Here is a 229,457-nt window from a genome sequence, read left to right as displayed (position 1 = left end):
GGCCAACGGCGGGCACCCCTACCCCGACGCGTTCCGCGCACGCTACGACCAGACCCCCAACCAGGGTGTCGGTGCCGAGATGATCGCCGAACAGTGGGGTTTCTCGCGCACCCAGCTCGACGAGTTCTCGCTGAGCTCGCATGAGAAGGCCGCCGCTGCACAGGATTCCGGTGCCTTCAAGGACCAGATCGTCGGTATCAAGACCAAGGACGCCGATGGCAATGACACCGTCGTCCTCGAAGATGGCGGCATCCGCCGCGGCGGCACCGTCGAGTCGATGGCCAAGATCAAGCCGGCCTTCCGCGAGGACGGTGTGATCCACGCCGGTAACTCCAGCCAGATCTCCGACGGCTCGGCCGCGCTGCTGATCATGTCGGCGGACAAGGCCAAGGACCTCGGTCTCAAGCCCATCGCCAAGGTGCACACCGCGGTGCTGGCCGGGGCCGACCCGGTCATCATGCTGACCGCGCCCATCCCGGCCACCCAGAAGGCGCTGGCCAAGTCGGGTCTGAGTGTCGATCAGATCGGTGCGTTCGAGGTCAACGAGGCGTTCGCGCCGGTGCCCATGGCGTGGTTGAAGGATATCGGCGCCGACGAGAGCAGGCTCAACCCCAACGGCGGCGCCATCGCGCTGGGCCATCCGCTCGGCGGTTCCGGTGCCCGCATCCTGACCACCCTGCTCTATCACATGCGGGACAACAACATCCAGTACGGCCTGCAGACCATGTGCGAGGGTGGCGGCCAGGCCAACGCGACCATCCTGGAGCTGTTGTGAGCGACGAGCAGCCGGGTAGCGCCCCGGGGGCGCTGACAGAACGTCGCGGTAACGTCCTGATCATCACGATCAACCGGCCCGACGCCCGCAACGCGGTCAACGCGTCGGTGTCGACCGCGGTTGGCGACGCCCTGCAGGCGGCCCAGGACGACCCGGATGTGCGGGCCATCGTGCTGACCGGCTCGGGGGACAAGTCCTTCTGCGCCGGAGCAGACCTCAAGGCGATCTCGCGCGGGGAGAACCTCTTTCACCCTGAGCACCCGGAGTGGGGCTTCGCAGGCTACGTGCGGCACTTCGTCGACAAGCCGACGATCGCGGCGGTCAACGGCACCGCCCTCGGCGGCGGCACCGAACTGGCTCTGGCCAGTGATCTGGTCGTTGCCGAGGAGCGCGCGAAATTCGGTCTGCCCGAAGTGAAGCGCGGTCTGATCGCCGGTGCGGGCGGGGTCTTCCGCATCGTGCAGCAGTTGCCGCAGAAGTTGGCACTTGAGCTGGTGTTCACCGGCGAGCCGCTGTCCTCGGCCGACGCGCTCAAATGGGGTCTGATCAACAAGGTCGTCCCCGACGGCACCGTCGTCGACGCGGCACTGGAACTGGCCGAACGCATCGCGGTCAACGCACCGTTGGCGGTTCGGGCAAGCAAGCGGGTGTCCTACGGGGCCGTCGACGGCATCGTCGCCGCCGACGAGCCGTTCTGGAAGCAGACGTTCGGTGAGTTCGCGACGTTGCTGAAGACCGAGGACGCCATGGAGGGACCGCTGGCCTTCGCGCAGAAGCGCGAGCCCGTCTGGAAGGCGAAGTAAGCAGTGAAGAGACTGGTTTTCGAAACCGAGCACGAGCAACTCCGGGAAACCGCCAAGCAGTTCCTGGAGAAGGAGTGTCTGCCCAACGTGGAGAAGTGGGAGGCCAATCGTCTGGTCGACCGCGAAGCCTATGTCGCCGCAGGCAATTACGGCCTCATCGGGTTCAACATGCCCGAGGAGTACGGCGGCGGGGGAGTCGACGATTTCCGCTTCAACGCGGTGATCGTCGAGGAATTCGCCAAGTTCGGACTGGCGTGCCCGGGCATCAGCCTGCAGAACGACATCGTCGGCCCGTACTTCAAGAACCTGGCCACCAAGGAGCAGCTGGACCGCTGGATGCCGGGCTTCGCCAGCGGTGAGTTGATCGGCGCCATCGCCATGAGCGAGCCCGGCGCCGGCAGCGATCTGGCCGGTATCCGCACCACCGCGGTGCGCGACGGTGACGACTGGATCATCAACGGCTCCAAGACCTTCATCTCGGCCGGTATCAACTCCGACCTGGTGGTCGTGGTGGCCCGAACCGATCCCGAAGCCGGCCACAAGGGCTTCTCGCTGCTGGTCGTCGAGCGCGACATGGAGGGCTTCACCCGCGGCCGCAAGCTGGACAAGATGGGACAGCACGCCGCCGATACCGCCGAGCTGAACTTCGAGGACGTTCGCGTCCCCGCAGCGAACCTGCTCGGTAAGGAGGGCAGGGGTTTCTACCACCTGATGGAGAACCTGCCGTCCGAGCGGCTGTCGATCGCCATCGCCGGCGTCGCCGGAGCGCGCGCCACCTTCGACGAGACGCTGCAGTACGTCAAGGACCGCAAGGCTTTCGGGCAGCCGATCGGCAGCTTCCAGAACAGCCGCTTCGTGATGGCCGAGCTGGAGACCGAACTCGACATCGCCGAGCAGTATGTGGATCGCTGCTTGCAGGCCGTCGTCGACGGTGAGCTGACGGCGGTGGAAGCCGCCAAGGCGAAGTGGTGGTGCACCGAGCTGGGCAAGAAGGTCGTCGACCAGTGCCTGCAGCTGCACGGTGGCTACGGCTACATGAACGAGTACCGGGTGGCCAAGGATTATGTCGATGTGCGCATCCAGACGATCTACGGTGGCACCACCGAGATCATGAAGGAGATCATCGGCCGAGACCTGGGTCTGTAGAGCCGACAACGAGAACGGCGCCCACTCCTCAGGGAGAGGGCGCCGTTTTTCGTGTCTGCGGCTACCTGGCTTCAGTCACTGGGCGGCGGCCGGTGCGGCCACTGAAGCCGGGTGGTTCCGACGGCGCTTTTCCCTACTTGGCGTCAGCCGCACGATCGGGAAGGGCCGAGCGACTGCGCGCACGCAGAAACGGCGCCCGACTGTTCAGTGGGCGCCGTTCCGACGGAGAAGGGAGGACCTATCCGGCTGCGGTCTGGGTCACCGTGACGGTCACCGGGGTCTCGGCGGCACCGGAGGTCGGCGTCGCCGAGGTGGTGGTCTCGGCGGCCGAGCTGCTCGTCGTGGTGGTCGCGCTGCCCGACGTGGTGGTCGGCGTGACGCTCGCCGGAGCAGTGTTCGGGTCCAGCACGGTGTCGATGATGTACACCCGCATGTGGTCGGCGCCGATCCCGCCGCAAGTGACCTTGGCCTGCTCGTTGACGGTCAGGTTGTTCTCGTCGCCCTTGACGGTCACCGGCTTGCCCTGCTGGGTGTAGATGATGCCCTCGATGTCGTTGGGGGTCAGGATGCCCAGCGCCATGTGGTAGTAGACGGTGGCGGTCGCGGCGACCGGGTCGGTCTTGAGCGTCTCGAGCTGCTCGGGGGTGAGCTTGGCGAAGGCCTCATTGCTGGGCGCGAACACGATGTAGGGGCCGTTGTCGAGCACGGCGGCCACATTCACGGCCGGGTTCAACTGCCCGGAGACCAGCTCGCTGAAGGTCGAGATCTCCGGGATGCTCGCCAGCGCGGTCGAGGACTGCGCCTTGGACAGCACGGCCAGCGATCCGGGGCCGGACGCCACGGATTTGACGGCCTCACAGCCCGATCCCTTGGGCTCCGGGATCACCATGTTCGGGGTCGTGGGTTCTTCGGCCTGCGCCGTGACCGCGGTTCCCGCGAAGACGATGGCCGCCGATGCGACGGCGACGCCGAAGAGCTTTCCGGTGCGAGCGTGCACGTATTTTCCTCCGCTCAAGACAGGGTGTCTGTGTCCCTGGGTTGGTCGGCGCGCAGCAGCGGAAACTCTGAGATCTCCAGCGTTGCCCACCGTCAGCTAACTGATGTTGACGAGCCATGGCGTCCCCGCAGCGCCGGTTGAATCGTATGCGGCGGCCCCGGTGAGGCCAAATGCAGAGCCGTCAGCCTGCCGGGCGGCGCACCGCTGCGCACAGCAGTGCCGCGATCAGACACAACCCGGCAGCAAGGTAAAACGCCAGGTCATACTGGCCCTGGAGATCACGGATCCAGCCGGCACCGGCCGCGGCGGCGGCCGCCCCGAGCTGATGCGCGGCGAACACCCAGCCGAACACGATCGGCGCGCGGGCGCCGAAGAATTCCCGGCACAGCACGATCGTCGGTGGCACGGTCGCCACCCAGTCCAGACCGTAGAAGATGACGAAAACCCAAGTGCTCGGTTCGGCGTGCGGTGACAGCAGCGACGGCAGCAACACCAGCGACAGACCCCGCCCCGCGTAGTAGACACACAACAGGATTCGCGGGTCGACGCGGTCGGTCAGCCAACCCGAGAAGATGGTCCCGACCACGTCGAGCACGCCGATGGTCGCCAGCAATCCCGCGGCCAGGGTTGTCGGCATTCCGTGGTCGTGGGCGGCCGGGATGAAGTGTGTGCCGATCAGTCCGTTGGTGGTCATGCCGCAGATGGCGAAGCTGCCCGCCAGCAGCCAGAACGGCCGGGAACGCAGCCCGATGCGCAAGCCCTCGAATGCTGCGCAGAACGAACCGTTCGGCACGGTGGCGGGCTCGTCGGAGGTCGCGCCGTAGGCGGTCAGTCCGACGTCCTGCGGACGGTTGCGCATGAACACCGCCACCAGCGGGACCACCGCCACCGCCGCTCCCGCGACGATCAGTGCCGCCCAGCGCCAGCCGTGCGTCGTGGTCACCTGGGCCACCACGGGGAGGAAGATGAGCTGCCCGGTGGCGCTCGCGGCGGTCAACACCCCGGTGACCAGACCCCGGCGCGCCTCGAACCACCGAGTGGCGACGGTGGCCACGAAGCCCATGGAGATGGCGCCGGTGCCGATTCCGACCAGTACGCCCCACAGCAGCACCAGTTGCCAGCCGGTGGTCATCACGGTGCTCAGCGCCGATCCGGCCGCGATCAGCGCCAGCGCGCCGGCCAGCACCGGGCGCACGCCGAGTCTGTCCATCAGTGCGGCCGCGAACGGCGCGGTGACGCCGAACAGCGTCATGTTGACCGACATCGCCAGCCCGATGGTCCCGTGGCTCCAGCCGAACTCCTCGTGCAGCGGCACCATGAACACGCCGGGGACCGACCGGAACGCGGCCGCGCCCAGCAGTGCGACGAAGCTGACGCCGGCGACCACCCAGGCCCAGTGCACCCGACCGGGGGCGCGCAGAACTGTCATGCCATGACTGTCACCGAAGGGAGTGCCGTCCACCAGTGGCATAAATGACAGCACTCGTCAAAAACGTGCCAAACTGGATCGCATGCACCGCGTCGCTGTACTGCTGTTGCCGCCGGTGGTGGGCTTCGACGCCACCATCGCCCCGACGCTGTTCGGCACCGCCGCCGATATCAGCGGCGATCCGCTGTATGAGGTGATCACCTGCGCCGTCGCGCCGGGTGCGGTGCCCTCGACCAACGGGTTCGCCATCCTGCCCGCTGCCGGACCGGAGGCGTTGGCCGATGCCGACACCGTCGTGGTCCCCGGCACCCGCTATGCCCCGGCACGTGTCGAGGGCACCCTGGAACCCGCGGTGCGCGCAGCACTGGCCGGAATCCGCCCGGGTGCCAGGCTGGTGTCGATCTGCACCGGCGCGTTCGTCCTCGCCGCCGCGGGCGTGCTGGACGGGCGGCCCGCCACCACGCACTGGCGGTATGCCGACGCGCTGCGCGCGCTGTACCCGGCCGTGCGATTGGACGAGAACGTGTTGTTCGTCGACGACGGCGACGTGCTCACCTCGGCCGGGCTGGCCGCCGGAATCGACCTGTGCCTACACATCATTCGGTCCGACCACGGTGTCCAGGTGGCCAACGATGTGGCGCGGCACTGCGTGGTGCCGCCGTGGCGGGAGGGTGGCCAGGCACAGTTCATCGATCGGCAGGTGCCGGTGTCCGATCACGCCTCGACGGCGGCGACCAGGCAGTGGGCGCTCGATCATCTGGACGAGCAGCTGACCGTCGAGCAATTGGCGGGGCACGCGCATATGAGCGCGCGCACCTTCAATCGCCGCTTCCGCGCGGAAACCGGTGAAGCACCGGCGAGTTGGATCCGCAACCGGCGCCTGGACCGCGCCAGGGAACTGCTCGAATCGCAGGACCTGTCCATCGACGAGGTTGCTCGCCGCGCGGGGTTGGGCACGGGCGGAAACCTGCGTCACCATCTGCGCCGTGGCGTGGGGATGTCGCCGTCGAGTTACCGCAAGGTGTACCAGGGGAGTCGATCGCGGCCCGATTACCATGACGGCCATGGCTGAACCGCTGATCATCCCCATCCAGGGCCGGGCCCCGCAGTTGCACGCCGAATCCTGGGTGGCCCCCAATGCCACCGTGATCGGGCAGGTCACCCTGGCCGCGAAGGCCAGTGTCTGGTACTCGGCGACCCTACGGGCCGAGTTCGAACCCATCGAGATCGGTTTCGGCTCCAACCTCCAGGACGGCGTCACCGCGCATGTCGACCCGGGCTTCCCGGTACGAGTCGGCTCCGGGGTGAGTGTCGGCCACAACGCGGTGTTGCACGGCTGCACCATCGAGGACGACTGCCTCATCGGTATGGGCGCGATCGTGCTGAACGGGGCCGTCATCGGCGCAGGCTCACTGGTCGGGGCCGGCGCGGTGGTGCCGCAGGGCACGGTGGTGCCCCCGGGGTCCCTGGTGGCCGGTGTGCCCGGCAAGGTCCGGCGCGAGCTCAGTGATGAGGAAAAGGCCGGTAACCAGCTGAATGCGCAGGTCTACCAAGGTCTGATCGGGCTCCATCGCTAGCGGCGCTTAAGTTCTGCGCGGCCTGGGTACGTTGGGGCGTATGCGGATCTTGATGACCGGTGCGACGGGCTACATCGGCTCCCGACTGGTCGGCGAACTGCTCGAGGCGGGCCACCAGGTCGTGGTCACCAGTCGGAAACCCGAGCGGCTACGCGATTACGGCTGGTTCGACGAGGTTTCGATCGTCCAGCTGGACGCGCGTGAGAAGGACTCGGCGACAAAGGCATTCAGCGACGCCGGACAGATCGACACGGTGTACTACCTGGTGCACGGCATCGGGGATCCCGGATTCCGGGAGGTCGACAATCGCGCCGCGGCCAACGTGGCGAAGGCCGCCAAGGCTGCCGGTGTGGGCCGCATCGTCTATCTCGGCGGATTCGTCCCGGGTGACGATGAGCTCTCCGACCACCTGGCCGGTCGCGCCGAGGTCGCCGAGGCGCTGACCGAACCCGGCGGTGCGGAGCTGGTGTGGCTCGGCGCGGCATTGATCTTCGGCGCCGGGTCCACGTCATTCGAGATCCTGCGCTACGTCGGCGATCGCTTTCCGGTCCTTCCGATCCCCAGCTGGATGCACAACCCGATAGATCCGATCTCCATCCGCGATGTTCTGCACTACCTGGTGGCCGCCGCCGATCCGGAGCGCGTTCCCGCCGGCTCGTATGACATCTACGGCCCGGAGCGAACCACCTATCGCGACCTGCTCGCCAGCTATGCCCGCCTGGCCGGCAACATCCGGGTCGAGATCCCGGTGGGCCCGGTGCCCACGGTTCTCGCCTCCAAGGTGTCAGCGCTGGCTCTACCCGTGCCGGGCAGCCTGACCGCGGACCTCACCGCATCCCTGGACTACCCGATGGTGGCCACCGATGCGGGACTGCGGGAGCGGGTCTCCGACCCCGACGGGGGTCTGCTCGGTGTCGACGAGTCGATCCGCCGTTCGCTGACCCGGCATCGGCGTCGCCCGGTCAACGATCTGGCCGACCCGCACCATCTGGCCGACACCGATCCGGATTGGGCCGGCGGCGATTCGGCCCGCATCCGAGAACTGACACCGTCGATCGTGCGCCCGGCACTCGGCGTCCTGGCGCCGCTGCCCGGTCCGGCGCGGGCGACGGTACGCACGGGTCTGGACGTCCTCGCCGAGATCGCGGCCAAGGTGGATCCGAGGTGATCCCGCGGTGACGAAACGGACGAAGTGGACCGGCGAGCTTCGCCGGATCGCCGGCCGCAAGGCACCGCCGTCGGACGAGTCGGCCGCCGTGGTCGGCCGGCGGAAGTTCGTCGTGGTCGCGGTGCTGCTGGTGGGTGCCGCGCTGCTCGGTTACTCGCTGAGCCGGCCGCCCGGCGATGACACCTTCGTCTGGCTCACGCTCGCGTTGGCCGGGGTGTGGGCCGTCGGTGCGTATCTGTCCGGACCACTGCACATGGGTCGGGTCGACTTTCGTGGGCGGATGCGTCGCCCCGTCATCACCGGAACGGCGATCGGACTCGGGCTCAGTGCGGTGTTCGTGGTCGGCGGGTTGGTGGCGCGCGAGATCCCCGGTGTCAACGACTACATCCGCGATGTGCTGGAGTACTCGAAGTCCGGGCCGCTGTATCTGATCGTCTTCATCACGGTGATCAACGGACTCGCCGAGGAGATGTTCTTCCGAGGGTCGCTGTACACGGCGCTGTTGCGGCACCGTCCGGTGCTCACCTCGACGGTGTTGTACGTGATCGCCACCGCGGCCACCACCGGCAATCCGATGCTCGGTTTCGCCGCGATCGTCCTCGGGACCGTCTGCGCGTTCCTGCGCCGCGCCACCGGCGGGGTGCTGGCCCCCATGCTGGTGCACTTCTTCTGGGGACTGGTGATGGTGCTGGCCTTGCCGCCCATCTTCGGGGTCTGAGCTCTCAGCTTACGAGCGGGTGCTCGATCTCGTCGCGCGACATCCGGGCCATCAGATACGCCGCACCACCGAGCAGCACCGGGCCCACCCCGGCCGCCAGGAAGATGGTCTCGACGGCGATCACCTTGGACAGCGGGCCGACCAGCGCCATCGATACCGGCATGAACACCAGCGATACGAAGAAGTCCAGGCTGGACACCCGGCCCAGCATCGCCGGTGGCACCCGGCGCTGCAGGAGCGTGCCCCAAATGACCATCGCCGCACCGCTTGTCGCCCCGACGACGAACGACGCCACCGCCATCCAGGCAAACGATGTGGTGTAACCGATGACGATGATCGGGATGTTGCCCACCGTCCAGGACGCCATCATCACCGTCAGGTAGCGGCGGGGCAGCGTCCGCGAGGACACCGCGAGCGCGCCGATCGCGCTGCCGAGTCCGAACGCGGCCAGCACGAATCCGAAGATGCGCTCGCCGTGCTCGAAACGCGCGTTGGTGATGAACGGCAGCAGAACCTCGATCGGTCCCATGATCAACAGGATGAACCCGCTGGCGAACAACAGGGTCGCCAGCAGCCACGGTGTGCGCACCATGAAGCGGAATCCCTCGCGCAGATCGGCCAGGACGTGTGTCTTCTCCCGGGGGACTTCACCGGGTCGCGCGACCGGCCCGGTGGCGATCAGCAGGCACAGGCCGAGACCGAAGAGCGCCGCGCAGACGGCGGCACCGACCGTGGGGAAGGTGGCGCCGATCAGCACACCGGCGACCGCCGGGCCGATCGCCTGTTGCAGTGTCGGGCGCATGACGCCCTCGATCCCGTTGGCGGCCAGCAATTGTTCGGCCGGCAACAGCCGCGGCAGGATGGCGCTGTAGGCCGGGAAGAAGAATGCCGCCCCGATGCCGAGCGCCGCCGCCGCGACGGCCATGTGCCACAGGGCAAGTTCGCCGAGCAGACCGAGCACGGCCACGGCCGTCACCGCCGTGGTGTTGACCGTCTCGACCGCGATGATGATGGCGCGCTGGGGAAATCGGTCGGCAGCGATACCGCCGACGAGGACGAATGCCACCAGTCCGATGGCCAGGCAGCTGGCCACCAGGGACAGCGCCGCGGGATCGTTGCTGATCGCGATGACCTGGAGCGCCATCACGACGGTCCACATGCCGGTGGCGAAGATCGAGCACGCCACGGCGGCGATCAGCAGCCGGTAATCGCGGATCTTGAAGGGTGCCAGTACGCGCCAACCACGGGCGTCCATATGCGTACTCACGTGGTCGATGGTGGCGCAGTGCCGACGCTCAGTCCACTGATTTAACCATCGCCGAAGACGGGTTTCCTGCCTTGCTGGAAGGCCTTGGCGCCCTCCGCGAAGTCCTTGGCGGCGAGCAGGGTCAACTGACCCTCCCGCTCGCGTTCGATTGCCGCCTCCAATTCGGTGAGCGTCGCCTCGTTGATGGCCTGCTTGGTCTTACGCAGCGCCACCGCGGGCCCGCCGGAAAGCGTGGCGATCACGCTGTTCACCGCCTCGTCGAGATCCTCGGGCGCGTGCACCGAGGTCACCAGGCCCCAGTCGTAGGCCTGTGTGGCGGTGATGCGTTCGGCGAGCAGCGCCATCCGCTGCGCGCGGATCCGGCCGACGGCCGCGGCCACCAGTGCCGAGGCGCCGCCGTCGGGCATCAGACCGATCTTGGTGAAGGCCAACATGAAGAACGCCTTCTCCGAGGCGAGGACGATGTCACAGGCGATGGCCAGCGACACCCCGACGCCCGCAACGGGTCCCTGCACCACCGAGACCACCGGTTTGGGCACTGCGACGATGGCCCGCGCCGCGCGGTTGGCGGCGTCGAGCACGCGCTCCGGGCCGTCGAACAGCTCTGCGGAGACGTCCTCGGCGCCGATACTGGCGCCCGAGCTGAAACCGCGGCCCGCGCCGGACAACTTCACGACGCGGACCGCAGGGTCGGTGGCGGCCTGTTCGAGCGTGTCGGCGATGCCGTTGAGCATGTCCTCCGTCAGCGAATTCAGCGTGTCGGGGCGATTCAAGGTCACCGACAGCACGCCGTCGGCGAGCTGTACGAGGAGCTGATCGATGCTGCGGTAGGTCATCTGTTGCCTTCACGTTCGGCGGGCGGGTGGCCCGAAGCCGGTCGACTTGGTTATACAAGTAAGCTATGTCGGCGGTCAACTAATCGGGATTTGAAACTGCGGAGGACGGTAGCCATGGCAGGACCATTACAGGGTTTGCGAGTCGTCGAGCTGGCCGGTATCGGCCCAGGTCCGCATGCGGCGATGATTCTCGGTGATCTGGGCGCCGAGGTGGTGCGGGTGGACCGCCCGTCGTCGAAGAACAGTCCGGGCAAGGACGCCATGCTGCGCAACCGCCGTTCGGTCACCGCAGACCTGAAATCCGATGAGGGACGGCAATTCGTCCTCGATCTGGTCGCCAAGGCCGACGTGCTGATCGAGGGCTTCCGGCCCGGTGTCACCGAGCGCCTCGGTCTGGGTCCGCAGGACTGTGCCAAGGTCAACGAGAAGCTGGTCTACGCCCGGATGACGGGATGGGGCCAGGAGGGCCCGCGGGCACTACAGGCCGGTCACGACATCAACTACATATCGCTCAACGGTGTGCTGCACGCGATCGGCCGCAAGGGTGAGCGTCCGGTTCCGCCGCTGAACCTCGCCGGCGATTTCGGCGGCGGCTCGCTGTTCCTGCTGCTCGGCATCCTCTCGGCACTGTTCGAGCGCCAGACCTCGGGCAAGGGCCAGACCGTCGACGCCGCCATGATCGACGGCTCCTCGGTGCTGATCCAGATGATGTGGGCGTTCCGCGCGCAGGGTATGTGGAGCGACGAACGCGGTACCAACATGCTCGACACCGGCGCCCCGTACTACGACACCTACGAGACCGCCGACGGTAAGTACTTCGCGATCGGCGCCATCGAACCGCAGTTCTATGCCGAACTGCTCACCGGTCTCGGACTGGATGCCGCCGAGCTGCCGGGTCAGAACGACATGAGCCGCTGGGAGGAGCTGCGCTCGGTGTTCACCGCAACGTTCAAGACCAAGACCCGCGACGAATGGGCCGCCATCTTCGCCGGCACCGACGCCTGTGCAACTCCGGTGCTGAGCTTCGGCGAGGTCCTCGATGAGGCACACGTGACGGCACGCTCCACCTTCTACGAGACCGCCGACGGGCTGCAGCCGATGCCGGCCCCGCGCTTCTCGCGCACGGCGCCCGATGTGCCGAGTGCGCCGCCGGTGATCGGTGCCGACAACGACACCATCCTCGAGGACTGGGCCTGACGGTCCTTCCCCGAGCGCAAGTCATCTCGAAAATCGCCATCCAGAAAGGACATTCAGCAACGTGGAAATCAAAGATTCGGTAGCGGTCGTCACCGGAGGGGCCTCGGGCCTGGGACTGGCCACCACCAAGCGGCTGCTCGACGCCGGTGCTTCGGTCGTCGTCATCGATCTCAAGGGTGAGGAGGCCGTCGCCGAACTCGGTGAGCGCGCGAAGTTCGTCGCCGCCAACGTCACCGATGAGGATGCCGTCAGCAAGGCGCTCGATGTCGCCGAGTCGATGGGGCCGGTGCGCATCAACGTCAACTGCGCCGGTATCGGTAACGCCATCAAGACCCTCGGCAAGGAGGGCCCGTTCCCGCTGGACGGTTTCCGTAAGGTCGTGGAGGTCAACCTGATCGGCACGTTCAACGTGCTGCGGTTGACCGCCGAGCGGATCGCGAAGACAGAGCCGCTCAAGAACGAGGAGCGCGGTGTCATCATCAACACCGCCTCGGTCGCCGCGTTCGACGGCCAGATCGGCCAGGCCGCCTACTCGGCTTCCAAGGGCGGCGTGGTGGGCATGACCCTGCCGATCGCACGTGACCTGTCGCGCAGCCTGATTCGCGTCAACACCATCGCGCCGGGACTGTTCAAGACCCCGCTGCTGGGCTCGTTGCCCGAAGAGGCGCAGAAGTCCCTCGGCCAGCAGGTGCCGCATCCGGCCCGGCTCGGCGATCCCGACGAATACGGTGCTCTCGCCGTGCACATCGTGGAGAATCCGATGCTCAACGGTGAGGTCATCCGCCTCGACGGCGCCATCCGTATGGCCCCCAGGTAAGTAAGGAACCGATATGTCTCTGGTTACCAAGTTCACCGAGGCCTTCGGTGTCGAACACCCGATCGCCCAGGGCGGTATGCAATGGGTGGGTCGAGCGGAACTGGTTGCGGCCGTGGCCAACGCGGGCGGGCTGGGTTTCATCACCGCGCTGACCCAGCCGACCCCGGCCGATCTGGCCAATGAGATCGCCCGCACCCGGGATCTGACCGACAAGCCGTTCGGGGTGAACCTGACGATCCTGCCCTCGATCAACCCGCCGCCGTATGACGAGTACCGACAGGTGATCGTCGACTCCGGCGTCAAGATCGTCGAGACCGCGGGGTCCAACCCCGGCCCGCACCTGCCGATGTTCCATGACAACGGCATCAAGGTGCTGCACAAGTGCACCTCGGTTCGGCACGCGGTCAAGGCACAGACCCTGGGTGTGGACGGCATCAGCATCGACGGTTTCGAATGTGCCGGCCATCCGGGTGAGGACGATGTACCGGGTCTCGTACTGATTCCGGCCGCGGCCAAGGAGATCGAGATCCCGATGATCGCCTCGGGCGGATTCGCGGATGCGCGCGGCCTGGTGGCCGCGCTGGCGCTGGGCGCGGACGGAATCAACATGGGCACCCGCTTCATGTGCACGGTCGAGTCGTGCATCCACCAGAACGTCAAGGATGCGATCGTGGCCGGCAACGAGCGCGGCACCGAGCTGATCTTCCGTAGCCTGCACAACACCGCGCGGGTGGCATCCAACGCGGTCTCCCGTGAGGTGGTGCAGATCCTGGCCGACGGCGGTCAGTTCGAGGACGTCAAGGATCTGGTGGCCGGGGTGCGTGGTCGCAAGGTGTTCGACGATGGCGATATCGATGCCGGCATCTGGACCGTCGGAACGGTGATGGGGTTGATCGACGACATCCCGACCTGTGCGGAGCTGATCAGCCGCATCGTCGACGAGGCCGAGGACATCATCACCGGCCGGCTCGGCGACATGGTCAAGCTGGACGACCCCGCGTAGGCGTCGGCCCGCTTTAAGACGAAGACCGCCCGGTCGGCACCGCAGCGTCGCGGTGATCGACCGGGCGGTCTTTCTTCGTCGACGGGTGGCTCACGTCGCGGCGTCGACTCCAGAGACAGAACACCGCCCGGTCGGACCCGCTATGGGCCGATCGGGCGGTGCAGCGCGCAGCACAACCGTGAGCGCGTATAGAACTGAGGAGAGCCTGACGTCTCCGGGTGGGCCGCGTCAGGGCCTCGCTGTCGAGCGGCTGTCGTCAGACAGCTTCAGCGAGATCTGGGAACTGCTCGGAGGTGTCACCCTCGACCAGGACGTCCCCGTGATACAGGGCGTCGAAATCAACCTTGATGACATCGGCACTGGTGTCGTCGATCCACATGACACTGAGCGTATGACCGCTCATTAAGGGTTCTTTGAGGCCGCGCTCGCAATTTCGTGGCAATTCTTACCGGCGGGTAGGTTGCCGCTGCTGACGTGTTCTAAACATGCATTTTCCGAAACGCAGAAATGCACTCTGAACTGGTCATATGAGGTGTTCAACCACGCTAAACCCCGATTTCGGAAGTTTGCCGGGACCACCAGTTTCGGAGGGTGTCTCAGCAAATTCTTACTCACGAGTAGGTCGAGCGACATGTGAGGGTGTCGCGGATGTGGTTGCTGAGGTTGATGAGACTGGAGTGACTCAGGTGTTCGGTCCGGTGGAACTCGGGCGGGGCGGGTGGAGGGGAACGCCGGAGGGTCGCCGCAGGGGGTGGATGCAGGGGATTGCCATGTGTGACTTATCACTGTTAACTTAACGCCGATATGTCAATGGAGGGGACAGCATGTTGAATCGAATCGCGCAGCTCTCGATGGCCGCACCGCGCCGCGTGCTGGCCCTCGCGGGGCTTCTGCTCGCCGCCGCCGCCGTCTTCGGCGTCCCCGTTGCCTCGACGCTGTCCGCGGGCGGCTTCGGTGACCCGACATCGGAATCGTCACAGGCGGCCGCCTTGCTGGCGGACAAATTCGATCAGAGCGATATGCAGCTGCTCGTCACCATCGCCTCACCGCAGGGCGCACTCGCCCCGAACGCCACCGCTGCCGCCGCCGAGATCGCCGACCGACTGAGTACGTCGCCGCATGTCGCGCAGGTGACCTCGGCGTGGACGGCTCCACCGGAAGCCGCCGCCGAACTCCTGAGCAAGGACGGGACCGCCGGACTCATCATCGCGGGCATCACCGGTGGCGAGAACGACGCGCAGAAGTACGCCGCGGCGCTGTCCGACGACATCGAACGCGACCGGCCAGGGGTCACCGTGCGTACCGGCGGCAGCGCGATGGTCTATGCGCAGATCAACGCGCAGACAGAACGCGACCTGCTGCGCATGGAGTCCATCGCCATCCCGCTCAGCTTCCTGGTGCTGGTGTGGGTGTTCGGCGGCCTGGTCGCCGCCGCGTTGCCCATGCTGGTCGGGTTGTTCGCGATCGTCGGCTCCATGTCGGTGCTGCGACTCATCACCTTCGCCACCGACGTGTCGGTCTTCGCGCTCAATCTGTCCATTGCCATGGGTCTGGCCTTGGCCATCGACTACACACTGCTGATCATCAGCCGATACCGCGACGAACGCGCAGAAGGCTTCTCGCGCGAGCGCGCACTGACCCGCACCATGACCACCGCCGGGCGGACCGTGCTGTTCTCGGCGACGACGGTCGCGTTGTCGATGGCCGCGATGCTGCTGTTCCCGATGTACTTCCTGACGTCCTTCGCCTATGCCGGGGTGGCCACCGTCGCCTTTGCCGCCTTCGCGGCCATCGTGGTGACGCCGGCTGCGATCTGGCTGCTCGGCGACCGGCTGGACGCCCTGAACGTGTTCCGACGCAGCGCCATTCCCAAACCGGTCCAGACCCAGTTCTGGTACCGGTGGACCCATGGCGTGATGCGTCGCGCGCTACCGCTCGGACTCGCGCTGGTGATCCTGCTGCTGATGCTGGGCGCGCCCTTCCTGGGGGTGAAATGGGGTTTCCCGGACGACCGGGTGTTACCGGCATCGGCATCGGCCCACCAGGTCGGCGACCAGCTGCGCACCGACTTCGCCGACAACTCCGCAACCGCCGTCACCGTCGTGATCCCCGACTCCGACGGTCTCGGTCCCGCCGATATCGAGCAGTACGCCGGCGCGTTGTCCGTCGTGCCCGACGTGGCCGCCGTCTCGAGCCCGACGGGCACCTTCGTCGACGGCCGCAAATCCGGTCCACCGGTGGCGGCCACCGGCCAGGCTGACGGCAGCGCCTTCCTGACCGTGGCCAGTACCGCGCCGCTGTTCTCCGACGCCTCGGAGCGGCAATTGGACGCGTTGCATGCCGTTCCCGGGCCGGGGGAGCGTCCCGTACAGTTCACCGGCACCGCGCAGGTCAATCGTGACAGTGTCGACGCCATCACCGACCGGTTGCCATGGGTGCTCGGTCTGATCGCGGTGATCACCTTCGGGTTGCTTTTCCTGATGACCGGCAGTGTGGTGCTCCCGGTCAAAGCGATTGTGCTGAACGTGCTTTCGTTGACGGCCGCCTTCGGCGCCCTGGTCTGGATCTTCCAGGACGGCCATCTCTCGGCGCTCGGGACCACCCCGACGGGCACGCTGGTGGCGAACATGCCGGTGTTGCTGTTCTGTATCGCCTTCGGATTGTCCATGGACTACGAGGTATTCCTCCTTGCCCGTATCCGGGAGAACTGGCTGGCCCTGGGTGCCGGCGGCAGCTCGGCACGGGTACACAACGACGAGGCGGTGGCGCTCGGTCTGGCCCGCACCGGCCGGGTGATCACCGCGGCGGCACTGGTCATGTCGATCTCGTTCGCCGCGTTGATCGCCGCCGAGGTCTCGTTCATGCGGATGTTCGGGCTGGGGCTCACGCTGGCGGTACTGGTGGACGCGACCCTGGTGCGCATGGTGCTGGTGCCCGCCTTCATGCATGTCCTCGGCGGCTGGAACTGGTGGGCGCCGCGACCGCTGGCACGGCTGCACCGGCGGATCGGGATCAGCGAATCCGGCGAGCCCGAGCCTGCCCGGAAGATCCCGGCGCCGGTGACGGACACTGGATAACGTGTCCGCTCCACGCCTGAGACGACGCCGCGCCGCACGCGGGTCCGGAGATCAGCTGCGCGACGAGGTCCTCGACGCCGCCACCGAGCTGCTGCTGGAAACCGGTCACGCCAAGGCGGTGTCCATCCGGGCCGTCGCCGCGCGGGTCGGGGTCACCCCGCCGTCGATCTACCTGCATTTCGCCGACAAGGACGCCCTGCTCGACGCCGTGTGCGCGCGCTACTACGAGAAACTCGACGAGGAGATGCAGCGCGTCGCCGCCGACCAGACCTCGACCATCGAGGTGCTGCGGGCTCAGGGGCTGGCCTATGTGCGGTTCGCCAGGCAGACCCCCGAGCTGTATCGCATCGCCACCATGGGCGAGGGCAATCCGGACAGCGATGTCGACGTCACGCTGGCCAGCTCTGCGTTTGTGCACATGCGCGCCTCCGTCGAGGCATTGATGGCCGAAGGGATCTACCCGCAGGGGGATTCGACCGCCGCGGCACTGGAGCTGTGGGCCGCCGTGCACGGTGTCGCCGCCCTGCTGATCGCCAAGCCGTACCTGCCGTGGGGCGACGCCGAAGAGTTCGCCGACCGGGTTCTCAGCGCGGTGTGTTGCGGCCGGATCGTCTATGGCATCGTCGGCGCCGATTCCACGCCGGAAGAGACCATCGCGAAGCTCGGTACGCTGAGAACATGACTGCCGCGGTCGACAATCCGTTCTTCGCCCGGGTGTGGCTCGTGACGAGCGGGCACGAACCCGAATCGGTGCGGCGGCTGCGCGTGGAGAATCTGGCCGGTCTCAGTGGTCGTGTGCTGGAGGTCGGCGCCGGAACCGGCAGCAACTTCGTGCACTACCCGGGGGCGGTCAGCGAGGTCGTCGCGCTCGAACCGGAGCGAAAGCTGGCCGAGGTTGCCCGGGAGGCCGCCGCCACCGCGCCGGTGCCGGTGACGGTCAGCACCGCCACCATCGAGGAGTTCGAGGCCGGCGAGCCGTTCGACGCCGTGGTGTGCTCGCTGGTGCTCTGCTCGGTGGACGATCCGGATATGGTTCTGCGGCAGCTGTTCTCGATGCTCAAGCCCGGCGGTGAGCTGCGCTATCTGGAACATGTCGCCGGCACCGGTTGGCGTGCCACGCTGCAGCGGGTCGCCGATGCCACGATCTGGCCGCGGCTGCTCGGCAACTGCCACACCCACCGCAACACCGAGACCGCGATCGCCGACGCCGGGTTCACGGTGGCCGGTTCGCGGCGCGAACAGAGTGTGCCGGCTTGGGTTCCGGTACCGGTGTCGGAGTTGGCGATCGGGCGGGCAGTGCGCGGATAGCCTCCGGTTCAGAGGAGCTGGGGCAGGCGCTGCAGCAGGGTGGGCAGCGCGGTGGCCGAGGTCTCCCGCAGCACCGCGGTGCAGGCGGCCGACAGCGGTGTCGGCTGCGGGTTGACCTCGATGACCGGGATTCCGTTGGCCACGGCGGCCTCCGGTAGGCCCGCGGCCGGGTAGACCACCGATGACGTGCCGACCACGATCACCACATCGGCCTTCGCGACCGCCTCCACCGAGCTGTCCCAGGCGTCGTCGGGAAGGCCTTCGCCGAACCACACCACGTTCGGTCGGATCAGGCCGCCGCACGCGCACCGCGGCGGGTCGACGACCTCGACCGGTTCGGGCATGGCGGGAAGTTCGCCGGTGAACGGTGTTCCACAACGGTCGCAGCGGAACTCGAAAAGGCTGCCGTGCACATGGTGGACCCGGGTGCTGCCCGCGCGCTCGTGCAGGTTGTCGACGTTCTGGGTGACCACGTGCACTTCGGCGTAGTCCTCCCAAGCAGCGACAGCCAGATGACCGGCGTTGGGCTCGACTGCACTCATCATGTAGTGCCGCCACAGGTACCAGGCCCAGACTCGTTCCGGATGGCGTTGCCAACCGTCGCTGCTGGAGATCTCGTAGGGATCCACGTTGGCCCACAAACCGGTCTCGACATCGCGAAACGTCGGCACACCGCTCTCGGCGGACATGCCGGCCCCGCTCAGCAACGTCACTCGCACCTCACCAAACTAGCGCGTGTGCGTGATACTGGAGTCGTGGGAGGTCTGGGGGACTGGATACACCTGGAAGCCGATGCGGGTGCGCCGCTGTTCGACCAGCTGCGCACCCAGATCATCGCCGGGGTACGCGACGGACGACTGGCGCCGGGTACCCGCTTGCCCACGGTACGCGACCTGGCGGGTCAGCTGGGCCTGGCGGTCAACACGGTGGCACGCGCCTATCGCGAGCTGGAATCCGCCGGCGTGCTCGAAACCCGTGGTCGCTTCGGCACATTCGTAGCACGGGTGGATCCGGCCGACAACGCGATGGCAGCCGCGGCACATGCCTTCGCCGAGGTGGCGCGGTCCCAAGGTCTCGGCAGGGAGCAGGCGCTCCGTTATCTGGACGGGCTGCTGGACTGACCGGTCCAGCGCACGACGTCCAGTGCGACAGCCACCTCCACACTGCACGTCGACAGCGGGGCAGGCAGCAACTCCTCGGCGCGGGCCAGTCGGCGCAACAGGGTATTGCGGTGGGTGTAGAGCTGGGTGGCCGCCCGAGCCGCGTTGCACTGCGCCCTGATGAACACACCCACCGCCGTGTGCACATCGGCAGGCGCATGGGCGAAGTCGCCGAGGACCCGTTCGACGAATCGCGCCGCGCGATCAGGATCGGCGGTGACCAGGGCGACCAATTCGACATCGGTGAACCGCGCGATCTGCTGGCGGGAATGCAGGCGCGCCACCATCTGCTGGGTGGTGATCGCCTCGAAATGGCTGGTGCGGAAGCCCTCGACACCGTCGGCGGCGGTGCCGAGGGCCACCCGCACCGAGCCGATCGAGCCGGTCAGATCATCGGCGTCCAGCTGGCCGGGCACCCAGACCCATCGTGTCGCGCTACTGGGCAGCACGCTCAGCGGCCGCGCCCCGGCCGCTCGGCCGATCGTTTCGGCCGCGTGATCGAGTTCGGCGAGGTTGTGATCGGTGCCAGCGACCCACAGCACAGCCGCGGTGTGCGTGCCGGTCAAGGCATAGCCGAGGCGTCCTTCGGCGCGGTCGCGGGGGATGGGGGCGCCCTCCAGCAGCAGGGCGACGGTTTCCCGCCGCTCGGCGTGGGTGCCATGGGTGAGTTCGTGACGCTCCAGCTCGATCTGGGCGGTGATACCGGCCAGGGTCGCCTCGACGAAGGCACTGATCGACCGCGAGCAGACCTGCAACAGCTCGCGTAGTTCGGCCGGATCGGAGGTCAGCTCGAAGGCGATGTCCATCAGGCGCCGCCACGCCACCCCCTCGCCGATCCGATAGGCGTCCATCGGCAGCGAGTTGACCCCGCGGCGCACCAGTTCACGGGCGATGCTGAGCGGTTCAGGACCGGTGTTCGGCGGGACCGGCCCGCCCGGATCCCGGATGTTGGCGGTCGCCCAGAAGGCCAGATTGGCGCGGTTGCTACGGCTCACCGCGGCGGCCAGTTCGGGATCGGCGGCGATGGCCGGGCTGCCGGCCAGGACGGTGGTGTCGAGCTCGTCGAGCCATTCGGGGCGCGCGTTGACCACGATCTGCGCGCATTGGCGGATCAGTTCCCGCACCGCGGGTGATGGTCCCGGCGGGTTCATGATCACACCGTAAGCCAGTGGGTGCACATGGCACCAGTCCCGGCGCATTGTTGAGGCATTTCGCCCTATCTTGGGTGGTGCTGCAGTCGGCACCATCGGCTGATGGACACAGTTGACGTGCTGATCGTCGGGGCCGGCATCTCCGGTATCGGAGCCGCCTACTATCTGCAGCGCGAGCACCCTGGCCGCGACTACACCATCCTGGAGGCTCGTCAGTCCACCGGCGGTACCTGGGATCTGTTCCGCTACCCGGGTATTCGGTCCGATTCCGATCTGCACACCTTCGGCTACGAGTTCAAACCGTGGCGTGACGAGTACGCGATCGCCACCGCGGACAAGATCCTGGCCTACCTACGCGAGACCGTCGACGAGAACGGGATGGCCCAGCGAATCCGGTTCGGGCACAAGGTGCTCGGTGCGGCCTGGAGCAGCGCCGACGGACGCTGGATCGTCGACGTCGAACGCGACGGCGAGCTGATCCAGCTCGGCGCACGCTGGCTGTTCTGCGCCGGCGGCTACTACCGCTACGACCAGGGTTACACCCCGGACTTCCCGGGCCGCGACCGGTTCGGCGGCCGGATCATCCATCCGCAACTGTGGCCGGAAGACCTGGACTATGCCGGCAAGCGTGTGGTGGTGATCGGCAGCGGTGCCACGGCCGTGACGCTCGTGCCGGCCATGGCGGCCGATGCGGCGCACGTCACCATGTTGCAGCGGTCGCCGACTTACGTCATGCCGGTCCCAGCCAAGGACACGTTCGCCAATGTGGCGCGCCGAGTGCTCGGTGACGACCGTGGTTATGCACTGGCCCGGCGCAAGAACATCCTCAAACAGCGCGCCGTCTATACCTTCTGCCAGAAGCATCCGGTGTTGGCGCGGCGACTGATCCGCCGGATCAACGCAGGCAAGCTGCCCGACGGGTATCCGGTGGACGAGCACTTCAACCCGGCCTACGACCCGTGGGATCAGCGGCTGTGTGCGGTGCCCGACGGCGACTTGTTCGCCGCCATCAGCGATGGCAGTGCCTCGGTGGTGACCGACCGGATCACGACATTCACCGAGACCGGGATCCGGCTGGAATCCGGAGCGGAGCTGGCGGCCGACATCATCGTCACCGCCACCGGACTGAACATTCAGTTGTTCGGTGGGCTGACCCTCACCGTGGACGGAGAGCCGGTCGATCTGGCCGAGACCGTCGCCTACAAGGGCATCATGCTCAGCGGCGTGCCCAACTTCGCCTTCGCCTTCGGCTACACCAATTCGTCATGGACGCTCAAGGTCGGCCTGCTGTGCGAGCATTTCTGCCGACTCCTGTCGCATATGGATACCCGCGGGTTCGACCAGGTGCGCCCGGTGCTCACCGATCCCGCCATGCCGACCCTGCCGCTGCTGGACTTCGCCGCGGGCTATGTGCAGCGGGCGATCGACCGCCTACCACGCCAGGGCACCCGCGGGCCGTGGCAGATGACCATGAACTACACCGTCGACGCGCAGGTGCTGCGCAACGGTCCGGTCACCGATGACTGCTTGCAGTTCAGCCGAACTCCAGCCGGGTCAGCACCGGCCGCACCGGATCCAGCAGTGGCAGCCGGTGGGCGGCCCACAGCAGCGCATTGAGCACGGTGCCGCGCCCGGTGGGCATCGGTACATCGTGGGCGGCGCGTACCCCGGGCACCGTGTTGACCAGATCGGCGGCCGCGGCGACCGATAGGCTGAACGGCATCGGCGGTACCTTGTAGCGCAGGGATGGGCGCAGCAGACCCTTGCGCGCCCACCAGGCGAACCAGTAGGGCGGTAGGTCGAACATCATCTGCCCGCCGGGAAAACGCTTGGCGCATTCGGTGATCAGGCCCATCGCCTCGGTCGGCTGCAGGTACATCAGCAGGCCCTCGGCGGTGATGAACACGCCATCGGAGGCATCGACGGCGTCCATCCAGCTGTAGTCCAGCGCCGACTGCGCGCTGACGGTGATGCGCTCCGACGGCGGGAGCAGCTTCTCGCGCAGCGCTGTGATCGGTGGTAAATCGACAGTGTGCCAACGGAATTCATGACCGACATCACCGTTGTCGAGCCGGTAGAAACTGGTCTGCAATCCCTCGGCCAGCGCCACGACGGTCGCCGCCGGATGGTCGCGCAGGTACCTGCGGGTCTGCTTGTCGAACGCCAGGGCGCGCAGCGCCATGTCCTGGCGGCCGACGAAACCGAACTTGGCGAAGTCGAAATCGATGGCGTCGACCAGATCGACGGCCACCGGGTCATCGATGATCCGATCGTCTCGGGCGGCCTCGGTGGCACGCACCTTCAGCGTCAACAGTGCGGTCTCGGACACGCCGGTCAGCGACCGCGCGTCGGCTCTCGGGGAGGTCACTACATCGAGGGTACTCAGGGCCCGGCGAATTCGAGCAGCGTGATGCTCGGCCGGTTTCGCCGGAACGCGCCGACGTGGTCCCAGAAAGCGGGCTTGGCCAGCCGCCAGAGCCCGCGTCCCGGCGGATAGGGCACATCGCGGGCCGACCGGACACCATCGATGGTGCCTGCCAGCGACACCGCTTCGTCGGGGGTGAGTCCGAACGGCATGGCCGGGGTGAGATAGCGATCGGACAGTCGCATACCGCCGAGTGTCCTGCGACTGAACCAATGCGGGATCGAGTCGAACATGAATTGCGCACCGGGAAAACGGGCAGCACAGTCGGCGATCAGTCCCAGCGCGTCCTCGGGCTCCAGGTACATCAGCAAACCCTCGGCGGTGATGAAGACGCCATGCTCGGCGTCGACCCGGTCCATCCAGCTGCGATCGAGCGCCGACTGGGCCAGCTCGGTGATCCGGTCGTCGCGGGGGAGCAGTTGGCGGCGCAGCTGCATCACCGGCTCCAGATCGATCGAATACCAGTGCAATTCGTCGGCGACGCCGGCACGGGCCAGCCGCCAGAAGCTGGTTTGCAGGCCCTCGGCCAGTGCCACCACCGACGCCCTCGGATGAGCTTTCAGGTACTCGGTGGCCGCCGCATCGAAGGCCAACGCGCGCAGCGGATGGGACTGGTTGGGCTTACCGAACTTCCGGTAGTCGTAATCGATCGAATCGAGCAGACTGACCGCCCACGGGTCGCGGATCACCCCGTCGGAGCGCCTGGCCTCGGTGCCGCGGTTGTGCAGGGTCCACAACGTCGTCGCGGACACTCCCTCCAGACTGGTTCCGTCGATCCGGCTCATGCTCCCGATCGTAGAGTCGTACGCTCGACTCATGGGGCGTCAGGTGTTCGACGACAAGCTGCTGGCATTGATCAAGGGCAACGCGCTGGGGGTGCTGGCCACCATCAAGCGCGACGGCAGGCCACAGCTGTCCAATGTGTCGTACTGGTTCGACGCGCCCAACACCGCGTTGCAGGTGTCCATCACCGAACCACGTGCCAAGACCCGCAACCTGCGTCGTGACCCGCGCGCCTCTATCCACGTCTCCGCCGACGACGGCTGGTCCTATGCGGTGGCCGAGGGTGACGCGGTGTTGACCCCGCCGGCGGCCAACCCGCACGATGACACGGTCGAGGGGCTTATTACGTTGTACCGCAACATCGCCGGTGAACATCCGGACTGGGCGGACTACCGGCGTGCGATGGTCGACGACCGTCGCGTGCTGCTGACACTGCCGATCGCGCACCTGTACGGAATGCCGCCCGGGCTGCGCTGACGGAATTGTCGAGGACGTGCGTCTAGGCTGATCGCATGGCCGACGAAACTCCGGAAGACGACACCAAGCGCAAGTTCCGGGAAGCGCTGGAGCGCAAGAAGGCGCAGGCCACCGGGGGCGCTTCGCACGCTGATGGTGGACGCAAGAAGGCTCGCGCGCACGGTGCGGTGGAGAACCGGCGCGAGTTCCGACGCAAGAGCGGCTAGGCGAGCGCCCGGGCGCCGACCAGTGCCACCAGCATGGCCGCCACGCAGTACAGGCCCAGATCCTTCAGGCCCCACACGCACGAGGCCAGCGTCGCCGCCCCCGCGGTGCACAGCAGCGTCCCGACCGCGATGCTCCGACCGTCGGTGACCACGCCGCCATCCCAATGGGGCAGCGGGTTGTTCTCCAGCGGTCGCAGCGCCACGAACAACACCGCTACCACCGCCGTCATGATCAGCACCTGCGCGATGCTCAGCGCCAGGAAGTGCGGCTGCCCCGGATACCGCGGAAACCCGGCGGTGTCGAACACCAGATGCACGGCCAGCAGCGCGGGAATGTGCCAGAGATACAGTGTCATCGCACCGCTGTTGCCGATCGCGGTCAACCACCACACACGCGGCCGGCGGGCCCACCGGTCGATGGCAGGTGCGGCGGCAATCGCGAACGCGCACATCATGATTGCGTGTCCGGCCAGCAACAGCGACGGCGGCATCATGTTCTTGAGTTGTTGGCCGTCGATGCCCACCAGGCTCAGTTCGTACGGACCGAAACGCAGCAACGCCGCGTTCAACGCCAACATGCCGAAACCCAACGACTTCGCCTGTGAGACGGTCAACAATCGGTTGCGGTAGGCGATCCCGAAGATGCCTGGGATCAGCCACACCGCCAGGTTCAGGTAGCCCAGCGCTTCCCAGCCCGGGGCGTTGACCCGGATGGCGTCGATCGTGGCGATCATCGTGTAGATCAACGCGACGGAAGCGGCCATCCGGCCGACTGTGGTGACCGAGCGCAGCAGCGGCACCGCGGCGAGAACCAGGACGTAGGCGCCGAGGAACCACAGCAGCTGAATGGAGATGCCGGCGATCGGCTCGTAGACGTGCCTCGGCAACACCCGGTGGCCGATGGCGAGGGCGACCGCCCAGAACGCGAGATAGGAGAACACCGGTCGGTAGAGCCTGGTGCAGCGCTTCAGCAACCAGCCGCCCCAATTGCCGGCATACGACCCGGCGGACGCGGCGACACCGGCGAAGAAGAACAGCGGCATGATCTGGAAGATCCAGGTCAGCGCCTGGAACACCACCGATGTGGTGAGCAGGTTCTCCCAGACGAAGACGTCATCGCGGATGATGCTGGTGGCCATCACCGTATGGCCGGCGATCACCCCGAGCAGTGCGGTGATCCGGATGACGTCGAGTGCGCGGTCGCGCCCGGGCGAAGTGGCCGCGGCGATGTCGTCGACGCTCGGGAAGGCGGAAACGGGCATGCCCCGAATGTAGGGTGCCCGGCACCGGTCAGGCCTGAGTAGAACCACTCAATTGACGGGCCCGGCGCTCCTGGACCAGGACCACGGCCAGGCAGATGAGGGCGAGCACCGCGATGGCGGCGGCGAAACTCTCCCCGGCGGTGCGCAGGCCCCAGGTCTGGGCGGCAAGGCCCACGCCGACCACCGGCAGCGCGATCGCCACATAGGCGACCACGAAGTAGGTCGAGCTGACCGCCCCGCGCTGCCGGTCGGGGACCTGCTCGACGACGGCCGCCAGCCCGCGGCTGAAGCTGATGCCCTGTCCGATCCCGGCGATGACGGCCGCGGCGATGATGCCCGGCAGCGATGAGTGCGACAGTGCGACAGCCAGAATGACCATCCCGACGACCAGGATCGCGCAGCCCACCGCCACGGCGAGGGTGGGCGGGATGCGACGCCCGAGCAGTTGTGCCACCGCCGAGGACAGGAAGATCGAACCGGCCACCGCCCCGCCGACGGCATGATTGGTCACCCCGATGACCTCGGCGAGGAAGGCCGGCGCGACCGCGGCGAACAGCCCGGTGACCGCAAACCCCGCGAAGGCTGCGGTGGCGGCGGTGAGGAACACGGCGCGGACCTCGGCCGGCACCGCAAGGCGTTGCAGCGCGATGCGGCCGGTGCCGCCCGAGGTCTCCGGGGCCAGCAGCACCGCGGGAATGGCGAGTACCAACAGCGCGATGTGCACCAGGAAGGACAGCAGCAGCGGGTGCGGCGCGTACTGGACCAGCGCCCCGGCCACCAGTGGGCCGCTGCCCAACCCACCGATGTTGACCATGGTGGCCACGGTGGCCGCCCGGTCACGCCGTTGGGCGGGCACCGATTCAACGACCGCCGCCGTCGCCGTTCCGGTGAACAACCCTGCCGACAGTCCGGACAGCAGGCGACCCACCAACAGCAGCGCGATGTTGTCGGCGAACAGGAACACCGCCGAGCTGGCCAGCGCGAAGGCCAGACCGGCCAGCAACACCGGCCGGCGGCCGAGGACATCGGACCAGCCGCCGGCGACCAGCAGTGCGGCGAGCACGCCGAGGGCGTACACCGCGAACACCACCGTCGTGGTGAACACCGCGAAGTGCATCCGTTCGCCGTAGAGCGAGTACATCGGGGTCGGCACGGTCGTCCCGAGCATGGTGACGGCGAAGGCGTAGGCCAGGGCGGCGAACGCGAACCGGCGGCGGGTGTCCATGAGTGTGAACAACGCCGCCGCCGGTCCCGGTAGTTCCGGATGTGAACTAGTGCGCCCGGTTAGTGAGTGACTGCCTTCTCGGCGCCCACACCGGTCAGCGAGCGGACCTCCATCTCTGCATTGACCGCCGGATCGCCGGTGTCCTTGGAGGTCAGGGTGCCGATGATGCCGAGCGCGAAGGCCAGCGGGATCGACACGATGCCGGGGTTGGCCAGCGGGAACCAGGCGAAATCGGCCCCCGGGATCATGGCGGTCTTGCTACCGGACACGGCGGGGGAGAAGACGATCAGCACGATGCAGGAGATCAGGCCGCCGTACATGCTCCACAGTGCGCCGCGGGTGTTGAACCGCTTCCAGTACAGCGAGTAGACGATCGTGGGCAGGTTCGCCGACGCGGCGACCGCGAAGGCCAGCGCCACCAGGAAGGCGACGTTCTGCCCGTTGGCGAGGATGCCGAGGCCGATGGCCAGCACGCCGAGGACCACCGCCGTGATGCGGGAGACCTTCACCTGCTCCTCCTCGGTCACCTTGTGGGACTTCAGGACCGAGGCGTAGATGTCATGGGCAAAGGAGGCCGAGGCCGTGATGGTCAGACCCGCGACCACCGCAAGGATGGTGGCGAAGGCGACCGCGGAGATGACGCCCAGCAGCACCACGCCGCCGAGTTCGAGCGCCAGCAGCGGGGCCGCGGAGTTCACCCCGCCCGCCGCGCCGAGAATGCGGTCGGGTCCGACCAGAGCGGCCGCGCCGTAGCCGAGCACCAGGGTGAACAGGTAGAACGCGCCGATCAGCGCGATGGCCCACACGACCGAGCGTCGCGCCTCCTTGGCCGTCGGCACCGTGTAGAAGCGCATCAGCACGTGCGGCAGACCCGCGGTGCCCAACACCAGCGCCAGCGCCAGCGAGATGAAGTTGATCTGGCTGGTCAGCGAACCGCCGTACTGCGCGCCGGGGGCCAGCACGTCACGGCTGGCCACGGCCTCGGTGGCGGACCCGGAGATGGCGGCCTGCGCGGAGGTCAGGATCTCGGAGAAGTTCAGGCCGAACTTCGTCAGCACCATGACGGTCATGAAACCGGCGCCGGCGATCAACAGCACGGCCTTGATGATCTGCACCCAGGTGGTCCCCTTCATGCCGCCGACCAGGACATAGACGATCATCAGCAGGCCGACGACGGCGATGACGACGGCCTGTCCGCTCTTGCTGTTGATGTTCATCAGCAGCGCGACAAGGCCGCCGGCACCGGCCATCTGGGCCAGCAGGTAGAACAGCGATACGGTCAGCGTGGAGGTGGCCGCGGCCACCCGCACCGGGCGCTGCTTGAGCCGGAAGCTCAGCACATCGGCCATGGTGAATTTGCCTGTGTTGCGCAGCAATTCGGCCACCAGCAGCAGGGCCACCAGCCATGCGACGAGGAAGCCGATCGAGTACAGGAATCCGTCGTAGCCGTACACGGCGATGGCCCCGGCGATACCGAGGAAGCTGGCCGCGGACAGATAGTCACCGGCGATGGCGACACCGTTCTGCGGGCCGGAGAAGCCGCGGCCGCCGGTGAAGAATTCCGCCGCGGTGGCGTTCTTCTTGCTGGCCCGGATCACCACCACCATCGTGACGACGACGAAGAGGCCGAAGATGGCCATGTTGGCGACCGGGTTGCCGACGGACTCGGTAGCGGCCAGATAGGTCATTGCGGTGTCGATGTTCACTGGGCCGGCCCTTCCAGCTCCTCGCGGATCGCGGCGGCGCGCGGATCCAGCTCACGGTTGGCGAACCGGACGTACAGACCGGTGATCACGAAGGTGGTGAGGAACTGGCCGAGGCCGATGATCAACCCGATGTTGACGTCACCGAAGACCTTGGTGGCCATGAAGTCGTGGGCGAAGGCGCCCAGCAGTACGTAAACCGCGTACCAGACCAGGAAGAAGGCCGTCATGGGAAAGACGAACCGGCGCAGCCGACTGCGCAACTCCTGGAATTCCGGGCTCGCCTGCATGGCGATGAACTCTTGACCGGTGGGGGCCGGTCGGCTTTCGGTGGTGGGCACCGTATTGCTCCTGACTGATCGAGTGTGTTCCGCAGCGTGGTCAGAGCGTATTGAGACTCACATCACATTCGAAGCGTCATCCGAGGTCAACCTGTCGGACGCCGGATGCGCTGCGGTGAACGGCGCGCTGACCACGATGAGCGGTTCGGTGCCCGGCGGGCCGGCGTCATGCGCCGGGCAGGCGCTCGATTCCCAAGCCCAGACGTTCGGGCACGTGCATCCTGGCGAAGATCTGCGCGACGCCCGGGGTGGCCTTGGTGAATCGGCTGACCAGGATCATCGTCGCGAAGGCCACCGGCACGCTGACCGCCGCCGGGTAGCCGATCATCACCGCGGGCCAGCCACCGAGCGCGTGCTCGTCGACGGCCCCGGTGATGGCCACCAACACCGCGCCGCCGCAGACCATGCCGCCGACGGCCAGTCCGCAGGCGGCCCCGGTCGCGGTCAGGCCGCGCCACCAGATGCCGAGCACCAGCAACGGGCACAGTGTGGAGGCGGCGACGGCGAATGCCAGGCCCACCGTCCGGGACAGTTCCAGGTCGGACACCAGCAGCGACAACGGAATCGGGATGAGCCCGCCGATGACCGCGGCCACCCGGAAATCGCGGACCCGGCCCCGCAGCACATCGGTGGCCAGCGCGCCGGCGATGCTGACCAGCAGTCCCGAGGATGTCGCCAGGAACGCGGCGATGGCACCCGCGGCCACCAGGGCGGCCAACAGCTCGCCGAAGATGCCACCGATGGCCGCGCCGGGGGCCAACAGCACTGCGGCGTCGGCGGTTCCGGTGATGAGCAGTTGCGGCACGTACAGGCGCGAGAAGACGCCGAGCAGGATGGGGAACAGGTAGAACAGCGACAGCAGGGCGATCACCGCCAGCGCGGTCCGGCGGGCGGCGCGTCCATCGGGGTTGGTATAGAAGCGCACCAACACATGCGGCAGACCCATGGTGCCCAGGAACGTCGCGATGATGATCGACAGCACCTGATACAGCGGGTGCTCGCCACCGAGTCCGGTACCCGAGGCGATCCATTCGCTGCCGGTGCCCGGGGTGCCCGCGACCACGGGCGTTGCCGCGCCGGCGGCCAGGGTGAGTCGGGTGTCGGCACCGAGCGTGTGCTGCCCTGGGGCGCCGAAACCGCTGTCGCGCACGGCGTTACCGTCCAACTTGCCGGTGATGGTGATACCGGCCGGGTCGATCACCTGGACCACCACGTCGGTCTCGACCAGCACGGTGGTCTGCTGCTCCACACTCGGTGGCAACGGCCCGCCGAGTTCGCCGCGGTCACTGAGGAACAGGCCGAGCAGCGCCAAGGCGGGGATGGCGACCGCGGTCAGTTTGAGCCAGTACTGGAAGGCCTGCACGAAGGTGATCGACCGCATGCCCCCGCCGACCACATTGGTGATGACGATGGCACCGACCAGTATCGGGCCGATCCACACCGGCATGCCGAGCAGCGTTTTCAATGCCAGCCCGGCACCTTGGTACTGCGGGGCGAGGTAGAACAGGCAGACCACGACCACCACGAGCATCGCAACCTTGCGCAGACGCGGTGAGCCCAGCCGGAACTCGGCGAAGTCGGGCACGGTGTAGGCGCCGGACCGACGCAGCGGCGCGGCGACGAACAACAGCAGGCCGAGGTAACCGGCGGTGAAGCCGACCGGATACCACAGTGCATCGGCACCGTACTTCGCGATCAGCCCCGCGACACCCAGAAAGGATGCGGCGGAAAGATATTCACCGGAGATCGCGGCCGCGTTCCAGCGCGGTCCGACGCTGCGCGAGGCCACCAGGAAATCGGAGGTGGTGCGCGACAGCCGCACCCCCCAGCTGCCGATCGCCACGGTGGCGATCGCCGCGGCCAGCAGCGCGGCCGCCGTCAGCGGTGAGCCGGTCACGGTTCGCTGTCGACGACGCGGACGAAATCGCGTTCGGCCTGCTCGGCCAGGCGCACGTAGAGGCGGCCGACCGCGTAGAGCATGGGGAACGCCAGGATGGCCAGCAGCAGCCAATTCAGCCGCATCCCGAGCACGGTCAGGTCGGGAAGTGCGGCGGTGAGCACCAGGATGCCGCCGACCGCGCACACCACGACCACGCTCAGGCGCAGGGCCAGCCCGAGTTGCGCACGGACCAACCCGCGCACCAGGGCGTCACCGACCTGGGTCTGCTCCTGCACCTCGACGCGGGTGCGGACCATGCGGGCGCCGCGCCGGTGGGCCAACACCACACGCTGGCGGGCCCCGGTCGGTCGGGTATGGGGCGTCGGGCGCTCATTCATCGGCGCCCGCCGGTTTCAGGTTGCGCATCGGGTCGCGGACCAGCCGGTCGCGCAACTCCCGTGCCTGGCGCCGGCTCACCGGCAGCTCCACCGCCGGTGAGGACCCGTTGGCGCGCAACCGGACCAGGACCGCACCGTCGGCGGTGCGCAATCCGGTGACCATGCGCAGTGACACCAGATAGGACCGGTGGATGCGCTGGAAACCGTGATCGCGCCAGCGGGTCTCCAAGGTGCTCAACGGTATTCGCACCAGGTGCGCGCCGGTGGCCGAGTGCAGCCGGGCATAGTCGCCCTCGGCCTCCACCCAGCCGATGCTCTCCCTGGGCACCAGATGGGTGATACCGCCGAGTTCGGCAGGGATGACATCGGAATCGTGGGCGTCCTCGTCCGGCGCGTCGGTGGTCCTGGCGGTGGCCACCCGTCGCACCGCCTCGTCGAGGCGGTTCTGCCGGATCGGCTTGAGCAAGTAATCCAGCGCGCCGACATCGAAGGCCGCGACCGCCTTGTCATCATGGGCGGTCACGAACACCACGGCGGGACGATGGGCGAAATTGGTCAGCACCCCGGCCAGCTCGATACCCGACAGGCCCGGCATGTTGATGTCCAGGAAGACCGCATCGATGGTGTGGGCGTTGAGCTCGCGCAGCGCGGAGGTGGCATCGGACGCGGTGTGGACGGTGGCGATATCGGCGTGTTCGCCCAGTAGATAGGCCAATTCGTCGAGCGCGGGAGCCTCGTCGTCGACGGCGAGTACCGTCAGCTCGGCGCTCACCCGAAACCACCTCCGTCGGCGCGTACGCCGGACCGGAATTTCGGTACCCGCATGATGACCTTCGTCCCCGCTCCGATCGCCGTTTCGACCACCAGACCGTAATCGTTGCCGAATGCCGCGCGCAGCCGATGGTCGACATTGGTCAGGCCGACGTGCGCGGATTGATCGTGTCCGGCGGCCGGGGTCCGCTCGGCCAGCGCGTCGCCCGGCCCGGACCGCAGGGTGTCGGGATCCATTCCGGCGCCGTCGTCCTCGACGGTGATGACGCAGTCCGAACCGGCGTCGTTGGCGATGATCTCCACCGATCCGCCGCCCTGCCCGGCCAGGCCGTGCCGGACCGCGTTCTCCACCAACGGCTGCAGCGCGAGGAACGGCACCACGACATTGAGCACCTCGGGGGCGACCTGCAGGCGCACCGTCAAGGCGGTACCGAACCGTGCGCGCTCCAGCGTCAGGTAGCGGTCGATATTGCGCAGCTCCTCGGCCAGGGTGGTGTACTGCCCGGCCGCGCGGAACGAGTAGCGGGTGAAATCGGCGAATTCCAGAATGAGTTCGCGGGCGCGGCCCGGGTCGGTGCGCACGAATGAGGCGATGGTGTTGAGCGCGTTGTAGATGAAATGCGGACTGATCTGTGCGCGCAGGGCCAGTACCTCGGCCTTGTCGAGGCGGGCGCGGGAGGCGTCCAGCTCGGCCAATTCGATCTGACTGGCGGCGTAGCGGGCCACCTCGCCGATGGCGCCGAGCATGCCGGGTCCCGGTGTGCCGGTGGTGACGACGACCAGCACCCCGAGGACATCGCCGGCCTCGGCCAGCAGCGGTTGGGCCACCACCGTCGTGGTGTCGATATCGTCGAGAACCCGGCGTTCACCGTCGATGGATGCCGCCGCGGCGGTCGCTGCCGTGTCGGCGACACTGCGGCGCCAGATGAACTTGTCCTGCGGATCGGCGGCGAGCAACTGTCCGCCGCCGTCGAAGAGGGCGATCCCGTCGGTGCCGGTGAGATCGCGAAGGAAGGGCGCTGCGGTGGCGGCGGATTCGGTGTCCAGGCCCCGGCGCAGGGCCCGCGCGGCGAGCGACGCGGTGTGCAGCGCGGCGTGCACGGCCCGCTCGGTGGGGGTGGCCACCACGCGCCGGGTGCGCACCACGAACACCGCCGCGACGGCCGCCAGCAGCAGCGTCGCGGCCAGCGCGACTGTGAGCTGACCCGACATGGTGGCGCCAACCCTATGCCGCGGCGGCTACTGAACGGGGCAGGCGTACTTCCTGGCCACGTCGAACACCCGCTCCTGGGCACCGGGCCCGACCGCGCCCTGGGCGGCGAGTTCCAGACCGATGTAGCCGGGTAGGCCGCCGACGCAGGCCTGGTGCATGGCGCGCCAGGCGGTGTCGGGGTTGAGGTTGTAGCCGTTGCGCTGCAGGCCGGCCATGTACTCGTCGAAGGCCGGGGTGCCCTGGTCGGGGATGGCATGGGCGGCGCCGGCGAACGTGATCGATGCGGCCGCGGCGATGGCGGCCGCGGTGACCGTCAGCAGCGGTGCGATCCCGCGTCTCATGGCCGTCTCCTCCGGTTGTGTGCTGGTCAGGGATCACCGTCGCACACCGAGCCGAGATCGTCTCGGGAATCGCGGGTTCTGGAGAATTGATGCCGGCGGGACCTAGGTGGCCAGCCAGGCCAGTGCGGCGACCACGAGGGCCTGGGTGCCGGTGTCCAAGGTGGGCTGGATGACGGGTGCGAATGTCGGTGAGTGATTGACCGGGATGTCCTGAGCGACACGGCCGGAGTCGACCGCCTCGCGGTACAGCCGTTCGTCGATGCCGCCGATACCCCAGAAGGTGTACGGCGCGCCGAGCGCACGGGGGAGGTCGCTGAAGTCCTCGCTGGCCGCGCCTGCCCCGATCGGTTCATGCCGTTCGCCGAAGAACCCGGTAAAGGCGTCGCCGACCCGTGCGGTGACGGTGTCGTCGTTGACGGTCGGGGGGAACCGGTCGTACAGCTCGAAATCGGGTTCCCTCGGGGAATTCGATGCCTGGCATTCGGCGGTGACGACGCGCCGGATCGCGGCCAGCACCGTCTCGCGGACCCCGTCGTCGTAGGTGCGCAGATTGACCTCCAGCACCGCGCGGTCGGAGATCACGTTGCTCTTGCTGCCGGCGTGGATTGCGCCGACGGTCAGGACCACGGTGTCGGTGGCGGCGACCTCCCGGGACACGATGGTTTGAAGGCGCAGCACGATCATCGCAGCGAGCACCACCGGGTCGACCCCGGACTGCGGCATCGAACCGTGTGCGCCACGGCCGTAGACGGTGATCCGGATGCTGTCGGCGGCCGCGAGGATCGGGCCGGGGTGCGTCACGACCTGGCCTGCGGGTACCGGGAAAACGTGTTGGGCCAGTGCGACATCCACCGGCGGGAGGAGGTCGGCCAGGCCGTCCTCGACCATGCCGCGGGCACCGTCGCCGGTCTCCTCGGCAGGTTGGAAGAGAGCGATCAGGGTCCCCGACCAATCCTCGGTGGCGCCGGCAAGCAAGGTCGCGGCGCCGAGCAGGCAGGTGACATGCACATCGTGGCCGCAGGCGTGCATCACGGGCAAGTCGCCGCTGCGCGCGGAGCTCGCATACGGCAGGTCGGTGGCCTCCTGGACGGGTAGTGCGTCCATATCGGCGCGTAGCAGCACCGACCCACCGCTGCCGTTGCGCAGGATGCCGACGACCCCGGTGCCCCCGATCCGCTCGTGCACGTCGTAGCCGGCGGCGCGCAACCGGTCGGCGACCAGCCGTGCGGTGCGGTGTTCGTGATGGGACAGCTCGGGGTGCTGGTGCAGATCGCGGTACAGGTCCTCCTGCCAGGACCTGATCTCGGCGAGTCGGTGCAGCACCGCAGACGCTGCGCTCATGTTCGCCAGTCTGGCAGGAGTCGCGCTGCCGTCGGCGGTTCTGGCGAAACTGGACGTCGTAGGCTTGCCGGCATGACCGGGAATCTGTGCCTGACCCAAGATCCAGCGTCGGACGCGTTACTCGAATCGAACCCGTTCGCGCTGCTGGTCGGGATGATGCTGGACCAGCAGATCCCGATGGAGGTGGCTTTCGCGGGGCCGAAGAAGATCGCCGACCGCATCGGTGACGTGGATGCGCGGGTGATCGCCGACTACAACCCCGACGAGTTCACCGCGCTGTGCTCGGAAACCCCGGCGATCCACCGCTTCCCGGGTTCGATGTCCACTCGGCTGCAGGCGCTGGCCCAGGCCATCGTCGACGAGTACGACGGTGACGTGAGCCGGCTGTGGACCGAGGGTGATCCCGACGGTGCGGAGGTGCTGCGCCGGCTCAAGCGGCTACCGGGTTTCGGTGACCAGAAGGCGCGGATCTTCCTTGCGCTGCTGGGCAAGCAGTATGGCGTGACTCCGAAGGGGTGGCGCGCCGCGGCAGGGGATTACGGCAAGGCGGGCACGCACATGTCGGTGGCCGACGTCGTCGACGCCGACTCGCTGCAGGAGGTGCGGGCGTACAAGAAGAAGATGAAGGCCGCCGCGAAGGCTGCGAAGCAGGCCTGAGCCGTCGACCCGGAAGGCTGCGAAGCAGGCCTGACGCCAGCTGACTCTGCACTCACGGCGCGAAAGTGCGAGTGGCACGCGCCGTCACCGCAGAGTCAACCGAACGCGGGGCCGTCGAAGCGCTCCCGGGTGACGAACTCCGAGACCGGTTTGCGGGTCAGTCTGCGGACCTGTGTGACGGGCTTGCCCAGCGGCAGCACCGCGGCCAGCGCGTGGTCATCGGGTATCGCGAGCAGTTGTTTCACCGCCGGCTCCTCGGCGATGGCCATCGTCGTCAGGACACCGCCGAAGCCTTCGTTCCGCGCGGCCAGCAGGATGTTCCACACCAGCGGATACACCGAGGCGCCCGCCACCACGCCGATGCGGTCGAGGTCCTGGTCGAAGGCCGCGACCACGCCGAGGTCGACGCAGATCACCAGCAGCACCTCGGCGTCGAGCAGATGGGTGGCCCGCGGCACCTGCACCGCTGCCAGGTCTTCATCGGACACGCCCATGGGATGCAAGGGATTCCACGGGCTTTCGCCATTGCGCTTCTGGGCGATATAGCGTCGCGCGCCGGTCACGCTCAGATCGGCCAGCGCCGACTTGGTGGCCTCGTCGCGGATCACGATGACGTGGGTGCCCTGCCTGTTACCGCCGCTGGGCGCGAACCGGGCGTTGTCCAGGATGCGGGTCAGGGTCTCATCGGGCAGCGGTTCACCGGTGAACTGGCGTACCGCGCCGGTCGTACGCATGACGTCGTAGGTGTCCATGCTCACCATCTTGGCGCGTATGCGATTGTGGACATATGGCCAAGACACATCTGAACTGCCCCTGCGGAGAAGCCATTCAGGGCGCCGATGAGGACGACCTGGTCGCCAAGGCGCAGGCGCATCTGTCCGAATCGCATCCCGGGCGCGAGTACGACCGCGAGATGATCCTGTTCATGGCCTACTGAGGCCGCCGATCTAGGGCACCACCGTCGAGCCGATGGTGGGCATGAACTGGCACTGCTTCTCGGTGGTGGTGACCTGACCGAAGATGGTCGACATGATGCTGCCCGAGCCGGTGTCGGCGATGGCGGTCAGCGTGGTCGGGCCTGCCGGGTTGATATCGGCCTGCGGTTTGAGCGTCGCGGTGCCTGACTTTCCGGTGCTCAGGTTCACCCAGGTGACATTGAGGGGCAGCTTCTGCTCGGCGGCCGGTCCCGGGGTGCCCATGGCGGTGAAGATGTAGGCGGTCTGGCCGGGGCCCGGGCCGGGCGCGGGAATCTTCGCCGGGCCGGCGACCGAGATGGCGGCGGCCAGTACGTTGCCGCCGTCCTTGAGGCATCCGTTGCTGATCGACGGGTACATGAAGTCTTGTGTGGTGGGCGCGTCCGGGCCGAAGTCGGGCATCGCGCCGGGTGCCGGTGCGGGCCCTGGCGCGGGAGCCGGTGCGGCCGCCGCGGCCAGCGGTTCGGCTGGAGCCGGAGCCGGGGCCGGGGGCACCGCTTCGGGTGCCGGGACCACGGGCGCGTCGACGGCGGCCTCCGGGGCAGCGGGTATGGCATCGGGGATCGGGCCCACCGAGTAGGCGGGGTTGATCCCGGCGGGCAGATGGGCCTCGGCGCCCGCGCCGGCCGCAGGCGTGTGCACCTGCGGCGCGGCGGCGAACTGGTTGACCGCGGTGGCCAGGTTCTGCGAATCAGCCGGAGCCGCCGCGTTTCCCGCGAATGCGGCGGCGGCCGCCATCAACATCGACGCCGCATCGCCTGGGTTGGCGGCGGCCTGCTGGATGGCGGGTCCGAGAGTCTCCATCGCCGGTAATCCCGGTGCCTGCAGATTGTTGATCGGCAGCGGCATGGGCGCGGCCGGATCGGCGTGGGCAGGTATCACCGAGCCCCCGCCCAGCACCACGAGCGCGGTGGCCGTGGCACTGGTGAGCGTGGTCCGGATCGATGGCATGTCTCCCCCTGGCTAGGTGGTGGTTACGTTGGCGGCGCTACTGATCAGGGCAGGCCCGACAGCGGAACGAACATCGGCACCAGCGACTGGGCCGCGTCCGAGGCGTTGGGCAGGCCCGCGGCCGGAGCGGCAGGGGCACCCGGCGCTGCCGGTGCGGCGGCGGGAGCGGCGCCGGTCGCCGGCAGCAGGCCCGCCAGCGGGGTGCCGGCCGGCATCAGGCCGGCAAGCCCGGGAACCAGGTTCTGCACACCGGCCATCGCGGCGGCGGGGGCGGCGGCTGCTGCGGGAGCTGCCGCGGCAGGCACGGCGCCGGGCACGGTGGCCGCGGCCTGGTTCAGCGGAGCGCCGGCCGGGGTGATCGGATCGACCGGCAGCGTGCTGGCAGCCTGGTTACCGCCGGTGAGCACCGAGGCGACGCCCTGGATGATCTGCGGGGCGACGGTCTGGATGCTGGCCAGCTGCGGCGCGAACGGCACGTTCGGCGCGCCGGGGATGGCCGGCGGGTTGGGCACCGGGGGAGCCGGCTCGGCCACCGCGGCCGGGCTCAGCGTCAACGCGGCCACAGCCGCGCCGGCACCGGCAATCATGCTGGTGGCAAAGAGTTTTCTGAAAGATGACACGGTTCTCCCCGTTTCGTTGGCGGCACGTCTGAAACCGAAGGTAGCGAGTTACTGGTGTTACTCAAGTGACAGGAGTGTGGTTTATTCAACCGTTACGGAGGCGTGCGCCGACGGTGATCGGAACGGCGTTCCGGCGCCGTCACCGGACCGGCGCCGAGCGTGAAACCTCGTCGGGATCTGACGTCCGCGGGCGTCGAGGTTGCACACTCGGCGGGAGCGCAGCGCCACCGGCTGCATCTCGGTCGATAGAGTCGGGCCGGTAAACACCGACCGCTATGCCTCCCTGACCGCGCAGCTCTACCGCTGGGCGCCCCTGCTGTTGGTGTTGAGCATGCTGGCCCGGCTGGCGTGGACCTACCTGGTGCCCAACGGGGCCAACTTCGTCGATCTGCACGTCTACGTGGGCGGTGCCGACACGCTGGAAACCCCGGGCGCGCTGTATGACTACGTCTACGCCGAGCAGACCCCGGACTTCCCGCTACCGTTCACCTATCCACCGTTCGCCGCCGTGGTCTTCTATCCGCTGAGCCTGTTGCCGTTTGCCGTGGTGGCGTTCATCTGGCAGCTCGGCATCTTCGCCGCCCTCTACGGTGTGGTGCGCATGAGCCTGAACCTCTTGGGCTGCAGCGACATTCGCCCGGCCATGGCCTGGACCGCTGTCGGGATCTGGACCGAACCCCTACGCAGCACCTTCGACTACGGCCAGATCAACGTGGTGCTGGTGCTGGCCGTGCTGTGGGCGGTGCAGAGCAGCCGGTGGTGGTTGTCGGGCCTGCTGGTCGGGCTGGCCGCCGGCGTCAAACTGACCCCCGCGGTGGCGGGCCTGTACTTCGTGGGCGTGCGGCGCTGGGGTGTCGCGGTGTTCTCGGCCGTGGTGTTCGCGGCCACCATCGGTGTGTCGGCCCTGGTGGTCGGCGAGCAGGCCCGCTACTACTTCACCGATCTCCTCGGCGACGCCAGCCGCGTCGGACCCATCGGCACCTCGTTCAACCAGTCATGGCGCGGCGCCATCTCGCGCATCGTCGGTCATGACGCCGGGTACGGGCCTGCCGTCCTGCTGGCGCTTGCCCTCACCGCGGTGCTGGCCGTTCTCGCCTGGCGTGCGGTCGGCACCGGCGATCGCCTCGGCGGCATCCTCATCGTGCAGCTGTTCGGGCTGTTGCTGTCGCCGATCTCGTGGACGCATCACTGGGTATGGCTGATCCCGCTGATGATCTGGCTGCTACACGGACCGCTGCGCGACAGTCTGGGTGCCCGGGTTCTCGGCTGGGGTTGGCTGGCGCTGACCGTGATCGGGGTGCCCTGGCTGCTCAGCTTCGCCCAGCCGACCATCTGGGAGATCGGCAGGCCGTGGCAGCTTGCCTGGGCAGGCCTGGTCTACCCGGTGGCCACCGTGCTCACCCTCGGCTGGTTGGCCGCCCGCGGTCGACCGCTCAGTCGGCGAGCAGTTGATCGATCGCCTTCGCCAGCTCCACATCCTTGTCCGTGATCCCGCCTTCGGAATGTGTGACAAGCGCGAACTGCACTGTGCGCCAACGAATATCGATATCGGGATGGTGGTCTTTCCGCTCTGCCAGTTCGGCGATGCGGCTGACCGCACCGATACCGTCCAGAAACGTCGGGAACTCCACCGACCTGCGCAACGCGCCGTCGGAGCGCTCCCAGCCGTTCAGCTCGCCCAGCACCGCGTCGACGCGGTCATCGCTCAATACAGCCATGAATCCGACGGTATACCGTCGAGCTCGATGACCGAGCAGATCGTCGTTGCGGGTGCGCTCATTTCCGACGGCGCGCTGCTGGTGGCCCAGCGGCAACGCCCGGCCGAACTGCGCGGGCTCTGGGAACTGCCCGGGGGCAAGGTGGCACCGGGGGAGAGCGAGGCCGACGCGCTGATCCGCGAGCTGCGCGAAGAACTCGGTATCGAGGTCAGCGTCGAGGCTCCACTGGCCGCGCAGGTGGTGCTGAGCCCGACGATGACGATGCGCGCCCACCTGGTGACGCTGCGCTCGGGTAGTCCCCATCCCCTCGACCACCAGGCGCTGCGCTGGGTGCGCGCTCCCGACCTCGACGCACTGGCCTGGGTGCCCGCCGACCGAGCCTGGATCCCCGAGCTGACGGCCGCGTTGAGCTAGCTGCTGCTACCAGCTGCCCAGCGGGGCGCCGCGCCGGAACTGGCCGTTGGCGCGCACGCCGAACGGGTTCGAGGTGGTGCCGGGAACGGCGATGATGCCGTCGCGGACCTCGCCCTGGGTTTGGATGCCGCCACCGTCGGCTCGGCGGGTGTCGGCCAGCGCACCGCGCGCGACACCCTGGCCCGAGCGACGCAGCGCGTTCTTGTCGAACTCCGAAGCCTGCCGACTGGTGACGTTGGGTCGCGGGGTGATCTCTTTGACATCCGCGGCGGCGGTGGCCGCGCCGACGGTGGCGAACGCGGCGGCGACGGCAGCGGTGCCCAGGCCCATGGCGGTCATCTTGGTGGCGAGGCGCCACAGGCTTCTGGTGGTCTCCGGCATCGGCTCGAACCCTTCGTCACATCGGACCAATATGGTCGCTCTACTCGTCGCTCAGGAACGGCGAACGTTACCATCCGGGGTCCCGCCAATCGGCGCCTTCGGGTCGCGTGCGCGGCTTTGCTGTCCGAGATGTATTGACGAGCAGGGTAATTGGGAATCTGAGAAGTTCTCAGTAGCAGGGCGTGTGCGGCTGACTGGCAAGCGCTAATCCGCCGGCCGCAATCCGGTTTGCTCGGCGGCGCGATCACCCCTGCCGATGTGCACTGTCGGGCGCGGTGCCGGATTGCCGTAACCACGGCCGCCGGCGTAGTCGCGGACTCTCGGTCGCGCGTCCGCCGGTAGTGACATGCGGCACACTCCGAGCGATGTGCGGGGCCGCCTGGCGGATCGTCGGGGCCGGTGTGCGGCCGCCGACGCGGTCGGCTCGGACGGGCGTGGCCAGGGCCACGTTGCGACGCTGTCCGCACCGTCGCACGGATACCGCGGACAGGGCCTTCGCGATGCGGTGTGGCCCCGGGTGGAACCGGCAACACCGCAGCTCATCAGGCTTTTCGGGCGAGCTTGTACACCTTCTCCAGTTCCTTGCCGCGTATCCCGTTGTGTGCCGCCTTCTGAACCTTGTGCAGGACCAGTGGACACTTCTTGCACCGGGGCTTGCTACGGCAGCATTTCTTCTTCGGCTTGGCCAAGAGCAGCTTCTTCACGCACGCCTTCCACTGAACCCCGTCGTTTTCGTGATCGGGTACTCACACTGCGACAATCACTGACGTGGATTCTCGCCCTAACTTTCGCAACGTAGCCATCGTCGCGCACGTTGACCACGGTAAGACAACGCTGGTCGACGCCATGCTGCGGCAGTCCGGTGCGTTGTCGCACCGCGGCGACGATTCGACCGAACGCATCATGGACTCCGGTGACCTTGAGAAAGAAAAAGGCATCACCATCCTGGCCAAGAACACCGCGGTGCACCGGCACAACGCCGACGGCACCGTCACGGTGATCAACGTCATCGATACACCAGGGCACGCCGACTTCGGTGGTGAGGTCGAGCGCGGCCTGTCCATGGTCGACGGTGTGGTGCTGCTGGTCGACGCCTCCGAGGGTCCGCTGCCGCAGACCCGGTTCGTGTTGCGTAAGGCCCTCTCGGCGCATCTGCCGGTGATCGTCGTGGTCAACAAGACCGACCGGCCCGACGCCCGCATCGCCGAGGTCGTCGAGGAGAGTCACGATCTGCTGCTCGATGTTGCCTCCGACCTCGACGAGGCTGCCCAGGAAGCGGCCGAGAAGGCGCTCGACCTGCCCACGCTGTACGCCTCGGGCCGCGCGGGCATCGCCAGCACCAGCCAGCCGGCCAACGGTCAGAACCCCGACGGCGAGAATCTCGACCCGTTGTTCGACGTGCTGATGGAGCACATCCCGCCGCCTCAGGGTGATCCCGACGCGCCGTTCCAGGCCCTGGTCACCAACCTCGACGCGTCGGCGTTCCTCGGCCGTCTTGCGTTGATCCGCATCTACAAGGGCAAGCTGAAGAAGGGGCAGCAGGTTGCCTGGATGCGCGAAGTCGACGGGCATCCGGTCATCACGAACGCCAAGATCACCGAACTGCTGGTGACGGTCGGTGTCGAGCGCACCCCGACCGATGAGGCCGTCGCCGGCGATATCGTCGCGGTCGCGGGCATCCCGGAGATCATGATCGGTGACACGTTGGCCGACCCCGAGCATGCCCACGCCCTGCCGCGTATCACCGTCGATGAGCCGGCGATCTCGGTCACCGTGGGCACCAACACTTCTCCGCTGGCGGGCAAGGTCTCCGGTCACAAGCTGACCGCACGCATGGTCAAGAACCGGCTGGACTCCGAGCTCATCGGCAATGTGTCGATCAAGGTCGTCGATATCGGCCGACCGGACGCCTGGGAGGTGCAGGGCCGCGGTGAGCTGGCGCTCGCCGTGCTCGTGGAGCAGATGCGCCGGGAGGGCTTCGAACTGACCGTCGGCAAGCCGCAGGTGGTCACCCAGACCATCGACGGCAAGCTGCACGAACCGTTCGAGGCGCTGACCATCGACTGTCCCGAGGAACACCTCGGCGCCATCACCCAGTTGATGGCCGCCCGCAAGGGCCGCATGGAGCAGATGACCAACCATGCCGCCGGGTGGGTGCGGATGGACTTCATCGTGCCCAGCCGCGGTCTGATCGGCTTCCGCACCGATTTCCTCACCATCACCCGTGGCACCGGTATCGCCAATGCGGTGTTCGACGGTTACCGCCCGTGGGCGGGGGAGATCCGGGCGCGGCACACCGGCTCGCTGGTCTCGGACCGCAGTGGCCAGATCACGCCGTTCGCGATGATCCAGCTGGCCGACCGCGGACAGTTCTTCGTCGAGCCCGGCCAGGAGACCTACGAGGGACAGGTCGTCGGGATCAACCCACGCGCCGAGGACCTCGACATCAACATCACTCGTGAGAAGAAGCTGACGAACATGCGCAGCTCTACCGCCGATGTGATGGAGACCCTGGCCAGGCCGCTGGAACTGGACCTGGAGAAGGCCATGGAGTTCTGCGCCGAGGACGAGTGCGTCGAGGTGACCCCCGAGATCGTGCGGGTGCGCAAGGTGGAGTTGACGGCGAGCCTGCGGGCGCGTGCCAAGGCGCGCGCCAAGCAGCAGAACTCCTAGTCCCGCAACGAGCCGACCGGAAGATCTTTGCGATCGGCAAATTCTCGATGGACGCCGATCATCGGGGGAATGCCGGGCCGATGTTCGTTGAGACTCTGTCGCGCGGACGGATTCGCCCGCCCTCGCGGCCGGGTGGTATCCGCCGCCGCGGTGTGACGCGGAGCTGAGCAAACTTCCGATGTCGCCGAAACGGCCGTTCGCGCGGTGCTGATCGCGTTACGCTTCGCACCGTCCGGGCAGGGCGGAGGGGGCATCCGATGGCACAGCGATCTGAAATCGGACGACATCGCAAGGGACCGGCGACACAGTTCCGCTGGCCCATCGGTCGGGTGGGTGCGCTCGCCGTGGCGCTCGGGGTGGGTGTGGCACTGTCCAGCGCCGTGAGCAGCGCGGTGGCACACGCCGAGGACGCCCCGAACACGGCACAGTCCGCAGAATCCGGTGGCGCCGATACGGTCCCGCCGGATCGCGGCCAGACGTCGGAAATCGCTGGTGGCGACGACGGCGAGCTGCCATCGGCCGACCCAGTCGCCGAGTCCGCCGACGAGGACGAGACCGCCGACGAATCCGCCGAGGAACTCGAGCCGCCCGGTGCTGCCGAGCCGAGCCGGCAGCGCGAGCGGTCGCAGGAGCGGGCGCCGATCACCGGCGACGCGCACGAGGGTGATCAAGGCCAGGACCCGATCGACGGGACGATCACCGAAGTGTCCGTCACCGAACCAGCACCCCCCGACATCGTTGCCGAGCTCGAATCGACGTCAGTGCAGCCGCCCCTTGAGGTGGCGCCGGCGCCGGCGCACGACCTGACAGAAGGGGCGGCGCACATCGTGGTCAGCCCCGAATCTGCTGCGGTGCAGGATAATTCCCTGACCGTCATCACCGCCTCCGGGGCGCCGTCCGCATCCAACGATCCATGGGGCCAGGTCGGGACGCCGCTGCTGTGGGCGGCACTGGCTTTTACCCGCCGTGAGGTCGCCACCGACAGCGAATCGGCAACCGGCGCGCTATCGCTGGTCGCGGCGCGCACGGTGTCACCGGTGGCCACCGCACCCGCCGGCGCCGTCACGCCGGTTGCGGCCGGCGCCGCACCGAACCTGTTCGAGGTCGTCGGTACGACGGTCAGCCGCATCATCAGCGGTATCGGGACATTCATCAGCACGGCCCTGTCCAATCTGGTGGCCGGGCTGGCGAACATCATCGCCCGGCTGTTCAACACACCGCCGGTGGCGCGCGGGGACGGGTACAGCACCATGCAAGACGCCGCACTCACCATGACGGCGGGCGACGGCGTGCTGGCCAATGACACTGACGCCAACGGCAATCCGATCACTGCCCGGTTGGTGACGGGCCCGGCCAACGGGACGCTGACGCTGACCTCGGACGGGTCGTTCACCTACACCCCGGACGCCGGCTTCAGTGGGACGGATTCGTTCAGCTACCGCGCCGACGATGGATTCTCGGCAAGCGGGCCCGCCACCGTCACACTGACGGTGACGCCGGTGGCACAGCCCAACCAACCCCCGGTCGCCGTCGACGACTCCTACACCACGGCCGAGGCGACCACCCTGGTGGTGCCGGTGGGTTCGGGGGTGCTGGCCAACGACACAGATGACGACACCACACCCCTTGCGGCGCAGTTGGTGACGGGTCCGAGCCACGGCCAGTTGACGCTGGCGGCGGACGGATCGTTCACCTACACCCCGGACGACAACTTCAGCGGAACCGACTTCTTCACCTACAGCGCAGCTGACGGTGCCGTCACCGGTAACAGCGCCACGGTCAGCATCGTGGTCACCGTGCCGGGCGGTGTGTCGCCGGTGACCACGGTGGGTGAACCAGACCAGACCAGCGGGCTGGTCACCGGCCGGGTCACCGTGGTCTCGCGCACCGGTAACCCGGTCACGTATTCGCTTGCCGCACCTATCGATCCGGCACTCGGGACCGTCACCGTCGATCCGGTCACCGGGCAATGGGCCTTCACGCCCAACCCGCAGGCCCGGCTCGACGCCAACCCGGCCCCGCCGATATCGCTCGTCGCGCGCGCGGCCGCGACCGGCCAGCAGACCGTCACCTTCGTCATCGAGGCCGCCGACGGGGTGAACGTGGTGGCGGTGCCGGTCGCTGCGCCCATCGACCCGACCGCCGCGGCGACGACCGCGACCATCGAGCTGGGCGCCGCCCCGACCGATGCGGCGGTGATCGGGGACCGGCTGTATATCGCTGCCGGTGGTCGTGTGCTGGTGTTCGACACCGCGACCAACGCGAAGGTGGGGGAGTTCCAGGCCGGCACCAACCCGACCACCCTGACCGCCGTCGGCACCAAGCTCTACATCAGCGAATCACCGCCGGCCGGTGGCAACGGAACGGTACGCGCCTATGACACCGTCACCGGCGCCGTGGTCGCCGTCATCCCGGTGGGGGAGAGCCCAGCGGATATGCAGCTCGTCGGGTCGCGGCTCTACGTCGCCAACGTCGACAACGCGGGGTCGCCCGCCACCGTCATCGATACGCTGACCGACACGGTCGTGGGCACGGCACCGGTCGGTATCGCCCCGTTCGGTCTGGCGACGACCGACACCCGGCTCTTCGCCGCGAACTACGTGTTCGGCACCGTCACCGTTGTCGACACCACCGACAACACCCAGATCGACGTCTATCCCGCGACGCCGGCGATCGATCCGATCGTGCTGACCGCGCCTTTCACCAACCCGCTGGTGGCGCTGGCGATCAGCGGTGATCAGCTCTACGTCGCCAACGTCGGGGGCAACACCGTCTTCGTCGTCGACACCACGACTTACCAGAAGATCGGGGAGATCGACGTCGGGGCGACGTCACTGGGCGTGACCGCGGCGGGCGACCGCGTGTATGTGGGTCGCAGTGACGGCACCGTTGCGGTCATCGACACGGTGTCCAACACGGTCGTGGACCCGGTCGAGGTGGGCGCCAGTCCCAATCGATTCGCGGTCGGTGACGGGCGGGTCTACGTCGTCAACGCCCAGGCCACGACGATTTCGGTGATCACCGACACGGCCCTGCGGACCGTCTGATCGAGAAGCGGCGGTACCGCCGGATACCCTGAACGGCGTGCCGACAGCCCGCCGACTCACCACCACTGTCGCCGTCCTGTCGGCGTTGCTGCTGGTGGGCTGCACTGTCAGCCCCCCGCCGGCCCCGCAGAGCACCGAGACGACGCAGACCCCACCACCACCGCCGGCCAAGGCCATGCAGATCATCATGGCCATCGACGCGATCGGCGCAGGGTTCAACCCGCACCTGCTTTCCGACCAGTCCTCGGTGAACGCTGCCGTCTCCGCGTTGGTGCTGCCCAGCTCGTTCCGGCCGATTCCGGACGCGAACACCCCCACCGGGTCCCGCTGGGAGATGGATCCCACCCTGCTGATCTCCGCGGAGGTCACCAATGAGGAGCCGTTCACCGTCACCTACAAGATCCGCCCCGAAGCGGCCTGGACAGATAACGCCCCCATCGGGGCCGACGACTTCTGGTACCTGTGGCGCCAGATGGTCAGCGTTCCCGGGGTTGTCGACCCGGCGGGCTATGACCTCATCACCGGGGTCCAGTCGGTCGAGGGCGGTAAGACCGCGGTGGTGACGTTCGCCCAGCCCTACCCGGCCTGGCGCGAGTTGTTCAACAACATCCTGCCCGCGCACATCGTCAAGGACATGCCCGGCAGCTTCGGCGCCGGCCTGGTGCGCGCCCTTCCGGTCACCGGTGGTCAGTTCCGGGTGGAGAGCATCGACCCGCAGCGCGACGAGATCATGCTCGCCCGCAACGACCGCTACTGGGGTCAGCCCGCCGCCCCCGACCAGATCCTGTTTCGGCGGGGTGGATCGCCTGCGGCCCTGGCCGATTCGATTCGCAACGGCGACACCCAGGTCGCCCAGGTGCACGGTGGGCAGGCGGCGTTCGCCCAGCTGTCGGCGATCCCGGATGTGCGCACCGCCCGGATCGTCACGCCGCGCGTGATGCAGCTGACGCTGCGTGCCCAGCAGCCGGAGCTGACCGATCTGCGGGTGCGCAAGGCACTGCTGGGCCTGCTCGACGTGGACCTGCTGGCCGCCGTCGGCGCCGGCTCGGACAACACCGTGACGCTGGCGCAGGCGCAGGTGCGTTCCCCGTCGGACCCGGGGTACGTGCCCACCGCCCCGCAGGCGATGAGTCAGCAGGATGCGCTGGCACTGCTCGCCGATTCCGGGTACCAGATCACCCCGGTGTCTCCCACTGCGACGGCGACGCCGGGAACACCGGCGCCCGATGAGGCGCGGGGCCAGCTCATGCGCGACAGCGAACCGCTGACGCTGGTGCTCGGCGTGGCCGCAAACGACCCCACCTCGATCGCCGTCGCCAACACCGCCGCCGACCAACTGCGCAGTGTCGGCATCACGGCCTCGGTGTCGGCACTGGACCCGGTGAAGCTCTATGGCGATGCGCTGGCCGACAACTCGGTCGACGCGATCGTCGGCTGGCATCATGCCGGCGGCGATCTCGCCACCGCGCTGGCCTCGCGCTACGGCTGCCCGGCGCTGGAGGCCACCGCCGTCTCGACCGTCACACCCACCCCCAGCGTCACCGTGACCACCACGATGCCCACATCCGGCACCCCGGCCGGCCCGACGCCGCCGAAACCGGCGCCGAAACCGTCGCCGACGCCACCCACGACGACCGGTACGTCCGCACCCCAACCTCCCGGCGGCCCAGGAGAATTGGTGCAGGCGCCCAGTAACCTGACCGGGATCTGCGACCGCAGTATCCAACCGAGGATCGATGCCGCGCTGCGCGGTACCGAGGAGATCGGGAAGGTGATCGACGCCGTCGAACCGCGGCTGTGGGAGATGGCCACGGTGCTGCCCATCCTGCAGGACACCACCATCGTGGCCGCCGGCCCGCATGTCGCCGGGGTGAGCCTGAGCGGCGCAGTGCCGGTCGGCATCGTCGGCGACGCGGGCAAGTGGGTCAAGCAGCCCTGACGCTCAGCCCTCGATCAATTCGGCGAGCCTGTCGCGCACCGCATCCCGGCGCCGGCCATCGATGCGCTCGACGATCGCGGTGAGCACCACGACGACGGCCAACGCTCCGGGATCGGTGGTGCCGATCGCCTTGTCGCCGACATAGCTGGACCGCCCGCGCTTACCGACCATCGAACTGGTCGCGACCGCACCGTCGAGGGCGGCGGTCAGCGCGTCATCGTCGAGCGCACCCCGTGGCGTCTCGCCGTCCCAGCCGGCCGGGTGCAGCGCGTCGACCATGGTGCGGTCACCGACGCGCGCGCCACCGGCACGGGTTATCGCCGCCACCCCGTCGCGCAACCCCTCGGCCGCCGCATCGGCCGGGCTCGCTGTGCCTTTCGTGTGGACACTGGCCGCGACCCTGCCGAGGACCAGGCCGAACAGCGGCCCGCTGGAGCCGCCGACGTCCTCGGCGAAAGCCGTTGCCAATGCGTGCAAGTCGGCAGTGAGGTCGGCATCGGCGCCGGCACCGCGACGGACCGCCGCCCGCAACGCGTTGTCGAGGTTGGTGCCGATATCCCCGTCGCCGGCCCGCCGGTCGAGATCGTTGAGCGGCTCGCGGATCCTGGCGACGTCGTCGGCGAGCCGGCCGAGCCATGGTGACGGTTCACCCGCCGGCTGCCTCGCCTGGTCCCCGGTGATGGTGATGTCGGCGGGCACCGGCGACGGCAGTGCGGCGGTGCGATGCGGTGCACACCAGTCCTGGAGCCATTGCTCGTCTTCCACCGCGGTCACGGTGATCGAGAACCCGGCCATGTCCAGTGCGGAGACGAACGTGCCCGATACCGCACTGCGCAGCGGCACCCCGCGATCGGCGAGTGCCCGCGTGACCTCGGCCAGCACATGCCACAGTTCCAGATCCCCGGTGCCGCCGAGCCCGTTGACCAGGACGACAACCCCGGCGTCGGTGATGTCCAGATCGTCGAGCAGCTCACCGACCATCCGCGTCACCAGCGCGTCCAACTCGGGGCGGGCGATCGACTCACGGGCCGCCTCACCGTGGATACCGACGCCGTACTCCAACGTCCCGGCGGCCACGTCGAAGGCGGGGCGGTCCGCGCCGGGTGGGGTGCAGGCGCGCTGAGCCACCGCCAGCGAGCGTGATGACGCGACGACCGCCTGACCCAGCTCGACAAGCTCGGCCAGGGACAGGCCGCGATCGGCGGCGGCGCCGAGGATCTTCTCCACCACCACCGTCGCGCCGGTGCCCCGCCGGCCCACTTCCTGGCCCTGCGAATCGAGATCGTCATCGACGAGCACGCGATCGACCTCGATACCGTCGGCGCGCAATCGTTCGGCGGCGATGGCGAAATTCAGCACATCGCCGGTGTAGTTCTTGACGATGTGCAGCACGCCACCGTTGCCGGCGACTTTCGCACTCGCCGCGTGGATCTGGCGATTGTGCGGTGAGGTGAACACCTCACCGGGGCAGACCGCATCGAGACCGCCGCGACCGAGGAAGCCGGCGTGCATGGGTTCGTGGCCCGCCCCGCCGCCGCTGACCAGCCCGACCCGGCGCGCCGGATCGGGGTCCCTGGCCCAGGCGTAGACCGGGTCGAGGTGCACCCCGACCCGGGTGCCACCGGTCGCGGCCAGCGCGGACAACGCGTGCCCGGATGCCGACGGCACCGCCGAGTAGAAGTTCGTTCCCATCAGGTGGTCCTTCCGGTGGGTGGCCGATGCCCTCGACCGTACCGATCACCCGCGATCCACGGTGCGGTGCCACACCTGGGTGGCCGCGAAGGCCGCCAGGGCGAACACCGCGAGCAACCAGGTCGGTGGGTGTGCCAACTCCCAGACGAACACCGCGGCGAAGACCGGCGAGCGTTGGGTGATCGCCAGCACCCCTGCCGCGCACGTCAACGCCAGCGCGGCGGTGTTGACGTGGACTCCCGTCACCGGTGTGAACTCGTTGATCAGCAGTGCCACAAGGCATCCCGCGGCCGCTCCGGTGGCCAGTGCCGGGGTCAGCAGGCCGCCGACGGCACCTGCGCGCAGGAACAACGCGGTGAGAACGGGTTTGAGCAGCAGGATCGCCAGCGCGGAGGGGATGGTCAGCTCGGTGTCGATACTGACGACCAGGATGCTGTGGCCGTTGCCGGGAAGCTGCGGCCACCACAGCGAACAGATGCCCGTCAGCAGGCCCGCGCCGGCGATCGCGAACACCAGCCATTTACCGACGGGCGGAGCGCCGCCGGTGGCGGTGATGCGCGCGAAAGCCGCTGCGACGCAGGCGGACAACGGCGCGATCAGGATGGCCAGCGCGACGAACAGATAGGACAGGTCGGCGTCGGGCCAGCGCAGCGAGTGGTCCAGGTGGGTGACCGGGGCGGCGACGGCCACCGCAAGACTCGAGGTGATCAGTGCGGTACCCACCACCCGCGGGTGCCAGCTGCGCGCGAGGATGCTGATGGTGAACAGGGTGCCGCCCAACGGCACGCTGTACACCGCGCCCAGCCCGGCCCCGGCGGCGCAGAACAGCAGGATCTGCGTGTCCCGGTCCGTCAGCGCCAGCCGTGTGGTGGCCGCGTCGGCCAGGACGGCCGCCAGTTGGCGCGGGGCACCTTCGCGGCCCAGCGAGGCCCCGGACCCGACCACCAACACCTGCAGCCCGGCGTCGATGGCCAACGGCCCGCGGGCCAGCGGTCGATGCGAGGCAATCGAGGCGGACAGGCCTGGCACCGCGCTGCGGCGGCGCAACCACCACCAACCAAGACCGGCGAGCGCACCGCCGACCGCCGGTCCGAGGACGCGCCGCAGCGGGTGGGCTGCGCTGACGCCGTCGAGCAGGCTGCCGAAACGGTAGTGGTAGGTGAGGTGCTCGATTCCATGCAGCGCCACGGTGGTCGCCGCCCCCGCCACGCCGGCCAGCAGACCGGTCGCCAGGATCGCGCAACCGAACTGCAGACCTCGGCGTCTCGCATCGGGTGGCGGCACACGGTAAACCTAGGGGAGTGGAAACGCCGCGGCTTCTCTTTGTTCATGCCCATCCCGATGACGAATCGCTGACCACCGGAGCGACGATCGCGAAGTATGCCGCCGCCGGTGCCGACGTGCGGGTGGTCACCTGCACGATGGGCGAGGAGGGCGAGGTCATCGGCGAGGAGTGGGCCGGATTGGCCGTCGACCACGCCGATCAACTCGGCGGCTACCGGGTCGGCGAGCTGACCGCGGCGCTGGCAGCTCTCGGCGTCCGGGCCCCGCACTATCTCGGCGGAGCGGGTCGCTGGCGGGACTCCGGTATGCCGGGCACGCCGGCGCGGCATCGGCAGAGCTTCGTGGCGGCCCCGTTGGCCGATCCGGTGGCCGAGTTGGTCGCCGTCATCACCGATTTCCGGCCGCATGTGGTGGTCGGCTACGACCCCAACGGCGGATACGGCCATCCCGACCACATCCGGGTGCACGAGGTCAGCACCGCCGCCGTCGCCGCGTCCGCCGCGGCCGGGTGGGCGGTGCCGAAGTTCTATTGGACGGTGATGGCGGTGTCCGGATTCGTCGAGGGTTTTCGCAATATCGGCACCCCGCCCGAGGATTGGGTCGTCATCAAGGCCGAGGACTTCACCTTCGGATTCCCCGACGATCAGGTCGACGCCGTGATCGACGCGACCGACTACCTACCGGCCAAGGCCGCGGCCCTGCGGGCGCACGCCACCCAGGTGATGGTGGCCCCGGACGGGCGCTCCCTGGCGTTGTCGAACAAGATCGCGCTGCCGCTGTGGGGTATCGAGCATTACGTCCTGGCAGCGGGCGAACGGGGCGCCGACGGTGTCGAATCCGACCTGTTGGCTGGGCTGAATCTGCAATAGCCGGGCGCGGACGCGGTATGGTCACCGTCATGGACCCGGACTTGGATCCCAACCTGCAGCATCAGCAGGATCGTGCCGACAACTTCCAGTGGGTCGTCGGCTCGCTGGTCGCGCTGCTCGACAGCATCCCGACCTGACGGCCGATCGTGCAGACGGGCCGGCCTGGTTGCCACCCGTCGTCCTCGGTGTGCTCGCCCTCGATGGTGTGCTGACGGCGCTGGTTTCGGCGTTCTTTCTCCCCCTGCGCATCGGCGCGGTGCCCTTCCCGATCACCGTGGTGGTCAGTGGCGCGGTCAATGCGGCGCTGGTGTGGGTGGCCCTGCAATGGACGTCCTCACCCCGCCTCGCGGCCGCGCCGATGTGGGCCTGGCTGGCGACCGTGCTGGGGCTGGCGCTCGGTGGACCGGGCGGCGACGTGGTGTTCGACGGCGCGGGCGTGATGGCCTACGCGGTGCTCCTGCTGATCGTCGGCGGATTACTGCCGCCTGCGGCGGTGTTGCGTCGCCACCTCTGAACCCGGTGGCCTGCGCCGGTCAGCCCTCTGAGCCGCCGGCGTCCGATGCCGTGTTCCCGGCGGCACGATCGGCCGGCGTGGTCGTGGTGTCTGCGGTCTTCGGGCCGTCATCGCCGGCGTGCTCGACGACGCCACCGGAGTCGGTGCCCGTACCGGTGGTGTCGCCGATATCGTCCGCGCCGAGGTCACTCGACTCCTGGGCAGCCTCCTTGCGCAGTTCGTCGCGGAGGTCCTCTTCCTGTTGCTCGCCGGCCTGCTCGGTGAAGCCCTCCTCGGTGAAGACCTCCTCGGTGAAGACCTCCTCGTGGACCCCTTCGGATGTTTCCGGGGTGATATCGGGCTGCGGGGTGGTCTCGACGGGGGCCTGCGGCGTGGGTGTCTGCTCCGGTGCCGTCGGGTCCGGGCTCGTCGGGTCAGGTGTCGGGGTCGATGCCGCGGACTCGGTCGGCTCGTTCTGTTGCTCGTCCGGATACTCCGGGGTGGATTCGGGGTCGGCCGGGATCTGCACCGCCGTGCGCGCCCCCTCGACGGCCATCACGGCCTGGGATGCCGCGGCCAGCGGAAAGAACGGCGGAAGCGGGGGCAGGAAGCTCAGGAACCAGTCGATTTCGGTGTTGATGAAGTTGACGCCGGCGGCCACCGACTCGTTGAAGAAGTTCGTCAGTCCCTGGCTGAAATCGATCGCGCCGCCGACCCAGTAGGCGAAGTTGAACACGCCGCTGGTGATGATCGGCCGGATCAGCGAGTAATAGAAGATGTCGATCTGCGGGGTCAACAGGTTGACCAGCGGGATCCATTCGGTCGCGTACACCGCCAGGTTCACGCCCCAGTCCACCCAGGGCATCACCGTGTAATAGGCATCGATGATGGCGTTGCCCAGTCCTGGCAGTGCGAGCGCGCTCGCCTGGGCAGACGGTGCCGTGTCCAGTGCCTCTGCCAAAAGCTTCGGGAGTTCGGTCGGCCCGGCATCGGGCGCGCCGGGCCGGACGGCTACCAGGGCGGCCGGCAGCGCGTCGAAGGTTCGTGCCTGCGCGGTGAGCGCCACGCTGTCGTGGCGGACGGCCGGTGTGCTCGACGGTGTCACCGAGGACGGAAGGGAGATGCTGCCTGCGGCCACCACCGCGACGCCTGCCATCAGATAAGGACGAACGCGCAACCGCATGACAGCTCCTGTGATCATTCCCGACGTCCGATAACTTACGCGCTAGTCAGCGAGCTGGGAGGTATTCGGCGGACGGGTCGCGCCGTGGTGTCTCGCCGGAGGCTATCGTGGCCCCTATGCCAGTGGCAGCTGTTTCAGATAGTGAGACGCGCGGATGATCCGCGCCGACAGCGGGGTTACACCGGAGTGGCTCTGAACCCCCAGCACGGCTCCGATCTGCCCAGCCCGGTGGTACCGCCGAAGTCGAATCCCACCGCGCTGCGGCGTGTACTGCGGCGCGCCCGCGACGGGGTGGCACTCAATGTGGACGAGGCGGCCATCGCGATGACCGCCCGCGGCGACGACCTGGCCGACCTGTGCGCCAGCGCTGCCCGGGTCCGTGACGCCGGCCTGGAATCGGCCGGGCGGCGTGGCGGCACCGGACGGTTGCCGGTCAGCTATTCGCGCAAGGTTTTCATCCCCGTCACCCACCTGTGCCGCGACAAGTGCCACTACTGCACGTTCGTGACGGTTCCCGGCAAGTTGCGTGCCGAGGGCAAGGGCATGTTCATGGAGCCCGACGAGATCCTCGATGTCGCCCGCAGGGGTGCCGAACTGGGTTGTAAGGAGGCGCTTTTCACCCTGGGTGACCGCCCGGAGGCGCGCTGGGAGGAGGCTGCGCAATGGCTCGACGAGCGCGGTTATGACTCCACCCTGGACTACGTGCGGGCCATGGCCATCCGGGTGCTCGAGGAGACGGGCCTGCTGCCGCACCTCAATCCGGGGGTCATGAGCTGGACCGAACTGTCCCGGCTCAAGCCCGTCGCGCCGTCGATGGGCATGATGCTGGAGACCACGTCGCGGCGGCTGTTCGAGACGAAGGGACTGGCCCACTATGGCAGCCCGGACAAGGACCCCGCGGTCCGGTTGCGGACCCTCGATGACGCGGGCAGGCTCTCCATCCCGTTCACCACCGGCCTGCTGGTGGGTATCGGTGAGACACTCACCGAACGCGCCGAGACCATGCACGCGATCCGTAAGTCGCACAAGGAATTCGGTCACGTTCAGGAAGTGATCGTGCAGAACTTCCGGGCCAAGGACCACACCGCCATGGCCGGAGCTCCCGATGCCGGTATCGACGATTTCATGGCGACCATCGCGGTGACGCGACTTGTGCTCGGGCCCAAGATGCGCATCCAGGCGCCGCCGAATCTGGTGTCGCCCGCGGAGTGCCTGGCGCTGATCGGTGCCGGCGTCGACGACTGGGGTGGGGTCTCACCGCTGACCCCGGACCATGTGAACCCGGAGCGGCCGTGGCCGAATCTCGACGATCTGGCGGCCGTCACCGCCGAGGCCGGCTACGACCTGGTGCAGCGGCTGACCGCGCAGCCGCAGTACGTGCAGGCGGGTGCGGCATGGATCGATCCGCGGGTGCGTGGGCATGTCGACGCGTTGGCCGATCCGGAAACCGGTCTGGCCCGCGATGTCAACCCGGTGGGGCGGCCATGGCAGGAGCCCGACGAAGCCTCGGAATCGTTGGGCCGCACGGATTTGCACACCGCCATCGACTCGGAGGGCCGGCGCACCGATACCCGCAGTGACCTCGACAGCGCCTTCGGGGACTGGGAGTCCATCCGGGAGAAGGTGTCCGAGCTCGCCGCGCGGGCGCCCGAACGCATCGATACCGATGTGTTGGCGGCGTTGCGCTCGGCCGAACGAGATCCGGGCGGCTGTAGTGACGACGAGTATCTCGCGCTTGCCACCGCCGACGGACCGGCGCTCGATGCCGTTGCCGCGCTGGCGGATTCACTGCGTCGCGAGGTGGTCGGTGATGACGTCACCTTTGTGATCAACCGGAATATCAACTTCACCAATATCTGCTACACAGGCTGCCGGTTCTGCGCGTTCGCTCAGCGCAAGGGTGACGCCGATGCCTTCTCGCTGTCCACCGACGAGGTCGCCGACCGGGCCTGGGAGGCGCACGTCGCCGGTGCCACCGAGGTGTGCATGCAGGGGGGAATCGATCCCGAGTTGCCGGTCACCGGGTATGCGGATCTGGTGCGCGCGGTGAAGGCCAGGGTGCCCTCGATGCACGTGCACGCGTTCTCGCCGATGGAGATCGCCAACGGCGTCACGCGCAGCGGGCTGTCGGTGCGCGAATGGCTCACCGAGCTGCGCGCGGCGGGTCTCGGCTCGATCCCGGGTACCGCCGCGGAGATTCTCGATGACGAGATCCGTTGGGTGCTGACCAAGGGCAAGCTGCCGGCCTCGGAGTGGATCGACGTCGTCACCACCGCGCATGAGGTGGGTCTACGGTCGAGTTCGACGATGATGTACGGGCACGTCGACACCCCCAAGCACTGGGTGGGACATTTGAACGTGCTGCGCGACATCCAGGATCGGACCGGCGGATTCACCGAGTTCGTCCCGTTGCCCTTCGTGCACCAATCCTCGCCGCTGTACCTTGCCGGTGGCGCCCGGCCTGGGCCCACCCACCGCGACAACCGTGCGGTGCATGCGTTGGCGCGAATCATGTTGCACGGCAGGATCCCGAGTATTCAGACCAGTTGGGTCAAGCTCGGTGTCGAGCGAACCCAGGTGATGCTCAACGGCGGGGCCAACGATCTGGGTGGCACGTTGATGGAAGAGACCATCTCGCGGATGGCCGGTTCGGAGAACGGCTCGGCCAAGACCGTCGCCGAACTCGTCGCGATCGCCGAGGGTATCGGCAGGCCGGCGCGGCAGCGCAGCACCGATTACACCCCGCTGGCGGCCTGATCACCGTCGTCGGCCGGGGTGAGCCTAGGCTTGCCTGTGTCGGATCGTGTTGCCGGAACCGGTGTTTGGTGCGCCGCTCGGCGGCCTGAGGGGTTATCTTCTGGATGCGCACATCCGAGGAGCGATGCCATGACCACTATTGCCGGAATCCCCGCCCACGCCCTGCTGGTGCACGGTGTGGTGGTGCTGGCGCCGTTGACGGCCGCATTGCTCATTCTCTGTGCGTTCTGGCGGGCCGCCCGCACTCGCTTGGTGTGGTTGGTGCTGGCCCTGGCTGCCGGCGTCATGGCGCTCACGCCGCTGGTGACATCGGCGGGTGAGTGGCTGTACAACCGCGAAAGTGCGCACAGCGCCATCCTTGAGCTGCATGAGGAGCGCGGCGAGTGGATGATCTACTTTGCGATCGGCTTGTTGATCGTGGCGATCTTGCAGGCGGTCCAGCACGTGCGGGAGTCGCGCACGGAGCGACCTGGTCGGGGGCTCGCGGTCGGGTTGGCGGTCCTCGCCGTGGTGGTCGGTGTGTCATCGACGGTCGGCGTGGTGCTGATCGGGCACTCCGGAGCCGAGGCGAAGTGGGGTGTCATCACCGAGTAGCCGACCCGACCGCAGGCTCAGCCCGTCAGTAGTCCCAGGTCGCCGGCACGAAGCGGAATGTCCCGCCGTGCGCGGACACATGGCACAGCGACGGGAACGGAAGGTGGGTGGCCACCAGCAGTTCACCACTGGCCGCCAGATCGGCCAACAGCGCAATCCGGACCCGGGTCGCCTCCTCGGGGTCGTGTTCGAAACCGTTCTGCCATTCGGGGTTGTCGAATCCCGGCTGGAACACCGCGTCACCGGCGAACGTCAGCGCCTCGCCGCCGGATTCGATACGCACGACGCTGTGCCCTGGGGTGTGTCCGCCCGTGCGCCGCAACACAACTCCCGGCGCCACCTCGTAGACGTCCTCGAAGGTGCGCAGTTGCCCGCGATAGAGGTCGAGGAACTGGGCGGCGGTCCGTCGGAGTACGGGCGGTATCGACGCGGGCATGACGGTGCGGGAGAAGTCCGGGGACTGCCAGAACTCCGCCTCGGCGGCGGCCACGTGCACGCGCAGGTCGGGACGGAGCTTGTTGCGCAGCCCGTCGACCAGCAGACCACCGATATGGTCCATGTGCAGGTGGGTCAGCACCACATCGGTGACCGAGGAGGGTTCGACCCCCGCCGCGGACAGTCGCATACCCAGTTGGCCCGCCCGTGGGAAGTCCGGGAACTCGGTGCCGAGACCGGAATCGATCAGGATGGTCCGGCTCCCGCTGCGCACCACGGCGACGTTGAGGGGCCAGTCCAGGATCTCCGGCGGGAGGAACATCTCCTTCAGCCACGCCGAGTACTCGGCCGGTTCGGCGTTGGTGGCCATGGTGGATGCCGTGATCGGCAGTACGCCGTCGCTGATGATCAACACGTCGATATCGCCGATCTTCAGGGCGTACCGCGACGGCACCAGCTCGTCGAGGCCGTTGTCGCTGCGGGTGAGGTTGTCCACGCTCATGATTTCTCCGATGCTCACGAAGGTGCGGGCTGCACACTTCTGGTCGGTCGAACGCGCGCACGGCCGTGGACTCATCCCCGATCCGACAATCGCGTGGAGTCGTTACCATCGACGGCTATGTCGGAGAGGCTGCGCGGCCGCGAGCGTGATGCCGCGATCCTCGACGCCCTCACCCACGACGCGCGGTCGGGCCGGAGTCGGGTGCTGGTGCTGCGCGGTGAGGCGGGCGTGGGAAAAACGGCGCTGCTGAACCAGCTGGCCTGCAACGCAACCGGATTCAGCCGGCTCCGATTGGCAGGTGTGGAGTCCGATATGGAACTCGCCTTCGCCGGGCTGCAACAGCTGTGTACGCCGCTACTCGCCGACATCGCGACGTTGCCGATACCGCAGCGCGCCGCCCTGGAGGTCGCATTCGGATACGGCACCGGGCCGCCACCCGACCGGTTCCTGGTGGGATTGGCAGTACTGAGCCTGCTGGCGGGCGCCTCGGCCACCCAGCCCGTCCTGTGCCTGATCGACGATGCGCAATGGCTCGACACGGTGTCGGTGCAGGTGTTGGCGTTCGTCGCACGACGACTGTTGGCAGAGCCGGTGGCCATGGTGTTCGCCGTCCGCGACGGTCACCCCGACGTGCTCGCCGGGTTGCCCGAGCACCCGGTCACCGGACTCGGTGATGCCGCCGCACGCGAACTGCTGGAGTCGATCATGATCGGCGGTATCGATCCGCTGGTGCGCGATCGTATCGTCGCGGAAACCCGCGGGGTGCCCTTGGCGCTCCTCGATGTGCCGCGCAGTGTCTCGGCCGCCGAATTGGCCGGTGGCTTCTGGATTTCCGGTCGACGTTCCTCGACAGCCGCCCTCGAGGACGGATACGTTGCACGCATCCAACGGCTGCCGATGCCAACTCGGCAGCTGCTGTTGCTCGCCGCTGCCGAGCCGGTCGGTGATGCGGCGTTGTTCCTGCGCGCCGCAGCTCTTTTGGACATACCCGTCGATGAGCTGGGGCCCGCCGAGGCGGCGGGCATGATCGAACTCGGGACGCGGGTCCGGTTCACCCACCCGCTGATGCGTTCGGCGGCCTACCGGGCCGCCGACCTCGGCGAACGCCGCGGTGTTCATCGCGCGCTGGCGCGGGCGACGGACCCGCAAGCCGATCCGGACCGGCGGGCCTGGCACGCCGCCAATGCCGCGGCGGGGCCCGATGATGCGGTGGCGGCCGAACTGGAGGCATCCGCCGGTCGCGCACAGCGACGCGGCGGCATGGCGGCCGCCGCCGCCTTCCTGGAACGCTCGGCGGTGCTCACCAGGGATCCGCACCTTCGCGGAGCGCGTGCCATCGCCGCCGCCCAGGCCAAACGCGAGGTGGCCGAGCCGGATTCGGCCTACGCCCTGTTGGCGATGACGGACTCCGCGCCGCTGGAGCCGGTGCAGAAGGCTCTGGTGGTGCGGATGCGGGCGCAGATGGACTTCGTCCGCAGCCGGACGGCGGCGGCGGGTGCACCCACCGTCGCCGAGGCCGCCGAGGGACTACTGACCGCCGCCCGTGGTTTGAACGGCCTCGACGACGAACTCGCCAGGGAAACCTATCTGGAGGCGCTCGCGGCGGCGATGTACGCCGGACGGTTGGGCCCGCCGAAGCTGCTGGCGGAGGTGGCCACCGAGGGTGCCGAGGCCGCACGGAAGGCCGTCGATCCGGCCCGGTCCATCGATCGTCTCCTCGCGGGCATGTGCGCGCGGATCATCGACGGTCCCGGTGCCGGATCGACGGAACTGATCGCCGCACTGGACATGTGGAACGCCGATGCGGAGCACAACCCGGCCCGGTGGCTGTACTGGCCGTCCCCGGTGATCCAGGAATCAGCCGCCCACGAGCTGTGGGACGACGCGGTGCTCGAACGCATCGCTACCGACACCGTGCGTCGCGCGCGTGACCTCGGAGCCGTGGCCGCGCTGCCGCCGGCGCTGGGCTACCGGGCCGGCGTGCACTTCTATCGCGGTGAGTTCGGCGTTGCCGCAGATGTTCTGGAGGAAGCCGCGGCCATGAGTACCGCCATGGGGCAGGTACCCGTGCGATATCACTCGCTCAATGTTGCTGCCTGGCGAGGTGTGCCCGAGGAGGCCATCGAACTCATCGAGAGTGCCGGCACCGCGGGGGCGGCTCGTGGTGAAGGTCGGCTGAGCGGTCTGGCGGCGTTCTGTGGCGCGGTACTGAACAACGGGCTCGGCCGGTATGCCGAAGCGTTGGCCGCCGCCCGGCACTGTTGCGAGTACGAGGATCTCGGGTTCCACAGCTGGGGTCTGTACGAACTGATCGAGGCGGCGGTGCACGTCGGCGACCGGACCACCGCCACTGCGGCCCTGCCGAGATTCGTCGAACGTGCCACCGCAGGCGGCACCCAGTGGGGCCACGGTGCGGCATCGGCCGCGCGGGCACTGGTGGCCGATGACACCGCTGCCGAGGCGAAGTTTCTCGACGCGATCGAACGATTGGATCGGGTCGGTATCCGGTTGCTCCTGTCCCGGGTGCGGCTGTCCTACGGTGAGTGGCTTCGCCGGGCAAACCGCCGGACCGACGCGCGCCATCAACTCGGTGCCGCACACGAACTGTTCACCGCGATGGGCGCGCAAGCGTTCGCGGAACGGACGCGTCGCGAGTTGGTGGCGGTCGGCGAGAAGGTGCGTGCCCGACAGTTCGGTGCCGGGGATGCGCTCACCGCGCAGGAGGCACAGATCGCCGCGCTGGCCGCCGATGGGTTGACCAATGCCGAGATCGGCGCGCAGCTGTTCATCAGCACCCACACCGTGGAGTGGCATCTGCGCAAGGTGTTCGTGAAGCTGGGTATCAGGTCGCGCCGGCAGTTGCGCACGGTCGCCCGCTGACCACGTAGTCGGAGAGACTACGGACTTTCAAGGGCTCGGTGCGGTGGTGCACCGGGACACGCTGGTTTCCGAAGAATGACTCGGAACTGGAGGAACTTGTGAAAATCGTGGTTATCGGTGGCACCGGGCTCATCGGCTCGAGGGTGGTCACCGAACTCGGCAGGCAGGGCCACGACGTGCTGCCGGCATCCCCGGCCTCGGGGGTCGACATCCTGACCGGCGATGGTCTGGCCGATGCGCTGACCGGCGCGGAAGTCATCGTCGACGTCGCGAACTCGCCGTCCTTCGAGGATGGGCCTGCGCTGGACTTCTTCACCCGTGCCGGAAACAACGTGCTGGCTGCCGCGAGGGCCGTTGGCGTATCGCACTACGTCGCCCTGTCGGTGGTGGGGACCGATCGGCTCCAGGACAGCGGCTACTTCCGGGCGAAACTTGCCCAGGAGAGGTTGATCCGGGACGGGAGCATCCCGTTCACCATCGTGCGGGCCACCCAGTTCTTCGAATTCGTCGGCCGCATCGCCGATTCGGCCACAGTCGGCGGGACGGTTCGGATCACCTCGGCGGCGAGCCAGCCGATGGCCGCCGACGATGTCGCGACCGCAGTGGCCGGTGTCGCGGTAGGTCAATCCGCCGATGCCATCGTCGAGGTGTGCGGACCCGAACGCATCGGACTCGACGAGCTTGTGAGCCTGCAGCTGCGGGCGAGCGGCGATGACCGCGAGGTCGTCACCGACCGTGCGGCCCCCTACTTCGGGGTGGTGCTCGATGACACCACGCTGATTGCCGGTGCCGAGGCGACGGTCTTCGGCACCCGGTTCGCCGACTGGCTGGCCGATTCCGCGCCGGTGCACCGGTAGGGGCGGTCCGATATGACACTGACATCAGTACCCGACCCACACCTGTCGGTACGTTTTGCGGCGGAGACCCGTCCGCTGCTGGAGATGCTGCATCGTGGTGCCCGCCGGCTGACCCGGTCCGAGGCCGACGCCGAGGATCTGTTGCAGGACACGTTGTTACACGCCTATGCGGGATATCCGCGGTTCCAGCACGGCACCAATCTCAAGGCGTGGCTGTTCAAGATCATGTACAACCGGTGGGTCAGCAACCACCGTGCCCAACAACGTCGACCGACCGAGACACCGGTCGACGGGATCAGCGATCGGATGCTGGCACGCACGGCCGCCCACGTGTCGGCCGAGGCCGAGGTGCTGAGCGCGCTGGCGCACCCCGAGCTCAGCGATGCCCTCGGCGAGCTGCCGGACGGGTTCACAAACGTGTTGTTCTATGCGTTCGTCGAGGGCTACACCTACGCCGAGATCGCCACCATCATGGACATCCCGGTGGGAACGGTGATGTCGCGCGCGTCGCGGGCACGGCAACGGCTGCGCCTGGCGTTGGCACCCGGCGACCAGGAGGTCGCCTGATGGAACTGGCAGGGCAGCGGGCACTGGTCACCGGGGGCACCGCGGGCATCGGGCTGGCGTCGGCGTGGTTGCTCGTCGAGGCCGGTGCCGCCGTCGTCATCGCCGGGCGCAATGCCGAGCGCGGCGTGGCCGCGGCGGATCAGCTCGGGGCGCGATTCGTACAAGCCGATATCGGCACGCCCAGTGGGGTGGAGCAGCTGGTCCGAAGCGCGGGGGAGGTCGACATCCTGGTCAACAACGCGGCCTACTTCCCGGCTGCGCTTACCGTCGACCAGGACCTGAGCTCTTTTGACGCGACATTCGGAATCAACGTCCGCGGACTGTATTTCCTGACCGCCGGGATCGCCGACGGCATGCTGGGCCGCGGCCGCGGCAGCATCGTCAACATCACCACGATGGTCGCCACCAAGGGGGTCGCTCGGGCGTCGGCATACAGCGCGTCGAAAGCGGCAGTGGAATCGCTGACCCGTACCTGGGCCGTGGAATTCGGCGCGGCGGGGATCCGGGTGAACAGCGTGGCACCGGGGCCTACGAGAACCGAAGGGGTACAGGCGGAGTGGGGTGATTCCAATGAGGAGTTGGGTCGCTCGATGCCGTTGGGTCGTACCGCGGACCCGATGGAGATTGCGCAGGCGGTGTTGTTCCTCGCCTCGCCGCGGTCGAGTTTCATCACCGGTTCGACACTGCACGTCGACGGCGGCGGTGCCGCCCTGTGACCCGGCGGCGGTGCCGCCCTGTGACTACCGAGGAGTGAAGATCGTGAAGTACGACCCAGGTTGGGAAGATGCCCTCACCGTGGTGGGCGAGGCGACACCGCCGGCCATACCGCAAGTCGCACATGTCATGACGCTGATCATCGAGTATCCGCCCGGCAGCGCCGGGGCGCCGCCGCACAAGCATCCCGGCGGACCCGCGTTCGGTTATGTGCTCGACGGGGAGGTGCTTTTCGAGCTTGAGGGATCGGCGCCCCGCGTCGTGCGCGCCGGTGAGACGTTCTGGGAGCCCGGCGGTGATGTCATCCATTACAGCGACGCAAACAATCGGGAAGACATCCCGTGCCGGTTCCTCGTGACGATGTTCTGCACGCCGGGAACGCCGATGCTCGTGCTCGTCGACACCGACGAGTTGGCCGCTCGGGCGCATTTGCGCGTCACGGAGTGAGGTCGATGGCCAGAATCCTGCTCCAGACCACGATCCCGTTCGACGCACAGGACTGGTCGGTCGAGCGCTTCGGCCTGCTGGGCGACGTGCTGCGGGCCGCCGGGCACCAGGTGGTCACCCGGAACCGAGCGTGCGGTGGCGACGATCCGGTGCTCGCCGGGCTGGATCGGTCGCACTTCGACCAACTCTGGCTGATGGCTGTCGACACCGGGGCCGGGTTGACCGAGCGTGAGTGCCGGGCAATCGCCGGATTCCGGCGCCGCGGCGGCGGCGTGCTGACCGCGCGCGATCATCAGGACCTCGGCAGGTGTCTGTCGGCACTCGGTTCGCTGGGCGCGGTGAACAGGTTCCATGATGCGAGCGTCGATCCGGCCGGCCTGCGCGATGATGTGGACAATCCCGAGATCTCCTGGCCGAACTACCATTCCGGTGCCAACGGTGACTATCAGGCGGTACTGGACCGTGGTCACGAACTGCTCCGGACCGACGCGGTGCCCGGGGGCCGGATCCGATGGTTCCCTGCGCATCCGCACGAGGGTCTGGTGACCGCCGAGGTACCTGGCGCCCGGGTGGTGGCGCAGGGCTGCAGTGCGACGACGGGACGGGTGTTCAACCTTGCGGTGGCGTTGGACGGTGAGCGTGGCGCCGACGGTTCGGTGCTCGGCCGGGCTCTGGCCTGTTCGACGTTCCACCATTTCGCCGATTACAACTGGGATGTCGACCGCGGCGCGCCGGACTTCGTCACCGAGCGGGCGGGCCGGGGGATCAGGGACGACCCGGCTCGGCTCGACGTGTTCTTCGACTATGTGCGCAATATCGCCCGGTGGCTGACACCAGCGGATGCACATCGCGTGGAATGAAATCGGACCGTGGTCCGTTTAACTTGGCTGAGAGGTGTCCGGAAAGCCGGCCCGACGACCACAGGAGTAGACATCATGACCACAGCCGCAGCCACCGACCTGACCGCCGGAACCTGGGCGATCGATCCCGTGCACTCCTCGGTGAACTTCTCGGTTCGCCATCTCATGGTCAGCAAGGTGCGCGGCACCTTCGACTCGGTCGCCGGCGCCATCACCGTCGCCGAGGACGGCACCCCGTCGGTCACCGCCACGATCGACATCGCCTCGATCAACACCCGCAACGAGCAGCGTGATGCGCACCTGAAGGCGCCCGATTTCTTCGACGCCGACCAGTTTCCGACCGCGACGTTCACCTCGACCGGCGTGCGCGCCGATGGTGACGACTACGTACTCGACGGCGAGTTCACGCTCAAGGGTGCCACCTTGCCCGTCGCGCTGAATCTTCGGTTCAACGGCGTCAACCCGGGTATGGGGCACGGTGCGGTTGCCGGGTTCGAGGCGTCGGTCGTGCTGAACCGCAAGGACTTCGGGATCGATTTCGACGCCCCGCTGGAGACCGGTGGCGCCGTCGTCGGTGACAAGGTGACCGTCACCCTGGAGATCGAAGCGCTCAAGCAGGCCTGACTCCCGCCGCGAGCGTGCGTGAACTCTGCCCCGGACACGGCGAGTCGGGGTGCGGACACGCACGCTCGCGGGGAACGGGAGTTACAGCCGGGCGGCCAGTTCGGTGCCCTGACGGATCGCGCGCTTGGCATCCAACTCCGAGGCCACGGCCGCCCCGCCGATGACGTGCGGCTCGACACCGTTGGCCCGTAGGCCGTCCTGGAGATCGCGCACCGATTCCTGGCCGGCGCAGATCACCACATTGTCGACGGCGAGCACCCGGGGTCGCGCATGGTCGGACCCGAAGCTGATGTGCAGGCCGTCGTCGTCGATGCGCTCGTAGTTCACACCCGAGAGCTGTTCGACGCCTTTGGCTTTCAGCGACGCACGGTGCACCCAGCCCGAAGTCTTGCCCAGCCCGCGGCCCTGGGGCCCCTTGCTGCGCTGCAGCAGGAACACCTGGCGCGCGGGCGGCAGCGGCACCGGCGTGGTCAGCGCGCCGCGCACCGCGGGGGCCTCGAACGGATCGAGTGCCCCCCACTCGGCCTTCCACTCCTTGACGTTGAGGGTGGGGGATTGGTCGGTGACCAGGAACTCGCTGACGTCGAATCCGATACCGCCGGCGCCGATCACGGCCACCGACGCCCCTACCGGGGCACCGGAGAGCACCTCGGCGTAGGTCAGCACCATCGGATGCTCGATCCCGGGAATGGCCGGCACCCTGGCTGTTACACCGGTGGCCAGCACCACATCGTCGAATCCGGTCAGCGTCTGCACCGTCGCCCGCACGCCCAGGCGCACGTCGACATCGTGCACCTCCAGCATCCGGGTGTAATAGCGCACTGTTTCGTTGAACTCCTCCTTACCGGGCACCCGCCGGGCGAGGTCGAACTGGCCTCCGATTGTCGACCCGGCCTCGAAGAGGGTTACGCGGTGTCCACGCTGCGCCGCACTCACCGCCGCCGAAAGCCCGGCGGGCCCGGCGCCGACGACCGCGACCGAGCGCGCCCGCCGGGTCGGTGCCAGGGTCAGTGTCGTCTCATGTCCCGCACGCGGATTCAGCAAGCAGGACACCGTCTTGTGCACGAACGCGTGATCCAGGCAGGCCTGATTGCAGGCGATACAGGTGTTGATCTGGTCGGCGGCGTCCTCGGCGGCCTTGCGTACCCAGTCCGGATCGGCGAGCAGGGGGCGCGCCATCGAGATCAACTGCACGTGCGAGTCGGCGAGGATCTGCTCGGCGGCCTCGGGCATGTTGATCCGGTTCGACGCCACCACCGGGACACCGACATGTTCGGCCAGCGCACTGCTGGTGCCGGCGAACGCGCCGGATGGCACCGAGGTGACGATCGTCGGGATGCGGGCCTCGTGCCACCCGATCCCGGTGTTGATGATCGTTGCGCCCGCCGCCTCGACCTCGGTCGCCAGCGCGACGATCTCCGCCCAGGTCTGACCGTCCTCGACATAGTCGGCCATCGACAGTCGGTAGACGATGATGAACTCCGCTCCCACTGCCTCGCGTACCCGGCGGACGATCTCGACGGCAAAACGTCGCCGCTTCTCCGGTGTGCCACCCCAGGCGTCGGTGCGCTTGTTGGTGCGCGGCGCGAGGAACTGGTTGATCAGATAGCCCTCGCTGCCCATGATCTCGACGCCGTCATATCCGGCGGAACGGGCCAGCAGGGCGGCGCGCACGAAATCGTCGATGGTGCCCTCGACATTGCGCAGCGCTCGCGGGCGGAACGGGTTGATGGGCGCCTTGATCGAGGAAGCGCTGACCGAAAGTGGATGGTAGGCATAGCGTCCGGCGTGCAGGATCTGCAGGGCGATCTTGCCGCCCTCGGCGTGGACGGCCGCGGTGATCCGCCGGTGGCGGCGCGCATCGGATTCCGAGCGCATCTCGGCGGCCAGCGGTAACAGCCAGCCGGTCCGATTCGGCGCGTACCCGCCGGTGATGATCAGGCCGACCCCACCGCGGGCGCGTTCGGCGAAATAGGCAGCCAGCCTGTCGGTATCGCGGGCACGATCCTCCAGGCCGGTGTGCATCGAGCCCATCACCACCCGATTGCGCAGGGTGGTGAAACCCAGATCCAGTGGTGAGAGCAGGTTCGGATAGGTCACGTTCGGATACGTCATCGCACACCTCCGAGTGCCGACAGGACTTCTGACAACCATTCGATGGCGCCCTCTTCGGCGCGGATACCGCCACGCAGCACCAGGTATTGGTGCAGCTCGGCGCCGGTCAGCCGGGCCGGATCGGGAAACTGGTGCTTCTCGAAGCCGCGGTAGGTATCCAGCAGCGCCATCCGCTCGGCGCGTAGCGCGACCGCCTGCTCGCGGACGGCGTCTATATCGCCGTAGCCGCACCCCCGGATCTTGACCGCCAGGTCGCGGGTGCGGTTGTCGGCGACGGTCGAGCCGCGTCCGGAAAGGGGTGCGGCGATCCAGCGAGCAAGCTCGGCCCGGCCGGTCGGCGTCACCGAGTACACCTTCTTGTCCGGGCGGCCCCGCTGGGCGACCTCGCGTACCCGCACCCAGTCGTCGGCCTCCATGGCGCGCAGCGACCGATAGATCTGTTGATGTGACGCCGACCAGAAGTACCCGATCGAGCGGTCGAAGCGATGGGCCAGCTCGTAACCCGAACCGACCTGTTCGCAGAGGGAGACGAGGATGGCGTGCGGCAAAGCCATGGCCGAACGTTAGACGGAACCGGCGGTCATATGCAACAAGTTGCACAGGACGAAAACCTGCGCGTGGTGACTAGGCCTTCTGTATGTGCGACGTCTAGTATCAGTAACTGCACGCCGCCGCGGGATGGGCGGCGTGTGAAGTTAGGGCACACTGAGACGCACGTCCAGTTACGGGCCGTTCATACTGGCCCGCAGGGCGCTCGCTCAGCGCGCCCACCCAGTACTGAAACCCGGACCAGCAGCCCACTGGACAGGAGAAACATCAGTGACGTACGTCATTGCCGAGCCCTGCGTCGATGTCAAAGACAAGGCGTGCATCGAGGAGTGCCCGGTCGATTGCATCTACGAGGGTGGCCGGATGCTCTACATCCACCCGGACGAGTGCGTCGACTGCGGCGCCTGCGAACCGGTGTGCCCCGTCGAGGCCATCTACTACGAAGATGACGTGCCCGACCAGTGGAGCAGCTACACGCAGAGCAACGCCGACTTCTTCAGTGAGCTCGGCTCGCCCGGTGGAGCGTCGAAGGTCGGCCAGACCGACAACGATCCGCAGGCCATCAAGGACCTCGAGCCCAAGGGCGAGTGACCGCGTCACGATCGGCCCGCTCGGCCCAACTGCCGGTGTTCCCCTGGGACACGCTGGCTGACGTCACCGCCACGGCGAAAGCGCATCCGGACGGCATCGTCGACCTGTCGGTCGGCACGCCGGTGGACGAGGTGGCCCCGGTGATCCGCGACGCGCTGGCTCAGGCCAGTGGCGTCCCCGGATACCCGACCACCGCGGGTACGTCGGCATTGCGCTCGGCGATTCATGCCGCGCTGACGCGCCGGTTCGGCATCACCGGTGTCGCGGCGGAGGCCGTGTTGCCGGTCGTCGGGACCAAGGAGCTCATCGCCTGGCTGCCCACACTCCTCGGCTTGGGCGCCGAGGACACCGTGGTGATCCCCGAGCTGGCCTATCCGACCTATGACGTCGGCGCTCGCCTGGCGGGTGCGCAGGTCATGGCGGCGGATTCACTGACCCAGATCGGTCCGCAGACCCCGGCGTTGATCTATCTGAACTCGCCGAGCAACCCGACCGGCAAGGTCCTGGGAGTCGACCACCTGCGCAAGGTCGTGGGTTGGGCGCGCGAACGCGGTGTGCTGGTCGCCTCCGATGAGTGCTACCTCGGCTTGGCCTGGGAAGCCGAACCCCTATCGGTGCTGCATCCGTCGGTCTGCGACGGCGACCACACGGGCCTGCTGGCCATCCACTCGTTGTCCAAGACATCATCGCTTGCTGGCTACCGTGCCGGATTCGTGGCGGGTGACCCGGCGGTGGTGACCGAGCTGCTCGCGGTGCGCAAGCACGCCGGGATGATGGTGCCCGGACCGGTGCAGGCGGCCATGGTCGCCGCGCTGACCGATGACGAACACATCGCCGTGCAGCGCGAACGCTACGCGCGCCGGCGGGCGCTGCTGTTGCCGGCGCTGCTGGAGGCCGGCTTCACCGTCGACCACTCAGAGGCGGGCCTGTATTTGTGGGCCACCCGCGAGGAGCCGTGCCGCCAGACCCTGGCATGGCTGGCGCAGCGCGGAATCCTGGTGGCACCCGGCGAGTTCTACGGCCCGGCAGGTGCCCGGCATGTGCGTGTCGCATTGACGGCCACCGACGAGCGGATCGCGGCGGCCGCGCAGCGACTGGCGCAGTAACCCTAGTCGGCCGAGCGGCCGGTTATCGCACGCGGTCGGCCGGATGACGTGTCACAAGTGGCCACTCGGCGCGCGACTCAGGGGCACTGCTGATACACATGGCCCGACGCGCCCGGCGGGGCAAGTTCGCGGTCGCGAAGGATGGTCAGCGGTGCCCGATCCGGTGCGGCGCACACCGCCGCGAACGGGGCGGGCAGGTTGTCGACGTACTCGATCTGCAGCACGTGCGGTCCATACGGTCCGGTGTAGGCGGCGCACTCGTCATAGGCCGCGCACTCCTCGGTGACGGCGAAATCGAAACCCAGCTGCCGGCGCCCGATCCCGGCGAGTTCGGCGGCATTCTTCTGGCCGATCGCCAGTCCGCGGCCGTGGGCCAGCGCGACATAGCTGCGGGCCAGCTCCAGCGCATCGGCCTCCTCGATGACCGGAAAACGGGTGAAGGTGTCCAGGTTGTCGATCTCGACGGCATCGAATCCGTTGTCGGCGCAGTGATTCAGCTCCGGGGCGAGCACCTCCAGGATGGTGGCGCGCTGTGCCGCGGTGGTCGGATCCAGGATGTACTCGTCGGGCCAGTCGGGGTCGATGACGGGTGCGCCCGATTTGTCACGCAACAGTGCCGAACCATGTCCGTCGGCCCAATCCGTTCCCGGCTGAGTCTGAAAACCGTTGAGATAACAGATGTTGTATGCGCCCGCCAGCGGCTGCGCGGTGGAATCCCGCACGACGACTGCCAGTCCCTGCGCATCCGACGTTCCGCCCAGTTGGTAGTCGAATCCGCCGGTGGTGGGCGGAAGTGCGCTCGGCGCCGCCGATGCGTGTGGACACACGGCCATGGTCGACACGGCCAAGGTCGATATGGCGGCAGCCAGGAAACGTCTCACCCGGGCAATCCTGCCCCATGCCGGGCAGCCGGTTCAGGCCGTGGCACGCAGGCTCAGCGTCATCAGCAGGCGCACGTCGGGATCTGCCAGTGACGCGCCGAGGATCCCTTCGATGCGGCGCACCCGGTAGCGCACGGTGTTGGGGTGCACGTGCAGCGCGGCGGCGGCGGACGCGATATCGCCGAAACTGTCCAGGTACACGGTCAGCGTGTGTGCCAGCACCGGCTCGTCGGCGCGCAACGCCCTGATCCTGGGATCGACGAGGCGCTCGTCTGCGGTGATCAGCGTGACGATCTCGTCGAGCAGCACGGTCGTGCGTGCCTCGGCCGGTGAGGTGATCGGCGCCAGGCTCCCGGGCCTGCGCGCAGCGCTGTCGAGCACCCGATCCACCTCGGCGCGCGCGGTGGCCGCACCGGCCAGACCGTCGAGTTGTGCGGCGGTCACCGCCCGCAGCTCGAGGCCCAGTTCGGTCCGTAGTGAGGACACCGCGCTGCGCACCCACGACGGCAGGCCCTTGCCCGCGTCCGGGAACAGGACGTACACCCGACCACCGGCCGCCGTAACCTGGGCGTCAGGTCGAAAAGCGTTGGCGCTCAAGGCGACGACATCGGACAGTCGGGTGCCCTCGGTATCGGAATCGATGCCGATGACGGCCGCCCGCCCGTTGGCCGGGACACCGAGCTCGCGACTGATCGCCTCGATATCGGCGGGGTCACCGGTCAGGCCGAGCAGGTCCTGGACCAACACCGACTGACCGGAGGGTTTGGTAGCCAGCCGGGTGATCAGCCGACCCGCCAACACCGCGGCACCACGCAGCACCTCCTCGGTGTCCTCGGCCAGCGGCCGATCACCCTGCTGCAGCCAGATGGTGCCGAGGAATGCCGGTGCGCGCCGGGCGTCGCCGGTGACGCCGAAGATCCCGATGGCCAGTCGCGGTCGCAGGCCGAGCTCGGGGCGTTCGGCGACGCGGACCGGGTCGGGTCTGGCGTGCAGCGCGTCGAAGATGCCGCGCCGGGCGATCCAGGCCAGGTGCTCGGGCGGACCGGCGCGGCCGAGGATCGACAACCGGCGCAACTCGTCGGCCTCCTCGTTGGACGCCGAATAGGCCAGCACATGCGATTCGGCGTCCTCGATGCTGACCATGCCGCGCGTGCGCTCGGCGATCGATTGGGCCAGGCCGAACAGGTCGGTGCCCGAGTCGTGTGCGGAACCCGCGCCGTGATGGTCGAAGACGTGGTCGACCAACCGGTACAGGCGTTCCCACCGGGCGCGGGGTTCGACCGCCACCACCGCGACACCCGCGCGGGTGGCCCGACGGATCAGCTCGGGGCTGGGGTGTTTGGCGAAGATGGCGACGGGCGAGCGGCCGTGCTGGTCGAGCCAGCGCATGGTGTCGGGGTGGTCGATCCCGAGAAGGAAGAAGATGTCGGCGGATCCGAAGGCCGGGGCCACGCCGAGCTGGATGTCGTCGCGGTCCAACAGAGCGGCCGACGCGACCGGCAGATCCAGGCCGCGCGGCGCCTCGACGAGCGACACCAGGGTGGCATCGAGCGCCAGCAGCAGTTGGCCGAGACGGACGCCACCCATGCTGTCCGATCGTACTAGCGAGAACCCCACGTGTTGGCCATTCGGACAAAAGTTTCCGAGCGTTGCCACGTCATCCTGACAACCATGAACGCCATCACCGGCATCGCGCAGGTGCCCGCGCCCAGTAACGAACCCGTGCGAGAGTACGCACCGGGTTCACCCGAACGCGCCCGGCTGACCGCAGCGCTGAACGAGCTGTCCGGCAACACAATCGACCTACCGTGCGTGATCGCCGGTGCCCATCGGATGGGCAGCGGCGAGTCCATCGACGTGGTGCAGCCACACCGGCACCGTGCTCGGTTGGGCACCATGACCAACGCCGGGCATGCCGAGGCGCAGGCCGCCATCGAGGCCGCCGAGGATGCCAAGACGCAATGGGCGAACCTGCCCTTCGAGGAACGGGCGGCGGTCTTCCTGCGGGCGGCCGACCTGCTCGCCGGACCGTGGCGGGAGAAGATCGCGGCGGCCACCATGCTGGGCCAGTCCAAGACCGCCTATCAGGCCGAGATCGACGCGCCCTGCGAGCTCGTCGATTTCTGGCGGTTCAACGTGGCGTTCGCGCGGCAGATCCTGGCCCAGCAACCGGTGAGCGGTGCCGGGGTATGGAACCGTACCGATCACCGGCCGCTGGAGGGGTTCGTCTATGCGATCACCCCGTTCAACTTCACCGCCATCGCGGGCAACCTGCCCACCGCGCCGGCGCTGATGGGCAACACGGTGATCTGGAAACCCGCACCCACCCAGACGTTCTCGGCATACCTCACGATGCAGCTACTGGAGGCGGCGGGACTGCCGCCCGGCGTGATCAACCTGCTCACCGGTGACGGGCAGGCCGTATCGGAGGTGGTGCTGGCCGATCCGCGGCTGGCGGGTATCCACTTCACCGGGTCCACGGCGACCTTTCGGCACCTGTGGCGAGAGGTCGGAACTCACATCGAGCGCTACCGCAGCTATCCGCGGCTGGTGGGCGAGACCGGCGGCAAGGATTTCGTGCTGGCCCATTCCAGCGCCCGGCCGGATGTGCTGCGCACCGCGCTGATCCGCGGCGCCTTCGATTATCAGGGCCAGAAATGCTCGGCGGCATCGAGGGCGTATGTGCCGCGGTCGATCTGGCAGCAGATGGGTGATGACCTGTTATCGGCCACCGAGGCGCTGAGCTACGGCGATGTCACCGATCTGAGCAACTATGGCGGCGCGCTGATCGATGCCCGCGCCTACGCCAAGAGCGCCCGCGCCCTGCAGCGGGCCAAGAGCACACCCGGATTGACCATCGCCGTCGGCGGTGAATATGACGACAGCGAGGGGTATTTCGTGCGGCCGACGGTACTGCTGGCCGACGACCCCAGCGACGAGTCGTTCGCCACGGAATATTTCGGGCCGATCCTGGCCGTGCACATCTATCCCGATGGGGATTTCGACCGCATCCTGACCGTCGTGGACGAGACCGCGCCGTACGCGTTGACCGGTGCGGTGATCGCCGATGACCGCACCGCCATCGTCACCGCCCAGGATCGCCTGCGGCACACGGCGGGCAACTTCTACGTCAACGACAAGCCGACCGGTGCGGTGGTCGGCCAGCAACCGTTCGGTGGCGCGCGTGCCTCGGGCACCAACGACAAGGCCGGATCCCCGCTCAATCTGCAGCGCTGGACGTCCCCGCGATCCATCAAGGAGACGTTCGTGCCACCCACTCGGCACGAGTATCCGCACATGGGAGGTCAGTGATGAGCGTGTTCACCCGGGTGGCCCGTCCCGCAATTCTGGCCGCCGCCCGACGCGACGGGTTGCGCCGCACCGCGCAACGACTGCCGATCACCCGGGAGGTGGTGCATCGATTCGTGCCCGGTGACACCGTGCAGGACGCCATGGAATCGGTGGCCGACCTTCGGGACTCCGGACGGATGGTGTCCATCGACCATCTCGGTGAGGATGTCACCGATATCGCGACCGCCCGGGCCACGGTGCAGGCCTATCTCGGTCTGCTGGGTGCGCTGCACGCCCGCGCCGAGACCGACTCGGCGGTAAGACCGCTGGAGGTATCTCTCAAACTGTCCGCCCTCGGCCAGGCCCTCGCTCACGACGGTGAGAAGGTGGCGCTGGAGAATGCCCGCATCATCTGCGAGCGGGCCGCCGAAGTCGGGGTGTGGGTGACCGTCGACGCCGAAGATCACACCACCACCGATTCGACCCTGTCGATCGTGCGGGACCTGCGGGTCGATTTCGGGTGGGTGGGCACGGTGCTGCAGGCCTATCTGAAACGCACCCCGGCCGATTGTGCCGAACTGGCCGATTCACGGATCCGGCTGTGCAAGGGCGCCTATGACGAACCGGCCTCGGTGGCCCACCGCGATGCCGAAGAGGTCACCGAGTCCTATCTGCGGTGCCTGCGGATCCTGATGGCGGGACCCGGCTACCCGATGGTCGCCTCGCACGATCCGGCGATCATCGAAAGGGTGCCTGGTCTGGTGGCCGAATATGACCGTGGCAGTGGTGATTTCGAGTATCAGATGCTCTATGGGATCCGCGATGACGAGCAGCGACGGCTCGCCGACGCCGGTGCTCGCGTCCGGGTGTACGTGCCCTTCGGTTCGCAGTGGTACGGCTACTTCGTGCGCCGTCTCGCCGAACGACCCGCGAACCTCATGTTCTTCCTGCGCGCATTGCGGGACTGATCGTCAGGGACGTCAGGGAGCGGGGAATGCCGCGGCCGGGATCAGCACGTTACCGCGGCACGGCCCGCTGAGGATGTCGGTGTACCAACTGCCCTGCAACGACCCGTCGGGCTGCGGCGTGTAGGTGACCCACGACTGTGCGGGGCTGTATACCCGCGGTAACCCCTCACCGCGGAAGCACTCCCACTGCCAGTTGTAGCTGAATGTCCATTTGCCTGCGCTCCAGGTGTAGCGCTGCGGTTGCGGGATGGTGGGATTCGACGGCGCCGGCCCGTCCACGACGGTCGCCACACACGCGGTGCCGCAGGCGGTGGCGAATGTGTAGAGCGCCGTCAGGTCACCCTCCGGCTGCCGCGCCGCGACGCTGGTGCCGTTCTTCTGCGAGGCGTAGCTCACGACCTGATAGCGACCGTTCCACCACTGGGCTGCAGCGCCGGCAGAGGGTGCGGGAAAGAGGCCGGCCACCACGAGGGCGGCAAGCGCGGCGCACAGTCGACGGACCAACATCCCTTTCCCATTTCAGTCGTGGAATCAGCTCTGTCCAACCGTAACTGCGGGTTCTGACAAAAATGCGGATCGTCATATCCGCTGCGTCAATTAGAGACCACATTGTGACGCAATTCCGGTGTCAATTCCGTTCGGACAGCAGGACCATGGCCCATGCCGCAATGGTCTGCGCGTCGGTGATCGCGCCGCCGCGGATCATCTCCTCGATCTGGGTGGCCGTGAACCACTCGCTGCGCATGTCCTGCTCTTCGTGCTCACGCTCATGAGCACCCTCGTGCAATCCGGTGGCCAGGAAGACCCAGCCGCGTTGGCTGCTCATCCCGGGGGCCACGTCCAGCATGCCCAGCCGCACCAGAGATCCGGCCCGCAGCCCGGTCTCCTCCCGCAACTCGCGGGCGGCCAGCTCCTCGGGTTCCAGGTCGGCCAGATCCGGTGCGGTGCCCTGCGGGAATTCCCAGCGCCGCAACCCGATCGGATACCGATACTGCTCGACCAGGTGGAACCTGTCCGCGTCACGGGCGATCACGAGTGCGTACGTGGGCTTGTCGATGACGCCGTAGATGCCCTCGCTGCCGTCGGGCCTGCGGATGGCATCCTCGCGCACCGTCATCCAATTGTTGCGGTATACCTCACGACTGGACAGCCGTTCGATCCGGGCCATGGCCCAAGAGTAACCTCGCAGGGGTGTTGCTGACCTCGCTGGACCCGGCTGCGGTCGCCGCCGGGCACGACCTTGCCGACGCCGTGCGCATCGATGGAGTGAGCCTGAGTCGCAGCGACCTGGTGGGGGCCGGAACCTCGGTCGCCGAACGGGTCGCGCGGGCGCAACGGGTGGCCATCCTGGCCACCCCGACGGCCACCACGGTGCTGGCGGTCATCGGGTGCCTGATCGCGGGTGTGCCGTTCGTCCCGGTGCCGCCCGATGTCGGTGCCACCGAGCGCGCCCATCTGCTGAACGACTCGGCTGCCCAGGCCTGGCTCGGTGAGCTGCCCGCCGAAACCGAAGGCCTGCCGCATATTCCGGTGCGCATGCACGCGCGGTCCTGGCATCGCTACGCCGAGCCGGCGCCGCAGTCGACGGCGATCATCATGTACACCTCGGGCACCACCGGACTGCCCAAGGGCGTCAAGATCAGCAGGCAGGCCATCGCCGCCGATATCGACGGACTCTCCGATGCCTGGCAGTGGACGGCCGAGGACACCCTGGTGCACGGGCTGCCGCTGTTTCACGTTCATGGTCTGGTGTTGGGTCTGCTCGGCTCGTTGCGGATCGGAAACCGGTTCGTGCACACCGGGAAACCGTCACCGGCCGGTTACGCCGAGGCGCGCGGTTCGCTGTACTTCGGGGTGCCCACGGTGTGGTCGCGGATCGCCGCCGACGAGCGGGCCGCGCGTGCACTGGCGGGGGCCCGGCTGCTGGTGTCCGGTAGCGCGGCCCTTCCGGTGCCGGTGTTCGACGAATTGGTCCGGCTGACCGGGCATGCGCCCGTCGAGCGGTATGGCAGCACCGAATCACTGATCACGCTGAGCACCAGGGCCGACGGTGAGCGGCGTCCCGGGTGGGTCGGGCTGCCGCTGGACGGGGTGCAGACCCGCCTTGTCGACGAGGACGGTGCGCTCGTGCCGCACGACGGTGAGACGATCGGTCACCTGCAGCTCAAGGGGCCCACCGTGTTCACGGGTTATCTCAACCGCGAGGATGCCACCGCCGAGGCCTTCGATCCCGACGGCTGGTTCCGTACCGGCGATGTCGCGGTGATCGATGCAGATGGCATGCATCGCATCGTTGGCCGCGAGTCGGTGGATCTGATCAAGTCCGGTGGGTACCGGATCGGCGCCGGTGAGATCGAGACCGTCCTGCTCGGGTATGCCGGCATCGAGGAGGTGGCGGTCGTCGGGCTGCCCGATGCGGATCTGGGACAGCGCATCGTCGCCTTCGTCGTCGGGGATGTCGAGCCGCAGCGGGTGATCGACTTTGTGGCCGAACAGCTTTCGGTGCACAAGCGGCCGCGTGAGGTGCGCATCGTCGAGAGTCTGCCGCGCAACGCGATGGGCAAGGTGCTCAAGAAGGAGCTGACCAAGTGATCCGGGAGACGGGCGAATGTGTGGGAGACGGGCGTGAGTGAGGATCGCAGCGAGGGGCGAGTGAGGACCGGAGCGAACGCGGGAGTCGACCATGTCTTTGACCTTTGACGAGATCTGCATCGACGCCCATGACCCGGAGGCGCTCGGCCAGTGGTGGTCGCGGGTGCTGGACTGGCCCGCGCACACCGACGCCGACGGTGATGTGGTGCTGACCCCGCCACCCGGCCATGGCCCGAAGTGGCTGTTCCTCGCCGTCGACGACGCGAAGGTGGTCAAGAACCGCATCCACCTGGACTTCCGGCCCGACGATCAGGCCGCCGAGGTGGCCCGGCTGCTCGAGCTGGGCGCCACCGAAGTCGACATCGGCCAGGGCGAGCAGAGTTGGGTCGTGCTGGCCGACCCGGAGGGCAACGAGTTCTGCATCCTCTGACTTGCCCGCCGAACGTCGGCTTGTGTGCCAAAAATCGCGCTGTGGACGCACACAAGCCAACGCTCGCGTCGACTCAGTTGGCGTGCAGCGCCTCGTTCAGCGTGATGCCGGTGCCGTCGCGCTTGACGACCTCCACCGCGCCGGACACCGAGTTGCGGCGGAACAGCAGGTTGTTCGACCCGGACAGCTCCTTGGCCTTGATGGTCTGGCCGTCCCCGGTGGTGACCTTGGTGCCGCCGGTGACATAGAGCCCCGCTTCGACGACGCAATCGTCGCCCAGCGAGATGCCCACACCGGCGTTGGCGCCCAGCAGGCAGCGCTTCCCGATCGAGATGACCTCTTTGCCGCCGCCGGACAGCGTGCCCATGATCGAGGCGCCGCCGCCGATATCGGAACCGTCATCGACCACGACACCGGCCGAGATGCGACCCTCGACCATCGAGTTGCCCAGGGTGCCGGCGTTGAAGTTGACGAAGCCCTCGTGCATCACGGTGGTCCCGCGGGCCAGGTGGGCACCCAGGCGGACGCGGTCGGCGTCGGCGATGCGCACCCCGGCGGGCAACACGTAGTCGACCATCCGTGGGAACTTGTCCACCCCGTAGACCGCGACCGCACCGCGGCTGCGCAGCTTGGCGCGCACCAGCTCGAAACCCTCGACTGCGGCCGGGCCGAAGTTGGTCCACACCACATTGGCCAGCAGCCCGAAAATGCCGTCGAGGTTGGCCTCGTGGGGCTTGGTCAGCCGGTGGCTGAGCAGGTGCAGCCGGAGATAGGCGTCATAGGTGTCGACGGGCTTGTCGTCGAGCGAGGCGATGCTGGTGCGCACGGCCACGACCTCGACGTCACGATCGGCGTCCGGGCCGGTCAGTGCGGTGAGCGCGTCGGTCAGCTCGGCCACCGACAGGCGCACCGTGCCGGTGCTGCCGTCGCCGGTCAGCTCAGGGTTGGGAAACCAGGTGTCCAGGACGGTTCCGTCGGCGGCGATGGTGGCCAGGCCGACGCCAGATGCGGCAGTCACGTCGGCCTACGTTACTGGACTACGGTTGACCGTCATGGGGCTAGACCTGCGCGCCGACCCGATCACCCTGACCGCCGCCCTGGTGGACATCCCCAGCGAGTCGCGCCACGAGCAGCGCATCGCCGACGAGATCGAGTCCGCGCTGCGGGCGCAGGCCCCGCACTTCGAGGTCGTCCGCAACGGGAACGCGGTGCTGGCGCGCACCAACCTGGGCCGCAGCTCCCGGGTACTGCTGGCCGGGCACACCGACACCGTGCCCGCCGCCGACAACGTGCCAAGCCGTCGCGAGGGCGACCTGATGTACGGCTGCGGCACCTCGGACATGAAATCCGGGGACGCGGTGTTTCTGCACCTGGCCGCGACGATCGCCGAGCCCGCCCATGATCTGACCCTGGTCATGTACGACTGCGAGGAGATCGAGTCCAGCGCCAACGGCCTGGGCCGCATCGAGCGCGAGCTGCCCGACTGGCTGGCCGCCGATGTGGCGATCCTGGGGGAGCCCTCCGGTGGTTTCATCGAGGCGGGCTGCCAGGGAACCATCCGCGTGGTGGCCACGGCCACCGGCACCCGTGCGCATTCGGCGCGATCATGGCTGGGCGACAACGCCATCCACAAACTCGGCGCCGTGCTCGACAGGCTGTCCCGGTATCAGGCCCGCAGCGTGGACATCGACGGCTGCGTGTACCGCGAGGGATTGTCGGCGGTGCGCATCGACGGTGGCATCGCCGGCAATGTCATTCCCGACACGGCGTCGGTGACCATCAATTTCCGCTTCGCCCCTGACCGCAGTGTCGAGCAGGCGGTGGCGCACGTGCACGAGGTGCTCGCGGGCCTCGACGTGACGTGCGAGACCACCGACGCGGCCGCCGGCGCGTTGCCGGGGCTGGCCAATCCCGCCGCGGCGGCACTGGTTGCCGCGGCCGGGGGACAGGTGCGCGCCAAGTACGGCTGGACCGACGTGTCCCGCTTCGCCGCGCTGGGCATCGCCGCGGTGAACTACGGTCCGGGTGACCCGAACTTGGCGCATAAGGTCGACGAACATGTCGACGTCAGCGCGATCACCGCGACGACCGAGACCCTGCGGGCGTATTTAACTGCTTGACCCGATGGGTAGCATGGTTTTCGTGCTGGGAATCGACGACATCTCCGGGTAAGTCCCCGAGATTTCTGCTGTCGTCCACCGTCCTCTTCATTTCCGGGGAGCTCCCTCATGTCTATTGTGCTGTCCCATCTTTCGTTCAACTGGCCCGATGGCACCGTCGTGTTCGACGAGCTGTCGTCTTCGTTCGGCCGTGGCCGCACCGGCCTCGTCGCGCCCAACGGCGCGGGCAAGACCACCCTGCTGCGGCTCATCGCCGGAGAACTGACACCGACCGCAGGCAGCCTCACGGTGGACGGGGTGCTCGGCTACCTGCCGCAGAATCTGCCGTTCCTGGCCCGGCACACGGTGTCCGACGTCCTCGGCATCACCGCGGTGCTGACGGCGCTGGATGCGCTGGCCGCAGGCGATGCGAGCGAGCAGGTGTTCGCCGCGATCGGTGACGACTGGGATATCGCCGAACGGTCGCGCGCCCAGCTCGACCGGCTGGGCCTTGCGGACCTGGAGCTGGACCGGCCGCTGTCCACACTCTCCGGTGGGCAGGTGGTCTCGCTCGGGCTGACCGCACAGCTGCTGCGTCACCCCGATGTGCTACTGCTCGACGAACCCACCAACAACTTGGATACCTATGCGCGGCAACGTCTCTACGCGGCTCTCGACGATTTCGGAGGATGCCTGGTCGTGGTGAGTCACGACCGGGTGCTGTTGGACCGGATGGACGGTATCGCCGAACTGCGGGACGGTGAGGTGTCGCACTTCGGTGGCGGGTTCACCGACTACCAGGCTGCGGTGCAGTCGGCACAGGAGTTGGCTGAGAACAACATCCGCAATGCCGAGCGGGAGCTCAAACGGCAGAAGCAGCAGATGCAGCAGGCCAGAGAACGCGCCGACAAGCGGGCATCCACCGCCAAACGCAATCTCAAGGATGCCGGCTTGCCGAAAATTGTTGCGGGTAAGTTGAAACGGGATGCCCAACTGTCCGCGGCCAAGGCCGACGACGTGCACGCACGGCGCGTCGGTGACGCCCGCAGTCGCCTCGACGATGCTGAGCGTGCCCTACGTGAGGATGACGTGGTCGCCCTCGATCTGCCGGAGACCGAGGTAACCGCCGGCCGGGTGTTGTTCAGCGGAACCGGCTTGTCGTCACGGGTTTTCGCGGATATCGAGCTGGACATCCGTGGCCCGGAGCGCATCGCACTGACCGGTGGCAACGGGGCAGGGAAGTCGACGTTGCTGCGCATCATCGCCGGTGATCTCGAACCCGGTGGCGGCGTCGTGCAGCGTGGTGACGGGCGGATCGCCTACCTGTCCCAGCGTCTGGACCTCCTCAACGAGCGGTCCACGGTGGCCGACAGTCTGGCGGTCTCCGCGCCCGGTCTGTCGATCACCCGGCGGCGGCACCTGTTGGCGCAGTTCCTGTTCCGGGGCGACCGCATCGACCTGCCGATCGCCGCGCTCTCCGGTGGCGAGCGGCTGCGGGCAACCCTGGCGTGTGTGCTGTTCGCCGAGCCCGCTCCCCAGCTCTTGCTGCTCGACGAGCCGACCAACAATCTCGATCTGGCCAGCGTCGCGCAGCTGGAGTCGGCGCTCAACGCCTACCGCGGTGCTTTCGTGGTGGTCAGCCATGACCACAGCTTCCTGGCCAACATCGGGATTGACCGGCGCCTCGAGCTGGCAGAGGGGGTGTTGACCGGCGGCTAGGCCAAGACCGATCGCAGCGCCACGGCATAGCCTGCGGGGGAGGTGTCGCGGAGCAGGAGGCGCTGGAGCATGTAGCCGGGTACCAGGCTGAAGTAGGCGGAGCCGGCCGCAACGGCATCGGTGCCCTCGGGCAGCAGCCCCGCGGCGATGGCACGGCGGGCATAGTCGACGAATATGGCGCGGATCCGGCCGTAGCCCGCGCCGGCCAGCCGGGCCAGATTGTCGTCGCGCAGCGCCTCGCCCCATACCTGCACCGCCATCCGAAGGTGCTCGTCGTGGCCGACGCCGGGGTCGATCGCGGCGACCACGCCGTGCACCGCATCGGCGGGCGTCGGGACCGACTCGGCCAGCAGCACGCTCTCCAGCCGGGTGTACGCACCGTCGAGAACCTGTTCGGCGACCGCGCTGACGAGCTCGTTCTTACCGCGGAAATAGCGGTACACCGCGCCGGCGGAGAGGCCCGACTCGGTCAGCACGTCCGCCATGGTGGTGGCATGAAAGCCCTGCCGGGCGAAACAGCGAGTGGCCGCGTCCAGGATCTGCGTGCGGCGGGCGTCGAGGTGTTCCTGAGAGACCTTCGGCATGTCAGCAATGTAAAGCGAACGTTCGTTCTTGACAACGTAAACCCTTCCCGCCTTAATAGAAGGATCATTCGTTTTGTTTAAGGAGGGTTCCGGTATGGATCGGGACTTGCACGTCGTGATCGGCGCCAGCGGTGCCACCGGCAGCGTGATCGTGCGCGAGCTGCACCGCGCGGGTCGGCGGGTGCGAGCGGTCAATCGGAGCGGCCGGATGTCGCTGCCCGACGGGGTCGAGGTCGCCGGTGCCGATGCCACCGACCCCGCCCAGATGCGCGAGGTCTGCGCGGGCGCCGCCGTCGTCTACAACTGCGTCAACCCGCCTTTCCTCCAGTGGCGCGAAACATTCCCGGCGGCGGTCGACGGCATCCTCGCCGGTGCCGTCGCGGCGGAGGCGACTCTGGTATACGCCGACAACACCTGGATGTACGGACGCGTGACGGCGCCGATGACCGAGAACACTCCCTACCGCCCGGTGAGCAATCTCGGAGTGTTGCGCGCCTGGCTGGCAGATCGCATACTCGCCGCCCACCAGCGTGGCGACGTCCGGGCTGTCATCGGTCGTGCCGGCGAGCTTTTCGGACCGCGGGTGGAATCGACCATAGGCCGCAACGTGTTCGGCGCCGCGCAGCGCGGCCGAACCGTGCATTGGCTTGGTGCACTGGATCTGTCGCTTACGCCGCTGTACATCGATGACTTCGCGCGCGGCCTGATCATGTTGGGCGAGAGGGAGGAAGCACTCGGACAGGTATGGCATATCCCGCACGCGGACCCGATGACCGCGCGGCAGTTCATCGGGTTGATCACAGAGGCGGCCGGTCGCCCGGTGCGAATCATGGCCCACGGCAGCAGAACTGCGCGGGCACTCGGATTCGTCTCACCGATCGCCCGGGCCGGGGCGGAGATCATCTACCAGTTCGAGCAGCACTTCGTCGTCGACGGCTCGCGGTTCGTGCGGACGTTCGGGCAGCTGCCCACCGACCATGGCGACGCCATTCGGGCGACCCTCGATTGGTACCGCACACATCCGGGATCGTTGCGACTCGGCCGCTAATCCACCTGCGGACGCGTCGGCGCGGGCTGCGCCGGGGCGGGGGCCTCGACCGGCGCCCGCCCGGAACCGTCCTGTCCACCCCGGGCTTCCGTGTCGTCGGTGCGCTCGCCGGCCTCACGGCGTTCGGCGGGTTCGGCTCCGGCCTTCTCGGCTTTTTCCGAAACCGCCTTCTCCGCCTCCTTCAACTCGTCTACGGAGGGCAGTTTCAGGCCCGCACCGCCGGCCGCACCCGAGGCGCCGGCACCGCCGGCCGCCTGGACGGCCTGCTGAACACCCTGCATGATCTGCTGCGGAACCTGTTGCAGCCCTTGGGCCAGGCCCTGCAACGGGGCCGTGACGGACTGAGCGAGCTGACCGACCTGCTGGCCGACCTGACCCATGATCTGTCCCATTTGGCCCATCGCGTCGGCCCCACCGGCGCCCGCCGCACCGGCGGCACCCGCGACCGCTCCGCCGGCACCGGGCGGCCGACCGTCCAATGCGTCGGCGGCCGCCCGCAATCGCCGGCCGCCCTCCTCGTCGCCACCGGCGTAGGCCCTGGCCGCCTGCTGCAACAGATCCGAGATGGTCGAGGCCGAGGTGGAGGTGGCGCCCATCGCCCCGCCGCGCCCGCTCAATGCCGATCCCAGCGCGGTGCTGACCGATGCGGCGATGGCGCCGTGGCTGTTGTTCACACCGGTGCCATCGAGCGCGGGCAGTCCGACCAGCCCGGAGTTGACGTCCGAGTGGGTCTGCGCGTAGTTGCGCACCCCGTCGGTCTGGACAGAAAACTGATCGGTCATGCGCGGCCCCCGTTCGATATCGCCGTAATTCTACGGCCGCGCGGGCTCGGTGAGCTGCACGAATCTACTCAGCTGGAACCAGCCTGCCGTGCCGCGTCGCGGGCCGCCGATCCCCAGCCCAGCCCAGCCCATCGGGCGGCCACCGACTCGAGTCCGGCGATATCGCCGATCGACAGCGCGCGGGCATGCTCGGCGGTCAGCCGGCCGAACACACACTCACCGGACACATTGGCGATCGGCTCCACGGCGCGGGTGTCACCGAGCCGGACCGCATCGTGCAGTGCCCGTAACGCGACCGCCCGTTGCCCGCCGCGCAACGCTGCGCGCGCCGCGTCGCGGGCGGCCCGCACCGCGCCCGGTTGGTCCCGCCGGGCCGCCGCGGTCCAGGCCCTGGCCAGCGTCAACTCGGGAGCGAACAACATCGACTTCAAACCGTGCCGGGACTCCGCTCGCGACAGGGCCTTGGCCGCGTCGACCGCCCGTCCCTGCTGAGCGTGCGCCTGCGCCAACAACATCCACGCCAGCGGCCCCCACGAGTACCCGGTCGTCGACAGGGCCGGCGCCGCCTCCCGCAAGGCTTCGACCGCCTCGTCCAGCGCCCCTCGGGCCAGCGCTATATCGGCGCGCAACACCAGCGCGATCGCCCGCGACGGGCCGGTATCGCAGACCAACCCCTCGGCCACTGCGTCGGCCGCACCGATATCGCCGGTCATCAGCCGGGCAGTGATCTGGCCATAGGCCAAGGTGAAGCGCAGCACGCCGGGGTGTCCGGCGGCACCCGCCCGGGCGGCCAATCCGTCGACCTGGTCGAAGCGGCCCATCCTGGCCGCAGACAGCCCGGCGGCCGCTGCGGCCCAGCCGACCGCACGGTCCTCGGCGTGGTCGCAGGACAACACCGACTCGGCGATCTCCAGCGCCCGCTGTGGGCCGCCGGCGTTCATCGCGAACGTACACAGCAACGCGTCGATCGTCACCGCCGACGAGAGCCGTCCGCGGATCGCCCGTAGGAATGCCGTTGCTCGTTCTGGCTGATCGAGCATCCAGAACTGATTGGCCGCCCGCGGCAGCGCCCATGCGATGAGCTCATCGTCGGCAAGACCGGCGGGATCCACCTGTGCGAGGACCGCGTCGGCTTCGGTGCCCCGACCCTGCCAGGCCAGCGCCTGGGCCAGGGTCAACAGGGCCGGCAGGGATGTGCCGTCGGCCAGCGCGCTGCGCGCCTGTTCCTCCGCGGCGGCCAGGTCACCGCGGGCGAGCGCCGCAGCGGCAGCATCGACCAGATCCGGCACAGCCGCAGTCTAGGGCGAATCGCGATGGAACCTCGGCGAAACCGCCGGTACGTTCTACCCGTGCCCGAAACCCGACCCTGGGCCGTCTGCGTGTACTGCGCATCCGGTCCCACCCATCCCGAACTGCTCAGACTCGCCGGCGAGGTCGGACGATCGATCGCCGACCGGGGCTGGACCCTGGTTTCCGGTGGCGGCAACGTCTCGGCCATGGGCGCCGTCGCCGACGGTGCCCGCCAACACAACGGAGCCACCATCGGCGTCATCCCCAAGGCGCTCGTGCACCGCGAACTCGCCGACGTCGACGCCGACGAGTTAGTGGTGACCGACACCATGCGGGAACGCAAGCAGGTCATGGAGGAGCGCGCCGATGCCTTCATCGCGCTGCCCGGCGGGATCGGCACCCTCGAAGAGTTCTTCGAGGCGTGGACCGCCGGCTACCTGGGCATGCACGACAAGCCCATCATCATGCTCGACCCATTCGGTCACTACGATGGTTTGCTGACCTGGTTACGCGGCCTGGTGGCGACCGGTTACGTCAGCGAAGGTGCGTTGGACCGACTGGTGGTCACCACCGATGTTGAGACGGCTCTCAGCGCATGTAGCCCGAATCACTAAGGTGTGGTCATGAGTGACGACACGACGCGCACCAGCGTGGGACTGCTGGAGATCGCCAGCAAGCTCCCCGGCTTCCTCCGCGACGCCCCCGCCATCGTCCGCGGCGTACTGACCGGCATGAGTGCCCGGCCCTCGGCCAAGACGTCCATCGGCAAGGTTTTCCAGGAACGCGCCGCCCAGTACGGCGACCGGGTGTTCCTGAAATTCGACGACCAGCAGATCACCTATCGCAAGGCCAACGAGACGGTCAACCGATACGCGGCGGTGCTGGCGGCCAAGGGAGTCGGCCACGGCGACGTGGTCGGCATCATGCTGCGCAACTCACCCGATTCGGTGCTGCTGATGCTGGCGACGGTCAAATGCGGTGCCACCGCGGGCATGCTGAACTACCACCAGCGCGGCAACGTCCTGGCGCACAGCATCGGACTGCTGGACGCCAAGGCGATCATCGCCGAATCCGACCTCGTCGAACCGATCACCGAAAGCGGGGTCCAGACAACCGGTCTGACAACTCTGGAGGAGATGCGCCAGGCCGCCACCACTGCGCCCACCACCAATCCGGCGACCACCGCCGCGGTGCTGGCCGGGGACAAGGCGTTCTACATCTTCACCTCCGGAACGACCGGTATGCCCAAGGCCAGCGTCATGACGCATTACCGCTGGCTGCGCGCGCTGGCCGGTTTCGGCGGACTGGGACTGCGACTCAACAGCAGCGACACCCTGTACTGCTGCCTGCCGCTCTATCACAACAATGCGCTGACGGTGTCGGTCGGTTCGGTGCTGAACGCGGGAGCCGCACTGGCCCTTGGCAAGTCGTTCTCGGCATCACGATTCTGGGATGACGTCATCCGGTTCGACGCCACCGCGTTCGTCTACATCGGTGAGATCTGCGGGTATCTGCTCAACCAGCCGCCCAAACCTACCGACCGGGCGCACAAGGTACGCGTCATCGTCGGCAACGGTCTGCGGCCGGCGATCTGGGACCAGTTCGTCGAGCGGTTCGGCATTCCGCGGGTCTGCGAGTTCTACGCGGCCAGCGAGGGCAACACCGCGTTCGTCAACGTCTTCAACGTGTCCAAGTCCACCGGTATCTGCCCGAGCCCGGTGGCCTATGTCGAATACGACCTGGACTCCGGCGAACCGGCCAGGGGTCCCGACGGGCGGCTGCGCAAGGTCAAGCGAGGCCAACCTGGCCTGCTGTTGTCCAAGGTCAGCAGTTTCCAGCCGTTCGACGGTTACACCGACAAGTCCGCCTCGGAGAAGAAGCTGGTCCGCGACGCCTTCAAGGACGGCGACGTGTGGTTCAACACCGGCGATCTGATGCGCGCACAGGGATTCGGTCACGCCGCCTTCGCCGACCGGCTCGGGGACACCTTCCGCTGGAAGGGTGAGAATGTCGCCACCACCGAGGTGGAGGCCGCCATCTCGGCCGACAGCCAGGTCGAGGAGGCGACCGTGTTCGGTGTCGAGGTACCCGGTGCCGGCGGGCGCGCGGGCATGGTGGCCCTGCAGCTCAAGGACGGCCAGGAGTTCGACGGTGCGGCGCTGGCCAAGTCGGTCTACGCGCACCTGCCCGGGTATGCGGTGCCGCTGTTCGTCCGGATCGTCGAGGAGCTGGCCCACACGTCGACGTTCAAGAGCCAGAAGGTCGAGCTACGCAAACAGGGGTACGGCGAGGAGGTCGAGGACCCGCTGTACGTGCTGTCCGGTAAGGACGAGGGCTATGTGCCGTTCTACCCCGAGTACGTCGACGAGGTCGTCGAGGGCAAGCGTCCCAAGTAGGTGATCTCGGCTGGGTGATTCGGCGCAGGCCGGGGACCCTCACGCGGCACGGCTAGCCTGGACGTGTGCAGCGGACCTTCCTCGGCCGCCCGGTCGCCGCTGACCGGGCCCTGATCATGGCGATCGTCAACCGCACACCCGACTCCTTCTACGACCGCGGGGCCACCTTCTCCGATGAGGCCGCCAAGGAGGCGACCCACCGCAAGATCGCCGACGGCGCCGACATCATCGATATCGGCGGGGTGAAGGCCGGGCCCGGTCAGACCGTCGATGCCGACGAGGAGATCGCGCGGGTCGTGCCGTTCATCGAATGGCTGCGCGGTGCGTACCCCGATCAGCTGATCAGTGTCGATACGTGGCGTGCCACGGTGGCCAAGCAGGCCTGTGCGGCCGGTGCCGACCTGATCAACGACACCTGGGCCGGTGCCGATGCGGGGCTTCCCGAGGTCGCCGCCGAGTTCGGCGCCGGACTGGTCTGCTCACACACCGGTGGCGCGGTTCCGCGCACCCGGCCGTTCCGGGTCCACTACGGCGTCACCGAGCGCGGTGTGGTCGACGATGTCATCGCCGAGGTGACTGCCGCGGCGGAACGCGCGCAGACAATCGGTGTCGCCAGGGATCGGATCTTGATCGATCCGACCCATGATTTCGGGAAAAACACTCATCACGGTCTTAGTTTGTTGCGCCACGTAAAAGATCTTGTAAACACGGGATGGCCGGTCCTGATGGCCCTGAGCAACAAGGATTTTGTCGGGGAGACTCTGGGTGTGGGACTGACCGAACGCCTGGAGGGCACGCTGGCGGCGACGGCCTTGGCCGCCGCCGACGGGGCCACCATGTTCCGGGTGCATGAGGTCGGCCCCACTCGACGCGTGCTGGAGATGGTCGCGTCGATACAAGGATCGCGTCCGCCGACGCGCACGGTGAGGGGACTGGCATGACTCTGATATCTGAGCTGACACCAGAACTGACCGATATCGACAAGACTGATGCGGTGGTGGGACACCCGTGGTTCGCAGACCACAGCTTCGGCCGTCCTGCGTGGACGGTCGAGGAGCTCATCGAGGCCAAACGGGGCCGCACCGTCTCGGTGGTGCTCCCGGCCCTCAACGAGGAGGAGACCGTCGCATCGGTGGTGGAGACCATCACCCCGCTGCTCGGCAACCTGGTCGACGAGCTGATCGTGCTGGACTCCGGTTCCACCGATGACACGGAGATCCGCGCGGTGGCCGCGGGTGCGCGGGTGATCAGCCGCGAGGTCGCCCTGCCCGAGCTGGCGCCGCGGTCCGGCAAGGGTGAGGTGCTGTGGCGGTCATTGGCCGCCACCACCGGTGACCTGGTGGTCTTCGTCGACTCCGATCTGATCGATCCCGACCCGATGTTCGTCCCGAAGCTGTTGGGGCCACTTCTGACCGTCGACGGCGTGCACCTGGTGAAGGGCTTCTACCGGCGCCCGCTCAAGGTCAGCGGCAGCGAGGACGCCAACGGCGGCGGTCGGGTCACCGAACTGGTCGCGCGGCCCTTGTTGGCCGCCCTGCGCCCGGAGTTGACCTGTCTGCTGCAGCCGCTGGGCGGCGAGTACGCCGGCACCCGTGAACTGCTGACCTCGGTGCCGTTCGCGCCCGCATACGGCGTGGAGATCGGCCTGTTGGTCGACACCTACAACCGGTACGGGTTGGACGGTATCGCGCAGGTCAACCTGGGGGTGCGGACGCACCGCAACCGCCCGCTGACCGAACTGGCCAGCATGAGTCGCCAGGTGATCGCCACCCTGCTCAATCGGTGCGGGATCGAGGACTCCGGGATGGGCCTGACGCAGTTCTTCGCCGACGGCGACGACTACACGCCCCGCACGTCGACGGTGTCGCTGGCCGACCGACCCCCGATGAACACGCTGCGCCCGTAGTCGTCGAACGGGCTTGTCACACCGGTAGGGCAGTATCGATATCGTGACGCTGATATTGATGTACCTGGTGGTGCTGATCCTGGTCGGCGCGGTGTTGTTTGCCATCGGCAGTGTGCTGTTCGGTCGCGGGGAGCAGTTGCCCCCGCTGCCGAAGGCCACGACGGCGACGGTCTTGCCCGCCTCGGGTGTCACCGGCGCCGATGTCGACGCGGTGAAGTTCACCCAGACCCTGCGCGGATACAAGACCAGTGAGGTCGACTGGGTGTTGGACCGCCTCGGCGCCGAACTCGACTCGGTGCGTGGGGAGTTGGCCGCATTGCGGGCCGCCTACGGTGTCGAGGACCCGACCACGTTCCCCGCCGAGCACGAGCCCGCCCACGCCAGGACCGTGCAACCATGACCGCCGTGGAGGTGGACACCCGGGTGCGATGCGACTGGGTGCCAACGGATTCGACACCGAATGCGGTGCTCTACCGGCAGTACCACGACACCGAGTGGGGTGTGCCGTTGCGTGGCGAGCGTGCCCTGTTCGAGCGCGTCAGTCTCGAGGCGTTCCAGAGCGGGCTGTCCTGGTTGACCATCCTGCGCAAGCGTGACGGGTTCCGCCGCGCCTTCGCCGAATTCGACCCCGAGCAGGTCGCGCGCTTCACCGATGCCGATATCGCGCGCCTGATGGATGATGTCGAGATCGTGCGCAACCGCGCGAAGATCGAGGCCACCATCAACAACGCGCGTGTCATCGGCGACCTCGACGTCGACTTCTCGGATTTGCTGTGGTCGTTCGCCCCGGCCCGGCGACCCCGCCCGGCGGAGATGACCGATGTCCCTGCGGTCACTGCGGAATCGACCGCGATGGCCAAGGAACTGAAGCGTCGCGGCTTTCGCTTCGTCGGACCGACGACGGCCTATGCGCTGATGCAGGCAACCGGGATGGTCGACGACCATATTGCGACGTGCTGGGTGCCGAGTGCGGGGTAGCTCGCCTCGATCCGGTCACGTTCCGTCAGTTTTGCCGGGTCTTTTCACACCGCGCCGTCGCGATAGGGAACAATAGGATGAGTTCACTGGCAATTCTGTGCCGGCACACGCCGGTCTTGATCGGGTCCGTTTCACGGCGGGCCGGCTCACGCGGAGGGAGCACACGATGGCGGCGATGAAGCCCCGGACTGGAGACGGTCCATTGGAAGCGACCAAGGAGGGGCGCGGCATCGTGATGCGGGTACCACTGGAAGGGGGTGGACGGCTCGTTGTCGAGCTGACCCCTGACGAGGCGGCCGCCCTCGGCGACGAACTCAAGGGCGTCACCAGCTAGGCAACGCCTTCGGTATCGCGCTGACCGCTGGTCAGCGCGATACAGCCTGGTAGATGCGAAGCGTCTGCTCGGCGATCTGCGCCCAGGAGAATTCCTCGATGCACCGCTGTCGACCGACTGCACCGTAGCCGCGGGCGCGCTCGGGATCGGCGACGAGCGCGTTGACCGCGTGGGCCAAGCCGTCCTCGAACCCTCGGGCGTCCCCGGCGTCGTAGTGGACCAGCAGCCCGGTGCTGTTGTCGGCGACGACCTCGGGGATACCGCCGACATCGGATGCAACGACGGCGGTTCCGCAGGCCATCGCCTCCAGGTTGACGATACCCAGCGGCTCGTAGACCGACGGGCAGACGAAAACGGCTGATGCCGAGAGAATTTCGCGGATCTTGGGTACCGGAAGCATCTCGCGCACCCAGAACACGCCGGATCGCGCGGCGCCCAGTTCCTGCACCGACGCGCTGACTTCGGCGGCGATCTCGGGGGTATCCGGCGCCCCCGCGCACAGCACCAGCTGAATGGCGGGATCGAACTTGTGGGCGGCGGCGACCAGGTGGGCCACGCCCTTCTGCCTGGTGATGCGCCCGACGAAGGCCACGATCGGGCGGGACGGGTCGACACCGAGTTCGGCGAGCACCGAGGCGCCCGGTTCGGGCGCCGCCGGGTACCAGACCGCGGTATCGATCCCGTTGCGCACCACGTGTACCCGATCGGGGTCCAGTGCCGGGTAGGTGGCCAGGACGTCGTTGCGCATCCCGGAGCTCACGGCGATCACGGCGTCGGCGGCCTCGACGGCGGTGCGCTCCACCCAAGAGGACACCCGGTATCCGCCACCGAGCTGCTCGGCCTTCCATGGCCGCATCGGTTCCAGCGAATGGGCGGTCAGCACATGCGGAATACCGTGCAGCAGCGCCGCGAGATGCCCGGCCATGCCGGTGTACCAGGTGTGCGAATGCGCCACCGTCGCCGAGGCGGCCGCGTTGGCCATCACCAGATCGGCCGATAGCGTGGACAGCGCGGGATTGGCCGACTGCAGTGCAGGATCCGGCTGGGCGACGATCGCGGTATCGCGCGGGGCACCCATACAGTGCACGTCCACATCGCACAATCGGCGCAACTGCGAGACCAGCTCCGTCACATGCACACCGGCTCCACCGTAGATCTCCGGCGGATACTCCCGAGACATCATCGCCACCCGCATGGTGTGCACGGTAACGGGCAGGGGCGGACCGGCGCACCCCTGTGCGCTTTCTGGACATCGTGGCGGCCCCAAACACCTTGACATGCAGCCTGTTGTTCGGGCGATTGGCTAGCCGCACCGCGGTATGCCCGATAGGTTGGGACCATGAGGGAAGCGCCACACGTGCTGGGCATCGTCCTGGCTGGGGGGGAGGGTAAGCGCCTTTACCCGTTGACGGCGGACCGGGCGAAGCCGGCGGTGCCGTTCGGAGGTTCCTACCGGCTCATCGACTTCGTGCTGTCGAATCTGGTGAATGCCCGTTACCTGCGGATCTGTGTTCTGACGCAATACAAGTCGCATTCGCTGGACCGGCACATCTCGCAGAACTGGCGGCTGTCGGGTCTGGCCGGCGAGTACATCACCCCCGTCCCGGCGCAGCAGCGGCTGGGTCCGCGGTGGTACACCGGCTCGGCGGATGCGATCTACCAGTCCATGAACCTGATCTACGACGAGGATCCCGACTACATCGTCATCTTCGGTGCCGATCACGTGTATCGGATGGATCCCGAGCAGATGGTCCAGCACCACATCGAGAGCGGAGCCGGTGCCACCGTGGCCGGTATCCGGGTGCCCCGGTCGGAGGCCTCGGCCTTCGGTTGCATCGATGCCGACGACTCGGGGCGCATCCGCGCCTTCGTCGAGAAGCCCGCCGATCCGCCCGGCACCCCGGATGATCCGGAGCAGACCTTCGTCTCGATGGGCAACTACATCTTCACCACCAAGGTGCTGATCGACGCGATCCGCGCCGATGCCGACGATGACCACTCCGACCATGACATGGGCGGGGACATCATTCCGCGGCTCGTCGCCGACGGGATGGCCTCTGTCTACGACTTCGATGACAACGAGGTTCCCGGCGCCACCGAACGTGACCACGGCTACTGGCGTGACGTCGGCACCCTGGACGCGTTCTACGACGCCCACATGGACCTGGTGTCGGTGCATCCGGTGTTCAACCTGTACAACAAGCGCTGGCCGATCCGCGGCGGCTCGGAGAACCTGGCACCCGCCAAATTCGTCAACGGCGGTTCCGCTCAGGAATCGGTGGTCGGCGCGGGCAGCATCATTTCCGCGGCGTCGGTGCGTAACTCGGTGCTCTCGTCGAACGTGGCCATCGACGACGGTGCCATCGTCGAGGGCAGCGTCCTGATGCCCGGAGTGCGCATCGGCCGCGGCGCGGTCGTACGTCGAGCGATTCTGGACAAGAACGTCGTCGTCGGTCCCGGCGAGATGGTCGGTGTCGACCTCGACAAGGACCGCGAGCGCTTCTCCATCAGTGCCGGTGGCGTGGTGGCCGTCGGCAAGGGTGTGTGGATCTGAGCGACCGCGGCGCGTCGTTCCTCGATACGCTCTGCCGAACGGTCCGGACGGCACTGGATTGCCGGCAGGCGATGGTGCTCGGCGACCGGACCGATATCCCACCGAGCGCGGTGTTCCTCGACGACGCCCGTCGCCAGGGGTTTCCGGTGCCGAGCGCGCTGGGTGAGGCCAGGTTCGTCGCCGCCGTGCCGGTGGTTGTCGATACGACGGTCGACTGCGCGCTCTGGGTCGCCGACCCGCGGCCGCGCACCATCACCGCAGATCTGCGGGACCAGCTCGAGACGTTCGGATCGTTGGCCGCCCAGCACCTTCAGCTGGCGGCCGCCGCGAGCCTGTACCGGCTGGTCGCCGAGAACTCGGCGGACACGCTCATCCGCGGCAGCATGGACGGCATCCGCCGCTACGTCTCACCCTCGATCCGCTCGCTGCTGGGCTACGAGGCCAACGAGTTGGTCGGTCGACGGGCCAGCGACATCACCCACCCCGAAGACGTCGGCGCGTTCGGCCGCAAGATGCTGGCGATGCGAGAGGGCGAGGTCGACAGCTTCACCACCGAGCACCGGATGCGGCACAAGGACGGCAGCTGGGTGTGGATCGAGGCATTCGTCCGCGTCACCCGGGACACCGGCACCGGTGAGCGTGACGGCTACGTGGTGTCGGTGCGCGACACGTCGCGCCGTAAAGAGCTCGAAAAACAATTGGTGCACAACGCCTCCCATGACCCGCTGACCGGCCTGCCGAACCGGGCGCTGCTCTACCAACGTCTCGCCGAACGCATCGCACGCGCCACACCGTTCGCACTGCTTTGTATCGATCTGGACGGGTTCAAGCAGGTCAATGACCAGCTCGGGCACAGCGCTGGCGATATCGTCCTGACCACCGTGGCGAAGCGCCTGGTTGCCGGCGTGCGGACCGGCGATACGGTGGCGCGCCGAGGCGGTGACGAGTTCGTTGTCATCCTGTGTGACGCACCGCTACCCGAATCCGCAATGGCACTGGGACGCAGGCTCATCGACACCGCGTCGGCCCCGATGACGGTCGGCGACTGGACCGGGGCTGTCGGTCTGAGCGTCGGGATCGCCATCGGCGGGGCAGCGGACGACGCAGAGGAACTCCTGCTTGTCGCCGACCGGGCGATGTACGAGGCGAAGGCGGCCGGCCGCAACGGGTGTCGGCTCGCCGCCATCGGTGACTAGTTCGCCGTCCGTGCTGCGCGAGCGGGCTTGTCGTGCCGCGGCACCTCGGGCAGGTCCGTGATCTTGCGGCCACGGCCCGCCACCGTGGCCAGTGAGCGACGGCATTTCGGGCAGATCGGCTTACCGGCGATGTCGACCGTCCACTTCTTGCCGCTGCCCGGACATGCTCTGTCTGCCATGCGGACAACTGTATCGACGCTCACCACACGTGCGGAATCAGCCTGAACCGGACCGTCGCCATGTAATCGCCGTATCCGGCGAGCTCGGTGGTGAGCATCTGCTCCTCGTCACGGATGCGGGCGACGATCACCGGTGCCGCTGCCGCGACGCCCAGCAGACCCCACAGCGAGTCCAGCGCAAGCGGCGTGCCCAGCATCATGATCGCGGCGCCGGTGTACATCGGGTGCCGCACCCTGCCGTAAAGCCCGGTCGAGACCAGCGGTTGATCGGCTTCCACCCGCACGGTCGCCGCGGCGTAGTTGTTCTGTACGACGACCAGTTGCGCGATGCCCAGCCCGACCGCGACCAGGACGTTGCCGCCGATGACAAGCCATACCGGTACCGAGGACCAACCGAACCGGTGATCCAACGCGGACAGCACGAATGTCACGGTCACCAGCACAAGGATCAGCGACATGATGATGCGTTGGGCGGGGCGGGTTTCGGCGGTCGGGCCGGCCTGCATGCGACGGGCCAGTGCCTCCGGGTAGCGCACGGCCAGATAGATGCTCGGCAGTGTGGTCGTGGCCACGAACACCGCGAGAAACACCCAGGCCTGCCAATAGTCGAATGTCCCTGCGGGCCAGAACAGTACGGCGGCGAAGAACAGCAGGCCCGCACACGTCTGTATCGCGAATCTCATGCGGCATCCCTTCGGCGATAGACATAACCGGCGGCCACGGTGAACCCGACCGCCACGACCGTCATGACGGTAAGGGCGAGAGTGGGCACCTCTGTGGGTGCAGTCGTCTGCCCCACCGGGGAGAGATCGACAAGCCATCGGGGCAGCCGCAACAGTGCTCCGAGATACAGCGCCACCACCACGAAACCCACAGCGAGCCAGCCGATCAGCGGTCGCCGCAACGCCGCGGCAAGCGCGGCGATCCCGGCCAAAACCGCCATCGCGGGCAGCTGCGCCAGTGCAGCGCCGGTCAGTCGCCAGACCTCGGCCGGCGCACCGGTCGCGATGCCGGCGCCCAGACCGTTACCCAGTCCGGCGGCTGCCAGTAGGACGGTGGTGCTGACCAGTGTCGCGGCCACCGCGCTGAGCAGCCAGGCCCAGCGCGATACCGATGCCGCCAGGACCGGCTCGGCCAGACCGCGCTGTTCGTCGGTGTGGATGCGCAGCACGGTGGCAACCACGAAGGCGCCTGTGGCGGCGGCCAGGAACTGCGTCATTGTGGTGTAGGCACCGTCGGCGCCGGCGTCGGCCAACATGCGGGCCAGCAGTTCATTGCCGCGGGCCGCGTCGAGCAGCGACCGGGTCATCGATCCGAACGTCAATCCGGCCAGGAACAGTGCGACACCCCAGCCGACGAGTTGACCCCGGTGCAGAAGGAGGTTCAGCACGAACAGATTCGGGATGGTCCTGGCACGGGGACGCTCACCGGTCGAGGTGATGATGCCCGCGTCGTACTGGCGACGGCCCTCGAGTGCCAGCGCCCCGGTGATCAGGGCGGCGGCCAGCACCATCAGCATCGCCAGCGGCCACCAACGCAGTTCGACGAAAGACCTCATCTGCTGAGCCCAGGCGATGGGGGACAGCCAGCTCATTGCGCTGCCCGAATGGTTGATGACGTCACCGACGCCGCGGATCAGGGTGGCGGCCGCCAACCCGCCCATGGCGGCACCGGTGGCGGTCCGCGACTGCCGCCAGAGTTGGGCGGTGACGGCGGCGAGCGAGCCGAAAACCACTGCCGTGACACAGATGCCGAGGCTGAACGCCGCGCTGTCGGCCACTCCGAGGCCGTTGAGGGTCAGCGCGGCGGTCATGGTGAGCGTGAGCACGGCATTGGTGGCGGTGACCAGCAGCAGTGCCGCGACCGTGCGGGCGTGGCGTCCCACCACCGCGGACTGCACCAGTTCGGCGACCCCGTCCTCCTCCTCGGCACGGGTGTGTCGGATCACGGTGAGGATGGCCAGAATCGAGGTCGCGATGATGAGGGTGAGCATCAGCTCGTTGGCGATCATCGCGCCCAGCGCGGTGTGGTCGGTCCCGAACATCGGACCGCTGAGCATGATTCCGGCGGGGGTCTGCATCAACTCGATGCGGGCCAACCGTTGTTCGTGGTCCGGGTAGGTCATGGCCAACGCAGCGGGGGTGTAGGCCGGCAGTGCGGTCAGCAGCACGATCCACACCGTCAGCCGAATCCGATCACGGCGCAGGGCAAGTCGCAGCAGCGTGGTGACACCCGTCAGTGACCCGGTCGCGGTATGGCGGCCGGTGGGCTCGATGACGGCGTCCATCAGCTGGCCGCCTGATACTCACGCATGAACAGGTCTTCCAATGACGCCGCGGCGACCTGCAGCTCGGTGATGCCCAGTCCGGTGAGGTGTGCCATGGCGATGTCCAGGTCGGCGCGATCGACCGAGAAGCTGACCTGCCCGTCGTGCTCGGCGAAGTCGTGGACGAACGGCAGGTCCGCCCACCCGGTGCCCGCGGTACGGGTACGTGCGGTGACCGTCGTGCGCATCAGATGGCGCAGGTCGGCCAGTGAGCCGGAGCGCACCGTTTTTCCGGCTCTGATGATCGTGACGGTGTCACAGAGCTGCTCGACCTCGGCCAGGATGTGGCTGGACAGCAGCACCGCCGCGCCGCGATCGGCGGCTTCTGCCACGCATTGCTGAAAGTTCTTCTCCATCAACGGGTCCAACCCCGAGGTCGGCTCGTCGAGAATATAGAGCTCGGCATCGGCGCAGAACGCGGCGACGATGGCGACCTTCTGCCGGTTGCCCTTGGAGTAGGTGCGCGCCACCTTGTGTGGGTCGAGTTCGAAGCGTTCGATGAGCTCATCGCGGCGCCGGGTGTCGACCGCGCCGTCGCGCAGCCGGGCCAGGAAATCGATCGCCTGTGCGCCGGTGAGGTTGGGCCACAATGTGACATCACCGGGGACATAGGCGATGCGCCGGTGCAGGGCGACGGCATCGCGCCAAGGGTCGCCGCCGAGCAGTCGGACGTGTCCGCCGTCCGCGCGCAACAGGCCGAGCAGCACCCGGATGGTCGTCGATTTCCCTGCGCCGTTCGGGCCGAGGAATCCGGTGACTTCACCCGGCGCCACCGTCAGGTCCAAGCCATCGAGTGCGATGCTGCGGCCGAACCGCTTCGTCAGTCCCTGGATCTGTACTGCATCGGTCATCACTGACTCCCTTCGGAGGGGTGGCTGAACGGGATGCCTTGTCGGCGTTGGGAGATGAAGGCGTCATACATGGTGGAATCGGTCAGCAGGCCGCGGGTGTAGATCTCCAGGGCGGGTAACACCATGTCCTCGGCGTAATCGCGCAGCACCGCGCGGATATCGGTGGGGTTGTCGTGTAACTGGAGGTAGAGCAGGAATCCGCCGCCGCCGAGCATGCCGAGGAATCGTGCCCGTGCCTTGGGGTCGTCACTGGGTTTGATGGTGCCTGCGCGCACCCCGTCGTCGAGGTACTGCTCGGTGTTGTCGAGCATCCGCTGCCAGAACGCCTTGGCCAGGTCGCCGCCGGTCTGCATGCTGCGCACCAGGTAGACCATCAGCGGTGCGTATTCCTCGATCTCGGCCATCTGGGCGAGCCAGGTGGCCGGGTCCGAGGACTGGATGGACTCGGATTTGGCGGTGCGGATGTACTCGGCGATGTAGTCATCGCATGCCTTGCGCAGGCCGTCCTTGGAACCGAAGTGGTGGATCACCAGGCCGGGACTGACGCCGGCCGCGGCGGCGATGGCGCGGACCCCGGTGGTGAACCCGTGCGTGCCGAACTGCTCGATCGCCGCGTCGCGGATGCGGGCCGCGGTGGTCAGGTCCTCGCTTGAACGCATGTTCAATACATTAAACGCCCGTTCAGGCCGTGGTCAAGGTTCGCCCGCGAGCAGACGTAAACCTGCGCATTTCCGGTGTTCAGCGGCAGTTCTACGTCTGCTCAGCCAGCGTGGCGAGCCCGATCGAGATGTCCGAAGATGCGGGCGATCAGCTCTGCCGGATGGCGTCGGACGTCATCGATCACGATCGGCATCGAAGTCCATCCGCACTCCTGCAGCCGTGCCACTTTCATTCGATCGTGCCGGAGTGCGGCTGCACTGACATGCCAGTCCATGCTTTCGTACTCCACCGCCAAATGCGCGGAAGGCCAGGCGAAATCAACGCGCCATAACCTGCCGTGGAGGTCGACGATCTCGAACTGCAGCTCGGGTGCCGGTACGCCACCGTCGTGCAGGATCAACCGAACTTCGCTTTCCAGCGGAGACTCGGAGCGGGCATCGGCCAGCGGAAGCAACTCGCGGACCTGCACGATCCCGCGGCGTCCCCGCTGCTCCTCGAGGGCCGTCGACAGCGCGGTGTGGTCACAGGCACCCGAACGCAGAGCGGCATCCAGCACCCCGAGCGCGCGTTGCCGCCGGACGGTGCGCGCAATCTCGATCGTCGTCCAGCCCGGCGCGGTGAGCAGCCGGCCGGAGACCGAGCGCAGGGGCGCTCCGACCCGCTGGTGAACGGCGAGCTCACGCGTCGGCCGTATGCGTACACCGGGGTCGAGGATGTGCAGGCGGTGGTCGTGATCGGTATCGAAGCCGTATAACTCGGCGGCAGTGTGCAAACAGCCCACGATCCGGGCCTCGGAAGCCAATTCCAGTGCGGCCAGACGCATTCGGGTGTCAGGCGGGGTGAGCGAGTAGACGCCATAGGCCGCGCGAAAGATCAGCCCTTTTCGCAGCCGATTGGCGATGGCGCGGTGTGACGCTGCTTCGAGCAGCTGTCGGGCAGTCGCCAGGCCACCGTGTGCGGCGATGACATCCTCGATGGCCATGGAGTGATGCTGGCCTCGGTGACGCGCCAAACAAAGGCCGGGCTCCGTCGTCCTGTGGATAACACCGCGAGCAGACGTAGAACTGCCGAAAATGCGAGGTTTTCGGCAGTTCTGCGTCTGCTCGCGGGAGAAGGGTCAGTCGCGGGCGGCGGCGAGCAGTCCGTCACCGAGCGGTATGAGCACCGGGGTGAAGCGCTCGTCCTCGGCGATCAGCCTGGCCGCCTCGCGGACCGCGCTGACCTCGGCGTCATTGGCCGACGCATCACCGGCCCGCCCGCCGAGTGCCGCGCGATGCACCACGATCGCCCCACCGGCGCGCAGCAGGCGTACGCCCTCGGCGACGAACTGGGGCTGATCGGCCGGCGCGGCGTCGATGAAGACCAGGTCGTAGGACTCGTCGGCCAGCCGGGTCAGCACCTCTTGGGCGCGGCCGCCGATCAGCCGCGTGCGGGAGGCGCCGACGCCCGCTTCGGTGAACGCCTGCTTGGCAAGGCGCTGGTACTCGGGCTCGACGTCGATGGTGGTCAGCACCCCGTCCTCGCGCATACCGGCCAACAGCCACAACCCGCTGACGCCCGCACCGGTGCCCACCTCGACAACGGCCTTGGCTCCGGTCAACCGCGCCAGCACCGACAGCAGGGCACCGACCGCGGGGGTGACGGCGCCGGCCCCGCTGTCCACGGCGCGCTCGCGGGCCGCGGCGGTGACCGCGTCCTCGGTGATCGACGCCTCCGCGTGCGAGACGATCGACTGGGCGGCGTCGTCGGTGCTGGCCATGCCCGCAGCGTAGAGCAGCGGTGCTCAGACTCCTGCCGACACGCCCGCCCCCGATGCGCAGATCACATCGAAAATGTGCCCGTTTTGCCTGGTTGCGCCGGGGGTATCTGCTTTCTCAGGAATTGTTCAGTTTGCTCATATGCCTGGCACACCCCGGCGGGAGAACGTACTACGCATGGAACACGGCGACAGCTTGCGACTTCGGAATACGGCCGACACCGGCCACGTTTCCCCTAGCAACGAGCAGACGTCCGCCTGCCATCTCGATTTGGAGGATCCGATCACCGCTTCAACCAGCACCACGAGCAGCCCGGCTGCCAGCCCCGTCACGATGCCCCATCTGGAGCAGTTCACCGACGGCGACTGGGTCGAGCCCTCCGACGAGCTGACCGGCACCGCGGTGTTCGACGCCACCGGCGACAAGGCGGCCATGCCGTCCTGGGATGAGCTGGTGCGCCAACACGCCGACCGCGTCTACCGGCTGGCCTACCGCCTTTCCGGCAACCAGCAGGACGCCGAGGACCTGACCCAGGAGACCTTCATCAGGGTCTTCCGCTCGGTGCACAACTATCAGGCCGGCACGTTCGAAGGTTGGTTGCACCGCATCACCACCAACTTGTTCCTCGACATGGTCCGGCGCCGCACCCGCATCCGCATGGAGGCGCTGCCCGAGGACTATGACCGGGTGCCCGCCGAGGATCCGAACCCCGAGCAGATCTACCACGATTCGCGACTGGGCCCGGATTTGCAGGCAGCGCTGGACTCACTGCCGCCGGAGTTCCGTGCCGCCGTCGTGCTCTGCGATATCGAGGGTCTGTCGTACGAGGAGATCGGTGCCACCCTCGGGGTGAAGCTCGGCACCGTCCGCAGCCGTATCCACCGTGGCCGACAGGCTCTCCGTGAGCATCTGGCCAAGAACTCCGACCAGCTGAGCGCATCGGCCTGAGCTGTCGTAGGTGTGCGCCGCGGCGTGCCGCGCTACATTCAGATGAGTGTTGTCGGTGTGACGACGCGGCGATCCGGAAGGAGCGGGGCGATGGCCGATCCCGGAGATGTGTTCCGTCGCGCGTTCTCCTGGCTGCCCACCCAGTTCGCGTCGCAGAGCAGCGCCCCGGTCGGCCCGCGCCGGTTCGGCTCCACCGAGCATCTCTCGCCCGAGGCCATTGCCGCCTTCGTCGACGGGGAACTGCGGATGACGGCCCATCTGCGCGCCGGTCATCACCTCTCGCTGTGCCCGATGTGCGCCGACGAGGTCGAAGCCCAGCGCCAGGCTCGTACCGCATTACGCGATTCCTGCCATATCGCGATGCCCAGCTCGCTGCTCGGCCTGTTGTCCCAAATCCCGGACCGGGATGCACCGGAGCAGCCGTCCCATGACGACCCCCAGCGCGTCGCAGACGGCGTCGCCAGGGCGCGCCGTAAGCGCCGGTAGGGTTGCAATCGAGACCAGTAGTCGCGCGTCCCATCTCGGATGCGTGCTGTGACCGGGGAGTGATGTACGGGTGAGCAACAAGGACGAATCGGGTAACAACCCTCGGTTGGCCCCGCGCCCGGTGTCGCGTCCGCCGGTGGATCCGGCCTCGCAACGTGCCTTCGGTCGCCCCGCCGGTGTGTCCGGCTCGTTCCTCGGTGCGGACAAGCACATCGATCAGGGGGAGTACACCCCCAAGAGCCTGAACCCCGATCCGGTGCTGGCAGAGGCCTTCGGCCGGCCGTATTCCGGCGGCGAGTCGCTGCAACGCCATCCCGCCGACGCCGGTGCGTTGGAGGCCGAGAACCTCTCCGATGAGGACGACACCCCCGACCCGTGGCGGGACCCGGCCGCGGCCGCGGCCCTCGGTGCACCGGCCGTGGTGGCTTCCGCACCCGTGGTGGTGCAGGCACCCCAGGGCAAGCTCGGAGTGCGCGACGTTCTCTTCGGTCGCAAGGTCTCGGTCGTCGCGCTGGTGATCCTGGCGTTGATCGCCCTGCTGATCGGCGCGCTGGGCGGTCTGGTCGGCAACAAGACCGCCGAGGTGGTCGAGGCCTTCACCACCTCCAAGGTCACCCTGGAGACCAGCGACCTGCCCGCAGAACCGGCGGGCCGACTCGCCGAGGTGGCTGCCGCGGTGGCCGATTCGGTGGTCACCATCGAGGCCACCAGCGATCAGTCGGGATCGCAGGGATCCGGTGTGGTGGTCGACGGCCGCGGTTACATCGTGACCAACAACCACGTCATCTCCGAGGCCGCCAAGAACCCGGCCAAGTTCAAGATGTTCGTCGTGTTCAACGACGGCAAGTCGGTGCCGGCCAACCTCGTCGGCCGGGATCCCAAGACCGACCTCGCGGTGCTCAAGGTCGACAACGTCGACAACCTGACCGTGGCCAGGCTCGGTGACTCAGAGAAGCTCCAGGTCGGCGAGGAAGTCATCGCCGCCGGTGCGCCGCTGGGCCTGCGCAGCACCGTCACCAGCGGCATCATCAGCGCTTTGCACCGGCCGCTGCCGCTGTCCGGCGACGGTTCGGACACCGATACCGTGATCGACGGCGTGCAGACCGACGCCTCGATCAACCACGGCAACTCCGGTGGCCCGCTGATCAATATGAACGCCGAGGTCATCGGCATCAACACGGCAGGAAAGTCGTTGTCCGACAGCGCCAGTGGCCTGGGCTTCGCCATTCCGGTCAACGAGGTCAAGGATGTCGTGCAGAAGCTGATCGAGGCGGGCAAGATCGAGCACCCGTCGCTGGGCCTGACGGCGCGTTCGGTCAGCAACGACCTGGCCTCCGGAGCCCAGATCGCCAACGTCAAGGCCGGCGGACCTGCCGAGCGGGCGGGCATCCTGGAGAATGATGTGGTGATCAAGATCGGCAACCGGAAGGTGGCCGACGCCGATGAGTTCGTCGTCGCGGTCCGTCAGCTGAAGATCGGCGAACCCGCCCCCGTCGAGGTGCTGCGTGACGGGCGTCCGGTCACGTTGACCGTCACGCCGATCGGCGACGGCACGGCCTGAGATGTTCGCCAATGTCGGCTGGGGCGAGATGCTCATCCTGGTGGTGGCCGGTCTGGTCATCCTCGGCCCGGAACGGTTGCCCGGAGCGATCCGGTGGACCTCCAACGCGGTGCGCCAGGCCCGTGAATACCTCAGTGGCGCCACCAACCAACTGCGCGAGGACCTCGGCCCCGAGTTCGACGACCTGCGTCAACCGTTGAGCGAGTTGCAGAAGCTTCGCGGTATGACGCCGCGGGCCGCGCTGACAAAGCATCTGCTCGATGGTGACGACTCGTTCCTGACCGGCAATTTCGACAAGCCGGTCAAGCCGGTATCTCCCGACGCGCCCACGCCGGCCGTCCCGGAGACCCCGCCGACGCCGCGCGAACCCGGACCCACCAGGTTCGACGCGGACGCAACCTGAGTTTCGGGCTAGCGTCCGGCCGGGTCCAGCCCCAGCGACATACCTGCCAGTCCGCGCTTGCGCGCACCGAGCGCGTCGGCGACCTTGCGCAGTTCCCTGCCTGCCGGCGAATCGGGGGCCGACAACACCAGCGGCACCCCGGTATCACCTGCGGACACCAGCTCGGGTTCCAGCGGCACCTGCCCCAGCAGCGGGACCTCGGCACCGACCGAGCGGGTGAGTGACTCGGCGACCTGCCGGCCGCCGCCCTCACCGAACACCTGCATGACGGTGCCGTCCGGCAGTGTCAGGCCGGCCATGTTCTCGACCACGCCGACGATGCGTTGGCGGGTCTGAAGGGCGATGGCACCGGCACGTTCGGCGACCTCGGCGGCCGCGGACTGCGGGGTGGTGACGACCAGGATCTCCGCGCCGGGGATCAGCTGGGACACCGAGATCGCGATGTCACCGGTGCCGGGCGGCAGATCGAGCAGTAGGACGTCCAGATCGCCCCAGTAGACATCGGCGAGGAACTGTTGCAGTGCCCGGTGCAGCATCGGGCCGCGCCACACCACCGGCGTGTTGCCCTGGGTGAACATCGCGATCGAGATGACCTTCACGTCATGGGCGATCGGCGGCAGGATCATCGAGTCGACCTGGGTGGGTCGATCGACGATGCCCATCATCCGTGGCACCGAATGGCCGTAGATATCGGCGTCGAGGACACCGACCTGCAGCCCGCGTGCGGCGAGCGCGGCGGCCAGGTTCACCGTGACGCTGGACTTGCCGACACCGCCCTTGCCGGAGGCGACGGCGTAGACCCGGGTCAGCGAGTTCGGCTGGGCGAACGGGATGACCGGCTCGCGAGAATCGCCGCGGAGCAGCTTGCGTAACTCGGCGCGCTGTTCGTCGTTCATCACGTCGAGGGCGACGGTGACCGTGCCGGTACCGGGCACATCGGCCACCGCGGCGGTGACCTTGTCCACGATTTCGGTCTTCTTCGGGCAGGCCGAGGTGGTCAGATAGATCTCGACGGCGACGGAGTGGTCGTCGGCGATGCTGACGCTCTTGACCATGCCGACCTCGGTGATCGGACGGCGCAGTTCGGGGTCGACGACCTTGCTCAGCGCGGCGCGCACCGCGGCTTCCAGGTCGGTATGTGTCGAGGACATTGCCACCGAGTCTAGGCCGCTGTCGTCGACCATCGGACCGCCGGGCCGAGTCGTCGGTCGGTTACGACGGTGGCTCAGGCTGCGGGACCGGGCGCGGGGCCCGGAGCCGGACCCAGCGCTGCCGGGAGCACCGGCGCGACGGGGGCAGGCGCCGGCGGTGGCGCGAACGGGTTGAACGGCGCGGGCGGCGCGACCGGCGGCGGCGCGAACGGATTGACCGGAGCGGCCGGCGGGGGCGGGGCGAACGGGTTGAACGGTGCCGCCGGCGGGGGCGGGGCGAACGGGTTGAACGGCGCCGCCGGGGCGGGCTTGTTCTCCCCGATGCAGAAGACCGCGCAATTCGGCACGGCCGCAGGCTGATCCGGCCCTGGCGGCACGGGCAACCGGTCGGCGACGTTGGACCGTCCCAGATCGAAGAACGGCATCACGGCCATCGGATCGGTCGACGGCAATCCCAGCGCATTGAGCGGCAGGCCCGGTCCGAGCCCCTCGGCGTTGGTTGCCAGGTGGACGTTCGCGTCACGCAACTGTGGCACCGAGCCGGTGATCGGCGGCAGATCCACCGGCACCACCCCGGTGGCGTAGGCCGCCGCCCAACCCAGCACGTTGCGGGCATAGGCCACGGAGTTGTTGTAACGCAGGATCGCCGTCATCACCTGGCTCTGATCACGCATGTTCAGTCCGCCGCTGCACAGGTAGCGGGCCGCGGCCAGGGTGGCGTCGAAGAGATTCTGCACCTCGGCCTTGCCGTCACCGTTGCCGTCGGAGGCGTACCGCGACCAGGTGCCCGGCAGGAACTGCATCGGGCCCATCGCCTGGGCATAGGTGATCCGGTCGTTGTTGCGGCTCTGCACGATGACCTCGTTGCCGGGCAGTGAGCCGTCCAACGCCGGGCCGAGGATGGGCCGCACCGCGGTGCCGTTGATGTCGGTGGCGCCGTTGCTGGCGTGCATGGACTCGATGCGGCCGATCCCGGCCAGTAGATTCCAGCTCATCCCGCAGTTCGGTGCGGCAGTGGCCATCATGCGTTCGGCGTTGCGGTAGGCGTTGAGGGCGACCGTCGGGATCCGCAGGCTTCCCGGCGAGCTGACCACCGCGGCGGGCGGGGGAGCGGTCAGCGCGGTGCCCGCGGTCTGGAACGGCCGCGGCGCCCGGTAGACGGGAACCACGACAGCGCCGGCACTTTCGTCCGGGGTGGGCACCACCGCGGCCAGCGGCGTGACGGTGGCTTCCAGCACGGGTTTCACCGATGGCCCTGACGCGCCGACGCCGAGCGTCAGCACCAGCGGGGCGAGCACGGCGACACCCAACAACCCGCGTGAGCTGGGAGCCGAATCGGCCACGGACCGGAGCGCCTGATCAGTGCGGCGCCGCGCCGCTGCGAGGGCGGCGCTTCCCCGTTTTGCCACTCAACCGTCCTAAATCCGTTACCCGACCGTTGTGAACCAGGTCACCATACCCATTGCGAGGTCGGCGTGGTGGGCCAATGGGTTCACTGATCCTGTTCGGATTCGTCGGAACCGTCGGCTTCGGCGTGGTCGGCCAGCGCCCGTTTGCCCTTGTTCTTCTTCGGTTTGGGCGGCACCAGTTCGACCAGCATGTCGCGCAGGTCCTCCAACTCGCGGCGCATGTAGTCGCGGGTGACCACCTCGCCGACGGCAAGCCGCAGCGCCGCCAGCTCCCGGGCCAGGTACTCGGTATCGGCCTTGGTCTGCTCGGCACGGCGGCGGTCTTCCTCCAACGACACCCGGTCCCGGTTCTCCTGTCGGTTCTGGGCCAGCAGGATCAGCGGTGCGGCGTAGGCCGCCTGGGTGGAGAAGGCCAGGTTGAGCAGGATGAACGGATACGGATCCCACTGCCAGGCAAAAGCGCCGACGTTCAACAGGATCCAGACGATCACCACGATGGTCTGGATGGCCAGATAGCGACCGGTGCCCAGGAATCGCGCGATGCTCTCGCTGACGCGCCCCACCGCCTCGACATCGAAGCGGGGGCGAAGTGAGCGTGATCGGCGTGGGGTGTCGAGGCGCTGGCGTGCGGAGTCGCTCATCCGGCGGCCTTCCCGGACGGGGCGGTGTCGGCCCGGCTCATGTCGCGGAGTCCGTCATGATCACCGGTTCGCCCTCGTGCTCGCGCCAGTCATCGGGCAGCAGGTGGTCCAGCACGTCGTCGACCGACACCGCACCCAATAGATGGTTCTCCTCGTCCACCACCGGCCCGCACACCAGGTTGTAGGCGGCGAAGTACCGGGTCAGTGCGCCGAGCGGCTCGTCGGGGCGCAGGCTCGGCAGATCGGTGTCGACGATGCCGCTGACCAGAGCCGCGGGCGGTTCGCGCAGTAACCGCTGCAGGTGGACACAACCCAGATAGCGGCCGGTCGGCGTGGCCGTCGGCGGACGCACCACGAACACCAGGGAGGCAAGCGCCGGCGTGAGATCCGGATCGCGGACCCGGGCCAGCGCCTCGGCGACGGTGGTATCGGGTGCCAACACCACCGGCTCGGAGGTCATCAGACCACCGGCGGTGTTCGGCGAGTGGCTGAGCAGACGTCGGACGTCCTCGGAATCCTCGGGATCCATCCGGCGCAGGAACTGTTCGGCGTCGGCGGGGGCCATCGACCCCAACAGGTCGGCGGCGTCATCGGGATCCATCGCCTCCAGAACGTCGGCGGCGCGGTCGGTCTTGAGCTGTCGCAGCACGGTGGCCTGCTCGTCTTCGGGCAATTCCTGGAGCACATCGGCCAGTCGCTCGTCATCGAGTGCGTTGACGACTTCGAACCGCCGTTTGGCCGGCAGATCCCGGATCGCGTCGGCGACCTGGACCGGGCGTTGACCCTGGAACTGTTCGAGCAGCTGCGCGACACCCTGATCCGGCATCGCCAGACCGGATGGCGTCAGACCGTGCACGTGCTTCCAGTCCACCGAATAGACATTGCTCCGTCGGCCGAGCCGGCGTTGCGGGCGGACGGCCACCTTGGTGACCATCCAGTCCCTGGTGCGGGTCTGCTCGATGCCCAGATCGACGACGACGACGTCCATACCGGCCAACTGCTCCAGGTCGGGATCGTCGACCCGGACGCGGGTTTCCAGCACCTGGCCCAGCGCCAGCACCTCACCGGGCCGCTGGGAGAATCTGCGCAGTGAGACGTTTCCGGTGGACAGCGTCACGGTGCCCGGTTCGATCGCGGTGACGCGCAAGATCGGCACGAAAATCCTTTTGCGGGTGAGCAATTCGACGACAAGGCCGAGAACGCGCGGCTGCTGACGGACGATGCTGATGCTCACCACGATGTCGCGGACCCGCCCGACGGATTCGCCGTCCGGGCCCAGCACGACCATGCCCGCAAGGCGGGCCGCATACACCCGGGTGACCGCAACCATGGGACAAAGCGTAGAGACTTGAGCCGTGGACAACCTGTATCGCCCCCGCCGAACCTGCCTGTCCGTTCCGGGTAGCAGCGACAAAATGATCGAGAAGGCCAAGACGCTCGCCGCCGACCAGGTGTTTCTGGACCTGGAGGATGCGGTCGCGGCCGACGCCAAGGCCGCGGCGCGCTCGCGGGTGGCCGCCGCGCTGGCCGAGCCCGGTTGGTCGGATCAGGCGCTGCGCGGGGTGCGGGTCAACGACTGGACCACGCCGTGGACGCATGCCGATGTGATCGAGGTCGTCGCCGGTGCGGGCGCGCAGCTCGATCTCATCGTGCTGCCCAAGGTCTCCGACGCCACCCACGTCCATGCCCTGGATCTGCTGCTGACTCAGCTGGAGCGGACGCATGACCTGCCCGTCGGACGCATCGGTATCGAACCGCAGATCGAGGACGCCAAGGGCTTGGTCAACATCAACGCGATCGCCGCCGCACCGCGGGTGCAGGCCCTGGTGCTGGGCCCCGGTGACATGGCGGCCAGCCTGAACATGCGGACCCTCGAGGTCGGTGGGCAGCCCGACGGTTACGACATCGGCGATGCGCACCACCATGTGCTGATGACGATCCTGGTGGCCGCCCGCGCGCACGGCATCAACGCCATCGACGGCCCGTACGTGAAGGTGCGCGATGTCGAGGGCTTCCGTCGCGTCGCGGGTCGGTCCGCTGCCCTGGGCTACGACGGTAAATGGGTGCTGCATCCCGATCAGATCACCGCGGGCAACGAATTGTTCAGCCCACGCCAGGCCGATTACGACCGTGCCGAGCTGATCCTGGAGGCCTACGCGTGGCACACCTCGCGAGCCGGCGGTGCGCGCGGGGCGGTGATGCTGGACGACGAGATGATCGACGAGGCCAGCCGAAAAATGGCGTTGGTGGTGGCGGGCAAGGGCCGCGCGGCGGGGATGGCCCGCACCGGGGAGCCTTACCGGCCGCCCGCTTAGCGCCTCAAACGAGGGTCATGCTGCTGGCCATGAGTCCGATCCACAACAGCACCCCGAGCGTCATGACGATGGTCGCCAGCGCACCGACGATCGTCGCGGCCAGCGCCAGCCCGTAACCGTCCTGACCGGTCCGCTTGGTCTGGCGCATGGCGATCACGCCGAGGATCAGCCCGGCCACCGACGGCAGTCCGCAGAAGACCAACCCGGCCAGTGCGCTGACCAGTGCGGCGATCGCCGTGCCGTTGGTGCCCGGCGGGCGGTAGGGCGGGTAGCCGGCATACGGCGGATAGCCCGGGTAGGGCGGATATGGCGCCGCGGGACCGGGCGGGTAGGCCTGCGAGGGCAGCGGCGGCGGAAGGCTCGGATCGTCGGGAGGACCGTACGGATGGCCGCCGGTCATGGCGAGACGCTGGCGAGCGCGCCGATGAAGATGCCCAGCGCTATCCCGGCGGCCAGCACCAGCCCGCCCAGGACGATGCCGGAGATGGCGAGCTCCTTGCCGCGCTGTCCGGTTTTCTTGATCTGGTTCAGTGCGACGATCCCCAGGACGATGCCGGCGATGGTGGCGGGAATCCCCATGATGAAGCAGAGGAAGAACAGCGGGACGGCCAGCCCGGAACAGACAAGGGAGGCGACCGCCATGCTGTTCTGCGGGACCGGCGCGCCGTAGGGCGCCGGATAGCCGGCGGGATAGCCGCCGTGGCCGCCATAGGGTGGCGGTCCGCCGAACTGGGCCTGCGGCATGGGTGGTGGGCCGAACCCCGGCGGTGGGCCGGGATAGCTGCCGGGAACGGGGCCCGGGTAGGACGCCGTGGTGTCGAACCCGGTCGGCGAGGGATACGGCGCGCCGAGGTCCTGTGGGGCGCCGTACCCGGGTGGCGGAGGCGGATATCCGGTGGCCGAGTAGTCGGGGGTTGCGTATCCGGGTGCGTAACCCTGCTGCGGATGACCCGGCGGTTGGGCGGCAGGGGGCGGCTGGTTGTACCCGTATGCGGGCGGCGGGGTGTAGTCCGGGTAGTCCGTGGTCCCGGCGGAGCGCTCGATGGGGGGCGCCTCGTATCCGGAGCCCGACGGCGACGCGGTCGACTCGGGCGGCGCACCCTGCTCCGTGGGCGACGTGGCGGCTGCGTCCTCTCCCGGATTGGTCATTCCCCAAACGTAGCGTACGTGCTGGTGGTGGTGTTGATTCGCCGATCGTGACGCGGGTACCCATGATGGCGCGCAGCGGCATAGGGTTGTTCGCATACCGGCTTGTCTACGTGAGGAGAGCAGAGTCATGACGGGTCCCCTTCGACCAGGCCAAGACCCGGGTGCTCGCGGGCCCGCCGCGCTGCCGACACCGCCCAAGGGTTGGCCCATCGGGTCCTACCCGACCTACGCCGAGGCCCAGCGCGCGGTGGATTACCTCTCCGACCAACAGTTTCCGGTGGAGCAGGTGACCATCGTCGGGGTCGACCTGATGCAGGTCGAGCGTGTCACCGGTCGGCTGTCCTGGCCGAAGGTGCTCGGCGGTGGTGTGCTGTCCGGGGCGTGGCTGGGGTTGTTCATCGGTCTGATCCTCGGCTTCTTCAGCCCCAGTCCGTGGGGTGCGCTGGCCACGGGTCTTATCGCCGGTGTGTTCTTCGGTCTGATCACCTCGGCCATTCCGTACGCAATGGCGCGCGGCACAAGGGATTTCAGCTCGACACTGCAGCTCGTCGCCGGCCGTTATGACGTGCTGTGCGACCCGCGTAGTGCCGAGCAGGGGCGGGATCTGCTGGCACGCTTGACGATCTGATGGGCCGACGCGCCCGGCAAGTGGTTGCATAGTACGCGTCTGTGGCTCTACGTTGGCCCCGCGGAGGTTTCTCCTGCAGGTCGCCAACGGCGGCGACATCGGACGCAAACGGAGGCCGGTAGTGCGCACACGACGGCTTTGTGCGGCGGTGATGGCTGCATTGACGGCCGGGTCGGTCATGACGGCGTGTGGTTCCGCCGAGGACGGCATCGTCATCAGCTATTACACCCCCGCCAATGAGATGGCAACGTTCACCGCGGTTGCACAGAAATGCAATGAGCAACTCGGCGGGAGATTCACCATCAGGCAGGTGTCCTTGCCCAAGGGTGCCGACGATCAGCGCCTGCAGTTGGCCCGCCGCCTCACCGGCAACGACAAATCGCTGGATGTGATGGCACTCGACGTGGTGTGGACCGCGGAGTTCGCCGAAGCCGGTTGGGCACTTCCCCTCTCGGACGATCCGGCCGGGCAGGCCGAGGCCGACGCGACCGAGAACACGTTGCCCGGGCCGTTGGAGACCGCCAAGTGGCAGGACAAGCTGTACGCCGCGCCCATCACCACCAACACCCAATTGCTCTGGTACCGAGCCGATCTGATGCCGGCCCCACCGGCGACCTGGGATCAGATGGTGGCCGAGGCCAAGCGGCAGTACGCCGCGGGCGGGCCCAGTTGGATCGCCGTGCAGGCCAAGCAGTACGAGGGTCTGGTCGTGTGGTTCAACACGCTGCTGGAAAGCGCCGGGGGACAGGTGCTCTCCGATGACGGTCAGACCGTCACCCTGACCGATACCCCGGAGCATCGCGCGGCGACGGTGAAGGCGCTGCAGACCATCAAGGATGTTGCCACCGCCCCGGGTGCGGATCCTTCGATCACCCAGACCGATGAGGGCACCGCGCGGCTCGCACTCGAACAGGGCAAAGCTGCGCTCGAGGTCAACTGGCCGTTCGTGTTGCCGTCCATGCTGGAGAACGCTGTCAAGGGCGGCGTGCCCTTCCTGCCGCTGAACGAGGAACCGGCGCTGACCAGTGCCATCAACGATGCGGGCAGCTTCTCACCATCGGACGAACAGTTCAACGTCGCCTACGACGCGAGCAAGAAGGTTTTCGGGTTCGCCCCGTTCCCCGGCATGGTCGACGGTGAGCAGGCCAAGGTCACCCTCGGCGGGCTGAATCTGGCCGTCGGCAAGAACACCCAGCACAAGGCGGAGGCCTTCGAGGCCATCCGGTGCCTGCGCAATGTCGACAACCAGCGCTACACCTCGGTGGAGGGCGGGCTGCCCGCGGTGCGGGCCTCGCTCTACGACGACCCGGCTTTCCAACAGAAGTACCCGCAGTACGAGATCATCCGGCAACAGCTGACCAACGCAGCGGTGCGTCCGGCGACGCCGGTCTACCAGGCGCTGTCGACCCGGATATCGGCAACGCTGGCCCCGATCACCGATATCGATCCGGAGCGGACCGCCGACGAGCTGACCGAACAGGTGCAGAAGGCGATCGACGGGAAGGGGCTCATTCCGTGAGCGCGAAGACGGGCACGGATGACCTCGCCGCGCAGCGACGACTCGCGTTCTGGTTGATCAGCCCCGCGGTGTTGCTGATGCTGGCTGTCACCGCATACCCGATCGGCTATGCGGTCTGGCTCAGCCTGCAGCGCTACAACCTGGCCGCGCCCGATGATGTCGAGTTCATCGGCCTCGGCAACTACCAGACCATCCTCACCGACCGGTACTGGTGGACGGCCTTCGTGGTGACGGTCGGTATCACCATCGTCTCGGTGGCCATCGAGTTCGTGCTCGGCATGGCACTCGCACTGGTCATGCACCGCACCATCTTCGGCAAGGGCACGGTGCGCACCGCGATCCTGGTGCCCTACGGCATCGTCACGGTCGCGGCGTCCTACAGCTGGTACTACGCATGGACGCCGGGGACGGGGTATCTGGCCAATCTACTGCCCGACGGCAGCGCGCCGCTGACCGAACAGCTCCCCTCGCTGGCCATCGTCGTGCTGGCGGAGGTCTGGAAGACGACGCCGTTCATGGCGTTGCTGTTGCTGGCCGGGTTGGCCCAGGTGCCCCAGGACTTGCTGAATGCGGCCCAGATGGACGGCGCCGGGCCGTGGAAGCGGCTGACGAAGGTGATCCTTCCGCTGATCAAACCGGCAATCCTGGTCGCCCTTTTGTTCCGCACCCTGGACGCGTTCCGCATCTTCGACAACATCTACGTGCTCACCGGTGGCGCCAATGACACCGGGTCGGTGTCGATCCTGGGCTACAACAACCTTTTCAAGGCATTCAACCTCGGGTTGGGCTCGGCGATCAGCGTGCTGATATTCCTGTGCGTCGCGATCATCGCGTTCATCTTCATCAAGATCTTCGGAGCCGCGGCGCCGGGTAGCGACGAGGAAGGGGCGCGCCGATGAGCGAGCAGGTGAATGCCCGCCGCGCGACCGGTTGGGCGATCGTCAACGTCATCGTCGTCCTGTACGCACTGATCCCGGTGCTGTGGATCCTGTCGCTGTCGCTCAAGCCGACATCGTCGGTCAAGGACGGCAAGTTCATCCCCGAGCAGATCACCTTCGACAACTACAAGGCGATCTTCCAGGGCAACATCTTCACCTCGGCATTGGTCAACTCGATCGGCATCGGGCTGATCACCACACTGATCGCGGTCACCATCGGTGGGATGGCCGCCTACGCGATCGCCCGGCTGGCCTTCCCCGGTAAGAAGCTGCTCGTCGGGGTGGCGTTGCTGATCGCGATGTTCCCGCAGATCTCGCTGGTGACACCGATTTTCAACATCGAGCGCGCCCTCGGGCTGTTCGACACCTGGCCCGGCCTGATCATTCCCTACATCACCTTCGCGCTGCCGCTGGCGATCTACACCATGAGTGCCTTCTTCAAGGAGATCCCATGGGATCTGGAGAAGGCGGCCAAGATGGACGGCGCCACACCGGGCCAGGCGTTCCGCAAGGTGATCGCGCCGCTGGCCGCGCCGGGCATCGTCACCGCGGCCATCCTGGTGTTCATCTTCGCCTGGAACGATCTGCTGCTGGCGCTGTCGTTGACGGCGACCGAGCGGGCCATCACCGCTCCGGTGGCGATCGCCACCTTCACCGGCAGCTCGCAGTTCGAGGAGCCCACCGGCTCCATCGCGGCGGGCGCGATGGTCATCACCATCCCGATCATCATCTTTGTTCTCATCTTTCAGCGACGGATCGTGGCCGGGTTGACCTCCGGCGCGGTGAAGGGGTAAGTCATGGCCGAAATCGTGCTGGAAAACGTGTCGAAGAGTTACGCCGGTGGCGCCACCGCGGTCAAGGACCTGTCGCTGACCATCGCCGACGGTGAGTTCATCATCCTGGTCGGGCCGTCCGGGTGCGGGAAGTCGACCACGCTGAACATGATTGCCGGCCTGGAGGACATCAGTTCCGGAGAACTGCGCATCGGCGGCGAGCGGGTCAACGACAAGGCGCCCAAGGATCGCGATATCGCGATGGTGTTCCAGTCCTATGCGCTGTATCCGCACCTGTCGGTGCGGCAGAACATCGCCTTCCCGCTGACGCTGGCCAAGGTCGGCAAGGACGAGATCAACCGCAAGGTCGAGGAGACCGCCAAGATCCTGGATCTGGCGAACCTGTTGGACCGCAAGCCCGCCCAGCTGTCCGGCGGACAGCGGCAGCGAGTTGCCATGGGCCGGGCGATCGTCCGCAACCCCAAGGCGTTCCTGATGGACGAGCCGCTGTCGAACCTCGATGCCAAGCTGCGCGTGCAGATGCGGACCGAGATCGCGCGGCTGCAGAGCCGGCTGGGCACCACCACGGTCTACGTCACCCACGATCAGACCGAGGCGATGACGCTCGGTGATCGCGTCGTGGTGATGCTGGCCGGTGTCGCGCAGCAGATCGGCACCCCCGAAGAGCTGTACAACACCCCGGCCAATCTCTTCGTCGCCGGGTTCATCGGCTCGCCGGCGATGAACTTCTTCCCGGCCTCGCTCACCGACGGTGGCATCAAGCTGCCGTTCGGTGAGGTGATGCTCTCCGACGAGGCGCAGCGGGTATTGGAGCAACATCCCGCGCCCCGCAACGTCATCGCCGGTATCCGGCCCGAGCATTTCGACGATGCCGCGTTGATCGACACGTACTCGCGCATCCGGGCGGTCACCTTCGAGGTCGACGTCGACCTGGTCGAATCACTGGGCGCCGACAAGTACCTGTACTTCCGCACCGAGGGCTCCGGGGCCAAGTCGGCGCAGCTCGAGCAGCTGGCTGCCGAATCCGGTACCGGCGAGAACGAGTTCGTGGCTCGGGTTTCCGCGGATTCGAAGGTGCGCGCGGGAGGCAAGGCCGAGCTCGCGGTGGACACCGCCAAGCTGCTGATCTTCGATGCCGACTCCGGGGTGAATCTGTCGATCCCGCCGGTGGGCTAGTGACCGACGTTCTGGCCGAGGTGCGCCGGGGGGTGCGGGAGCACTTCGCCGATGCCGGTGTGCTCGGCGATCCCGGCGAGGCCAGCGTGACGTTTCTCGGTGCCGACCGGATCGACATCCTGCGCTTCGGTCCCGATGGTGCTGGCGTCAACCATTATGTGTCGCTCGGCTGTTCGCGATATCCGATGGCCGATCCGACGGATCTGGTCGCCGATGGGGTGCGCGGGCCGCGTGCCGAGGTAATGGTGTCGTTGCGCCCGCCCAGCCCGGTCGGGTTGGCAAAGTCCATCGCCATACTCGCCGCAGCCCCCGCGGTCGAGGGTCTGGTGCTCGAACCCGACGCGCTGATCGATCTGAGCGGTCCGCTGTTCGAGGCCGCGCCGTTCACGGCATTCCTGTTGAGTGCCGGCCCGGTTGCCGATATCGAGCTGGGGGAGCCGTTGTCGGCGGTGACCGTGCTGCAGGCGACGCCGATCACCCCCACCGAGGCGGCCTGGGTGCGGCTCAAGGGCGCCGAGGCGATGCGTGAAGCCTGGCGCACCGACGGCGTCGATGTGTTCGACCCGAACCGCCGGGCCTCCGAACCGTCCTGATTCCTGTGATTTGTGGAGCCGCAGCCGCGTCGGTCGCGGCTCAGACTCCACAAATCGCAGGAAAACTAGAGCCAGTGGTTGCGCCGGAACTGCCGATACAGCAGCGTGCAGATGGTCAGCATCGCCAGCAGCACGGCCGGGTAGCCGTAGGTGGCCTTCAGCTCCGGCATGTTCTCGAAGTTCATCCCGTAGATACCGGCCATCGCGGTGGGCACCGCGGCGATGGCCACCCATGCCGAGATCTTGCGCATATCGGTGCTCTGCTGCATTCCCACCTTGCCGACGGCGGCCTGCACCAGGGAGCTGAGAACCTCGTCGTAGCTGGCGATGCGGTCCGAGGCACTGGTGTTGTGGTCCAGGACATCGCGCATATAGCGGCGGACCTCCTTGGAGATCAGGTCGTTGTGGTCGGAGCCCAGCCGCTGCAGCGCGGTCGTCAGCGGACTGACCGCGCGACGCAGCTCGACGATCTCCCGCTTGAGCATGTAGATGTTCTCGATATCGGTGGGCGAGCTGGGGGAGAAGACGTTCTCCTCCATCGCGTCGATATCGGTCTCCACCCGATCGGTCACGTCGAGATAGCCGTCGACGACATGGTCGGCGATCGCGTGCATCACCGCATACGGTCCCAGCGCGCAGCTCGCCGGTGAGTTGTCCATCGTGCGGCGCACCCCGGCCAGCCCGCTGTGGTCGCCGTGCCGGACCGTCACGACGAAGTCGGTGCCGACGAAGATCATGATCTCGCCGGTCTCCACGATCTCGGGAGCATTGGCCACCGACTCGTGTTCGACGTAGTTCACCGTCTTGAGCACGAGGAACAGGGTGTCGTCGTAGCGCTCCAGTTTGGGGCGTTGATGGGCGTGCACGGCATCCTCGACCGCCAGTTCGTGCAGCCCGAACACGTCTGCCACCGCCTGCATCTGGTGCTCGTCGGGTTCGTGCAGACCGATCCAGACAAACGCCGGGGTCCCGGTGGCCTCGATCTCGTGGACCTTGTTCAGGGCCGCGGCGTGGGTGTACTTGCCGGGCAGGCGCGCACCGTCGCTGTATACGCCGCAATCGACCATCGCCTGCGAGACGGGCACGTGGATGCTGCGGGCATCCGGCTCGGTGGTGGCACGCCGCGCCGAAGGGCGCAGCTTGGACGGTGACGGCGTGCGGAACGTCGGCATCGCTACCTCCCAGCATCACGGGACAACCCGGGCAGAATGTTACTCGTCAGTCGCATTTCCAACCTCTCACCAGCGGGGTTGGGGTGCCGGTGAGTTGAATGGATGAAGTAGCGTCGAGCGCATGTCCGAACTGGTGCGAACCCCACAGGTTGTCGTCGACGACGCCGAGATCTTTGCCGCCCACGAGGGTGGAAAGCTCTCGATCGATCTGAAAGCGCCGCTGGATACCCAGCGTGCACTGTCGATCGCCTACACCCCGGGCGTAGCCCAGGTCAGCCGCGCGATCGCCGCCGATGCGACGCTGGCCAAGAAGTACACCTGGGCCAACCGGCTGGTTGCCGTCGTCAGCGACGGCAGCGCCGTGCTGGGCCTGGGTGACATCGGCCCGGCCGCCTCGCTGCCGGTGATGGAGGGCAAGAGCGCGCTGTTCAAGACCTTCGGTGGCCTGGACTCGATCCCGATCGTGCTGGACACCAAGGACCCCGACGAGATCGTCGAGACACTGATCCGACTGCGCCCGACGTTCGGAGCGGTGAACCTCGAGGACATCTCGGCGCCGCGCTGCTTCGAGATCGAGCGCCGCGTCATCGAGGCATTGGACTGCCCGGTCATGCACGACGATCAGCATGGCACCGCGATCGTGGTGCTGGCCGCCCTGCTCGGTGCGGTCAAGGTCCTCGATCGGGAGATCACCGACCTCAAGGTCGTGGTGTCCGGGGCCGGCGCCGCCGGTGTGGCCTGCACCAACATCCTGCTCAACAGCGGGATCAGCGACATCGTCGTGCTGGACAGCAAGGGCATCGTCGAAAGCGGCCGCCCCGACCTGAACTCGTTCAAGGCCGAGCTGGCGCAGCGCACCAACCCGCGCGGGCTGACCGGCGGGGTCGCCGAGGCGCTCGACGGTGCCGACGTGTTCCTCGGTGTGTCGGCCGGGCTGGTCCCCGAGGAGTTCATCGCCACGATGGCGCCGGGCTGCATCGTGTTCGCACTGTCCAATCCCGACCCCGAGATCCACCCCGACGCGGCCCGCAAGTACGCCGCAGTGGTCGCGACCGGCCGCAGCGACTTCCCGAATCAGATCAACAATGTGCTGGCCTTCCCCGGTGTGTTCCGCGGTGCCCTGGACGCGGGTGCCCGCCGTATCACCGAGGAGATGAAAGTGGCGGCCGCACATGCGATCTTCTCCGTCGTGGGGGACGATCTCGCGGTCGACCACATCGTGCCGAGCGCGCTGGATCCGCGGGTCGGTCCGGCGGTCGCCGAGGCCGTGGCCGCAGCTTCCGGGGTCTGAGATCGGTTCGGCGATCCGGTATCTGGCAGTTGCGCTGATCGCGCTGCTGGTTGCCGGCTGCGGTGGACAGGCGCCGCCGCCACCCTCGGTGGCGGTGGGTGCCGGCGCCGATGCCGAATCGGCGTTGCTCGCCCATCTCTACGTCGCCGCGCTCGGCTATTACGGCAGCACGGCGCATGTCAAGGCTGTCCCGGATCCGTTGGGCGCGTTGGACTCCGGGGATGTCGACGTGGTTCCTGCCTTCACCGGCCAGGCGCTGCGCCGGTTCGCCCCCGATGCGCCGGCCCGCTCGGCGGCACAGGTGTATCGCGCGATGGTCGGATCGCTACCGGAGGGACTCGGCGCCGGCGATTACACCGAAAGTGCTTCGGACAAGCCGACCGTGGCCGTGACCGGGCGGACCGCCGCGGACTGGGGCGCCACCGATGTGCTGGCCCTCGTCGGGCGGTGCGCGGAACTGAAACCCGGCGCGGTACGCGGCACGGATGTGCCCGCCGCGCTGGGTGCCTGCACGCTGCCCGCACCGCGCGAGTTCGCCGATGCCGCGGCATTGCAGGCCGCCCTGCGCGGCGGCCGGATCAACCTGGCCTGGACGACGGCCGCCGCACCCGATCAGCCGGCGGACCTGAGCGTGCTGTCCGATCGCACCGCGCTGATCCGGGCCGAGAACATCGTCCCGGTGTTCCGGCGTAACGGACTGACCCAGACCCAGCAGCGGTCGGTCAACGAACTGGCCGGTGTGCTCGATACCGATGCGCTGGCCCAGATGCGGGCCGAGGTCGCCGCCGGTGGAGAGCCGGGCGCGGTGGCGGGTGCCTGGCTGGGCACCCACCCGCTGGGCCACTAGAACCTACTTGGGGATCAGGCCTTTGGCGACTGACGAGAACAGCTTCTGATACCCGCCGGAGCCGGTGATCCTGATCAGCACGTCCAGGATCTTGGCGTCGGCGCCGACGAGAACCCGGGCCCGGTCCTTACGAACCGCTTCCAAGATGATCTTGGCGGCCTTCTCGGGGCTGGTGCGGGCGAGCTTGGTGTCGAATGCCTTGGCCATCTCGGCGACGTCGATCCCCTCGGCCGCGGTGGCGTTGCGCGCGATCGCGGTCTTGATGCCGCCGGGGTGCACGCAGGTCACCCGGACCGGGTGCTTGTTGATCGCCATCTCCTGGCGCAGCGCCTCGGTGAAACCGCGCACCGCGAACTTGGCCGAGTTGTAGGCCGCCTGACCCGGTACCGCGAACAGGCCGAAGACGCTGGAGACGTTCACGACGTGCCCGTCGCCGGAGGCGATCAGGTGGGGTAGGAACGCCTTGGTGCCGTTGACGACACCCCAGAAGTCGACGTCCATGACGCGTTCGATGTCCTTGAAGGAGCTGACTTCGATATCACCCTGATAGGCGATGCCCGCGTTGTTGTAGATCTGGTTGACCTTGCCGAAGTGTTCCTTGACAGCATCGGCGTAGAGCTCGAAGGCCTCACGCTCGGTGACGTCGAGGCGGTCGGCCTTCACCGGCGCGCCGATGGCCTTGAGTCGCTCCTCGGTGACGGCCAGGCCCTCGGTGTCGACATCGCTGATCGCCAGCTTGGCCCCCGAGCGACCCAGCTCGACGGCCAACGCCTGCCCGATACCCGATCCGGCTCCCGTGACGACGGCAACTTTTCCGGCGAAGCCCTCCATGCACGCACTCCTCTGCGATCGACTGTCTACGCGATTGTGTCCGACCTTAGCCGTTACCGGCGGTACCGAGGTCGACAGGGTCGGTCCGTTCTCCACGAAAGCGGTGATGAGGTCGGCGAACTCGTCGGCGCGCTCGATCTGCGGCATGTGCCCGGTCGCGGTGAACAGGTGGACCTGTGCGTCCGGGAACTGGCGCTGGGCCGCGCCCAGATGCGCCGCGGGAAGGATGCGGTCGCGGTCGCCCCAGATCAGCAGGGTGGGCCGGGGGTGCGCGGCGACCGCTGCCAGCAATTCTGTTCGCCACTGCGGCCGGACACCGCGCATGGTGCCGAGGTGGTTGGCCATCTCGAGGAGGAACTCGCCGGTGCCGGGCTGGGCGGCGATGCTCAGCGCATGGTCGATGCGTTCGCGGGTGGCCAGCGACGGGTCGGCGAACAGCCGCCGTTCCATCAGCCGGGCTCCGGCCGGGGTGCTGCGGGTGGCGAGATGGCGTCCGATGCCGGGAAGCGAGAGCATCCGTAGCAGCGGGGTGACCTCGGCGCCGAAACCGGCGCTGTTGACCAAGGTGAGGCTGGCAACGCGGTCCGGGTGCGACGCCAACAGCTGCATGGCCACCGCACCGCCGAGCGAGTTGCCGATGACATGGCATGGTCGGTTCTCGTCGAGTGCGGCCAGGGCGCCGGCGACGCCGTCGGCGACGGTGGCCAGGTCGGCGGGGCCGTCGCGGCGCGCGGACCGGCCGAATCCGGGCAGGTCGACCGCGATCACATAGAAGCGGCCGGACAGGCGCTCGACCTGCTCGGTCCAGTCCTCCAGGCTGCGGCCGATACCGTGCAGCAGCAACAGCGGGGTGTCGGCTCGATCGCCGGCGGTCAGGGCGCGGACGGTGCGGCCGTCGACGTTCACGACGTGCATCCGATCATGATGTGATGACCGTTACCCGTTGACCAGGGGCAAAGCGCACCCGATTGCGGTGCCCGCGGTGCATTTTGTGCGATCCGGCTGTAATGATCCGGCGCCCGGAAGCGATTCCCCACCATGATGCGTTTGCGATTGGCGGCCGCCGCCGGTGCCGCCCTGTCCATCGGTGTGCTGGCCGCAGCCCCCGCTCAGGCCGACCCGGCCGGGGACTTCCTCAACACCCTCGATGGCACGGGCCTGAGCACCCTCAACCCGGCCGATGCCGTGGCCGCCGGACAGTCGGTCTGCCCGATGTTGGCCGACGGTGGCCAGAACCTGGCCGATGTCGCGGGCCGGGTCTCCGAGACCATCGGCCGCCCGATCGGGCCGGCCACCATGTTCACCGGGTTCGCCATCTCGGCGTTCTGCCCCGGCGCGGTCACCTCGATCGCCAACGGTGAGTCGCCCCTTCCGCTGGGACTGCTGGGCTTCTGACACCGCGACCGTGCACGAACTGCGCCCCGACACCGAAGTGTCGGGGCGCAGACACGCACGCTCGGCGGGAACGGGTCAGGGCGCGAACGCCTCGTCGATGATCTCCTGCTGCTCGACGGCATGGACCTTCGATGACCCGGACGACGGCGCGCTCATCGCACGCCGCGAGATCCGCTTGATGCCGGTCAGCTTCTCCGGCAACAACTCCGGTAGGGACAGCCCGAAGGTCGGCCACGCGCCCTGGTTGGCCGGCTCCTCCTGTACCCAGAAGTACTGCTCGACATTCGGGTACTCGTCCAGCGTCGCGTTGAGCCGGCGCCGGGGCAGCGGGTAGAGCTGCTCGATACGCACGATGGCGACATCGTCGCGCTTCTCCTTGGCCTTGCGCGCGACCAGCTCGTAGTAGATCTTGCCGCTGGTCAGCAACACCCGCTTGACCTTCGACCGGTCGCCGTCGCCGTCCTCGTAGGTCGGCTCCTCGAGCACCGAGCGGAACTTGATCTCGGTGAAATCGCGGACTTCGGAGACCGCGGCCTTGTTGCGCAGCATCGACTTCGGGGTGAACACGATCAGCGGTCGATGGATGCCGTCGAGCGCGTGGCGACGCAACAGGTGGAAATAGTTGGCCGGCGTGGACGGCACCGCGACGGTCATCGACCCCTCGGCGCACACCTGCAGGAAACGCTCGATCCGCCCCGAGGTGTGGTCGGGGCCCTGGCCCTCGTGGCCGTGCGGCAGCAGCAGCACGACGTCGGAGAGCTGACCCCACTTGGCCTCACCGGAGGAGATGAACTCGTCGATGATGGACTGGGCGCCGTTGACGAAGTCGCCGAACTGGGCCTCCCACAACACGATCGCCTCGGGGTTGCCCACCGAGTAGCCGTATTCGAAGCCGACGGCCGCGAATTCCGACAGCGCGGAGTCGTACACCTCGAGCCGGCCGCCGTTGGGGTTGCCGTCGGCGTCGGTGGTCAGCAGATCGATCGGGGTGAACTCCGCACCGGTCTTGCGGTCGATGATCACCGCGTGCCGCTGGGTGAAGGTACCGCGGCGCACGTCCTGGCCGGTCAGCCGGACCGTCTTGCCTTCGGAGACAAGCGATCCGATGGCCAGCAGTTCGCCGAACGCCCAGTCGACCTTGCCCTCGTAGGCCATCTCGCGACGCTTGTCGAGCACGGGCTGCACGCGCGGGTGCACGTTGAAGCCCTCCGGTACGGCCAGGTGGGCGTCGCCGATGCGGGCCAGCACGGACTTGTCGACCGCGGTGTTGAGGCCCTTGGGTGTCTGCTGGTCGGCCTCCACCGATTCGCTCGGCTCGATCTCGTGCTTCTCCAGCTCGCGGACCTCGTTGAACACCCGCTCCAGTTGGCCCTGGTAGTCGCGCAGCGCGTCCTCGGCCTCCTTCATCGAGATGTCACCACGGCCGATGAGGGCTTCGGTGTAGGACTTGCGGACACCGCGCTTGGTGTCGATGACGTCGTACATACCGGGCTGGGTCATCGACGGGTCGTCACCCTCGTTGTGGCCGCGGCGGCGGTAACACAACATGTCGATGACGACGTCCTTGTTGAACTTCTGGCGGAAGTCCATGGCCAGCTTGGCCACCCACACACACGCCTCGGGATCATCACCGTTGACGTGGAAGATCGGCGCGCCGACCATCTTGGCCACGTCGGTGCAGTACTCGCTGGAGCGCGAGTCGTGCGGCGAGGTGGTGAAGCCGATCTGGTTGTTGACGATGATGTGGATGGTGCCGCCGGTGCGATACCCGCGCAGCAGCGCCAGGTTCAGCGTCTCGGCGACCACACCCTGGCCGGCGAAGGCGGCATCACCGTGCAGCATCATCGGCACCACCGAGAACGCCGGATGCTCGTTGTCGTTTGCGAAGTCGATCATGTCCTGCTTGGCCCGGACCAGCCCCTCCAGGACCGGGTCGACGGCCTCCAGGTGGCTGGGGTTGGCGACCAGCGAGACGGCAATATCGTTGTCGCCGAACATCTGCAGGTAGGTGCCGGTGGCCCCGAGGTGGTACTTCACGTCACCGGAACCGTGGGCTTGGCTCGGGTTCAGGTTGCCCTCGAACTCGCTGAAGATCTGGCTGTAGGGCTTGCCGACGATATTGGCCAGCACGTTGAGCCTGCCGCGGTGCGGCATACCGATGACGACCTCGTCGAGACCATGCTCGGCGGCCTGGTCGATGGCGGCATCCATCATCGGGATGACGGTTTCCGCGCCCTCCAGCGAGAAACGCTTCTGCCCGACGTATTTGGTCTGCAGGAAGGTCTCGAAGGCCTCTGCGGCGTTGAGCTTGCTCAGGATGTACTTCTGCTCGGCGACCGTCGGCTTGTCGTGCTTGGTCTCCACGCGCTCCTGGATCCAGCGCTGCTGCTCGGGTTCCAGGATGTGGGTGTACTCGACACCGACGTGGCGGCAGTAGGCATCACGCAGCACCGAGAGCACATCGCGCAGCTTCTTGTACTCGGCCCCGGCGAACCCGTCGACCTTGAACTCGCGGTCCAGATCCCACAGCGTCAGTCCGTGGGTCAGTACGTCGAGATCGGGGTGGCTGCGGAACCGGCTCTTGTCCAGCCGCAGCGGGTCGATATCGGCCATCAGGTGTCCGCGGTTGCGGTAGGCCGCGATCAACTCGATGATCCGGGCGTTCTTGTCGAAGATCGAGTCCGGGTTGTCGGTGCGCCACCGGACCGGCTCATAGGGGATACCCAGTTCGCGGAAGATCTCGTCGTAGAACTCGTCGTCGAGCAGCAGGGTGTGGATGGTGCGCAGGAAATCGCCGGACTCCGCACCCTGGATGATGCGGTGGTCATAGGTCGACGTGAGCGTGATCAGCTTGCCGACACCGAGTTCGGCGATGCGCTCCTCGGAGGCACCCTGGAACTCGGCGGGGTATTCCATGGCGCCGGCGCCGATGATGGCACCCTGACCGCGCATCAGTCGCGGCACCGAGTGCACCGTGCCGATGGTGCCCGGGTTGGTCAGCGAGATGGTGACACCGGCGAAGTCCTCGGCGGTCAGCTTGCCGTCGCGCGCACGCCGGACGATGTCCTCGTAGGCGGCGATGAACTGCCCGAAGCCCATCGTCTCGCACTTCTTGATGGCGGCGACCACCAGCGAGCGGTTCCCGTCCTTGCCCGCGAGGTCGATGGCCAGACCGAGATTGGTATGTGCCGGGGTGACCACATTGGGCTTTCCGTCGACCTCGGCGAAGTGCCGGTTCATGTTGGGGAACTTCTTGACCGCCTGCACGATGGCGTAGCCGAGAAGGTGGGTGAAGCTGATCTTGCCGCCGCGGGTGCGCTTGAGGTGGTTGTTGATGACCACGCGGTTGTCGATCATCGCCTTGGCCGGAATGGCCCGCACGCTGGTGGCGGTGGGCACCTCCAGCGAGAAGTTCATGTTCTTGACGACGGCGGCGGCCGCGCCCCGCAGGACGGCGGTCTGGTCATCGGTGGCCGGCGCGGCAGGCGGCGTCTTGGGCTTGGCCGGTTCGGCCTTCGCCTCCGGCTTCGCGGCTGGCTTTTCTGCCGGCTTCTGGGTGGGCTTCTCGGCAGGCCTGGTGTCCGACTTGGCCGCGGGCTTGTCGGTGGAGGGAGCCGGCTTGGTGGGGGCGGAGCCGTTCGAGGACGGAGCGGGCTTGCTGGTCTGGGTCTTGCTGGTCTGGGTCTTGGTGGTGGTCTGGGCCGGTGCTGCGCTCTTGGCGGACTCGCTGCTCCCGTCGACCGGTTCGGGCGCGTAGTCCACGAGGAACTCGTGCCAACTCGAATCCACCGACGAAGGATCCTCGCGGAACTTGCGATACATCTCTTCGACGAGCCACTCATTTTGTCCGAAGGGTGAAGGTGCACTGCTCACAGCAGCTTTTCGCCTCGATTCCATCTGCTCACGGCAGGCGTCGTGCTACGCCACCCGCCCCCTGGATTAATGCGGTTACCCGCGTTTTGCCGCCCTAAAGGCTACGCCTCGGAACACACCCCCACCATGAGAGTGGGACTTGTCACTCGGAGTTAGCCGCAGGGAGCACGTGCAGTGTCGATGGCCAGCGCGCGGGCGGTTTTCCGAACGCCTGCCGGGCGTTGCCGACGATCTTCTTGCCCATGAGCCGATTACCCATCCCGCCGACGACGGCACCCACGCCGACGGGGAGCATCTTGCCGAACGCCAGCGCTCCGCGCTTGAGCGCGTACTTCTTGACGAAATATTTGACCAGCCGGTTGTTCAGCTGGGACACCACCGGCAGCGGCAGGGTGGCCGCGCCATCGGAGATCCAGGCGCCGCTAGTACGTCCGCCGCCGACCAGGTCGGCGACCGCCCCCTTACCGTCCTCACCGACCAACACCGAGAGAACCAGCGCGCGCCGCCGCTCGCGATGATCGGCGGGAATGCCGTGTACTTCGGCGACCGCCAGCGCGAACACCGCGGTCGCCTCAAGGAACACCACCGTCTCACCGGCCACCGCGGACAGCGCGGCCAGCGTGCCGATACCGGGGAACGCCGCGGCAGACCCGACCGCGGCCCCCGAGGCCATCACCGCGGCCAGGTAGTGCTTCTCACACGCGGTGATGATCTCGGCAGGGGTGGCGTCGGGACGCTGGTTGCGCAGCCGCTGCACGTACGCGGTGACGGCGGGCCCCTGCAGACGGGTGCTGCGCTCCAATATCTGGGACAGCGCCTTGGCGGCGGCGCTGGGATCCTCGTCGACGCCGTCGCGGGTGGCTGGCAGGTTCTTGCTGGAGCGGGCGTTCATCGGCGCACTTCCCTTCGCATCCTCGGGTCATTCCCGGGGTTGCCTGTCGAATACCCAGGTTAACGTGCGTTCAACGTCTGGGATGGCGGTCTGGTGCCCGGCGCGCCCGCGACGGTGAGCACCGACCACCGTCGGGTGAGTCGTGCTGGCCGGGAAGAAAAAACCGACGTGCGTTGCTGTGCCTAGCCGTGACACCATCGCCGACCGTGACAACCGAGACCCGAACGGATGGTGCGCCGAACCGGCTGCGGATGATCGCGGTGCTCGGACTGATGGTGGCGCTCGGGCCGCTGACCATCGACATGTACCTACCCGCGCTGCCGCGGATCGCGCAGGACCTCACCGTGTCCTCCTCGATGGTGCAGCTCACCCTCACCGGGACACTGGCGGGGCTGGCCATCGGCCAGCTGGTCATCGGCCCGCTGTCGGATTCGTTGGGCCGACGGGTGCCGCTGATGGCGGGTATCGGCATCCACATCGTGGCGTCGCTGATCTGTCTGTTCGCCCCGAATATCGCGGTGCTGGGCACCGGCCGCGTGCTGCAGGGTTTCGGCGCCGCCGCCGCCTCGGTGGTGGCGGTCGCGGTGGTCGGTGACCTCTACGTCGACAATGTCGCGGCGACGGTGATGTCGCGGCTGATCCTGGTGCTCGGGGTTGCACCGGTGATCGCGCCGTCCCTCGGCGCGGCGGTGCTGCTGCACGCCTCCTGGCACTGGGTTTTCGCGGTGCTGGTCGTGCTTGCCGCCGGACTCCTGCTGCTGGCGGCGCTGGCCCTGCCCGAGACCCTGCCCGTCGGCCACCGGCGCCCCTTACGGGTGCGTGGGATCGCGCGCACCTATGCCGGTCTCTTGCGCGACCCGCGCTTCGTGACGCTGGTCGCTGTCGCGGGATTGAGCATGGCCGGGCTGTTCGGCTACATCTCGGCCGCGCCCTTCGTCCTGCAGGGTGACTACGGGCTGAATCAGCAGATGTTCGCGTTGGTGTTCGCCGGCGGCGCGGTTGTCCTGATCGGCTCCACCCAGTTCAATGTCGTGCTGCTGCGCCGGTTCGCCCCGCAGCAGATCATGGTCGCCGCCCTCGGTGTGTCGGTGGTGGCGGGCGTCGTGTTCATCGCGCTGGCGTTCACCGGCGTGGCCGGCCTGACCGGATTCCTGGTACCGGTCATGGTGATCCTCGGGGCGATGGGACTGGTGCTGCCCAACGCGCCGGCGGTGGCGCTGTCGCGGCACGCCGAAGCAGCGGGTACCTCGGCGGCGTTGCTGGGTGCCGCCCAGTTCGGTATCGGTGCGGCCGTGGCCCCCTTGGTCGGGGTGCTCGGCAACAGCGAATTCGCCCTCGCCCTGGTGATGTTGGCGGGATCGGGTGTCGCGCTGGTCGGATTGTTGACCGTCGGCGCGCCGACCCGGCAGGACGGATCGGCGTCGTCGGCCGCGATCGCGACCGATACTGTCTGACCGAGGATCTCGACGATCCGACCCGACTTGTCGGGAAACGGGCCGGACCGTACCGTCGGTCCGGTCGCCACACCCCCGATGACGAGTAGATGTTCGAGAACCCCACTGATCGCCGATCACCCTCGGCCTCCCGGATGACCGGGCAGGCCCGCCCCGCCAACCCGTGGCACGCCCTGTGGGCGATGCTGGTCGGCTTCTTCATGATCTTGGTCGACTCCACGATCGTCGCGATCGCGAACAAGCCGATCATGGACGCGCTGGGCACCGACTACGACGGCGTCATCTGGGTGACCAGCGCCTACCTACTGGCCTACGCCGTCCCGTTGCTGGTGGCCGGGCGCCTGGGCGACCGGTTCGGGCCCAAGAACCTCTACCTGATCGGCCTCGGCGTGTTCACCGCCGCATCGCTGTGGTGCGGGTTGGCCGGGTCGATCGAGATGCTGATCGCGGCCCGCGTCGTGCAGGGTCTGGGTGCGGCGCTGCTGACCCCGCAGACGCTGTCCACGATCACCCGGCTGTTCCCGGCCGCGCGCCGCGGCGTCGCCATGAGCGTGTGGGGTGCCACGGCCGGGGTGGCGACCCTGGTGGGGCCGATCGCCGGCGGGGTGCTCATCGACGGCCTGGGCTGGCAGTGGATCTTCTTCGTCAACGTGCCCATCGGCATCATCGGTATCGGGTTGGCGATGTGGCTGGTTCCGTCGTTGCCCACCGAGCGGCACGATTTCGATCTGCTCGGGGTGGCGCTGTCCGGGCTGGCGATGTTCTTCATCGTCTTCGGTCTGCAGGAGGGACAGTCCCACGACTGGGCCCCCTGGATCTGGGCGACCATGGCCCTCGGCTGCGCGTTCCTGGTGGGCTTCGTCTATTGGCAGTCGGTGAACCCGCGGGAACCGCTGATCCCGCTGCGCATCTTCGCCGACCGCGATTTCACCCTCTCGACCGTCGGCGTCGCCGTCATTAGCTTCACCGTCACCGCGATGATCCTGCCGGTGATGTTCTACGCCCCGGTGGTGCTCGGGTTGTCCTACACCCGATCGGCCCTGCTGACCGCGCCGATGGCGATCGCGTCGGGTGCGCTGGCCCCGTTCGTCGGTCGCATGGTCGACCGCAAGCATCCGACGCCGATCATCGGCTTCGGGTTCTCGCTGCTGGCCATCGGGCTGACCTGGTTGTCGTTCGAGATGACGCCGGCAACCGCGATCTGGCGGTTGCTGCTACCGCTGACGGTCATGGGTGTCGGTATGGCGTTCGTCTGGTCACCGTTGGCCGCGACCGCCACCCGCAATCTGCCGCCCGAGTCGGCCGGTGCGGGGTCGGGGGTTTACAACAGCACCCGTCAGGTCGGCGCGGTGCTCGGCAGCGCCGCGATGGCGGCCTTCATGACCAGCCGGATCGGAGCCGAGCTGGGTGGCGGCGGGCAACCGGTCTCCGGCGAGGGCCCGGCCCCGGATCTGCCGTCCTTCCTCGAGGCGCCGTTTTCGGCGGCGCTGGCCCAGTCGCTGCTGTTGCCGGCCTTCATCGCGTTGTTCGGGGTGGTGGGGGCGATCTTCCTGCGCGGCGAGGACCGCGACGACGTGGTGCCCGACCATCCGCTCGCGGCGACACCGCTGGCCGACCAGCATTCCCTCGGTGAGGACTGGGCCGATGGTGACCACTACGACGATTACGACGACGACTACGCCGACGACGAATACATCGAGTGGACGGTCTCGGATCCGCACGACGGTGACGATATGCCGACCGATATCGTGCCCGCCGTCACCGAGGAGTTCGCCGACGAGTCGGCCGATGACGTTGTTGCGGGCGATGACTCGGCGACCGATCAGCTGAGCCTGAGGCACGGTGACACCGGGGATTCGGCGTCCGGCGGACTGCTGAGCGCGCACCGCGTCGACGACCCGTCGTCCGCACCGGCCGAGGACTGGTCGAACATGCCGGCGGCGCGCCCCGCGCGGGGCAGGCACTCCCGCGGGGACTGACCCGTCGCCGGTGGCTACACCGGATCGGTGAGCGCCAGGAAGGCACCGAGTTCGATCAGACCGGCGGGGGTGGCGGGAAGGTAGTCGGTCAGCGTCGCCGAGCGCACGATCACCGCGGCGTACTTGGCTCGGCTTATCGCGACGTTGAGGCGGTTGCGGTTGAGCAGGAAGGACACTCCGCGCGGGACGTCATCGGCCGAGGAGGCCGTCATCGACACGAACACCAGCGCCGCCTGGCGGCCCTGGAACTTGTCCACCGTGCCCGCCTCGACCCCGTCGAGCCCGACGGCGTCGAGTTTGCGGCGAAGTGTCACGACCTGTGCGTTATACGGGGTCACCACCAGGACGTGCCGCTGATCCAATGCGGTGGTGCCCTTTTCGTCGGTCCATTCACTGCCGAGCCTGGACGTGATCTCGGCGATGATCGCATCGGCTTCCTCCGGGCTGTCGGTGGAGTTGCCGGTGTGCTCGACCGTCAGCACATGCACGCCGGGTTGCACGCCGGCCAGCCTGCGGGCCCCGCTGACCTCCTCCTGAGCCTGTAGCCGCCCGTCGTAGGACAGTCGCGACACCGGCCCGCACACCGCCGGGTGCATCCGGAAGGAGCGGTCCAGGAAGTAGCCGCGCTCCTCGGGCAGGGTGGCGTGGCCGTCCACCAGCCAGCCCAGCGCCGAACCGTCGACCGGCTCGGGGTGGGTGCCCTGGCTGACCTGCGGTAGCTGCTGCGGGTCGCCGAGCAGCAGCAGGGTGCGCGCGGCAGAGGCGACGGCGATGGTGTTGGCCAGGCTGTACTGGCCGGCCTCCTCGATGACCAGCAGGTCGAGCGCACCCCGCGGGATCCGCGATGGATTTGCGAAATCCCAGGCGGTGCCGCCGATGACGCATCCTGGCGTCTCGGCGACGAACGCCGGGTAGTCCTTCTCGGCGATCTCGCGCCACGGGCGGTCCGGGCTTTTCTTCTTGCCGACCCGCTCGGCGTTCACACCGGCATCGATGACCCCGCCCAGCAGGTTCTCCACCACGGCATGGGACTGGGCCACCACACCGATCCGCCAACCGTGCTCGTCGACCAACCGGGCGATCACCGCCGCCGAGGTGTAGGTCTTACCGGTTCCCGGTGGGCCGTGCACGGCCAGGTAGGACGAGTCGAGATCCAGCAGCGCGGCGGTGATATCGGCGCAGACGTCCTCGGTGCGGGGGAGTGGCCCGCCGCTGCGGGTGCGCGGCGGGCGGCGTAACAGGATGTCGGTGACGGCGGTCGGGGGCAACGTCGGCAGCCCGGTGGCCACCATCGCCGCGGTGTCCGCGATCGACTCCTGCAGCGGTTTGGTGTTGATGGGCCCAGGCGGGGTGAGAGCGAACGGCAGCCTGTCGAACGGTTCGCTGTGCTTCTCGACCACGACGACGGCCGTCGGTGCCTCCGGGTTGTCACACTCGGTGACGACGACGTTGCCGAAGGCGCGACGGTCGGGGTCCTCGGACAATCCGGCCGGCGACGGCGGGTCGTACAGGGCGAACATCTCCCGGCACAGCTCGCCGTTGGCGAGTTCGCCGGTGAGCCGAATATGTCGCTGCGGCTTGCGTGCTCGCGGCGGGGTGTGCCAGTCGGCGATGATCTCGGCCGTCTCGGCGACGAACACGTCGCTGTTGTCCGACCATTCGTCGACCGGGTTGTTGACTCGGTCGAAATGCGACCACCAGAACGGTTTGTCCTCGCGTTTGTGATAACCGCGGGCGGCGGCGATCATGGCCACCGCGGTCTGCTCGGCGTTGCGCTCGGCCGTGTTGTCTCCGGCGAACTTCAGCAGCGCGCGGTCGGTCGCGTCGGCGACGGTGACGGCGTTCTGGGAGCCGGCCTGGGATCCGGCCTGGGATCCGTTGTCGCGCACGGGTTGCGGGCCGCGTGGGGGCACCGCGGATTCGATGGCGCGGGCCACCAACCAGTCCCGCAGCCGTCGTGTCGAGCGGCAGTCGTAGCGGTTGTAGTCCTCGATCTGTTTGAGCACGATCTCGGCGTCGGCCTCGCGCCCGTCGGCGTTGAGGGCGCAGAACTTCGCGTACTGGGTGATCGAATCGGTGGCGGTGGTGACCTCACCATCACGCAGTTCGTTGCCCATGTAGAGCGGTTCCAGGTACTTGATGCTGTAACTCTCGGTGCCGACCCGAATGCTCTTGCGCACCAACGGGTACAGATCGACGAGCACCCCGTTGCGCAACAGGTCGTCGATATCGTCCTCGCCGACTCCGTAGCGGCCGGCCAGCCGCAGCAGCGTGCTCTTCTCATATGCCGCGTAGTGGTAGATGTGCATGTTCGGATAGCGCTTGCGCCGTTTGCGGACCATGGCGAGGAAGTCCTGCAACGCCTGCTTTTCCGCTGCCCGGTCATGCGCCCACAGCGGGGTGAACTCATCGTTGACGGTCAGCACACCCCACAGGTATTCCAGGCCCCAGTCGACACCGTTGCGGGTCCACAGCGGGTCGCCCTCGAAGTCGAAGAACAGATCACCCTTGTCGGCGTCGGGCAACACCATCAGCGGTTGGGCGTCGACGATCTCATAGGGCGGCTTACCGTCGGTGCGTTCGGCGATCTGCAACCGGGCCTGCGCGGTCAGCGCGGTGACCGCCCGTGCCGACAGTTCGGGAACCGGGCCCTGATGGGCTGCCAACTCGTGCACGGTGGTGATCCCGGCGTCCAGCAGTCGGGCTCGCTGGCTGACCCGCATCCCGGCGACCAACAGCAGATCGTCGCTGTCCTTGACCTGCACGCTGCACTCGGGGCAGCGGAAGCAGGCGCGTACGCGCAGGTCGGCCCAGGACACCGGTCGGCCGCCGGCCAGATGCTCGTCGAGCAGCCGTTCCAGTGCGGCGCGGCGCGGTCGGTACACCGGCAACAGCTCGTCGACACGGTAGGTGGCCACCGCGCCGTCGCCGAGCAACAGGTCGATCTCGTCGGCGACCGGGACACCGGCGGCGGCCAGGGTGTCGGCGTAGGCCGCCAACTGCAGCAGCGCCTCGACCTTCACCGAGCGGGCGAGCTTGGTATCCCGCAGCCGGTAGCGCCCGCCGCGGGGGCCGGCTTGCAGCGTGAGAAAGTCGGCGAAACCGGCGAACCGGCCGTCGAACATGGCGGCCTGATAGATCGCCGGTGCGCGGCGTTCGATGGCGTCCATGGTCTGGGCGGCGGCCGCGGTGAGCCCCGCGACCGTGTAGCGCGGGCGTCCGATCACGGTGACCTCGACATCCTCGCGCAGCGCCTCGAGGTGGCGCTGTTCGTGGTCGTCGCCCAGATCGGCGGTGCGCGCGAGCAGTTCATCGTCACCGGAGATCTTCGGCCCGCGACCGAGCTGGGCGTCGAAGGAGCGCAGCAGCGCGTATTCACACCGGGCGGCCGCCGCGAGGTCGGAGGCGCTGTAGACCACGAGGCCTTCGGTCTCGGGGTCGGTGAACACGCGTCCAGGCTAGGGGACGCCTCCGACACCGATCCGGAGGCGACTCAGCCGGTATTGCCGATCAGTTCGACACCGGCGCCGTTCCAGCGGAACCGCACCACACTGTTCACCCCGGGCACGCCACCGGTGAACATCAGCGCCACGGTGTCCCCGGTGCTGGCGGTGGTGTCGATATCGTTGAACCCGTAGGTGTCGGGCACGCCGGTGGGGATGAACTTGCCGAGGTGGAACATCACCGCGCGGGTGTTGGCGTTCTGGGCATTGGTATTGGCCTTGACGATCACCGCCGACAGCTGGGCGCACTCGTTGTAGTTGCCCGCCAACGGTTCCGGGTTCCACGGCTGATTGCTGCGCGGGTCGCGCGGCAGCTCGGACACCGCGCGGACGACCTCGGGGGCGGCCAGGTTCACCGCACACGGGTCGGCGGCCGGGGTGGGCTCCGGCGGTGGTGGCGGCGGGGCGGCTGTCACCGTCGCGCTGGCCGGCGCTGACACCGGCGCCGGTGCGTCCGGGGTCTTGGACACCGTGGAATCGCTGGATCCACAACCCGCCAGCACGAGGACGGCTGCCAGTACCAGCGCACGGCCGGCCGTCGGTAGCGACCTCGTCATCACAACACCGCACCGTACCGGTGCGCCACGTCTGGTCGGGGGTGGCGACGCGCACACATTAGACTGCTCATGAAATGACCTCGACCGATGAACCCAGCCCCGCCCCCGAACTGACCTTTGCTGACCTGCAGATTCACCCATCCGTGCTGCAGGCCGTCACGGAGGTCGGCTACGAGTCGCCTTCGGCGATCCAGGCGGCCACCATCCCGCCGATGCTGGCGGGCTCCGATGTCGTCGGCCTCGCCCAGACCGGAACGGGCAAGACGGCGGCGTTCGCCATCCCGATCCTGTCCAAGATCGACGTCGGCAGCCGTCACACCCAGGCACTGGTCCTGGCCCCGACGCGGGAACTGGCCTTGCAGGTCGCGGAGGCTTTCGGTCGGTACGGCGCCCACCTGTCGGTGAACGTGCTGCCCGTCTACGGCGGTTCGTCCTACGGGCCCCAGCTCGCCGGTCTCAAACGTGGCGCGCAGGTGGTCGTCGGTACGCCGGGACGCGTCATCGACCATCTGGAGAAGGGCAGTCTGGACCTCTCGCACCTGGATTACCTGGTGCTCGACGAGGCCGACGAGATGCTGCAGATGGGTTTCGCCGAGGATGTCGAACGCATCCTGGCCGACACCCCCGAGTACAAGCAGGTCGCCCTGTTCTCGGCGACCATGCCGCCGGCCATCAAGAAGATCACCGCCAAGTACCTGCACGATCCGGTCGAGGTGACGGTCAAGTCCAAGACCCAGACGGCCGAGAACATCACCCAGCGCTACCTGCAGGTGTCTTATCCCCGCAAGATGGATGCGCTGACGCGGCTGCTGGAGGTCGAAGAGGGCGACGCGATGATCGTGTTCGTCCGCACCAAGCAGGCCACCGAGGAGGTCGCCGAGAAGCTGCGTTCCCGCGGTTTCGCCGCGGCGGCCATCAACGGTGACATCCCGCAGGCCGTGCGTGAACGCACCATCAGCCAGCTCAAGGACGGCACGATCGACATCCTGGTCGCCACCGATGTCGCCGCCCGCGGCCTGGACGTCGAACGCATCAGCCACGTGGTCAACTTCGACATCCCGCATGACCCCGAGTCCTATGTGCACCGCATCGGGCGCACCGGCCGGGCGGGGCGTTCGGGCACGGCGCTGCTGTTCGTCACCCCGCGCGAACGGCACCTGCTGGGTTCGATCGAGCGGGTCACCCGGCAGAAGCTGGTGGAGATCCAGTTGCCGTCGGTCGATGATGTCAACGCCCAGCGGGTGGCCAAGTTCCGCGACTCCATCACCGATTCACTCAATAGTCCAGGGATCGAGCTGTTCCGCCGTCTCATCGAGGACTACGAACGCGATCACGATGTGCCGCTGGCCGATATCGCCGCCGCGTTGGCGCTGCAGTCGCGCAACGGCGAAGAGTTCCTGATGACCGAGCCGCCGCCGGAGAAGCGCAGGGAGCGCCCCGACCGCGACGATCGGGGATCCCGCGAGGACCGTCCGCGCAAGAAGCACAGCACGCGAAGCGATCTGGCGACCTACCGGATCGCGGTGGGCAAGCGGCACAAAGTGGCTCCCGGTGCGATCGTCGGTGCCATCGCCAACGAGGGTGGGCTGCACCGCAGCGATTTCGGGCATATCGCCATTCGGGTCGACCACTCGCTGGTGGAGCTGCCTGCCAAGTTGCCGCGCGAGGTGTACAAGAAGCTGGAGAACACGCGGATCCAGGGTGTGCTGATCAACCTGCAACCTGACCGCGGCAGCGGCAACAGCAAGCCCCGCCGCAAGGACTCGTGACGTCGCAGCGCGAAGCCCAGGGTGGTCTGGAGTCGGTCTCGGCCACCGGGCGGGTCGACGCGCTGACCGGTGTGCGCGCGGTCGCCGCACTGCTGGTGGTGTTGACGCACGCGGCGTACACCACGGGTAAGTACCCGCAGGGTTTCACCGGTTCGTTCTGGTCGCGCGCCGAGATCGGTGTGCCGATCTTCTTCGTGCTGTCGGGTTTTCTGCTGTTCCGGCCGTGGGTGCGCGCGGCGGCTGCCGGGCTGCCGTCGCCGTCGGTTCGGCGCTATGCCTGGCATCGGGTGCGCCGCATCATGCCGGCGTACGTGGTGACCGTGCTGGTGGCCTACGCGGTGTATCACTTCCGCGAGGCCGGGCCCAACCCCGGACACACCTGGGAAGGGTTGCTGCGCAATCTGACTCTGACCCAGATCTACACCGACAACTACCTGTATTCGTATCTGCACCAGGGCATGACACAGATGTGGAGCCTGGCCGTCGAGGTGGCCTTCTATCTGGTGTTGCCGGTGCTGGCGTGGTTGTTGCTGGTGGTGCTGTGCCGGCGACGGTGGCGACCGGGCCTGCTGCTGACCGGGTTGGGTGTGCTGTTTGCAGTCAGCCCGGCGTGGCTGTGGTTGGTGCACAGCACCGATTTCCTTCCCGACGCCGCACCGCTGTGGTTGCCGACCTACCTGGCCTGGTTCGTCGGCGGCATGCTGCTTGCGGTGTGGGAGGCCACGGGTGCCCGCGCCTACGCGATGCTGTGCCTGCCGCTGGCGGTGATCTGTTATCTGATCGCCGCCACGCCGCTGGCCGGTGCGCCGACCACCTCGCCGGCCCTGTTGAGCGAGGCGTTGGTGAAGACGGTGTTCTACATGGCGATCGCCACGCTGGTGGTCGCGCCTTTGGCGCTAACGGGGTCGGCGCCGGGTCGCAATGGCTGCTACTACCGGGCGATGGCGAGTCGGCCGATGGTGTTCCTCGGTGAGATCTCCTATGAGATCTTCCTGATCCACCTGATCCTGATGGAACTGGTGATGGTCGAGGTGCTGCGCTTCCCGATCTACACCGGCTCGATGTGGGCGTTGTTCTTCGGCACGATGGTGGCGACCATCCCGTTCGCCTGGTTGTTGCATCGGCTGACCCGGGTGCGAGACCGCCCGAATAGAAATTAGGGTACCCTTACCTAAGCATCGACTTAGGAGGGCTCATGATCGATCTGAAGCCGTCACGCGGTATCGAGGGCGTGCTGGTCAAGCTGTGGCGCGGCGGGGACTACGAACTGACCGTCACCGGCCGCACCGATATCACCGAGAACTTCCTGCGATTGCACTTCGTCGCACCCGAACTGCTGAGTGAGCAGTCCATCCACCCGACGATGTGGGTACGCGGTTGGTTCCCCGACGGGGCACGTTCCCATCAACGCGGCTACACCCTGGTCAACCCGGACCCTGAAAAGGGCACCGTCGATATCGATTTCGCCATGCACGACGGTGTCGCCACCCGGTGGGCGCGCAATGCCGCAGTCGGTGACACCCTTGAGGTGACGGTGCTGGGCAGTGATTTCGCCATTCCGGAACCGGCGCCCGCGGGATATGTCATCGTCGGCGATGCTGCCTCGTTACCCGCGATCAACTCGCTGCTTGCGGCCATCGGCGACGCACCGGCACAGGTCTTCCTCGAGTCATCCCACGACGATGACCGCGAGATCCCCACCGGCAGAGCCGATGTCACCTGGGTCGACCGTATCGACGGCGGCGCTGAGTTGGTGCGCGTCGTCGCCGAGGCGGCCTTCGATGCTGCGGACCACTTCGGCTGGGTGGCCTGCGACAACCGCACCACCAGGGCGGTGGCCAAGGTGCTGCGCGAGGACTACAAGATCCCGCGCAAATCGGTCAAGGCGCGCGCGTACTGGGCTGCGTGAGGAATCCGCCGACCGTCGGGGCGACGAAGGTCTCCAGCATGGCGCGTTCGTCGGCATCGTCGTTGCCGGGAAACTGCAGCAGTGAGATCAGTACTCGCACCAGCCAGCGGGCCCGCAGCGTGAGTCCGGGTTGATCATCGCCCATCGATGCCAGGAAGGCCTCGGCCAGCGTTCTGATCACCTCGGAGCGTTCTGCCATCTCGCCGCCGATCGGGCGGGCCGAGTGAGCGAACCACGACGCCAGCGCCGGGCTGTCCCGTACCCGGCGCAAAGCGCTCAGCGCGCCCTCGACCAACCGCTGTTGTGGGTCGCTGATCGCGGCGAGCTGCTCGCCGATCTCACCGAACAGTCGATGCGTCTCGCGGTGCACGTAGGCGGTGTGGAGCGCATCGCGGCTCTCGAAGTAGCGATACAGCGTGGCGCGCGAACAGCCTGCGGCGCGGGCGATCTCATTCATTCCCACCGCGGCGGCGTCGTGTCGGGTGAACAGCTCCTCGGCGGCGTCGAGAATACGTTCGGCGGCGGCCTCGGTCCGCCGGTCGGCCAGCCAATCGCTCATCGGCATACGGTGAACGGTACCGACAGCGGTCGCCGCACGTAGCTGCCACCGGCCCACGTCACCCTGTCCAGGTCGACCTCGAATTCCGGTATGCGGCGCAGTAATTCCTGCAGCGCGACCCGCGACTGCATCCGCGCGGCCGCGGCCCCCAGGCAGTGGTGCGCGCCGTGGCTGAAGGTCAGGATGTTGCGCGGGCGGCGCCGGACATCGAGTTGCTCGGCGTCCGAACCGTATTGGCGTTCGTCGTGATTGCCCGAACCGTAGAGCAGCAGCACCTTGCGACCGGCGGGGATCGTGGTGTCGCCCACCGTCGCATCGCAGGTGGTGGTGCGCGCCAACCCCTGTACCGGTGAGGTCAGCCGGAGGAACTCGTCGACCGCATCGTCGATGAGGTCCGGATGTTCGACGAGTAGCCGGCGTTGGTCGGGGTGTCGGTGCAGCAGTTGCACCGAGCCGCCCAGCATTCCGGTCGTGGTGTCGTTCCCGCCGGTGACCATGGTGAAGGTGAACGCCAGGATGGACAGCACCCCGGCGATGTCCCCGTCGGCACCGACGCCGGCGGCCACCAGATGTGACACGGTGTCGTCCGCCGGTTCGGCGCGGCGCTTCTCGATAAGTGCCGTGAAGTAGGCCATCATGGCGCCCAGCGCATCGCCGAGGCCTTCCAGTGCGCCGCCGATGCCCCCGTCGGCGGTGTTGGCGGCGACGATCGCGTCGGTCCAGCCGTCGAACTGACCGCGGTCCTCGTCGGGCACCCCGAGGTAATGGGCGACGACCATCGACGGCAGCGGTTTGAACAGCTCGGCGACGATGTCGCCGCCGCCATCGGCGCGCAATCTCTCGATGCGCTCGACGACGAATTCGCGCACCTTGGGCTCCACCGCCTCCACCTGCCGCGGGGTGAAGCCGCGTGAAACCAGCTTGCGGAATTCGGTGTGCACCGGTGGATCCTGCATGACCATCGGCGGGTTGTCGGTCAGCCCGATCATCTCCAGCTCGCCGTAGTTGACCGTCAGGCCCTGGGCCGAGGAGAAGGTGCGGTGATCGCGCGCGGCGGCCCAGATGTCGGCATGCCGGGACAGCACGTAGTAGTCGTGGTCGGGATGGTCGGTCCGGACATGGTGCACCGGATCGTGGTCACGCAGGGCCCGGTACATCGGCCACGGGTCGGGCCAGGTCTCGGCGGTCGCGAGTTGGAAGACCGCATCGTGAGACATCTGAGCTGTCATGTCTCATGAATACGACGGTCAGAAAGTCCTGTCAAGGGATCGTCGCGCGGGTATGGCAACCACGGGGCCGTCGGGCCGGCATTGCGTCAGGCCCACCGACGTCGACGGGAGGACCGGACAGGTCCGCTCGGCCGTCACCGAGGCGGCCATGATCCCGGAGGTGACCCCGCCCCGCGTGCTCACCAGCATCTCGCGCCGCGACGGACCGCCGACTCCGGTCAGCACCAGCACGACGGCGAATCCGTCATGGTCACCGGTGGTGCTGGTCAGGCTCTGATATGCATTGTCCAGCGCGACGAGACCGCCGAACGTGGCCTGGCCGCTCCTGACCAACGCCGTCGCCAGTGAATCCCGCGCCTGATTGGACGAGACGTAGGAGTGGCCGGGCACCCACCCGGCGAACTCGACCCGCTCGGTGGAGAACGCGCCACTCCAGACGAACCCGGTCGCGGTCTCGATCGGATCCGGCCCGAACATCCGGCCGTGATTGTTCTCGCGCAAGAAGAAATCATCGGAGTAGCTCACCAGCACCCCGCCCGGCTGTTGGCCGTAGGTGACATCGTCGATGCGGCCCTGGAACCCGAAGCTGTGTAACGGCTGGGCCGGGAATCCGGACGCGAACATCGCCTGGTTGAGCCGACGCCCGGCCTGCCCCGGCGTCGTCGACCGTGGATCGACGATGATCACGTTCACCGCTTCCAACAGCGTCCGGCCGTCGTGTTGCTTACCGCCCCAGTCCGAGATCTGCCCCGCGGGCGTGAGCATCCACTTCCCGATATCGCCGTGCGCCGTGGACTTCTCGTCGGTCGGTGCGGGCAGGGCCACCGGTTCGGCGCGCGCAACGGCCGCCTCCGCCAGCGGATTGTCATCGGGCAGTGTCTGCGCGCGCGTCGCGACCCGGCCCGTGCTCGGGCGATCGGTGTCCACCGCGGCGTCGCGGTCGTGATCGTCCGGTCCGGAGACCGCACCGGCGTCGGCCAACCGCGTCGAGGCGGGGTCGGGCGCCGGGTCCGATCCGTCCGCCGCGTCCTGCTGCGCGCTCGCCGGGCTCGTGGAACCCGGCTCGTCGGCCTGCGCGATCCCGGCCCCGCCGATGCCGAACAGCAGGGCCGCTGCAGCCATCGCCGCGACCGCCCCCGCACGCCGCATCACATCCGCCCATTGCACAAGATATGAAGGGTCGCCCTCACGCACTGCCATCCCCGTCGCCTCCCCAGCGAAACCGCCTTTGTCGGGAGCGTAACGGCGCACCCCTGTCTTCGTGGGCCGGTTCGCCTGCGCCGCTGTTGCAGAATGGCCAGATGGCCGACAACGCTGACACCATCCGGGTCGCGATCGCTCAACTCGACGTCGCCGCACGCGATATCGGGCGCAACAGTGCCCGACTCAGTGCACTCGTACGGGAGCACGCCGACGCCGATCTGGTGGTGGTGCCCGAATTGGCCCTCACCGGTTACGAGATCGACGATCTCGACGAGTTGGCCGCCCCGCCGGAGCAGGCAATGGCCGAGATCGCCGAGGCCTGCGCCGCGGTCGGCACCGCGTTCGTGGGCGGTTACCTGGAGCCGGGGCCGGGCAAGCCCTACAACTCGATGGCCGCGATCGACGCCACCGGCGCACTGGTTGCCAACTATCGCAAGACGCACCTGTTCGACGCAGAGGCGCAGGCGTTCACCGCCGGGGACCGGCTGGTCGTCGCGCAGCTCGGTGATCTGCGGGTGGGCCTGGTGAACTGCTTCGACATGGAATTCCCGGAGGTCGCCCGCACCCTGGCCGATGGCGGGGCGCAGCTGCTGGTGGTCAGCTCGGCCAACATGGACCCGCTGTACAACGATCACCTGATCGCCGCACAGTCCCGCGCGCTGGAAAATCGGTTGCCGCTGGTCTACGCCAACCGGTGCGGTACCGAGATCGGGCACCGATTCTGCGGTGGCAGCCGCGCGGTCGACCCCGACGGCCGGGTGGTGGCCGAACTCGGCCGCGACGAGGACGTCCTCACCGTCGACCTCGCGTTGCGCAGCGTGCTCGGCGGGCACGTGAACTATCTGCGGTTGCGCCGCCCGGAGCTCTACACCCGCTGAGCGTGCGCCGAGGTGCGCCCGGATCCGATAGCGAGTAAGGCTAGCCTAAACTCCTAACAGATGCAGACCGGTGGCATCTGAGAAGGAGGCCCCGAGATGGCACGCGGATTCCAGGGCGTGATGATGCGCGGTTTCGGTGCGCGCGATCACCAGGTGACCGTGCTGAGTACGCAACGGTTGGCCCCACACTGTGTGCGCATCCAGATGGTGTCACCGACGATCTTCGAGGACTCGGCCACCGAACCCACCTCCTGGCTGCGGTTCTGGTTCCCCGACCCCGACGGCACCGACACCGAGTTCCAGCGCGCGTACACGATCTCGGAATCCGATCCGGCCACCGGCCACTTCGCCATCGATGTGGTGCTGCATGAGCCGGCCGGGCCGGCATCCCGCTGGGCCGCCGACGTCGCACCCGGTGCCACCATCGCGGCAATGGTCATGGGGTCCAAGGGTTTCTCGGTCCCGGAGGACCCGGCGGACCGGCCCGCCGGGTACCTGCTGATCGGCGACAGCGCCTCCCAGCCGGCCATCAACGGCATCATCGGCGCCGTCCCGCACGACATCCCCGTCGAGCTGTACCTGGAACAACACCATGACGACGACCCGCTGATCCCACTGGCCGAGCATCCGCGGCTGCGGGTCCACCGGGTGCCGCGGACCGATGCCGCCGCGGTCGCCGCCGCCATCGAATCCCGCGACTGGTCCAACTGGTACGCCTGGGCCGGCCCCGAGGCCGGCACACTCAAGGGCCTGCGGACCCGGTTGCGCGACGAATTCGGCTTCCCCAAACAGGAGATCCACGCCCAGGCCTACTGGACCGAGGGTCGGGCCATGGGCACCAAGCGTGGCGACGAGCCCGTTGTGGAGACTCCCGCAAAGGAGCCCGAGCCCGCGGAAACACCACGGTCGGACCCGACGGGTACCTGGCGGGCGCAGGCCGCCGGCCGGCTGTTGGCACCGCTGAAGAAGACCATGATCATCTCCGGCGTCCTGCAGGCCTTGATCACACTGGTCGAGCTGGCGCCGTTCGTGCTGTTGGTCGAGCTGGCGCGGCTGCTGCTCGCCGGTGCTGACGCGGACCGGCTGTGGGACTTGGGTATTGCCGCGCTCGCGCTGTTGGGTACCGGCACCTTCCTGACCGCGGCACTGGCGCTGTGGCTGCACCGGGTGGACGCGACGTTCGCCAGGGAGCTGCGCGGCAGGCTGCTGACAAAGCTCTCACGACTACCGCTGGGTTGGTTCACCGCCCGGGGATCGGGATCGATCAAACAGCTCGTGCAGGACGACACCCTGTCGCTGCACTACCTGATCACCCATGCCATCCCCGACGCGGTCGCCGCGGTCATCGCGCCCGTGGCGGTGCTGGTGTACCTCTTCGTCGTCGACTGGCGCATCGCCCTGGTGCTCTTCGGCCCGGTGCTCGTCTACCTGGTGCTGATGTCGGTGATGACCATCCAATCCGGCAACAAGATCACCCAGGCACCCAAGTGGGCCGAACGGATGAGCGGGGAGGCGGGCGCCTACCTCGAGGGCCAGCCGGTCGTCCGCATCTTCGGCGGCGCCGCATCGTCGAGTTTCCGCACTCGGCTCGACGACTACATCGCCTTCCTCGTCGATTGGCAACGCCCGTTCGTCGGCAAGAAAACCCTGATGGATCTGGTCACCAGGCCGACGACGTTCCTGTGGCTGATCATGGCCGTGGGCACCCCGCTGGTCGTCGGCGGTGCGCTCGACCCCGTCGATCTGCTGCCATTCCTGTTGCTGGGCACGACGTTCGGCGCGCGCCTGCTGGGTATCGGCTATGGGTTGGCCGGCATCCAGGGCGGCACGCTCGCCGCGCGACGGGTGCAGAGCGTGCTCGACGAACCCGAGCTGACCGTCCGCGCGGACCTCGCGACCGGTGCCGACGGCGGAGCGCCGACGGTGGTCTTCGACCGAGTGAGCTTCGGTTACCGTCCCGAAGTTCCGGTGATCAAGGACGTCTCGCTGACCCTGGCACCCGGGACGGTCACCGCCCTGGTCGGTCCGTCGGGCTCGGGTAAGTCGACGCTGGCCGCGCTGCTGGCCCGGTTCCACGACGTCCAGCACGGCGCCATCAGCATCGGCGGTGACGATATCCGCGCGCTGTCAGCCGACGAGCTGTACCGGCGGGTGGGATTCGTGCTGCAGGACGCACAGCTGGTGCACGGTAGCGTCGCCGACAATATTGCGCTCGCCGATCCGGACGCCGATATCGACCGGATCATCGCGGCCGCCCGCGCTGCCCGCATCCACGACCGTATCGAGGGCATGCCGCAGGGCTACGACACGGTGCTCGGCTCGGGTGCGGGACTGTCCGGTGGGGAGCGACAATGCCTGACCATCGCCCGCGCCATCCTTGCCGACACCCCGGTGCTGATCCTCGACGAGGCCACCGCATTCGCCGACCCGGAATCGGAATACCTTGTGCAGCAGGCGCTCGATCGGTTGACCGAGAACCGGACCGTCCTGGTCATCGCCCACCGGTTGCACACCATCACCCACGCCGACCAGATCGTCGTCCTCGACGACGGCGTGATCGCCGAAACCGGCACCCATGATCAGCTGCTGGCCACCGCCGGACGCTACCGGGCGCTGTGGGAATCGGCGCACCCCCTCACCGACACCGCGGAGGCGACCCGATGATCCGCACCCTCTTGGCCCTGATCCCCGCCGAGCGGCGCAACAAGGTCGGCCTGTACACCGTGCTGGCCGTCGTCTCGGTGGTGCTGCGGGCGGTCGGCGTGGTGCTGTTGGTGCCGCTGGTCTCCGCGCTGTTCAGCACCACACCCGGTGACGCCTGGGGTTGGCTTGGCTGGCTGACGGCAGTGACGGTGGCCGGCTGGGTGATCGACACCCGCACGGCGGCACTCGGTTTCGATATCGGCTTTGCCGTGCTGGACAACACCCAGCACGATATGGCCGACCGGCTCCCGGATGTCCGACTGGATTGGCTTTCCCAGGACAACACCGCGACCACCCGTGCTGCCATCGCGGCCACCGGACCCGAGCTGGTCGGCCTGGTGGTCAATCTGCTGACCCCGCTGATCGGTGCTGTACTGCTTCCCACGGCGATATCGCTTGCCCTGTTGACCATCTCGGTGCCGCTCGGGCTGGCCGCCCTGGCCGGCGTCGCGGTCCTGCTCGGCGCCCTGTGGTTATCGGGACGATTGACCCGCGGCGCCGACCGTCTCGCGGCCGAGGCCAACACTGTGCTGACCGAACGGATCATCGAGTTCGCCCGCACCCAGCAGGCGTTGCGCGCGGCACGCCGGGTCGAGCCCGCCCGCAGTCTGGTGGGCGCCGCGCTGCAGGCCCAGCACGGCGCCGGCCTGCGGCTGCTCACCATGCAGGTCCCCGGACAGCTGCTGTTCAGCCTGGCCAGCCAGCTCGCGCTGATCGTGTTCGCCGCCGCCGCAACCATTCTCACGGTGCGCGGCGCCTTGACGGTGCCCGAGGCCGTCGCGCTCATCGTGGTCATCGCACGCTATCTGGAGCCGTTCACCGTCCTGAGCGAATTATCCGGAGCGCTGGAGTCCACCCGCGCCACGCTGGCGAGAATCCAACAGGTGCTCGACGCCCCCACCCGCAGCGCTGGCGCCGATGTGTTGCCCGGTGACCGCGCACCCCGCATCGAATTCGAGCGGGTGTCTTTCGGGTACGGCGAATCGACGGTCTTGAGCGAGCTCAGCTTCACCCTCGAACCGGGTACCACGACCGCGATCGTCGGACCGTCCGGTTCGGGGAAGAGCACCATCCTCGGCCTGATCGCCGGTCTGCACGAACCCGGCAGCGGCCGCGTGCTGTTCGACGGACAGGATCTGGCGCAGCTCGAGCCGGCGGCACGTCGCGCGGCGATCAGCATGGTGTTCCAGCATCCCTACCTGTTCGACGGGTCGCTGCGGGACAACATCCTGATCGGCGACCCGGACGCGGGGGAGCGGGCCTACCGCGCGGCGACCGCACTCGCGCGGGTCGACGAGCTCACAGGACGGTTGCCCGACGGTGATCGCACGGAGGTGGGGGAGGCCGGCTCGGCGTTGTCCGGTGGTGAGCGTCAGCGGGTGAGCATCGCTCGCGCACTGCTCAAACCGGCGCCGGTGCTGCTTGTCGACGAGGCCACCAGCGCGTTGGACACCGAGAACGAGGCCGCCGTCGTCGCGGCATTGACCGCCGACCTGCGCGACCGGACACGGGTCATCGTCGCGCACCGGTTGGCAAGCATCCAGGGAGCCGAACGCGTGCTGTTCGTCGAGGGCGGGCGGATCGTCGAGGACGGTTCCATCGACGAATTGCTCGCGGCCGGTGGCCGGTTCGCCCGGTTCTGGACCGAGCAGACCGACGCATCGGCCTGGCAGGTCGCCGGCCGCTGACGCGGTGCCTCGATCAGAGCCCGGTGCCGGGGTTGAGGATTCCGGCCGGGTCCAGGGCCGCCTTGATCCGGCGGTTGAGTTCCATCGCCTCGGGGCCCAGGTATCCGGCCAGCCACGGTTTCTTCAACCGGCCCACCCCATGCTCACCGGTGATGGTGCCGCCCAGCGACACCGCGAGGTCCATGATCTCGCCGAACGCGATCTCGGCGCGGCGGGCCATATCGGTATCGGCGGGGTCGAACACGATCAGCGGGTGGGTGTTGCCATCACCGGCGTGAGCGATCACCGAGATCAGCAGATCATGCTGCGCGGCGATCTTCTCGATACCGGCGACCAGGTGCGACAGCGACGGCAGCGGCACACCCACGTCCTCGAGCAGCAGCGATCCCTTGGCCTCCACCGCCGGGATGGCGTACCGGCGGGCCACCACGAATGCTTCGCCTTCCGCCGGGTCCGAGGTCGAGAACACCTCGGTGGCACCGGCCTCGGTGAACACCTCGGCCATGAACTCCGCGTCGGCGGCACCAGCCGGGCCGCGGTCATCGGAGGCGGCCACCATCATCGCCGCCGCGGTGCGGTCCAGGCCCATCTTGAGCTTGTCCTCGACGGCGTTGATGGCCGCGGCATCCATGAACTCCAGCATCGACGGCCTGATCTTGCCGGTGATGGTGACGACGGCGTCAGCGGCCGCCTCCACCGAGGCGAACGTGGCCACCACGGTGCATGCCGGGTGCTGCGGCGGCAACAGCCGCAACGTCACCTCGGTGATGATGCCGAGGGTTCCCTCGCTCCCGACGAACAGCTTCGTCAGGCTCAGTCCCGCAACATCTTTCAGCCGCGGCCCGCCCAGTCGCACGGCCGTCCCGTCGGCGAGGACCACCTCCAGGCCCAGCACGTAGTCGGTGGTGACGCCGTATTTCACACAGCACAGCCCGCCGGCGTTGGTCGCGATGTTCCCACCGATCGTGCAGATCTCGAACGAGGACGGGTCCGGCGGGTACCACAGTCCGTGCTCGGCGACGACCTTCTTCACCTCGGCGTTGAGCAGCCCCGGCTGCGCCACGGCGGTGCGTGTCGCGGTGTCGACGGTGATATCGCGCATCCGTTCGGTGGACAGCACGATGCTGCCGTCCTGCGCCGTCGCACCACCGGACAGACCGGTGCCAGCGCCGCGTGGGACGACGGCGACCCCATTCGCGGCGGCCCACCGGACGATGGTCTGCACATCCTCGGTGCTGCGGGGGCGGGCCACCGCCAGCGCGGTGCCCGCATCGGGATCGGCGGCGCGGTCCTGGCGATAGGAGGCGACGATATCGGGGTCGGTGACGACGGTGCCCTCGGGCAATGCGGCGATCAGGCCGTCCAGAGCGGAACTCACCACTTGAGTCTATGGGCGGCGCCGGCGCAGCAGTTCGGCCAGCTCTTCGCGGGTCGTGGTGCCGGTCTTGTTCATCGCGCGGTAGATGTGGCCCTCGACGGTCCGGATGGACAGGCTCAGCCGGTCGGCGATATCGCGGTTGCTCGGCATCGGTGTCACCGCCGCGAGCACGGCGACGACCTCCCGTTCCCGGCCGGTCAGCGGTATCTCCTCGCTGGCCGACTCCTTGGTCGGGGTGCGTACGCCGCACTCGGCTGCCAACGCGTCGGCCCGCGTCGAACAGGTCAGACCCGATCCCCGCTTACCCTGACTGCGGAAGATCGTGGCCGCGTGGGCGGCGGCATCGAGCGCGGCGACGCGATCGCCGATCTTCTCGAATTCCTCTGACAACACGCATAGTTCGGCCGCGTCACCGACGCGCAGTGCGATGGCGAAGCGGGCGGCCAGGCCGGCGCGCGGACCTTCCACCAGGTCGCACAGTTCGGTCAGCCGATCGGCATGGCTGCGGTCGCCGAACTGGGTGGCCAACTGTCGACACCACAGCTCGGCGGCGAACCTGTGCTCGGCGCCGGCCTCGTGTGCGGCGGTGGACAGGGTCGCGGTGGCCTGGCTGACCCAGCCGCGCGCTGCCGCAACCCAGGCACGCGCCACGGCACGCTCGTAACGCAACGGGCGGAAGGGGCGGTCCAGCGCATCGAATCGATCGAGGATGGTCTCGGCATCGTCGGCGGCCCCGCGCATGGCCAACGCCGTCGCATGGGCGATGCCGTAACGGAAACCCCACCCCTTCTCGTGTCCGGCCATCACCGCGGCGATCTGGCGGAAAAGCGCTGTCGCCCCGGCGATGTCACCGTGCGCCAGTGCGGCGCGGGCGGCTATCGCCGGTCCCAGGGAGTGGGCGGTACCGGGTAGGTCGGTGGCTTCGGAGACGACCCGTTCGGCCACCTGTCGGGCATCCTCGATGCGGCCGGCGAGCACCAGGGCCGTCAGTTCGGAATCGGCCAGGTTGAACCTGATGTGCGGTGTGTCGAACGCTCCGTGCACCGCCGTCCGGTAGCCCAGCGCAACCAGTTCGCGGGCTGCGGTCGTACGGCCCGCATCGGCGGCGATGGTGGCCAGTGCCCATGCGGTCTCACCGCGCAGCGCTTCCGGCAGGGAGTCGAGGTCGACCGATTCGGCGACCCGCTCGGCGTCATCGGGCCGGTCCATCGCGAACCAGTACACGGTGCGGAAGGCGTCCAGCCACTGCCTGCCCGCTGCGTCGAGGTCGGCGGCGACCGTATCGGCGTGCGCCTTGGCTTCGTGCGGTCGGTGCAGCGCCCAGAGCAGGTTGGAGGCGCGCAGGTGGGCGAAGCCGGCGCGTTCGGTGTCCGACAGCGCCGCGGTGTCCAGTGCCGCCAGGATCTCCTCGGCTTCCCGCCCGCGGAACAGCCAGGACAACGCGTGCGCTCGAAGGTAGGTGGCCTCCGGGCCCGCGCCGGCCTGTTGGGCGGCCGCCGCGAGCCGCTCGGCCAGCGCGAGGTCGGCAAGCCTGATAGCGCCGCGGGTGGCCCGCACCAGCAGGTCGGGGTCGGGGGCCAGGTCCGAGTCGATCAGCAGGGTGGCGCGTCGGACGGTCGCCCGCAGGTCGTCGGCTTGATTGCGCGTCGTCAACTCGGTGACGATGCGGCCGCGTAACCGGCGCAGGGTGGCCGCCGGGCAACGGCTGCGCCGCAATTCTCCGTAGAGCGGGTGGGCGATTCGGGCCTGCACGCCTTCGGCGGTGTCCTGCAGCACCACCAGTTCGCGGACGTTGGCTGCCTCGACCGCGTCCACGGAGGTGACCCGCTGCAGGACGGCGAGTTCGAGCGGTTCGGCGACCGCGAGTGCGTCGATGGCCTCCCCGACCGACGGCTCGAGGTCACGGAACCGTGATTCGATGAGCTCGACGAGCCCGGTCGGTAACACCGGACGGCCCAGCCACTGCCAGCGGTCATCACACGACACCAGCCTGCCTTCGGCGAGTTCATGCTCGACGATATTGCGAAGATAGAGCGCGTTTCCCTGGGTCAGGTCCCAGAGTCGTTGCGCCGCAGACTCATCGACGGGCCCACCCAGCACCGCCGTGAGCAGTGCGGAACTGTCGGGCTGGCGCAGTGGACGTAGCTCCAACCGATCGAAGGGATGGTCCTTCCATATCTCGCGGACGGTATCGGGGACCGGTTCGCCGTCGCGCACGGTCAGCACGACGCGGCCGGCGCCCCGCTGCACGATCTGATGCAGCACGAACGCGGAGAGATCGTCGAGCAGATGGGCATCGTCGACGCCGATCACGGCAGGCTCACCGGTCGCGGTGGCGGTCACGGCGTCGATGACGCCGCGGACCAACTGCAGCCGGTCACCATCGGGGTCGGGTGCCCAGGCGGCAAACGCGCCCAGCGGTAGGGTGCGCGCCGCGGTCGTGCCGACGATCCACCGTGCCGGGCTACCGTGCAGCGCATCCCGGGTGAGCCGGCTCTTGCCGACGCCGGCCGGTCCGGACACCACGATGCCGCGCAGCTCCGGTGACGTGACGGCCTGGCGGATCGTCTGGATCTCCGCCGCTCGTCCCACCAGTGGCCACTTCAACCGCACCCGCAAAGCCTAGTCGGCGATCCATATTGCGCACTGCGGCAGTTCCGGTTCCGGCGCGGGTCGCGCTACCGGTCGACGGCGCGGTCGCGATCGAGGTCGCGCAGCGCGGGCAACCCGATGGCCACCAGACCGATCAGCAACATCGGCACCGACAGCGCGAGGAAGGTGGCGTGCAATCCCGCGGAATCGGCCAGCGGCCCGGCCAGCAACAATCCCAGCGGGCCGGCGGCGTAGGCCAGCGATCCCATGACCCCGACCACCCGGCCCCGCAGCTGCGTCGGCGCATTGGTCTGCATGACGTAGTTGTAGATCGGTTGGATCGGCCCGTAGACGAAGCCGACGATCGCCGAAAGCCCGAGGATCAACGGCAGCGGTGGCAGGAACGCGATGATCGTCATGGCCACGCCCAGGGTGATGACCGCGATCAGCATGGTGGTGCGCCGCTTCATGTACTTCGACAGCACCGCATAACTGAGCGCGCCGACCAGGCCGCCGATCGAGAGTGCCATCAGCACCCAGCCCAGTTGGGCGGGCTCATTGCGGTCGGTGAAGTACTTCGGGAACAGCACCGCTTCCATGGGCATGTACAGGCCGGTCACCGCCAGGTCGATCAGCGCCAGGGTGCGCAACACCTTGAGGTTCCAGACGAAACGCAGGCCCTCGACCACGCCGGCCCAGACCTGTTCGGGCAGCTCGGACCGGTCCGGCGGCCCGACGCCGTCCAGCCGCAGCACCGAGATGGCCAGGATCGAGCAGCCGAACGCGGCCGCGGTCACCCACATCGTCTCGATACCGCCGATGGTGGCGATCAGCATGCCGCCGATGCCCGGACCGACGATGTAGGCCAGGTTGAAGACCGCCTCGTAGACGCTGTTGGCGTGATCGAGGGTCCACCGTGCGCGGGTCGCTGCCTCGGGCAACATGGTCTCGCGGGCGGTCATCCCCGCCGGATCGAAGGCCGCGCCGAGCGCCGCCAGCGTGGCCAGCACCGCGACGTTGACGGCGTGCACCCCGAACGCCAACGCGATCACCGGTACGGCGGCCACCGACAGCCCCGACAGCGCATCGGAGATCATCGACACCCGGCGGCGGCCGATATAGTCCACCGCGGCACCCGCGATGACAGTCGAGGCCAGCAGCGGCAGGGTCCCGGCCATCGCGACCAGTGATGCCTCCCATGCCGACCCGTTGCGCTGCAACACCAGCCACGGGAACGCGACCATGGAGATGCCGTTGCCCGCACCGGCCGCGCATGCGGCGAACAAGATGAGGAACGCCGGGCCTCGGCTGCGGGTCTGCATGGCTATCGCGGCGAATCTAGCAGCGGTATCGGCGTCCCGGCGACCGATTTTCCGCGCGCCGGGCAGGATGGATCCGTGCCTGGAACAGAGCAGAACCTCCCGCATCCGCGCACCGGGAAACCCTTCTCTTCGCCGGTGCCCCCCGGCTCCGGCTGGCCGGGCGATCCCGCCAAGCGGACCACTCCGGTGGCGCTCGACGCCGCCGATGTCGAGGTGCTGGCAGCCGGGGCGCGCTCGCTGCCCCTCCTGGATGCCGAGGTCAGTGTCTGCCGGGCATGTCCGCGGCTGGTCACGTGGCGTGAGGACGTCGCCGCGCAGAAGCGCCGCGCGTTCGCCGACCAGCCGTACTGGGGCAGGCCCATCCCCGGCTGGGGTGCGCGCCGCCCGCGGGTGCTGATCGTCGGATTGGCCCCGGCCGCACACGGCGCCAATCGGACCGGCCGTGTCTTCACGGGGGACCGCTCCGGTGATCAGCTTTTCGCGGCGCTGTTCCGGGCCGGGCTGGTCAGCGCCGGGGTCAGCGTCGACGCCGCCGACGGGCTGAGCAGCGATGCGGTGCGGATCGTCGCGCCGGTGCGGTGCGCGCCCCCGGCCAACAAGCCGACCCCGCAGGAGCGGACCACCTGTGCGCCGTGGCTCACCGCCGAATGGCGGCGGGTCAGACAATCGGTCCGGGTGGTGGTGGCGCTCGGCGGATTCGCCTGGCAGGTGGCGGCCGGACTGGTGGCCGACGAACTTGTCGCGGGACCGAAGCCGGTGTTCGGCCACGGTGTGCAGGTGCGATTGACCTCCGGCGCGACGCTGTTGGGCTGTTATCACCCCAGCCAACAGAACATGTTCACCGGCCGGCTCACCCCGGCGATGCTCGATGATGTCTTCACCACAGCGGCCCGGCTCGCGGGGAACGAAACGGGACCGCGGCGACGTTGAACCATTAATGCGTCTATCTGTCCTGGACCTCGTTCCTGTCCGTACCGATCAGAGCACCGCCGACGCGGTGGCGGCGACCGTGCAGGTCGCGCAGACCGCCGATCGGTTGGGCTTCACCCGTTACTGGGTGGCCGAACACCACAACATGCCCGCGGTGGCGGCGACCAGCCCGCCCGTGCTGCTGGCCTATCTGGCCAATCAGACCGAGCGGATCCGGCTCGGGTCGGGTGGGGTGATGTTGCCCAACCATGCGCCGCTGGCCGTCGCCGAACAGTTCGCCCTGCTGGAGGCGATGGCCCCCGGACGTGTCGACCTGGGCATCGGCCGGGCGCCGGGATCCGACCCGGTGACGTCGATGGCGCTGCGCGGGGCGCGTGCGGCCAACGACGAGGACATCGAGCGGTTTCCCGACTACCTCGACCATGTCGCGGCCCTGATGAGCACCGGTGGTGCGCGGGTGGGACTGTCGCGGGGGATGCTGGCCCAGCAGGACTACACCCTCAAGGCGACTCCGGCCGCGGTCGGGGAGTGCACGTTGTGGCTGTTGGGTTCGTCGATGTATTCGGCGCACCTGGCCGCCGCCAAGGGCCTGCCGTACGTGTTCGCCAACCACTTCTCCGGTCAGGGGACCGCCGAGGCGCTGGCCACCTATCGTGCCGAATTCCGGCCCAGCCCTGAGCTTTCCGCGCCGCGGACCTTCCTGACCGTCAATGCGTCGGTGGCCGACACCGCCGAGGAGGCGCATCGGTTGCTGCTGCCGAATCTGCAGATGATGGGCCGATTGCGCACCGGCCGTCCGCTCGGGCCGCTGGATCTGGTCGAGAAAGCCGAGGCCACTTCGGTATCGGCGCAGGAGCAGTTGATCATCGACTCGTCGGTGGCGCGCACCGTCGTCGGGGACGCTGCCGGCGCGGCCGATCAGATGCGGGCGCTGGCAGCGGAATTCGACGTCGACGAGGTGATGGTGAATCCCGTCGCCTCGGCTTTCGCCGGCACCGCGGCAGACACCGCGCCGGCCCGCGAGCGCACGTTGGAGCTGTTGGCCAAGGAACTGCTCTAGGGGCTCAGCACGATCACCGGGATGGGCCGCGATGTGCGCTTCTGATAGCCGATGTAGCGGTCCTTGTTACCGCGCATATCGTTGACGATCCGCCACAACCGGTCGAAATCGGGATCGCCGGGAAATACGGCCCTGGCCGTCACCGGAATGCGCCGCGGACCGACGTTGATCTCGACCTGCGGGTTGGCCTTCAGATTGTGATACCAGCCGGGCGCCTTGGGCTCGCCGCCCTTGGAGGCCACCACCAGGTAGTCCTCGCCGTCGCGGGCGTAGGTCAACGCGTTGGCCCGGGCCAGTCCGGTCTTGGCGCCGACGGTGTGCAGGATCAGGGCCTTGGGGCCGAACGGGATCGTGTGGCCGATCCGGCCGTCGGTGGCCTTGTACAGCTTGTCGTGCAACAACAGCAGCGGAAGCCCGATGTATCGCTCCCATGGCGGCATGCTCATGGGTCAATCCTGCTCGGCCGCGTCGAGTTCTGCCAGTGCGGTGCGCAACAGTCGCCCGGACTCCTCGCGGTCGGGGTCGCGGCGCACCAGCATGCCCTTGGCGAAACTCAGTTTGTCGCCGGCGCGGCGCGGGACGACATGCAGGTGAATGTGGAACACCGTCTGGAACGCCGCTTTGCCATCGTTGATGGCGATGTTGTTGCCGTCGGCGTGCAGGCCGGAGCGCCTGGCCGCACGAGCGATGCGCTGGCCCAGTGCGGCCATCGCCGCGACGGTGTCGGGTGCGGTGTCGGTCAGGTCGACGCTGTGGGTCTTGGGGATCACCAGGGTGTGACCGCGGGTGAAGGGGCGGATGTCGAGGATCGCCAGCAGGTCGTCATCCTCGTGGATGCGGACGGCGGGCGCCTCACCGGCGATGATGGCGCAGAACACGCAGGACATGCAGACACCGTATCCGCCCGCCTCGGCCGGTCCGTCCGTCCCGCGGTCAGCCGAGCGCGTCCCGCCAGTGCCGCAACTTCTCGGCATAGGCCATCGTGTGCGCCGGGCTGGTGGACGGTAGTTGCACTATCGGCAGGTCCGGCGCATCGACGACCAGCCTGCGATGGTTGCGTTCGGCGGCCTTGCCGTTGAACACCAGCCGGCCGATGCCGGGGTGGTCGCGCAGCAATGCGCCGATATCGTTGGCCACCATGCTGGCCGGCTCGATCGCCGAGTCGAGGCTGCCGATCCGCCGGCACGACTTCAGCACATCCCACACCGCGACGCCGTGCCCGGCCAGCGCCGCCGCGCGGTGCGGGTAGGGCGCGTCCGGCTCGAAACCGTAGATGTCGGCGCAGATCCGCCAGAAGGCGTTGCGCGGATTGCCGTAGTACTGCCGATGCTCGAGGGACAGTGCGCTGGGCATGTTCCCCAACACCAAGATGGTGGGGTGCGCGCCGATGATGGGCGCAAGGCCGTGCAGCACATCGCTCACCGCCCCGATCTTGCCCGCCGGCGGTATAGGTTGGCCCGGTGGGTAGCGACTCCGATATCGGCTTCGACGTCGAGGCCTCCGGCCTGCTCGACGGGCTGACCGGTCAGGCTCGTGCCGACCGGGCCGAACTGATCCCATGGTTGCTGGATCAGGGCGTCACGGTCGAACAGATCCGCGACTGCGACGAACCGGTCCTGTTGGCGTCGCGCCGGATCCTTGGCGATGACGGCGATTATGTGTCCGCCCGCGAGATCTGCGAGAGCACCGGTATCGATCTGGAGCTGCTGCAGCGGGTTCAGCGGGCGCTGGGCCTGCCACGGGTCGACGATGTCGACGAGCCTGCGCACCTGCGTGTCGATGGTGAGATAGCCCGCTATGCAAAGCAATTCGCGGATATGGGTATCGACGAGGACAATATCGTCCTGGTCGTGCGGGCGCTCGCCGACGGATTGTCCAAGACGGCCGAGGCGATGCGGTTCACCTCGATGGCGGCGGTCATGGCCCCCGGGGTCAGCGAGCTGGATGTCGCGGTGGCGTCCGAAGCGTTGTTGCGACAGGTCAACCCGCTGCTCGGCCCGCTGATCGAGGACATGCTGCGTCTGGAACTGCGCCGCACCATGGAGTCCGATGCGGTGACCGCGGGCGAGCGTGCCGAGGGACGGCCACTACCGGGTGCCCGGGAGGTGACCGTCGCGTTCGCCGATCTGGTGGGCTTCACCAAGCTGGGCGAGGCGGTGCCGCCCGAGGAACTCGAAGGTCTGGCCAACCGGCTGGTGCAGACCACCCACGAGGTGGTCGCGCCACCGGTGCGATTCGTCAAGTCGATCGGCGATGCCGTGATGCTGGTCAGTCCCGAACCGATGGCGTTGTTGACGGCGGTGCTGGCGCTGCTGGAAGCCGCGGGTGCCGATGACGAATTCCCGCGACTGCGGGTGGGTTTGGCCTCGGGGAAGGCGGTCAACCGGGCGGGCGACTGGTTCGGCAGCCCGGTCAATCTGGCCAGCCGTGTCACCGGCGCGGCCCGGCCCGGCGCCGTGCTGGTCACCGAGGCGGTGCACGATGCGATCGGCGAGGACGCCGGCATCGAGTGGTCCTTCGCGGGCGCCAAACGGCTCAAGGGCATCAAGGACGAGGTCAAGCTGTTCCGGGCGCGCTACGGTCCCGGTTAGCCCACCCGAGTGCCTGCGGCGTCTGTGCTCGGCGAGAACCGGCGCAGCCGCAGACTGTTGCTCACCACGAACACCGAACTGAAGGCCATCGCGGCGCCGGCGATGATCGGGTTGAGCAGGCCGACCGCGGCCAGCGGTAAGGCCGCGACGTTGTAGGCGAACGCCCAGAACAGATTGCCCTTGATGGTGCCCAGCGTGGCACGGGACAGCCGAATGGCATCGACGGCGGCACGCAGATCCCCGCGCACCAGGGTCAGATCCGATGCCTCGATGGCAACATCGGTGCCGGTGCCCATCGCCAGGCCGAGATCGGCGGTGGCCAGCGCGGGTGCGTCGTTGACACCGTCGCCCACCATGGCGACGACATGGCCCTCGGCCTGCAGCGAGGTGATCACGTCGACCTTTCCTGCGGGCAGGACCTCGGCGACCACCCGTTCGATACCCAATTGGCCGGCCACCGATTCGGCGGCCCGGCGGTTGTCACCGGTCAACAGGATCGGGGTGAGGCCGAGCCCGCGAAATCCGGAAATCGCTTCGGCGGCGGTGTCTTTGATGGTGTCTGCCACCACGATGACGGCGCGGATCTGCCCGTCGGCGGCGAACCAGATCGGGGTATGTCCATGGGTGGCAGCCTCATCGGCGACCTGCACCAGGCGCTGCGGTGCTTCCAGCGACCAGTCCGCGCGCAGCCAGCTGAGTCGGCCGGCGGCCACCGCCCGGTTCTCGACCACCCCGGTGACGCCGAGGCCGCCGTGATTGGTGAACCCGTCGACCGCCGGCAGCGGGCCGCGCCGGGCCGCATACTCGCTGACAGCACGCGCGATCGGATGTTCGGAGCCGTGCTCCAACGCGCCGACCGATCTGAGGATCTCATCGGCGTTCTCGCCGTCGGCGACGTGCACGTCGACAACCGACATCCGGCCGGTCGTCACGGTCCCGGTCTTGTCCAGGACGACGGTGTCCACCCGACGAGTGGATTCCAGGATCTGAGGTCCCTTGATCAGAATGCCCAACTGAGCACCGCGGCCGGTACCGACCAACAGCGCGGTCGGGGTGGCCAGGCCCAGGGCACACGGGCAGGCGATGATCAGCACGGCGACCGCCGCGGTGAAGGCGGCGGCCGGCGCACCTCCGGCCAACAACCAGCCCACCAGGGTGGCCAGTGACAGCACCAGCACGATCGGGACGAAAACCGCCGAAACCCGGTCGGCCAGCCGCTGGACGTCGGCCTTACCGCTCTGGGCATCGGTGACCAGGCGGGCCATCTGCGCCAGTTGGGTGTCGGAGCCGACATGGGTGGCGCGGACCTCCAGCCGCCCGGACACGTTCACGCACGCACCGACCACCGAATCGCCGACGGTGACCTCCAACGGCACCGGCTCACCGGTGAGCATCGACGCGTCGACGGCCGAGGTGCCCGCGGTCACCACACCGTCGGTGGCGATCTTCTCGCCCGGGCGCACCACGAAGGTGTCCCCGACGGCGAGTTGCGTTATGGGGATGCGGATCTCACCAACCCCGGTGTTTTCCCCCGTCGCTTCGCTCGCCCCGGTGCTTTTCCCCGTCGCTTCGCTCGCCCCGGTGCTTTTCCCCGTCGCTTCGCTCGCCCCGGGGCGCAGCACGGCCACATCCTTGGCGCCCATGTGCAGTAGTGCCCGCAGCGCGGCGCCGGACTGCCGTTTGGCCCGCGCCTCGAAGTATCGCCCGGCCAGCAGGAAGGTCGTCACTGCGGCGGCGACCTCGAGGTAGAGATGGGGTTCGTTGCTGCGCGAGATGAACTCGAACGGCATCTTCATACCCGGCATCCCGGCGTGGGTGAAGAACAGTGCCCACACCGACCAGAGGTAGGCCGCGGTGACGCCCACCGAGATGAGCGTGTCCATGGTGGCCGCCCCGTGGCGCAGGTTGGTCCAGGCGGCCCGGTGGAACGGCCAGGCGCCCCACACCACCACCGGGGATGCCAGGGTGAGGGTCAGCCATTGCCAGTTGTCGAACTGCAGTACCGGGATCATCGAGAGTGTGACCACCGGCAGGGACAGTGCTGCCGAGATCAGCAGCCGCTGCCGCCACGGTGCGGACTCGTCGGGTTCGGTTTCGGTGCCGTCGGTTTCGGTGCCGTCGGGCCGGGCGGCGGGCACCGCGGCGGTGTACCCGGTGGCCTCGACGGCGGCGACGAGATCCTCCGGTGTGACGGTGTCGGGGTAGTCGACCCGCGCCTGTTCGGTGGCGAAGTTGACGCTGGCTTCGACACCGTCGATCCGGTTGAGGCGCTTCTCTATCCGGGCCGCACACGATGCGCAGGTCATGCCGCCGACGTCGAGGGTGACGGTGCTCATCTCGCCTCCGGTTCTCTGACGTTGTGGTGGGGGTGGCGGCGTGCGGGCGCCTGCCGGGTAGGTCAGGCCGGTACGGCCACGTCGTAGCCGGCGTCCTCGATGGCGGCCGCGAGGGTTTCGGTCGCCGCGCTGCCTGCCACGGTGACGGTTCCCGCGCTCAGATCGACATCCACCGAGGTCACACCCTCGACGGCGGTGAGTGCGGCGGTGATGGACTTTACGCAGTGGCCACAGGTCATACCGTGGACGTTGAGGACGATGCTCATGCCGCCATGATATACCGGTAGGGGGTATGGGTAAACGTCTACGTCCACGTCTGTAGGGAGGAACACATCGATGAGGAAATCGGCGATGGCCATCGCAACGGGAATCGCAACGGGAGCGGCCGCCGTCCTGCTATTGGCAGGCTGTACCAGTCAGTCCGAACCCGCCGCCGACGGTCACACCGACCACGGCCATGACACCGGTCAGGAGAGCGGTCACAGCACCAGTCACGATGGCAGCGGGGCAAACCCCGGCCCCGGCGCCGACGCCGGCACGCACAATGGCGACGACATCGCGTTCGCCCAGCACATGATTCCGCACCACAGCCAGGCTGTGGAGATGGTCGACATCCTGCTGGCCAAGCCCGACGTGGATCCACGGGTGGCCACCCTGGCCGAGCAGATCCGCGCCGCGCAGGCGCCCGAGATCGAGCAGATGCAGGGCTGGCTCGACCAATGGGGCAACCCGCCGATGCCCGCCATGGACCACAGTTCGATGGACGGCATGGTCGCACCCGCCGATATCGAGAAACTGCGCGCGGCACCGGGTCCGGAGGCAACCAAGCTGTTCCTGCAGCAGATGATCGGACACCACGAGGGTGCGGTCACGATGGCCCAGAGCGAGATCGACGGCGGGCAGTACCCACAGGCCGTCGACCTGGCCCGGGCCATCATCGACAGTCAACAGAAAGAGATCGACGAGATGAAGTCGATCCTGGACAGCCTCTGACTATTGCACCGGGATGGTGATGCCCTCTGAGGGCTGCACGATCACGAATCCCTGGCCGTGGAAGGCGACCTGCACGGCCTCACCGGAGCCGCGACCGATCAGGGCACCCGCCTTGAAGCTGGTCTTGAGCTGGGTCTGCAGGTTCGCCGACCAGGCCACCACCGCGTTGGTGTCGGCGTAGGTCGGCGCCTCGGCGGCATTGAGCACCACCGGCGGTCCGTCGGTGGTCAGCGCAACCCACCCACTGCCCCGCAGAGTGGTGTTGAAAAGGCCACCGACGGCGATGCTGCCGCCCTTGACCCGCTCGATGTTCCAGTCCAGGCTCGACGAGAAGGCCAGCACGTTCTTACCGCTGATCGACAGGCCCGAGTTCGTCAGATGCAGCAGGTGCACGTAGTTGGCCTGCTCGGCCAGGAACACATCACCCTGGCCCTGGACGCGCATCAGCGGAAGACCTTCGCCGGTCAGCGCCTTCTTCAGGAACTTGCCTGCCCCGCCGCCCTCGAAGGCGAAATCGACGTTGCCCTGGTAGGCGACCATGGAACCCTGCCGGGCCATGAACGGCTCGCCGACCCGGACCCGCAGCAGCCGCTCGTTCTGCAGCGCGATCGCCGACGACTCCTTCTCGCTGAACCGTCCGTCGATCAGATCGCCGCTGATACCGCTGAACCCGTCTCCGCCCTGCTGCGGGGTTTCCTGACGAGCGGCCGCGGCCTGCTCGTCCTGCGGGTGGCTACCGGCGCCGGGCGGCGGGCCGAGCGGGGACGCGAAAACCTGGCCCTGGTGGGATACCTGGTCGGTCCAGTTCTGCCCGTCGTACCAGCGGTACTCGTAGCGTCCCTCGGGATCCCGCAACCACTGACCACTCACCGTGTACTCCTCAACGTCATCGTCTCGTCCAGTATCCGATCACCGCATATCCAATCACCTCACGCTGGCATGCTGGATCACATGGCAGCTGACGAGATCGATCGGGTCCGGGGTAGAAGTGCGTTGGCGGTGGTCAAGCAGCATCCGGGCATGGTGTTGTTCCTGGCCTCGCCGGCGATCATCGGGTTGATCGCGGTGTGGTGGTTCGCCGGTGCCGGGTGGGCGGCACTGCTGTTGGTGGCGCTGGTACTCGGCGGGGGAGTCGCGGTGCTCGTCAAGCGCTGAACCGTCAGGCGCGGGCCATCTCCCAGTACTCACCGCGCCGGGCCAGCAGTTCGGCATGAGTGCCGCGCTCGACGATCCGGCCGGCCTCCATCACCAGAATCTGGTCGGCGTCGCGGATCGTGGACAGCCGATGGGCGATGATGAAACTCGTCCGGTCCCTGCGTAACTCGGCCATCGCCTGTTGGATCAGCAGTTCGGTGCGGGTGTCCACCGAGCTGGTCGCCTCGTCGAGGATCAACAGCTGGGGGCGGGCCAGCACCGCTCTGGCGATGGTGATCAGTTGCTTCTCGCCGGCACTGATCGCACCGCCGTCATCACCGACGCGGGTCTGGTAACCCAGCGGCAGCGTCTGCACGAACCGATCGACGTGGGCTGCGTGGGCGGCCGCGTGCACCTCGTCGGCATCGGCATCCGGTCGCCCATAGGCGATGTTGTCGTAAATGGTCCCGCTGAACAGCCAGGTGTCCTGCAGCACCATGCCGATCCGCGAACGCAGGTCGGCCCGCGGCATGGTGGCGATGTCGACATCATCGATGGTGATCCGGCCGGAGTCGGCGTCGTAGAACCGCATCAGCAGGTTCACCAGCGTGGTCTTACCGGCCCCGGTCGGCCCGACGATCGCGACGGTGGAGCCGGGCTCGGCGATCATCGACAGCTCGTCGATGACGGGGGAGTCGGGCCGGTAGCCGAAGGACACCCGCTCGAACCGCACCCGACCAGGGCCGACCGGCCGGGTGGACGGCGGTGCATCCGCGGACTCCTCCTCCGCGTCGAGCAGTTCGAAAATCCGCTCTGCGCTGGCGATCCCGGACTGCAGTGCGTTGTACATCGCGGCGACCTGCGTCAGCGGCTGGTTGAACTGGCGGACGTACTGGATGAAGGCCTGGATGCTGCCGAGGGTGATCTGCCCGGTGGCGACCTGGATACCACCGACCACCGCGACGGCGACGTAGCTGAGGTTGCCGATGAAGGTGGTGGCGGGTCCGACCAACCCGGAAAGAAATTGTGCGGCAAGGCTGGTGCGGTGCACATCGGCGTTGAGCGTGTCGAACTGCCGGCCCGCCGCGGCCCGGTGACCGTAGGTCTTCACGACCGTGAAACCGCTGTAGGTCTCCTCGATATGGGCGTTGAGCCGGCCGGTGTTGGCCCACTGCTCGGCGAACAGCTTCGCCGACCGGCGGGCGATGGCGCGGGTCGCCCACAGCGACAGCGGGACGGTGAGCACGGTCAGGGCCGTCAGCAGCGGGGAGATCGTCAGCATCGCCACCAGCACGGCCAGCACCGTCAGCACCGAGGTGAGCAGCTGGCTGATCGCCATGCCCAGCGTGGACTGCACATTGTCGACGTCATTGGTGACGCGGCTGAGTAGTTCGCCGCGCTGACGGCCGTCCACATAGGACAGCGGAAGCCGGTGCACCTTCTGCTGGATATCGGCGCGCAGCGTCATCATGGTGCGTTGCACCACCACGTTGAGGATGCGTGCCTGCAGCCATACCAGCAGCGCGGCAATCAGATACAGCCCGAGTGCAAGCAACAGGGTGTGCGCGACCGCGGTGAAATCGATGCCGTCGCCCGGGACGACGTTCATCCCGGACAACAGGTCGGCCAGGCTGTCGTCACCGCGGGCCCGGGCGGCGGCGATCGCCTCCTCCTTGCTCAGCCCGGCCGGCAGTCCGCGGCCGATGACACCGTCGAACAGCAGGTCGGTGGCGTGGCCGAGGATTCGTGGCCCGATCACGCCGATCGCGATGCCGCCGACGGCCAGCATGATCACCGTCGCGGTCAAGAGGCGTTGCGGGGTCAGTCGTTTCAGCAGCCGCAGCGCCGAACCGGTGAAATCGCGGGAGCGGACGGTCGGCGCTTGTGTCCCGCGCATTGGTCGCGTCATGCGATCCCCACCGACTGGGAATCCACGAATTCCACGTATGTCCGGCATGTCTGCAGCAGCGACTCGTGGGTGCCGCTGCCCACCACGATGCCGTCCTCGATGACGATCACCTGATCGGACTGGGCCACGGTGCTGATCCGCTGCGAGACGATGATGACGGTGGCCGATCCGGACACCTGCCGCAGCGCGGTCTGCACCCGGGCGTCGGTGCGGGTGTCCAGGGCAGAGAAGGCGTCGTCGAACAGGTACACCGCGGGACGGCGGATCACCGCGCGCGCGATGGCCAGTCGTTGCCGCTGCCCACCCGAGAAGTTGATGCCACCTTGGGCCACCCGCATGTCCAGGCCGTCGGGATGAGCGCGTACGAAATCGTCGGCGGCGGCCACCCGCAACGCGTCCCACATCTCGTCATCATCGGCGTCGGCTTTGCCGTACCGCAGGTTGTCTGCGACGGTTCCCGAGAACAGGTATCCGCGCTGGGGCACCAGCCCGACGGCCCCCCAGAGATCCTCGGTGTCATAGGCGCGCACGTCGACGCCGTCGAGGCGGGCCGATCCGCTCGTCACATCGTAGAGCCGGCAGATCAGCGACAGCAGCGTCGACTTTCCCGAACCGGTGCTTCCCACGATCGCCGTCACGGTGCCGGGCCGGGCGGTCAGCGAGACTCCTTGCACCACAGCACGGTCGGCGCCCGGATAGCTGAATGTGGCATTTTCCAGCGTGATCTCACCGCGCAGATCGGTGCCGTCGACAGGCGCGGCGGGATTGCCGATCTGTGCGACGGTGGACAGCACCTCGGTGATCCGCTCCGCGCATGCCGAGGCGCGTGGCAGCAGTACCAGCAGCAGGGTGGCCATCACCACCGCCATCAGGATCTGCATGAAATAGGCCAGGAACGCGATCAGCGAGCCGACCTGCATCTGGCCTGCATCGATGCGCTGACCCCCGAACCAGATCAACGCGACGCTGGAAATGTTGATCACCAGCGTCGTGGCGGGCAACATCAGCGCCTGCCATCGCCCGGCGATCAGTGCGGTATCGGTCAGTGCCGTGTTGGCCTCGGCGAAACGTTCCCGCTCCAGCGGCTCCCTGGCGAATGCGCGGACCACCCGGATACCGGCGAGTTGTTCGCGCATCACCCGGTTGATGTTGTCGATCAGCCGCTGCATCGACCGGAAGATCGGCAGCAGCTTCGACACCACCCACCAGTTCGCCACAGCAAGCACCGGGACACTGACCAGGAGCAGCCAGGACAGGCCGGCGTCCTGGTGGATCGCCATGGCGATGCCGCCGACCCCCATGATCGGCGCGGTGATCAGCATGGTCGCCGTCATCTGCACCAGCAGCTGGATCTGCTGGACATCGTTGGTGGTGCGGGTGAGCAGTGTCGGCGCGCCGAACCGGGCGCTCTCGGTGGCCGAGAACGTCAGTACATGGCCGAAGATGGCGGCGCGCAGATCACGGCCGAACCCGATCGCGGCGCGGGACCCGAAGAACACCGCGCCGACCGCACACACCACCTGCAGTGCGGTGACACCGAGCATCACCAGGCCGAGGTCGACGATGCGGCCGGTGTCGCCCTGGGCGACGCCGTCATCGATGATCGCGGCGTTGACCGTCGGCAGATACAGCGATGCCAGCGTGCTGATCACCTGCAGCACCGCCACCACCGCGAGCAGCCCGCGGTAGGGCCGCACGTGGTGGCGCACCAGTGCCAGCAGCATGTGGTCACTCTTGCACACCGCGCTGTCTGGACCACTCATCGGCCGAGACACGAAAAGGCTGGTCAATCCGTATGTCGACGGTGTGGTGCGGGTCGGCCGCTACAGTGCATGTCGTGATCTTCCGACGCGGTGACGCCCGACTCAGCTGCGCGGCGAAGATGCTGGTTGTCGCCACTGCGGTGCTGCCCGTCGTCGTCGCGTGTTCGGACTCCGAGAGCCCGAGTACCCCCTCGGTGCCCTCGACCACGGAGTCCGCCCCGGAGGCCCAGCACGGGCCGGTGTTCCCCGAGTGCGGTGGCATCAGCGATGAGACCGTTGCCCAGCTGACCCAGGTCCGTGGGCTGGTCAACACGGCGCGCACCTCCGTGGGATGCCAGTGGCTCGTCGGCGGCGGCATCATCGGCCCGCACTTCTCGTTCACGCACTTCCGCGGCAGTCCGATGGGCCGCGAACGCAAGACCATGGAGCTCTCGCGGGCCAGCGTCGAGGATGTCAGCATCGAGGGACACGACGGTTTCGTCGGTATCGGCGAGGACCTGGTGCTCGGCCGGAACCTCTGCGAGGTCGGTATCGGATTCGGCGACGATTTCATCGAGTGGTCGGTGAGCTACACCCAGAAGCCGTTCCCCGATGCCTGTGAAGTGGCCAAAGAACTGACCCGCCAATCGATTGTGAATGCGCAGCGATGAGCATGATGAAGCGTCCGTTGACGGTGGTTGTCGCGCTGCTCGCTGCGCTGACGATGGTGCTCGGAGTGCAGGGCTGCTCACGTGCGGTCGACGGCACCGCGATCAAATCCTCAGGGGCGGGGCCGCGCAACAACGACTCCCAGCGCAGCTACCCGAACCTGCTCAAAGAGTGCGATGTGCTGACCGAGGACATCCTGGCCGAGACCGTGGGCGCCGACCCGCGCGACATCCAGAGCACCTTCGTCGGAGCGGTGTGCCGCTGGCAGGCCGCCAACCCGAACGGTCTGGTCGACATCACCCGGTTCTGGTTCGAGATGGGCAGCCTGGACTACGAGCGCCAGGTCGCCCAGGAGCTGAAGTTCGGAGTCGAGGAGCGCCGGATCGCCGGTGTCCAGTCGATCGTCATGCGTAACCCCACCGACGCCAATGCCTGCGGGGTGGCCAGCGATGCCAGCGGCGTCGTCGGCTGGTGGGTCAATCCGCAGGCACCGGGCATCGATGCCTGCGGGATGGCGATCAAGCTCATGGAACTGACGCTGGCCACCAACTCCTAGCGGGGTACGTGGAATTCGGCCAGGCGTGCGCCGCCGAGCTGCAGGTCGCGCCATGAACAGCTGACCTCCAGCCGTGATATCGCCGAGGTCGGGTACTTCGACTCGATCTCGGTCACGGTCGCGGGATCGCTGTCGTCACCGGCCAGACCGAGCGCCAAACCGGACATCACCGGCTCGTGCCCGACCACCAGCAGCGTGGACACCTCGTCGCCGATGTCGTTGATCTCGGCCAGCACGATCCCTGGCGTGGAGTCATAGAGGCGATCGACGAAACGCACCGGTGCGTCGATCCCGGTGCGCTCCAGCGTCAGCCGGGTCCTGGTGGCCGTCGAACACAGCACCGCGTCGACGGTCGGTGCGTTCGACCGCAGCCACTCGCCGGCCAGCCCCGCCTCACGCTCACCGCGCGGGGCCAGCGGCCGCTGGTGATCGACGGTATCGGCCGGGTAGTCCGACTTGGCGTGGCGCAGCAACAACAGGGTCCTCATCGCAACCAGGCTAGGCCACAGCGAGGCCATGCCGATGCACCTCCCGGGACTTGTCGGGGGCCCGACCTAGACTCACCGCGGGGTCTTTTCCAGGACCGGGAGACGAACACGGAAGGGAGTGCACCGATGCGCTTTCTGCATACTGCCGACTGGCAACTCGGGATGACGCGCCACTTCCTCAGTGCCGCCGGCGGAGAAGCGCAGTCGCGTTACGGTGCCGCCCGGCGGGAGGCGGTCGCCGGGCTCGGTGCGCTGGCCGCGGAGGTGGGCGCCGAGTTCGTCGTGGTGGCCGGGGACGTCTTCGAGGACAACCAGCTCTCGCCGCGGGAGGTCAGCCTGGCGCTGGAGGCCATGCGGGCCATCGAGGTCCCGGTGTATCTGTTGCCCGGCAACCATGATCAGCTCGACGCCGGTTCGGTCTACACCAGCACGCTCTTCGCCGCCGAGCGTCCGGCCAATGTCACGGTTCTCGACCGGGACGGCGTGTTCCGGGTGCGCCCCGGTGTGGAGATCCTCGCTGCCCCATGGCGTTCCAAGGCCCCGACCACCGATCTGGCCGCCGCCGCGACCGCGGGTGTGGTGGCCGACGGCACGGTCCGGGTGCTGGTCGCCCACGGGGGTGTGGACGTCCTGGATCCCGATTCGTCCAGGCCGTCGCTGATCAGGTTGGCCGCGCTGGAGGAGACGCTGGCTGCCGGCGCGGTGCACTATGTGGCGTTGGGGGACAGGCACTCTCGGACCGAGGTCGGCTCGACGGGCCGCGTCTGGTACTCCGGCGCTCCCGAGGTGACCAACTACGACGATGTCGAGACCGACCCGGGACATGTCCTGGTGGTCGATATCGACGAGGACGATCCCACCCATCCCGTGCAGGTCACTTCGCGCCGGGTCGGCAGGTGGCGCTTCATCACACTGCGTCACGATGTCAACGACGACCGTGATATCGCCGGGCTGGACATCAACCTCGACCAGTTACCCGATAAGGAGCGCACCGTGGTGCGCTTGGTGCTCACCGGGTCGCTGACCATCGGGCACAAGGCAGAACTCGACGACTGCCTGGATCGCTACGCCCGGTTGTTCGCCTCGCTGCGCACCTGGGACCGGCACTGCGATCTGGCGGTGTTGCCCGCCGACGGCGAGTTCGACGAGCTGTCGATCGGCGGTTTCGCCACCGGGGCCGTGCAGGAGTTGGTCGCCGCCGCGCGCGCCGACGGTACCGATGCAGATGACGCGCGGTCGGCGCTGGCATTGCTGCTGCGCCTGAGCGCGCCGCACGGACAGGGGAATGTCGCGTGAAGCTGCATCGGCTCACCCTCACCAATTATCGCGGCGTGCTGCACCGTGACATCGAGTTCCCCGAGCGTGGTGTCGTGGTGGTCAGCGGTGCCAACGAGATCGGCAAGTCCTCGATGATCGAGGCGTTGGACCTGTTGCTGACCGTTAAGGACCGGTCGTCGAAGAAGGAGGTCAAGGCGGTCAAGCCGACCCACGCCGACGTGGGTGCCGAGGTGAGCGCCGAGATCTCCACCGGGCCATACCGATTCATCTATCGCAAACGTTTCCACAAGAAGGCCGAGACCGTTCTCACCGAGCTGGCGCCGACCCGTCGTCAACTGACCGGGGACGAGGCCCACGATCGGGTGCTGGCGATTCTCGACGAGACGGTCGATACCGCGCTCTGGCAGGCGCAGCGGGTGCTGCAGGCCTCGGCGACCGCACCGGTGGACCTCTCGGGCTGTGATGCCCTTTCGCGGGCACTGGATGTGGCCGCCGGCGCAGCAGACGGTGCCGCCCAGGTCGCCGATGTCCTCGGCGGGTCGGCCGGTGATGCCGATCCGTTGTTGATCGACAAGATCGAGCGCGAGTATCTGGAGTACTTCACCGCGACCGGCAGGCCGACCGGAGTGTGGGCGGCGGCCACCTCTCGGTTGCGCGCGGCCGATGACGCCGTGGCGCAGTGCACCGCGGCGCTGCGCGAGGTCGAGCAGGCCGTCACCCAGCACGCGGTGCTCACCGCGGAGTTGTCCGGACTTGCCGAGCGGGTCAGTGCCGCCGAGGCGCGGCGCGCCGCAGCGCAGCAGTCCGCCGAGGCCGTCCGCACGCTCGCGGCCGCCCGCGATACCGCCAAGCTGTTGGCCGAGGCTGCCGGCGCCGCCCACGCCGCGGCGGCCGCGGCGGTGACCGAACGCCGCCGGATGCGCATCGATATCGACGAAAGGTCGACTGCGGCAGCAGAACTGGTGGCTACCGCGGCCGAATCCGCGCAGGCGCACCGGTTGGCGTGCGAGGTGGTCGAGGCCGCCGAGGCAGACGCCGAGCGGACCGACGCCCTTGCCGCGACCGCCGCGCAAGCCGTCGACACCGCGCGGGCCGACCTGGCAGCATGTGTCGCCCGTGATGAGGCCGCCAGGCTCGCGGCGCGGATCGCCAAGCTGGACACCGTCACCGCTGAGCTGGCCGGTATCGAACGCGAGTTGGCCAGCAATCCGATGACCGACACCCTGGTCAAGGAGATCGACGCCGCCGCACGTGCGGTGGAGCGTGCCACGGGGCGGGCCGAACTGGCCTCGGCGCACGTGGAACTCGTCGCGCTGGGCGATATCACCGTGCGGGTCGGCGACACGGCCGTCGACCTGGACACCGATGGCGACTGGGTCACCGCGATCGCCGAGCCCACCGTGATCGAGGTGCCAGGGGTGCTGCGTGCCCGGGTGTCACCGGGGGCCGACGCGCTGCAGACCCATGCCGAACTCGCGGCCGCGCACCGGGTGCTGGCAGAGCTACTGGAGAAGGCCGGGGTTGCCGACGTGGCGGCAGCTCGCGCGCTCGACGAGCGCCGCCGCGAGTTGCGCGCCGCGCGGTCCGCCGCCCAGGCCACCGTGGCCGCGCTCACCGACCACGAGACCGTGACGCAACTGCGCGCCCGCCATGCCGAGTTGACCGCCGGCGGGCCCGTTGGATCCGAGGCCGCGGGTCATATCGGTGACACCGATACCGCGCGCGCCGCGCTGACCGATGCCGTGGCCGCGCACACCGCGGCGGCCGAGCAGGCCACCCTGCGGCGCAACGTGGTCGCCGCGGCCACCGCGAAATGCAATGACGCTGCCGTTGCCGCCGGGATGCTGCGCCAGAAGCTCGAAGGTGTACAGGCCGAGCTGGACGCGGCCACCCAGCGGTTGACGGTCGCGCGGATGGCTGCGACCGACGAGCAGCTGAGCCTGCAGGCCGAGGCCGATGCCGAACGGGCGGGCCGGGCGACCGCGGAGCTGGCCCGCCTCGAGGGCGAACTGGCCGCAGCGCAGCCGGATGTCGTTGCCGCAGAACTCCGGTCGGCCACCGCGGCGTTGGAGGTCCTGCTGGGTGAGCGCGAGGCCGCCGCGACCGCGCTGGCCGAGATCTCCGCTGCCCTCAAGGTCTACGGCAGTCAGGGGCGCCGCGGCGCGCTGGATGCCGCCGAGGCCGAACGCGAGCACGCCCACGGCGAGTTCTTGCGGGTCGGTCGCCGAGCTCGTGCGGCGGGGTTGTTGCGCACCGTCATGCTGCGTCATCGGGAGTCGGCCCGGCTGCGCTATGTCGAGCCGTTCCGGGCCGAGATCGAGCGGTTGGGGCGGTTGGTGTTCGGACCGGACTTCGAGGTCGATATCGACACCGATCTGACCATCCGCAGCCGCACGCTGGCGGGCACCACCGTCGGCTATGAATCCCTCTCCGGCGGCGCCAAGGAACAGATGGGTATCGTCGCGCGGCTGGCCTGTGCGTCGCTGGTGGCCAAGGAGGACACGGTGCCCGTAGTCATCGACGACGCGCTCGGGTTCACCGACCCCGAGCGGTTGACGAAGATGGCCGCGGTGTTCGACGCCGTCGGCGGCGACGGCCAGGTGATCGTGCTGACCTGCAGCCCCGACCGGTACGCCGCCATCGACGATGCCCAGCTGATCGAGCTGACGGCCTAGTTGTCGTGATTTAGGCGACCGCCTCCACCCGGCCGGCTTCGGCCGATGCGGTGTCGAGGCCGAGGTGCTCGCGCAGCGTGTCACCGGTGTACTCGGTGCGGAACAACCCGCGCCGCTGCAGCTCGGGGACGACGTAGTCGACGAAATCGTTGAAGGTTCCCGGACTTTGGGCGGCCGACACCATGAAGCCGTCGGCCTCGCCGGCGGTGAACGACTCTTCGATCTGATCGGCGACCTGGGTCGCGGTGCCGACGAATTGCGGCAGCAGCACCCCCTGGGCGTACCACTTGCCGATATCGCGCAGTGTCAGGTTGTCGCGGTTGGCCACGCGCCGGGCGGTGTCGAACAAGCCCTGGGTCCCGGTCACCTGGACGTCCTCGACGGGTGCGTCCAGGTCGTATCGGGAGAAGTCGTGGTCGGTGTGCACGCTCAGCGTGATCAGACCCGAGATCGGATCGGCCAGCTCGTTGTGGAACGCCTGCTTCTCGCGGGCAATGGACTCGGTCTCGCCGATGAACGGGATGAATGCCGGGAAGATCAGCACCTGATCGGGGTTGCGGCCGAAATTGCTTGCCCGCGACTTGATGTCGTCATAGTAGGCGCGCCGGCCCTCCGGGGTGGGGTCGATCTCGAAGATGGCCTCGGCCCATCGGGCCGCGAAGTCCCGGCCGGTATTCGACGAGCCGGCCTGGATGAGCACCGGGCGACCCTGTGGGGAGCGGGGGACGTTCAGCGGACCGCGGGTGCGGAAGAACTTCCCGTCGTGTTCGACGCGGCGGATCTTGTCGGGGTCGGCGAACACGCCGGTGTTCTTGTCGACGACCAGTGCGTCGGGATCCCACGACGACCACAAGTCCAGGGTGGCGCGCAGGAACTCCTCGGCGCGCTCGTAACGGAACTCGTGATCGAGGTGGCTGTCCTGCCCGAAGTTCTGGGCCTCACTGGCCGTCAACGAGGTCACGATGTTCCATGCCACCCGACCTCGGGTGATGTGATCGAGGCTGGCGAAGATGCGGGCCAGCTCGTAGGGATGAAAGAAGGTGGCGGACTTGGTGATCGCGACGCCCAGCTTGGAGGTCACCGCACCGATGCTGGCCGCGACGATCGACGGGTCCAGGGTGGCGGTCGCCTGGGTGCCGCGGCGCAGCGGTTCGGTGATATCGCGACCGTACTGGGCCGGGGCCGCCAGCAGGTCGGCGAAGAACACGAAGTCGAACTTGCCGCGCTCCAGTATCCGCCCGATGCGGTGGTAGTACTCGGGGCTGGTGAAGTCGGTGTCGCTGCCCGGGTGGCGCCACGCGGCGTGCGAGTGGGTCACCTGGGATGCGATCTGGAATCCGCCGAGGTGCAGCTGCTTGGGCATGGTTGGGTCACCTTTTCCGTGATTTGTGGAGCGGCACCCGCGCCGAGCGCGGGTACCGCTCCACAAGTCGCTGGTCAGAAGTACGCGTTGGCGGGTAGCGGTGCGTCGTGCAGCAGGTTCTGCCCGATGGCCCGCGCCTTCAGCCCGACCGGGTTGTGCAATGTGATGGTGCGGATGTTGCGCCAGTGGCGGTCGAGGTTGCGGGTCCTGCTGGCGGCGCTGGCACCACCGAGCTCGAGCAGCCGGGATGCGGCGTCCGGGGCGATGGCGTCCAGATGAACCTTGACCTTGGCCACCCGCAGTTGTGCTTCGGTGGCCAGTGCTGCGTCCGGCACGCCGTCGATCTCCGAATCGGTGGCCGCACCGATGGCCGCGGCGGCGTCCAGCACGGCGACGCGTGCCACGTGCGCGGTGCTGGCGAGCTCACCGAGCTGACGCTGCAGCAGCGGATCATTGGTCGGGCTCTCGGCGACGGCGTGACTGAAGCTGCGTTCCCGGGACCGCAGCAGCGCGACTCCGTCGTCGACCACGTTGGCCAGCACACCGGCCACCACGGCATGGATGTAGAGCTGCAGGGAGGCGTACTGCACGGTCGGCACCGGCTCGGCGTCATAGGGGGTGTCGGCGAGTACCTCGTCCTCAGCCACCGCGACGCCGGCGAACGTGGTGGTCCCGGTGCCGGTCCGGCGCTGGCCGAAACCGTCCCAGTCGTCGATGATCTTGACTCCGGGCCGGTCGGCGGGCACCACCACGGTGGCGACCGAGTCGTGGTCGGTGGTGGCGGTCGCGGTCAGGTAGTCGGCGAACAGCGTGCCGGTGCTGTAGTACTTCTCACCATCCAGTCGGTAGCCACCCTCGGGCCGGGGCAGCAGGCGGGTGTTGAACACCAGGCTGCCGACGGCATTGCTGCCCTTTTCGCTGAAGGCGTTACCGAAGATCTTGCCGTCGGCAGCCAGCTCCAGCCAGGCACGGGACTGGGCGCGCAACCGCTCCTCCACAAACCAGAAATGCGCCCGGAAGATGTGGGCGACAATCGGATCGGCGCGGGCGACATCGATGACCGCCGAAAACAGCTGGGGCACGGTCAGGCCCGCGCCACCGAGTTCCCTCGGCAGGCGCAGGGTGCCGAAACCGGCTCGCTTCAACGCCGCTACCTGGTCAAATGGATTCTCGTCGTTGAGGTCTCGGTCACGGGATCCGGCTCCGATACTGTTCAGCAGATCGGTCCATTCCGGTGTTCCCGGCAGGATGTGGTGGGTGTTCTCGACCGTCGTCATGCCTCAGTAGTACCGAGGGACCGCCGATGCCCGCACGGCTTGTGCTCACCACGATCCTGAGAACGGGCTCCGCGGACTCTCATGAACGCCCCGAGAGGCACAATGAATGACGATGATCTCCCTCGCGCGCCGCCGGGCACACGACAGGCTTGCTGCCCAGCCGGGCGTGCGAGCCGTCCGGCGGCCCCTCGTTGCGGGCGCCGGGGACCAGTTCGACCTGCACTATGTGCGCACGGGCCGTAAGTCCGCGCATCCGATCGTCGTCATCCCCGGTGGTCCAGGGGCCGCGTCGGTGGCTCTGTACCGGGCCTTCCGCAGGAAGGCCGCCCACGCCGGTCTGGACGTCATCATGGTCGAGCACCGTGGGGTCGGCCTGTCCCGCCAGGACGACGACGGCCGCGACCTGCCGCCCGAGGCGATGACCGTCGACGCCGCGGTCGACGATATCGCCGCCGTGCTCGATGATGCCGGGGTCGAGGCCGCCCACATCTACGGCGCGTCGTATGGGACATACCTGGCCGCCGGATTCGGTGTTCGGCATTCGGGACGGGTGGCGGGCATGGTGCTGGATTCCCCGCTGCTGTCCGCCGGCGATATCGCCGAGGTGCGTGCCCACGTCCGTGCGGTGTTGTGGGACGGCGAACCGGGTACCGAGGAGCTCGCGGCCATGATCCGCGAGCTGGTGGCCCGTGGTGACTTCGGACCGACCGCGGTGCTCCGCGCGACGGGGCTCTACGAACTGGCCGGACCCGACGTCCTGCGCCGCCAGTTGGAGCTGCTGGTGGCCGGACACGATTGGTTGTGGGCGGCCGTCGGGCTGGGAACCCGGCTGATGGTCGAACGGGAGACGGCGTTCCATCACGAGCCCGATCTGGTCGAGCGCATCGCCTACCGCGAGCTCAACTACGGTGCCGAGCCCGACGGCGGCCCGTTGGACCCGGCCGTCGCCCTGCGCGAGGTTGCGCTCGGAGATCCCGACTTCGTGTCCGAGCCCTACGATCTGATCGCCGCGATGCCGGGCTTCAGCTGGCCCACCGCGGTGCTTTCGGGCGGCCGTGATCTCACCACCCCGCCGGCGGTCGCACGTCGGATCGCCGGACTCATCCCGGAGGCGACGCTGGTGGAGCTGCCGACCGCCGGACACAGCATGTTGGACACCCGCGAGCGGGCCGCGCTGCAGGTCTGCCGGGCCGTCAGTTCCGGCCAGACCGGCGAACTGGCCGCACGGGCGGCCGAACTCGACGCGCTGCCGGCCAACCGCAGCATCCGCCTGCTGGTGCGCGGCGTCGAACTGGCCGCCAAGGCCGAAGGCATCGTGCCCGACGGGGTACCGCGACTGGCTACTTCATGAAGCCCATCGTCGAGTAGTTGATATCTCCGATGCCGGTCGGGCCGTAGTTGGCCAGATTGCTGCGCACCGCCATGTTGCCGGGTGCCTGGAACAGCGGCAGGCTGTGCCCGACGTCCCAGATCAACTTGTCCAGCTCGTTGGCCTGTTCGCGAGCCTTGGCCGGGTCGAGCTCGGCGAGTGTCTCCTCGATCTTGGCGTCGACCTCTGCGCTGCCGATCTTGCCGTAGTTGCTCTCACCGCCGGAGGCGTAGATCTGGGTGAGGCTCGCCACCGGGAAAGCATCGCCGCCCCAGGCGAATTGGGCGATATCGAAGTTTCCGGTGGTGACGTACTTGGGGAACAGATCGCCACCGGCGGCGGGAACCAACTCCAGGTTGATCCCGATCTGGGCCAGCTGATTCTGCGCGATCTGTGCCACGGCGCGGGTGCTCTGCCCGTCGTAGAAGACGTTGCGGATCTTCAGCTGGCGGCCGTCCTTCTCCCGGAATTGGCCGTTCATCTTCCAGCCCAGCGCGTCGAGATCGGCCTTGGCCGCCTCCGGATCGAAGGCGATGCTGTTGTCCTGGTAGCCCTCCTGGCCGGCCAGGTAGATGTGATTGTTCAATGCCGCCGGGGTATCGGCCAGCCCACGCTGGGTGACCTGGGCGATGGCCTGGCGGTCAAGCCCCTTGGCGATCGCGGTGCGCAATCCGGGGTCGGACAGGATCGCGCCGTCGGCACCGTTCATCGTGAGGTGATACCAGTTCGGTGCGGGGGCGCGTCGGATCGTGACCCCTGGCGTGCGCCTGGCGTTCTCCAGATCGTCCAGGGAGGCCAGCCCGGCTGCGTCGAGCGCGTTGTTCTGTAGGGCCGGGATCACCGCGGCGTCATCGAGCACGGAATAGGTGATGGAGTCCAGCAGCGGCGGGGTGCCCCACCATTTGGGGTTGCGGGTCAACACGATCCGTTGCGCGGCGCGGTCCACCGTGCTGATCATGAAGGGTCCGGCCGATGCCGACGGGCCGTTGAGGAAGCCCCGGTTGAATGCCTCCGGGTCGGAGGTGACGGACTTGGGCGCGAGCATCGCGTTACCGGCGAACATCCCGCGCCAGTCGGCGAAATGCTTGCTGAAGGTGATGACGGCCTGACGATCGTCGACCCCTTTGGTCACCGACTCGACGCGCTCGCTGCCGTTGGGCGAGGCGAACAGGAAGCGCTTGTCCTTACCGCTGGTGGCATTGATCTGGGCGGCCATGTCCTCCCAGGTGATGGGGGAGCCGTCGCTCCACACGGCCTTGGGATTGATCGTGTAGGTCACGACCTGCGGGTCGGTGCTGGTGAGTTCGACATCGGTGAAGTAGTCGCTGTTGACCGTCATCTCACCGTCGGGCTTGATGACGAAGGCCCGCGGCAGGGTGGCGCGCAGCATCCTGCCGAGCTCGCCGAGGTTGCCGTCGATGTGTAGATAGTTGAAGTTGGGTGGGAATCCGGTCAGCGGAAGACGCAGGTTGCCGCCCTGTTGCAGCGTCGCCGGGTCCTGCGGGTTGATATCGGCGGTGGCGCCGATCTCGGCATTGCCGCCCGCCGATGGCACCGAGGTGTCGGGGCTGGAACAACCGGTCAGGGCCAGCGCCGTCACGGACGCGACGGCGAGCAGACGCGAAATCGCACTCATGCGATCTGACTCTAACGGTGATCGGGTGCGGGGCGGGGGACCGCCGACAACAGCCGACGCGTGTACTCGTGCCGGGGGTCGGTGAAGACCTGCTCGCTGTCGCCCTGCTCCACGATGCTGCCCCGGTGCATGACGGCCACCCGGTGGGCGAGATGACGCACCACCGACAGGTCGTGGGAGACGAACAGATACGCCAACCCGAACCGCTCCTGCAGGTCCAGCAGCAGGTTGATGATGCCCGCCTGGATCGACACATCCAGTGCCGACACCGGTTCGTCGAGCGCGAGGATCTTCGGTTGCAAGGCCAGTGCCCTGGCGATCCCGATGCGTTGCTTCTGCCCACCGGAGAAGTCGGCGGGGTAACGGCCGGCATCGGCGCGCCGCAGCCCGACCAGCCCCAACAGCTCGGCGACCCGATCCTGGGTATCGGCTTTGTCGAAGCCGTTGGCGCGCAGCGGTTCTGCCAGGACATCGAATACCGGCATGCGGGGGTCCAGGGAGGCGACCGGATCCTGGAACACGACCTGCAGGTCACCGCGCAGGGCGCGCCGGCTCCGGCGATCCAGGGTGGCGACGTCGGTACCGAGAATCTCGATACGGCCGGACTCGGGTGCGCTCAGATCGAGGATCTGGTGCAGGGTGGTGGACTTGCCGGAACCGGACTCACCGACGATACCCAGCGTGCGGCCCAGCTCCAGGTCGAAGCTGACGCCGTCGACGGCGCGCACCTCACCGATCTGTCGGCGCAGCACCACCCCCTTGGTCAGGGTGTAGGTCTTGGTCAACTCGCGCACCGACAACACGATGTCGCCGACCTCGGCGGGCACCGTCAGGGCGGACTCGGTCGGTGCGGACACCCCGTAGATCTGCGCGGCGCTGCGGCCCGCGACCTGCTCGTGCCTGATGCAGGCGGCCTGATGGGCGGGACCGACGGTCACCAGTTCCGGTTCGGCGCTGCTGCACTCGTCGATGGCCAGCGGGCAGCGCGGCGTGAACGGACAACCATCGGGCAGCGCAGCCAGTGACGGGGGAGCGCCCGGTATCGGCACCAACCGTTCGCCCCGCGGCGCATCCAATCGCGGAACCGATCCCAGAAGTCCTGCGGTGTAAGGCATTCGGCGGTCGCGGTAGAGCCGGTCCACCGGTGCGGTCTCGACCGCGCGTCCGGCGTACATCACCAAGGCCCGGTCGGCGAACTCGGCGACGACCCCCAGGTCATGGGTGATGATCAGCACCCCGGCCCCGGTGACATCACGCGCCGTGCGCAGCACGTCGAGGATCTGCGCCTGCACGGTGACATCGAGAGCGGTGGTGGGTTCGTCGCATATCAACAGGTCGGGATCGTTGGCGATCGCGATCGCGATGACCACCCGTTGCCGCTCACCGCCGGACAGTTCGTGGGGAAACGCCCTGGCGCGCCGGTCGGGCTGGTTGATCCCGACGAGCTCGAGCAATTCGACCGCACGGTTGCGGGCCGTCCTGGCGTCGATATCGCGCTGGTGGATCCGGAGTGCCTCGGCGATCTGGTCGCCCACGGTGTACACCGGCGTCAGGGCCGACATCGGATCCTGGAAGACGGTGCCGATGCGTGCGCCCCGGATCCGCGACATCTCGGTGTCGCCGAGCCCGATGAGTTCCTGGCCCTGTAGCCGGACCGACCCGGTCACCGTGGCGAACTCGGGCAACAATCCGACCACGGCCATCGCACCCGCGGACTTGCCCGCGCCCGATTCCCCGACCAGGGCGACCACCTCACCGGCCGCCACCGTGTAATTCAGGCCGCGCACCGCCGCCACCGTCTCGGTCTCCCCGGGGAATTCGACGCGCAGATCGCGCACCTCCAGCAGCGTCATGCCCGTCGCCTCCCCGGTCGTGCCGCCGGGTCCAACGCGTCGCGTAGACCGTCACCGACCAGGTTGGCGCACAGCACGATCAGCACCAGCACGCCGGCGGGGAACAGGAAAACCCACGGGAACGTCGTCACCGACCGGGTGCCGTCGGCGATCAGGGTGCCCAGCGACACATCAGGGGGCTGCACACCGAAACCGAGGAAGCTGAGCCCGGTTTCGGCGAGGATCGCCAACCCGACATTGAGTGCGGTGTCGATGATCAGGATGGAAGCCACGTTCGGCACGATGTGGCGGACGATGATCCGCCAGTTCGATACGCCCATATAGCGTGCGGCCGCGACGAATTCGCGTTCCCGCAGACTCATCGTCATACCGCGAACGATCCGCGAACTGATCATCCAGGAAAAGCATGCCAGCAGCACGATCAGCCACAGGATCGAGCCCGATTCCCTGGTCCGTGGCGTCACGATGGCGATCAGCAGGAAGCTCGGCACCACCAGCAGCAGGTCAACCATCCACATCAGGGTGCGGTCCCGCCAACCACCGAAGTACCCCGCGATCGCGCCGACGGTGGCCGCGATGATCGTCGAGATGAACGCGACCGCCATCCCGATCAAGAGAGACTTCTGCATGCCGCGCAGGGTCTGGGCCAGCAGGTCCTGACCGATGGCGTTGGTGCCGAACCAGTGTGTGGGGGAGGGAGGTTGCTGCAGCGCGTAGTAGTCGAGGTCGGTATGTGAGTAGGGCAGCAGCGGCGGCAGCAGCCAACAGCCTGCGAAGAGCAGGCACAGCACGGTGACCGCGACGACGGCGGGCCGGTTGCGCAGGAACCGGCGCAGCACCAGGGTGCGACGTGAGACGAACTGATAGTCGGTATCGGTCACGAGACACGCACCCGTGGGTCGAGGGCGGCGTAGATGACGTCCGAGAGCAGACCGGCCAGCAGGATCGTCACGCCGGTGAACACGGTGATGGCCACCACGATGTTCGTGTCCTGGGTGCTGATGCCCTGGATCACCCACTCGCCCATGCCATGCCAGCCGAAGATCTTCTCCACGAAGACCGCTCCGGTGAACAGTCCGCCCACGCTGTAGGCGAACAGCGTGGCCATCGGGATCAGGGCGGTCCGCAGGCCGTGCTTGAACAGCGCCTGGCGTCGGGTGAGCCCCTTGGCGCGGGCGGTCCTGATGAAATCCTGGCCGAGCACGTCGAGCATGGCATTGCGCTGGTACCGGCTGAAGCCTGCGATGGCGGCCAGCGCGAGGGTGAAGGTCGGCAGCACCAGATGCTGTAACCGGTCGATGAGTTGATTCCCGAATCCGCCCACCGCATCGGACGACGTTTCCCCGGTGTATTCGAACAACTGGACACCCAGCACCGAATTGACCTTGAGGGCGCCCAGGATCAGCAGGTTGGCGACGACGAAGGTGGGCGCGCTGAGGATCAACAGCGATACGACGGTGATGGCGCGGTCGGAGAATCGGTATTGCCGGATGGCGCCCCAGGCCCCGACCACCACGCCGATCACGGTGCCCAGCACCGATCCGATCAGCACCAGCCGCAGGCTCACCCCGATGCGCCGCCACAGTTCCTCGCTGACGGGCTGGCCGGTGACGGTCGTGCCGAAGTCGCCGCGCACCGCACCGGAGACCCAGTCCAGATAACGGACCGGGATCGGCTTGTCCAGGTTCAGTTCGGCGGCCTTGGCATCGATGACGACCTGCGGTGGGCGCGGGTTGCGTTCCAACAGGCTGTCGAGCGGGGAGAAGGTCAGCGAGGTCAGCGTGAACGTCAGCACCGATGCCAGGGCCAGCAGGATGGCGTAGTTCAGCAGCCGGCGCATCAGGAAGCGGGTCATGCGGTGGCTCCGCCGCGGTGCTGCATCCCGACAGGTTAGGAGATCTGCCAAGTCCAGGTGCGGTGGCCCACGTCCGGCGCGCCGACCAGGTTTTTACGGGCCGGGCTGCGGGTAGTCCTCCGCACATGACATCCAACAAGCTGAAGCTGATCTTTGCCGGTGCGGGGGTGGGTGCCGTGCTGGGGATGGCGGGCCTGACGGTTGCCACCCAGATGCCCACCCTGAGCGCCGAGCCCACCGAACCGACGGCCGTCACCACACCCAGCTCCGAGGAGCCGGCGGCGTGGCCGCCCACCGATGGTGCGGAACCCGAGGTGGGGCCGGCGCCCGAGGAGACGGTCATTCCGACCACGACCACCACGCTGCCGCCCGCTCCCTGATCCGAGCTTTCATAGCGGGCTCACAGGAACGGCACATGCCGCGCCCACCCGGGCGTCGATAATGGAAGGCATGTCCCCCTCAGCCCGCGGGTCGGCCCACGACGCTCCGGTGCGCGCAACGATGCGCAGAGCCGACGGCAAGCCGATCCAGGTGCTGGTTGTCGATGACGAGCCGGTGCTGGCCGAGTTGGTGTCGATGGCCCTGAGATACGAGGGGTGGGACATCGCCACCGCCGGTGACGGTGCCGCGGCGCTCGCCCTCGCGCGTGAGAACCCACCGGACGTCGTGGTGCTCGATGTGATGCTGCCCGATATGAGCGGTCTGGATGTGCTGCGGTCGCTGCGCGAACGGCAGCCGGGTCTGCCGCTATTGCTGCTGACTGCCAAGGACTCGGTCGAGGATCGCATCGCGGGGCTCACTGCGGGCGGCGACGATTACGTCACCAAACCCTTCAGCATCGAAGAGGTGGTGCTCCGGCTGCGTGCGCTGCTCCGTCGCACCGGAGTGGCCGACGATGCCAGCGACGCCCAGCTCGTCGTCGGCGATCTCATTCTCGACGAGGACAGCCACGAGGTCAGCCGGGGTGGCGAGCCGATCACGCTGACCGCCACCGAATTCGAGTTGTTGCGGTTCATGATGCGCAACGCCAAACGGGTGCTCAGCAAGGCCCAGATCCTCGATCGGGTGTGGAGCTACGACTTCGGCGGCCGGTCCAACATCGTCGAGCTCTACGTGTCCTACCTGCGCAAGAAGATCGACAGCGGTCGCGAGCCTATGATCCACACCCTCCGCGGCGCCGGTTACGTCCTGCGCCCGCCGCGATGAGGCGGGTCTTCACCCCCCGGGCATGGTCGCTGGGTACGCGCCTGGTCGTCAGTCTGGTGACCCTGCTGGCGGTTGTCTGCGTGACCATCGGCGTGGTCAGTGAATTTGCCTTACAACGCTTCCTGATGCGCCAGCTCGATGGTCAGGTGGTCGAGGCGGCTAATCGCTCGGCGGCCATCCTGGAGCTGCCACCGCCGTTTTTCCGCTATCCGCCGCACCCGGGAAGCATCCCACCCGATCCGGAGCTCTCCGGCAAGCCCAATCCATTCCGGTTCGATCCCGAACGAGGGCCCGGGCCCGGTTTTCTCAACGCACCCGGTCAGGCCATCCACACGGTGGGCGTGGTGACCGGCGGGGGTCGGACGGATGCGGGGGTCATCACCGCTGCCGGATCGACCGCCGACATCAGCTCGGCCGCAACAGAACAACTGGTCCAGGTGCCTCCCAGTCAGGTGCCCGTGAGCCTGAAGATCGACGGCCTCGGTTCCTATCGGGTGATCGCCATACCTGCCCGGCACGGCCCGCAGACTTTGATCGTCGGACTGCCCACCGCGGTCGTGGACGACACCCTGCTCTGGGTGTTGGTGATGTTCTGTGCGGTCTCGGCGATCGCCCTTGCTGCAGCGACGATCGTCGGAAGTGTGATCATCCGACGCCAGATGGCACCCCTGGAACGGGTGGCGGCGGCAGCCCGCGATGTCGCCGATCTCGAACTCGACACCGGAGAGGTGCGCCTGCCGACGACGATCGTCGCGGTGGACCCGGTCAGCGCCCATACCGAGGTCGGTCAGCTCAGCGCGGCGCTCAACCGGATGCTCAACCGGATTGCCGCGGCGCTGCGGGCGCGCCATGACAGCGAGACCAGGGTGCGGCAGTTCGTCTCCGATGCCAGCCATGAGCTGCGCACCCCGTTGGCCGCCATCCGCGGGTATACCGAACTGGCCCAACGAAAGAGCGCCGAGTTACCGGACGATGTCGCGCACGCGATGAACCGGGTCGAATCCGAGACACGGCGGCTGACCACGCTCGTCGAGGACATGCTGTTACTCGCCCGTCTCGACGAGGGCCGACCGCTGGAGAGCGAACCGGTGGACCTGGCCCAGGTGGTGCTCGATGCCGCCGGTGACGCGCATGCCGCTGGCCCCGATCACGATTGGACGCTGGACCTACCCGATGAACCCGTCTACGTCACCGGCGACCGGGCCAGGTTGCATCAGGTGCTGACCAATCTGCTCACCAATGCCCGGGTGCATACGCCGGCAGGAACCACGGTGACGACGTCGGTCACGACGGACGGTATGGGCGAGGTGGTGCTGACCGTGGCCGATGATGGCCCGGGTATCCCGGATGCATTGCAGCCGGAGGTGTTCGAGCGGTTCGCCCGCGGTGACTCCTCGCGCTCGCGCCGCGGCGGCAGCACAGGCCTGGGACTGGCCATCGTCGCCGCCGTCGTCAAGGCCCACCGCGGTCGGCTGGAACTGCACAGCGTGCCGGGCGATACCCGCTTCGTGGTCATTCTGCCGGCTCATAGCTGAGGCACAGCAGGCTCAAATCGTTCGCGTAGCGACCGTCGCCACGATGAGGGTGATGACTGCCGTCCGGATCGCCCCGCAACGCCTTGCCCCGCAACGAATTGCCTTTGGTGCCCTGCTGGTACTCACCGGAGCGCTCTACCTGTGGAATCTGTCGGTCAACGGCTGGGCCAACACGTTCTACGCCGCCGCCGTACAGGCGGGAAGCCAGAACTGGACGGCGTTGCTGTTCGGGTCCAGTGACCCGGCCAACGCCATCACCGTCGACAAGACGCCCGGAGCACTGTGGGTGATGGGCCTGTCGGCGCGGATCTTCGGATTCAACTCGTGGTCGCTGCTGGTGCCGCAGGCGTTGATGGGCGTCGCGTCGGTGGCGCTGCTCTACGCGTCGGTGCGGCGGGTCGGCGGCCCGGTAGCCGCCTGGTTGGCCGGCGCGGCCCTGGCGGTGACGCCGGTGGCCACGCTGATGTTCCGCTTCGACAATCCCGACGCCCTGCTGGTGCTGCTGTTGGTGGCCGCCGCCTACTGTGTGCAGCGCGCCTGCGAGCCCGAGGCCGGACGCTGGTGGTTGATGGGCGTCGGTGCGCTGTGCGGATTCGCCTTCCTCGCCAAGATGATGCAGGCATTTCTGGTACTGCCGGCCTTCGCGGTCACCTACCTTGTGTGCGCGGCGGTTCCGCTGTGGACGCGACTGCGGCGGCTGGCCGCGGCAACGGCGACGCTGGTGTTGGTCGGCGGTTGGTATCTGGTGTTGGTGGAACTGTGGCCCGCCGCCGAGCGACCGTATATCGGTGGCTCGCAACACAACAGCATCGTCGAACTCGCCCTCGGCTACAACGGTGTGAGCCGGTTGACCGGCGCACAGGCCGGCGGATTGGGCAACCCGAATTTCGATGTGGGCTGGGCGCGATTGGTCGGTCCTGGCATGGGTGCCGAGATCGGCTGGCTGCTGCCCGCGGCGCTGATCGGCATGGTCGCGGGATTCGTGGTGTGCAGACGCGCGCCCCGCACCGACCCGGCGCGGACGACGCTGATCGTCTGGGGCGGTTGGCTGGTGGTGACGGCCGGGGTGTTCAGCTTCGCCAACGGTATCGTGCACCCGTATTACACCGTCGCGCTGGCGCCCGCGGTGGCCGCCTGCGCCGCCATCGGTGCAGATCTGTTGTGGCGCAACCGCAGCCAACTGTGGTGCCGGTTGGTGATGGCCGCCATGGTGGCGGCCACGGCGGGTCTGGCCTTCGTGCTCCTGGCCCGGCTGCCGGATTGGCTGCCATGGTTACGGTGGCTGATCGTGGTGACGGGCGCGATCGCGGTGGTGCTGGTGATGACGCGCACGCTCGCGCCGGTCGCGGCCGTCCTGGGCGTCGCGTGTGCGCTCGCCGGGCCCGTCGCATACTCGGTCGCCACCGCGGCGACCCCGCACACCGGCGCGGTCCCGTCGGTGGGTCCCGCCCACTCCGGCCCGCCGTTCGGCGGATCCTTCCCGGGTCCGCCGCCGGACGAGCCCGGTGACGGTGGTCGCGGTCGCGGGGGTCCACCACCGTTCGGGGGCGGGTTGTTCGCGGCCCCGACACCCGGACCCGACCTCGTCGCCCGGCTGAAGGACGATGCCGACCGTTACACCTGGCCGGCCGCGGTGGTCGGCTCGACCAACGCCGCTGGTTACCAACTGGCCGCCGACGTGCCGGTGCTGGCCGTGGGGGGTTTCAACGGCACCGATCCCGCGCCGACCCTCGACCGTTTCCAGCAGTTGGTGGCCGACGGCCGGATTCACTACTTCATCGACGCGCACATGATGGGCGGCCGCGGTGACCACGCGGGCAGCCACGACGCGGCCGATATCACCGCCTGGGTACACCGTAGTTACGCGCCGGTTACCGTTGGCGGCACCGTCATCTACGACCTGACGGACTCATAGCGTGCACACAGGTCGGTCCCACCGGCGGCACACCCTGAGATCCGACGATGGGTACATGACAGACACCGTCTCCATCGCGCTCCCCAGCGCCGTCCAGGTCGGTCGCGATACCGACGTCCCCGTCGTCGACGTCGTGGTCCCGGTGTACAACGAGCAGGCAGCACTGCAGAGATCGGTACGCAGGCTGCACCAGCACCTACAGGACAGCTTCACCTTTCCTGTGCGGATCACCATCGCCGACAATGCCAGCACCGATGACACCCCGCGCATCGCGGCGGAGCTGGCCGCCGAACTCCCCGGTGTGCGGGTCGTCCGGCTCGAGCAGAAGGGTCGCGGCCGGGCCCTTCACCATGTCTGGTCACTCTCGGATGCTCCGGTGCTGGCCTACATGGATGTGGACCTGTCCACCGATCTGGCCGCCTTCGCACCGCTGATCGCCTCGCTGATATCCGGGCACTCCGACCTGGCCATCGGCACCCGGCTCAACCGCAGTTCGCGGGTGGTGCGCGGGGCCAAGCGCGAGTTCATCTCACGTTGCTACAACCTGATACTCAAATCGACTCTGCGTGCGCATTTCTCGGATGCTCAGTGCGGGTTCAAGGCGATCCGGGCCGATGTCGCCCGTCAGCTGCTGCCCCATGTCCGTGACACCGGGTGGTTCTTCGACACCGAGCTGTTGGTGCTCGCCGAACGCAGCGGGTTGCGGATCCACGAGGTGCCGGTGGATTGGGTCGACGATCCGGACAGCCGTGTCGACATTGTGGCGACCGCGAAGGCCGACCTGCTTGGTATCGGGCGGCTGTTGCGCGGGTTCGCCGGAGGCAGCATCCCGATCAATTCGATTGCCGCGCAGCTTGGTTCCCGACGGGCTGCTTCACCTGGGTCGTTGTTGCGGCAGGCGGTCCGATTCGCCGGGGTCGGCGTGTTGTCCACCGTCGCCTACCTGGTGCTGTTCCTGGTGCTGCATCCACTCTTCGGTGCGCAACTGGCGAACTTCGCGGCGTTGCTGATCACCGCGATCGGCAATACCGCCGCCAACCGGCGGTTTACCTTCGGTGTCCGTGGATCGAAAGCCGTTGCCCGTCATCATGTCGAAGGGTTGATCGTCTTCGCTGTCGCGCTGGCGATCACCAGCGGTTCGCTGGCCGGGTTGCACGCGATCGCCGAGCATCCGGGCAAGGTGGTGGAGACCACCGTGCTGGTGGCCGCCAACCTCATAGCCACCGCCGCCCGCTTCGTCCTGTTGCGCGGCTGGGTGTTCCACCCCCGTCGCTGATCCATTCCACGAGCTGAGGACCGACACCAATGACATTGACCGTCGAAGAACCGAGTGCCACCACCGAGCCGGACAGCCCGCGCACCCGCTGGGAACGTCCCGGCCTGCTGGCCCTGCTGACCGGCACCGCGGTGCTCTACCTGTGGGGGCTGGGATCCAACGGGTGGGGCAACAGCTTCTACGCCGCGGCGGCGCAGGCGGGAACCCAGGATTGGAAGGCCTGGCTGTTCGGTTCGCTCGATGCCGGTAATGCCATCACCGTTGACAAGCCCCCCGCGGCGATGTGGGTGATGGCACTGTCCGGCAGGCTGTTCGGGTTCAACGAATTCACGATGCTGCTACCGCAGGCGTTGATGGGCGTGGCCGCAGTCGCGGTGCTCTACTGCACCGTTCGCCGCAGCGCCGGTGCGGCCGCCGGCCTGATCGCCGGCGCCGCGTTGGCCATCACCCCGGTCGCGGTGGCGATGTTCCGCTACAACAACCCCGACGCATTGTTGGTGCTGCTGCTGGTGGTCGCCGCATACTGCATGGTGCGGGCCACCGAGGGCGGCAGCACCCGCTGGGTGGCGCTGTCCGGCACCGCCCTGGGGTTCGCCTTCCTGACCAAGATGCTGCAGGCCTTCCTGGTGGTCCCGGGACTGGCGCTGGTGTTCCTGATCGCCGCGCCCATCCCGTTCTGGAAGCGCGTCACGTCGCTGCTCGCCGGGGCGGGCGCCATGATCGTCTCCGCGGGCTGGTACATCGCGTTGGTCAGCGTGTGGCCTGCCGATTCCCGGCCCTATATCGGTGGCTCGACCGATAACAACCTGCTGCAGTTGGCTTTCGGTTACAACGGTATCGATCGCATCGTCGGTCGGGGTCAGCCGGGCGGCGGACACGATGCGGGACCGGGCGGTTCCGGTGCCGAGATGCATCAGTTCTTCGGCGGTCAGCCGGGAATCAGCAGATTGTTCGGTTCGGCGATGGGTACCGAGGCGTCCTGGCTGTTGCCTGCGGCCCTGATCGGGCTTGTCGCTGTGCTCTGGGTGACGCGACGGGCCGTGCGCACTGATCCGGTGCGCGCGGCGGCGGTGCTGTGGGGTGGCTGGCTGCTGGTCACCGGTGTCGTGTTCAGCTTCATGGACGGCACCATCCATCCCTATTACACCGTGGCGCTGGCCCCGGCCGTGGCTGCGCTGGTGGGGATTTCGGTGGCCCAGTTGTGGCAGCGCCGAGCTCATCTCGCGGCACGGATCACGCTGGCCCTCGGGTTGGCCGGCACCGGCGGATGGGCATTTGCGTTGCTGGCTCGGCATGCGGACTGGTGGCCTGCGGTGCGGTGGACGGTGCTGGTCGCCTCGGTGGTGCTCGCGGTGGCCATCGCCGTCGGCGTGCAGAGGTTCGGCCGAGCCGGCGTCGCGATCGTGGCGGCGGCACTGCTGGCCGGAGCTGGTGGCAGCATCGCCTGGTCGGTGGCGACGGTCGCCGACGGCGGTAGCGGGGGCCCGATGGCCACCGCCGGGCCCGCGCTCCAGCGCGATATGGCCTTCCCGGGTGCACCCGACGGACCTGGCAGGCCGGGCCGGATGGGTGCGCATATCGACGACACCGCGCTCGCGCAGATGGTGACCGGGCTCGACAACCGTTGGGCCGCCGCGACGGTCGGCTCGATGCTGGCTGGGGACCTGGAGCTCAAGTCCGGTGCGTCGATCATGGCGGTCGGCGGCTTCTCCGGTGGGGACAACTCACCGACGCTGCAGCAGTTCCAGCAGTACGTGGCCGACGGGGAGGTGCGTTACTTCCTCACCGAGCCGTTCGGGATGCATCGGGAGCAGCGCGATGGCGCGGCGACCCAGATCACCGGATGGGTGGAGCAGAACTTCACCGCCGTGGACGTCGACGGGGTGCAGGTGTACGACCTGCAACCCTGACCCGCGACCAGACGCAAACCTGCCGATACTGCGCAAGCATCGGCAGGTTTGCGTCTGCTCGCGCGGGGGAGGGGACGCAGCGGCTAGATTTCTGCCGTGACAGCCCCGCCCTTTCCGCGCGCCATGGCGCTGCTGGTCGCCGCGACGCTGTTCATGGAGATCCTCGACGCGACGATCATCGCACCGGCGATCCCGCTGATCGCCGCGTCGTTCGGCGTCGAGGCCGTCGACGTCAACGTGGCCATGTCGGCGTATCTGGTCACCGTGGCGGTGCTGATCCCGGCGACGGGATGGCTGGCCGACAGGTTCGGTATCCGGCGGGTTTTCTTGGCCGCGATCGTGGTGTTCACCGTGGCCTCGGCCGGCTGTGCGCTGAGCACATCGTTACCGATGCTGATCGGAATGCGGGTGCTGCAGGGCGTTGGCGGCGCGATGATGGTCCCGGTGGGGCGCCTGGCGGTACTGCGCGCCAGTTCGAAAGCTGATCTGGTCCGGGCCATCGCGCTGCTCACCTGGCCCGCCCTCGCGGCGCCGGTCCTGGCGCCGGCGATCGGTGGTGCCATCGCGACGGCCGGTGGTTGGCGGTGGATCTTCATCGTCAACATCCCGCTCGGTGTGATCGGTTTCGCTCTGGCGCTCAAGCTGATCCGTGGTGGACCGGCGGCCCGGCCCGGCAGGCTCGACTGGCCAGGGCTGCTGTTGGTCGGCACCGGTATCGCCGCGGGACTGATCGCGCTGGAGAGCATCCGACTCTCGGGCACGAACTGGCTGTTGGTCGGTGCCTGCGGGTTCGGGGCGGTGGTGCTGCTGGTCTCGGCGGTGCGGCACCTACTGTCCAGTGCGGCGCCGCTGATCAGGCTCCCGGTGCTGCGGGTGCGCACCCTGCGCCTGACCGTCACCTCCGGGTCGCTGTACCGCATGGTGATCACGGCCGTGCCGTTCCTGCTGCCGTTGAAGTTCGTGCTGGAATTCGGCTGGACGCCGTTTCACGCCGGTTTGATGGTGTCGGTGCTGTTCCTGGGAAATCTGACCATCAAACCGATCACCACACCGCTGATGCGGCGGTTCGGCATCCGTACCGTGCTGATCGTCAACGGGGTGGCCTCGGTGGTCTGCTTCGGGGTGCTCGGCCTCGTGCAGCCGGGGATGCCGGTGCTGGTGATCGCCGTCATCGTCTACATCAGCGGGGCGCTGCGCTCGATCGGCTTCACCGCCTACAACAGTCTGGCGTTCGCCGATGTGGACGGTGACGACCTCACACACGCCAACACCCTCAATGCCTCGGTGCAGGAGTTGGCGTCTGGGCTGGGCATCGCGGTGGCCGCGCTGCTGGTCAGCGTGCTGGCGTCCTATTCGATGACGTTCCCGGTACTGGGCCTGATGCTGGGGCTCACGCTGATCGAGGTCGTGCGGCTTCCCCGTTCGGCAGGGGCCCACGTCACCAGCAGCTGAACCGCAGCGGGGCGTTGACAGCACTGGATCGCAGCGGTTTAATACTCAACCATGCTTGCAATTCTGGTCAAATCTACCAACTTTATGGAGATGCGATGACGGCCTCCGCCGACCTCGACCCGGCCGCCGCCCGGTACGAGCTGAGCCATCTGCGCGCGCTGGAGGCCGAGGCCATCCACATCATCCGTGAGGTCGCCGCCGAGTTCGAGAAGCCGGTGCTGTTGTTCTCCGGCGGTAAGGACTCGATCGTCATGCTGCACCTGGCGATCAAGGCGTTCGCACCGGGCCGGTTGCCGTTCCCGGTGATGCACGTCGACACCGGCCACAACTTCGACGAGGTCCTGCAGGTTCGCGACGAACTGGTGGCCGAGCACGGGGTGCGCCTGGTGGTGGCCAAGGTGCAGGACGATATCGACGCCGGTCGCGTCGTGGAGACCATTCCGTCGCGCAACCCGATGCAGACCTTCACGCTGTTACGGGCCATCCGGGAGAACAAGTTCGACGCCGCGTTCGGCGGCGCCCGCCGGGACGAGGAGAAGGCCCGCGCCAAGGAGCGGGTGTTCAGCTTCCGGGACGAGTTCGGCCAGTGGGACCCCAAGGCGCAGCGGCCCGAACTCTGGAATCTCTACAACGGCAGGCATAAGAAGGGTGAGCACATCCGTGCGTTCCCCATCTCGAACTGGACCGAGTTTGACATCTGGTCCTATATCGGGGCCGAGAAGATCACGCTGCCGTCCATCTACTACGCCCACCAGCGCCAGGTGTTCGAGCGCGACGGGATGCTGCTGGCGGTGCACAAGTTCATGCAGCCGCGTAAGGACGAACCGGTGATCGAGAAGACGGTGCGGTTCCGCACGGTCGGCGATGTCACCTGCACCGGCTGCGTGGAGTCGCTGGCCGGCACCGTGGCCGAGGTGATCGCCGAGACCGCGGTGTCCCGGCTGACCGAACGTGGCGCGACCCGCGCCGATGACCGGATCTCCGAGGCCGGGATGGAAGACCGCAAGCGCGAGGGGTATTTCTGATGACCAGGGCTAGCGAAGCGACGGGTGTTGTTGTGAATTGCGCGAAGAAGAGAGAGCACAGCTGATATGGCAACGCTGCTTCGTATCGCCACCGCCGGTTCGGTCGACGACGGCAAGTCCACCTTGATCGGGCGGCTGCTGTTCGACTCCAAGGCCGTCATGGAGGACCAGCTGGCCGCCGTCGAGCGGACCTCCAAGGAACGCGGAAACGACTACACCGACCTGGCTTTGGTGACCGACGGCCTGCGCGCCGAGCGGGAGCAGGGCATCACCATCGATGTCGCCTACCGCTATTTCGCCACGGCCAAGCGAAAATTCATCATCGCCGACACCCCGGGCCACGTGCAGTACACCCGCAACATGGTCACCGGTGCCTCGACGGCGCAGCTGGTGATCGTGCTCGTCGACGCCCGCCACGGCCTGCTGGAGCAGTCTCGCAGGCACGCCTTCCTCGCCTCGCTGCTGGGCATCCAGCACATCGTGCTGGCGGTCAACAAGATGGACCTTGTCGACTGGGATGAGGAGCGGTTCAACCAGATTCGTGATGACTTCCACGAGTTCGCCGCGCGTCTGGACATCCACGATGTCACGACCATCCCGATGTCGGCACTCAACGGCGACAACGTCGTCAGCAAATCGGACGTGGCGCCTTGGTATGAGGGCCCGGCCCTGCTGAACCATCTCGAAGAGGTGTACGTCGCCGGCGACCGCAATCTGGTCGACGTGCGATTCCCGGTGCAGTACGTGATCCGGCCGCAGACCCGTGAACATGCCGATCACCGCAGTTACGCGGGCACGGTGGCCGGTGGCGTCATGCGCGTCGGCGACGAGGTCGTGGTGCTGCCCGCCGGGAAGTCAAGTCGCATCACCGATATCGCCGGTCCCTCCGGACCGGTGGACGAGGCGTTCGCCTCGATGGCGGTATCGATCAGCCTCGCCGACGATATCGACATCTCCCGCGGTGACATGCTCGCCAGGCCCAACAATCAGCCCGATGTCACCAGTGAGTTCGACGCGACGGTGTGCTGGATGGCCGACGGATCGGCGTTGGAGCCCGGCCGCGACTACATCATCAAGCACACCACCCGCACCACGCGGGCCCGGGTGTCGGCGCTGGACTACCGACTCGATGTCAACACGCTGCACCGGGACAAGAGCGCAACGGCGTTGAAGCTCAACGAACTCGGACGCGTCACGCTCCGCACCCAGGTTCCGCTGCTGCTCGACGAGTACTCGCGCAATCCGGCGACCGGTTCGTTCATCCTGATCGACCCGGACACCAACGGCACCGTCGGGGCGGGCATGGTGCGCGATACCACCCCGGCCGCCAACCGGGCCGCCAGCCCGAACGCGGTGCGCCACCAGAACCTGGTCACCGCCGATGACCGACTGTCGAAGGGGTCGACGGTCTGGTTCACCGGGTTGTCCGGCTCCGGGAAGTCCTCGGTGGCCATGCTCGTGGAGCAGAAGCTGTTGGCTGCGGGCCGTCCGGCCTATGTGCTCGACGGAGACAACCTGCGCCACGGGCTGAACGCCGACCTCGGTTTCTCGATGGACGACCGGGCCGAGAACCTGCGCCGGTTGGCCCATATCGCGACGCTGCTCGCCGATTCCGGTCAGATCGTGCTGGTGCCGGCGATCAGCCCGCTGGAAGCCCATCGCGAGCTCGCCCGCACCGTGCACGCCGAGCAGGGTTTCGACTTCTTCGAGGTCTTCTGCGACACCCCGTTGGAGGACTGCGAGCGTCGCGACCCGAAGGGTCTCTACGCTAAAGCTCGCCGTGGTGAAATCACCCACTTCACCGGGATCGACAGCCCCTACCAGCGGCCTAAGAACCCGGACCTGCGGCTGACGCCCGATCAGTCGCCGGAGGAGTTGGCCCAACAGGTGGTCGACCTGCTAAGCAGTCGGTCGTGACCGATCACGAGTTGGCGGCCCGGCTCGCCACCGAAGCCGGTGAACTGCTGCTCAAGGTGCGCGAGGAGTTCGCCGACGCCGATGCCAAGGATCGGAAGGCCGCGGGGGACAAGCGGTCCCACGACTTCCTGATGGCTGCGCTGGCCGAGCACCGGCCCGGCGACGCCGTGCTCTCCGAGGAGGGTGCCGATGACTTGATCCGGCTGACCTCGGAGCGGGTGTGGATCGTCGATCCGCTCGACGGAACCCGCGAGTTCTCCGAGCTCGGGCGTACCGACTGGGCCGTGCACGTGGCGCTCTGGGAGGGCGGTGAGCTGGTCGCCGGCGCGGTCGCGTTGCCCGCACAGGGTGTCACGCTGGCCACCCCGACGGTGGAGACCCCGGCCGCCGCGCCGGGTCCGCCGCGGGTGGTGGTCTCACGCACCCGCCCGCCGGCGGTGGCGCTGGCGGTGCGCGACGCGCTGGGCGGAGTGCTCGTCGAAATGGGCTCTGCGGGAGCGAAAGTCGCCTCGGTCGTGCAGGGCATCTCCGATGTCTACGTACACGCCGGCGGTCAGTACGAGTGGGATTCGGCGGCCCCGGTCGCGGTCGCGCGTGCCGCCGGGTTGTTCACGTCCCGGATCGACGGTTCGCCGTTGGTCTACAACCAATCCGATGTTTCGCTGCCCGACCTCATCGTGTGCCGTCCGGAGTTGGCCGACGCTGTGCTGACGGTGACCAAGCTCGAGTGAGATCTGGCCTGCGGCGACGCTCTCCGGGGAACAAAGCGAGTTGAACCGTGGTACTGCCGGTAGTACTGGCCCGCCAGTGATACTGCCGGTAGTACCACGTCTGGCAACGCATTCTGCTCCGGGGGTTACCGGCCGGTCGAACCGTCGATCAGCTCACGCAGGATGTCGGCATGCCCGGCGTGCCTGCCGGTCTCCTCGATCATGTGGGTCAGCGCCCATCGCGCGCTGGGCGACTTCTTACCGGTCACCACCGATTCGGTGAGGTCGGCGCATCGGTCGAGCACGTCGTTGGCCTGCGCCACCGTCGCCCGGTAACGCTGCACCACATCGGCGACGGTGTCATCGGAGGCGGCGGTGAAGGTCGCCGACCAATCGGAGACGTTGGCGCCGAGGAAGATCCACCGCTCCACGAAGATCAGGTGGTTCAGCAGACCCAGCAGGTTGGTGCCCGAGGGCACCAACGCGGTGCGCACCTGCGGTTCGGGAGCGCCGTCGACCTTGGCCGCGATGGAGGTGCGCAGATAGTCGAGGAACCCCCGTAACACCTCGATCTCACTGCCGCCTTTGCGCGGTGGTGGGGTATCGGTCATCGTCCGAGTCTTGCAGAGGCGGGACGGACCATGCCGCGAAACTAGCCGTTGAGGGAGTACTACCGCGGAGCGCACCTCACTAGGCTGAGGCCATGAGTCGCCCCACCCTGCGCAACCTGGAAGATCTGCCCGCCGCACCGCGGCCGCTGAAGGACTCGGCGCTGGTGCTGGTCGACTGCCAGAACACCTATACCTATGGCGTGATGGAGCTCGACGGTGTACAGGCCGCGCTCGAGCAGACCGCGGTACTGCTGGATCGCGCCCGCAGCGCGGGCATCCCGGTGATCCACATCCAGCACAACGGCGGGGTGGGTTCGCCCTACGACATCACCGCCGAGGTCGGCGCGATCGTCGACGCGGTCGCGCCTCGGGACGGGGAACCGGTGGTGGTCAAGCAGTACCCGAACTCATTCGTCCAGACCGATCTCGACGACCGGCTCAAGGCGGTGGGCGCCACCGATCTGGTGGTGGCCGGCTTCATGACGCACATGTGCATCAACTCCACCGCGCGCGGCGCGTTCAACCTCGGCTATGCACCGACCGTGGTGGCCGCCGCGACGGCGACCCGGTCGCTGCCGGGTCCCGACGGCGCAGACGTGCCCGCCGCGGCACTGCAATCGGCAAGCCTGGCCGCGCTGAGCGACCTGTTCGCGATCGTCGTTCCCGATGCCGCAGCCATACCCGACTGAGAAAACCCGGTGCGAAGCCGGCGCGGACCGGCGAAGCTATGCATCGTGAGCACCGAAACGCCCTCCACCACGGTCACCCGGTTGCGGGAGAAGCAGCGCACCGACCGCGCCGGTCTGGATCAATTGCTCGACAGCACACCGCTGGCCACGGTGGCATTGATCCGCGACGGACACCCGGTGGCATTCCCCATCGGATTCGCCCGCCTCGGTGACGATCTGGTGATCCACGGGTCCACCGGGTCGCCGTGGCTGCGCGCGCTGTCCGCCGGCGTACCGGCCGCCGTTTCGGTGACGACGCTCGATGGCGTCGTGATCGCCCGCAGCGGTTTCGAATCCTCGTTCCACTATCGCAGCGCCGCCCTGTACGGCTGCTTCGAGCCGATCGCCGACGCCGACAAGCTGGCGGTGTTGGAGGCGCTGACCGACGCGTTCATCCCCGGCCGGGTGGCCGAGCTGCGCATCAGCACGCGCCGCGAGCTCGCCGCGAGTCTGGCGCTGCGGTTGCCGATCACGGCCGACAACTGGTCGCTGAAGGTCAGCGATGATTGGCCGGAGGATCCTGACGAGGACATCGCCGCCGGGGCGTGGGCCGGTGTGGTGCCGCTATCGGTCACCTACGGCACCCCGCGGCGTGCGCCCGACTGCGATCCGGGGATCCCCGAACCCGCGTCGGTCCGGTCGATGACCGGCGAGCTGCGGAGCTGGGCCAACCGGGTCTGACATCACGGTCGGTCGGGTAGCCGCGCCGCCAACAGTTGCGCGAGGTGTAGCCCGCGCCGGTCGGAAAGGTCCGCGAGCTGGGTGCGGCACGAGTAACCGTCGGCCAGTAGCGCGGTATCGGGGTCCGCGGCCCGCACGGCGGGCAGCAGTTGCTGCTCGGCGACCGCGACCGACACCTCGTAGTGTCCCTTCTCGACACCGAAATTGCCTGCCAGGCCACAACAGCCGCCGAGTCGGACCACCTCGGCACCGGCGGTGGCCAACAGTGCCGCATCGTCTGCCCACCCCATCACCGAGTGGTGGTGACAATGCGGCTGGGCCACCACCCGGCTGCCTTGCATCGACGGCGGCGCCCAACCGCGCGCGGTCAGTAACTCGGCGAGCGTGCGCGTCGCCTCGGCAACGGTGGCCGCGGCGGGGGAGTCCAGCAGTTCGGCGGCATCGGCGCGCAGCACCGCGGTGCACGAGGGCTCCATTCCGACAACCGGCACACCGCGTTCGGCGAAGGGTCGCAACGTCTCCACCGTGCGTCCCAGCACGCGGCGCGCGGTGTCGAGTTGGCCGGTCGAGATCCAGGTCAACCCGCAGCACTGCCGTCGGCGGGTAAGCCGCGGCGCGTAACCGGCGTCCTGCAGCACCCGCACGGTGGCGATTCCGATCTCCGGGGTGAAATGGTCGGTGAACGTGTCGACGAACAGCACCACATCGTCACCAGGAGCGTCGGCGGGCACGTTGGCGGCGAACCAGGACCGAAAACTTCTGGGCGCGAACGCCGGGATATGCCTGCGATGGTCGATACCGGCGGCTGCCAGCCCCGCTCTGCCACCCCAGCGGGCGGCGGTGTTGACCAGGCCGGGAGCGACACGGGCCAGCGCCGCCCAGCGGGGCAGCCAGCCCAGCGAGTAGTGCGAAGCGGGGCGCAGCCGACCCCGGTAGCTCTGGTAGAGCACCTCGGACTTATAGGAGCCCATGTCCACACCGGTCGGACAATCGGAGGCACATCCCTTGCAGGACAGGCAGAGATCCAGTGCCGCGTGCACCTCGGGAGCGCGCCATCCGCCGCGGACGTCGGTGCCGTTGATCATCTCCTGCAGCACCCGGGCCCGGCCGCGGGTCGAGTCCTTCTCCTCACGGGTGGCCAGGTACGACGGGCACATGACGCCGCCGGTGCCGGTGTTATCGGCGCGGCATTTGCCGACTCCGGTACAGCGGTGCACGGCCTGGGTGAAATTCCCTCCGTCGTGGCGGTAGGCCAATGCCAGCTTCTGGCGCACCAGCGGGGCCGCCGGGATGCGCAGGTCGGCATCCAGCGGTGCCGGATCGACGATCACCCCGGGATTGAGCAGGTTGCCCGGATCGAAGACCCGCTTCACCGCGGCCTGTAAGGCCAGCGCCTCCGAGGAGTACATCTTGTCCAGCAGTTCCGAGCGGGCCCGACCGTCACCGTGTTCACCGGACAGCGATCCACCGTAGCCCACCACCAAATCGGCTGCCGCGAGCAGGAATTCACGGAACACCGCGGTGCCCCCGGGGCGGTCCAGCGGCAGGTCGATGCGCACGTGCATACAGCCGTCACCGAAATGACCGTAGGGCATTCCCGTCACGTCGAACTCGGTCAGCAGGGCGTCGAAATCGCGCAGGTAGGCACCGAGTCGCTCGGGCGGGACGGCGGCATCCTCCCAGCCCGCGTGCGCGGGTCGGTCCCGCACGCTGCGCGCCGACAGGCCGGCGCCGTCCTCGCGGATGCGCCACAGCGCCGCCGCCTGCACCGGATCGTCGACCACCAGGAAATCGGTTGCCGCGCAGCTCTTTCCCACGCGTGCGGCGCGATCTTCGACCTCGGTGTGGCTGTCACCGACGACCTCGACGAAAACCCAGGCCGCCCCGTCGGGTAACGGCGGCACGGCGCGGGGACCCTTGCGTTCCCTGACGATGTCGACGATGCGCGAGTCGATTCCCTCGCAGGCTGTGGGGCGGTGCTCGAGGATGGCCGGTGTCGCGTCCCCGGCGGTCGCGATATCGGGATAGCCAAGCACGACGAGCATGCGGTGGGCGGGTTCGCAGACCAGCCGTACCGTTGCCTCGGTGAGCACCGTCAAGGTGCCCTCGCTGCCCGCCATCAGCCGTGCGACGTCGAAGCCACTCTCCGGCAGGAGGTTTTCCAGGGCGTAGCCCGAGACCTGACGGCCGAACCGCCCGAATTGGGTGCGGATGGTCGACAGGCCGGCGCGGGCGATCGCGGTCAGCTCGTCGAGCACCGGCAAAGTCGATTGTCCTTGGCCGACGATGAGCTCGTCGCCGGCGGCAGTGAGCATTCGGAGCCCGGTGATGTTGTCGGAGGTGCGGCCGTAGCCCAGCGCCCGTGAACCGCAGGCGTTGTTGCCGATCATGCCGCCGATGGTGCAGCGGGTGTGGCTGGACGGATCGGGGCCGAAGCGTAACCGGTGTGGTGCCGCCGCCCGTTGCAGTGCGCCCTGCACGACCCCGGGTTGCACGACGGCGGTGCGGCTTTCCGGGTCGACCGAGACGATCTTGTTGAGGTGGCGGCTGAAATCCAGCACCACGCCGGGACCCACCGCATTGCCGGCGATGGACGTGCCGGCGCCGCGTGCGGTCAGCGGAACACCGCGTTCGCGGCACACCGAAAGGGCCGCGGCGACCTCGTCGGAGTGGGCGGGGCACACCACCGCCTGCGGGGTCACGCGGTACAGCGAGGCGTCTGAGGAGTAGAGCGCTCGCGAGGTGCTGTCGGTGCGAACATCTGCGATGCCCGCCGCCCGCAGGGCATCCCGTAGCATGCTACAAACTCTAGCATGCTACAACCAGGCGAACCGGGGGACAACATGGCTGTGGCCGGGTGCCGATGACCGGCCCGTCGCCGCTGGATATGACACCGCTGCCCGCCTCCGAAGGCCGTCGGGCCGAGCAGGTCATGGAGGCGGTTCGGGACGCACTCGACGCCGGGGTGATGCAACCGGGTGTGAAGTACTCGGTGTACCAGTTGGCTGCCGCGCTGGGCGTGTCCCGCACCCCCGTGCGCGATGCGTTGCTGCGTCTGGAGGAGATCGGCCTGGTCAGTTTCGAAGTGCGGCAGGGCTTCCGCATCCGGCTGCCCGATCCGCGCGAGATCGCCGAGATCTTCGCCATCAGGTTGGCACTGGAACCCTCGGCCGCGGCCCGCGCCGCGAGTGGGTGCGACGATGCGCTTGCCGGCCGGTTACGCGACCGGATGGCGGCGATGCAGGTCGCCATCGATGACGACGACGTGCGGACCTTCGCCCAGCAGGATCAGCTGCTGCATGACGACATCCTGGCCGCCGCGCACAACGGGCGTGCCCGCGCCATCGTCCGGTCGCTGCGGGAGACGACACGTCTGCTCGGCGCGACCACCGAACGGGCGATGTCCGATATCGACGCCGAGCACCGGCCCGTCGTGGAGGCGATCATCGCGAATCAGTCATCGGATGCGCTGTGCGCCATGCGCTCTCACCTGATCTCGACCGGTCTGCTGCTCGTCACACAGGCGGTACGCGATCAGCGTTATCCTGTCGGCGCCGAGCAGATCTGGGCCGGTGCGGTCGGGGAACCGCAGTAACCGATCGCTCAGATGGCACAATTCGCGGTATGCGGATGTCGGCGAAGGCGGAGTACGCCGTACGCGCGATGATCCAGCTGGCCACCGTGGACACCGGTGAGTTGGTCAAGACCGACGACCTGGCCAAGGCCCAGGGCATCCCGGCGCAGTTCCTCGTCGACATCCTCTCCGACCTGCGCACCGATCGGCTGGTGCGCAGCCACCGCGGGCGCGACGGCGGCTACGAGTTGGCCCGCCCGGCCGCCGAGATCAGCATCGCCGACGTGCTGCGCTGCATCGACGGACCGCTGGCCAGCGTGCGCGATATCGGCCTCGGGGACCTGCCGTACTCCGGGCCCACCGCCAAACTCACCGACGTGTGGCGGGCGCTGCGCGCCAGCATGCGTGCGGTTCTGGAGGAGACCAGCCTCGCTGATGTGGCATCGGGTGCGCTTCCCGATCATGTCGCCGCGCTGGCCGGAAGCTACCTCAACCAGGAGGCCCAGCGCGGCCACGGCTGATCGTCGGCCGGTGGGAGCGCGTTGTTGGTCTCGATGGTCACCGAGCCGTTCTCGGTGCCGGCGTTGACCTCGGCCACCGCGGCGGCGGCATCGGTGGTTTCGGGCACCCGCACCCGCGAAGGACCGTTGGCCGACTGTGCACGCACCAGGTAAGGGCCTGGCGCCGGGAGCGCGATGGAGACGTCACCGTTGCGGGTGCTGGCACCGACACGCGGCGGGACATCGGCGAACCGGACCTCCACACTGCCGTCGACGGTGGCGGCAGCGAACGATTCGGTCACCGAGATTGGTTGGCGGGCAAGGATATCGCCATTCTCGGTGCGAATATCCGCGCGCCGCAGCGTTCCGCGCAGTCGCACCGTGGCGTCCGCGGCGGTGGCCGTCAGTTCGTCGAGATCGGCGTCGACCATCAGCATTCCGGTGTCCTGGCGCACCGTGACGGCCAACCGCCGTCCCAGCTCCGCAGGCAGCGTCACGGTGACCTCGCCGGGGTCGCCCAAGGCCAGAAAGCTCGTCTGTCCCTGGACACGCAGCACCGTGCCGCCCGGCTCGTCGGTCACGATCAGTTCCTGCCGTTCGGCGTGGCCGGTGGTGAGCATCCGCACCTCGGCCCGCGGTTCGGTCGCATTGCGGTCGGCGATGATGCGCACGGCCACCGGAGAATCCGCCGTGTCGACGGTCAGTACCCGCATGCCTGCGGGCAGGCTCTGGTGATCGGTCACCAGGCGAAAGGCGCTCAGGCCGACCGCTCCGGTGGACAGCAGCGCGAGGGTACCGGCCAGGATGGTGACACCCGCGATCAGCAGCGCGGCACGTACCGCGGTACGGCCACCGGGCGACAACTGCGGTGGGGCGGGTGTGGGCGGATCGGTCAGAGTGGTGGTCACGATATCCCTCTCGGGTTGTGCGGAGCGGATCAGGATTCCAGGTAGCGCAGCACGGCAAGTACGCGCCGGTTCTCGCTGTCATCGGGCGCAAGAGCCAGCTTGGTGAAGATCGACGCGATGTGTTTCTCGGCCGAACCCACCGAGATGTACAGGGCCGCAGCGATGGCCGAGTTGGTCTTGCCCTCGGCCATCAGTTGGAGCACCTCTCGTTCGCGTGGGGTCAACGCGTCCAGAGCGGCGCGCTTGCGGGAGCGGACCAGGATCTGGGACACCACCTCCGGGTCGAGCACCGTGCCACCCGACCCCACCACCTCGACCGCGTCGAGGAATGCGGGAACATCGGCGACCCGGTCCTTCAGCAGATAGCCGAAACCCTTTGTATCCGAGGCGATCAGATCGGCGGCGTAACGCTCCTCGACATAATGCGAAAGGACGAGCACCGGTGAGTCCGGATTCTGCGAACGCAGCAGTGCGGCGGCGCGGATCCCTTCGTCGGTGAAGGTCGGCGGCATCCGGACATCCAGGATGGCCAGCTGTGGGCGGTGCTCGTTGACGATGCGCAGCAGTTCGGTGGCATCGGGCACCCCGGCGACGATCTCGTGGCCGGCGTCGGCAAGGATGCGTTCGATCCCGGCCCGCAGCAGCGCCGAATCCTCGGCGATCACGATGCGCATGGCAGCACCGCCGTCACGATCGTGGGACCCGTTGCGGGGCTGGAGACCTCGAATGTGCCGCGGGCGGCCCGCACCCGTTCGGCCAGACCGCGCAGCCCGGTGGCGTCCTCGTCGACACCGACCTGGGCGCCACCGCGTCCATCGTCGAACACGGTGACATACAGCGCGTTCGATATCGGGTCGAGGCGGACCGTGACGACCGCCTGGCCCGCCTCGGCGTGTTTGGCCACGTTGGTCAGTGCTTCGGCCACCACGAAGTACGCGCATGCCTCGATCTCGGCGGGGAGGCGGTGCGGCAGATTGATGTCGAGTGTGGTCGGCACACCGGCGATCTCGGTGCGCTGCACCACGGCCGAGAGCGCGGCGTCCAGGCCACGGTCGGACAGAATGGTCGGCGCGATACCCCGTACCACGTTGCGTAGTTCTGCGAGCGCGCTCATCGCTTCGGTATGCGCCTCGGCGATCAGCGTGCGGGCGGCCGGAGGATCACTGTCCAGTTTCGTCTGTGCCAGCCCGATCGTCATCGCCAGGGATACCAGCCGGGGTTGTACGCTGTCATGCAGATCGCGCTCGATGCGATGCCTTTCGGTCTGCGCCGAGGTGAGTGCCCCCTGCCGGGCTCGCGACAGCGCTCGCACCTCGTGCTTGAGCGCCGCGGTGGGCGAGGCGGCCAGCAACCAGCGGTCGATGCGCGCATCGAGGGCAGGCGCTAGCACCAGGATGGCGACCGCGGCGACGGCGGCGAGGATGGCGAGCACCCAGGACAGCGGGGGCGAGATGAATCCGAGTCCGGCGTCGGCATCGCTGCGCTGGACCGCCATTGCGGCCGCGGGCCCGAGGAAGGCAAAGCCCAGCAGGGCGGTTGCCATACCCACCGCGATCAAGTCGTAGATCATGCGCAGGAAGTGCTGCGCGGTGGCCTTCCAGAAGCGGGCGCCGCTGAAATCGAGCCACAGCTGATGGGCCCATCCCTGAATTCCGGTGTAACCGGTGAGCGGCCGCGGCGGTACCGGGATCTGCATGCCGAACACCGCTTCGCTGCGTATCCGCTCGACCCATTCGACCGCACGCATCAGATAGACGAAGACAACCGCCGATATCAGGAAGCCGATGATCGAGAAGATCGACGACACCCCGATGATGACGATGGTCACCGGGATCCAGAACCACACGATGGCCAGGAAGGCGTTGGTGAGCATCGAGGCCGTCGGCACGATTCCGATGTGTTCGATGCGACGACGGGCCGGTGCTTCCACGACATCGGTGACCGGTTGCTCGGGGCTTATTGCGACCATGGGAACAACCTATGGACTGCCGAGCCGGGAGGACACCGCGTTTCCCCGCCGGCCCGGTGGGGGTTAACCCCCGGTTTTCGCCGTGGCGGATGGCACCGCGTGCCAGAATCGCCGACGTGCGAGTCGGAATGACGATGCCGGTGATGGAACCGGACCTGGATGCGGCAACCCTGCGGACATGGGCCGAAGTGATCGACGAGGGCCCCTTCTCGTCGCTGTGCTGGGGTGAACGCGTCGCTTTCGACAACCCGGATTCACTGACCCTGCTCGGCGCGGTTGCGGCGTGGACCGAACGGGTGCGGCTGGTGACGACGGTGATCGTGCCCCAGCTGCACAATCCGGTGGCGCTGGCCAAGTCTCTGGCCACCGGTGATGTGCTCAGTGGCGGGCGGCTGACGGTCGGTCTGGGGGTGGGTGGCCGGCATGAGGACTACCTCGCCGCCGGCGCCGATCCGGCGACCCAGACGATCCGGGGGATGAACGAGCGGATCGCGGTGATGCAGCGGGTCTGGGCGGGGGAGAAGGTCACCGATTCGGTGCTGCCGGTCGGGCCCGCTCCGGTTCAGGACGGTGGCCCCGAGTTGATGATCGGCACGATCGGGCCGAAAACCTTGCGCAGCGCTGCCGGTTGGGCCGCCGGTCTGGCCGGAACCACCCTGGACCTCGACCTCGACAAGCAGAACGAGCTGTTCGATGTCGCCAGGACGGCGTGGGCCGAAGCAGGCAGGCCCAAACCCCATCTGGCGACGTCGTTCTGGTTCGCGATCGGTGAGCCGGAGGCGGCCCGCGCGCAGGTGCGCCGCCATCTACTGCGCTATATGAATTGGATCCCGGCCGAGTTCGTCGATGCGATGGCGCCGACGACCGGTTGGTCGGGTAGCCCCGAGGAGTTGGCGGAAGTCTTGCGTCGTTTCGCGGCCATCGGCACCGACGAGGTGCACCTGATCCCGACCTCGGATGACATCGAACAGGTGCACCGGGTCGCCGAGGTCGTCGCCGCCTTGTGACGCGGCGCGGTCGCGCCGTGCCCATGCACACCGCGACCGCACCGCGAACGGGTCAGTGCAGCTTCTCGTCCCAGTTGCCCATCGGCGGGTTCTCCATGAACTTGGCGTTCTTGCCGACCCCGAACGGCGTGGCCTTCGACGAGCCCTCCGCGGCCTGGACGGTGTCGCCGACCTTGCCGTCTGCGCACACCACGTCGATCTTGCAGTCGATCACCGAACCTTGGGCCGTCACTTCGCCGATCGGCGCGTTCCGTACCGCGTTCTGGCCTTTGAACGCCGGTGTATCGATGGTGACGCCCGGGCTGGGCGAGAGCTGGTTGATGCTGGCGCCGGCCACGCCGCCGCCGAGGCTGAGCAGCGCGCCCGCACCCAGTACGCCCAGTGCCGAGAGGACGAGGTGTTTGGTCATTGATGCTCCGATCGTCGTGTGTCGTGGGACTGATAACGGAAAGTACGGACACCGATGGGCTCACAGCGACCCGAGACGGCGCTTTTCAAGGATCTGGCAAGAAATCGTCGGTTAAGGATCAGAAAACAGTGTTCTCCCTGTGTGTTCCACGTCGCTCCTGGTTTGGGGGATGCCGGTCCACGGTGGTCCGAGGGCACCGTCCGCCGCGACGAAAAGACCCTCACAGCAAAGTGTTTGACGCTGCCCCAGGGCTGCCGGGCGCCGTGGAGAGTCCGGCACCTCCGATGGCGTGTCCCAGGACACACCACAGCAGGCCGAGCGATTCATGTCAGGACACTGGGATGAAGCTGAGGCCATCCGGTGGCCACCATGGTCTACCTGGATGTGGGTGATCTCGGGTAGAACAGATCCATGATGCGGGCGCTGGTGCTGGCCATGGTGATGGTGGGCGGCGGCGTGCTCGCCTCACCCCAGGCGCAGGCCGAGGCGGTGCCGGTGATCGTCCCGACCATCGTCTCGACGATGCCGCATGATCCCGGCGCCTACAGCGAGGGTCTGGAGTTCGACGGCCCGGCGCTCTACGAGGCCACCGGTGAGGTGGGCAAGTCCCAGCTGCGCCAGATCGATCCCGGCACCGGGGCGGTCCTGCGTTCGACGGCGCTGCCCGACGACTATTGGAGCGAGGGCATCGCCATCGTCGGCGACACCATCTGGCAGCTCACCTACCGCGACGGCGTCATCCTCGAATGGGACAAGGCCACCCTGACCGTGCGCCGGGAGATCCCGCTGGCGGGCGAGGCGTGGGGGCTGTGTCACGACGGCAACCGATTCGTCGTCAGTGACGGCAGCGACCGGCTCCGCTTCTTCGATCCGTCGTTCACCGAGATCGGCAACGTGCGGGTCACCCGCGACGGGCTGCCGGTGCGGGGTCTCAACGAACTGGAATGCGTGGATGGTCAGGTATGGGCGGCCGGCTGGCCGCAGGACACCTTCCTACGCATCGACCCGAGCAGCGGCGCGGTGAACCTGGTCGCCGACGTTTCCAACCTGTGGAACTCCGATCAGCGCGACCGCAACAGACAGGTGGTCAGCGGTATCGCCCATATCGCCGGCAACGAGTACCTGATCAGCGGCAAGGACTGGCCGCAGAGTTACCGGGTGCTACTGGGGTAGGCGCCAGGCCGCCGAGTGTGAATCCGCTGCGGAAAATCAGCCGCTGAACCGCAGCAGGTTCACACTCGACGCACCGCGGGGTCATCGCCGAGAGTGCGGGTGAAAACAAGAAGACCGCGGACCCGAGGTGGGGTCGCGGTCTTGATTGTCGTAAAAGACTGGTGCCCCCGGCAGGATTCGAACCTGCGGCCTTCTGCTCCGGAGGCAGACGCTCTATCCCCTGAGCTACGGGGGCGCGAGCAACTGGTGCTGCGCCGTTGGGCGTGCATAGCGTAACCCATCTCCAACCGGTAATGGATTCGGGACCTGAGGACCCCGCACCATAGGATGGTCCCTCGTGACACCTGCCGATCTGGCCGCCCTGCTCAAGGCCACCGCCGCCGCGGTCCTGGCCGAGCACAGCCTCGACACCAGCGCGCTGCCCGACACCATCACCGTCGAGCGCCCGCGCAACCCTGAACACGGCGATTACGCCACCAACCTCGCACTTCAGCTGGGCAAGAAGGTCGGGGTCAACCCGCGCGAGCTCGCCGGCTGGCTGGCCGCCGCGCTGACCGACGCCGACGGTATCGCCGCGGCCGAGATCGCCGGACCGGGCTTCGTCAATCTGCGCATCGAGGCGTCGGCGCAGGGTGTCGTCGTCACCAACGTGCTGGCCGCCGGCGCCGATTACGGCCACTCGACCGAGCTGGCCGATCAGGTGATCAACCTGGAGTTCGTCTCGGCCAACCCGACCGGGCCGATCCACATCGGCGGCACCCGTTGGGCCGCCGTCGGTGACGCGCTGGGCCGACTGCTGAGCACACAGGGTGCCGCGGTCACCCGGGAGTACTACTTCAATGATCACGGCGCGCAGATCGACCGGTTCGCCCGCTCGCTGGTCGCCGCCGCGAAGGGCGAGCCCGCCCCCGAGGACGGTTACGCAGGCAGCTACATCAGCGATATCGCCGCCGCGATCGTGGCGCAAGCCCCCGATGTGCTGAGCCAGCCCGCCGAGCAGCAGCAGGAGACCTTCCGCTCCATCGGCGTGGACCTGATGTTCGCGCACATCAAGAAATCCCTGCACGAATTCGGCACCGACTTCGACGTCTACACCCACGAAGACTCGATGCACACCTCGGGCCGGGTGGAGCAGGCCATCCAGCGGCTGCGTGACAACGGCGCCATCTACGAGAAGGACGGCGCAACCTGGTTGCGCACCACCGAATTCGGCGACGACAAGGACCGAGTGGTCATCAAGAGCGACGGCAACCCGGCCTACGTCGCCGGGGACCTCGCCTACTACCTGGACAAGCGCGAGCGCGGCTTCACCCTGTGCATCTACATGCTCGGTGCCGATCACCACGGCTACATCGCACGGCTGAAGGCCGCTGCCGCCGCACTCGGTGACGATCCGGCCACCGTCGAGGTGCTCATCGGGCAGATGGTCAACCTGGTCCGCGACGGCCAGCCGGTGCGGATGAGCAAGCGGGCCGGCACCGTAATCACCCTCGACGACCTGGTCGACGCGATCGGTGTCGACGCCGCTCGCTATGTGCTGATCCGGTCCTCGGTCAACAGCCCGATCGATATCGACCTCGGCTTGTGGGCCAGCGCGTCCAACGAGAACCCGGTCTACTACGTGCAATACGCGCACGCGCGGCTGTCGGCATTGGCCCGCAGCGCTGCCGAACTGGGCCTGTCCGCCGATACTTCCCATCTGGATCTGCTGACCCATGACCGCGAAGCCACCCTGATGCGCAATATCGGTGAGTTCGGCCGGATCCTGAAAACCGCCGCCACGCTGCGGGAACCGCACCGCGTGTGCCGTTACCTGGAGGATCTGGCCGGTGATTACCACCGGTTCTACGATTCTTGCCGGGTGCTGCCCCAGGGCGACGAAGATCCCACCGACCTGAACGCCGCGCGCCTTGCGCTGTGCGAGGCCACCCGGCAGACGATCGCCAACGGGCTGGCCATTCTCGGAGTCAGTGCGCCGGAGCGCATGTGAGCAGCCACCCCGGCGCCGGTGCGCCACCCCGACCGCAGACCGCTGACGAGGTGATGCTGCTCGCGCCGAACGTCTGGCCGAAGAACCTGATTCGCGATGACCATGGCGTCGTCTCCGTCGCCGGTGTCAGCGTCGCCGAGTTGGCGGCCGAGTTCGGCACTCCGCTGTTCGTGATCGACGAGGACGACTTCCGGTCTCGCTGCCGCGAGATCGCCTCGGCTTTCGGCGGCGGCGAGCATGTGCACTACGCATCCAAGGCGTTCCTGTGCGCCGAGATCGCGCGCTGGGTGCACCAGGAGGGCCTGTCGCTGGACGTGGCCACCGGCGGCGAGCTCGCGGTGGCCCTGCACGCGGACTTCCCGGCTGAGCGGATCACCGTGCACGGCAACAACAAATCGGTCGACGAGCTGACCGCTGCGGTCGCCGCCGGCGTCGGGCACATCGTGGTGGATTCCGAGATCGAGATCGAGCGACTGGAAGCCGTCGCCGGTGCGGCCGGCGTGGTCCAGGACGTCCTCGTCCGTGTCACGCCCGGCGTGGAGGCCCACACCCACGAATTCATCTCGACCGCCCACGAGGACCAGAAGTTCGGGCTGTCGCTCGCCAGTGGCGCCGCGCTCGAAGCGGTCCGGCGGGTATTCGCCACCGAGAACCTGCGCCTGGTCGGTCTGCACTGCCACGTCGGCTCGCAGATCTTCGATGTGTCGGGTTTCGAGATCGCCGCGCGCCGGTTGCTCGGGCTGCTGCGCGATATCGTCGCCGAGTTCGGTGTCGAGAAGACAGCACAAATGGACATTTTGGATCTCGGTGGGGGACTGGGTATCTCGTATCTGCCGAGTGACAACCCGCCACCGATGCAGGAACTTGCCGACAAACTCAAGGCCATCGTCGCCAACGAATCGGCCGCCGTAGGCCTGCCGACCCCGACGCTGGTGGTCGAGCCGGGGCGCGCGATCGCCGGTCCCGGCACGATCACGCTCTACGAGGTGGGCACCGTCAAGGATGTCGCCGTCTCGGCCGATGAACACCGCCGTTATGTCAGCGTCGACGGCGGGATGAGCGACAACATCCGGCCCGCCCTCTACGACGCCGAATACGACGCCCGGTTGGTGTCGCGCATCAGTGACGCGCCGGCGGTGCTGGCGCGAATCGTCGGAAAGCATTGCGAGAGTGGCGATATCATCGTCCGCGATACCTGGGTATCCGAGGACCTGGGGCCCGGTGACCTGCTGGCGGTGGCCGCCACCGGCGCCTACTGCTACTCGATGTCGAGTCGCTACAACTTGCTGCGGCGCCCGGCCGTGGTCGCAGTCAAAGACGGAAGTGCGCGGCTGATCCTGCGCCGGGAAACCGTCGAGGATCTTCTGAGCCTGGAGGTGGGTCAATGAGTGAGAAGCCAATCGGAGTAGCCGTTCTCGGACTCGGCAATGTCGGCACCGAGGTCGTGCGCATCATCGAGGAGAGTGCGGCGGACCTGGAGGCACGTATCGGCGCGCCGCTGCAGTTGCGCGGGATCGGTGTCCGGCGGGTCGCCAAGGACCGCGGGGTGGCCGAGGAACTGCTCACCGATGACATCGAAAAGCTGGTCTCGCGCGACGATGTCGATATCGTCGTCGAGCTGATGGGTCCGGTGGAGCCGGCCCGCAAGGCCATCATGGCCGCCCTGGAGGGTGGCAAGTCGGTGGTCACCGCCAACAAGGCGCTGATGGCGCAGTCCACCGGGGAATTGGCCCAGGCCGCCGAGAAGGCCCGCGTCGACCTCTATTTCGAGGCGGCCGTGGCCGGTGCCATCCCGGTCATCCGGCCGCTGACCCAGTCCCTGGCCGGCGACTCGGTGGTGCGAGTGGCCGGAATCGTCAACGGCACCACCAACTACATCCTCTCGGCGATGAACGACACCGGTGCGTCGTACGAGAGTGCGCTCGCCGATGCCAGCGCGCTCGGTTACGCCGAGGCCGACCCCACCGCCGATGTGGAGGGCTACGACGCCGCGGCGAAGGCCGCCATCCTGGCATCGATCGCGTTCCATACCAGGGTGACCGCCGACGATGTCTACCGCGAGGGCATCACCAAGGTCAGCGCCGAAGATTTCGCCTCGGCCAAGGCGCTCGGCTGCAACATCAAGCTGTTGGCCATCTGCGAACGGCTGGTCAGCGGCAAGGGCAAGCAGCGCGTCTCGGCGCGGGTCTACCCGGCGCTCGTCCCGCTGGATCATCCGCTGGCATCGGTCAACGGCGCCTTCAATGCCGTGGTCGTCGAGGCCGAGGCGGCCGGCCGGTTGATGTTCTACGGCCAGGGTGCCGGCGGCGCTCCGACCGCCTCGGCGGTGATGGGTGATGTGGTGATGGCCGCGCGCAACCGTGTCCAGGGTGGCCGCGGACCGCGGGAGTCCAAGTACGCCAAGCTGCCGATCGCCTCCATCGGCGCCATTCCGACGCGCTATTACGTGAACATGAACGTCAAGGACCAGCCCGGTGTGCTGTCGGCGGTGGCTGCCGAGTTCAGCAGGCACGAGGTCAGCATCGCCGAGGTCCGCCAGGAAGGCATGACCGATCCTGAGGGCGAACCCTGTGGCGCGCGCATCGTCGTCGTCACCCACCGGGCCACCGACGCCGCCCTGTCGGACACCGTCAAGGCACTCGCCGAGCTCGACGTGGTGCAGGACATCAACAGCGTGCTTCGCATGGAAGGTTCGGATTCGTGAGCAACCCCGTTCATCGTCCCTGGCCCGGCCTGATCGCCGCCTACCGGGATCGGCTGCCGATCGAGGACCATTGGACCCCGATCACGTTGCTGGAGGGCGGAACTCCTCTCATCCACGCCAAGCGGTTGTCCGAGCAGACCGGCTGCACCGTGCATCTGAAGGTCGAGGGGCTCAACCCCACCGGCTCGTTCAAGGACCGCGGTATGACGATGGCGGTCACCGACGCGCTGGCCCGCGGACAGCAGGCCGTGCTGTGCGCGTCGACCGGTAACACCTCGGCCTCGGCAGCGGCATACGCCGCGGTCGCCGGGATGACCTGTGCCGTGCTCATTCCGCAGGGCAAGATCGCAATGGGCAAGCTGGCCCAGGCGGTCATGCACGGCGCCAGGATCATTCAGGTCGAGGGCAACTTCGACGACTGTCTGGAGCTGGCCCGCAAGCTCACCGCCGACTACCCGACGATCGGGCTGGTCAACTCGGTCAACCCGGTCCGCATCGAGGGGCAGAAGACGGCCGCCTTCGAGATCGTCGACGCGCTGGGAACCGCGCCCGATGTGCACTCGCTGCCGGTCGGCAACGCGGGCAACATCACGGCCTACTGGCGCGGCTACCGCGAATACCATCACGACGGAGTGTCTGATCGGTTGCCGCGCATGCTCGGAACGCAGGCCGCCGGTGCCGCGCCGCTGGTCTCGGGAGAGCCGGTTGCCAATCCCGAGACCATCGCGACGGCAATCCGTATCGGCTCGCCGGCGTCCTGGAACTCCGCGGTCGCCGCGCAGCAGGAGTCCGACGGTCGCTTCCTGGCGGCCACCGACGAGGAGATCCTGGCCGCCTATCGCCTGGTGGCGGCGGCCGAGGGTGTGTTCGTCGAGCCGGCGTCGGCGGCCAGTATCGCCGGCCTGCTCAAGTCGATCGAGGACGGCTGGGTCAAGCCCGGCTCGACCGTGGTGTGCACGGTGACCGGCAATGGACTCAAGGATCCCGATACCGCGCTCAAGACCATGCCCGACGTCACCCCCATCCCGGTCGACCCCGCCGCCGTCGTCGCGGCGCTGGGTCTGGGCTGACGGGCGGCGATCTGACGTGTCCCACACCCTGCCCTCTGGTCTGCGGGCCGGAGCCGTCGTCGCAGCGTCCAGCGCCAATTTGGGCCCGGGGTTCGACAGCCTGGGTCTCGCGCTGAGTCTGTATGACGAAATCGAAGTCGAGACAACCGATTCCGGGTTGGTCGTCGATGTCGAAGGGCAGGGCGCCGGGCATGTCCCGCTGGATGCCGACCACTTGGTGGTGCGGGCGATCCGGCGCGGCCTCGATGCGGCAGGTTTGCATGCCGGAGGGATAAAGGTGTTGTGCCGCAACGTCATTCCGCATTCGCGGGGGCTCGGTTCCTCTGCGGCTGCGGTGGTCGGCGGTCTCGCGATCGCCAACGGTTTTGCCGCCCAAGCGGGTTCATCGGAACTGACCCGTGACCAGTTGGTGCAACTGTCCTCGGAGTTCGAGGGCCACCCCGACAACGCCGCGGCCGCCGTTCTCGGCGGGGCAGTGGTGTCGTGGACCGTCGACGGAAGCGACCCCGTCCGCTACGACGCGGCGCAATTGCAGCTACACCCGGATATCCGGTTGTTTCCCGCGGTCCCGGAAACCCGGTCGTCGACCGCGGCGACCCGCGGTCTGCTGCCCGATGAGGTGAGCCACACCGACGCGCGTTTCAATGTGGCGCGCGCGGCGATGTTGGTGGTGGCCCTGACCCAGCGGCCGGACCTGCTGTTGGAGGCGACGGGCGATCGCCTGCACCAGGCCCAGCGTGGCCCGGCGATGCCCGCCTCCGCGGAATACCTCGCCGTGCTCCGGCGTTGTGGTGTGGCAGCGGTGTTATCCGGTGCCGGACCTGCGGTGATCGCGTTGACCGATGGTCGCGATCTGCCGGCGGAAGCGCTGGACTACGGCGCCGCCAACGGGTTCACCGTGACCGAGATGTCCGCCGGCGACGGCGTACGGTGGAGTTCAGGGACGTAACGGTCGAGACAACACGCAAACTGTCGCGCTTCTTGCAACCGCGCCAGATGCGGGTTATTCTCGCTTTCGTCCAGCAATCGCAGCGTTTCTACCTGCGCCGACACTAGGACGACCTCCAATCTTCTCGTGTTTCACTCGTGGACTCATGGTCTGCCGTACCTCGGCCGACCCTGACGATCGCCGTCGCGCACGTGGCGGTGGCATCGCGAGAAACCACGCGCCTGGCCGCATGGCCGAGCGCAGCTGACCTTCGGGGAACCCCTCGCGCAACGCCATATGCGGGGGAAAGAAAGGAAATCCGTGACTGATACGGACCTCATCACGGCAGCCGACAGCGGCAGTGCGCCCTCGGAAGCCGTGAACTCGTCCAGTGCCGCGCCGAGCGCAGGCGCCAGCCGCAGCCGTTCCGGCTCGCTGACGTCGATGCTGCTCCCGGACTTGCGGGCACTGGCCAGCGAAGTAGGTGTCAAGGGCACCTCGGGCATGCGCAAGAGTGATCTGATCGCCGCCATCAAGGAGCAGCGCGGCGAGTCCGTCGGCGCGAAGGCTGCACCCGCCGAGAAGGCGGAGAAGACGCCCAAGGCCGCTCCGGTGGAGCAGCCGACGCTCGATTCGGCCCCTGAGCAGCCCGCCGCCGCGGACGCCGGCCAGAGCGGCGACGCCCCGCAGCAGAGCCCGCAGCGTCGTGAACGCCGCAGCGCCGGCCGCCAGTCCGGTGCGCCGGACAACCGCCAGGACGGGGACGCCGGCGATAACAAGGAAGCCAAGGGCAACACAGACAAGGGCGGCGAGGCCGACAGCGCCAAGTCCGGCGGTGCCCAGCAGGGCAACCGCAACGACAACTCGGGTCGCGACAACTCCAACCGCACCGAGAACGCGAACCGCGACAACTCCAACCGCAGCGAGAGCGCCGACCAGCAGGACGGCAACCAGAACCGCAACGCCAACAACAGCGGCGGCGGCAACCAGAACAACGCCAACAACCAGAACAACAACAACCAAAACAATGCCGACGATGACGAGGGCCGCGGTGGCCGTCGTGGTCGGCGGTTCCGGGATCGCAGGCGACGCGGCGAGCGCTCCGGTGGCGGCGAGGGCGGCGGCCAGGGCGGCGGCGACCGCGACACCGAACTGCGCGAGGACGATGTCGTCCAGCCCGTGGCCGGCATTCTCGACGTGCTCGACAACTACGCGTTCGTCCGGACCTCGGGTTATCTGGCCGGACCCAACGACGTCTACGTCTCCATGAACATGGTCCGCAAGAACGGCCTGCGCCGCGGTGACGCTGTCACCGGTGCGGTGCGCGTCGCCCGCGAGGGGGAGAACAGCGGTGGCAACAACCCGCGGCAGAAGTTCAACCCGCTGGTCCGGCTGGACACCGTCAACGGCGGACCGGTCGAGAACGCCAAGAACCGACCCGATTTCACCAAGCTGACGCCGCTCTACCCCAATCAGCGGCTGCGCCTGGAGACCACACCGGATCGGCTGACCACCCGCGTGATCGACCTGATCATGCCGATCGGCAAGGGGCAGCGCGCCCTGATCGTGTCACCGCCCAAGGCCGGTAAGACCACGATCATGCAGGACATCGCGAACGCGATCACCCAGAACAACCCCGAATGTCACCTCATGGTCGTGCTCGTCGACGAGCGCCCCGAAGAGGTCACCGATATGCAGCGCTCGGTCAAGGGTGAGGTCATCGCCTCCACCTTCGACCGCCCGCCGTCAGATCACACCCAAGCCGCCGAGCTGGCCATCGAGCGGGCCAAGCGCCTTGTCGAGCAGGGCAAGGACGTCGTGGTGCTGCTCGACTCGATCACCCGCCTGGGCCGCGCCTACAACAATGCGTCGCCGGCGTCGGGCCGCATCCTGTCCGGTGGTGTCGACTCGACCGCGCTGTACCCGCCCAAGCGGTTCCTGGGTGCGGCCCGCAACATCGAGCACGGCGGTTCGCTGACGATCATCGCCACCGCGATGGTCGAGACCGGCTCCACCGGCGACACCGTGATCTTCGAGGAGTTCAAGGGCACCGGTAACGCCGAGCTCAAGCTGGACCGCAAGATCGCCGAGCGTCGCGTGTTCCCGGCCGTCGACGTCAACCCGTCGGGCACCCGCAAGGACGAACTGCTGCTCGGAGCCGACGAGTTCGCGATCGTGCACAAGCTGCGCCGCGTGCTGTCCGGTCTCGACAGTCATCAGGCCATCGACCTGCTGATGAGCCAGCTGCGCAAGACCAAGACCAACTACGAGTTCCTGGTCCAGGTGTCCAAGACCACCCCGGGTGGCATGGACAACGACTGATCCAGCCCCGACGATTTCGGCGCGGAAACGCTCGCTCAGCGAGCGTGACCGCGCCGAAGTCGTTTCTCAGACGTTCGGATCGGCCTTCAATGCCGGGATCACGTAGCGGCGGACGTGCGTGAGCAGCTGGGCGGGATCTTTCGGATCCAGCGTGTCCCCGGGCACTGTCGCCATCGAAATTACTACGCGCGCAACCCATTCCGATGCTTCCTCGATGACGACATCCGGATGGATCTCGCCGGCATCGCGGGCGGCGACCAGATAGCGCGACCAGAACCCGGCCAGGTCCGGCACCAGCCCCTGTACGCCGGCTCCCGCACATGCCGCGAACTCTTCGGGCTCGGCGATCCGCAGCTTCATCAGCAGCGCGCCCGGATCGTCGTAGGCGGTGCGGCCATGCCGGATCCCCGCCACGATCTGCTGGTCTAAGCCCTCCACCGACGCGAGCACGGCGTGCGCCTGTGACCAGTAGACCTCGTTGAGGCGCACGATCGCCGCACCGAGCAGCGTCACCTTGTCCGGGAAGTGGCGGTACAACCAGCCGCGAGAGACCCCGGCGGTCTCGGCGACCTCGGACACCGTGGTGGCCCGGATGCCCTTGGCGCGCAGGCAGACCTCGGCCGCGTCGATCAGGCGGTCGCGAACGGTGGCCGTGGCGGTCGGCAAGGGTGGTCTCCTCGAGATCGGTCATCGGATTAGCACACGTTGTGCTGCATTCTGCCAAGAACCCCATCAGTATCGCGGGGCAGGTCGGCGGTGGTAGACAGTTAGCAAAATCTGTCCACAAGCGGAGGGTGCCGGCGCATGGCGGAGACACTGCAGCAACTGCTGCGCAGCAGGGCCGATGATGACGGCACCGCCGTCAAGCACGCCGACACCACCATCAGCTGGCGCACGCACATCGAGGATGCCGGTCGTCAGGCTGCCGCCGTCATCGCCGCCGCCGACCCCAAGCGCCCCCTGCACGTCGCCGCGCTGCTGGGCAACGCCCCGCCCATGCTCACCGCGCTGGCCGCGGCCGGCCTGGGCGGATACGTGCTGTGCGGACTCAACACCACCCGCCGTGGAGCGGCCTTGGCCCGCGATATCGCCAAGGTGGACACCCAGATCCTGTTGACCGACGCCGACCACCGCGGCCTGCTCGACGGTGTCGACCTGCCCGGGGTCACCGTCTACGACGTCACCGACGAACAGTGGTCGAAACGACTGGCCGTCGCCCCCGCGCTGCGCCCACACCGCGAGGTCGCCCCCGACGACACCTTCATGATGATCTTCACCTCGGGCACCAGCGGTGAGCCCAAGGCCGTCGAGGTGCCGCACTCGACCGTGCTGTTCGCCGGCGGTGCGTTGGTCCAGCGGTACGGACTGGGCCCGGGGGACACCTGTTACCTGGCGATGCCGCTGTTCCACTCCAACGCGGTCTACGCGGGCTGGAGCGTGGCCGTCGGCGCCGGGGCCGCAATGGCACCCGCCACGTTCTCGGCATCGGCGTTCCTGCGCGATATCCGTCGCTACGGCGCCACCTACATGAACTACGTCGGAAAGCCGCTGGCCTACATCCTGGCGACAGCCGAACAGCCCGATGATGCGGACAATCCGTTGCGCATCGCCTTCGGTAACGAGGCCGCCGACCGCGATATCGAGGCCTTCGGGCGACGTTTCGGCTGCACGGTGTGGGACGGTTTCGGGTCGACCGAGACGGCCATCATCATCACCCGCCCCGAGGACACCCCGCCGGGATCGATCGGGCAGGGTTTTCCCGGCGTGGCGATCTACGACCCGGACACCGCGCAGGAATGTGAGGTGGCGCAGTTCGACGCCGCCGGCTTGCTGGTCAACGCCGATGCCGCCACCGGCGAGCTGGTCAACACGACCGGCAGCGGCCTGTTCCGCGGCTATTACAACGACCGGGCCGCGACCGACGAACGCCTGCGGGGCGGTATCTACTGGTCGGGAGATCTGGCCTACCGGGATGCCGAGGGCTGGATCTACCTGGCCGGGCGAACCGCCGACTGGATGCGGGTGGACGGGGAGAATCTGACCGCCGCACCGATCGAGCGGATCCTGCTGCGGCTGCCGCAGGCCAACCGCGTCGCGGTGTACCCGGTGCCCGACGAGTATGTCGGCGATCAGGTGATGGCCGCCATCGTCCTGCAGGATGGCGCCGAGCTCACCCCGGACGACTTCGCCGAGTTCCTCGCCGCGCAGTCCGACCTGTCCACCAAGGCACGCCCGCGGTATGTCTGGATCGCCGAGGACCTGCCCAGCACCGCAACCAACAAGATCCTCAAGCGCGAGCTGGTGGCGCTCGGCACCGATCCGCAGGGGCGTCTCATCTGGCGTCGTGAGGGCTCGACCTACGTGCCGCTGGGCCGGGAATAGTTGTCGCTGGTCACGCGTTTTCGCAACTGGCGGTTGACCTGGCATAATGGACCGTCGACCCTCGGTTCCGGTTCACGTTCGAAGACTCCCAGGTCTGGGCTCGGGCGACCCGGCGGCCAACGATTGAAGAGGAAAACCATGAAATCGGGTATCCATCCCAACTATGCCGAGACCACCGTGGTCTGCGGTTGCGGTAACAGCTTCACCACCCGCAGCACCAAGGACAGTGGCCACATCGTGGTCGAGGTCTGCTCGCAGTGCCACCCGTTCTACACCGGCAAGCAGAAGATCCTCGACAGCGGCGGCCGCGTCGCCCGCTTCGAGAAGCGCTACGGCAAGCGCAACACGAAGGCCGCAGCCGAGAACTAGTTGTCCGATCGGCGCCCGTTCCTGTCCACGTGTCAGGTCGGGCGCCGATCTGCGTTTGTAGGGAGGTTTGCCGGTGACTGACACCGCGCCCATGATCGAGGCGTTGCTCGCCGAGCACGCCGACCTCGAGCGCCAACTCGCCGACCCGGCGCTGCACGCCGACGCCGGTGCCGCCCGCAAAGTCGGGCGTCGTTTCGCCCAGGTCTCGCCGATCGTGTCGACCCATCGCAAGCTGGAGGCCGCCCGCGGCGACCTGGAGGCCGCCCGTGAGCTGGCGGGCGAGGACGAGACGTTCGCCGCCGAGGTGCCGGAACTGGAAAAGACCGTCGCCGAGCTGGACGCCAAGCTGACCGATTTGCTCGCCCCGCGCGATCCGCACGATGCCGACGATGTCGTGCTCGAGGTGAAATCCGGTGAAGGCGGCGAGGAGTCTGCGCTGTTCGCCGCCGACCTGGCCCGGATGTACATCCGCTATGCCGAGCGGCACGGCTGGACGGTCACCGTGCTCGACGAGACATGGTCGGACCTCGGTGGATACAAGGACGCCACCATCACGATCGCAAGCAAGGGCGACTCCGCAGACGGTGTCTGGTCGCGGATGAAATTCGAGGGCGGCGTGCACCGTGTGCAGCGGGTGCCCGTCACCGAATCGCAGGGCCGGGTGCATACCTCGGCCGCCGGCGTGCTCGTCTACCCCGAGCCCGAAGACGTCGAGGCGGTGCAGATCGACGAGTCCGACCTGCGCATCGACGTCTACCGCAGCTCCGGTAAGGGTGGTCAGGGCGTCAACACCACCGACTCGGCGGTACGCATCACCCACCTGCCCACCGGCATCGTGGTCACCTGCCAGAACGAGCGCAGCCAGTTGCAGAACAAGGCCCGCGCCATGGTGGTGCTGGCCGCACGACTGCAGGCGCTGGCCGAGGAGCAGGCCTCCGCCGACGCCTCGGCCGACCGAGCCAGCCAGATCCGCACCGTCGACCGCAGCGAGCGGATCCGCACCTACAACTTCCCCGAGAACCGCATCGCCGATCACCGCATCAACTTCAAGTCGCACAACCTCGACCAGGTGCTCGACGGGGACATGGATGCGCTGCTCGACGCCCTGGCCGCCGCCGATAAGCAGGCCCGACTCCAACAGGCGTGATCCGATGAGCGGACTGCGGCGGGAGATCACCGACGGTGCCGCCATCCTGGCGGCCGCCGGGATCGACTCGGCGCGTGCCGATGCCGAACAGCTGGCCGCCCACATCGCCGGCGTGGACCGCGGACTGCTCTCGTTCGTCGAGCCGGACGCAGATTTCGCACCGCGGTACCGCGGCCTCATCGACCAGCGGGCGCGCCGCGTCCCGCTGCAACACCTGATCGGTACCGCGGCCTTCGGTCCGGTGACGCTGACCGTGGGCCCGGGGGTCTTCATCCCGCGGCCCGAGACCGAGGCCCTGCTGGAATGGGCGCATACCGTGCCCGTGTCGGACGATGGCGTGATCGTGGATCTCTGTACCGGGTCGGGGGCGTTGGCGCTGGCGTTGGCCGCACACCGTCCCGACGCCCGAGTCATCGCAGTGGAGCGTTCGCAGGAGGCGCTGCGCTACGCCCGGATGAACACCGAAGGTTCCGGGGTGGAGCTGGTACATGCCGACGTGCGGCAGCCGGGTCTGCTCGCCGAACTCGACGGAACCGTCGAGCTGATCGTCGCCAACCCGCCCTACATTCCCGACGGTGCCGTCCTGGAACCCGAAGTCGCCGAACACGATCCGCACCAAGCGTTGTTCGGTGGCCCGGACGGGATGGATGTCATCGTGCCGATCGTCGGGCTGGCCGCGCGGCTGTTGCGTCCGGGCGGGCAGATCGGCGTCGAGCATGACGACACCACATCGACGGCCACCGCCGACGTTTTCGCCAGACGCGGGGCTTTCGACGGCATCACGGCGCGCCGCGACCTGACCGGCCGTCCGCGTTTCGTGACCGCGGTGAGAAGCTGAACGTCATGAGCGCAACCTTCGACTGCTCCGATCCCGACCAGCGAGCCAGCGGTCTGGCCTCGGCGATCAGCGCGGCCAAGGGCGGGCGGCTGGTCGTGATGCCCACCGACACCGTCTACGGGATCGGCGCGGACGCCTTCGACAACGCCGCGGTGGGCGCCCTGCTGGCGGCCAAGAACCGCGGTCGCGATATGCCGGTCGGCGTGCTGGTCGGGTCCTGGCACACCATCGACGGGCTGGTCTACGCCGTGCCGCCCGCGGCACGCGAGCTGATCCAGGCCTTCTGGCCCGGGGCGTTGAGCCTGGTGGTCCGACACGCGCCGTCACTGCAGTGGGATCTCGGTGACGCCAACGGCACCGTGATGCTGCGCATGCCGTTGCATCCGGTGGCCATCGACCTGCTGCGTGAGGTCGGACCGATGGCGGTGTCGAGCGCCAACGTCTCGGGTTTCCCGGCCGCGCTCACCGCCGCCGACGCACAGGCACAGCTGGCCGACCGGGTCGAGGTCTACCTGGATGCCGGGCCGTCGCCGCAGGGCGCCGCTTCGACCATCGTCGATGTGTCCGGGCCGGAGCCGCGGGTGCTGCGCGAAGGTCCGGTCCCGGTCGCCGACATCGCCCGCGTGCTCGGTATCGACGCGGCCGCCCTCGCACCCGAGGACGCCGATGGTTCTGCTGGCTGACCGACTGCTGGCTGACGGACTGCTGGCACTGTCGGACCGCGGTGCCGGCGTACCCCTGCGCGAGCTCGCGCTGGTGGGTCTGACCGCGGCGATCATCACCTACTTCGCGACCGGTTGGGCGCGGGTGCTGGCGACCAGGATCGGCGCGGTCGCTTACCCGCGGACGCGCGATGTGCACGTCAAGCCGACCCCGCGGATGGGCGGGCTGGCGATGTACATCGGGGTGGTGGCCGCGGTGTTGCTGGCCTCCCAACTGCCGGCGTTGAACCGGGGTTTCGTCTACTCCACCGGCATGCCGGCCGTCGTCGTCGCCGGTGGCCTCATCATGGTCGTCGGTCTGATCGACGATCGGTGGGGCCTCGATGCGCTGACCAAGTTCGCCGGTCAGATCACCGCGGCCAGTGTCCTGGTCACGATGGGTGTGGCCTGGAGCGTGCTCTACATCCCGTTCGGCGGTGTCGGCACGATCGTGCTCGACCAGGTCACCTCGATCCTGCTGACGTTGGCGCTGACGGTCTCGATCGTCAACGCGATGAACTTCGTCGACGGTCTGGACGGGTTGGCGGCCGGTCTCGGGCTGATCACGGCGCTGGCGATCTGCATCTTCTCGGTGGGGCTGCTGCGCGATCACGGCGGTGACGTGTTGTTCTACCCGCCGGCGATGATCTCGGTGGTGCTTGCCGGGGCCTGTCTTGGCTTTTTGCCGCACAACTTTCATCGCGCCAAGATCTTCATGGGTGACTCGGGCTCGATGCTGATCGGTCTGATGCTGGCCGCCGCATCGACGACGGCGGCGGGCCCGATATCGCAGAACGCCTACGGTGCCCGGGACGTCTTCGCGTTGCTTTCGCCGTTCCTGCTCGTGGTCGCGGTGATGTTCGTTCCCGCGCTGGACATGCTGCTGGCCATCGTGCGCCGCACCAGGGCGGGCAAGAGCCCGTTCAGCCCCGACAAGATGCATCTGCACCATCGACTACTGCAGATCGGCCACTCGCATCGCCGCGTGGTGTTGTTGATCTACATGTGGGTCGGCATCGTCGCCCTCGGCGCCGCGAGCACGATCTTCTTCGACCCCCGCCACACCGGCGCGGTGATGCTCGCCGCGATCATCGTCGCCGGAGTGGTCACCGTGATTCCGTTGCTCCGGGGCCGCAACAGTCCGATAGAGGAGCCGTGAACGCCGGTGTACGACGAAAAGTAGTAGGCCTGTTTTTGTGCCTCCTACCTTGTGGTACCGTTCGCCTCATAACCCGAAAAACCTCGCGGGTTGCCGGCCCGGCCCATCGGTTGAGCAGACCGATCGGTGCCGATACACGACCGACAAAGGGAGCTTCCCCTTGGGTGAGTTCAGCGAGCCTGCTGCCCTCCGATATTCTCGGCGGGCACGCACAGGGATTTTGCAGTTTTCAGTGTTATTGACGGACCAGACGACCACGCCCCTCGACGCCGCGGGATTGAGGTGAACCAGGTGACGACACCAGCGCATGATGCGCCCTTGGTGTTCCCCTCAGTCGCTTTCCGTCCGGTGCGTCTGCTGGTGGTGTGCGTCGCCCTCACCGCGCTGGCCGTCACCGCAGCCGGCTTCGTCGGTCACATCTTCTTCGGCGTCTTCTTCGGAGTCGGACTCGGACTCGGTTTGCTCAACGCGCTCTTGGTGCGCCGGGCCGTCGAGTCGATCACGATGGAAGACCATCCGCTGAAGAAGAAGATGGCCGTAAACTCCGCCACGCGTCTGTTGGTCATCACGGCGGTCGGACTGGCGATCGCAATCTTTTTCAAGGGTCACGGCGGTATCGCCGTGCTGTTCGGGCTGGCGATCTTCCAGGCGTTGTTGGTGATGAGCACCAGCATCCCGGTACTGCGGAAGATCCGCGCCAACGGTTTGGACGTCGAAGACGTCCCTGCATCGGATTCGAAGGGCTGAGCGCACGGGCATGACTGAAACCATTCTCGCCGCCGAAGACGGTGGCGCCGCCATCCACGTCGGACACCACGTCATGGTGTTCGAACTCTTCGGCATGACCTTCAACGGCGACACGATCATGGCCACCGCCATCACGGCGCTGATCATCATCGGGTTGGCGTTCTATCTGCGCTCCAAGGTCACCTCGACCGGTGTCCCCGGAGGCGTGCAGCTGTTCTGGGAGGCCCTGACCATCCAGATGCGCCAGCAGATCGAGAGTTCGATCGGCATGAAGATCGCGCCGTTCGTCCTACCGCTGGCCGTGACGCTGTTCGCGTTCATCCTGATCTCGAACTGGCTGGCCGTGTTCCCGTGGCAGTACGGCGGATCCGACGGTGCGGCAGGCGAGATCTACAAGCCGCCGGCCTCGGATATCAACTTCGTGCTGGCGCTGGCCCTGTTCGTGTTCATCTGCTACCACGCAGCTGGCGTATGGCGTCGCGGCATCGTCGGTCACCCGGTGGCCGTCGTGAAGGGGCACGTGGCCTTCCTGGCGCCGATCAACATCGTCGAAGAGATCGCCAAGCCGATCTCGCTGGCCCTCCGTCTTTTCGGCAACATCTTCGCCGGCGGCATCCTGGTGGGCCTGATCGCGATGTTCCCCTGGTACATCCAGTGGGCGCCCAACGCCATCTGGAAGACGTTCGACCTTTTCGTCGGCCTCATCCAGGCCTTCATCTTCAGCCTGCTGACCATTCTCTACTTCAGCCAGGCGATGGAAGTTCACGATGACCACGACTCCAAAGAGCACGCGCACTAACTAGACCGGCACGACCCAAATGAAGCAGTCCTGGTGGCACCGTCGCCAGTTACAAGGAGGAAGAAAGTAATGGAACTCGATCCCAACGCCATCATCACTGCTGGCGCTCTGATCGGTGGCGGTCTGATCATGGGTGGCGGTGCCATCGGCGCCGGTATCGGTGACGGTATCGCCGGTAACGCGCTGATCTCGGGCATTGCCCGCCAGCCCGAGGCGCAGGGCCGGCTGTTCACGCCGTTCTTCATCACCGTCGGTCTGGTCGAGGCCGCCTACTTCATCAACCTGGCCTTCATGGCGCTGTTCGTCTTCGCCACGCCCGGCCTCCAGGGTTAAGAACCTGCCACATGGGTGAAGTCACCACGACCATTCTCGCGGCCGAAGAGGGCGGGGGGACCAGTAACTTCCTGCTCCCCAACGGCACCTTCTTCGCAGTGCTGCTCATCTTCCTGATCACGCTCGGCGTGATCTGGAAGTGGGTGGTGCCGCCGATCAGCAAGGTGTTGGCCGAGCGCGAGGCCATGCTGGCCAAGACCGCGGCCGACAGCCGCAAATCCGCCGAACAGGTGGCTGCTGCGCAGGCCGACTACCAGGAGGCGATGGCCGGCGCACGCGCCGAGGCATCGGCTCTTCGGGACGAGGCACGCAATGAGGGCCGCCAGGTCGTCGACGCCAAGCGCGCCGAGGCCAGCGGAGAGGTCGCCGAGACGGTACGCCAGGCCAATGAGCAGCTGTCCCAACAGGGCACCGCTGCTCAAGCCGAGTTGTCCTCGTCAGTGGATGGCCTCTCGGCCGCCCTGGCCAGCCGCATCCTCGGCGTCGACGTGAATTCGGGACGGAAATAGGTAGATGTCGATATTCATCGGACAGCTGATCGGCTTTGCCGTCATCGTGTTCATCCTCAGCAAATGGGTGGTTCCCCTGATCAAGGGGCTGATGGTCAAGCAGCAGGAGGCCATCCGCGTCGCCCTTGCCGAAAGTGCCGAGGCGGCAAAGAAGCTCGCTGATGCCGATGCGATGCACGCCAAGGCGCTCGCCGACGCCGCCGCCGAGTCCAACCACGTCACCGACGAGGCACGCCACGACTCCGAGCGGATCAAGGCGCAGCTGGCCGAACAGGCCGTCCAGGATGCCGAGCGCATCAAGGCCCAGGGCGGCCAGCAGGTGCACTTGCTGCGCCAGCAGGTCGTCCGCGAGCTGCGGATGGGCCTCGGTGAGGAAGCCGTGACCAAGGCAGCCGAACTGGTTCGCGCCCATGTCGCCGACCCGGCCGCGCAGGCAGCCACGGTCGACCGCTTCCTCGACGATCTCGACCAGATGGCTCCCTCGGAAGTCAACTTCGAGACCGGCATGACGGTGGGTCTGCGGGCCGCCAGCCGTGCGGCCCTGGCCGAGCTGGTCTCCGAATTCGATTCGGTGGCAAGCGGTCTGGATTCCAACGGTCTGACAACACTGGCCGATGATCTGACCGCGGTCGCCAAGTTGCTGCTCGGCGAGTCGACGTTGAAGAAGCATCTGGCCGAACCGACCGACAACCCGACGGCGAAGCTGGCACTCGCCGACAGGCTGCTGGCCGGCAAGATCGGCGACCCGGCTCTCAAGCTCGTCCGCACCGCAGTCGCACAGCGCTGGTCCACCGAGGCCAACCTGATCGACGGTATCGAGCACATCGCTCGGCTGGCCCTGCTCCAGCGCGCCGGCGTCGCCGGTGAGGTCGACGAGGTCGAGGATCACCTGTTCCGCTTCGGTCGCGTCCTGGACACCGAGCCGCGCTTGAGCGCGCTGCTCAGCGATTACACGGCTCCTGCCGACGGTCGAGTCGCGCTGCTGGACAAGGTCGTCGGAGACGCGAGCAACTCCACTGCGGCTGCACTGCTGGCCCAGACGGTGACGCTGCTGCGTGGCGAGCGTGCCGACGAGGCCGTCATCGATCTCGCCGAGCTGGCGGTCGCCCGCCGCGGTGAGATCGTCGCGCATGTCAGTGCCGCCGCGGACCTGACCGATGCGCAGCAAGAGCGGCTCACCGCCGTGCTGACCCGCATCTACGGGCACCCGGTGTCCGTGCAACTGCATGTCGATCCGGAACTGCTCGGTGGTCTGTCGATCACCGTCGGTGACGAGGTGATCGACGGTTCCATCGCGTCCCGCTTGGCTGCAGCGCAGACCCAGCTGCCGGACTGATCCAGAAGACTTATCACCCAGATCAAAGGTAGGAAGACGAAAAACCATGGCAGAGTTGACAATCTCCGCTTCTGATATCGAAGGTGCCATCGAGGACTACGTATCCTCGTTTTCCGCCGACACCGAGCGGGAAGAGGTCGGCACCGTTGTCGATGCCGGTGACGGCATCGCCCACGTCGAGGGCCTGCCCTCGGTCATGACCCAGGAGCTGCTCGAATTCGAGGGCGGCGTGCTGGGCGTGGCGCTCAACCTCGACGAGCACAGCGTCGGTGCCGTGATCCTGGGCGAGTTCAACAAGATCGAAGAGGGCCAGCAGGTCAAGCGCACCGGCGAGGTTCTCTCGGTTCCGGTCGGCGACGCCTTCCTGGGTCGTGTGGTCAACCCGCTCGGGCAGCCGATCGACGGCCAGGGCGATATCGCCTCGGACACCCGCCGCGAACTTGAACTGCAGGCCCCCTCGGTCGTGCAGCGCCAGGGCGTCGGCGAGCCGCTGCAGACCGGTATCAAGGCCATCGACGCGATGACCCCGATCGGCCGCGGCCAGCGTCAGCTGATCATCGGCGACCGCAAGACCGGCAAGACCGCGGTCTGCGTCGACACCATCCTGAACCAGCGTCAGGCATGGGAGACCGGTGACCCGCAGCAGCAGGTGCGCTGCGTGTACGTCGCGATCGGCCAGAAGGGCACCACGATCGCCTCGGTCAAGCGTGCGCTGGAAGAGGGCGGCGCGATGGAGTACACCACCATCGTCGCGGCCCCGGCCTCCGATCCCGCCGGCTTCAAATGGCTGGCGCCCTACACCGGTTCGGCCATCGGCCAGCACTGGATGTACGACGGCAAGCACGTCCTGATCGTCTTCGACGATCTGTCCAAGCAGGCCGACGCCTACCGCGCCATCTCGCTGCTGCTGCGTCGTCCGCCGGGCCGCGAGGCGTTCCCCGGTGACGTGTTCTACCTGCACTCCCGCCTGCTGGAGCGTTGCGCCAAGCTGTCCGATGAGCTCGGTGGTGGTTCGATGACCGGGCTGCCGATCATCGAGACCAAGGCCAACGACATCTCGGCGTTCATCCCGACCAACGTCATCTCGATCACCGACGGTCAGTGCTTCCTGGAGTCCGACCTGTTCAACCAGGGTGTGCGACCGGCCGTCAACGTCGGTGTGTCGGTGTCCCGTGTCGGTGGCGCTGCGCAGATCAAGGCGATGAAAGAGGTTGCGGGTTCGCTGCGTCTGGACCTGTCGCAGTACCGCGAGCTGGAGGCCTTCGCGGCCTTCGCCTCCGATCTGGATGCGGCCTCCAAGGCGCAGCTGGACCGCGGTGTGCGCCTGGTCGAGCTGCTCAAGCAGCCCCAGTACAGCCCGCTGGCCGTCGAGGACCAGGTTGTCGCCATCTTCCTCGGTACTCAGGGCCACCTCGATTCGGTTCCCGCCGAGGACGTTTCGCGCTTCGTCGACGAGCTGCTCGAGCACGTGAAGGCCAGCCACTCCGACATCCTCGACGGCATTCGGGAGACCAAGAAGCTCTCCGAGGAGGCCGAGCAGAAGCTGGTCAGCGTCATCAACGACTTCAAGAAGGGCTTCTCGGCGACCGACGGTAGCTCCGTCGTCGTCAACGAGGCCGACTCCGAAGCTCTGGATCCCGAGGACCTGGAGAAGGAATCGGTCAAGGTCCGTAAGCCTGCTCCCAAGAAGGCCTAGGTAACCAATGGCAGCCACACTGCGCGAGCTACGCGGACGTATCAAATCCGCTTCGTCGATCAAGAAGATCACGAAGGCCCAGGAACTGATCGCCACGTCGCGGATCGCCAAGGCGCAGGCCCGGGTCGACGCGGCCCGGCCCTACAGCACCGAGATCACCAACATGCTCACCGAGCTGGCCAGTGCCAGCGCGCTGGACCACCCGCTGCTCGTGCCGCGGGACAACCCGAAGCGGGCCGCCGTGCTGGTGGTGTCCTCGGATCGCGGTCTGTGCGGTGGGTACAACGCCAACGTGCTGCGTCGCGCCGAGGAACTGTTCTCGCTGCTGCGTGACGAGGGCAAGGATCCGGTGCTCTACGTCATCGGGCGGAAGGCGTTGGGCTACTACAACTTCCGCCAGCGCAATGTCGCCGAGTCGTGGACCGGCTTCTCCGAGCGTCCGACCTATGAGCACGCCAAGGAGATCGCCGACACCCTGGTGACGGCGTTCATGTCGGGCGCCGACGATGACGAGGACGGCGCCGGCGCCGACGGTGTTCTCGGCGTCGACGAGATCCACATCGTGTCGACCGAGTTCCGCTCGATGCTGTCGCAGACCGCGGTGGCACTGCGGGTCGCCCCGATGGTCGTCGAGTACGTGGGGGACGAGGAGCCCGAGGACGGCCCGCGCACGCTGTTCTCCTTCGAACCGAACGCCGAGACGCTGTTCGACGCCCTGCTGCCGCGCTACATCGCCACCCGCGTGTACGCCGCACTGCTGGAGGCGGCTGCCTCGGAGTCGGCGTCGCGCCGGCGCGCCATGAAGTCGGCCACCGACAACGCCGACGATCTGATCAAGGCACTCACGTTGGCGGCCAACCGCGAGCGTCAGGCGCAGATCACCCAGGAAATCAGCGAGATCGTCGGTGGCGCCAACGCGCTGGCCGACGCCAAATAGGCCGACGTAAGAGCGAAAGCGAAGAAGAGATATGACTGCCGTAGAGACCAAGACCACGACGGGTCGCGTTGTCCGCATCACGGGCCCCGTGGTCGACGTCGAGTTCCCGCGTGGCGCCGTGCCCGGACTGCTCAACGCCCTGCACGCCGAGATCACCTTCGGCGCGCTGGCCAAGACCCTGACCCTCGAGGTCGCCCAGCACCTCGGCGAGAGCCTGGTCCGCTGCATCTCCATGCAGCCCACCGACGGCCTGGTCCGTGGCCAGGAAGTCACCGACACCGGTGCGTCGATCTCGGTGCCCGTCGGCGACGGCGTCAAGGGCCATGTGTTCAACGCCCTCGGCGACTGCCTCGATGAGCCGGGCTACGGCAAGGACTTCGAGCACTGGTCCATCCACCGCAAGCCGCCGGCCTTCGCCGACCTGGAGCCCCGCACCGAGATGCTGGAGACCGGTCTGAAGGTCGTCGACCTGCTCACGCCGTACGTGCGTGGTGGAAAGATCGCCCTGTTCGGTGGCGCCGGCGTCGGCAAGACCGTTCTGATCCAGGAGATGATCAACCGCATCGCCCGTAACTTCGGTGGCACCTCGGTGTTCGCCGGCGTGGGGGAGCGCACCCGTGAGGGTAACGACCTGTGGGTCGAGCTCGCGGACGCCAACGTGCTCAAGGACACCGCCTTGGTGTTCGGCCAGATGGACGAGCCGCCGGGCACCCGTATGCGCGTGGCCCTGTCGGCACTGACCATGGCGGAGTTCTTCCGCGATGAGCAGGGCCAGGACGTGCTGCTGTTCATCGACAACATCTTCCGGTTCACCCAGGCCGGTTCCGAGGTCTCGACCCTGCTCGGTCGGATGCCTTCGGCCGTGGGTTACCAGCCGACGCTGGCCGACGAGATGGGTGAGCTGCAGGAGCGCATCACCTCGACCCGTGGTCGCTCGATCACCTCGATGCAGGCCGTGTACGTGCCCGCCGACGACTACACCGACCCAGCGCCTGCCACCACGTTCGCCCACCTCGACGCCACCACCGAGCTCTCGCGTGCGGTGTTCTCCAAGGGCATCTTCCCCGCGGTGGATCCGCTGGCATCGTCCTCGACGATCCTGCACCCCAGCGTGGTCGGCGACGAGCACTACCGGGTTGCCCAGGAAGTCATCCGGATCCTGCAGCGCTACAAGGATCTCCAGGACATCATCGCCATCCTCGGTATCGATGAGCTTTCCGAAGAGGACAAGGTGTTGGTGTACCGCGCCCGCAAGATCGAGCGCTTCCTGAGCCAGAACATGATGGCGGCCGAGCAGTTCACCGGCCAGCCGGGTTCGACCGTTCCGCTCAAGGAGACCATCGAGGCCTTCGACAAGCTGGCCAAGGGCGAGTTCGATCACCTACCCGAGCAGGCGTTCTTCCTCATCGGTGGTCTCGACGACCTGGCGAAGAAGGCAGAAACCCTCGGCGCCAAGCTGTGATGCAGGTACGGCTGATCCGAAAGGTGGTGTCCAATGGCTGAACTTGACGTCGAGATCGTCGCCGTCGAGCGCAAGCTGTGGTCCGGCAAGGCGACTTTCGTCTTCACCCGCACCACCGCGGGCGAGATCGGCATCCTGCCGCGGCACATTCCGCTGGTGGCTCAGTTGGTCGACGACGCGATGGTGCGCGTCGAGCGCGAGGGCGAGGATGACCTGCGCATCGCGGTCGACGGGGGATTCCTGTCGGTGACCGAGGGCGGGGTCAGCCTGCTGGTGGAGAACGCACAGTTCGAGTCGGAGATCGATGCCGACGCCGCCAAGCGGGATTCCGAGTCCGACGACGAAGCCACCGCGGCGTGGGGCCGTGCCCGGCTACGCGCTGTCGGCCAGATCGACTAGTAGGCAACGCCGATGAGCGCGTCCATGGTGTTCATGGTCGCGCTCGTCGGCGTTTTGCTGCTTGCCGTCGCCGCGCTCGGCTATCGGCTGTGGAAGCTGCGGCAGGTCGGCGGCACCGCCGCCATCCTTCGCGATTTTCCCGCCTACGGCGGCCATGGTTGGCGCCACGGGGTGCTGCGCTACCGGGAGTCGGAGGCGGAGTTCTATCGACTCTCGAGTGCGCGCTGGTGGCCGGACCGGCGGTTGAGCCGGCTGGGCCTGGAAGTGGTGTCGCGCCGATCCCCACGTGGTGACGAGTTCGACATCATGAGCGACGAGATCGCGGTGCTGGAGTTGCGCGACAGCGATCGAGGGTTCGAGATCGCGCTTGATCGCGGCGCATTGACCGCATTCACCTCGTGGCTGGAGTCACGACCGTCGCCACGGGCGCGGCGCCGCAACTAGGCGCGCTGACCGCCCGGCTGCCACTTGACGTCACCGGCCGGATTGGCCACCCGCGAGAGGATGAACAGCAGATCGGAGAGCCGGTTGAGATACTTCGCCGGCAACACGTTGACCGAATCGCCGTGCTCGTCGACCGCACGCCAGGCAGCACGCTCGGCCCGACGCGTCACCGTCCTTGCCACGTGTAGCAGTGCCGACAGCGGAGTTCCACCGGGCAAGATGAACGAGTCCAAATTCGGCAGGCCCTCGTTGAACTCATCGCACCACCCCTCCAACCGGTCGATGTAGTCCTGCCGCACCCGCAACGGTGGATACTCCGGATTCTCGACGACCGGTGTCGACAGATCCGCGCCGGCATCGAACAGATCGTTCTGGATCTGCAGCAGGACGTCCCGGAGCCGGTCGTCGGGTTGGCCCAGCGACACCGCGACACCGATCGCCGCGTTGGCCTCGTCACAATCGGCGTAGGCCTCCAGCCGGGCGTCGTTCTTCGAGACCCGGCTGAAATCACTCAAGCCGGTGGTGCCGTCGTCTCCGGTCCGGGTGTAGATGCGGGTCAGGTGCACAGCCATGGCTAAACGGTACCGGCCGGTCTCGGCTGCAGCGTTCTGAAACTGGGTCATCGTCTGCTTACACTGACCGCGTGAGCGATCGTTTCGTGGTGACGGGCGGAAGCCGGTTATCTGGCGAGGTCGCCGTCGGGGGAGCAAAGAACAGTGTCCTGAAACTGATGGCGGCCGCGCTGTTGGCCGAGGGCACCAGCACGATCACCAACTGTCCGGACATCCTGGATGTGCCGTTGATGGCGGAGGTGCTCAGGGGACTGGGTGCCACCGTCGAACTGGACGGTTCGACCGTGCGGATCACCTCGCCAGACGAGGTCAAATACGACGCGGATTTCGCTGCGGTGCGACAGTTCCGTGCGTCGGTCTGTGTACTGGGTCCGCTGGTGGGGCGTGGCCGACGGGCCAGGGTAGCGCTGCCAGGTGGTGACGCCATCGGATCGCGGCCCCTGGATATGCACCAGGCCGGCCTGCGCCAACTCGGTGCGCGGTGCAATATCGAGCACGGCTGCGTCGTTGCCGAAGCCGACCATCTGCGCGGCGCCGAGATCCAGCTCGAGTTCCCGTCGGTGGGGGCGACCGAGAACATCCTCATGGCGGCGGTGCTCGCCGAGGGCGTGACCACCATCCACAACGCGGCGCGCGAGCCAGATATCGCCGATATCTGCATGATGCTCAACCAGATGGGTGCACAGGTCTCCGGTGCGGGGTCGTCGACCTTGACGATCACCGGGGTGGACCGGCTGTATCCGACGGAGCATCGGGTGATCGGAGATCGCATCGTCGCCGCCACCTGGGGGATCGCCGCCGCGATGACCCGGGGGGACATCTCGGTGACCGGGGTAGATCCCGCGCATCTGCAGCTCGTGTTGCACAAGCTGCACGATGCGGGGGCGACGGTCACCCAGAACGACAATGGCTTCCGGGTCGTGCAGTACGAACGGCCCAAGGCGGTGAACGTGGCGACCTTGCCGTTCCCCGGATTCCCGACCGATCTGCAGCCGATGGCGATCGGGCTGGCCTGTATCGCCGATGGCACCTCGATGATCACCGAGAACGTGTTCGAGGCGCGGTTCCGTTTCGTGGAGGAGATGATCCGGCTCGGAGCCGATGCGCGGACCGACGGCCACCATGCGGTGGTGCGCGGGATCCCGCAGTTGTCCAGCGCCCCGGTGTGGGCATCGGATATCCGGGCCGGGGCCGGTTTGGTGCTCGCCGGCCTGGTGGCCGACGGCGAGACCGAGGTGCACGACGTCTATCACATCGACCGCGGCTATCCGATGTTCGTCGAAAACCTGGTCAGCTTGGGCGCCGGGATCGAGCGGGTACACTCGTAAGAGACCGGTCGAGCGCGACATTATGGCTCTGACCAGCGGATTTGACTTCCAAAGGCACAAAGTTCTAATCTTTTGAAGTCGCCGCGGAGACGCGAGACAGAGAAGCTTGACTCGCCAGACAAGATAGTTTAAGCTGGCAGGGTTGCCCCGAAACGGATGGCTTCACTACAATCTGGTCTGTTGTTTGAGAACTCAATAGTGTGTTTGGTGGTTTTTGTTTGT

General features: G+C 67.8%; 212 protein-coding genes, 1 tRNA gene and 1 pseudogene (1 of these 214 running past the window's edge). 124 read left to right on the top strand and 90 right to left on the bottom strand.

Going from position 1 to position 229,457, the window contains the following annotated elements; all coding sequences use genetic code 11:
* The 3 genes in view from IC40_RS0118735 to IC40_RS0118725 are tightly spaced (at most 3 nt apart) and all read left to right on the top strand, a layout consistent with a single transcriptional unit that may run on beyond the window.
* Window positions 1-775 carry the 3' portion of a thiolase family protein gene (locus IC40_RS0118735; protein ID WP_030136224.1) on the top strand. Its footprint begins 383 nt before the window's first position, so only the last 775 of its 1,158 coding nucleotides appear in the window; its start codon lies beyond the left edge, outside the window; its stop codon occupies window positions 773-775.
* A complete protein-coding gene (locus IC40_RS0118730) occupies window positions 772-1,578 on the top strand; it encodes a crotonase/enoyl-CoA hydratase family protein (RefSeq protein WP_030136223.1) in 807 nt (268 codons plus the stop codon). The genes IC40_RS0118735 and IC40_RS0118730 overlap by 4 nt, the downstream gene beginning before the upstream one ends.
* A 3-nt stretch (window positions 1,579-1,581) precedes the next feature.
* Window positions 1,582-2,724 (top strand): acyl-CoA dehydrogenase family protein, encoded by a 1,143-nt coding sequence (locus IC40_RS0118725; protein ID WP_030136222.1) that lies wholly within the window; start codon window positions 1,582-1,584, stop codon window positions 2,722-2,724.
* A gap of 238 nt (window positions 2,725-2,962) precedes the next feature.
* Here IC40_RS0118725 and IC40_RS0118720 read toward each other — a convergent pair whose 3' ends face one another.
* A complete protein-coding gene (locus tag IC40_RS0118720; protein ID WP_036470289.1) occupies window positions 2,963-3,721 on the bottom strand; it encodes a fasciclin domain-containing protein in 759 nt (252 codons plus the stop codon).
* A 181-nt stretch (window positions 3,722-3,902) separates the two neighbouring features.
* On the bottom strand, window positions 3,903-5,150 hold the full coding sequence (locus IC40_RS0118715) for an MFS transporter (RefSeq protein ID WP_036470347.1): 1,248 nt from the start codon (window positions 5,148-5,150) through the stop codon (window positions 3,903-3,905).
* 82 nt (window positions 5,151-5,232) lie between these two features.
* On the opposite strand from IC40_RS0118715, the gene IC40_RS0118710 reads away from it, so the two are divergent.
* From IC40_RS0118710 to IC40_RS0118695, 4 genes are read left to right on the top strand one after another with little or no spacing between them, the layout of a single operon-like run.
* On the top strand, window positions 5,233-6,222 hold the full coding sequence (locus IC40_RS0118710) for a GlxA family transcriptional regulator (RefSeq protein WP_030136219.1): 990 nt from the start codon (window positions 5,233-5,235) through the stop codon (window positions 6,220-6,222).
* Window positions 6,206-6,727: a gamma carbonic anhydrase family protein gene (locus IC40_RS0118705; RefSeq protein WP_030136218.1), complete on the top strand. Its 522-nt coding sequence runs from the start codon at window positions 6,206-6,208 to the stop codon at window positions 6,725-6,727. Before IC40_RS0118710 ends, IC40_RS0118705 begins: the two co-directional genes overlap by 17 nt.
* Window positions 6,728-6,767: 40 nt before the next feature.
* Window positions 6,768-7,895, top strand: a complete 1,128-nt coding sequence (locus IC40_RS0118700) for an NAD(P)H-binding protein (RefSeq protein WP_030136217.1) — start codon at window positions 6,768-6,770, stop codon at window positions 7,893-7,895.
* 7 nt (window positions 7,896-7,902) lie between these two features.
* Entirely contained in the window at window positions 7,903-8,613 is a 711-nt protein-coding gene (locus IC40_RS0118695; RefSeq protein ID WP_030136216.1) for a CPBP family intramembrane glutamic endopeptidase, read from the top strand.
* A gap of 4 nt (window positions 8,614-8,617) precedes the next feature.
* Here the strand turns inward: IC40_RS0118695 and tet(V) are convergent, their stop codons facing one another.
* The gene (gene tet(V), locus IC40_RS0118690) at window positions 8,618-9,868 is read right to left on the bottom strand and encodes a tetracycline efflux MFS transporter Tet(V) (RefSeq protein ID WP_030136215.1); all 1,251 of its coding nucleotides are present in this window, start codon (window positions 9,866-9,868) and stop codon (window positions 8,618-8,620) included.
* A 53-nt stretch (window positions 9,869-9,921) separates the two neighbouring features.
* Window positions 9,922-10,716, bottom strand: a complete 795-nt coding sequence (locus IC40_RS0118685) for an enoyl-CoA hydratase (RefSeq protein ID WP_030136214.1) — start codon at window positions 10,714-10,716, stop codon at window positions 9,922-9,924.
* Window positions 10,717-10,830: 114 nt separating this feature from the next.
* Between IC40_RS0118685 and IC40_RS0118680 the strand changes: the two genes are divergently transcribed.
* The 3 genes from IC40_RS0118680 to IC40_RS0118670 all read left to right on the top strand — a co-directional run bounded on the left by IC40_RS0118680 (window position 10,831) and on the right by IC40_RS0118670 (window position 13,733).
* A complete protein-coding gene (locus tag IC40_RS0118680; RefSeq protein ID WP_030136213.1) occupies window positions 10,831-11,913 on the top strand; it encodes a CaiB/BaiF CoA transferase family protein in 1,083 nt (360 codons plus the stop codon).
* Between the two features lie 61 nt (window positions 11,914-11,974).
* A complete protein-coding gene (locus tag IC40_RS0118675) occupies window positions 11,975-12,730 on the top strand; it encodes a 3-hydroxyacyl-CoA dehydrogenase (protein WP_030136212.1) in 756 nt (251 codons plus the stop codon).
* Between the two features lie 13 nt (window positions 12,731-12,743).
* Window positions 12,744-13,733 (top strand): NAD(P)H-dependent flavin oxidoreductase, encoded by a 990-nt coding sequence (locus tag IC40_RS0118670; RefSeq protein ID WP_019510863.1) that lies wholly within the window; start codon window positions 12,744-12,746, stop codon window positions 13,731-13,733.
* Window positions 13,734-13,989: 256 nt separating this feature from the next.
* Here IC40_RS0118670 and IC40_RS28475 read toward each other — a convergent pair whose 3' ends face one another.
* Window positions 13,990-14,112 (bottom strand): hypothetical protein, encoded by a 123-nt coding sequence (locus IC40_RS28475; protein WP_019510862.1) that lies wholly within the window; start codon window positions 14,110-14,112, stop codon window positions 13,990-13,992.
* Window positions 14,113-14,557: 445 nt separating this feature from the next.
* Here IC40_RS28475 and IC40_RS0118660 point away from each other — a divergent pair, with 445 nt between their 5' ends.
* From IC40_RS0118660 to IC40_RS0118650, 3 genes are read left to right on the top strand one after another with little or no spacing between them, the layout of a single operon-like run.
* Window positions 14,558-16,810: an MMPL family transporter gene (locus IC40_RS0118660; protein WP_030136211.1), complete on the top strand. Its 2,253-nt coding sequence runs from the start codon at window positions 14,558-14,560 to the stop codon at window positions 16,808-16,810.
* 1 nt (window position 16,811) lies between these two features.
* Window positions 16,812-17,492 (top strand): TetR/AcrR family transcriptional regulator, encoded by a 681-nt coding sequence (locus tag IC40_RS0118655; RefSeq protein WP_030136210.1) that lies wholly within the window; start codon window positions 16,812-16,814, stop codon window positions 17,490-17,492.
* The gene (locus tag IC40_RS0118650; RefSeq protein ID WP_030136209.1) at window positions 17,489-18,118 is read left to right on the top strand and encodes a class I SAM-dependent methyltransferase; all 630 of its coding nucleotides are present in this window, start codon (window positions 17,489-17,491) and stop codon (window positions 18,116-18,118) included. Before IC40_RS0118655 ends, IC40_RS0118650 begins: the two co-directional genes overlap by 4 nt.
* A gap of 8 nt (window positions 18,119-18,126) precedes the next feature.
* Here IC40_RS0118650 and IC40_RS0118645 read toward each other — a convergent pair whose 3' ends face one another.
* A complete protein-coding gene (locus IC40_RS0118645) occupies window positions 18,127-18,837 on the bottom strand; it encodes an NAD-dependent deacylase (RefSeq protein ID WP_167305500.1) in 711 nt (236 codons plus the stop codon).
* A 36-nt stretch (window positions 18,838-18,873) separates the two neighbouring features.
* On the opposite strand from IC40_RS0118645, the gene IC40_RS0118640 reads away from it, so the two are divergent.
* Complete coding sequence (locus tag IC40_RS0118640) at window positions 18,874-19,239, top strand: Rv1152 family transcriptional regulator (protein ID WP_030136207.1); 366 nt, start codon at window positions 18,874-18,876, stop codon at window positions 19,237-19,239.
* Here IC40_RS0118640 and IC40_RS0118635 read toward each other — a convergent pair.
* Window positions 19,215-20,429: a PucR family transcriptional regulator gene (locus IC40_RS0118635; protein WP_030136206.1), complete on the bottom strand. Its 1,215-nt coding sequence runs from the start codon at window positions 20,427-20,429 to the stop codon at window positions 19,215-19,217. The two genes, IC40_RS0118640 and IC40_RS0118635, sit on opposite strands and share 25 nt — an antisense overlap.
* 102 nt (window positions 20,430-20,531) lie before the next feature.
* Between IC40_RS0118635 and IC40_RS0118630 the strand changes: the two genes are divergently transcribed.
* A complete protein-coding gene (locus tag IC40_RS0118630; RefSeq protein ID WP_030136205.1) occupies window positions 20,532-22,046 on the top strand; it encodes a flavin-containing monooxygenase in 1,515 nt (504 codons plus the stop codon).
* Here the strand turns inward: IC40_RS0118630 and IC40_RS0118625 are convergent.
* Together IC40_RS0118625 and IC40_RS0118620 are read right to left on the bottom strand one after the other, a co-directional pair.
* Window positions 21,964-22,797, bottom strand: a complete 834-nt coding sequence (locus IC40_RS0118625; protein WP_030136204.1) for a class I SAM-dependent methyltransferase — start codon at window positions 22,795-22,797, stop codon at window positions 21,964-21,966. The genes IC40_RS0118630 and IC40_RS0118625 overlap by 83 nt on opposite strands.
* Before the next feature lie 14 nt (window positions 22,798-22,811).
* The gene (locus IC40_RS0118620) at window positions 22,812-23,639 is read right to left on the bottom strand and encodes a class I SAM-dependent methyltransferase (RefSeq protein WP_030136203.1); all 828 of its coding nucleotides are present in this window, start codon (window positions 23,637-23,639) and stop codon (window positions 22,812-22,814) included.
* 31 nt (window positions 23,640-23,670) lie between these two features.
* Between IC40_RS0118620 and IC40_RS0118615 the strand changes: the two genes are divergently transcribed.
* Window positions 23,671-24,114, top strand: a complete 444-nt coding sequence (locus IC40_RS0118615; protein ID WP_030136202.1) for a PPOX class F420-dependent oxidoreductase — start codon at window positions 23,671-23,673, stop codon at window positions 24,112-24,114.
* A gap of 35 nt (window positions 24,115-24,149) precedes the next feature.
* Entirely contained in the window at window positions 24,150-24,320 is a 171-nt protein-coding gene (locus IC40_RS27600) for a DUF5302 domain-containing protein (protein WP_019510851.1), read from the top strand.
* On the opposite strand, the gene IC40_RS0118605 is transcribed toward IC40_RS27600, so the two are convergent.
* The 10 genes from IC40_RS0118605 to IC40_RS0118560 all read right to left on the bottom strand — a co-directional run bounded on the left by IC40_RS0118605 (window position 24,317) and on the right by IC40_RS0118560 (window position 34,794).
* Window positions 24,317-25,582, bottom strand: coding sequence for an acyltransferase family protein (locus IC40_RS0118605; RefSeq protein WP_030136201.1), 1,266 nt, complete (start codon window positions 25,580-25,582; stop codon window positions 24,317-24,319). The genes IC40_RS27600 and IC40_RS0118605 overlap by 4 nt on opposite strands.
* A 28-nt stretch (window positions 25,583-25,610) precedes the next feature.
* On the bottom strand, window positions 25,611-26,807 hold the full coding sequence (locus IC40_RS0118600; RefSeq protein ID WP_030136200.1) for an MFS transporter: 1,197 nt from the start codon (window positions 26,805-26,807) through the stop codon (window positions 25,611-25,613).
* 59 nt (window positions 26,808-26,866) lie between these two features.
* The gene (locus IC40_RS0118595) at window positions 26,867-28,495 is read right to left on the bottom strand and encodes a monocarboxylic acid transporter (protein ID WP_030136199.1); all 1,629 of its coding nucleotides are present in this window, start codon (window positions 28,493-28,495) and stop codon (window positions 26,867-26,869) included.
* Between the two features lie 14 nt (window positions 28,496-28,509).
* Window positions 28,510-28,800: a DUF485 domain-containing protein gene (locus IC40_RS0118590; RefSeq protein ID WP_081843489.1), complete on the bottom strand. Its 291-nt coding sequence runs from the start codon at window positions 28,798-28,800 to the stop codon at window positions 28,510-28,512.
* Between the two features lie 217 nt (window positions 28,801-29,017).
* Window positions 29,018-30,748, bottom strand: coding sequence for a sodium/solute symporter (locus IC40_RS0118585; protein ID WP_030136197.1), 1,731 nt, complete (start codon window positions 30,746-30,748; stop codon window positions 29,018-29,020).
* Entirely contained in the window at window positions 30,745-31,128 is a 384-nt protein-coding gene (locus IC40_RS0118580; protein WP_030136196.1) for a hypothetical protein, read from the bottom strand. Before IC40_RS0118580 ends, IC40_RS0118585 begins: the two co-directional genes overlap by 4 nt.
* Window positions 31,121-31,900: a LytR/AlgR family response regulator transcription factor gene (locus IC40_RS0118575; RefSeq protein ID WP_030136195.1), complete on the bottom strand. Its 780-nt coding sequence runs from the start codon at window positions 31,898-31,900 to the stop codon at window positions 31,121-31,123. The genes IC40_RS0118580 and IC40_RS0118575 overlap by 8 nt, the downstream gene beginning before the upstream one ends.
* Window positions 31,897-33,111: a sensor histidine kinase gene (locus tag IC40_RS0118570; RefSeq protein ID WP_030136194.1), complete on the bottom strand. Its 1,215-nt coding sequence runs from the start codon at window positions 33,109-33,111 to the stop codon at window positions 31,897-31,899. The genes IC40_RS0118575 and IC40_RS0118570 overlap by 4 nt, the downstream gene beginning before the upstream one ends.
* A 27-nt stretch (window positions 33,112-33,138) precedes the next feature.
* Entirely contained in the window at window positions 33,139-33,453 is a 315-nt protein-coding gene (locus IC40_RS0118565; protein WP_030136193.1) for a hypothetical protein, read from the bottom strand.
* 102 nt (window positions 33,454-33,555) lie between these two features.
* On the bottom strand, window positions 33,556-34,794 hold the full coding sequence (locus tag IC40_RS0118560) for an amidohydrolase (RefSeq protein WP_030136192.1): 1,239 nt from the start codon (window positions 34,792-34,794) through the stop codon (window positions 33,556-33,558).
* A gap of 72 nt (window positions 34,795-34,866) precedes the next feature.
* Between IC40_RS0118560 and IC40_RS0118555 the strand changes: the two genes are divergently transcribed.
* Complete coding sequence (locus tag IC40_RS0118555) at window positions 34,867-35,451, top strand: HhH-GPD-type base excision DNA repair protein (protein WP_030136191.1); 585 nt, start codon at window positions 34,867-34,869, stop codon at window positions 35,449-35,451.
* Window positions 35,452-35,546: 95 nt separating this feature from the next.
* Here IC40_RS0118555 and IC40_RS0118550 read toward each other — a convergent pair whose 3' ends face one another.
* A complete protein-coding gene (locus tag IC40_RS0118550) occupies window positions 35,547-36,203 on the bottom strand; it encodes a nitroreductase family protein (RefSeq protein WP_030136190.1) in 657 nt (218 codons plus the stop codon).
* 35 nt (window positions 36,204-36,238) lie between these two features.
* Between IC40_RS0118550 and IC40_RS27335 the strand changes: the two genes are divergently transcribed.
* Window positions 36,239-36,388 (top strand): DUF1059 domain-containing protein, encoded by a 150-nt coding sequence (locus tag IC40_RS27335; RefSeq protein ID WP_019510838.1) that lies wholly within the window; start codon window positions 36,239-36,241, stop codon window positions 36,386-36,388.
* 10 nt (window positions 36,389-36,398) lie between these two features.
* Here the strand turns inward: IC40_RS27335 and IC40_RS0118540 are convergent, their stop codons facing one another.
* Together IC40_RS0118540 and IC40_RS0118535 are read right to left on the bottom strand one after the other, a co-directional pair.
* Window positions 36,399-37,376 (bottom strand): Rv1157c family protein, encoded by a 978-nt coding sequence (locus IC40_RS0118540; RefSeq protein ID WP_030136189.1) that lies wholly within the window; start codon window positions 37,374-37,376, stop codon window positions 36,399-36,401.
* Between the two features lie 44 nt (window positions 37,377-37,420).
* The gene (locus IC40_RS0118535; protein WP_191293531.1) at window positions 37,421-37,996 is read right to left on the bottom strand and encodes a hypothetical protein; all 576 of its coding nucleotides are present in this window, start codon (window positions 37,994-37,996) and stop codon (window positions 37,421-37,423) included.
* A gap of 283 nt (window positions 37,997-38,279) precedes the next feature.
* Between IC40_RS0118535 and IC40_RS0118530 the strand changes: the two genes are divergently transcribed.
* Entirely contained in the window at window positions 38,280-39,485 is a 1,206-nt protein-coding gene (locus IC40_RS0118530) for a mannosyltransferase (RefSeq protein WP_234411655.1), read from the top strand.
* Here the strand turns inward: IC40_RS0118530 and IC40_RS0118525 are convergent.
* Entirely contained in the window at window positions 39,430-39,714 is a 285-nt protein-coding gene (locus IC40_RS0118525) for a 4a-hydroxytetrahydrobiopterin dehydratase (RefSeq protein ID WP_030136186.1), read from the bottom strand. The two genes, IC40_RS0118530 and IC40_RS0118525, sit on opposite strands and share 56 nt — an antisense overlap.
* A 27-nt stretch (window positions 39,715-39,741) precedes the next feature.
* Here IC40_RS0118525 and IC40_RS0118520 point away from each other — a divergent pair, with 27 nt between their 5' ends.
* A complete protein-coding gene (locus tag IC40_RS0118520; protein WP_030136185.1) occupies window positions 39,742-40,128 on the top strand; it encodes a (deoxy)nucleoside triphosphate pyrophosphohydrolase in 387 nt (128 codons plus the stop codon).
* Window positions 40,129-40,134: 6 nt separating this feature from the next.
* Here the strand turns inward: IC40_RS0118520 and IC40_RS0118515 are convergent, their stop codons facing one another.
* Window positions 40,135-40,509 (bottom strand): hypothetical protein, encoded by a 375-nt coding sequence (locus IC40_RS0118515; RefSeq protein WP_030136184.1) that lies wholly within the window; start codon window positions 40,507-40,509, stop codon window positions 40,135-40,137.
* A 542-nt stretch (window positions 40,510-41,051) separates the two neighbouring features.
* Window positions 41,052-41,213, bottom strand: a complete 162-nt coding sequence (locus tag IC40_RS28050; protein ID WP_090559211.1) for a hypothetical protein — start codon at window positions 41,211-41,213, stop codon at window positions 41,052-41,054.
* Window positions 41,214-41,277: 64 nt separating this feature from the next.
* On the opposite strand from IC40_RS28050, the gene typA reads away from it, so the two are divergent.
* From typA to IC40_RS0118495, 3 genes are all read left to right on the top strand, one after another.
* Complete coding sequence (gene typA / locus IC40_RS0118505) at window positions 41,278-43,182, top strand: translational GTPase TypA (RefSeq protein WP_030136183.1); 1,905 nt, start codon at window positions 41,278-41,280, stop codon at window positions 43,180-43,182.
* Window positions 43,183-43,439: 257 nt separating this feature from the next.
* The gene (locus IC40_RS0118500) at window positions 43,440-46,229 is read left to right on the top strand and encodes a cadherin-like domain-containing protein (protein ID WP_030136182.1); all 2,790 of its coding nucleotides are present in this window, start codon (window positions 43,440-43,442) and stop codon (window positions 46,227-46,229) included.
* Window positions 46,230-46,257: 28 nt separating this feature from the next.
* Window positions 46,258-48,168, top strand: a complete 1,911-nt coding sequence (locus IC40_RS0118495) for an ABC transporter family substrate-binding protein (protein WP_169740076.1) — start codon at window positions 46,258-46,260, stop codon at window positions 48,166-48,168.
* A gap of 3 nt (window positions 48,169-48,171) precedes the next feature.
* On the opposite strand, the gene IC40_RS28470 is transcribed toward IC40_RS0118495, so the two are convergent.
* Both IC40_RS28470 and IC40_RS0118485 read right to left on the bottom strand, forming a co-directional pair.
* Window positions 48,172-49,860, bottom strand: a complete 1,689-nt coding sequence (locus tag IC40_RS28470; RefSeq protein ID WP_051644379.1) for a dihydroxyacetone kinase subunit DhaK — start codon at window positions 49,858-49,860, stop codon at window positions 48,172-48,174.
* 45 nt (window positions 49,861-49,905) lie between these two features.
* Complete coding sequence (locus IC40_RS0118485) at window positions 49,906-51,144, bottom strand: chloride channel protein (RefSeq protein ID WP_030136179.1); 1,239 nt, start codon at window positions 51,142-51,144, stop codon at window positions 49,906-49,908.
* Between the two features lie 17 nt (window positions 51,145-51,161).
* On the opposite strand from IC40_RS0118485, the gene mshB reads away from it, so the two are divergent.
* Window positions 51,162-52,013, top strand: a complete 852-nt coding sequence (gene mshB, locus IC40_RS0118480; RefSeq protein WP_081843485.1) for an N-acetyl-1-D-myo-inositol-2-amino-2-deoxy-alpha-D-glucopyranoside deacetylase — start codon at window positions 51,162-51,164, stop codon at window positions 52,011-52,013.
* Between the two features lie 88 nt (window positions 52,014-52,101).
* On the top strand, window positions 52,102-52,527 hold the full coding sequence (locus IC40_RS0118470) for a hypothetical protein (protein WP_030136177.1): 426 nt from the start codon (window positions 52,102-52,104) through the stop codon (window positions 52,525-52,527).
* Window positions 52,528-52,546: 19 nt separating this feature from the next.
* Here IC40_RS0118470 and IC40_RS26925 read toward each other — a convergent pair whose 3' ends face one another.
* A complete protein-coding gene (locus IC40_RS26925; RefSeq protein ID WP_051644378.1) occupies window positions 52,547-53,689 on the bottom strand; it encodes a hypothetical protein in 1,143 nt (380 codons plus the stop codon).
* 186 nt (window positions 53,690-53,875) lie between these two features.
* Between IC40_RS26925 and IC40_RS0118460 the strand changes: the two genes are divergently transcribed.
* A complete protein-coding gene (locus IC40_RS0118460; RefSeq protein WP_030136175.1) occupies window positions 53,876-56,446 on the top strand; it encodes a bifunctional FO biosynthesis protein CofGH in 2,571 nt (856 codons plus the stop codon).
* 129 nt (window positions 56,447-56,575) lie between these two features.
* Complete coding sequence (locus tag IC40_RS0118455) at window positions 56,576-57,040, top strand: DUF2231 domain-containing protein (protein ID WP_030136174.1); 465 nt, start codon at window positions 56,576-56,578, stop codon at window positions 57,038-57,040.
* 25 nt (window positions 57,041-57,065) lie between these two features.
* Here IC40_RS0118455 and IC40_RS0118450 read toward each other — a convergent pair whose 3' ends face one another.
* Window positions 57,066-57,977 carry an MBL fold metallo-hydrolase gene (locus IC40_RS0118450; protein ID WP_030136173.1) on the bottom strand — a complete coding sequence of 304 codons (912 nt, stop codon included), beginning with the start codon at window positions 57,975-57,977 and terminating at the stop codon, window positions 57,066-57,068.
* 117 nt (window positions 57,978-58,094) lie between these two features.
* On the opposite strand from IC40_RS0118450, the gene IC40_RS0118445 reads away from it, so the two are divergent.
* The 7 genes from IC40_RS0118445 (at window position 58,095) to IC40_RS0118415 (ending at window position 64,926) form a co-directional block, all read left to right on the top strand.
* The gene (locus IC40_RS0118445) at window positions 58,095-60,857 is read left to right on the top strand and encodes a helix-turn-helix transcriptional regulator (RefSeq protein WP_030136172.1); all 2,763 of its coding nucleotides are present in this window, start codon (window positions 58,095-58,097) and stop codon (window positions 60,855-60,857) included.
* Between the two features lie 98 nt (window positions 60,858-60,955).
* Window positions 60,956-61,714, top strand: a complete 759-nt coding sequence (locus tag IC40_RS0118440; RefSeq protein ID WP_030136171.1) for an SDR family oxidoreductase — start codon at window positions 60,956-60,958, stop codon at window positions 61,712-61,714.
* A gap of 12 nt (window positions 61,715-61,726) precedes the next feature.
* Window positions 61,727-62,281 (top strand): sigma-70 family RNA polymerase sigma factor, encoded by a 555-nt coding sequence (locus IC40_RS0118435; protein WP_030136170.1) that lies wholly within the window; start codon window positions 61,727-61,729, stop codon window positions 62,279-62,281.
* A complete protein-coding gene (locus IC40_RS0118430; protein ID WP_030136169.1) occupies window positions 62,281-62,997 on the top strand; it encodes an SDR family NAD(P)-dependent oxidoreductase in 717 nt (238 codons plus the stop codon). Before IC40_RS0118435 ends, IC40_RS0118430 begins: the two co-directional genes overlap by 1 nt.
* Window positions 62,998-63,040: 43 nt before the next feature.
* Complete coding sequence (locus IC40_RS0118425; protein WP_036470337.1) at window positions 63,041-63,442, top strand: cupin domain-containing protein; 402 nt, start codon at window positions 63,041-63,043, stop codon at window positions 63,440-63,442.
* 5 nt (window positions 63,443-63,447) lie between these two features.
* Complete coding sequence (locus tag IC40_RS0118420) at window positions 63,448-64,302, top strand: hypothetical protein (protein ID WP_030136167.1); 855 nt, start codon at window positions 63,448-63,450, stop codon at window positions 64,300-64,302.
* A gap of 75 nt (window positions 64,303-64,377) precedes the next feature.
* Window positions 64,378-64,926, top strand: a complete 549-nt coding sequence (locus IC40_RS0118415) for a YceI family protein (protein WP_030136166.1) — start codon at window positions 64,378-64,380, stop codon at window positions 64,924-64,926.
* A gap of 81 nt (window positions 64,927-65,007) precedes the next feature.
* Here the strand turns inward: IC40_RS0118415 and IC40_RS0118410 are convergent, their stop codons facing one another.
* Together IC40_RS0118410 and IC40_RS0118405 are read right to left on the bottom strand one after the other, a co-directional pair.
* Complete coding sequence (locus tag IC40_RS0118410) at window positions 65,008-67,041, bottom strand: FAD-dependent oxidoreductase (protein WP_030136165.1); 2,034 nt, start codon at window positions 67,039-67,041, stop codon at window positions 65,008-65,010.
* Window positions 67,038-67,595: a PadR family transcriptional regulator gene (locus IC40_RS0118405; protein WP_030136164.1), complete on the bottom strand. Its 558-nt coding sequence runs from the start codon at window positions 67,593-67,595 to the stop codon at window positions 67,038-67,040. The genes IC40_RS0118410 and IC40_RS0118405 overlap by 4 nt, the downstream gene beginning before the upstream one ends.
* Window positions 67,596-67,860: 265 nt before the next feature.
* Between IC40_RS0118405 and fdxA the strand changes: the two genes are divergently transcribed.
* Window positions 67,861-68,181, top strand: coding sequence for a ferredoxin (gene fdxA / locus IC40_RS0118400; protein WP_019510504.1), 321 nt, complete (start codon window positions 67,861-67,863; stop codon window positions 68,179-68,181).
* Window positions 68,178-69,287, top strand: a complete 1,110-nt coding sequence (gene dapC / locus IC40_RS0118395) for a succinyldiaminopimelate transaminase (protein ID WP_030136163.1) — start codon at window positions 68,178-68,180, stop codon at window positions 69,285-69,287. Before fdxA ends, dapC begins: the two co-directional genes overlap by 4 nt.
* Before the next feature lie 77 nt (window positions 69,288-69,364).
* Here dapC and IC40_RS0118390 read toward each other — a convergent pair whose 3' ends face one another.
* Window positions 69,365-70,168, bottom strand: coding sequence for an endo alpha-1,4 polygalactosaminidase (locus IC40_RS0118390; protein ID WP_234411647.1), 804 nt, complete (start codon window positions 70,166-70,168; stop codon window positions 69,365-69,367).
* Window positions 70,169-70,201: 33 nt separating this feature from the next.
* Window positions 70,202-71,755: a PucR family transcriptional regulator gene (locus IC40_RS0118385; RefSeq protein WP_030136161.1), complete on the bottom strand. Its 1,554-nt coding sequence runs from the start codon at window positions 71,753-71,755 to the stop codon at window positions 70,202-70,204.
* An 84-nt stretch (window positions 71,756-71,839) separates the two neighbouring features.
* Between IC40_RS0118385 and pruA the strand changes: the two genes are divergently transcribed.
* Complete coding sequence (pruA, locus tag IC40_RS0118380; protein WP_030136160.1) at window positions 71,840-73,480, top strand: L-glutamate gamma-semialdehyde dehydrogenase; 1,641 nt, start codon at window positions 71,840-71,842, stop codon at window positions 73,478-73,480.
* Window positions 73,480-74,427: a proline dehydrogenase family protein gene (locus tag IC40_RS0118375; RefSeq protein ID WP_030136159.1), complete on the top strand. Its 948-nt coding sequence runs from the start codon at window positions 73,480-73,482 to the stop codon at window positions 74,425-74,427. Before pruA ends, IC40_RS0118375 begins: the two co-directional genes overlap by 1 nt.
* Window positions 74,428-74,439: 12 nt before the next feature.
* On the opposite strand, the gene IC40_RS0118370 is transcribed toward IC40_RS0118375, so the two are convergent.
* On the bottom strand, window positions 74,440-74,934 hold the full coding sequence (locus tag IC40_RS0118370) for an Rv2253 family sensor-like surface protein (RefSeq protein WP_030136158.1): 495 nt from the start codon (window positions 74,932-74,934) through the stop codon (window positions 74,440-74,442).
* A 121-nt stretch (window positions 74,935-75,055) separates the two neighbouring features.
* Window positions 75,056-75,595: an NUDIX domain-containing protein gene (locus IC40_RS0118365; RefSeq protein ID WP_030136157.1), complete on the bottom strand. Its 540-nt coding sequence runs from the start codon at window positions 75,593-75,595 to the stop codon at window positions 75,056-75,058.
* A gap of 23 nt (window positions 75,596-75,618) precedes the next feature.
* Between IC40_RS0118365 and IC40_RS0118360 the strand changes: the two genes are divergently transcribed.
* A complete protein-coding gene (locus IC40_RS0118360) occupies window positions 75,619-77,019 on the top strand; it encodes an acyl-CoA synthetase (RefSeq protein ID WP_030136156.1) in 1,401 nt (466 codons plus the stop codon).
* 91 nt (window positions 77,020-77,110) lie between these two features.
* Window positions 77,111-77,449 carry a VOC family protein gene (locus IC40_RS0118355; protein WP_030136155.1) on the top strand — a complete coding sequence of 113 codons (339 nt, stop codon included), beginning with the start codon at window positions 77,111-77,113 and terminating at the stop codon, window positions 77,447-77,449.
* Window positions 77,450-77,522: 73 nt separating this feature from the next.
* Here IC40_RS0118355 and dapD read toward each other — a convergent pair whose 3' ends face one another.
* The gene (gene dapD / locus IC40_RS0118350) at window positions 77,523-78,467 is read right to left on the bottom strand and encodes a 2,3,4,5-tetrahydropyridine-2,6-dicarboxylate N-succinyltransferase (RefSeq protein ID WP_030136154.1); all 945 of its coding nucleotides are present in this window, start codon (window positions 78,465-78,467) and stop codon (window positions 77,523-77,525) included.
* A gap of 34 nt (window positions 78,468-78,501) precedes the next feature.
* Between dapD and dapE the strand changes: the two genes are divergently transcribed.
* Window positions 78,502-79,569 (top strand): succinyl-diaminopimelate desuccinylase, encoded by a 1,068-nt coding sequence (gene dapE, locus IC40_RS0118345; protein ID WP_030136153.1) that lies wholly within the window; start codon window positions 78,502-78,504, stop codon window positions 79,567-79,569.
* 108 nt (window positions 79,570-79,677) lie between these two features.
* Entirely contained in the window at window positions 79,678-81,267 is a 1,590-nt protein-coding gene (locus tag IC40_RS0118340; RefSeq protein WP_030136152.1) for an ABC-F family ATP-binding cassette domain-containing protein, read from the top strand.
* Here the strand turns inward: IC40_RS0118340 and IC40_RS0118335 are convergent.
* Window positions 81,264-81,851, bottom strand: coding sequence for a TetR/AcrR family transcriptional regulator (locus IC40_RS0118335; RefSeq protein WP_030136151.1), 588 nt, complete (start codon window positions 81,849-81,851; stop codon window positions 81,264-81,266). The genes IC40_RS0118340 and IC40_RS0118335 overlap by 4 nt on opposite strands.
* A gap of 94 nt (window positions 81,852-81,945) precedes the next feature.
* On the opposite strand from IC40_RS0118335, the gene IC40_RS0118330 reads away from it, so the two are divergent.
* Window positions 81,946-82,899: an NAD-dependent epimerase/dehydratase family protein gene (locus IC40_RS0118330; RefSeq protein WP_030136150.1), complete on the top strand. Its 954-nt coding sequence runs from the start codon at window positions 81,946-81,948 to the stop codon at window positions 82,897-82,899.
* Here IC40_RS0118330 and IC40_RS0118325 read toward each other — a convergent pair.
* A complete protein-coding gene (locus IC40_RS0118325; protein WP_030136149.1) occupies window positions 82,896-83,681 on the bottom strand; it encodes a type VII secretion target in 786 nt (261 codons plus the stop codon). The genes IC40_RS0118330 and IC40_RS0118325 overlap by 4 nt on opposite strands.
* 68 nt (window positions 83,682-83,749) lie before the next feature.
* Window positions 83,750-84,970: a hypothetical protein gene (locus tag IC40_RS0118320; RefSeq protein ID WP_051644377.1), complete on the bottom strand. Its 1,221-nt coding sequence runs from the start codon at window positions 84,968-84,970 to the stop codon at window positions 83,750-83,752.
* Window positions 84,971-84,994: 24 nt separating this feature from the next.
* On the opposite strand from IC40_RS0118320, the gene IC40_RS0118315 reads away from it, so the two are divergent.
* The 7 genes from IC40_RS0118315 to IC40_RS26590 all read left to right on the top strand — a co-directional run bounded on the left by IC40_RS0118315 (window position 84,995) and on the right by IC40_RS26590 (window position 90,585).
* Complete coding sequence (locus IC40_RS0118315; protein WP_042509892.1) at window positions 84,995-85,585, top strand: cytokinin riboside 5'-monophosphate phosphoribohydrolase; 591 nt, start codon at window positions 84,995-84,997, stop codon at window positions 85,583-85,585.
* Between the two features lie 9 nt (window positions 85,586-85,594).
* Complete coding sequence (fadD6, locus tag IC40_RS0118310; protein ID WP_030136146.1) at window positions 85,595-87,367, top strand: long-chain-acyl-CoA synthetase FadD6; 1,773 nt, start codon at window positions 85,595-85,597, stop codon at window positions 87,365-87,367.
* A gap of 65 nt (window positions 87,368-87,432) precedes the next feature.
* A complete protein-coding gene (gene folP, locus IC40_RS0118305) occupies window positions 87,433-88,308 on the top strand; it encodes a dihydropteroate synthase (RefSeq protein ID WP_030136145.1) in 876 nt (291 codons plus the stop codon).
* A 56-nt stretch (window positions 88,309-88,364) separates the two neighbouring features.
* The gene (locus IC40_RS0118300) at window positions 88,365-89,273 is read left to right on the top strand and encodes a glucosyl-3-phosphoglycerate synthase (RefSeq protein WP_191293541.1); all 909 of its coding nucleotides are present in this window, start codon (window positions 88,365-88,367) and stop codon (window positions 89,271-89,273) included.
* 43 nt (window positions 89,274-89,316) lie between these two features.
* Complete coding sequence (locus IC40_RS0118295) at window positions 89,317-89,673, top strand: DivIVA domain-containing protein (RefSeq protein WP_030136143.1); 357 nt, start codon at window positions 89,317-89,319, stop codon at window positions 89,671-89,673.
* Entirely contained in the window at window positions 89,670-90,251 is a 582-nt protein-coding gene (locus IC40_RS0118290; protein WP_030136142.1) for a DNA-3-methyladenine glycosylase I, read from the top strand. Before IC40_RS0118295 ends, IC40_RS0118290 begins: the two co-directional genes overlap by 4 nt.
* Window positions 90,252-90,417: 166 nt before the next feature.
* Window positions 90,418-90,585, top strand: a complete 168-nt coding sequence (locus tag IC40_RS26590) for a DUF3117 domain-containing protein (protein ID WP_003406247.1) — start codon at window positions 90,418-90,420, stop codon at window positions 90,583-90,585.
* Between the two features lie 31 nt (window positions 90,586-90,616).
* Here the strand turns inward: IC40_RS26590 and glgA are convergent, their stop codons facing one another.
* The gene (glgA, locus tag IC40_RS0118280) at window positions 90,617-91,780 is read right to left on the bottom strand and encodes a glycogen synthase (protein WP_030136141.1); all 1,164 of its coding nucleotides are present in this window, start codon (window positions 91,778-91,780) and stop codon (window positions 90,617-90,619) included.
* 144 nt (window positions 91,781-91,924) lie between these two features.
* Between glgA and glgC the strand changes: the two genes are divergently transcribed.
* Together glgC and IC40_RS0118270 are read left to right on the top strand one after the other, a co-directional pair.
* Window positions 91,925-93,139, top strand: coding sequence for a glucose-1-phosphate adenylyltransferase (gene glgC / locus IC40_RS0118275; RefSeq protein ID WP_030136140.1), 1,215 nt, complete (start codon window positions 91,925-91,927; stop codon window positions 93,137-93,139).
* Window positions 93,130-94,335: a diguanylate cyclase domain-containing protein gene (locus IC40_RS0118270; protein WP_051644376.1), complete on the top strand. Its 1,206-nt coding sequence runs from the start codon at window positions 93,130-93,132 to the stop codon at window positions 94,333-94,335. The genes glgC and IC40_RS0118270 overlap by 10 nt, the downstream gene beginning before the upstream one ends.
* Here IC40_RS0118270 and IC40_RS0118265 read toward each other — a convergent pair.
* From IC40_RS0118265 to IC40_RS0118235, 7 genes are all read right to left on the bottom strand, one after another.
* Window positions 94,332-94,514, bottom strand: coding sequence for a hypothetical protein (locus IC40_RS0118265; RefSeq protein ID WP_030136138.1), 183 nt, complete (start codon window positions 94,512-94,514; stop codon window positions 94,332-94,334). The genes IC40_RS0118270 and IC40_RS0118265 overlap by 4 nt on opposite strands.
* A 20-nt stretch (window positions 94,515-94,534) precedes the next feature.
* The gene (locus tag IC40_RS0118260) at window positions 94,535-95,197 is read right to left on the bottom strand and encodes a methyltransferase family protein (protein WP_030136137.1); all 663 of its coding nucleotides are present in this window, start codon (window positions 95,195-95,197) and stop codon (window positions 94,535-94,537) included.
* Window positions 95,194-96,801: an ABC transporter permease gene (locus tag IC40_RS0118255; protein ID WP_042509893.1), complete on the bottom strand. Its 1,608-nt coding sequence runs from the start codon at window positions 96,799-96,801 to the stop codon at window positions 95,194-95,196. Before IC40_RS0118255 ends, IC40_RS0118260 begins: the two co-directional genes overlap by 4 nt.
* Window positions 96,801-97,691: an ABC transporter ATP-binding protein gene (locus tag IC40_RS0118250; RefSeq protein ID WP_030136135.1), complete on the bottom strand. Its 891-nt coding sequence runs from the start codon at window positions 97,689-97,691 to the stop codon at window positions 96,801-96,803. The genes IC40_RS0118255 and IC40_RS0118250 overlap by 1 nt, the downstream gene beginning before the upstream one ends.
* Window positions 97,691-98,350: a TetR/AcrR family transcriptional regulator gene (locus IC40_RS0118245; RefSeq protein WP_030136134.1), complete on the bottom strand. Its 660-nt coding sequence runs from the start codon at window positions 98,348-98,350 to the stop codon at window positions 97,691-97,693. The genes IC40_RS0118250 and IC40_RS0118245 overlap by 1 nt, the downstream gene beginning before the upstream one ends.
* 101 nt (window positions 98,351-98,451) lie before the next feature.
* On the bottom strand, window positions 98,452-99,333 hold the full coding sequence (locus tag IC40_RS0118240) for a type IV toxin-antitoxin system AbiEi family antitoxin (protein ID WP_030136133.1): 882 nt from the start codon (window positions 99,331-99,333) through the stop codon (window positions 98,452-98,454).
* Between the two features lie 135 nt (window positions 99,334-99,468).
* Window positions 99,469-100,110 (bottom strand): O-methyltransferase, encoded by a 642-nt coding sequence (locus tag IC40_RS0118235; RefSeq protein ID WP_030136132.1) that lies wholly within the window; start codon window positions 100,108-100,110, stop codon window positions 99,469-99,471.
* Window positions 100,111-100,285: 175 nt separating this feature from the next.
* Between IC40_RS0118235 and sigE the strand changes: the two genes are divergently transcribed.
* The 4 genes from sigE (at window position 100,286) to tatB (ending at window position 103,506) form a co-directional block, all read left to right on the top strand.
* Window positions 100,286-101,056 carry an RNA polymerase sigma factor SigE gene (gene sigE, locus IC40_RS0118230; RefSeq protein WP_030136131.1) on the top strand — a complete coding sequence of 257 codons (771 nt, stop codon included), beginning with the start codon at window positions 100,286-100,288 and terminating at the stop codon, window positions 101,054-101,056.
* A 90-nt stretch (window positions 101,057-101,146) separates the two neighbouring features.
* Window positions 101,147-101,542, top strand: coding sequence for an anti-sigma E factor RseA (gene rseA, locus IC40_RS0118225; protein ID WP_030136130.1), 396 nt, complete (start codon window positions 101,147-101,149; stop codon window positions 101,540-101,542).
* Window positions 101,543-101,612: 70 nt separating this feature from the next.
* Window positions 101,613-103,103 (top strand): serine protease HtrA, encoded by a 1,491-nt coding sequence (gene htrA / locus IC40_RS0118220; protein WP_030136129.1) that lies wholly within the window; start codon window positions 101,613-101,615, stop codon window positions 103,101-103,103.
* A 1-nt stretch (window position 103,104) separates the two neighbouring features.
* On the top strand, window positions 103,105-103,506 hold the full coding sequence (tatB, locus tag IC40_RS0118215) for a Sec-independent protein translocase protein TatB (RefSeq protein ID WP_030136128.1): 402 nt from the start codon (window positions 103,105-103,107) through the stop codon (window positions 103,504-103,506).
* 8 nt (window positions 103,507-103,514) lie between these two features.
* Here tatB and IC40_RS0118210 read toward each other — a convergent pair whose 3' ends face one another.
* From IC40_RS0118210 to IC40_RS0118195, 4 genes are all read right to left on the bottom strand, one after another.
* Window positions 103,515-104,657, bottom strand: a complete 1,143-nt coding sequence (locus tag IC40_RS0118210) for an Mrp/NBP35 family ATP-binding protein (RefSeq protein ID WP_030136127.1) — start codon at window positions 104,655-104,657, stop codon at window positions 103,515-103,517.
* Window positions 104,658-104,731: 74 nt separating this feature from the next.
* Window positions 104,732-106,000, bottom strand: coding sequence for a lytic transglycosylase domain-containing protein (locus IC40_RS0118205; protein WP_051644375.1), 1,269 nt, complete (start codon window positions 105,998-106,000; stop codon window positions 104,732-104,734).
* 149 nt (window positions 106,001-106,149) lie between these two features.
* Window positions 106,150-106,707, bottom strand: coding sequence for a DUF1003 domain-containing protein (locus IC40_RS0118200; protein WP_030136125.1), 558 nt, complete (start codon window positions 106,705-106,707; stop codon window positions 106,150-106,152).
* A 37-nt stretch (window positions 106,708-106,744) separates the two neighbouring features.
* Window positions 106,745-108,037, bottom strand: coding sequence for a magnesium transporter MgtE N-terminal domain-containing protein (locus tag IC40_RS0118195; RefSeq protein WP_030136124.1), 1,293 nt, complete (start codon window positions 108,035-108,037; stop codon window positions 106,745-106,747).
* 25 nt (window positions 108,038-108,062) lie between these two features.
* Between IC40_RS0118195 and IC40_RS0118190 the strand changes: the two genes are divergently transcribed.
* On the top strand, window positions 108,063-109,022 hold the full coding sequence (locus tag IC40_RS0118190; RefSeq protein ID WP_081843483.1) for an HpcH/HpaI aldolase/citrate lyase family protein: 960 nt from the start codon (window positions 108,063-108,065) through the stop codon (window positions 109,020-109,022).
* Window positions 109,023-109,026: 4 nt separating this feature from the next.
* On the opposite strand, the gene IC40_RS0118185 is transcribed toward IC40_RS0118190, so the two are convergent.
* Both IC40_RS0118185 and IC40_RS0118180 read right to left on the bottom strand, forming a co-directional pair.
* Window positions 109,027-109,422, bottom strand: a complete 396-nt coding sequence (locus tag IC40_RS0118185) for a DUF4190 domain-containing protein (RefSeq protein WP_030136122.1) — start codon at window positions 109,420-109,422, stop codon at window positions 109,027-109,029.
* Window positions 109,419-110,171: a DUF4190 domain-containing protein gene (locus IC40_RS0118180; protein WP_030136121.1), complete on the bottom strand. Its 753-nt coding sequence runs from the start codon at window positions 110,169-110,171 to the stop codon at window positions 109,419-109,421. Before IC40_RS0118180 ends, IC40_RS0118185 begins: the two co-directional genes overlap by 4 nt.
* 127 nt (window positions 110,172-110,298) lie before the next feature.
* Here IC40_RS0118180 and IC40_RS0118175 point away from each other — a divergent pair, with 127 nt between their 5' ends.
* The 6 genes from IC40_RS0118175 (at window position 110,299) to IC40_RS0118150 (ending at window position 115,819) form a co-directional block, all read left to right on the top strand.
* Window positions 110,299-110,799, top strand: a complete 501-nt coding sequence (locus tag IC40_RS0118175; protein WP_019510461.1) for a YflT domain-containing protein — start codon at window positions 110,299-110,301, stop codon at window positions 110,797-110,799.
* A gap of 121 nt (window positions 110,800-110,920) precedes the next feature.
* Complete coding sequence (locus tag IC40_RS0118170) at window positions 110,921-112,318, top strand: ABC transporter substrate-binding protein (RefSeq protein WP_030136120.1); 1,398 nt, start codon at window positions 110,921-110,923, stop codon at window positions 112,316-112,318.
* Window positions 112,315-113,217, top strand: coding sequence for a carbohydrate ABC transporter permease (locus IC40_RS0118165; protein WP_030136119.1), 903 nt, complete (start codon window positions 112,315-112,317; stop codon window positions 113,215-113,217). Before IC40_RS0118170 ends, IC40_RS0118165 begins: the two co-directional genes overlap by 4 nt.
* Entirely contained in the window at window positions 113,214-114,050 is an 837-nt protein-coding gene (locus IC40_RS0118160) for a carbohydrate ABC transporter permease (protein ID WP_030136118.1), read from the top strand. Before IC40_RS0118165 ends, IC40_RS0118160 begins: the two co-directional genes overlap by 4 nt.
* A 3-nt stretch (window positions 114,051-114,053) precedes the next feature.
* The gene (locus tag IC40_RS0118155) at window positions 114,054-115,226 is read left to right on the top strand and encodes an ABC transporter ATP-binding protein (protein WP_030136117.1); all 1,173 of its coding nucleotides are present in this window, start codon (window positions 114,054-114,056) and stop codon (window positions 115,224-115,226) included.
* Complete coding sequence (locus tag IC40_RS0118150; RefSeq protein WP_030136116.1) at window positions 115,226-115,819, top strand: suppressor of fused domain protein; 594 nt, start codon at window positions 115,226-115,228, stop codon at window positions 115,817-115,819. The genes IC40_RS0118155 and IC40_RS0118150 overlap by 1 nt, the downstream gene beginning before the upstream one ends.
* Window positions 115,820-115,884: 65 nt before the next feature.
* Here IC40_RS0118150 and corA read toward each other — a convergent pair whose 3' ends face one another.
* Window positions 115,885-116,991: a magnesium/cobalt transporter CorA gene (corA, locus tag IC40_RS0118145; protein ID WP_030136115.1), complete on the bottom strand. Its 1,107-nt coding sequence runs from the start codon at window positions 116,989-116,991 to the stop codon at window positions 115,885-115,887.
* Window positions 116,992-117,112: 121 nt separating this feature from the next.
* Between corA and IC40_RS0118140 the strand changes: the two genes are divergently transcribed.
* On the top strand, window positions 117,113-118,282 hold the full coding sequence (locus IC40_RS0118140) for an NAD(P)-dependent malic enzyme (RefSeq protein WP_030136114.1): 1,170 nt from the start codon (window positions 117,113-117,115) through the stop codon (window positions 118,280-118,282).
* 13 nt (window positions 118,283-118,295) lie between these two features.
* Entirely contained in the window at window positions 118,296-119,129 is an 834-nt protein-coding gene (locus tag IC40_RS0118135; RefSeq protein WP_030136113.1) for a glycine betaine ABC transporter substrate-binding protein, read from the top strand.
* A gap of 3 nt (window positions 119,130-119,132) precedes the next feature.
* Here IC40_RS0118135 and IC40_RS28305 read toward each other — a convergent pair whose 3' ends face one another.
* Window positions 119,133-119,960, bottom strand: a complete 828-nt coding sequence (locus IC40_RS28305) for an SDR family NAD(P)-dependent oxidoreductase (protein WP_030136112.1) — start codon at window positions 119,958-119,960, stop codon at window positions 119,133-119,135.
* 123 nt (window positions 119,961-120,083) lie between these two features.
* Window positions 120,084-120,875: pseudogene (locus tag IC40_RS28300) on the bottom strand (alpha/beta fold hydrolase); the annotation flags it as partial.
* Window positions 120,876-120,998: 123 nt separating this feature from the next.
* Between IC40_RS28300 and IC40_RS0118125 the strand changes: the two are divergent.
* Window positions 120,999-121,355 carry a DUF732 domain-containing protein gene (locus IC40_RS0118125; RefSeq protein ID WP_030136111.1) on the top strand — a complete coding sequence of 119 codons (357 nt, stop codon included), beginning with the start codon at window positions 120,999-121,001 and terminating at the stop codon, window positions 121,353-121,355.
* Between the two features lie 75 nt (window positions 121,356-121,430).
* On the opposite strand, the gene IC40_RS0118120 is transcribed toward IC40_RS0118125, so the two are convergent.
* Both IC40_RS0118120 and IC40_RS0118115 read right to left on the bottom strand, forming a co-directional pair.
* The gene (locus IC40_RS0118120; protein ID WP_030136110.1) at window positions 121,431-125,228 is read right to left on the bottom strand and encodes a multifunctional oxoglutarate decarboxylase/oxoglutarate dehydrogenase thiamine pyrophosphate-binding subunit/dihydrolipoyllysine-residue succinyltransferase subunit; all 3,798 of its coding nucleotides are present in this window, start codon (window positions 125,226-125,228) and stop codon (window positions 121,431-121,433) included.
* A 142-nt stretch (window positions 125,229-125,370) separates the two neighbouring features.
* Window positions 125,371-126,120 carry a hypothetical protein gene (locus IC40_RS0118115; protein ID WP_030136109.1) on the bottom strand — a complete coding sequence of 250 codons (750 nt, stop codon included), beginning with the start codon at window positions 126,118-126,120 and terminating at the stop codon, window positions 125,371-125,373.
* Between the two features lie 251 nt (window positions 126,121-126,371).
* Here IC40_RS0118115 and IC40_RS0118110 point away from each other — a divergent pair, with 251 nt between their 5' ends.
* Both IC40_RS0118110 and IC40_RS0118105 read left to right on the top strand, forming a co-directional pair.
* The gene (locus IC40_RS0118110; RefSeq protein WP_234411658.1) at window positions 126,372-127,574 is read left to right on the top strand and encodes a multidrug effflux MFS transporter; all 1,203 of its coding nucleotides are present in this window, start codon (window positions 126,372-126,374) and stop codon (window positions 127,572-127,574) included.
* Window positions 127,575-127,708: 134 nt separating this feature from the next.
* On the top strand, window positions 127,709-129,553 hold the full coding sequence (locus IC40_RS0118105) for an MFS transporter (protein ID WP_030136107.1): 1,845 nt from the start codon (window positions 127,709-127,711) through the stop codon (window positions 129,551-129,553).
* A gap of 14 nt (window positions 129,554-129,567) precedes the next feature.
* On the opposite strand, the gene IC40_RS0118100 is transcribed toward IC40_RS0118105, so the two are convergent.
* Together IC40_RS0118100 and IC40_RS0118095 are read right to left on the bottom strand one after the other, a co-directional pair.
* On the bottom strand, window positions 129,568-133,002 hold the full coding sequence (locus IC40_RS0118100; protein ID WP_030136106.1) for a TM0106 family RecB-like putative nuclease: 3,435 nt from the start codon (window positions 133,000-133,002) through the stop codon (window positions 129,568-129,570).
* Window positions 133,003-133,046: 44 nt separating this feature from the next.
* On the bottom strand, window positions 133,047-133,613 hold the full coding sequence (locus IC40_RS0118095) for an LppP/LprE family lipoprotein (protein WP_030136105.1): 567 nt from the start codon (window positions 133,611-133,613) through the stop codon (window positions 133,047-133,049).
* Window positions 133,614-133,687: 74 nt separating this feature from the next.
* Between IC40_RS0118095 and IC40_RS0118090 the strand changes: the two genes are divergently transcribed.
* The 3 genes from IC40_RS0118090 to IC40_RS0118080 are packed head-to-tail and all read left to right on the top strand — an operon-like array spanning window position 133,688 to window position 137,291.
* The gene (locus IC40_RS0118090; protein ID WP_030136104.1) at window positions 133,688-135,382 is read left to right on the top strand and encodes a DEAD/DEAH box helicase; all 1,695 of its coding nucleotides are present in this window, start codon (window positions 133,688-133,690) and stop codon (window positions 135,380-135,382) included.
* Entirely contained in the window at window positions 135,379-136,542 is a 1,164-nt protein-coding gene (locus IC40_RS0118085; protein ID WP_030136103.1) for an acyltransferase family protein, read from the top strand. Before IC40_RS0118090 ends, IC40_RS0118085 begins: the two co-directional genes overlap by 4 nt.
* A gap of 35 nt (window positions 136,543-136,577) precedes the next feature.
* Complete coding sequence (locus tag IC40_RS0118080) at window positions 136,578-137,291, top strand: siderophore-interacting protein (RefSeq protein ID WP_030136102.1); 714 nt, start codon at window positions 136,578-136,580, stop codon at window positions 137,289-137,291.
* Here the strand turns inward: IC40_RS0118080 and IC40_RS0118075 are convergent.
* From IC40_RS0118075 to IC40_RS26920, 3 genes are read right to left on the bottom strand one after another with little or no spacing between them, the layout of a single operon-like run.
* Complete coding sequence (locus IC40_RS0118075; RefSeq protein WP_030136101.1) at window positions 137,263-137,856, bottom strand: TetR/AcrR family transcriptional regulator; 594 nt, start codon at window positions 137,854-137,856, stop codon at window positions 137,263-137,265. The two genes, IC40_RS0118080 and IC40_RS0118075, sit on opposite strands and share 29 nt — an antisense overlap.
* The gene (locus IC40_RS0118070; protein WP_030136100.1) at window positions 137,847-139,079 is read right to left on the bottom strand and encodes a cytochrome P450; all 1,233 of its coding nucleotides are present in this window, start codon (window positions 139,077-139,079) and stop codon (window positions 137,847-137,849) included. The genes IC40_RS0118075 and IC40_RS0118070 overlap by 10 nt, the downstream gene beginning before the upstream one ends.
* A gap of 18 nt (window positions 139,080-139,097) precedes the next feature.
* Window positions 139,098-140,201, bottom strand: coding sequence for a hypothetical protein (locus IC40_RS26920; protein WP_157837328.1), 1,104 nt, complete (start codon window positions 140,199-140,201; stop codon window positions 139,098-139,100).
* A 179-nt stretch (window positions 140,202-140,380) separates the two neighbouring features.
* Here IC40_RS26920 and IC40_RS0118060 point away from each other — a divergent pair, with 179 nt between their 5' ends.
* The 3 genes from IC40_RS0118060 (at window position 140,381) to IC40_RS0118050 (ending at window position 145,551) form a co-directional block, all read left to right on the top strand.
* Window positions 140,381-141,160: a nitrilase-related carbon-nitrogen hydrolase gene (locus IC40_RS0118060; RefSeq protein WP_030136098.1), complete on the top strand. Its 780-nt coding sequence runs from the start codon at window positions 140,381-140,383 to the stop codon at window positions 141,158-141,160.
* Window positions 141,161-141,256: 96 nt separating this feature from the next.
* Window positions 141,257-143,824: an ABC transporter ATP-binding protein/permease gene (locus IC40_RS0118055; RefSeq protein WP_030136097.1), complete on the top strand. Its 2,568-nt coding sequence runs from the start codon at window positions 141,257-141,259 to the stop codon at window positions 143,822-143,824.
* Complete coding sequence (locus IC40_RS0118050) at window positions 143,821-145,551, top strand: ABC transporter ATP-binding protein (RefSeq protein WP_030136096.1); 1,731 nt, start codon at window positions 143,821-143,823, stop codon at window positions 145,549-145,551. Before IC40_RS0118055 ends, IC40_RS0118050 begins: the two co-directional genes overlap by 4 nt.
* A 13-nt stretch (window positions 145,552-145,564) precedes the next feature.
* On the opposite strand, the gene IC40_RS0118045 is transcribed toward IC40_RS0118050, so the two are convergent.
* The 3 genes from IC40_RS0118045 to tap form a co-directional block, all read right to left on the bottom strand.
* Entirely contained in the window at window positions 145,565-146,932 is a 1,368-nt protein-coding gene (locus IC40_RS0118045; protein WP_030136095.1) for an FAD-binding oxidoreductase, read from the bottom strand.
* Window positions 146,933-146,938: 6 nt separating this feature from the next.
* Window positions 146,939-149,542 carry an AAA family ATPase gene (locus IC40_RS0118040; protein ID WP_030136094.1) on the bottom strand — a complete coding sequence of 868 codons (2,604 nt, stop codon included), beginning with the start codon at window positions 149,540-149,542 and terminating at the stop codon, window positions 146,939-146,941.
* Between the two features lie 65 nt (window positions 149,543-149,607).
* Window positions 149,608-150,843, bottom strand: a complete 1,236-nt coding sequence (gene tap / locus IC40_RS0118035; protein WP_030136093.1) for a multidrug efflux MFS transporter Tap — start codon at window positions 150,841-150,843, stop codon at window positions 149,608-149,610.
* A gap of 75 nt (window positions 150,844-150,918) precedes the next feature.
* Here tap and IC40_RS0118030 point away from each other — a divergent pair, with 75 nt between their 5' ends.
* Together IC40_RS0118030 and IC40_RS0118025 are read left to right on the top strand one after the other, a co-directional pair.
* The gene (locus IC40_RS0118030; RefSeq protein ID WP_030136092.1) at window positions 150,919-151,773 is read left to right on the top strand and encodes a uracil-DNA glycosylase; all 855 of its coding nucleotides are present in this window, start codon (window positions 150,919-150,921) and stop codon (window positions 151,771-151,773) included.
* Between the two features lie 7 nt (window positions 151,774-151,780).
* Window positions 151,781-152,833, top strand: coding sequence for an LLM class flavin-dependent oxidoreductase (locus tag IC40_RS0118025; protein WP_030136091.1), 1,053 nt, complete (start codon window positions 151,781-151,783; stop codon window positions 152,831-152,833).
* Here IC40_RS0118025 and IC40_RS0118020 read toward each other — a convergent pair.
* The 3 genes from IC40_RS0118020 to IC40_RS0118010 are packed head-to-tail and all read right to left on the bottom strand — an operon-like array spanning window position 152,830 to window position 154,255.
* Complete coding sequence (locus IC40_RS0118020; protein ID WP_081650048.1) at window positions 152,830-153,273, bottom strand: nitroreductase family deazaflavin-dependent oxidoreductase; 444 nt, start codon at window positions 153,271-153,273, stop codon at window positions 152,830-152,832. The two genes, IC40_RS0118025 and IC40_RS0118020, sit on opposite strands and share 4 nt — an antisense overlap.
* A 9-nt stretch (window positions 153,274-153,282) precedes the next feature.
* A complete protein-coding gene (locus IC40_RS0118015; protein ID WP_030136090.1) occupies window positions 153,283-153,720 on the bottom strand; it encodes an HIT family protein in 438 nt (145 codons plus the stop codon).
* Window positions 153,721-153,766: 46 nt separating this feature from the next.
* Complete coding sequence (locus tag IC40_RS0118010; protein WP_030136089.1) at window positions 153,767-154,255, bottom strand: DNA-deoxyinosine glycosylase; 489 nt, start codon at window positions 154,253-154,255, stop codon at window positions 153,767-153,769.
* 38 nt (window positions 154,256-154,293) lie between these two features.
* Between IC40_RS0118010 and IC40_RS0118005 the strand changes: the two genes are divergently transcribed.
* A complete protein-coding gene (locus tag IC40_RS0118005) occupies window positions 154,294-155,424 on the top strand; it encodes an adenylate/guanylate cyclase domain-containing protein (RefSeq protein WP_030136088.1) in 1,131 nt (376 codons plus the stop codon).
* Here IC40_RS0118005 and IC40_RS0118000 read toward each other — a convergent pair.
* Together IC40_RS0118000 and IC40_RS0117995 are read right to left on the bottom strand one after the other, a co-directional pair.
* On the bottom strand, window positions 155,421-157,760 hold the full coding sequence (locus IC40_RS0118000; RefSeq protein ID WP_030136087.1) for a heavy metal translocating P-type ATPase: 2,340 nt from the start codon (window positions 157,758-157,760) through the stop codon (window positions 155,421-155,423). The genes IC40_RS0118005 and IC40_RS0118000 overlap by 4 nt on opposite strands.
* Window positions 157,761-157,822: 62 nt before the next feature.
* On the bottom strand, window positions 157,823-158,026 hold the full coding sequence (locus tag IC40_RS0117995) for a cation transporter (RefSeq protein WP_030136086.1): 204 nt from the start codon (window positions 158,024-158,026) through the stop codon (window positions 157,823-157,825).
* A gap of 85 nt (window positions 158,027-158,111) precedes the next feature.
* Here IC40_RS0117995 and IC40_RS0117990 point away from each other — a divergent pair, with 85 nt between their 5' ends.
* Entirely contained in the window at window positions 158,112-158,753 is a 642-nt protein-coding gene (locus tag IC40_RS0117990) for a DUF305 domain-containing protein (RefSeq protein WP_030136085.1), read from the top strand.
* On the opposite strand, the gene IC40_RS0117985 is transcribed toward IC40_RS0117990, so the two are convergent.
* Window positions 158,754-159,623 carry an AIM24 family protein gene (locus IC40_RS0117985; RefSeq protein WP_030136084.1) on the bottom strand — a complete coding sequence of 290 codons (870 nt, stop codon included), beginning with the start codon at window positions 159,621-159,623 and terminating at the stop codon, window positions 158,754-158,756.
* A gap of 81 nt (window positions 159,624-159,704) precedes the next feature.
* Between IC40_RS0117985 and IC40_RS0117980 the strand changes: the two genes are divergently transcribed.
* Window positions 159,705-159,908 (top strand): hypothetical protein, encoded by a 204-nt coding sequence (locus IC40_RS0117980; protein WP_030136083.1) that lies wholly within the window; start codon window positions 159,705-159,707, stop codon window positions 159,906-159,908.
* Window positions 159,909-159,912: 4 nt separating this feature from the next.
* On the opposite strand, the gene IC40_RS0117975 is transcribed toward IC40_RS0117980, so the two are convergent.
* Window positions 159,913-161,796 (bottom strand): ABC transporter ATP-binding protein, encoded by a 1,884-nt coding sequence (locus IC40_RS0117975; RefSeq protein ID WP_030136082.1) that lies wholly within the window; start codon window positions 161,794-161,796, stop codon window positions 159,913-159,915.
* Window positions 161,793-163,520, bottom strand: coding sequence for an ABC transporter ATP-binding protein (locus IC40_RS0117970; RefSeq protein ID WP_030136081.1), 1,728 nt, complete (start codon window positions 163,518-163,520; stop codon window positions 161,793-161,795). The genes IC40_RS0117975 and IC40_RS0117970 overlap by 4 nt, the downstream gene beginning before the upstream one ends.
* Window positions 163,521-163,678: 158 nt before the next feature.
* Here IC40_RS0117970 and IC40_RS0117965 point away from each other — a divergent pair, with 158 nt between their 5' ends.
* Window positions 163,679-164,209, top strand: a complete 531-nt coding sequence (locus IC40_RS0117965; RefSeq protein WP_036462012.1) for a DUF3558 domain-containing protein — start codon at window positions 163,679-163,681, stop codon at window positions 164,207-164,209.
* Window positions 164,206-164,763: a DUF3558 domain-containing protein gene (locus IC40_RS0117960; protein ID WP_030136079.1), complete on the top strand. Its 558-nt coding sequence runs from the start codon at window positions 164,206-164,208 to the stop codon at window positions 164,761-164,763. The genes IC40_RS0117965 and IC40_RS0117960 overlap by 4 nt, the downstream gene beginning before the upstream one ends.
* On the opposite strand, the gene IC40_RS0117955 is transcribed toward IC40_RS0117960, so the two are convergent.
* Complete coding sequence (locus tag IC40_RS0117955; RefSeq protein ID WP_030136078.1) at window positions 164,760-165,251, bottom strand: SixA phosphatase family protein; 492 nt, start codon at window positions 165,249-165,251, stop codon at window positions 164,760-164,762. The genes IC40_RS0117960 and IC40_RS0117955 overlap by 4 nt on opposite strands.
* Before the next feature lie 126 nt (window positions 165,252-165,377).
* On the opposite strand from IC40_RS0117955, the gene IC40_RS0117950 reads away from it, so the two are divergent.
* Both IC40_RS0117950 and IC40_RS0117945 read left to right on the top strand, forming a co-directional pair.
* Window positions 165,378-166,547: a metallophosphoesterase family protein gene (locus IC40_RS0117950; RefSeq protein ID WP_030136077.1), complete on the top strand. Its 1,170-nt coding sequence runs from the start codon at window positions 165,378-165,380 to the stop codon at window positions 166,545-166,547.
* Entirely contained in the window at window positions 166,544-169,204 is a 2,661-nt protein-coding gene (locus IC40_RS0117945) for an AAA family ATPase (RefSeq protein ID WP_030136076.1), read from the top strand. The genes IC40_RS0117950 and IC40_RS0117945 overlap by 4 nt, the downstream gene beginning before the upstream one ends.
* A 10-nt stretch (window positions 169,205-169,214) precedes the next feature.
* On the opposite strand, the gene IC40_RS0117940 is transcribed toward IC40_RS0117945, so the two are convergent.
* Together IC40_RS0117940 and IC40_RS0117935 are read right to left on the bottom strand one after the other, a co-directional pair.
* Window positions 169,215-170,567, bottom strand: a complete 1,353-nt coding sequence (locus IC40_RS0117940) for an LLM class flavin-dependent oxidoreductase (RefSeq protein WP_030136075.1) — start codon at window positions 170,565-170,567, stop codon at window positions 169,215-169,217.
* A gap of 74 nt (window positions 170,568-170,641) precedes the next feature.
* Window positions 170,642-171,844 carry an acyl-CoA dehydrogenase family protein gene (locus IC40_RS0117935; RefSeq protein ID WP_030136074.1) on the bottom strand — a complete coding sequence of 401 codons (1,203 nt, stop codon included), beginning with the start codon at window positions 171,842-171,844 and terminating at the stop codon, window positions 170,642-170,644.
* A gap of 106 nt (window positions 171,845-171,950) precedes the next feature.
* Here IC40_RS0117935 and IC40_RS0117930 point away from each other — a divergent pair, with 106 nt between their 5' ends.
* Window positions 171,951-173,195, top strand: coding sequence for an alpha/beta fold hydrolase (locus IC40_RS0117930; RefSeq protein ID WP_030136073.1), 1,245 nt, complete (start codon window positions 171,951-171,953; stop codon window positions 173,193-173,195).
* On the opposite strand, the gene IC40_RS0117925 is transcribed toward IC40_RS0117930, so the two are convergent.
* From IC40_RS0117925 to IC40_RS0117910, 4 genes are read right to left on the bottom strand one after another with little or no spacing between them, the layout of a single operon-like run.
* On the bottom strand, window positions 173,185-174,849 hold the full coding sequence (locus tag IC40_RS0117925) for an oligopeptide ABC transporter substrate-binding protein OppA (RefSeq protein ID WP_030136072.1): 1,665 nt from the start codon (window positions 174,847-174,849) through the stop codon (window positions 173,185-173,187). The genes IC40_RS0117930 and IC40_RS0117925 overlap by 11 nt on opposite strands.
* Window positions 174,850-174,860: 11 nt before the next feature.
* Complete coding sequence (locus tag IC40_RS0117920) at window positions 174,861-176,702, bottom strand: oligopeptide ABC transporter ATP-binding protein OppD (protein ID WP_030136071.1); 1,842 nt, start codon at window positions 176,700-176,702, stop codon at window positions 174,861-174,863.
* Window positions 176,699-177,583: an oligopeptide ABC transporter permease OppC gene (locus IC40_RS0117915; RefSeq protein ID WP_030136070.1), complete on the bottom strand. Its 885-nt coding sequence runs from the start codon at window positions 177,581-177,583 to the stop codon at window positions 176,699-176,701. The genes IC40_RS0117920 and IC40_RS0117915 overlap by 4 nt, the downstream gene beginning before the upstream one ends.
* Entirely contained in the window at window positions 177,580-178,557 is a 978-nt protein-coding gene (locus IC40_RS0117910) for an oligopeptide ABC transporter permease OppB (RefSeq protein WP_030136069.1), read from the bottom strand. The genes IC40_RS0117915 and IC40_RS0117910 overlap by 4 nt, the downstream gene beginning before the upstream one ends.
* Before the next feature lie 125 nt (window positions 178,558-178,682).
* Between IC40_RS0117910 and IC40_RS0117905 the strand changes: the two genes are divergently transcribed.
* The 10 genes from IC40_RS0117905 (at window position 178,683) to IC40_RS0117860 (ending at window position 191,524) form a co-directional block, all read left to right on the top strand.
* Window positions 178,683-178,937, top strand: a complete 255-nt coding sequence (locus IC40_RS0117905; protein ID WP_030136068.1) for a hypothetical protein — start codon at window positions 178,683-178,685, stop codon at window positions 178,935-178,937.
* A 70-nt stretch (window positions 178,938-179,007) separates the two neighbouring features.
* Window positions 179,008-179,763: a response regulator transcription factor gene (locus IC40_RS0117900; RefSeq protein ID WP_036470313.1), complete on the top strand. Its 756-nt coding sequence runs from the start codon at window positions 179,008-179,010 to the stop codon at window positions 179,761-179,763.
* On the top strand, window positions 179,760-181,298 hold the full coding sequence (locus tag IC40_RS0117895; protein WP_030136066.1) for a sensor histidine kinase: 1,539 nt from the start codon (window positions 179,760-179,762) through the stop codon (window positions 181,296-181,298). The genes IC40_RS0117900 and IC40_RS0117895 overlap by 4 nt, the downstream gene beginning before the upstream one ends.
* A 52-nt stretch (window positions 181,299-181,350) precedes the next feature.
* Entirely contained in the window at window positions 181,351-183,213 is a 1,863-nt protein-coding gene (locus tag IC40_RS0117890) for an ArnT family glycosyltransferase (RefSeq protein ID WP_030136065.1), read from the top strand.
* 55 nt (window positions 183,214-183,268) lie between these two features.
* The gene (locus IC40_RS0117885; protein WP_030136064.1) at window positions 183,269-184,489 is read left to right on the top strand and encodes a bifunctional glycosyltransferase family 2/GtrA family protein; all 1,221 of its coding nucleotides are present in this window, start codon (window positions 183,269-183,271) and stop codon (window positions 184,487-184,489) included.
* A 29-nt stretch (window positions 184,490-184,518) separates the two neighbouring features.
* Entirely contained in the window at window positions 184,519-186,399 is a 1,881-nt protein-coding gene (locus IC40_RS0117880) for an ArnT family glycosyltransferase (protein ID WP_030136063.1), read from the top strand.
* Window positions 186,400-186,522: 123 nt separating this feature from the next.
* Window positions 186,523-187,851: an MFS transporter gene (locus IC40_RS0117875; protein WP_030136062.1), complete on the top strand. Its 1,329-nt coding sequence runs from the start codon at window positions 186,523-186,525 to the stop codon at window positions 187,849-187,851.
* Between the two features lie 95 nt (window positions 187,852-187,946).
* Entirely contained in the window at window positions 187,947-188,876 is a 930-nt protein-coding gene (gene cysD / locus IC40_RS0117870; protein WP_030136061.1) for a sulfate adenylyltransferase subunit CysD, read from the top strand.
* A 66-nt stretch (window positions 188,877-188,942) separates the two neighbouring features.
* The gene (gene cysN / locus IC40_RS0117865; RefSeq protein WP_030136060.1) at window positions 188,943-190,793 is read left to right on the top strand and encodes a sulfate adenylyltransferase subunit CysN; all 1,851 of its coding nucleotides are present in this window, start codon (window positions 188,943-188,945) and stop codon (window positions 190,791-190,793) included.
* Window positions 190,790-191,524, top strand: a complete 735-nt coding sequence (locus tag IC40_RS0117860; RefSeq protein ID WP_030136059.1) for a 3'(2'),5'-bisphosphate nucleotidase CysQ — start codon at window positions 190,790-190,792, stop codon at window positions 191,522-191,524. The genes cysN and IC40_RS0117860 overlap by 4 nt, the downstream gene beginning before the upstream one ends.
* 125 nt (window positions 191,525-191,649) lie before the next feature.
* On the opposite strand, the gene IC40_RS0117855 is transcribed toward IC40_RS0117860, so the two are convergent.
* Window positions 191,650-192,114, bottom strand: a complete 465-nt coding sequence (locus IC40_RS0117855) for a DinB family protein (RefSeq protein ID WP_030136058.1) — start codon at window positions 192,112-192,114, stop codon at window positions 191,650-191,652.
* A gap of 92 nt (window positions 192,115-192,206) precedes the next feature.
* Between IC40_RS0117855 and IC40_RS0117850 the strand changes: the two genes are divergently transcribed.
* Window positions 192,207-192,803 carry a cysteine hydrolase family protein gene (locus IC40_RS0117850; protein ID WP_019512475.1) on the top strand — a complete coding sequence of 199 codons (597 nt, stop codon included), beginning with the start codon at window positions 192,207-192,209 and terminating at the stop codon, window positions 192,801-192,803.
* A gap of 45 nt (window positions 192,804-192,848) precedes the next feature.
* Window positions 192,849-193,523 carry a pyridoxamine 5'-phosphate oxidase family protein gene (locus tag IC40_RS0117845; RefSeq protein ID WP_234411649.1) on the top strand — a complete coding sequence of 225 codons (675 nt, stop codon included), beginning with the start codon at window positions 192,849-192,851 and terminating at the stop codon, window positions 193,521-193,523.
* A 2-nt stretch (window positions 193,524-193,525) separates the two neighbouring features.
* Here the strand turns inward: IC40_RS0117845 and IC40_RS0117840 are convergent, their stop codons facing one another.
* Complete coding sequence (locus tag IC40_RS0117840) at window positions 193,526-196,321, bottom strand: FAD-binding and (Fe-S)-binding domain-containing protein (protein ID WP_030136056.1); 2,796 nt, start codon at window positions 196,319-196,321, stop codon at window positions 193,526-193,528.
* 65 nt (window positions 196,322-196,386) lie between these two features.
* Between IC40_RS0117840 and IC40_RS0117835 the strand changes: the two genes are divergently transcribed.
* Together IC40_RS0117835 and IC40_RS0117830 are read left to right on the top strand one after the other, a co-directional pair.
* Window positions 196,387-197,118 (top strand): GntR family transcriptional regulator, encoded by a 732-nt coding sequence (locus IC40_RS0117835; protein ID WP_030136055.1) that lies wholly within the window; start codon window positions 196,387-196,389, stop codon window positions 197,116-197,118.
* A 29-nt stretch (window positions 197,119-197,147) separates the two neighbouring features.
* A complete protein-coding gene (locus IC40_RS0117830; RefSeq protein ID WP_030136054.1) occupies window positions 197,148-197,618 on the top strand; it encodes an Rrf2 family transcriptional regulator in 471 nt (156 codons plus the stop codon).
* Here the strand turns inward: IC40_RS0117830 and IC40_RS0117825 are convergent.
* The 3 genes from IC40_RS0117825 to IC40_RS0117815 are packed head-to-tail and all read right to left on the bottom strand — an operon-like array spanning window position 197,582 to window position 200,474.
* Complete coding sequence (locus IC40_RS0117825; RefSeq protein ID WP_042509900.1) at window positions 197,582-198,505, bottom strand: DUF4097 family beta strand repeat-containing protein; 924 nt, start codon at window positions 198,503-198,505, stop codon at window positions 197,582-197,584. The genes IC40_RS0117830 and IC40_RS0117825 overlap by 37 nt on opposite strands.
* 29 nt (window positions 198,506-198,534) lie before the next feature.
* A complete protein-coding gene (locus tag IC40_RS0117820) occupies window positions 198,535-199,179 on the bottom strand; it encodes a response regulator transcription factor (RefSeq protein ID WP_030136052.1) in 645 nt (214 codons plus the stop codon).
* Window positions 199,167-200,474: a sensor histidine kinase gene (locus IC40_RS0117815; protein ID WP_030136051.1), complete on the bottom strand. Its 1,308-nt coding sequence runs from the start codon at window positions 200,472-200,474 to the stop codon at window positions 199,167-199,169. The genes IC40_RS0117820 and IC40_RS0117815 overlap by 13 nt, the downstream gene beginning before the upstream one ends.
* 128 nt (window positions 200,475-200,602) lie before the next feature.
* Here IC40_RS0117815 and IC40_RS0117810 point away from each other — a divergent pair, with 128 nt between their 5' ends.
* Window positions 200,603-201,481 (top strand): LLM class flavin-dependent oxidoreductase, encoded by an 879-nt coding sequence (locus IC40_RS0117810; protein WP_030136050.1) that lies wholly within the window; start codon window positions 200,603-200,605, stop codon window positions 201,479-201,481.
* A gap of 52 nt (window positions 201,482-201,533) precedes the next feature.
* On the opposite strand, the gene IC40_RS0117805 is transcribed toward IC40_RS0117810, so the two are convergent.
* The gene (locus IC40_RS0117805) at window positions 201,534-201,890 is read right to left on the bottom strand and encodes a hypothetical protein (RefSeq protein WP_030136049.1); all 357 of its coding nucleotides are present in this window, start codon (window positions 201,888-201,890) and stop codon (window positions 201,534-201,536) included.
* 411 nt (window positions 201,891-202,301) lie between these two features.
* On the opposite strand from IC40_RS0117805, the gene IC40_RS0117800 reads away from it, so the two are divergent.
* Window positions 202,302-203,063 carry a glutaminyl-peptide cyclotransferase gene (locus tag IC40_RS0117800; protein WP_030136048.1) on the top strand — a complete coding sequence of 254 codons (762 nt, stop codon included), beginning with the start codon at window positions 202,302-202,304 and terminating at the stop codon, window positions 203,061-203,063.
* A gap of 159 nt (window positions 203,064-203,222) precedes the next feature.
* Here IC40_RS0117800 and IC40_RS0117795 read toward each other — a convergent pair.
* Window positions 203,223-203,298 (bottom strand) — tRNA-Arg (locus IC40_RS0117795).
* 102 nt (window positions 203,299-203,400) lie between these two features.
* Between IC40_RS0117795 and argS the strand changes: the two genes are divergently transcribed.
* The 6 genes from argS to rho all read left to right on the top strand — a co-directional run bounded on the left by argS (window position 203,401) and on the right by rho (window position 212,077).
* Window positions 203,401-205,053, top strand: a complete 1,653-nt coding sequence (argS, locus tag IC40_RS0117790; RefSeq protein ID WP_030136047.1) for an arginine--tRNA ligase — start codon at window positions 203,401-203,403, stop codon at window positions 205,051-205,053.
* Window positions 205,054-205,106: 53 nt separating this feature from the next.
* Window positions 205,107-206,441, top strand: coding sequence for a diaminopimelate decarboxylase (gene lysA / locus IC40_RS0117785; protein WP_234411659.1), 1,335 nt, complete (start codon window positions 205,107-205,109; stop codon window positions 206,439-206,441).
* Window positions 206,438-207,757, top strand: a complete 1,320-nt coding sequence (locus IC40_RS0117780) for a homoserine dehydrogenase (protein ID WP_030136045.1) — start codon at window positions 206,438-206,440, stop codon at window positions 207,755-207,757. Before lysA ends, IC40_RS0117780 begins: the two co-directional genes overlap by 4 nt.
* Window positions 207,754-208,827 (top strand): threonine synthase, encoded by a 1,074-nt coding sequence (gene thrC, locus IC40_RS0117775; RefSeq protein ID WP_030136044.1) that lies wholly within the window; start codon window positions 207,754-207,756, stop codon window positions 208,825-208,827. Before IC40_RS0117780 ends, thrC begins: the two co-directional genes overlap by 4 nt.
* 16 nt (window positions 208,828-208,843) lie before the next feature.
* On the top strand, window positions 208,844-209,776 hold the full coding sequence (gene thrB / locus IC40_RS0117770) for a homoserine kinase (RefSeq protein ID WP_030136043.1): 933 nt from the start codon (window positions 208,844-208,846) through the stop codon (window positions 209,774-209,776).
* 300 nt (window positions 209,777-210,076) lie between these two features.
* A complete protein-coding gene (rho, locus tag IC40_RS0117765; RefSeq protein WP_030136042.1) occupies window positions 210,077-212,077 on the top strand; it encodes a transcription termination factor Rho in 2,001 nt (666 codons plus the stop codon).
* A gap of 66 nt (window positions 212,078-212,143) precedes the next feature.
* On the opposite strand, the gene IC40_RS0117760 is transcribed toward rho, so the two are convergent.
* Window positions 212,144-212,743: a TetR/AcrR family transcriptional regulator gene (locus IC40_RS0117760; protein ID WP_030136041.1), complete on the bottom strand. Its 600-nt coding sequence runs from the start codon at window positions 212,741-212,743 to the stop codon at window positions 212,144-212,146.
* Window positions 212,744-212,881: 138 nt separating this feature from the next.
* On the opposite strand from IC40_RS0117760, the gene fadD1 reads away from it, so the two are divergent.
* The 16 genes from fadD1 to IC40_RS0117680 all read left to right on the top strand — a co-directional run bounded on the left by fadD1 (window position 212,882) and on the right by IC40_RS0117680 (window position 227,335).
* Window positions 212,882-214,459, top strand: coding sequence for a fatty-acid--CoA ligase FadD1 (gene fadD1, locus IC40_RS0117755; RefSeq protein WP_030136040.1), 1,578 nt, complete (start codon window positions 212,882-212,884; stop codon window positions 214,457-214,459).
* Window positions 214,460-214,597: 138 nt separating this feature from the next.
* Window positions 214,598-214,828, top strand: a complete 231-nt coding sequence (gene rpmE, locus IC40_RS0117750; protein WP_019512454.1) for a 50S ribosomal protein L31 — start codon at window positions 214,598-214,600, stop codon at window positions 214,826-214,828.
* Between the two features lie 73 nt (window positions 214,829-214,901).
* On the top strand, window positions 214,902-215,975 hold the full coding sequence (gene prfA / locus IC40_RS0117745; RefSeq protein WP_030136039.1) for a peptide chain release factor 1: 1,074 nt from the start codon (window positions 214,902-214,904) through the stop codon (window positions 215,973-215,975).
* Between the two features lie 4 nt (window positions 215,976-215,979).
* Window positions 215,980-216,813, top strand: coding sequence for a peptide chain release factor N(5)-glutamine methyltransferase (gene prmC, locus IC40_RS0117740; RefSeq protein WP_030136038.1), 834 nt, complete (start codon window positions 215,980-215,982; stop codon window positions 216,811-216,813).
* A gap of 5 nt (window positions 216,814-216,818) precedes the next feature.
* Entirely contained in the window at window positions 216,819-217,496 is a 678-nt protein-coding gene (locus tag IC40_RS0117735; protein ID WP_030136037.1) for an L-threonylcarbamoyladenylate synthase, read from the top strand.
* On the top strand, window positions 217,480-218,673 hold the full coding sequence (locus IC40_RS0117730; protein ID WP_030136036.1) for a glycosyltransferase family 4 protein: 1,194 nt from the start codon (window positions 217,480-217,482) through the stop codon (window positions 218,671-218,673). Before IC40_RS0117735 ends, IC40_RS0117730 begins: the two co-directional genes overlap by 17 nt.
* Before the next feature lie 291 nt (window positions 218,674-218,964).
* Complete coding sequence (locus IC40_RS0117725) at window positions 218,965-219,420, top strand: ATP synthase subunit I (protein WP_030136035.1); 456 nt, start codon at window positions 218,965-218,967, stop codon at window positions 219,418-219,420.
* Window positions 219,421-219,430: 10 nt separating this feature from the next.
* Window positions 219,431-220,219 carry a F0F1 ATP synthase subunit A gene (gene atpB / locus IC40_RS0117720; protein WP_030136034.1) on the top strand — a complete coding sequence of 263 codons (789 nt, stop codon included), beginning with the start codon at window positions 219,431-219,433 and terminating at the stop codon, window positions 220,217-220,219.
* 69 nt (window positions 220,220-220,288) lie between these two features.
* Entirely contained in the window at window positions 220,289-220,552 is a 264-nt protein-coding gene (locus tag IC40_RS0117715) for a F0F1 ATP synthase subunit C (protein WP_019512447.1), read from the top strand.
* Window positions 220,553-220,563: 11 nt separating this feature from the next.
* Window positions 220,564-221,061, top strand: a complete 498-nt coding sequence (locus IC40_RS0117710) for a F0F1 ATP synthase subunit B (RefSeq protein WP_030136033.1) — start codon at window positions 220,564-220,566, stop codon at window positions 221,059-221,061.
* 4 nt (window positions 221,062-221,065) lie between these two features.
* Entirely contained in the window at window positions 221,066-222,397 is a 1,332-nt protein-coding gene (locus IC40_RS0117705; RefSeq protein WP_030136032.1) for a F0F1 ATP synthase subunit B/delta, read from the top strand.
* A 46-nt stretch (window positions 222,398-222,443) separates the two neighbouring features.
* Window positions 222,444-224,093, top strand: coding sequence for a F0F1 ATP synthase subunit alpha (gene atpA, locus IC40_RS0117700; protein ID WP_030136031.1), 1,650 nt, complete (start codon window positions 222,444-222,446; stop codon window positions 224,091-224,093).
* A 7-nt stretch (window positions 224,094-224,100) separates the two neighbouring features.
* Window positions 224,101-225,030 (top strand): F0F1 ATP synthase subunit gamma, encoded by a 930-nt coding sequence (locus IC40_RS0117695; protein WP_019512443.1) that lies wholly within the window; start codon window positions 224,101-224,103, stop codon window positions 225,028-225,030.
* Window positions 225,031-225,061: 31 nt separating this feature from the next.
* Window positions 225,062-226,492, top strand: a complete 1,431-nt coding sequence (gene atpD, locus IC40_RS0117690) for a F0F1 ATP synthase subunit beta (protein WP_030136030.1) — start codon at window positions 225,062-225,064, stop codon at window positions 226,490-226,492.
* 33 nt (window positions 226,493-226,525) lie between these two features.
* A complete protein-coding gene (locus IC40_RS0117685) occupies window positions 226,526-226,891 on the top strand; it encodes a F0F1 ATP synthase subunit epsilon (protein WP_030136029.1) in 366 nt (121 codons plus the stop codon).
* 12 nt (window positions 226,892-226,903) lie between these two features.
* Complete coding sequence (locus tag IC40_RS0117680) at window positions 226,904-227,335, top strand: DUF2550 domain-containing protein (protein ID WP_030136028.1); 432 nt, start codon at window positions 226,904-226,906, stop codon at window positions 227,333-227,335.
* Here the strand turns inward: IC40_RS0117680 and IC40_RS0117675 are convergent.
* The gene (locus IC40_RS0117675; RefSeq protein WP_030136027.1) at window positions 227,332-227,907 is read right to left on the bottom strand and encodes a cob(I)yrinic acid a,c-diamide adenosyltransferase; all 576 of its coding nucleotides are present in this window, start codon (window positions 227,905-227,907) and stop codon (window positions 227,332-227,334) included. The two genes, IC40_RS0117680 and IC40_RS0117675, sit on opposite strands and share 4 nt — an antisense overlap.
* Before the next feature lie 71 nt (window positions 227,908-227,978).
* Between IC40_RS0117675 and murA the strand changes: the two genes are divergently transcribed.
* Complete coding sequence (gene murA, locus IC40_RS0117670; RefSeq protein WP_030136026.1) at window positions 227,979-229,235, top strand: UDP-N-acetylglucosamine 1-carboxyvinyltransferase; 1,257 nt, start codon at window positions 227,979-227,981, stop codon at window positions 229,233-229,235.
* Window positions 229,236-229,457: the final 222 nt, after the last annotated feature.

This window comes from Mycolicibacterium neoaurum ATCC 25795 (assembly GCF_000691525.1).
Lineage (GTDB): Bacteria > Actinomycetota > Actinomycetes > Mycobacteriales > Mycobacteriaceae > Mycobacterium > Mycobacterium neoaurum.
The sequence above is the reverse complement of the archived record's forward strand: the minus strand, read 5'-3'. Positions and strand labels throughout refer to the sequence as shown.

Bases quoted from the DNA above. Each gene is read 5' to 3' on its own strand.
- IC40_RS0118715 (WP_036470347.1), bottom strand. From the start codon at position 5,150: ATGACAGTTCTGCGCGCCCCCGGTCGGGTGCACTGGGCCTGGGTGGTC.
- IC40_RS0118710 (WP_030136219.1), top strand. From the start codon at position 5,233: ATGCACCGCGTCGCTGTACTGCTGTTGCCGCCGGTGGTGGGCTTCGAC.
- IC40_RS0118705 (WP_030136218.1), top strand. From the start codon at position 6,206: ATGACGGCCATGGCTGAACCGCTGATCATCCCCATCCAGGGCCGGGCC.
- IC40_RS0118700 (WP_030136217.1), top strand. From the start codon at position 6,768: ATGCGGATCTTGATGACCGGTGCGACGGGCTACATCGGCTCCCGACTG.
- IC40_RS0118685 (WP_030136214.1), bottom strand. From the start codon at position 10,716: ATGACCTACCGCAGCATCGATCAGCTCCTCGTACAGCTCGCCGACGGC.
- IC40_RS0118680 (WP_030136213.1), top strand. From the start codon at position 10,831: ATGGCAGGACCATTACAGGGTTTGCGAGTCGTCGAGCTGGCCGGTATC.
- IC40_RS0118670 (WP_019510863.1), top strand. From the start codon at position 12,744: ATGTCTCTGGTTACCAAGTTCACCGAGGCCTTCGGTGTCGAACACCCG.
- IC40_RS28475 (WP_019510862.1), bottom strand. From the start codon at position 14,112: ATGTGGATCGACGACACCAGTGCCGATGTCATCAAGGTTGATTTCGAC.
- IC40_RS0118660 (WP_030136211.1), top strand. From the start codon at position 14,558: ATGTTGAATCGAATCGCGCAGCTCTCGATGGCCGCACCGCGCCGCGTG.
- IC40_RS0118650 (WP_030136209.1), top strand. From the start codon at position 17,489: ATGACTGCCGCGGTCGACAATCCGTTCTTCGCCCGGGTGTGGCTCGTG.
- IC40_RS0118635 (WP_030136206.1), bottom strand. From the start codon at position 20,429: ATGAACCCGCCGGGACCATCACCCGCGGTGCGGGAACTGATCCGCCAA.
- IC40_RS0118630 (WP_030136205.1), top strand. From the start codon at position 20,532: ATGGACACAGTTGACGTGCTGATCGTCGGGGCCGGCATCTCCGGTATC.
- IC40_RS0118620 (WP_030136203.1), bottom strand. From the start codon at position 23,639: ATGAGCCGGATCGACGGAACCAGTCTGGAGGGAGTGTCCGCGACGACG.
- IC40_RS0118615 (WP_030136202.1), top strand. From the start codon at position 23,671: ATGGGGCGTCAGGTGTTCGACGACAAGCTGCTGGCATTGATCAAGGGC.
- IC40_RS27600 (WP_019510851.1), top strand. From the start codon at position 24,150: ATGGCCGACGAAACTCCGGAAGACGACACCAAGCGCAAGTTCCGGGAA.
- IC40_RS0118605 (WP_030136201.1), bottom strand. From the start codon at position 25,582: ATGCCCGTTTCCGCCTTCCCGAGCGTCGACGACATCGCCGCGGCCACT.
- IC40_RS0118600 (WP_030136200.1), bottom strand. From the start codon at position 26,807: ATGGACACCCGCCGCCGGTTCGCGTTCGCCGCCCTGGCCTACGCCTTC.
- IC40_RS0118595 (WP_030136199.1), bottom strand. From the start codon at position 28,495: ATGACCTATCTGGCCGCTACCGAGTCCGTCGGCAACCCGGTCGCCAAC.
- IC40_RS0118590 (WP_081843489.1), bottom strand. From the start codon at position 28,800: ATGCAGGCGAGCCCGGAATTCCAGGAGTTGCGCAGTCGGCTGCGCCGG.
- IC40_RS0118580 (WP_030136196.1), bottom strand. From the start codon at position 31,128: ATGAATGAGCGCCCGACGCCCCATACCCGACCGACCGGGGCCCGCCAG.
- IC40_RS0118570 (WP_030136194.1), bottom strand. From the start codon at position 33,111: ATGTCGGGTCAGCTCACAGTCGCGCTGGCCGCGACGCTGCTGCTGGCG.
- IC40_RS0118565 (WP_030136193.1), bottom strand. From the start codon at position 33,453: ATGAGACGCGGGATCGCACCGCTGCTGACGGTCACCGCGGCCGCCATC.
- IC40_RS0118560 (WP_030136192.1), bottom strand. From the start codon at position 34,794: ATGAGCGCAGCGTCTGCGGTGCTGCACCGACTCGCCGAGATCAGGTCC.
- IC40_RS0118555 (WP_030136191.1), top strand. From the start codon at position 34,867: ATGACCGGGAATCTGTGCCTGACCCAAGATCCAGCGTCGGACGCGTTA.
- IC40_RS0118550 (WP_030136190.1), bottom strand. From the start codon at position 36,203: ATGGACACCTACGACGTCATGCGTACGACCGGCGCGGTACGCCAGTTC.
- IC40_RS27335 (WP_019510838.1), top strand. From the start codon at position 36,239: ATGGCCAAGACACATCTGAACTGCCCCTGCGGAGAAGCCATTCAGGGC.
- IC40_RS0118540 (WP_030136189.1), bottom strand. From the start codon at position 37,376: ATGCCATCGATCCGGACCACGCTCACCAGTGCCACGGCCACCGCGCTC.
- IC40_RS0118525 (WP_030136186.1), bottom strand. From the start codon at position 39,714: ATGGCTGTATTGAGCGATGACCGCGTCGACGCGGTGCTGGGCGAGCTG.
- IC40_RS0118520 (WP_030136185.1), top strand. From the start codon at position 39,742: ATGACCGAGCAGATCGTCGTTGCGGGTGCGCTCATTTCCGACGGCGCG.
- IC40_RS0118515 (WP_030136184.1), bottom strand. From the start codon at position 40,509: ATGCCGGAGACCACCAGAAGCCTGTGGCGCCTCGCCACCAAGATGACC.
- IC40_RS0118500 (WP_030136182.1), top strand. From the start codon at position 43,440: ATGGCACAGCGATCTGAAATCGGACGACATCGCAAGGGACCGGCGACA.
- IC40_RS28470 (WP_051644379.1), bottom strand. From the start codon at position 49,860: ATGGGAACGAACTTCTACTCGGCGGTGCCGTCGGCATCCGGGCACGCG.
- IC40_RS26925 (WP_051644378.1), bottom strand. From the start codon at position 53,689: ATGCGGTTGCGCGTTCGTCCTTATCTGATGGCAGGCGTCGCGGTGGTG.
- IC40_RS0118455 (WP_030136174.1), top strand. From the start codon at position 56,576: ATGACCACTATTGCCGGAATCCCCGCCCACGCCCTGCTGGTGCACGGT.
- IC40_RS0118450 (WP_030136173.1), bottom strand. From the start codon at position 57,977: ATGAGCGTGGACAACCTCACCCGCAGCGACAACGGCCTCGACGAGCTG.
- IC40_RS0118445 (WP_030136172.1), top strand. From the start codon at position 58,095: ATGTCGGAGAGGCTGCGCGGCCGCGAGCGTGATGCCGCGATCCTCGAC.
- IC40_RS0118435 (WP_030136170.1), top strand. From the start codon at position 61,727: ATGACACTGACATCAGTACCCGACCCACACCTGTCGGTACGTTTTGCG.
- IC40_RS0118430 (WP_030136169.1), top strand. From the start codon at position 62,281: ATGGAACTGGCAGGGCAGCGGGCACTGGTCACCGGGGGCACCGCGGGC.
- IC40_RS0118420 (WP_030136167.1), top strand. From the start codon at position 63,448: ATGGCCAGAATCCTGCTCCAGACCACGATCCCGTTCGACGCACAGGAC.
- IC40_RS0118415 (WP_030136166.1), top strand. From the start codon at position 64,378: ATGACCACAGCCGCAGCCACCGACCTGACCGCCGGAACCTGGGCGATC.
- IC40_RS0118410 (WP_030136165.1), bottom strand. From the start codon at position 67,041: ATGACGTATCCGAACGTGACCTATCCGAACCTGCTCTCACCACTGGAT.
- IC40_RS0118405 (WP_030136164.1), bottom strand. From the start codon at position 67,595: ATGGCTTTGCCGCACGCCATCCTCGTCTCCCTCTGCGAACAGGTCGGT.
- IC40_RS0118385 (WP_030136161.1), bottom strand. From the start codon at position 71,755: ATGGGTGGCGTCCGTCTCGGCCAACTGCTGCTGGCGCTCGATGCCACC.
- pruA (WP_030136160.1), top strand. From the start codon at position 71,840: ATGAACGCCATCACCGGCATCGCGCAGGTGCCCGCGCCCAGTAACGAA.
- IC40_RS0118375 (WP_030136159.1), top strand. From the start codon at position 73,480: ATGAGCGTGTTCACCCGGGTGGCCCGTCCCGCAATTCTGGCCGCCGCC.
- IC40_RS0118370 (WP_030136158.1), bottom strand. From the start codon at position 74,934: ATGTTGGTCCGTCGACTGTGCGCCGCGCTTGCCGCCCTCGTGGTGGCC.
- IC40_RS0118365 (WP_030136157.1), bottom strand. From the start codon at position 75,595: ATGGCCCGGATCGAACGGCTGTCCAGTCGTGAGGTATACCGCAACAAT.
- IC40_RS0118355 (WP_030136155.1), top strand. From the start codon at position 77,111: ATGTCTTTGACCTTTGACGAGATCTGCATCGACGCCCATGACCCGGAG.
- dapE (WP_030136153.1), top strand. From the start codon at position 78,502: ATGGGGCTAGACCTGCGCGCCGACCCGATCACCCTGACCGCCGCCCTG.
- IC40_RS0118340 (WP_030136152.1), top strand. From the start codon at position 79,678: ATGTCTATTGTGCTGTCCCATCTTTCGTTCAACTGGCCCGATGGCACC.
- IC40_RS0118335 (WP_030136151.1), bottom strand. From the start codon at position 81,851: ATGCCGAAGGTCTCTCAGGAACACCTCGACGCCCGCCGCACGCAGATC.
- IC40_RS0118330 (WP_030136150.1), top strand. From the start codon at position 81,946: ATGGATCGGGACTTGCACGTCGTGATCGGCGCCAGCGGTGCCACCGGC.
- IC40_RS0118325 (WP_030136149.1), bottom strand. From the start codon at position 83,681: ATGACCGATCAGTTTTCTGTCCAGACCGACGGGGTGCGCAACTACGCG.
- IC40_RS0118315 (WP_042509892.1), top strand. From the start codon at position 84,995: ATGGAACCTCGGCGAAACCGCCGGTACGTTCTACCCGTGCCCGAAACC.
- fadD6 (WP_030136146.1), top strand. From the start codon at position 85,595: ATGAGTGACGACACGACGCGCACCAGCGTGGGACTGCTGGAGATCGCC.
- IC40_RS0118290 (WP_030136142.1), top strand. From the start codon at position 89,670: ATGACCGCCGTGGAGGTGGACACCCGGGTGCGATGCGACTGGGTGCCA.
- IC40_RS26590 (WP_003406247.1), top strand. From the start codon at position 90,418: ATGGCGGCGATGAAGCCCCGGACTGGAGACGGTCCATTGGAAGCGACC.
- glgA (WP_030136141.1), bottom strand. From the start codon at position 91,780: ATGCGGGTGGCGATGATGTCTCGGGAGTATCCGCCGGAGATCTACGGT.
- glgC (WP_030136140.1), top strand. From the start codon at position 91,925: ATGAGGGAAGCGCCACACGTGCTGGGCATCGTCCTGGCTGGGGGGGAG.
- IC40_RS0118265 (WP_030136138.1), bottom strand. From the start codon at position 94,514: ATGGCAGACAGAGCATGTCCGGGCAGCGGCAAGAAGTGGACGGTCGAC.
- IC40_RS0118260 (WP_030136137.1), bottom strand. From the start codon at position 95,197: ATGAGATTCGCGATACAGACGTGTGCGGGCCTGCTGTTCTTCGCCGCC.
- IC40_RS0118255 (WP_042509893.1), bottom strand. From the start codon at position 96,801: ATGGACGCCGTCATCGAGCCCACCGGCCGCCATACCGCGACCGGGTCA.
- IC40_RS0118250 (WP_030136135.1), bottom strand. From the start codon at position 97,691: ATGACCGATGCAGTACAGATCCAGGGACTGACGAAGCGGTTCGGCCGC.
- IC40_RS0118245 (WP_030136134.1), bottom strand. From the start codon at position 98,350: ATGCGTTCAAGCGAGGACCTGACCACCGCGGCCCGCATCCGCGACGCG.
- IC40_RS0118240 (WP_030136133.1), bottom strand. From the start codon at position 99,333: ATGGCCATCGAGGATGTCATCGCCGCACACGGTGGCCTGGCGACTGCC.
- IC40_RS0118235 (WP_030136132.1), bottom strand. From the start codon at position 100,110: ATGGCCAGCACCGACGACGCCGCCCAGTCGATCGTCTCGCACGCGGAG.
- sigE (WP_030136131.1), top strand. From the start codon at position 100,286: ATGGAACACGGCGACAGCTTGCGACTTCGGAATACGGCCGACACCGGC.
- rseA (WP_030136130.1), top strand. From the start codon at position 101,147: ATGGCCGATCCCGGAGATGTGTTCCGTCGCGCGTTCTCCTGGCTGCCC.
- tatB (WP_030136128.1), top strand. From the start codon at position 103,105: ATGTTCGCCAATGTCGGCTGGGGCGAGATGCTCATCCTGGTGGTGGCC.
- IC40_RS0118210 (WP_030136127.1), bottom strand. From the start codon at position 104,657: ATGTCCTCGACACATACCGACCTGGAAGCCGCGGTGCGCGCCGCGCTG.
- IC40_RS0118200 (WP_030136125.1), bottom strand. From the start codon at position 106,707: ATGAGCGACTCCGCACGCCAGCGCCTCGACACCCCACGCCGATCACGC.
- IC40_RS0118195 (WP_030136124.1), bottom strand. From the start codon at position 108,037: ATGGTTGCGGTCACCCGGGTGTATGCGGCCCGCCTTGCGGGCATGGTC.
- IC40_RS0118185 (WP_030136122.1), bottom strand. From the start codon at position 109,422: ATGACCGGCGGCCATCCGTACGGTCCTCCCGACGATCCGAGCCTTCCG.
- IC40_RS0118180 (WP_030136121.1), bottom strand. From the start codon at position 110,171: ATGACCAATCCGGGAGAGGACGCAGCCGCCACGTCGCCCACGGAGCAG.
- IC40_RS0118175 (WP_019510461.1), top strand. From the start codon at position 110,299: ATGACGGGTCCCCTTCGACCAGGCCAAGACCCGGGTGCTCGCGGGCCC.
- IC40_RS0118160 (WP_030136118.1), top strand. From the start codon at position 113,214: ATGAGCGAGCAGGTGAATGCCCGCCGCGCGACCGGTTGGGCGATCGTC.
- IC40_RS0118155 (WP_030136117.1), top strand. From the start codon at position 114,054: ATGGCCGAAATCGTGCTGGAAAACGTGTCGAAGAGTTACGCCGGTGGC.
- corA (WP_030136115.1), bottom strand. From the start codon at position 116,991: ATGCCGACGTTCCGCACGCCGTCACCGTCCAAGCTGCGCCCTTCGGCG.
- IC40_RS0118140 (WP_030136114.1), top strand. From the start codon at position 117,113: ATGTCCGAACTGGTGCGAACCCCACAGGTTGTCGTCGACGACGCCGAG.
- IC40_RS28305 (WP_030136112.1), bottom strand. From the start codon at position 119,960: ATGGAGGGCTTCGCCGGAAAAGTTGCCGTCGTCACGGGAGCCGGATCG.
- IC40_RS0118125 (WP_030136111.1), top strand. From the start codon at position 120,999: ATGATGCGTTTGCGATTGGCGGCCGCCGCCGGTGCCGCCCTGTCCATC.
- IC40_RS0118115 (WP_030136109.1), bottom strand. From the start codon at position 126,120: ATGAACGCCCGCTCCAGCAAGAACCTGCCAGCCACCCGCGACGGCGTC.
- IC40_RS0118110 (WP_234411658.1), top strand. From the start codon at position 126,372: ATGATCGCGGTGCTCGGACTGATGGTGGCGCTCGGGCCGCTGACCATC.
- IC40_RS0118105 (WP_030136107.1), top strand. From the start codon at position 127,709: ATGACCGGGCAGGCCCGCCCCGCCAACCCGTGGCACGCCCTGTGGGCG.
- IC40_RS0118095 (WP_030136105.1), bottom strand. From the start codon at position 133,613: ATGACGAGGTCGCTACCGACGGCCGGCCGTGCGCTGGTACTGGCAGCC.
- IC40_RS0118090 (WP_030136104.1), top strand. From the start codon at position 133,688: ATGACCTCGACCGATGAACCCAGCCCCGCCCCCGAACTGACCTTTGCT.
- IC40_RS0118080 (WP_030136102.1), top strand. From the start codon at position 136,578: ATGATCGATCTGAAGCCGTCACGCGGTATCGAGGGCGTGCTGGTCAAG.
- IC40_RS0118075 (WP_030136101.1), bottom strand. From the start codon at position 137,856: ATGCCGATGAGCGATTGGCTGGCCGACCGGCGGACCGAGGCCGCCGCC.
- IC40_RS0118070 (WP_030136100.1), bottom strand. From the start codon at position 139,079: ATGACAGCTCAGATGTCTCACGATGCGGTCTTCCAACTCGCGACCGCC.
- IC40_RS26920 (WP_157837328.1), bottom strand. From the start codon at position 140,201: ATGGCTGCAGCGGCCCTGCTGTTCGGCATCGGCGGGGCCGGGATCGCG.
- IC40_RS0118060 (WP_030136098.1), top strand. From the start codon at position 140,381: ATGGCCGACAACGCTGACACCATCCGGGTCGCGATCGCTCAACTCGAC.
- IC40_RS0118055 (WP_030136097.1), top strand. From the start codon at position 141,257: ATGGCACGCGGATTCCAGGGCGTGATGATGCGCGGTTTCGGTGCGCGC.
- IC40_RS0118050 (WP_030136096.1), top strand. From the start codon at position 143,821: ATGATCCGCACCCTCTTGGCCCTGATCCCCGCCGAGCGGCGCAACAAG.
- tap (WP_030136093.1), bottom strand. From the start codon at position 150,843: ATGCAGACCCGCAGCCGAGGCCCGGCGTTCCTCATCTTGTTCGCCGCA.
- IC40_RS0118025 (WP_030136091.1), top strand. From the start codon at position 151,781: ATGCGTCTATCTGTCCTGGACCTCGTTCCTGTCCGTACCGATCAGAGC.
- IC40_RS0118020 (WP_081650048.1), bottom strand. From the start codon at position 153,273: ATGCCGCCATGGGAGCGATACATCGGGCTTCCGCTGCTGTTGTTGCAC.
- IC40_RS0118015 (WP_030136090.1), bottom strand. From the start codon at position 153,720: ATGTCCTGCGTGTTCTGCGCCATCATCGCCGGTGAGGCGCCCGCCGTC.
- IC40_RS0118000 (WP_030136087.1), bottom strand. From the start codon at position 157,760: ATGAGCACCGTCACCCTCGACGTCGGCGGCATGACCTGCGCATCGTGT.
- IC40_RS0117995 (WP_030136086.1), bottom strand. From the start codon at position 158,026: ATGAGCATCGTCCTCAACGTCCACGGTATGACCTGTGGCCACTGCGTA.
- IC40_RS0117990 (WP_030136085.1), top strand. From the start codon at position 158,112: ATGGCCATCGCAACGGGAATCGCAACGGGAGCGGCCGCCGTCCTGCTA.
- IC40_RS0117980 (WP_030136083.1), top strand. From the start codon at position 159,705: ATGGCAGCTGACGAGATCGATCGGGTCCGGGGTAGAAGTGCGTTGGCG.
- IC40_RS0117975 (WP_030136082.1), bottom strand. From the start codon at position 161,796: ATGACGCGACCAATGCGCGGGACACAAGCGCCGACCGTCCGCTCCCGC.
- IC40_RS0117970 (WP_030136081.1), bottom strand. From the start codon at position 163,520: ATGCTGCTGGCACTGGTGCGCCACCACGTGCGGCCCTACCGCGGGCTG.
- IC40_RS0117965 (WP_036462012.1), top strand. From the start codon at position 163,679: ATGCTGGTTGTCGCCACTGCGGTGCTGCCCGTCGTCGTCGCGTGTTCG.
- IC40_RS0117960 (WP_030136079.1), top strand. From the start codon at position 164,206: ATGAGCATGATGAAGCGTCCGTTGACGGTGGTTGTCGCGCTGCTCGCT.
- IC40_RS0117955 (WP_030136078.1), bottom strand. From the start codon at position 165,251: ATGAGGACCCTGTTGTTGCTGCGCCACGCCAAGTCGGACTACCCGGCC.
- IC40_RS0117950 (WP_030136077.1), top strand. From the start codon at position 165,378: ATGCGCTTTCTGCATACTGCCGACTGGCAACTCGGGATGACGCGCCAC.
- IC40_RS0117940 (WP_030136075.1), bottom strand. From the start codon at position 170,567: ATGCCCAAGCAGCTGCACCTCGGCGGATTCCAGATCGCATCCCAGGTG.
- IC40_RS0117935 (WP_030136074.1), bottom strand. From the start codon at position 171,844: ATGACGACGGTCGAGAACACCCACCACATCCTGCCGGGAACACCGGAA.
- IC40_RS0117930 (WP_030136073.1), top strand. From the start codon at position 171,951: ATGACGATGATCTCCCTCGCGCGCCGCCGGGCACACGACAGGCTTGCT.
- IC40_RS0117925 (WP_030136072.1), bottom strand. From the start codon at position 174,849: ATGAGTGCGATTTCGCGTCTGCTCGCCGTCGCGTCCGTGACGGCGCTG.
- IC40_RS0117920 (WP_030136071.1), bottom strand. From the start codon at position 176,702: ATGACGCTGCTGGAGGTGCGCGATCTGCGCGTCGAATTCCCCGGGGAG.
- IC40_RS0117910 (WP_030136069.1), bottom strand. From the start codon at position 178,557: ATGACCCGCTTCCTGATGCGCCGGCTGCTGAACTACGCCATCCTGCTG.
- IC40_RS0117905 (WP_030136068.1), top strand. From the start codon at position 178,683: ATGACATCCAACAAGCTGAAGCTGATCTTTGCCGGTGCGGGGGTGGGT.
- IC40_RS0117900 (WP_036470313.1), top strand. From the start codon at position 179,008: ATGTCCCCCTCAGCCCGCGGGTCGGCCCACGACGCTCCGGTGCGCGCA.
- IC40_RS0117895 (WP_030136066.1), top strand. From the start codon at position 179,760: ATGAGGCGGGTCTTCACCCCCCGGGCATGGTCGCTGGGTACGCGCCTG.
- IC40_RS0117890 (WP_030136065.1), top strand. From the start codon at position 181,351: ATGACTGCCGTCCGGATCGCCCCGCAACGCCTTGCCCCGCAACGAATT.
- IC40_RS0117885 (WP_030136064.1), top strand. From the start codon at position 183,269: ATGACAGACACCGTCTCCATCGCGCTCCCCAGCGCCGTCCAGGTCGGT.
- IC40_RS0117880 (WP_030136063.1), top strand. From the start codon at position 184,519: ATGACATTGACCGTCGAAGAACCGAGTGCCACCACCGAGCCGGACAGC.
- IC40_RS0117875 (WP_030136062.1), top strand. From the start codon at position 186,523: ATGGCGCTGCTGGTCGCCGCGACGCTGTTCATGGAGATCCTCGACGCG.
- cysD (WP_030136061.1), top strand. From the start codon at position 187,947: ATGACGGCCTCCGCCGACCTCGACCCGGCCGCCGCCCGGTACGAGCTG.
- cysN (WP_030136060.1), top strand. From the start codon at position 188,943: ATGGCAACGCTGCTTCGTATCGCCACCGCCGGTTCGGTCGACGACGGC.
- IC40_RS0117855 (WP_030136058.1), bottom strand. From the start codon at position 192,114: ATGACCGATACCCCACCACCGCGCAAAGGCGGCAGTGAGATCGAGGTG.
- IC40_RS0117850 (WP_019512475.1), top strand. From the start codon at position 192,207: ATGAGTCGCCCCACCCTGCGCAACCTGGAAGATCTGCCCGCCGCACCG.
- IC40_RS0117840 (WP_030136056.1), bottom strand. From the start codon at position 196,321: ATGCTACGGGATGCCCTGCGGGCGGCGGGCATCGCAGATGTTCGCACC.
- IC40_RS0117835 (WP_030136055.1), top strand. From the start codon at position 196,387: ATGACCGGCCCGTCGCCGCTGGATATGACACCGCTGCCCGCCTCCGAA.
- IC40_RS0117830 (WP_030136054.1), top strand. From the start codon at position 197,148: ATGCGGATGTCGGCGAAGGCGGAGTACGCCGTACGCGCGATGATCCAG.
- IC40_RS0117820 (WP_030136052.1), bottom strand. From the start codon at position 199,179: ATGCGCATCGTGATCGCCGAGGATTCGGCGCTGCTGCGGGCCGGGATC.
- IC40_RS0117815 (WP_030136051.1), bottom strand. From the start codon at position 200,474: ATGGTCGCAATAAGCCCCGAGCAACCGGTCACCGATGTCGTGGAAGCA.
- IC40_RS0117810 (WP_030136050.1), top strand. From the start codon at position 200,603: ATGACGATGCCGGTGATGGAACCGGACCTGGATGCGGCAACCCTGCGG.
- IC40_RS0117805 (WP_030136049.1), bottom strand. From the start codon at position 201,890: ATGACCAAACACCTCGTCCTCTCGGCACTGGGCGTACTGGGTGCGGGC.
- IC40_RS0117800 (WP_030136048.1), top strand. From the start codon at position 202,302: ATGATGCGGGCGCTGGTGCTGGCCATGGTGATGGTGGGCGGCGGCGTG.
- lysA (WP_234411659.1), top strand. From the start codon at position 205,107: ATGCTGCTCGCGCCGAACGTCTGGCCGAAGAACCTGATTCGCGATGAC.
- IC40_RS0117780 (WP_030136045.1), top strand. From the start codon at position 206,438: ATGAGTGAGAAGCCAATCGGAGTAGCCGTTCTCGGACTCGGCAATGTC.
- fadD1 (WP_030136040.1), top strand. From the start codon at position 212,882: ATGGCGGAGACACTGCAGCAACTGCTGCGCAGCAGGGCCGATGATGAC.
- rpmE (WP_019512454.1), top strand. From the start codon at position 214,598: ATGAAATCGGGTATCCATCCCAACTATGCCGAGACCACCGTGGTCTGC.
- prmC (WP_030136038.1), top strand. From the start codon at position 215,980: ATGAGCGGACTGCGGCGGGAGATCACCGACGGTGCCGCCATCCTGGCG.
- IC40_RS0117735 (WP_030136037.1), top strand. From the start codon at position 216,819: ATGAGCGCAACCTTCGACTGCTCCGATCCCGACCAGCGAGCCAGCGGT.
- IC40_RS0117730 (WP_030136036.1), top strand. From the start codon at position 217,480: ATGGTTCTGCTGGCTGACCGACTGCTGGCTGACGGACTGCTGGCACTG.
- atpB (WP_030136034.1), top strand. From the start codon at position 219,431: ATGACTGAAACCATTCTCGCCGCCGAAGACGGTGGCGCCGCCATCCAC.
- IC40_RS0117715 (WP_019512447.1), top strand. From the start codon at position 220,289: ATGGAACTCGATCCCAACGCCATCATCACTGCTGGCGCTCTGATCGGT.
- IC40_RS0117710 (WP_030136033.1), top strand. From the start codon at position 220,564: ATGGGTGAAGTCACCACGACCATTCTCGCGGCCGAAGAGGGCGGGGGG.
- IC40_RS0117705 (WP_030136032.1), top strand. From the start codon at position 221,066: ATGTCGATATTCATCGGACAGCTGATCGGCTTTGCCGTCATCGTGTTC.
- atpA (WP_030136031.1), top strand. From the start codon at position 222,444: ATGGCAGAGTTGACAATCTCCGCTTCTGATATCGAAGGTGCCATCGAG.
- IC40_RS0117695 (WP_019512443.1), top strand. From the start codon at position 224,101: ATGGCAGCCACACTGCGCGAGCTACGCGGACGTATCAAATCCGCTTCG.
- atpD (WP_030136030.1), top strand. From the start codon at position 225,062: ATGACTGCCGTAGAGACCAAGACCACGACGGGTCGCGTTGTCCGCATC.
- IC40_RS0117685 (WP_030136029.1), top strand. From the start codon at position 226,526: ATGGCTGAACTTGACGTCGAGATCGTCGCCGTCGAGCGCAAGCTGTGG.
- IC40_RS0117680 (WP_030136028.1), top strand. From the start codon at position 226,904: ATGAGCGCGTCCATGGTGTTCATGGTCGCGCTCGTCGGCGTTTTGCTG.
- IC40_RS0117675 (WP_030136027.1), bottom strand. From the start codon at position 227,907: ATGGCTGTGCACCTGACCCGCATCTACACCCGGACCGGAGACGACGGC.